The organism is Streptococcus oralis, from assembly GCF_003943415.1.
Taxonomy (GTDB): domain Bacteria; phylum Bacillota; class Bacilli; order Lactobacillales; family Streptococcaceae; genus Streptococcus; species Streptococcus oralis_BJ.
Map to the genome: position 1 here is coordinate 115,344 of NZ_RJPK01000002.1, position 230,686 is coordinate 346,029.

Annotated in this window: 236 protein-coding genes, 2 pseudogenes and 1 riboswitch (2 of these 239 only partly in view); of the genes and pseudogenes, 49 read left to right on the plus strand and 189 right to left on the minus strand. The window is 42.1% G+C overall.

Annotated elements, in window-relative coordinates; translation table 11 throughout:
* A protein-coding gene (yidC, locus tag D8801_RS03190) for a membrane protein insertase YidC (protein WP_125848202.1) crosses the window boundary here: on the plus strand, positions 1-32 show its final stretch. The gene continues 889 nt to the left of window position 1, outside the view; the window shows 32 of its 921 coding nt (coding positions 890-921); its start codon lies beyond the left edge, outside the window; it ends in the stop codon at positions 30-32.
* 73 nt (positions 33-105) lie between these two features.
* Here yidC and pflA read toward each other — a convergent pair whose 3' ends face one another.
* The 13 genes from pflA to D8801_RS03255 form a co-directional block, all read right to left on the minus strand.
* A complete protein-coding gene (gene pflA, locus D8801_RS03195; protein ID WP_001288281.1) occupies positions 106-900 on the minus strand; it encodes a pyruvate formate-lyase-activating protein in 795 nt (264 codons plus the stop codon).
* A 117-nt stretch (positions 901-1,017) separates the two neighbouring features.
* Positions 1,018-2,274 (minus strand): diaminopimelate decarboxylase, encoded by a 1,257-nt coding sequence (locus tag D8801_RS03200; RefSeq protein ID WP_125847816.1) that lies wholly within the window; start codon positions 2,272-2,274, stop codon positions 1,018-1,020.
* A 66-nt stretch (positions 2,275-2,340) separates the two neighbouring features.
* Positions 2,341-3,168, minus strand: a complete 828-nt coding sequence (purR, locus tag D8801_RS03205; RefSeq protein WP_002874197.1) for a pur operon repressor — start codon at positions 3,166-3,168, stop codon at positions 2,341-2,343.
* A gap of 104 nt (positions 3,169-3,272) precedes the next feature.
* Positions 3,273-4,214 carry a 3'-5' exoribonuclease YhaM family protein gene (locus D8801_RS03210; protein ID WP_084936802.1) on the minus strand — a complete coding sequence of 314 codons (942 nt, stop codon included), beginning with the start codon at positions 4,212-4,214 and terminating at the stop codon, positions 3,273-3,275.
* The gene (locus D8801_RS03215; RefSeq protein ID WP_185758489.1) at positions 4,204-5,460 is read right to left on the minus strand and encodes a DNA recombination protein RmuC; all 1,257 of its coding nucleotides are present in this window, start codon (positions 5,458-5,460) and stop codon (positions 4,204-4,206) included. The genes D8801_RS03210 and D8801_RS03215 overlap by 11 nt, the downstream gene beginning before the upstream one ends.
* 1 nt (position 5,461) lies before the next feature.
* On the minus strand, positions 5,462-6,124 hold the full coding sequence (locus tag D8801_RS03220; RefSeq protein WP_125847820.1) for a thiamine diphosphokinase: 663 nt from the start codon (positions 6,122-6,124) through the stop codon (positions 5,462-5,464).
* On the minus strand, positions 6,087-6,743 hold the full coding sequence (rpe, locus tag D8801_RS03225) for a ribulose-phosphate 3-epimerase (protein WP_125847822.1): 657 nt from the start codon (positions 6,741-6,743) through the stop codon (positions 6,087-6,089). The genes D8801_RS03220 and rpe overlap by 38 nt, the downstream gene beginning before the upstream one ends.
* A gap of 10 nt (positions 6,744-6,753) precedes the next feature.
* Positions 6,754-7,632: a ribosome small subunit-dependent GTPase A gene (gene rsgA / locus D8801_RS03230; protein ID WP_125847824.1), complete on the minus strand. Its 879-nt coding sequence runs from the start codon at positions 7,630-7,632 to the stop codon at positions 6,754-6,756.
* A 1-nt stretch (position 7,633) separates the two neighbouring features.
* Positions 7,634-8,506, minus strand: a complete 873-nt coding sequence (rsmA, locus tag D8801_RS03235) for a 16S rRNA (adenine(1518)-N(6)/adenine(1519)-N(6))-dimethyltransferase RsmA (RefSeq protein WP_125847826.1) — start codon at positions 8,504-8,506, stop codon at positions 7,634-7,636.
* Positions 8,503-8,838, minus strand: coding sequence for a ubiquitin family protein (locus tag D8801_RS03240; RefSeq protein ID WP_125847828.1), 336 nt, complete (start codon positions 8,836-8,838; stop codon positions 8,503-8,505). Before D8801_RS03240 ends, rsmA begins: the two co-directional genes overlap by 4 nt.
* Before the next feature lie 217 nt (positions 8,839-9,055).
* Positions 9,056-9,910, minus strand: a complete 855-nt coding sequence (locus tag D8801_RS03245) for an SDR family NAD(P)-dependent oxidoreductase (RefSeq protein ID WP_125847831.1) — start codon at positions 9,908-9,910, stop codon at positions 9,056-9,058.
* 11 nt (positions 9,911-9,921) lie between these two features.
* Entirely contained in the window at positions 9,922-10,485 is a 564-nt protein-coding gene (gene rnmV / locus D8801_RS03250; RefSeq protein WP_125847833.1) for a ribonuclease M5, read from the minus strand.
* 2 nt (positions 10,486-10,487) lie between these two features.
* Entirely contained in the window at positions 10,488-11,258 is a 771-nt protein-coding gene (locus D8801_RS03255; RefSeq protein ID WP_125848204.1) for a TatD family hydrolase, read from the minus strand.
* Positions 11,259-11,409: 151 nt separating this feature from the next.
* On the opposite strand from D8801_RS03255, the gene D8801_RS03260 reads away from it, so the two are divergent.
* The gene (locus tag D8801_RS03260; RefSeq protein ID WP_125847835.1) at positions 11,410-13,254 is read left to right on the plus strand and encodes an APC family permease; all 1,845 of its coding nucleotides are present in this window, start codon (positions 11,410-11,412) and stop codon (positions 13,252-13,254) included.
* A 91-nt stretch (positions 13,255-13,345) separates the two neighbouring features.
* Here the strand turns inward: D8801_RS03260 and D8801_RS03265 are convergent, their stop codons facing one another.
* From D8801_RS03265 to D8801_RS03280, 4 genes are all read right to left on the minus strand, one after another.
* Positions 13,346-15,307 carry a peptide ABC transporter substrate-binding protein gene (locus D8801_RS03265; RefSeq protein WP_125847837.1) on the minus strand — a complete coding sequence of 654 codons (1,962 nt, stop codon included), beginning with the start codon at positions 15,305-15,307 and terminating at the stop codon, positions 13,346-13,348.
* Positions 15,308-15,450: 143 nt separating this feature from the next.
* Positions 15,451-15,585 (minus strand): 50S ribosomal protein L34, encoded by a 135-nt coding sequence (gene rpmH / locus D8801_RS03270; RefSeq protein WP_000831905.1) that lies wholly within the window; start codon positions 15,583-15,585, stop codon positions 15,451-15,453.
* Between the two features lie 145 nt (positions 15,586-15,730).
* Positions 15,731-16,945: a pyridoxal phosphate-dependent aminotransferase gene (locus D8801_RS03275; RefSeq protein ID WP_125847839.1), complete on the minus strand. Its 1,215-nt coding sequence runs from the start codon at positions 16,943-16,945 to the stop codon at positions 15,731-15,733.
* Between the two features lie 142 nt (positions 16,946-17,087).
* A complete protein-coding gene (locus tag D8801_RS03280; RefSeq protein WP_125847841.1) occupies positions 17,088-17,387 on the minus strand; it encodes a hypothetical protein in 300 nt (99 codons plus the stop codon).
* A gap of 166 nt (positions 17,388-17,553) precedes the next feature.
* Between D8801_RS03280 and D8801_RS03285 the strand changes: the two genes are divergently transcribed.
* Positions 17,554-18,006: a universal stress protein gene (locus D8801_RS03285; RefSeq protein ID WP_125847843.1), complete on the plus strand. Its 453-nt coding sequence runs from the start codon at positions 17,554-17,556 to the stop codon at positions 18,004-18,006.
* Positions 18,007-18,041: 35 nt separating this feature from the next.
* Here the strand turns inward: D8801_RS03285 and D8801_RS03290 are convergent, their stop codons facing one another.
* Positions 18,042-19,427 carry a Cof-type HAD-IIB family hydrolase gene (locus tag D8801_RS03290; RefSeq protein ID WP_125847844.1) on the minus strand — a complete coding sequence of 462 codons (1,386 nt, stop codon included), beginning with the start codon at positions 19,425-19,427 and terminating at the stop codon, positions 18,042-18,044.
* A gap of 65 nt (positions 19,428-19,492) precedes the next feature.
* Between D8801_RS03290 and D8801_RS03295 the strand changes: the two genes are divergently transcribed.
* Entirely contained in the window at positions 19,493-20,455 is a 963-nt protein-coding gene (locus tag D8801_RS03295) for an asparaginase (RefSeq protein ID WP_125847846.1), read from the plus strand.
* A 40-nt stretch (positions 20,456-20,495) separates the two neighbouring features.
* Here D8801_RS03295 and ccpA read toward each other — a convergent pair whose 3' ends face one another.
* Positions 20,496-21,506, minus strand: a complete 1,011-nt coding sequence (ccpA, locus tag D8801_RS03300; protein WP_001090631.1) for a catabolite control protein A — start codon at positions 21,504-21,506, stop codon at positions 20,496-20,498.
* Positions 21,507-21,715: 209 nt separating this feature from the next.
* Between ccpA and D8801_RS03305 the strand changes: the two genes are divergently transcribed.
* Positions 21,716-22,033: a DUF960 domain-containing protein gene (locus D8801_RS03305; protein ID WP_000886039.1), complete on the plus strand. Its 318-nt coding sequence runs from the start codon at positions 21,716-21,718 to the stop codon at positions 22,031-22,033.
* 46 nt (positions 22,034-22,079) lie between these two features.
* Here the strand turns inward: D8801_RS03305 and folK are convergent, their stop codons facing one another.
* From folK to D8801_RS03335, 6 genes are all read right to left on the minus strand, one after another.
* Positions 22,080-22,892: a 2-amino-4-hydroxy-6-hydroxymethyldihydropteridine diphosphokinase gene (gene folK, locus D8801_RS03310; protein ID WP_061418226.1), complete on the minus strand. Its 813-nt coding sequence runs from the start codon at positions 22,890-22,892 to the stop codon at positions 22,080-22,082.
* A gap of 42 nt (positions 22,893-22,934) precedes the next feature.
* Positions 22,935-23,489 carry a GTP cyclohydrolase I FolE gene (folE, locus tag D8801_RS03315; protein WP_061418228.1) on the minus strand — a complete coding sequence of 185 codons (555 nt, stop codon included), beginning with the start codon at positions 23,487-23,489 and terminating at the stop codon, positions 22,935-22,937.
* Positions 23,470-24,792, minus strand: coding sequence for a bifunctional folylpolyglutamate synthase/dihydrofolate synthase (locus D8801_RS03320; RefSeq protein ID WP_125847848.1), 1,323 nt, complete (start codon positions 24,790-24,792; stop codon positions 23,470-23,472). Before D8801_RS03320 ends, folE begins: the two co-directional genes overlap by 20 nt.
* A gap of 1 nt (position 24,793) precedes the next feature.
* Positions 24,794-25,738, minus strand: a complete 945-nt coding sequence (gene folP, locus D8801_RS03325; protein WP_125847850.1) for a dihydropteroate synthase — start codon at positions 25,736-25,738, stop codon at positions 24,794-24,796.
* 103 nt (positions 25,739-25,841) lie between these two features.
* A complete protein-coding gene (locus D8801_RS03330) occupies positions 25,842-26,549 on the minus strand; it encodes a CPBP family intramembrane glutamic endopeptidase (protein WP_125847852.1) in 708 nt (235 codons plus the stop codon).
* Positions 26,550-26,609: 60 nt separating this feature from the next.
* Positions 26,610-28,028, minus strand: coding sequence for an NCS2 family permease (locus D8801_RS03335; protein WP_125847854.1), 1,419 nt, complete (start codon positions 28,026-28,028; stop codon positions 26,610-26,612).
* Between the two features lie 187 nt (positions 28,029-28,215).
* Between D8801_RS03335 and D8801_RS03340 the strand changes: the two genes are divergently transcribed.
* The 4 genes from D8801_RS03340 (at position 28,216) to D8801_RS03355 (ending at position 32,114) form a co-directional block, all read left to right on the plus strand.
* Positions 28,216-29,028 (plus strand): Cof-type HAD-IIB family hydrolase, encoded by an 813-nt coding sequence (locus D8801_RS03340; protein ID WP_125847856.1) that lies wholly within the window; start codon positions 28,216-28,218, stop codon positions 29,026-29,028.
* A gap of 283 nt (positions 29,029-29,311) precedes the next feature.
* On the plus strand, positions 29,312-30,301 hold the full coding sequence (locus D8801_RS03345; RefSeq protein WP_125847858.1) for a PTS sugar transporter subunit IIB: 990 nt from the start codon (positions 29,312-29,314) through the stop codon (positions 30,299-30,301).
* A gap of 74 nt (positions 30,302-30,375) precedes the next feature.
* Entirely contained in the window at positions 30,376-31,188 is an 813-nt protein-coding gene (locus D8801_RS03350) for a PTS mannose/fructose/sorbose transporter subunit IIC (RefSeq protein WP_125847860.1), read from the plus strand.
* Between the two features lie 14 nt (positions 31,189-31,202).
* On the plus strand, positions 31,203-32,114 hold the full coding sequence (locus D8801_RS03355; protein WP_125847862.1) for a PTS system mannose/fructose/sorbose family transporter subunit IID: 912 nt from the start codon (positions 31,203-31,205) through the stop codon (positions 32,112-32,114).
* 62 nt (positions 32,115-32,176) lie between these two features.
* Here D8801_RS03355 and D8801_RS03360 read toward each other — a convergent pair whose 3' ends face one another.
* From D8801_RS03360 to glmS, 23 genes and pseudogenes are all read right to left on the minus strand, one after another.
* Positions 32,177-34,405 (minus strand): HAD-IC family P-type ATPase, encoded by a 2,229-nt coding sequence (locus D8801_RS03360; RefSeq protein ID WP_125847864.1) that lies wholly within the window; start codon positions 34,403-34,405, stop codon positions 32,177-32,179.
* Between the two features lie 165 nt (positions 34,406-34,570).
* Positions 34,571-35,905 (minus strand): aminopeptidase C, encoded by a 1,335-nt coding sequence (gene pepC / locus D8801_RS03365; protein WP_125847866.1) that lies wholly within the window; start codon positions 35,903-35,905, stop codon positions 34,571-34,573.
* A gap of 112 nt (positions 35,906-36,017) precedes the next feature.
* Positions 36,018-36,740 carry a pseudouridine synthase gene (locus D8801_RS03370; protein WP_125847868.1) on the minus strand — a complete coding sequence of 241 codons (723 nt, stop codon included), beginning with the start codon at positions 36,738-36,740 and terminating at the stop codon, positions 36,018-36,020.
* A 72-nt stretch (positions 36,741-36,812) separates the two neighbouring features.
* Positions 36,813-37,043: a GlsB/YeaQ/YmgE family stress response membrane protein gene (locus tag D8801_RS03375; RefSeq protein WP_000901576.1), complete on the minus strand. Its 231-nt coding sequence runs from the start codon at positions 37,041-37,043 to the stop codon at positions 36,813-36,815.
* A 9-nt stretch (positions 37,044-37,052) separates the two neighbouring features.
* On the minus strand, positions 37,053-38,294 hold the full coding sequence (locus tag D8801_RS03380) for an aminopeptidase (protein WP_125847870.1): 1,242 nt from the start codon (positions 38,292-38,294) through the stop codon (positions 37,053-37,055).
* Between the two features lie 21 nt (positions 38,295-38,315).
* Positions 38,316-38,468, minus strand: coding sequence for a hypothetical protein (locus tag D8801_RS09815; RefSeq protein WP_185758490.1), 153 nt, complete (start codon positions 38,466-38,468; stop codon positions 38,316-38,318).
* A gap of 19 nt (positions 38,469-38,487) precedes the next feature.
* Complete coding sequence (locus D8801_RS03385) at positions 38,488-42,879, minus strand: PolC-type DNA polymerase III (RefSeq protein WP_125847872.1); 4,392 nt, start codon at positions 42,877-42,879, stop codon at positions 38,488-38,490.
* 187 nt (positions 42,880-43,066) lie between these two features.
* Entirely contained in the window at positions 43,067-44,446 is a 1,380-nt protein-coding gene (locus D8801_RS03390) for a glycoside hydrolase family 1 protein (RefSeq protein WP_125847873.1), read from the minus strand.
* Between the two features lie 97 nt (positions 44,447-44,543).
* Positions 44,544-46,397 (minus strand): proline--tRNA ligase, encoded by a 1,854-nt coding sequence (locus tag D8801_RS03395; RefSeq protein ID WP_125847874.1) that lies wholly within the window; start codon positions 46,395-46,397, stop codon positions 44,544-44,546.
* A gap of 16 nt (positions 46,398-46,413) precedes the next feature.
* Positions 46,414-47,670, minus strand: coding sequence for an RIP metalloprotease RseP (gene rseP / locus D8801_RS03400; protein WP_125847876.1), 1,257 nt, complete (start codon positions 47,668-47,670; stop codon positions 46,414-46,416).
* A gap of 15 nt (positions 47,671-47,685) precedes the next feature.
* On the minus strand, positions 47,686-48,489 hold the full coding sequence (locus D8801_RS03405) for a phosphatidate cytidylyltransferase (protein WP_125847878.1): 804 nt from the start codon (positions 48,487-48,489) through the stop codon (positions 47,686-47,688).
* Positions 48,490-48,497: 8 nt separating this feature from the next.
* Positions 48,498-49,256, minus strand: coding sequence for an isoprenyl transferase (locus tag D8801_RS03410; RefSeq protein ID WP_038804618.1), 759 nt, complete (start codon positions 49,254-49,256; stop codon positions 48,498-48,500).
* Between the two features lie 417 nt (positions 49,257-49,673).
* On the minus strand, positions 49,674-50,438 hold the full coding sequence (locus D8801_RS03415; protein WP_125847880.1) for an amino acid ABC transporter ATP-binding protein: 765 nt from the start codon (positions 50,436-50,438) through the stop codon (positions 49,674-49,676).
* 9 nt (positions 50,439-50,447) lie between these two features.
* Positions 50,448-51,170 carry an amino acid ABC transporter permease gene (locus D8801_RS03420; RefSeq protein ID WP_125847883.1) on the minus strand — a complete coding sequence of 241 codons (723 nt, stop codon included), beginning with the start codon at positions 51,168-51,170 and terminating at the stop codon, positions 50,448-50,450.
* Positions 51,171-51,173: 3 nt separating this feature from the next.
* Positions 51,174-51,866 carry an amino acid ABC transporter permease gene (locus tag D8801_RS03425; RefSeq protein WP_009729724.1) on the minus strand — a complete coding sequence of 231 codons (693 nt, stop codon included), beginning with the start codon at positions 51,864-51,866 and terminating at the stop codon, positions 51,174-51,176.
* A 32-nt stretch (positions 51,867-51,898) separates the two neighbouring features.
* Positions 51,899-52,777, minus strand: coding sequence for a transporter substrate-binding domain-containing protein (locus D8801_RS03430; protein WP_125847885.1), 879 nt, complete (start codon positions 52,775-52,777; stop codon positions 51,899-51,901).
* An 11-nt stretch (positions 52,778-52,788) separates the two neighbouring features.
* Positions 52,789-53,787 carry a uroporphyrinogen decarboxylase family protein gene (locus D8801_RS03435; RefSeq protein WP_125847887.1) on the minus strand — a complete coding sequence of 333 codons (999 nt, stop codon included), beginning with the start codon at positions 53,785-53,787 and terminating at the stop codon, positions 52,789-52,791.
* Between the two features lie 2 nt (positions 53,788-53,789).
* Positions 53,790-53,993, minus strand: coding sequence for a hypothetical protein (locus D8801_RS03440; protein ID WP_125847889.1), 204 nt, complete (start codon positions 53,991-53,993; stop codon positions 53,790-53,792).
* Between the two features lie 11 nt (positions 53,994-54,004).
* Positions 54,005-55,009 carry a uroporphyrinogen decarboxylase family protein gene (locus D8801_RS03445; protein WP_125847891.1) on the minus strand — a complete coding sequence of 335 codons (1,005 nt, stop codon included), beginning with the start codon at positions 55,007-55,009 and terminating at the stop codon, positions 54,005-54,007.
* Between the two features lie 218 nt (positions 55,010-55,227).
* Positions 55,228-55,362: pseudogene (locus D8801_RS03450) on the minus strand (oxidoreductase); the annotation flags it as partial.
* 295 nt (positions 55,363-55,657) lie between these two features.
* Positions 55,658-56,164 (minus strand): hypothetical protein, encoded by a 507-nt coding sequence (locus tag D8801_RS03455; protein WP_125847895.1) that lies wholly within the window; start codon positions 56,162-56,164, stop codon positions 55,658-55,660.
* Positions 56,165-56,231: 67 nt separating this feature from the next.
* Positions 56,232-56,843 (minus strand): helix-turn-helix domain-containing protein, encoded by a 612-nt coding sequence (locus D8801_RS03460; RefSeq protein WP_125847897.1) that lies wholly within the window; start codon positions 56,841-56,843, stop codon positions 56,232-56,234.
* Between the two features lie 185 nt (positions 56,844-57,028).
* Complete coding sequence (glmS, locus tag D8801_RS03465) at positions 57,029-58,837, minus strand: glutamine--fructose-6-phosphate transaminase (isomerizing) (protein WP_125847899.1); 1,809 nt, start codon at positions 58,835-58,837, stop codon at positions 57,029-57,031.
* A gap of 215 nt (positions 58,838-59,052) precedes the next feature.
* Here glmS and D8801_RS03470 point away from each other — a divergent pair, with 215 nt between their 5' ends.
* Positions 59,053-59,466, plus strand: a complete 414-nt coding sequence (locus D8801_RS03470; RefSeq protein WP_125847902.1) for an EamA family transporter — start codon at positions 59,053-59,055, stop codon at positions 59,464-59,466.
* A gap of 264 nt (positions 59,467-59,730) precedes the next feature.
* On the opposite strand, the gene D8801_RS03475 is transcribed toward D8801_RS03470, so the two are convergent.
* The 12 genes from D8801_RS03475 to D8801_RS03530 all read right to left on the minus strand — a co-directional run bounded on the left by D8801_RS03475 (position 59,731) and on the right by D8801_RS03530 (position 72,277).
* Positions 59,731-60,735 (minus strand): sugar transferase, encoded by a 1,005-nt coding sequence (locus D8801_RS03475; RefSeq protein ID WP_125847904.1) that lies wholly within the window; start codon positions 60,733-60,735, stop codon positions 59,731-59,733.
* Positions 60,736-61,067: 332 nt separating this feature from the next.
* Positions 61,068-61,631, minus strand: coding sequence for a nucleotidyltransferase family protein (locus D8801_RS03480; RefSeq protein ID WP_125847906.1), 564 nt, complete (start codon positions 61,629-61,631; stop codon positions 61,068-61,070).
* Between the two features lie 13 nt (positions 61,632-61,644).
* Entirely contained in the window at positions 61,645-62,112 is a 468-nt protein-coding gene (locus D8801_RS03485; RefSeq protein ID WP_221761546.1) for a hypothetical protein, read from the minus strand.
* 104 nt (positions 62,113-62,216) lie between these two features.
* Positions 62,217-63,215 carry a Holliday junction branch migration DNA helicase RuvB gene (gene ruvB, locus D8801_RS03490; protein WP_125847910.1) on the minus strand — a complete coding sequence of 333 codons (999 nt, stop codon included), beginning with the start codon at positions 63,213-63,215 and terminating at the stop codon, positions 62,217-62,219.
* 488 nt (positions 63,216-63,703) lie between these two features.
* Positions 63,704-64,120: a GNAT family N-acetyltransferase gene (locus tag D8801_RS03495; protein WP_125847912.1), complete on the minus strand. Its 417-nt coding sequence runs from the start codon at positions 64,118-64,120 to the stop codon at positions 63,704-63,706.
* A gap of 11 nt (positions 64,121-64,131) precedes the next feature.
* Entirely contained in the window at positions 64,132-64,827 is a 696-nt protein-coding gene (locus tag D8801_RS03500) for a GNAT family N-acetyltransferase (RefSeq protein ID WP_125847914.1), read from the minus strand.
* A 194-nt stretch (positions 64,828-65,021) separates the two neighbouring features.
* Positions 65,022-67,523 (minus strand): leucine--tRNA ligase, encoded by a 2,502-nt coding sequence (gene leuS, locus D8801_RS03505; protein ID WP_125847916.1) that lies wholly within the window; start codon positions 67,521-67,523, stop codon positions 65,022-65,024.
* Between the two features lie 675 nt (positions 67,524-68,198).
* The gene (locus tag D8801_RS03510; protein WP_125847918.1) at positions 68,199-68,594 is read right to left on the minus strand and encodes a hypothetical protein; all 396 of its coding nucleotides are present in this window, start codon (positions 68,592-68,594) and stop codon (positions 68,199-68,201) included.
* 312 nt (positions 68,595-68,906) lie between these two features.
* Positions 68,907-69,551 carry a recombinase family protein gene (locus D8801_RS03515; protein WP_125847920.1) on the minus strand — a complete coding sequence of 215 codons (645 nt, stop codon included), beginning with the start codon at positions 69,549-69,551 and terminating at the stop codon, positions 68,907-68,909.
* Between the two features lie 95 nt (positions 69,552-69,646).
* Positions 69,647-69,889 (minus strand): hypothetical protein, encoded by a 243-nt coding sequence (locus D8801_RS03520; RefSeq protein WP_125847922.1) that lies wholly within the window; start codon positions 69,887-69,889, stop codon positions 69,647-69,649.
* Between the two features lie 22 nt (positions 69,890-69,911).
* Positions 69,912-71,048 carry a hypothetical protein gene (locus tag D8801_RS03525; protein WP_125847924.1) on the minus strand — a complete coding sequence of 379 codons (1,137 nt, stop codon included), beginning with the start codon at positions 71,046-71,048 and terminating at the stop codon, positions 69,912-69,914.
* Between the two features lie 131 nt (positions 71,049-71,179).
* On the minus strand, positions 71,180-72,277 hold the full coding sequence (locus D8801_RS03530) for a hypothetical protein (protein ID WP_125847926.1): 1,098 nt from the start codon (positions 72,275-72,277) through the stop codon (positions 71,180-71,182).
* A gap of 131 nt (positions 72,278-72,408) precedes the next feature.
* Between D8801_RS03530 and D8801_RS03535 the strand changes: the two genes are divergently transcribed.
* The 7 genes from D8801_RS03535 (at position 72,409) to D8801_RS03555 (ending at position 78,233) form a co-directional block, all read left to right on the plus strand.
* Positions 72,409-72,669, plus strand: a complete 261-nt coding sequence (locus D8801_RS03535; RefSeq protein ID WP_125847928.1) for a hypothetical protein — start codon at positions 72,409-72,411, stop codon at positions 72,667-72,669.
* 9 nt (positions 72,670-72,678) lie between these two features.
* Positions 72,679-72,879 carry a hypothetical protein gene (locus D8801_RS03540; RefSeq protein WP_125847930.1) on the plus strand — a complete coding sequence of 67 codons (201 nt, stop codon included), beginning with the start codon at positions 72,679-72,681 and terminating at the stop codon, positions 72,877-72,879.
* Between the two features lie 157 nt (positions 72,880-73,036).
* The gene (locus D8801_RS09820; RefSeq protein ID WP_185758491.1) at positions 73,037-73,204 is read left to right on the plus strand and encodes a hypothetical protein; all 168 of its coding nucleotides are present in this window, start codon (positions 73,037-73,039) and stop codon (positions 73,202-73,204) included.
* Positions 73,205-73,206: 2 nt separating this feature from the next.
* Positions 73,207-75,426 (plus strand): type IV secretory system conjugative DNA transfer family protein, encoded by a 2,220-nt coding sequence (locus D8801_RS03545; protein ID WP_125847932.1) that lies wholly within the window; start codon positions 73,207-73,209, stop codon positions 75,424-75,426.
* A 93-nt stretch (positions 75,427-75,519) separates the two neighbouring features.
* Positions 75,520-76,323: a replication-relaxation family protein gene (locus tag D8801_RS03550; RefSeq protein WP_125847934.1), complete on the plus strand. Its 804-nt coding sequence runs from the start codon at positions 75,520-75,522 to the stop codon at positions 76,321-76,323.
* A complete protein-coding gene (locus D8801_RS09865) occupies positions 76,301-76,468 on the plus strand; it encodes a hypothetical protein (RefSeq protein ID WP_221761547.1) in 168 nt (55 codons plus the stop codon). The genes D8801_RS03550 and D8801_RS09865 overlap by 23 nt, the downstream gene beginning before the upstream one ends.
* Before the next feature lie 61 nt (positions 76,469-76,529).
* Positions 76,530-78,233: a recombinase family protein gene (locus tag D8801_RS03555; RefSeq protein WP_125847936.1), complete on the plus strand. Its 1,704-nt coding sequence runs from the start codon at positions 76,530-76,532 to the stop codon at positions 78,231-78,233.
* Between the two features lie 58 nt (positions 78,234-78,291).
* On the opposite strand, the gene D8801_RS03560 is transcribed toward D8801_RS03555, so the two are convergent.
* The 58 genes and pseudogenes from D8801_RS03560 to uvrA form a co-directional block, all read right to left on the minus strand.
* Entirely contained in the window at positions 78,292-78,984 is a 693-nt protein-coding gene (locus D8801_RS03560; protein ID WP_125847938.1) for a histidine phosphatase family protein, read from the minus strand.
* A gap of 236 nt (positions 78,985-79,220) precedes the next feature.
* Positions 79,221-80,558 (minus strand): PFL family protein, encoded by a 1,338-nt coding sequence (locus D8801_RS03565; protein WP_125847939.1) that lies wholly within the window; start codon positions 80,556-80,558, stop codon positions 79,221-79,223.
* Between the two features lie 9 nt (positions 80,559-80,567).
* Entirely contained in the window at positions 80,568-80,834 is a 267-nt protein-coding gene (locus D8801_RS03570) for an ACT domain-containing protein (protein WP_000644111.1), read from the minus strand.
* 263 nt (positions 80,835-81,097) lie between these two features.
* Positions 81,098-81,484, minus strand: a complete 387-nt coding sequence (gene rplQ, locus D8801_RS03575; protein WP_000331493.1) for a 50S ribosomal protein L17 — start codon at positions 81,482-81,484, stop codon at positions 81,098-81,100.
* Positions 81,485-81,495: 11 nt separating this feature from the next.
* Positions 81,496-82,431 (minus strand): DNA-directed RNA polymerase subunit alpha, encoded by a 936-nt coding sequence (locus D8801_RS03580; protein WP_000568993.1) that lies wholly within the window; start codon positions 82,429-82,431, stop codon positions 81,496-81,498.
* Positions 82,432-82,473: 42 nt separating this feature from the next.
* Positions 82,474-82,857 (minus strand): 30S ribosomal protein S11, encoded by a 384-nt coding sequence (rpsK, locus tag D8801_RS03585; RefSeq protein ID WP_001118385.1) that lies wholly within the window; start codon positions 82,855-82,857, stop codon positions 82,474-82,476.
* Positions 82,858-82,874: 17 nt separating this feature from the next.
* Complete coding sequence (gene rpsM / locus D8801_RS03590; RefSeq protein ID WP_000090781.1) at positions 82,875-83,240, minus strand: 30S ribosomal protein S13; 366 nt, start codon at positions 83,238-83,240, stop codon at positions 82,875-82,877.
* A gap of 17 nt (positions 83,241-83,257) precedes the next feature.
* On the minus strand, positions 83,258-83,374 hold the full coding sequence (rpmJ, locus tag D8801_RS03595; protein ID WP_001808836.1) for a 50S ribosomal protein L36: 117 nt from the start codon (positions 83,372-83,374) through the stop codon (positions 83,258-83,260).
* A gap of 24 nt (positions 83,375-83,398) precedes the next feature.
* A complete protein-coding gene (gene infA / locus D8801_RS03600) occupies positions 83,399-83,617 on the minus strand; it encodes a translation initiation factor IF-1 (RefSeq protein ID WP_001029883.1) in 219 nt (72 codons plus the stop codon).
* A 116-nt stretch (positions 83,618-83,733) separates the two neighbouring features.
* Positions 83,734-84,372, minus strand: a complete 639-nt coding sequence (locus D8801_RS03605; RefSeq protein WP_125847941.1) for an adenylate kinase — start codon at positions 84,370-84,372, stop codon at positions 83,734-83,736.
* Positions 84,373-84,517: 145 nt separating this feature from the next.
* Positions 84,518-85,828, minus strand: coding sequence for a preprotein translocase subunit SecY (gene secY, locus D8801_RS03610; RefSeq protein ID WP_000465381.1), 1,311 nt, complete (start codon positions 85,826-85,828; stop codon positions 84,518-84,520).
* A gap of 11 nt (positions 85,829-85,839) precedes the next feature.
* The gene (rplO, locus tag D8801_RS03615) at positions 85,840-86,280 is read right to left on the minus strand and encodes a 50S ribosomal protein L15 (protein WP_000766092.1); all 441 of its coding nucleotides are present in this window, start codon (positions 86,278-86,280) and stop codon (positions 85,840-85,842) included.
* 145 nt (positions 86,281-86,425) lie between these two features.
* On the minus strand, positions 86,426-86,608 hold the full coding sequence (gene rpmD, locus D8801_RS03620; protein WP_000057241.1) for a 50S ribosomal protein L30: 183 nt from the start codon (positions 86,606-86,608) through the stop codon (positions 86,426-86,428).
* A gap of 13 nt (positions 86,609-86,621) precedes the next feature.
* Complete coding sequence (rpsE, locus tag D8801_RS03625; RefSeq protein WP_000874204.1) at positions 86,622-87,116, minus strand: 30S ribosomal protein S5; 495 nt, start codon at positions 87,114-87,116, stop codon at positions 86,622-86,624.
* Positions 87,117-87,133: 17 nt separating this feature from the next.
* Positions 87,134-87,490, minus strand: a complete 357-nt coding sequence (rplR, locus tag D8801_RS03630; protein WP_004251098.1) for a 50S ribosomal protein L18 — start codon at positions 87,488-87,490, stop codon at positions 87,134-87,136.
* An 83-nt stretch (positions 87,491-87,573) separates the two neighbouring features.
* On the minus strand, positions 87,574-88,110 hold the full coding sequence (gene rplF / locus D8801_RS03635) for a 50S ribosomal protein L6 (RefSeq protein WP_084925471.1): 537 nt from the start codon (positions 88,108-88,110) through the stop codon (positions 87,574-87,576).
* A 187-nt stretch (positions 88,111-88,297) separates the two neighbouring features.
* Positions 88,298-88,696 (minus strand): 30S ribosomal protein S8, encoded by a 399-nt coding sequence (rpsH, locus tag D8801_RS03640; RefSeq protein WP_000245504.1) that lies wholly within the window; start codon positions 88,694-88,696, stop codon positions 88,298-88,300.
* Positions 88,697-88,979: 283 nt separating this feature from the next.
* Positions 88,980-89,165, minus strand: coding sequence for a type Z 30S ribosomal protein S14 (locus tag D8801_RS03645; protein ID WP_001085697.1), 186 nt, complete (start codon positions 89,163-89,165; stop codon positions 88,980-88,982).
* Between the two features lie 17 nt (positions 89,166-89,182).
* Positions 89,183-89,725, minus strand: coding sequence for a 50S ribosomal protein L5 (rplE, locus tag D8801_RS03650; protein ID WP_000013542.1), 543 nt, complete (start codon positions 89,723-89,725; stop codon positions 89,183-89,185).
* Between the two features lie 23 nt (positions 89,726-89,748).
* Positions 89,749-90,054: a 50S ribosomal protein L24 gene (gene rplX, locus D8801_RS03655; protein ID WP_000497691.1), complete on the minus strand. Its 306-nt coding sequence runs from the start codon at positions 90,052-90,054 to the stop codon at positions 89,749-89,751.
* A 78-nt stretch (positions 90,055-90,132) separates the two neighbouring features.
* Complete coding sequence (rplN, locus tag D8801_RS03660; RefSeq protein ID WP_000616548.1) at positions 90,133-90,501, minus strand: 50S ribosomal protein L14; 369 nt, start codon at positions 90,499-90,501, stop codon at positions 90,133-90,135.
* A gap of 25 nt (positions 90,502-90,526) precedes the next feature.
* Positions 90,527-90,787: a 30S ribosomal protein S17 gene (gene rpsQ / locus D8801_RS03665; protein ID WP_000440801.1), complete on the minus strand. Its 261-nt coding sequence runs from the start codon at positions 90,785-90,787 to the stop codon at positions 90,527-90,529.
* A gap of 24 nt (positions 90,788-90,811) precedes the next feature.
* Positions 90,812-91,018 (minus strand): 50S ribosomal protein L29, encoded by a 207-nt coding sequence (gene rpmC, locus D8801_RS03670; RefSeq protein WP_000772918.1) that lies wholly within the window; start codon positions 91,016-91,018, stop codon positions 90,812-90,814.
* 9 nt (positions 91,019-91,027) lie between these two features.
* On the minus strand, positions 91,028-91,441 hold the full coding sequence (gene rplP, locus D8801_RS03675) for a 50S ribosomal protein L16 (RefSeq protein WP_000960948.1): 414 nt from the start codon (positions 91,439-91,441) through the stop codon (positions 91,028-91,030).
* Positions 91,442-91,444: 3 nt separating this feature from the next.
* Positions 91,445-92,098 carry a 30S ribosomal protein S3 gene (gene rpsC, locus D8801_RS03680; RefSeq protein ID WP_125847943.1) on the minus strand — a complete coding sequence of 218 codons (654 nt, stop codon included), beginning with the start codon at positions 92,096-92,098 and terminating at the stop codon, positions 91,445-91,447.
* A 12-nt stretch (positions 92,099-92,110) separates the two neighbouring features.
* Entirely contained in the window at positions 92,111-92,455 is a 345-nt protein-coding gene (gene rplV / locus D8801_RS03685) for a 50S ribosomal protein L22 (RefSeq protein WP_000818137.1), read from the minus strand.
* A gap of 11 nt (positions 92,456-92,466) precedes the next feature.
* Positions 92,467-92,748 (minus strand): 30S ribosomal protein S19, encoded by a 282-nt coding sequence (rpsS, locus tag D8801_RS03690; RefSeq protein WP_000533766.1) that lies wholly within the window; start codon positions 92,746-92,748, stop codon positions 92,467-92,469.
* A 102-nt stretch (positions 92,749-92,850) separates the two neighbouring features.
* Positions 92,851-93,684 (minus strand): 50S ribosomal protein L2, encoded by an 834-nt coding sequence (rplB, locus tag D8801_RS03695; protein ID WP_125847945.1) that lies wholly within the window; start codon positions 93,682-93,684, stop codon positions 92,851-92,853.
* 17 nt (positions 93,685-93,701) lie between these two features.
* Positions 93,702-93,998 carry a 50S ribosomal protein L23 gene (locus D8801_RS03700; protein ID WP_001055347.1) on the minus strand — a complete coding sequence of 99 codons (297 nt, stop codon included), beginning with the start codon at positions 93,996-93,998 and terminating at the stop codon, positions 93,702-93,704.
* A complete protein-coding gene (gene rplD / locus D8801_RS03705) occupies positions 93,998-94,621 on the minus strand; it encodes a 50S ribosomal protein L4 (protein ID WP_000024537.1) in 624 nt (207 codons plus the stop codon). The genes D8801_RS03700 and rplD overlap by 1 nt, the downstream gene beginning before the upstream one ends.
* A gap of 24 nt (positions 94,622-94,645) precedes the next feature.
* The gene (rplC, locus tag D8801_RS03710; RefSeq protein ID WP_000160197.1) at positions 94,646-95,272 is read right to left on the minus strand and encodes a 50S ribosomal protein L3; all 627 of its coding nucleotides are present in this window, start codon (positions 95,270-95,272) and stop codon (positions 94,646-94,648) included.
* Positions 95,273-95,354: 82 nt separating this feature from the next.
* Positions 95,355-95,663: a 30S ribosomal protein S10 gene (gene rpsJ, locus D8801_RS03715; protein WP_001284513.1), complete on the minus strand. Its 309-nt coding sequence runs from the start codon at positions 95,661-95,663 to the stop codon at positions 95,355-95,357.
* 265 nt (positions 95,664-95,928) lie between these two features.
* Complete coding sequence (locus D8801_RS03720) at positions 95,929-96,555, minus strand: uridine kinase family protein (RefSeq protein ID WP_125847947.1); 627 nt, start codon at positions 96,553-96,555, stop codon at positions 95,929-95,931.
* Positions 96,552-97,148 carry an anaerobic ribonucleoside-triphosphate reductase activating protein gene (nrdG, locus tag D8801_RS03725; protein WP_000220159.1) on the minus strand — a complete coding sequence of 199 codons (597 nt, stop codon included), beginning with the start codon at positions 97,146-97,148 and terminating at the stop codon, positions 96,552-96,554. Before nrdG ends, D8801_RS03720 begins: the two co-directional genes overlap by 4 nt.
* A 5-nt stretch (positions 97,149-97,153) precedes the next feature.
* A complete protein-coding gene (locus tag D8801_RS03730; protein WP_125848206.1) occupies positions 97,154-97,654 on the minus strand; it encodes a GNAT family N-acetyltransferase in 501 nt (166 codons plus the stop codon).
* A 344-nt stretch (positions 97,655-97,998) separates the two neighbouring features.
* Positions 97,999-98,085, minus strand: a pseudogene (locus D8801_RS03735) (anaerobic ribonucleoside-triphosphate reductase activating protein); the annotation flags it as partial.
* Positions 98,086-98,089: 4 nt separating this feature from the next.
* Positions 98,090-98,590, minus strand: a complete 501-nt coding sequence (locus D8801_RS03740) for a GNAT family N-acetyltransferase (protein WP_125847949.1) — start codon at positions 98,588-98,590, stop codon at positions 98,090-98,092.
* 43 nt (positions 98,591-98,633) lie between these two features.
* The gene (locus D8801_RS03745) at positions 98,634-98,774 is read right to left on the minus strand and encodes a hypothetical protein (protein ID WP_000521625.1); all 141 of its coding nucleotides are present in this window, start codon (positions 98,772-98,774) and stop codon (positions 98,634-98,636) included.
* An 11-nt stretch (positions 98,775-98,785) separates the two neighbouring features.
* On the minus strand, positions 98,786-100,993 hold the full coding sequence (gene nrdD, locus D8801_RS03750) for an anaerobic ribonucleoside-triphosphate reductase (RefSeq protein ID WP_173259128.1): 2,208 nt from the start codon (positions 100,991-100,993) through the stop codon (positions 98,786-98,788).
* A gap of 116 nt (positions 100,994-101,109) precedes the next feature.
* Complete coding sequence (locus D8801_RS03755; protein WP_125847953.1) at positions 101,110-102,666, minus strand: damage-inducible protein CinA; 1,557 nt, start codon at positions 102,664-102,666, stop codon at positions 101,110-101,112.
* 35 nt (positions 102,667-102,701) lie between these two features.
* Positions 102,702-102,845 (minus strand): hypothetical protein, encoded by a 144-nt coding sequence (locus D8801_RS09825; RefSeq protein ID WP_169447033.1) that lies wholly within the window; start codon positions 102,843-102,845, stop codon positions 102,702-102,704.
* A gap of 72 nt (positions 102,846-102,917) precedes the next feature.
* Positions 102,918-104,450 (minus strand): cardiolipin synthase, encoded by a 1,533-nt coding sequence (gene cls, locus D8801_RS03760; protein WP_125847955.1) that lies wholly within the window; start codon positions 104,448-104,450, stop codon positions 102,918-102,920.
* Positions 104,451-104,573: 123 nt separating this feature from the next.
* Positions 104,574-105,518: a 3-oxoacyl-[acyl-carrier-protein] synthase III C-terminal domain-containing protein gene (locus D8801_RS03765; RefSeq protein ID WP_125847957.1), complete on the minus strand. Its 945-nt coding sequence runs from the start codon at positions 105,516-105,518 to the stop codon at positions 104,574-104,576.
* Between the two features lie 14 nt (positions 105,519-105,532).
* Positions 105,533-106,795 carry a F390 synthetase-related protein gene (locus tag D8801_RS03770; RefSeq protein ID WP_125847959.1) on the minus strand — a complete coding sequence of 421 codons (1,263 nt, stop codon included), beginning with the start codon at positions 106,793-106,795 and terminating at the stop codon, positions 105,533-105,535.
* Positions 106,773-107,588, minus strand: coding sequence for an MBL fold metallo-hydrolase (locus tag D8801_RS03775; protein ID WP_125847961.1), 816 nt, complete (start codon positions 107,586-107,588; stop codon positions 106,773-106,775). Before D8801_RS03775 ends, D8801_RS03770 begins: the two co-directional genes overlap by 23 nt.
* On the minus strand, positions 107,563-108,543 hold the full coding sequence (locus D8801_RS03780) for an NAD-dependent epimerase/dehydratase family protein (RefSeq protein ID WP_125847963.1): 981 nt from the start codon (positions 108,541-108,543) through the stop codon (positions 107,563-107,565). Before D8801_RS03780 ends, D8801_RS03775 begins: the two co-directional genes overlap by 26 nt.
* Positions 108,544-108,546: 3 nt before the next feature.
* Positions 108,547-109,815 carry a glycosyltransferase gene (locus tag D8801_RS03785; RefSeq protein ID WP_125847965.1) on the minus strand — a complete coding sequence of 423 codons (1,269 nt, stop codon included), beginning with the start codon at positions 109,813-109,815 and terminating at the stop codon, positions 108,547-108,549.
* 87 nt (positions 109,816-109,902) lie between these two features.
* Positions 109,903-111,054, minus strand: coding sequence for an iron-containing alcohol dehydrogenase (locus D8801_RS03790; RefSeq protein WP_125847967.1), 1,152 nt, complete (start codon positions 111,052-111,054; stop codon positions 109,903-109,905).
* Between the two features lie 184 nt (positions 111,055-111,238).
* Entirely contained in the window at positions 111,239-111,694 is a 456-nt protein-coding gene (locus tag D8801_RS03795; RefSeq protein ID WP_125847969.1) for an SP_0198 family lipoprotein, read from the minus strand.
* Positions 111,695-111,784: 90 nt separating this feature from the next.
* Complete coding sequence (locus D8801_RS03800) at positions 111,785-113,035, minus strand: bifunctional folylpolyglutamate synthase/dihydrofolate synthase (RefSeq protein ID WP_125847971.1); 1,251 nt, start codon at positions 113,033-113,035, stop codon at positions 111,785-111,787.
* A gap of 358 nt (positions 113,036-113,393) precedes the next feature.
* A complete protein-coding gene (locus tag D8801_RS03805) occupies positions 113,394-113,699 on the minus strand; it encodes a DUF1292 domain-containing protein (protein ID WP_000017624.1) in 306 nt (101 codons plus the stop codon).
* A gap of 15 nt (positions 113,700-113,714) precedes the next feature.
* On the minus strand, positions 113,715-114,134 hold the full coding sequence (gene ruvX, locus D8801_RS03810) for a Holliday junction resolvase RuvX (protein WP_002876031.1): 420 nt from the start codon (positions 114,132-114,134) through the stop codon (positions 113,715-113,717).
* 3 nt (positions 114,135-114,137) lie between these two features.
* A complete protein-coding gene (locus D8801_RS03815; protein ID WP_000507060.1) occupies positions 114,138-114,404 on the minus strand; it encodes an IreB family regulatory phosphoprotein in 267 nt (88 codons plus the stop codon).
* 87 nt (positions 114,405-114,491) lie between these two features.
* A complete protein-coding gene (locus tag D8801_RS03820; protein ID WP_125847974.1) occupies positions 114,492-115,061 on the minus strand; it encodes an SP0191 family lipoprotein in 570 nt (189 codons plus the stop codon).
* Between the two features lie 63 nt (positions 115,062-115,124).
* Positions 115,125-115,523: a transcriptional regulator Spx gene (gene spx / locus D8801_RS03825; protein WP_000591165.1), complete on the minus strand. Its 399-nt coding sequence runs from the start codon at positions 115,521-115,523 to the stop codon at positions 115,125-115,127.
* 134 nt (positions 115,524-115,657) lie between these two features.
* Positions 115,658-118,357 (minus strand): magnesium-translocating P-type ATPase, encoded by a 2,700-nt coding sequence (gene mgtA / locus D8801_RS03835; RefSeq protein ID WP_125847976.1) that lies wholly within the window; start codon positions 118,355-118,357, stop codon positions 115,658-115,660.
* A 157-nt stretch (positions 118,358-118,514) separates the two neighbouring features.
* Positions 118,515-118,665, minus strand: a riboswitch (M-box (ykoK) riboswitch).
* A gap of 53 nt (positions 118,666-118,718) precedes the next feature.
* A complete protein-coding gene (locus D8801_RS03840) occupies positions 118,719-119,780 on the minus strand; it encodes a M24 family metallopeptidase (protein WP_125847979.1) in 1,062 nt (353 codons plus the stop codon).
* Positions 119,773-122,604, minus strand: a complete 2,832-nt coding sequence (gene uvrA / locus D8801_RS03845) for an excinuclease ABC subunit UvrA (protein ID WP_125847981.1) — start codon at positions 122,602-122,604, stop codon at positions 119,773-119,775. Before uvrA ends, D8801_RS03840 begins: the two co-directional genes overlap by 8 nt.
* Before the next feature lie 136 nt (positions 122,605-122,740).
* Here uvrA and D8801_RS03850 point away from each other — a divergent pair, with 136 nt between their 5' ends.
* The 5 genes from D8801_RS03850 to D8801_RS03870 all read left to right on the plus strand — a co-directional run bounded on the left by D8801_RS03850 (position 122,741) and on the right by D8801_RS03870 (position 126,308).
* Positions 122,741-123,685, plus strand: coding sequence for a magnesium transporter CorA family protein (locus D8801_RS03850; RefSeq protein WP_000815617.1), 945 nt, complete (start codon positions 122,741-122,743; stop codon positions 123,683-123,685).
* 11 nt (positions 123,686-123,696) lie between these two features.
* A complete protein-coding gene (locus D8801_RS03855) occupies positions 123,697-124,374 on the plus strand; it encodes a DUF1129 domain-containing protein (RefSeq protein WP_185758492.1) in 678 nt (225 codons plus the stop codon).
* Between the two features lie 15 nt (positions 124,375-124,389).
* Positions 124,390-124,737, plus strand: a complete 348-nt coding sequence (locus D8801_RS03860) for a TfoX/Sxy family protein (protein ID WP_007520826.1) — start codon at positions 124,390-124,392, stop codon at positions 124,735-124,737.
* 167 nt (positions 124,738-124,904) lie between these two features.
* Entirely contained in the window at positions 124,905-125,939 is a 1,035-nt protein-coding gene (locus tag D8801_RS03865; RefSeq protein WP_125847985.1) for a S66 family peptidase, read from the plus strand.
* Between the two features lie 105 nt (positions 125,940-126,044).
* The gene (locus D8801_RS03870) at positions 126,045-126,308 is read left to right on the plus strand and encodes a SemiSWEET family transporter (protein ID WP_000166112.1); all 264 of its coding nucleotides are present in this window, start codon (positions 126,045-126,047) and stop codon (positions 126,306-126,308) included.
* A gap of 79 nt (positions 126,309-126,387) precedes the next feature.
* Here the strand turns inward: D8801_RS03870 and D8801_RS03875 are convergent, their stop codons facing one another.
* Both D8801_RS03875 and ruvA read right to left on the minus strand, forming a co-directional pair.
* The gene (locus D8801_RS03875; RefSeq protein ID WP_125847987.1) at positions 126,388-126,954 is read right to left on the minus strand and encodes a DNA-3-methyladenine glycosylase I; all 567 of its coding nucleotides are present in this window, start codon (positions 126,952-126,954) and stop codon (positions 126,388-126,390) included.
* A gap of 9 nt (positions 126,955-126,963) precedes the next feature.
* Positions 126,964-127,557, minus strand: a complete 594-nt coding sequence (gene ruvA, locus D8801_RS03880; protein WP_125847989.1) for a Holliday junction branch migration protein RuvA — start codon at positions 127,555-127,557, stop codon at positions 126,964-126,966.
* A 159-nt stretch (positions 127,558-127,716) separates the two neighbouring features.
* On the opposite strand from ruvA, the gene D8801_RS03885 reads away from it, so the two are divergent.
* A complete protein-coding gene (locus tag D8801_RS03885; RefSeq protein ID WP_125847991.1) occupies positions 127,717-128,214 on the plus strand; it encodes a helix-turn-helix domain-containing protein in 498 nt (165 codons plus the stop codon).
* A gap of 150 nt (positions 128,215-128,364) precedes the next feature.
* Here D8801_RS03885 and mutL read toward each other — a convergent pair whose 3' ends face one another.
* Positions 128,365-130,314 carry a DNA mismatch repair endonuclease MutL gene (gene mutL / locus D8801_RS03890; RefSeq protein WP_125847993.1) on the minus strand — a complete coding sequence of 650 codons (1,950 nt, stop codon included), beginning with the start codon at positions 130,312-130,314 and terminating at the stop codon, positions 128,365-128,367.
* A 210-nt stretch (positions 130,315-130,524) separates the two neighbouring features.
* Here mutL and D8801_RS03900 point away from each other — a divergent pair, with 210 nt between their 5' ends.
* Both D8801_RS03900 and D8801_RS03905 read left to right on the plus strand, forming a co-directional pair.
* Positions 130,525-130,965 (plus strand): LytTR family DNA-binding domain-containing protein, encoded by a 441-nt coding sequence (locus D8801_RS03900; RefSeq protein ID WP_125847997.1) that lies wholly within the window; start codon positions 130,525-130,527, stop codon positions 130,963-130,965.
* On the plus strand, positions 130,962-131,420 hold the full coding sequence (locus D8801_RS03905) for a DUF3021 domain-containing protein (protein WP_125847999.1): 459 nt from the start codon (positions 130,962-130,964) through the stop codon (positions 131,418-131,420). Before D8801_RS03900 ends, D8801_RS03905 begins: the two co-directional genes overlap by 4 nt.
* 40 nt (positions 131,421-131,460) lie before the next feature.
* On the opposite strand, the gene mutS is transcribed toward D8801_RS03905, so the two are convergent.
* Positions 131,461-133,995: a DNA mismatch repair protein MutS gene (mutS, locus tag D8801_RS03910; protein ID WP_125848001.1), complete on the minus strand. Its 2,535-nt coding sequence runs from the start codon at positions 133,993-133,995 to the stop codon at positions 131,461-131,463.
* A 50-nt stretch (positions 133,996-134,045) separates the two neighbouring features.
* On the minus strand, positions 134,046-134,501 hold the full coding sequence (gene argR / locus D8801_RS03915) for an arginine repressor (RefSeq protein WP_125848003.1): 456 nt from the start codon (positions 134,499-134,501) through the stop codon (positions 134,046-134,048).
* A 147-nt stretch (positions 134,502-134,648) separates the two neighbouring features.
* Here argR and argS point away from each other — a divergent pair, with 147 nt between their 5' ends.
* The 3 genes from argS to D8801_RS03930 all read left to right on the plus strand — a co-directional run bounded on the left by argS (position 134,649) and on the right by D8801_RS03930 (position 138,486).
* On the plus strand, positions 134,649-136,337 hold the full coding sequence (argS, locus tag D8801_RS03920; protein ID WP_125848004.1) for an arginine--tRNA ligase: 1,689 nt from the start codon (positions 134,649-134,651) through the stop codon (positions 136,335-136,337).
* Positions 136,338-136,782: 445 nt separating this feature from the next.
* Positions 136,783-137,028, plus strand: coding sequence for a MarR family transcriptional regulator (locus D8801_RS03925; RefSeq protein WP_125848006.1), 246 nt, complete (start codon positions 136,783-136,785; stop codon positions 137,026-137,028).
* A gap of 195 nt (positions 137,029-137,223) precedes the next feature.
* Positions 137,224-138,486, plus strand: a complete 1,263-nt coding sequence (locus tag D8801_RS03930) for an NRAMP family divalent metal transporter (RefSeq protein ID WP_038804663.1) — start codon at positions 137,224-137,226, stop codon at positions 138,484-138,486.
* Positions 138,487-138,569: 83 nt separating this feature from the next.
* Here the strand turns inward: D8801_RS03930 and nrdI are convergent, their stop codons facing one another.
* The 5 genes from nrdI to D8801_RS03955 all read right to left on the minus strand — a co-directional run bounded on the left by nrdI (position 138,570) and on the right by D8801_RS03955 (position 143,272).
* Positions 138,570-139,040, minus strand: coding sequence for a class Ib ribonucleoside-diphosphate reductase assembly flavoprotein NrdI (gene nrdI / locus D8801_RS03935; RefSeq protein ID WP_000724238.1), 471 nt, complete (start codon positions 139,038-139,040; stop codon positions 138,570-138,572).
* Between the two features lie 77 nt (positions 139,041-139,117).
* A complete protein-coding gene (locus D8801_RS03940; protein ID WP_125848008.1) occupies positions 139,118-139,651 on the minus strand; it encodes an ABC transporter permease in 534 nt (177 codons plus the stop codon).
* 60 nt (positions 139,652-139,711) lie between these two features.
* On the minus strand, positions 139,712-140,998 hold the full coding sequence (locus D8801_RS03945) for a response regulator transcription factor (protein WP_125848010.1): 1,287 nt from the start codon (positions 140,996-140,998) through the stop codon (positions 139,712-139,714).
* An 11-nt stretch (positions 140,999-141,009) separates the two neighbouring features.
* Complete coding sequence (locus D8801_RS03950) at positions 141,010-142,680, minus strand: sensor histidine kinase (RefSeq protein ID WP_125848012.1); 1,671 nt, start codon at positions 142,678-142,680, stop codon at positions 141,010-141,012.
* Positions 142,658-143,272 carry a YesL family protein gene (locus D8801_RS03955; protein WP_125848014.1) on the minus strand — a complete coding sequence of 205 codons (615 nt, stop codon included), beginning with the start codon at positions 143,270-143,272 and terminating at the stop codon, positions 142,658-142,660. The genes D8801_RS03950 and D8801_RS03955 overlap by 23 nt, the downstream gene beginning before the upstream one ends.
* 133 nt (positions 143,273-143,405) lie before the next feature.
* Here D8801_RS03955 and D8801_RS03960 point away from each other — a divergent pair, with 133 nt between their 5' ends.
* Complete coding sequence (locus tag D8801_RS03960) at positions 143,406-143,975, plus strand: MptD family putative ECF transporter S component (RefSeq protein WP_125848016.1); 570 nt, start codon at positions 143,406-143,408, stop codon at positions 143,973-143,975.
* Positions 143,976-144,149: 174 nt separating this feature from the next.
* On the opposite strand, the gene dltD (D8801_RS03965) is transcribed toward D8801_RS03960, so the two are convergent.
* The 19 genes from dltD (D8801_RS03965) to D8801_RS04060 form a co-directional block, all read right to left on the minus strand.
* Complete coding sequence (dltD, locus tag D8801_RS03965) at positions 144,150-145,322, minus strand: D-alanyl-lipoteichoic acid biosynthesis protein DltD (protein ID WP_125848018.1); 1,173 nt, start codon at positions 145,320-145,322, stop codon at positions 144,150-144,152.
* Between the two features lie 47 nt (positions 145,323-145,369).
* The gene (dltB, locus tag D8801_RS03970) at positions 145,370-146,524 is read right to left on the minus strand and encodes a D-alanyl-lipoteichoic acid biosynthesis protein DltB (RefSeq protein WP_125848020.1); all 1,155 of its coding nucleotides are present in this window, start codon (positions 146,522-146,524) and stop codon (positions 145,370-145,372) included.
* A 171-nt stretch (positions 146,525-146,695) separates the two neighbouring features.
* On the minus strand, positions 146,696-147,388 hold the full coding sequence (locus D8801_RS03975) for a methionine ABC transporter permease (protein ID WP_125848022.1): 693 nt from the start codon (positions 147,386-147,388) through the stop codon (positions 146,696-146,698).
* A gap of 1 nt (position 147,389) precedes the next feature.
* The gene (locus tag D8801_RS03980; protein WP_084852794.1) at positions 147,390-148,451 is read right to left on the minus strand and encodes a methionine ABC transporter ATP-binding protein; all 1,062 of its coding nucleotides are present in this window, start codon (positions 148,449-148,451) and stop codon (positions 147,390-147,392) included.
* Positions 148,444-149,817, minus strand: coding sequence for a M20 family metallopeptidase (locus D8801_RS03985; RefSeq protein ID WP_125848024.1), 1,374 nt, complete (start codon positions 149,815-149,817; stop codon positions 148,444-148,446). The genes D8801_RS03980 and D8801_RS03985 overlap by 8 nt, the downstream gene beginning before the upstream one ends.
* 98 nt (positions 149,818-149,915) lie before the next feature.
* On the minus strand, positions 149,916-150,770 hold the full coding sequence (locus D8801_RS03990; RefSeq protein ID WP_093586131.1) for a MetQ/NlpA family ABC transporter substrate-binding protein: 855 nt from the start codon (positions 150,768-150,770) through the stop codon (positions 149,916-149,918).
* A 153-nt stretch (positions 150,771-150,923) separates the two neighbouring features.
* Positions 150,924-151,769 (minus strand): amino acid ABC transporter substrate-binding protein, encoded by an 846-nt coding sequence (locus tag D8801_RS03995; RefSeq protein ID WP_125848026.1) that lies wholly within the window; start codon positions 151,767-151,769, stop codon positions 150,924-150,926.
* 102 nt (positions 151,770-151,871) lie between these two features.
* Complete coding sequence (locus tag D8801_RS04000) at positions 151,872-152,195, minus strand: AzlD domain-containing protein (RefSeq protein ID WP_004263021.1); 324 nt, start codon at positions 152,193-152,195, stop codon at positions 151,872-151,874.
* The gene (locus tag D8801_RS04005) at positions 152,185-152,880 is read right to left on the minus strand and encodes an AzlC family ABC transporter permease (protein ID WP_125848028.1); all 696 of its coding nucleotides are present in this window, start codon (positions 152,878-152,880) and stop codon (positions 152,185-152,187) included. The genes D8801_RS04000 and D8801_RS04005 overlap by 11 nt, the downstream gene beginning before the upstream one ends.
* 143 nt (positions 152,881-153,023) lie before the next feature.
* Complete coding sequence (locus D8801_RS04010) at positions 153,024-153,629, minus strand: hypothetical protein (protein WP_125848030.1); 606 nt, start codon at positions 153,627-153,629, stop codon at positions 153,024-153,026.
* Between the two features lie 193 nt (positions 153,630-153,822).
* Entirely contained in the window at positions 153,823-155,049 is a 1,227-nt protein-coding gene (locus D8801_RS04015) for an MFS transporter (RefSeq protein WP_125848032.1), read from the minus strand.
* A 71-nt stretch (positions 155,050-155,120) separates the two neighbouring features.
* A complete protein-coding gene (locus D8801_RS04020; RefSeq protein ID WP_125848034.1) occupies positions 155,121-155,786 on the minus strand; it encodes a CPBP family intramembrane glutamic endopeptidase in 666 nt (221 codons plus the stop codon).
* 11 nt (positions 155,787-155,797) lie between these two features.
* The gene (locus D8801_RS04025) at positions 155,798-156,472 is read right to left on the minus strand and encodes a CPBP family intramembrane glutamic endopeptidase (RefSeq protein WP_125848036.1); all 675 of its coding nucleotides are present in this window, start codon (positions 156,470-156,472) and stop codon (positions 155,798-155,800) included.
* 18 nt (positions 156,473-156,490) lie between these two features.
* On the minus strand, positions 156,491-156,700 hold the full coding sequence (locus D8801_RS04030) for a hypothetical protein (protein ID WP_125848208.1): 210 nt from the start codon (positions 156,698-156,700) through the stop codon (positions 156,491-156,493).
* A gap of 103 nt (positions 156,701-156,803) precedes the next feature.
* Complete coding sequence (locus tag D8801_RS04035; RefSeq protein WP_125848038.1) at positions 156,804-157,625, minus strand: Rgg/GadR/MutR family transcriptional regulator; 822 nt, start codon at positions 157,623-157,625, stop codon at positions 156,804-156,806.
* A gap of 109 nt (positions 157,626-157,734) precedes the next feature.
* Complete coding sequence (gene tsaD, locus D8801_RS04040) at positions 157,735-158,745, minus strand: tRNA (adenosine(37)-N6)-threonylcarbamoyltransferase complex transferase subunit TsaD (RefSeq protein WP_125848040.1); 1,011 nt, start codon at positions 158,743-158,745, stop codon at positions 157,735-157,737.
* Complete coding sequence (gene rimI, locus D8801_RS04045; RefSeq protein WP_125848042.1) at positions 158,735-159,172, minus strand: ribosomal protein S18-alanine N-acetyltransferase; 438 nt, start codon at positions 159,170-159,172, stop codon at positions 158,735-158,737. The genes tsaD and rimI overlap by 11 nt, the downstream gene beginning before the upstream one ends.
* A complete protein-coding gene (gene tsaB / locus D8801_RS04050) occupies positions 159,169-159,852 on the minus strand; it encodes a tRNA (adenosine(37)-N6)-threonylcarbamoyltransferase complex dimerization subunit type 1 TsaB (RefSeq protein WP_125848044.1) in 684 nt (227 codons plus the stop codon). The genes rimI and tsaB overlap by 4 nt, the downstream gene beginning before the upstream one ends.
* 478 nt (positions 159,853-160,330) lie before the next feature.
* On the minus strand, positions 160,331-160,546 hold the full coding sequence (locus tag D8801_RS04060; protein ID WP_125848048.1) for a hypothetical protein: 216 nt from the start codon (positions 160,544-160,546) through the stop codon (positions 160,331-160,333).
* Between the two features lie 291 nt (positions 160,547-160,837).
* On the opposite strand from D8801_RS04060, the gene D8801_RS04065 reads away from it, so the two are divergent.
* Together D8801_RS04065 and rnjA are read left to right on the plus strand one after the other, a co-directional pair.
* The gene (locus D8801_RS04065) at positions 160,838-161,071 is read left to right on the plus strand and encodes a DNA-dependent RNA polymerase subunit epsilon (RefSeq protein WP_000639585.1); all 234 of its coding nucleotides are present in this window, start codon (positions 160,838-160,840) and stop codon (positions 161,069-161,071) included.
* A gap of 1 nt (position 161,072) precedes the next feature.
* On the plus strand, positions 161,073-162,755 hold the full coding sequence (rnjA, locus tag D8801_RS04070) for a ribonuclease J1 (RefSeq protein ID WP_000331971.1): 1,683 nt from the start codon (positions 161,073-161,075) through the stop codon (positions 162,753-162,755).
* 36 nt (positions 162,756-162,791) lie between these two features.
* Here rnjA and mnmG read toward each other — a convergent pair whose 3' ends face one another.
* The 9 genes from mnmG to D8801_RS04115 all read right to left on the minus strand — a co-directional run bounded on the left by mnmG (position 162,792) and on the right by D8801_RS04115 (position 172,333).
* Positions 162,792-164,705 (minus strand): tRNA uridine-5-carboxymethylaminomethyl(34) synthesis enzyme MnmG, encoded by a 1,914-nt coding sequence (gene mnmG, locus D8801_RS04075; protein ID WP_125848050.1) that lies wholly within the window; start codon positions 164,703-164,705, stop codon positions 162,792-162,794.
* Positions 164,695-165,126 (minus strand): NUDIX hydrolase, encoded by a 432-nt coding sequence (locus tag D8801_RS04080; protein ID WP_125848052.1) that lies wholly within the window; start codon positions 165,124-165,126, stop codon positions 164,695-164,697. Before D8801_RS04080 ends, mnmG begins: the two co-directional genes overlap by 11 nt.
* An 8-nt stretch (positions 165,127-165,134) precedes the next feature.
* Complete coding sequence (locus D8801_RS04085) at positions 165,135-165,590, minus strand: NUDIX hydrolase (protein WP_185758493.1); 456 nt, start codon at positions 165,588-165,590, stop codon at positions 165,135-165,137.
* A gap of 140 nt (positions 165,591-165,730) precedes the next feature.
* Entirely contained in the window at positions 165,731-166,852 is a 1,122-nt protein-coding gene (mnmA, locus tag D8801_RS04090; protein ID WP_125848056.1) for a tRNA 2-thiouridine(34) synthase MnmA, read from the minus strand.
* Between the two features lie 161 nt (positions 166,853-167,013).
* Positions 167,014-168,405, minus strand: a complete 1,392-nt coding sequence (gene argH, locus D8801_RS04095; protein ID WP_125848058.1) for an argininosuccinate lyase — start codon at positions 168,403-168,405, stop codon at positions 167,014-167,016.
* Positions 168,406-168,433: 28 nt separating this feature from the next.
* The gene (locus tag D8801_RS04100) at positions 168,434-169,630 is read right to left on the minus strand and encodes an argininosuccinate synthase (protein WP_125848060.1); all 1,197 of its coding nucleotides are present in this window, start codon (positions 169,628-169,630) and stop codon (positions 168,434-168,436) included.
* Positions 169,631-169,645: 15 nt separating this feature from the next.
* Positions 169,646-170,452, minus strand: coding sequence for an ABC transporter substrate-binding protein (locus D8801_RS04105; protein WP_125848062.1), 807 nt, complete (start codon positions 170,450-170,452; stop codon positions 169,646-169,648).
* 464 nt (positions 170,453-170,916) lie between these two features.
* Entirely contained in the window at positions 170,917-171,123 is a 207-nt protein-coding gene (locus D8801_RS09910) for a hypothetical protein (RefSeq protein WP_084925431.1), read from the minus strand.
* Positions 171,124-171,604: 481 nt separating this feature from the next.
* A complete protein-coding gene (locus D8801_RS04115) occupies positions 171,605-172,333 on the minus strand; it encodes a hypothetical protein (protein WP_185758494.1) in 729 nt (242 codons plus the stop codon).
* Positions 172,334-172,490: 157 nt separating this feature from the next.
* Between D8801_RS04115 and D8801_RS04120 the strand changes: the two genes are divergently transcribed.
* Positions 172,491-173,354, plus strand: a complete 864-nt coding sequence (locus D8801_RS04120) for a helix-turn-helix domain-containing protein (protein ID WP_125848066.1) — start codon at positions 172,491-172,493, stop codon at positions 173,352-173,354.
* Positions 173,355-173,411: 57 nt separating this feature from the next.
* Here the strand turns inward: D8801_RS04120 and apf are convergent, their stop codons facing one another.
* On the minus strand, positions 173,412-174,038 hold the full coding sequence (apf, locus tag D8801_RS04125; RefSeq protein WP_125848068.1) for an aggregation-promoting factor: 627 nt from the start codon (positions 174,036-174,038) through the stop codon (positions 173,412-173,414).
* Between the two features lie 241 nt (positions 174,039-174,279).
* On the opposite strand from apf, the gene sdaAB reads away from it, so the two are divergent.
* From sdaAB to D8801_RS04140, 3 genes are read left to right on the plus strand one after another with little or no spacing between them, the layout of a single operon-like run.
* Positions 174,280-174,951, plus strand: a complete 672-nt coding sequence (gene sdaAB / locus D8801_RS04130; RefSeq protein WP_038804696.1) for an L-serine ammonia-lyase, iron-sulfur-dependent subunit beta — start codon at positions 174,280-174,282, stop codon at positions 174,949-174,951.
* Between the two features lie 8 nt (positions 174,952-174,959).
* Positions 174,960-175,832, plus strand: a complete 873-nt coding sequence (sdaAA, locus tag D8801_RS04135) for an L-serine ammonia-lyase, iron-sulfur-dependent, subunit alpha (protein ID WP_125848070.1) — start codon at positions 174,960-174,962, stop codon at positions 175,830-175,832.
* Between the two features lie 21 nt (positions 175,833-175,853).
* Entirely contained in the window at positions 175,854-176,483 is a 630-nt protein-coding gene (locus D8801_RS04140) for an HAD hydrolase-like protein (protein ID WP_125848072.1), read from the plus strand.
* A gap of 95 nt (positions 176,484-176,578) precedes the next feature.
* Here the strand turns inward: D8801_RS04140 and D8801_RS04145 are convergent, their stop codons facing one another.
* Both D8801_RS04145 and D8801_RS04150 read right to left on the minus strand, forming a co-directional pair.
* Positions 176,579-178,429 carry a nucleoside-diphosphate sugar epimerase/dehydratase gene (locus D8801_RS04145; RefSeq protein WP_001035730.1) on the minus strand — a complete coding sequence of 617 codons (1,851 nt, stop codon included), beginning with the start codon at positions 178,427-178,429 and terminating at the stop codon, positions 176,579-176,581.
* An 82-nt stretch (positions 178,430-178,511) separates the two neighbouring features.
* Complete coding sequence (locus D8801_RS04150; protein WP_125848074.1) at positions 178,512-179,342, minus strand: glycosyltransferase; 831 nt, start codon at positions 179,340-179,342, stop codon at positions 178,512-178,514.
* 222 nt (positions 179,343-179,564) lie between these two features.
* Here D8801_RS04150 and D8801_RS04155 point away from each other — a divergent pair, with 222 nt between their 5' ends.
* The 6 genes from D8801_RS04155 to D8801_RS04180 all read left to right on the plus strand — a co-directional run bounded on the left by D8801_RS04155 (position 179,565) and on the right by D8801_RS04180 (position 186,047).
* Entirely contained in the window at positions 179,565-180,731 is a 1,167-nt protein-coding gene (locus tag D8801_RS04155) for a CynX/NimT family MFS transporter (protein WP_125848075.1), read from the plus strand.
* A 204-nt stretch (positions 180,732-180,935) separates the two neighbouring features.
* Entirely contained in the window at positions 180,936-183,035 is a 2,100-nt protein-coding gene (locus D8801_RS04160; RefSeq protein WP_125848077.1) for a DUF2971 domain-containing protein, read from the plus strand.
* A 155-nt stretch (positions 183,036-183,190) separates the two neighbouring features.
* Positions 183,191-183,517: a PadR family transcriptional regulator gene (locus D8801_RS04165; RefSeq protein WP_000273860.1), complete on the plus strand. Its 327-nt coding sequence runs from the start codon at positions 183,191-183,193 to the stop codon at positions 183,515-183,517.
* The gene (locus tag D8801_RS04170) at positions 183,504-184,097 is read left to right on the plus strand and encodes a DUF1700 domain-containing protein (protein ID WP_125848079.1); all 594 of its coding nucleotides are present in this window, start codon (positions 183,504-183,506) and stop codon (positions 184,095-184,097) included. The genes D8801_RS04165 and D8801_RS04170 overlap by 14 nt, the downstream gene beginning before the upstream one ends.
* Entirely contained in the window at positions 184,090-185,022 is a 933-nt protein-coding gene (locus tag D8801_RS04175) for a DUF4097 family beta strand repeat-containing protein (RefSeq protein ID WP_125848081.1), read from the plus strand. The genes D8801_RS04170 and D8801_RS04175 overlap by 8 nt, the downstream gene beginning before the upstream one ends.
* 62 nt (positions 185,023-185,084) lie before the next feature.
* Positions 185,085-186,047 (plus strand): DUF6574 domain-containing protein, encoded by a 963-nt coding sequence (locus D8801_RS04180; protein WP_125848083.1) that lies wholly within the window; start codon positions 185,085-185,087, stop codon positions 186,045-186,047.
* Positions 186,048-186,109: 62 nt separating this feature from the next.
* On the opposite strand, the gene D8801_RS04185 is transcribed toward D8801_RS04180, so the two are convergent.
* The 12 genes from D8801_RS04185 to D8801_RS04240 all read right to left on the minus strand — a co-directional run bounded on the left by D8801_RS04185 (position 186,110) and on the right by D8801_RS04240 (position 201,144).
* Positions 186,110-186,970 (minus strand): DUF4299 family protein, encoded by an 861-nt coding sequence (locus tag D8801_RS04185; RefSeq protein WP_125848085.1) that lies wholly within the window; start codon positions 186,968-186,970, stop codon positions 186,110-186,112.
* Between the two features lie 120 nt (positions 186,971-187,090).
* Complete coding sequence (trhO, locus tag D8801_RS04190; RefSeq protein WP_038805892.1) at positions 187,091-188,077, minus strand: oxygen-dependent tRNA uridine(34) hydroxylase TrhO; 987 nt, start codon at positions 188,075-188,077, stop codon at positions 187,091-187,093.
* A gap of 131 nt (positions 188,078-188,208) precedes the next feature.
* On the minus strand, positions 188,209-188,505 hold the full coding sequence (locus tag D8801_RS04195) for a bacteriocin immunity protein (protein ID WP_084925405.1): 297 nt from the start codon (positions 188,503-188,505) through the stop codon (positions 188,209-188,211).
* Between the two features lie 66 nt (positions 188,506-188,571).
* Positions 188,572-189,261 (minus strand): CPBP family intramembrane glutamic endopeptidase, encoded by a 690-nt coding sequence (locus tag D8801_RS04200; protein ID WP_125848090.1) that lies wholly within the window; start codon positions 189,259-189,261, stop codon positions 188,572-188,574.
* 160 nt (positions 189,262-189,421) lie between these two features.
* Positions 189,422-190,906, minus strand: a complete 1,485-nt coding sequence (locus tag D8801_RS04205) for an ABC transporter substrate-binding protein (protein WP_125848092.1) — start codon at positions 190,904-190,906, stop codon at positions 189,422-189,424.
* Between the two features lie 108 nt (positions 190,907-191,014).
* Positions 191,015-191,935 carry a carbohydrate ABC transporter permease gene (locus D8801_RS04210; RefSeq protein ID WP_000818290.1) on the minus strand — a complete coding sequence of 307 codons (921 nt, stop codon included), beginning with the start codon at positions 191,933-191,935 and terminating at the stop codon, positions 191,015-191,017.
* Between the two features lie 13 nt (positions 191,936-191,948).
* Complete coding sequence (locus D8801_RS04215) at positions 191,949-192,878, minus strand: ABC transporter permease (RefSeq protein WP_125848094.1); 930 nt, start codon at positions 192,876-192,878, stop codon at positions 191,949-191,951.
* Between the two features lie 209 nt (positions 192,879-193,087).
* Positions 193,088-194,203 (minus strand): DUF4767 domain-containing protein, encoded by a 1,116-nt coding sequence (locus D8801_RS04220; RefSeq protein ID WP_125848096.1) that lies wholly within the window; start codon positions 194,201-194,203, stop codon positions 193,088-193,090.
* Between the two features lie 116 nt (positions 194,204-194,319).
* Positions 194,320-196,200: a beta-N-acetylhexosaminidase gene (locus D8801_RS04225; protein ID WP_125848098.1), complete on the minus strand. Its 1,881-nt coding sequence runs from the start codon at positions 196,198-196,200 to the stop codon at positions 194,320-194,322.
* Positions 196,194-197,063, minus strand: coding sequence for an ROK family protein (locus D8801_RS04230; RefSeq protein WP_125848100.1), 870 nt, complete (start codon positions 197,061-197,063; stop codon positions 196,194-196,196). The genes D8801_RS04225 and D8801_RS04230 overlap by 7 nt, the downstream gene beginning before the upstream one ends.
* Before the next feature lie 99 nt (positions 197,064-197,162).
* Positions 197,163-199,808 (minus strand): alpha-mannosidase, encoded by a 2,646-nt coding sequence (locus D8801_RS04235; protein ID WP_125848102.1) that lies wholly within the window; start codon positions 199,806-199,808, stop codon positions 197,163-197,165.
* A gap of 55 nt (positions 199,809-199,863) precedes the next feature.
* Positions 199,864-201,144 carry a glycoside hydrolase family 125 protein gene (locus D8801_RS04240; protein WP_125848104.1) on the minus strand — a complete coding sequence of 427 codons (1,281 nt, stop codon included), beginning with the start codon at positions 201,142-201,144 and terminating at the stop codon, positions 199,864-199,866.
* 171 nt (positions 201,145-201,315) lie between these two features.
* On the opposite strand from D8801_RS04240, the gene D8801_RS04245 reads away from it, so the two are divergent.
* Positions 201,316-203,403 carry a GH92 family glycosyl hydrolase gene (locus D8801_RS04245; protein ID WP_125848105.1) on the plus strand — a complete coding sequence of 696 codons (2,088 nt, stop codon included), beginning with the start codon at positions 201,316-201,318 and terminating at the stop codon, positions 203,401-203,403.
* 36 nt (positions 203,404-203,439) lie between these two features.
* On the opposite strand, the gene D8801_RS04250 is transcribed toward D8801_RS04245, so the two are convergent.
* Entirely contained in the window at positions 203,440-205,119 is a 1,680-nt protein-coding gene (locus D8801_RS04250) for an alpha-L-fucosidase (protein WP_185758498.1), read from the minus strand.
* 755 nt (positions 205,120-205,874) lie between these two features.
* On the opposite strand from D8801_RS04250, the gene arcA reads away from it, so the two are divergent.
* From arcA to D8801_RS04275, 5 genes are all read left to right on the plus strand, one after another.
* On the plus strand, positions 205,875-207,104 hold the full coding sequence (arcA, locus tag D8801_RS04255) for an arginine deiminase (RefSeq protein ID WP_000094626.1): 1,230 nt from the start codon (positions 205,875-205,877) through the stop codon (positions 207,102-207,104).
* Positions 207,105-207,162: 58 nt separating this feature from the next.
* Positions 207,163-208,179, plus strand: a complete 1,017-nt coding sequence (gene argF, locus D8801_RS04260) for an ornithine carbamoyltransferase (RefSeq protein ID WP_084974640.1) — start codon at positions 207,163-207,165, stop codon at positions 208,177-208,179.
* Between the two features lie 293 nt (positions 208,180-208,472).
* Complete coding sequence (gene arcC, locus D8801_RS04265) at positions 208,473-209,420, plus strand: carbamate kinase (protein WP_125848109.1); 948 nt, start codon at positions 208,473-208,475, stop codon at positions 209,418-209,420.
* A gap of 97 nt (positions 209,421-209,517) precedes the next feature.
* On the plus strand, positions 209,518-211,029 hold the full coding sequence (locus D8801_RS04270) for a YfcC family protein (protein ID WP_084925391.1): 1,512 nt from the start codon (positions 209,518-209,520) through the stop codon (positions 211,027-211,029).
* 22 nt (positions 211,030-211,051) lie between these two features.
* The gene (locus D8801_RS04275; RefSeq protein WP_000219480.1) at positions 211,052-212,380 is read left to right on the plus strand and encodes a dipeptidase; all 1,329 of its coding nucleotides are present in this window, start codon (positions 211,052-211,054) and stop codon (positions 212,378-212,380) included.
* A gap of 56 nt (positions 212,381-212,436) precedes the next feature.
* Here the strand turns inward: D8801_RS04275 and D8801_RS04280 are convergent, their stop codons facing one another.
* The 9 genes from D8801_RS04280 to D8801_RS04320 form a co-directional block, all read right to left on the minus strand.
* On the minus strand, positions 212,437-213,942 hold the full coding sequence (locus tag D8801_RS04280; protein WP_084975941.1) for a zinc ABC transporter substrate-binding protein AdcA: 1,506 nt from the start codon (positions 213,940-213,942) through the stop codon (positions 212,437-212,439).
* Positions 213,943-213,951: 9 nt separating this feature from the next.
* Entirely contained in the window at positions 213,952-214,758 is an 807-nt protein-coding gene (locus D8801_RS04285; protein ID WP_000950023.1) for a metal ABC transporter permease, read from the minus strand.
* Positions 214,751-215,455 (minus strand): metal ABC transporter ATP-binding protein, encoded by a 705-nt coding sequence (locus tag D8801_RS04290; RefSeq protein ID WP_001269483.1) that lies wholly within the window; start codon positions 215,453-215,455, stop codon positions 214,751-214,753. Before D8801_RS04290 ends, D8801_RS04285 begins: the two co-directional genes overlap by 8 nt.
* Positions 215,455-215,895, minus strand: coding sequence for a zinc-dependent transcriptional regulator AdcR (gene adcR / locus D8801_RS04295; protein WP_001249328.1), 441 nt, complete (start codon positions 215,893-215,895; stop codon positions 215,455-215,457). Before adcR ends, D8801_RS04290 begins: the two co-directional genes overlap by 1 nt.
* Positions 215,896-216,036: 141 nt before the next feature.
* A complete protein-coding gene (dltD, locus tag D8801_RS04300) occupies positions 216,037-217,305 on the minus strand; it encodes a D-alanyl-lipoteichoic acid biosynthesis protein DltD (protein WP_125848111.1) in 1,269 nt (422 codons plus the stop codon).
* A complete protein-coding gene (gene dltC / locus D8801_RS04305; RefSeq protein WP_000351970.1) occupies positions 217,298-217,537 on the minus strand; it encodes a D-alanine--poly(phosphoribitol) ligase subunit DltC in 240 nt (79 codons plus the stop codon). The genes dltD (D8801_RS04300) and dltC overlap by 8 nt, the downstream gene beginning before the upstream one ends.
* Positions 217,538-217,550: 13 nt before the next feature.
* On the minus strand, positions 217,551-218,795 hold the full coding sequence (gene dltB, locus D8801_RS04310; RefSeq protein WP_125848113.1) for a D-alanyl-lipoteichoic acid biosynthesis protein DltB: 1,245 nt from the start codon (positions 218,793-218,795) through the stop codon (positions 217,551-217,553).
* Positions 218,792-220,342, minus strand: coding sequence for a D-alanine--poly(phosphoribitol) ligase subunit DltA (gene dltA, locus D8801_RS04315; protein WP_125848115.1), 1,551 nt, complete (start codon positions 220,340-220,342; stop codon positions 218,792-218,794). Before dltA ends, dltB (D8801_RS04310) begins: the two co-directional genes overlap by 4 nt.
* 20 nt (positions 220,343-220,362) lie before the next feature.
* Positions 220,363-220,494 carry a teichoic acid D-Ala incorporation-associated protein DltX gene (locus tag D8801_RS04320; protein WP_025168981.1) on the minus strand — a complete coding sequence of 44 codons (132 nt, stop codon included), beginning with the start codon at positions 220,492-220,494 and terminating at the stop codon, positions 220,363-220,365.
* Positions 220,495-220,784: 290 nt separating this feature from the next.
* On the opposite strand from D8801_RS04320, the gene hslO reads away from it, so the two are divergent.
* Complete coding sequence (gene hslO, locus D8801_RS04325; protein ID WP_125848117.1) at positions 220,785-221,657, plus strand: Hsp33 family molecular chaperone HslO; 873 nt, start codon at positions 220,785-220,787, stop codon at positions 221,655-221,657.
* Positions 221,644-222,624 carry a tRNA dihydrouridine synthase DusB gene (gene dusB / locus D8801_RS04330; RefSeq protein WP_185758495.1) on the plus strand — a complete coding sequence of 327 codons (981 nt, stop codon included), beginning with the start codon at positions 221,644-221,646 and terminating at the stop codon, positions 222,622-222,624. The genes hslO and dusB overlap by 14 nt, the downstream gene beginning before the upstream one ends.
* 55 nt (positions 222,625-222,679) lie before the next feature.
* Here dusB and D8801_RS04335 read toward each other — a convergent pair whose 3' ends face one another.
* From D8801_RS04335 to D8801_RS04370, 8 genes are all read right to left on the minus strand, one after another.
* Positions 222,680-223,366, minus strand: coding sequence for a YoaK family protein (locus D8801_RS04335; protein WP_125848121.1), 687 nt, complete (start codon positions 223,364-223,366; stop codon positions 222,680-222,682).
* Positions 223,367-223,492: 126 nt separating this feature from the next.
* A complete protein-coding gene (locus D8801_RS04340; RefSeq protein ID WP_125848123.1) occupies positions 223,493-224,176 on the minus strand; it encodes a hypothetical protein in 684 nt (227 codons plus the stop codon).
* Positions 224,177-224,448: 272 nt separating this feature from the next.
* Positions 224,449-225,222 (minus strand): NUDIX domain-containing protein, encoded by a 774-nt coding sequence (locus tag D8801_RS04345; RefSeq protein ID WP_125848126.1) that lies wholly within the window; start codon positions 225,220-225,222, stop codon positions 224,449-224,451.
* Between the two features lies 1 nt (position 225,223).
* On the minus strand, positions 225,224-226,003 hold the full coding sequence (gene pnuC, locus D8801_RS04350) for a nicotinamide riboside transporter PnuC (protein WP_125848128.1): 780 nt from the start codon (positions 226,001-226,003) through the stop codon (positions 225,224-225,226).
* 9 nt (positions 226,004-226,012) lie between these two features.
* A complete protein-coding gene (locus tag D8801_RS04355) occupies positions 226,013-227,071 on the minus strand; it encodes an AAA family ATPase (RefSeq protein ID WP_093586250.1) in 1,059 nt (352 codons plus the stop codon).
* A 144-nt stretch (positions 227,072-227,215) separates the two neighbouring features.
* Positions 227,216-229,648 carry an ATP-dependent Clp protease ATP-binding subunit gene (locus tag D8801_RS04360; RefSeq protein ID WP_093586252.1) on the minus strand — a complete coding sequence of 811 codons (2,433 nt, stop codon included), beginning with the start codon at positions 229,646-229,648 and terminating at the stop codon, positions 227,216-227,218.
* A gap of 1 nt (position 229,649) precedes the next feature.
* Positions 229,650-230,108, minus strand: a complete 459-nt coding sequence (locus D8801_RS04365) for a CtsR family transcriptional regulator (RefSeq protein WP_001211258.1) — start codon at positions 230,106-230,108, stop codon at positions 229,650-229,652.
* Between the two features lie 118 nt (positions 230,109-230,226).
* Positions 230,227-230,686 carry the 3' portion of an ABC transporter ATP-binding protein gene (locus D8801_RS04370; protein ID WP_093586254.1) on the minus strand. The gene runs 269 nt beyond the window's last position, so 460 of the gene's 729 nt are visible here — the last part of the coding sequence; its start codon lies beyond the right edge, outside the window — the gene reads right to left on this strand; its stop codon occupies positions 230,227-230,229.

The window sequence follows — 230,686 nt, forward strand, 5'->3', positions numbered from 1 at the left end:
ACCGCAACTCTGGCAAACAACGATCTAGATAAGACTCAAAAGGCTTAGCTGAAAGGCTAAGTCTTTTTGCATCACAAAAGCCCGATGTTTCCATCAGGCTTCTTTTTATCCATGTACACGTTTCATATAGTCTTGATAACTTTCTGTATCCATCAATTCCTTGGCATTCTTAACACGGTCCGCTGTTGGAGGTTTGACTCCTTCGAGCGAATATGGAATCCCAAGTTCACGCCACTTGAATTCTCCCATAGTGTGATAAGGTAGGATTTCAAATTTGTCAACGTTTTTGAGGGTTTTGACGAATTTACCAAGTTCAATCAAATCCTCATCTCTATCTGTCAATCCCGGAACCAGCACATGGCGAATCCAAACAGGCTTCCCAATATCTGATAGGTACTGGGCACAGGCCAAGATATTTTTATTGGTTTGGCTAGTGACAATCTTGTGCTGTTCTTCGTTGATTTCCTTGATATCCAAGAGAACCAAATCTGTCACAGCCATGAGTTTATTAAACTTTTCGAGATAACGTGGTTTATTACGGAATGGAAGGGCGCAGGTATCCAAGGTACAGTGGATTCCTTTTTCCTTGGCCTTGGTAAAGAGGGCAATCAAGAAATCAATCTGTAAGAGAGCCTCTCCACCACTGACAGTGATTCCTCCCTTGTCTCCCCAGAAACCACGGTAGCGAAGGGCTTCTGTCAAGACATCGTCTACTGTCCGTTCGCGTGATTTATTGGTCTCCATAGCCCATGTATCAGGGTTATGACAGTACTGGCAACGCATGTGACAACCCTGCAAAAAGACAATAAAACGAATCCCAGGACCATCTACCGCCCCAAAACTCTCTGTCGAATGCACCATTCCTGTCACTTGTCCATAGTCAATTGTTTCTTCAGACATATCGTCACCTTCCTTGAAACCGTTTTATAGTTTTATTATATCACGACTTGAGGGAAAAACAAGATTTTTGTCTATTTTTTAGAAAGCAATCTGTTTTTCACTTTCATTTTCATTTTTTTAATGATCGGGTTCAAAATCAAAACCATACAAGGTTGCAAAATAGTCCTCAGGACGCTCTGCACGGCGGATTTGGCGGGCTTTACCTTCTTCGGTATAGAGGATTTCCGCTGAACGCAGTTTGGCATTGTACTGATAACCCATGGAGAATCCATGTGCACCTGTATCATGAATCACCAGCAAATCACCGATTTCTGTATGAGGTAGTTCGCGATTAATGGCAAATTTATCATTGTTTTCACAGAGTGAACCGACCACGTCTACGACCTCAACTGGTCCGTCTGGATGGGTCAGATTGGTGATATGGTGGTAGGCTCCATACATGGCTGGGCGCATGAGGTTGACTGCTGATGCATCCACACCTAGATAGGTACGATAAGTTTTCTTTTTATGGGTGACTGTTGTGACAAGAACCCCGTGCGGTGCCAACATAAAACGGCCCAATTCAGTGAAAATCTTGACCTGCCCAAGACCTGCCGGCGTAAGGACTTCTTCATAAACCTTACGCACCCCCTCACCAATCACAGCAATGTCATTTGGCTCCTGGTCTGGGCGGTAGTTAACACCGATTCCGCCAGAAAGGTTAATAAAGTCCAGCGAAATGCCCAATTTTTCCTTGATTTCCACAGCTAATTCAAAGAGCTGACGGGCCAACTCTGGATAGTAGAGATGGGTCACGGTATTGGATGCTAGGAAGGAATGAATCCCAAAAGTCCTAGCTCCTTTTTCCTTCAAAATCGCAAAGGCTTCAAAAAGCTGGTCCTTGGTCATGCCAAACTTGGCTTCTCCAGGATTGTCCATAATGTCTGTCCCCAGTTCAAAAACACCACCAGGATTGTAACGACAAGAGATGATTTCTGGAATGCCTGCTGCACGCTCCAGATGTTCAATGTCTTCAAAGGCATCCAAGTTAATGGTTGCGCCCAATTCACGCGCATAAGCGTACTCTTGGTCTGGGGTATTGTTAGAAGAGAACATGATCTCAGAACCTGCAAATTCAAGTTTATGACTCATCAAGAGCTCTACATAACTAGAACAGTCCACACCACAACCTTCCTCTTTGAGGATTTTCAAGATGGCTGGGGTTGGAGTGGCCTTGACTGCAAAATATTCTTTAAATCCCTTATTCCAGGAAAAGGCCTGGTTGACTGCTCTTGCTTTTTCACGAATCCCCTTCTCGTCATACAAGTGGAAGGGAGTCGGGAACTCTGCAACAATTGTTTCTAAATCTTCACGGCTGATAAATGGTGTTTTCATAAGCATCCTTCTATTCTGTTTGCAAAGAAAGGCTGGGACAATCGTTCCAACCTTTAGTTCTATCTCTTATTTGTCTTCGTCAAAGATATTTCCAATCTCAACATCGATGGATTGGTTCTTGACATCAATATTGGTTACTTTCAAGAGTGACTTGTAATCAAACTGTTTTTCACGTTCTTCTTGGGCATTGTCTGCAAAGACTGCGACACCAGCCAATTCAGAATCGAACTCACGCAAGAGACTAATCATCCCGTTGACAGTTCCACCACCTTTTAGGAAGTCATCCACAATCAAGACACGACTGCCTGCCTTGAGGCTGCGTTTTGAAAGGAACATTTTCTCAATACGGTCACCGCTTGAACCTGATACATAGTTGACGCTGACCGTTGAACCTTCAGTGATTTTCAAGTCACGTCGCACAATGACAAATGGAACGTTGAGGACATTGGCAACTGCATTTGCGAGTGGCACACCTTTTGTTGCTACTGTCATAACGGCATCGATTTTTTGGTCCATAAAGCTCTTGGCAATGATACGCCCAATATTTTTCAAAATGGCAGGTGTACTGAGCAGATCAGACAGATAGATATAGCCGCCCGGCAAGATACGATCACTTTCTGAAAGTTTGTCACGCAAGTCTGCAATCATTTCTTTAGCTTCATGACTAGAAATTGATGGTGTAAAGATAACGCCACCACCTGCTCCAGTCACAGTCTGAATATGGCCGATTTCGATTTCCTCAAAGGCACGCTTGATAATCACGATATCCTCTGAAATCGATGATTTAGCAGATTCGTACTTTTCTGCAAAGGTGTTGAGACTGGTTAGTTTGTATGGATTATTAATCAAATAGTTGGAAATGACAACCATCCGATCACTTCTTCTTAATTTCATTTTTATTTACCATTCCATTTAATTTTGATATTTTATCCATTATACCATATTCACATAAAAAAACGAACATTATTGCGTAAAAAATGCTCGTTTTTCTTAAATTATTAATCTAAATCTGGTTTATAGAAGGAACGATTGTCCATAGCGAAAATTTTATTGGTCATCTCTCCTTTGTCCACCAAAGCCAGAGCTGTTGACATCATCATCATGCTGGCATCTAGATTGTCAATCATATGGATAATCTCTGCCTCCATAATGCGTGGACGGACTGGACTTCCATACTCTAGCAAGCCATGATGACTGAGGATGACATGGCGCAGTAGCACCACTTCTTCTCTAGTATCATCGATGCCGAGTTCCATGACTGTCTTGGTAATTTCGCTATCGATGAGGGCTATATGGCCGATGAGATTGCCTCGCACTGTGTATTCAGTTTGATCCGGACCACTGAGCTCTAAAACTTTGGCCAAGTCGTGCAGCATAATCCCAGCATAAAGGAGGCTCTTGTTGAGCTGAGGATAGATCTCACTAATGGCATCTGCCAAGCGCACCATGGTTGCTGTATGATAGGCCAAACCCGTTTCAAAGGCATGGTGGTTGGTCTTGGCAGCTGGATAGGAGTAGAATTCCTTATCATACTTGGTGTAGAGACTGCGAACGATACGCTGCCAGACAGGATTTTCAATCTTGAAAATCATCTGCGACATGTAGTCACGGATTTCCTTGACATCAACTGGCGACTTAACCTTGAAATCAGCTGGATCGTTGGGTTCGCCAGGCTGAGGCAGGCGGAGAGTAATTTGATTGACTTGAGGAGTGTTGTTATAAACTTCTCGACGTCCCTGCATGTGGACTACTTTCCCAGCGGTAAAGGCCTCAACGTTATGAGGTTGGGCATCCCAGAGTTTCCCTTCAATCTCGCCACTATCGTCTTGGAAGGTAAAGGCTAGGTAGTTTTTCCCAGCACGCGTCTGTCTCAGGTCAGCTGACTTGATCAGGTAAAAACCTTCAAACAGCTCATCTTTTTTCATGTGACTAATCTTCATATTCTTCCTCATTTTCTTGGAAATGGAGTAGATCAAGCGCAGGCTCACCTTCTGATAACTCAATGTGACGGAGCGTCCGCTCAATAGCTGTGGTGCGACGGTTTAATAATTCATCAATATTGCCAGAGGCATGTTGGAGATGTTTTTGTGCCTTGACCAGAATGCCTCCGAACTTGCCAAACTCGGTCTTGACACTGGCAAGAGTTTTGCTGATATGGTCGGCACTCTTTTGGATATTGAGGGTTTTGAAGCCAACTGATAGGGAATTAAGCAAGGCTGATAGGGTACTTGGACCCGCGACAATAATCTGCTCCTCCCGTCTCAAATCATCAAAGAAGATAGGATTGCGAACAATCTCTGAATAAAGACCTTCTGTCGGAACAAACAAGACTCCAAAATTAGTTGTCCGAGGTGGCGCTATATACTTGCTCTTGATATCCTTGGCGAAACGCTTAACACTGGCTAGGAGTGACTTACGGCAACGTTCGATTTCATCCTTATCACCTGCTTCATAGGCTTCTTCTAAGCGGTAATAATCTGCCAGTGGAAACTTGGAGTCAATTGGCAGGTAGACGGTTTCCTGGTCGCCTTGCCCGGGTAACTTGATGGCATACTCTACTCGCTCGCTAGAGTTTTCAACCGTTGCGTATTCTCGTTCGTACTGGGCTGGCGTCATGATGTCTTCGATGATTTGCCCCAGTTGCAATTCTCCCAGAATTCCTCGCGTTTTGGTTCCTGAGAGAACCTTGTTGAGGGCTCCGACATCACGGGCAACTGTCTGCATTTCTCCCAGGCCACGATTGACAGACTCCAGTTGCTTGGAAACCGTCTCAAAGGAAGCCTGTAAGCGTGTCTGTAAGGTCTTTTCCAACTTTTCCTCGACTGTCTTGCGCATTTGTTCCAAGCGTTGCTCATTTGATTCTTGCAAGGCTTGGAGGCGTTGGTCGGTCTTGTCTCTGGTTTGAAGGAGATTCTCGTTCATCTCCTGTCTAACTTGAGTCAGACCTTGATGCAACTCCATTCGCACTTCTTGCAAACGGTCACTGACAGCCACTTCCAAATCTTTTTGATCTAGCTGGCTGGCTTGCCTGGCTTGTTCAAAACGATAATCCAATTGATCTGAAAGATGATCTGCCTGGTCTTCTAAACTCTTGGTCAGATAGTTCTCCTGCTTGTCCTGCCTTTGCCAAATCAGAAAGAGCCCAGCTAGATTGGCAATTAATAATAGTAATAATACAGTCTCCATCCTACCTCCTGTCCTTACTATGCAGCACGACGACATAGCCATCTGGGCAAGTTACCGAAACTTCCCTATCTATATATTCGTTAGAAGCGTACACTTTTTTAAAGAAAAAATTCTCCTCAGTCAGCTCATACTTGGCACCGAGAATGGTCAACTGGCTATCCCGAACCGGCATAAAGGCTAGATAGTCATAGTCTGAACGGGGCTCTAGCTGACTGGTCCCTTCTGGACAATAGCTAATCACATTTTGCCCATCCTCAATCGCTATCTGGCGCATATAGGGTGCCAACTTGGGATTGCTAGGTAGAAAAACATTGGCCAGCATATGGTCAATTCGACCACCAAGAGCTCCAAAAATAGTCACCTGAGCCTGGGGATTTTGCTCAAAGATGGTTAAGAGAGCCAATTCCAGATCTGTATCATCCTTTTCTGGCTGGGCTTGGATAAAGCGCTGGGCACGCTTTTGAATCAACTGACGTTCGTCTGCAGTCACCGAATCAAAATCTCCAACTGCTAGAGTGAGAGGCAGATCTTCTTCCAAGACCCAAAGCGAGCCTCGATCCACACCGACAAAGCAATCAAAATTTGTCCGATAATGACCGCGATCTCCGCCTGCAAAAACGGCAATCCTAGTCCAATTGTTTTCTGAGAGTTTGCACTCGTTCATTGACATCTCCCTTAAAGACATAAGACCCTGCTACAAAAACGGTCGCTCCAGCTTCTTTGGCTTGAGCAATGGTTTGATCATCAATCCCACCATCGACTTCGATCTCAAAGTTCAAACCTTTTTCCTGACGAAGGGCAACCAACTCACGAACCTTGTCCATGGTTTCAGGCAGAAAAGCTTGACCACCAAAGCCAGGGTTAACCGTCATGACCAAGACTTGGTCAACTAGGTGAAGGACATGCTTAATCGCCTCGACAGGCGTACCAGGATTGATAACAACAGAAGGTTTGACACTAAGAGAGCGAATTTTTTGGAGGGCACCATGGATATGAGGCGTTGCTTCTACATGGATACTGATGATATCTGCCCCTGCACGCGCAAAGTCCTCTAGATGATGCTCAGGATTCGCCACCATCAAGTGGCAATCAAAGACCATCTTGCTATGAGGACGAAGGCTTTCAACCACACCTGCACCAAAACTGATCTGAGGTACAAAGTGACCATCCATGATATCGATATGGGCATATTCAGCCCCAGTTGCTTCTAGACGTTTGATTTCACGTTCAAAGTTGGCATAATCTGCTGCCAGAATTGACGGAGCAATCTTGTATTGAGACATAGGTTTCTCCTTATTTTGGAATTTTTTTGCTGACTTTTTTATAGGTTTCTCTGCGATTTTCAATCTCACTGAGGAATTGCAGGTAGTTGTCAAAACGGAAGGTTGCAATGGTACCCTTTTCGACAGCTGGCTTGACTGCACAGGACGGCTCATGGGTATGGGTACAAGTACGGAATTTACAGTCTCGACTGACACTGACAATCTCTGGAAAGGCCTGATTGAGGTCTTCAGCCGTTGACACTTCATAATCCAGCGATGAAAATCCTGGCGTGTCTGCGATTTTACCCCCATTGAGATTGTAAAAACTCACAGCTCGAGTGGTATGACGACCACGACCAAGACTATCTGAAATTTCTCCTGTTTCAAGATTGAGGTCCGGTGCGATTTTATTGAGAAGGGTTGACTTCCCAACACCTGTCTGCCCCATAAAGACCGTAACCTTGTCTGTCAACAGAGACAAGAGCTCCTCCTTACTAGTCACAAAGTCGTAACCAATAGCACGATAGGTTTGTTGGAAAAAACTTAATTCTTCCCTATCTTCCAGCAAATCCATTTTAGAAATATAGACGATGGGATGGATGCCCTTGTGCTCCAAAAGAACCAAGAAACGATCCAGCAAATTGCTATTAAAATCAGGCTCCTTAGCCGACATGATAACCACAGCTTGGTCAATATTAACAATAGGTGGGCGAACCAGACTGTTTTTCCTTTCGTGAATCGTGAGAATGTAACCTTCTGAATTTTCCTCCGCAGAAAAATCTACCCAATCTCCGACATAAGGCGTGTGCCCTTTTTTACGGAAATTCCCACGCGCGCGTGTCTGGTAAACTTGACCCTCACTCTCCACATAGTAGAAGCCCGCCAAGGCTTTAATGATTTGTCCCTGCATCTTAGAGTCCTTGTCCTTTAAGCGCATCTGAAAGACTAGCAAATTCTTCCAAGCCTAGTGCTTCTCCACGTACACTTGGAGACAAACCTGCTTGATCCAAAGCCTTGGTCAACTTTTCCTTGACGTCATCAGTCTTGCCAAAGTAACCTGTCAGGTTATTCCACAAGGTTTTACGACGATGGGTGAAGCTAGCCTTGGAAACCTTAAAGAAGAAGTTCTCGTCAGTTACTGCTACTGCAGGTTCTGGACGGCGCACCATTTTCAAGATAGCCGAATCCACATTTGGAGCTGGTACAAATACTGTACGAGGCACGATGAAGGCAACCTTGGCTGTCATGTAATACTGAACTGCAATCGACAAACTACCGTAAGCCTTGGTATTTGGCTGAGCAGAAATACGATCTGCCACTTCTTTCTGCATCATGACCACAAACTCACTAAAAGGAATTCCACTCTCGATCAAGTGCATGAGAATAGGCGTTGTGATATAGTAAGGCAAGTTGGCTACTACCTTGATTGGCAGGTCAGGATTTTTAAAATTCTGAATATGCTGCGCCAAATCGACCTTGAGAATGTCCTCGTTGACTACGGTTACATTGTCAAAATCACGCAGGGTATCTGCCAAAATCGGCACCAAACGGTGGTCAATCTCAAAGGCCATAACTTGAGCCGCACGCTCAGCCAAAAATTCTGTCAAGGCACCAATACCTGGCCCGATTTCGATGACATTAACCTGATCATCAATTTTAGCTGTATCCACGATTTTTTGAAGGATATTGGTATCCGTCAGGAAATTTTGCCCGAAGGACTTTTTAAAGGTAAAACCGTGACGCTCCAGCACTGCCTTGGTCACGCTATAATCTGCAATTCTCATTTATTCTCTTTTCTAATATAGTAAGCTTCTGGAGTATAATGATAGAGCAAAACAAATAAGGGTGTTCCATCAAATCCTTCCACCATTTCTTTTAGGAGTGCATCTGGATGAATGATTTCTCGTGTTTTGGTGAAATAAACTCCGTGTTCCCCGTTTCTATTACGAAGTTCCCAGGCAACATTATTCCCTTGGACAGAAGGTAGGTAACATTCCATTTCTAGAAAATCAAAAAAATCTTTCACCGTCATGTCTTCCGGAACTTCAAATTCTACCTCATGAGGTAATACATCATCACCCATACAGACAGAATCTCTATCAACTCGGATTTTCATTTTGCTCTCTCCTTATAAGTTTCTATTTGAACGCTATCAAAATAAATCTAAGTACCTCTATTGTAACACATTCTCCATGCATTTTGAGGTCTGCTCAACTATTATCATAAGATTTCATAACCTCTTCCACTTCTGCCAAGGTCACTCCAAACAGATTTAGATATCTGAATTTCCTTCCACTATTGAAGCAGCCCATGAAATTTATTTTTCTCATCCTTTATGGATTGTCTCTTGAAAAAGTCAGGTGCTCAAGCAAAGAATAGAGTTTTTCTTGCTCCTCTTCTTCGTAAGCAGATACATTTGCTTTTACTTCCCTGCATTTCTCGTCATACAAAAATCCTTCATAGAGTTCTTCTGTAGATAAGACCGTGTAAACTTTGGCCATTTCTTCAGGGCTAATCGAAAATTTTGACTTAATTTTATACAGATTTTTCATAAAAGTGTTGAGGTGATTGTAGCGGCTCATATCTACTTTGACATTGGTCACACGAATTGCGTGAATTTTGATGCCTTCCCAATGTTCTCGCATATAAAGTGACAGCATCAACAAGGCCAGTTTATTTTGATAATAGGTCTTGGCAGGACTGTAACATTTTTGACCAGCTAAATTTTCAAAATCAAGTTTCATGAAAGGATAGAGTATCAGCCCTTGAGAAGAAATATTAATAATCCGTCCACTCTCTGACTTTTCCAACAAACCTTTCAATAGGAAAGAAAGTAGGAAGGGTGCAACAACATTGGTCGCAAATTGCTTTTCTAAACCATCCTTAGTCAGGATGGGCTTTTTGACTGACAAATCAAAGTCAGCTGCATTGTTAATTAGAACGTCTAGAGAGTCTTCTCTTTGAATATACTGTTCCACTGCTTTCCTGACACTCTTCATATCAGATAGATCAACCAAAATATAATCTACATGTAGATTTCCTGTTTGTTGGCAAATTTTCTCACAGGCTTGCTCGGCAGCTTCTTTCCGTCTACAAAAGAGAGTTACCGACCAGCCCTTTTCAGCTAACTGTTTAGCAGCCTGGTATCCAATACCACTGTTACCACCCGTAATAATTACTTTTTTCATTTCTGACTCCACTAGTCTGAATACTTAGTCATCACTTCTTCCACTTCTGCCATAGTTACTCCAAACAACTCCAACCGCTTGAGGAGTTGCTTACCATTGGAATAGCCGATGCGGAGGGTTTCCCCCAGATATTCTCGGCGCTTACGACTGTCTGCTCCCGCTAGGAAACCAAGGCGAATCAAGTCGCTGCGACTGATGTCAAACTCGTTCTCGTTTTGAAACTGCTCTGTCACCTGAGCCAGCGCTGTTTTCAAGTCCTCATAGCTAGCATGTTCGATTCCCAGAGAACGTCCCTTGGTCTTGGACTTGGGAACCGCTTCATCTCGTTTGAGAAAGGCATGCTGAACTGTCGGAAGGGCCGTCATAATCATGCGACGAATGCGCTCACCGTTAAAGTCAGGATCTGTAAAGACAATGACTCCATGCAGTTCATGCAGGCGCTGAATGCGTTCTATATCCTGATCATTGATTGCCGATCCTCGTGTCTCATAGGTCTCTACGTCAAAATAACGTTTGAGATTGGCCGTATCATCGCGACCTTCGACTACGATGACTTGGGAAATTTTTTCTTTCATGATTATTTTTCCAACCCAAAAATACGCTCTGCATTGGCACTTGTCACAGTAGCTAATTCTTCTGCCGTCATCCCACGCAAGTCGGCGATAAAGTCCACCACATAGCGTGTATAGGCTGTTTTGTTTTCTCGGCCACGTTTGGGAACAGGTGCCAGATAAGGCGCATCTGTCTCGACGAGGATTTTGTCCAAAGGCAAGTTCTGCGCAGCCTCCTGAATATCCGTCGCTTTCTTAAAGGTCACCACTCCTGAGAAAGAAATGGTCATGCCAAGCTCGACAAACTTCTCAGCCCACTCAAGAGAGCCTGAAAATGAGTGCATAATCCCACCACGAGGACCAACACCTTCGCTCTTGATGATCTCATAGGTATCTTCTAACGCATCACGGGTATGGACCACAAAAGGCAAATTCAAGTCCTTAGACAGCTGAATCTGACGACGAAAAACCTGTTCCTGCACTTCCTTAGGTGCTGTCATCCAATGGTAGTCCAGGCCAATCTCACCCAAGGCAACAACCTTGGGATGTTTTAGCTTTTTAAGCAAGTAAGCTTCGACCTCGTTTGTGTAAGTCCCTGCTTCCGTTGGATGCCAGCCAATAGTTGCGTAGAGTTGCTCATACTCATCTGCCAACTCTAGGGCCCGTTCAATGGTCGGCTTGTCAAAACCAACAATGTTCATCCGAGTTACGCCCATCTCAGCAGCCAAGGCGATTTCTTCTGCCTCACGTCCTGCAAATTCCTCTACATTTAAATGTGTGTGCGTATCAAAAATCATCTCTTCTAACCTCATTTTCTTCCATCTATTATACCAAAAATAGCATTCCTCGGCTTGTAAAAATATTCTAATACCAATCATTCTCCCTTGACTGCCTTTTTTCAAAGCAGTATAATAACACTTATTGAAATTTTCAGCAAAGGAAAAGAAAATGTTTAGAAAATTAAAATATACCTTTATCGGTCGACCACTCAAGTCTCTCACAGACGGCGAAGGGGGATTACTTGGAAAAATGCAGGCACTTGCAATGTTATCCAGTGATGCCCTGTCTTCTATTGCCTATGGACCTGAACAAGTCATTCTCGTTTTAGTTAGCCTCTCTCCTCTCGCCATTTGGTGGAGCCTCCCTATCGGTATTTTTGTCCTCTTACTGCTCGCTAGTTTGACTATTTCCTATCGTCAAATCATTCATGCCTATCCTCAAGGTGGAGGGGCTTATATGGTCACTCGGGAAAATCTCTCCCCTGAACTAGGCTTGATTGCAGGGGGCAGCCTCCTTGTTGACTATATGCTGACAGTAGCCGTATCCGTTGCGTCTGGAGCTGATGCTATTACAGCAGCCATCCCTGCCCTCCATCCCTACAATCTTCATATCTCTATTTTCCTAGTCTGCCTGCTCATGCTCTTGAATTTAAGAGGATTGAAAGAATCTGCCAGCTCTCTGATGATTCCCGTCTACCTCTTTATCTTCAGTACCGTCTTTCTCTTGCTTTATGGATTCTTTCAACTATTTACAGGTTCCCTAAACTATCAGGCGACTTCAACCATTGGACAAACTGTTCCGAGCCTTTCCATCGTTCTCCTATTGAGAGCCTTTACCAGCGGTTCGGCCTCTCTGACAGGGGTTGAGGCTATTTCAAATGCGGTACCATTTTTCAAAACTCCGAAAGAAAAGAATGCTGCTCAGACCTTAACCATCATGTCGCTGATTTTAGGATTTCTTTTTGCAGGCATCACCTTCCTAAACTACTGGATGGGCATCACGCCTCAAAACGGAGAAACCATCCTTTCGCAAATGGCCAAGGGCATTCTTGGTGATTCATTCTTTGGTCATGCTAGCTACTATCTCTTCCAGTTCTCAACAGCCTTAATTCTAGCTGTAGCTGCAAATACTGGCTTTTCAGCCTTCCCTATGCTAGCTTACAATATGGCTAAAAACAAGTACATGCCCCATCTCTTTATGGAAAAGGGGGATCGTCTCGGCTACTCCAACGGTATCTTAACTCTGGCCTTCGGGGCTATGATCCTTCTTCTCATTTTTAACGGGAATACTGAACGCTTGATTCCTCTTTATACTATCGGGGTCTTCGTCCCCTTTGCTCTTTCTCAGACTGGAATGATTCGCCATTGGAAAAAGGAAAAAGGAGCAAACTTCTTAAAACCTGCCTTTGCTAATATCCTTGGGGCCATCATTTGTTATGCCATTGTCCTCATTTTACTCCTCTTCAGACTGGGTGATATCTGGCCTTTCTTCCCAATTATCCTAGTCTTAACCTTCCTCTTTTTGTCCATTCACAACCATTACCAAAAAGTGGCAAAACAACTACGACTCTATGAAGGAATTGAAAAACGCACTTACGACGGCAACCTTGTCCTTGTCCTAGTAGGAAATGTTACTCGAGTAAGTGTCGGAGCCATTAACTACGCTCAAAGCATCGGTGACGAAGTGTTAGCCATGCACATTTCTACTAAAGAAACGGTTGAAAAAGACCAAGAAATCCTTCAGGAATTTGCCGATTACTTCCCAAATATCACTCTGAAGAATATCAATACCAGCTACCGCGACATCATCACCCCTAGCGTTAAGTATGTCAAGCGAATCGCCCAAGAAGCTAAGCAAAAAAACTACACCGTTACAGTCCTTGTCCCACAGTTTATCCCTAACAAGCCTTGGCAAAATATCCTGCACAATCAAATGAGCCTCAAACTAAAATACGCTCTCAGATGGCATGAAGACGTCGTTGTCGCTAGCTACTCTTATCACTTAAAAGAATAAAGAAAAGGCCCTACCAGAACCAAAAAGCGTCTGGTGGGGCCTTTTTCTGAATCCAGCCACTATGCTTAACTAAAAAGCATGACTAGGAATATTATTGAATGTGGTTAGCTAAATCTTCCTGAGCTTTTTTATTGGACTCAGTTTTTTCTTTTTGCCATTTTTCATAAAGTTCTTGGTACTGTTTCGCAGTCACGGGTTCTTTTTGCAACTCAAGGTATTTGTAGTTATCCGCATCCCCTTTGTGTCCGACAAATGAGAAGGCTCCTGTGAACGGTACAGTCTTACGGAATATTGGATTAGCTCCTCCACTTTGAACTGGCAGAAAGAGAGCACTATCTGTTAGCCAAGCTTGAACTTCAGCAAATTTTTCATAGCGAGTCTGAGTATTTTCAACCTCATTGTCTGCTGTGTCCAACAACTTCTTGTAGGTAGAGAGACCGATTTTTTCCTTGACATCATTGTCTTTCCCTGGAGTCAGGCCAAGATTTTTTAACTGAGAACCAGAGTCTGGATCCAAGAGGTCAAGATATGTCTTAGGATCAGAGTAATCTCCACTCCAGCCCGAAATATCGATGTCATAGTCCTTTTGTTCAGCTGTGTCAGCAAAGAAGGTTGCATTGTCTTTCTCGTCTGGAGACAATTGAATCACATCGATAACAATATTATCTGATCCAAGTGTCTCCTCAACCGTCTGCTTGAAAGAACTTGCTTGCTGTACATCCAACTTGGCAGTCTGGTCTACCGGCATGTCTAAATGGATAGGGAAGGTCACACCTTCTGCCTGCAAACTTTCTTTGGCTTTGGCAAATTCTGCCTTGGCTTTATCAGCATTCAGGAAAGCAGGTTGCGCGTCATTCAGATTAATATTTGACCACTCTGAACCATAGTTGACCATCTTTTCATTGACAGCATCTCCAAAATTCTTTCCACCGATTTGAACAAAGTTGCTTGGTGTGACAGTGTTTCGAAGGATACGGTCAGCTCCATCTTCTCCATTTGTCTGGGCAGCGTAGGCATGACGGTCAAAGGCAAAGTTAATCGCCTGACGGAAGTCTTTATTTTGCATAGCTAGACGCGAATCTGTTTTTTCTTTATCCGTCTGTTTCATGGTTTGATTGTAACTTTGACGGTTGACATTGAAGAGATAGTAGAAAGTCACAGCATCCTGAGGAGTATAGGTAATCTTATCTTCATTCCCTTTTTTCAGCTGGTCAAAGACAGAACTTGTCGGGAAGATACGTCCGTCTGTGTAATTGCCTTCTAAGAATCCTCGAGCCAAACTATCTTGGTCTGAACCATCATAGAAGGAAAGTTTTACCTTCTCAATCTTGACATTGTCCTTATCCCAGTAATTAGGGTTCTTTTCAAACTCAATTAAAGATTTTGAAGTGAAAGACTTGAACAAGTATGGCCCATTGGATAAGATACTAGATGGAGTAACACTTCCAAAATCGTCTCCCTTAGATTTCAAAAAGGCTTCATTGACAGGACTCAAAATTCCTCCTGTTGTCTTTGAATTCCAATAAGACTCCGGCTTGTTCAAGGTGTATTGGAGAGTATAGTCGTCCACTGCCTTGACTCCAACCGTCTCAAAGTCAGATGTTTTCCCTTCGACATAATCTGCCAAACCTTTGATCGAATCCCGTACCAAGTACAAGTTCTCAGCCTTTTTATCCGCTGCATACTTGAGACCCGTCACAAAGTCATGAGCTGTCACTTCAGCGTATTCTTCTCCTTCAGAGGTATACCACTTAGCCCCTTGGCGGATTTTGTAGGTATAGGTCAAACCATCTTTTGATACAGTCCATGACTCTGCCATAGAAGGGACGAGATTGCCGTACTTATCATTTTCCAACAAACCATCAATCAAGTTTGTCGTAATGCTAGAGGTCGAGCCACGTGTTGAAGTGATATAGTCTAATGTATCTGGATTGCTTGCAAATACATAAGAGTAGGTTTTATCTGTATTTGATTGTGCCGAACTACAAGCCGCCATCAAGAAGCTTGCACTTAAAATTCCAGCCCCTAGTAGGAGGGCTTTTGATTTCTTCATAACTGTTCTCCATTTTTATAGTATATGAAACATTATACATTATTTCAGAAAAAATATAAAGTATTTACAGACTGATATTATAGGAAAAAAGAAAAGCCAGTAGACTCGAGTTCCTACTGACTTCTTTGTTGAATTCGTTTGGATTATGCAGCCAAAACTTTGCGTCCTTTACGACGACGAGCTGCCAATACGCGACGACCGTTTTTAGTTGACATACGGTTACGGAATCCGTGTTTGCGCGCACGACGAAGTTTACTTGGTTGATAAGTACGTTTCACGATGAATACCTCCTCATAGATTTTGTATTCGTTTAGCCGGCTATAAAGTGATCAGTTACTAAACATACTTTACTATTCTATCTGATTCTGCCACTTTTGTCAATAGCTCCAAGCAAATGTTTTCTAGCTTTTCCTATGAAAGCCCTTATCTACGATACTGTTTTAAGAAACGAGTCATCTTTTCTTGGATTTGCGCCAATTCGTCCACACGTGGGAGGTAAACGATACGGAAATGGTCTGGTTCCTTCCAGTTAAAACCACGACCATGAACCAAGAGAACCTTTTCCTGTTTCAAGAAATTAAGGACGAACTGTTCATCATCATCGATGCGGTACATATTGCGGTCAATTTTAGGGAAGATATAAAGACCCGCCTTTGGCTTGACCGCAGACAAACCTGGAATATCTTGAATAGCATTGTAAATGAAGTTTCTTTGCTCATAGATACGACCACCAGGAAGGAGTAATTCGTCCACTGACTGGTGCCCACCTAGTGATGTTTGTACGACTTGCTGGGCCAAAACGTTAGAACAAAGGCGCATGTTGGACAGCATATTGAGACCTTCGATATAGCCTTTAACATGGGTTTTAGGCCCAGACAAGACCATCCAACCTACACGGAAACCAGCGATACGGTGGGATTTTGACAGACCATTCATGCTGACACAGAAGACATCTGGTGCCAAGCTTGCCACAGGCGTGTGTACATGCCCATCCATCACCATACGGTCATAAATCTCATCCGCAAAGATAATCAAATCGTTTTGACGAGCAATCTCAATAATCTCCAGCAAGAGTTCCTTAGGATAAAGGGCTCCAGTTGGGTTATTTGGGTTGATAAGGACGATAGCCTTGGTATTGGAAGTAATTTTTGACTTGATATCGTCAATATCTGGGTACCATTCTGCAGCTTCATCACAGATATAGTGAACGGCATTTCCCCCAGCTAGGCTGACCGCGGCTGTCCAGAGAGGATAGTCTGGCATAGGCACCAAGACCTCATCGCCATTATCCAAAAGCCCTTGCATGGACATAACAATCAGCTCACTGACACCATTTCCAAGGTAAATATCATCAATATCCACATTTGGGAAGTTCTTCAGTTGACAATACTGCATGATGGCCTTACGGGCTGAGAAAATCCCTTTGGAGTCAGAATACCCCTCACTATCACGCGCATTCATAATCAAATCATGAATGACCTCATCTGGTGCTGTAAAGCCAAATTCTGCTGGATTTCCTGTATTCAGGCGTAAAATCTTTTCACCATTTGCTCGCATCCGCATAGCTTCTTCCAAAACAGGGCCACGGATATCATAGGCAACATGCTCTAACTTACTAGACTTGTTATATTCTTTCATCTTGTTTCCTCAATTCATCGAGATAGTAACATTATACCACTAGAAAGGGATTGCGACAAGTTTCCTGAAATGAGCAAACAAAGAAAAAACTTACAACGACTAGGTTCTCACCGTCTAAATAACTAGAAGGAAGAATCATTTCTCACATACCAAAAGACAAACCTAGAAAGACCAATGCTAAAAAGGAATCATACAAAAGATTAAACATGAGAAAGAGCCCCCACGGGATCAAATAGTCCAAGCGACCACTTCTCTTTGCAATCACAAATAAAATGATGTGGTAGACTAGGTGAAAGAGAAGAAATCCAACAAAACCTGGATAGAGAATAGGCACGACTCTTTCCAGCTGCCAAAGCATCACTACTTCTCCTACAAGTGATGCAAGGATAATTCCATGATAAAGAAGACTTATTTTTTTAGAAGCTTGAACAGACTCTTTCATACTTTCTCGTCCCTTCACTATGTTTCCTAATATCCCGTTTTCTTTTATTTTAACATATCTCCACCAAATCGAATCTCCGATAATATTTATTTAAATATGATTTTTACTTTACTTCTTTAGTGAAAAGGATTACAATAAAAGTAAGAAAATTTCAGGAGGTTTCATTATGGCACAACGTTACCAAAATGTTATGGTTGCAATTGATGGTTCTAAAGAGGCAGACTTGGCTTTCGTCAAAGGTGTTTACACTGCTCTACGCAACGAATCCAAACTCACCATCGCCCATGTTATTGACACACGCGCTCTTCAAAGCGTGTCCACCTTTGATGCTGAAGTTTACGAAGAACTCCAAGTCGACGCTGAAAGTTTGATGAAGGAGTACGAAAAGCGTGCGAGAGATGCGGGCGTGACGGATATTCACATCGTCATCGAAATGGGAAATCCGAAAACCCTCCTTGCCCGTACCATTCCAGACGCAGAAAATGTTGACCTGATTCTCGTCGGTGCAACAGGTCTTAATGCCTTTGAACGCCTCTTGGTTGGCTCTTCATCTGAGTACATTCTCCGCCATGCAAAAGTCGACTTACTGGTCGTAAGAGAACAAGAAAAAACATTATAGGAACACAAAAGGAGCCTGCTAGGCTCCCTTTTTTCTTACTTATTTCTCTCTTTATGTCGCTCATAAGCCTTGAGTTGACGCTGCAGTTCCTTTCTGATAGCAGGTTCTGGAGCATATTTTTCGTCCCAGTCATCCGGTTTTAAGATTTTATGTGTAACTGGATCAAAATGGGCTTTTCCATCAGGAAACACCTTCCCCATGTTTGCCTCATGCACAATATCAAAGATGCGTTCTGGATCCACTCCCATCAGGGCAAAACTGCCGTAAGTAAAATACAGTGTATCGATTAAGGCATCAACCTGCCCGATTAGATCTTTTTGGGCAGGCGTTTTTTGCCTCACCTTTTCGGCTGCCTTATCAAGTGCCGCATGCATGCTTGCAAGTGACTGCTGGAATTCTTCCTCCGAAGAACTTGCCGCGCGGACAAACTCTACTAATTCTTCAATTTTAAAGTCTGCACGATGGGTCGCCCCTTCAATATCCCATGCCTGTGGTTCTTCCTGAGTTCGTTCATCCATCATGTGATGGAAGGTCTTGACTTTATTAAAGTGGTAGTCCCGACTGACAAACACTTTTTCTGAAGCCAAAACACCAAAGTGCTCGAGCGCCTTGTGGATGCCATCTTGTTGGTTACTTGCTGTAATGTGCTTGGCAACTCCTTTAACACTGCTACTGCCATTTCCCATAGCGACTGACATACCAACACCTGCCAACATTTCCAGGTCGTTGTCTGAGTCACCAAAGGCCATGACTTGGTTGAGATCAAAGCCATACTCTTTCCCAACTCGGCGAATGCCTTCTAGTTTGGAGTTCCCTTGGTTGATGATATCTGCAGCAAAAGGATTGCTTCGAGTTAATTTCAAGTCGTCAAAATCACTTGCAGCTTTCTCAGATTCTTCGGGTGTCATCAGCATTAACACTTGATAGATTGGTTCATTGATCAAACGAAGTAGATCATCTTCCTTTTGAGGAACTGCCTTGCTGACCATTCGATTAAAGGAACGGCTAACGGTTCTTGTTAAGCCAGTTGGAATGAAACGGCTAACCAGCTGTGAAAAGGATCCGAGACCAAATGACATAATTTTCGAACCAACAACAGCATGCTCGGTTCCAAGAGCGATTTCTTTTCGCTCCTTTTTAGCATAGGCAATCAGTTGACGCAGACTTGACTTGGCAATCGGGCTAGCAAATAAGACTTTTTCTTTGTTAAAGATATATTGTCCGTTATAAGTTATTGCAAAATCCAGATCTAAATCCTCCATCAATTCCTTGACAAAGAAAGGCCCCCGTCCTGTCGCCACTCCGACAAGTACCCCTTGTTCTTTCACAATCCGAATCGCGTCCTTAGTGGATTTCAAAACACTCTTACGATCGTTGACTAGCGTTCCATCGATATCAAAAAAAACAGCTTTGACTTCCATCCTATCCCATTCTCCCCTTTTGTGTTACAATGATTATACCACATTTCAGAAAGAGTGAGTAATTCATGCCTAAGAAAATCCTTGTTTTACATACAGGTGGAACTATTTCCATGCAAGCTGACGCCACTGGTGCCGTTGTAACTAGCCAGGAAAATCCCATGAACCATGTTTCCAATCCGCTTGAAGGGATTGAGGTTTATGCCCTAGACCTTTTTAACCTGCCAAGTCCCCATATCAAACCCAAGCATATGCTTGCGCTCTATCATAAAATTAAAGAGGAAGCAGACCACTACGATGGAGTTGTCATCACACATGGGACAGATACGCTAGAGGAAACTGCCTACTTCCTTGATACCATGAAAATTCCGCCCATGCCCATCGTTCTAACAGGAGCTATGCGTAGTTCAAACGAACTCGGTAGCGATGGAGTTTATAACTATCTGAGTGCTTTACGAGTTGCCAGTGATGATAAAGCAGCCGACAAGGGTGTGCTGGTCGTCATGAATGATGAGATTCACGCAGCAAAGTATGTTACCAAAACCCATACGACCAACGTCGGTACCTTCCAAACTCCAACACACGGACCACTTGGTCTCATCATGAAGCAAGAAATCCTCTACTTTAAAACAGCTGAGCCTCGTGTCCGTTTTGATCTCGAACATATTCAAGGTCTGGTTCCCATCATCTCGGCCTATGCAGGTATGACAGATGAGCTGATTGATATGCTTGACCTAGATCACCTAGATGGATTAGTCGTTCAAGCTTTTGGAGCAGGTAATGTACCCAAAGAAACAGCTCAAAAATTAGAAAGTCTCCTCCAAAAAGGCATTCCAGTCGCCTTGGTTTCACGTTGTTTTAACGGAATTGCAGAACCCGTTTACGCCTATCCAGGCGGAGGAATTCAATTACAAGAGTCTGGCGTTTTCTTTGTCAAAGAACTCAATGCTCAAAAAGCTCGCCTCAAATTATTGATTGCTATCAACGCGGGACTAAAAGGACAAGAACTTCGCAATTACATGGAAGGTTAAAATTGAAAATCAGGAAATCTTCTCGATTCCCTGATTTTTTCTATTTGCGTTTTCGTGTCGAACGACGTTCTGTCAAACCGTGAGGCAGGAGAACTTCACGTTCTTCCAACTCTTCTTTATGCATAATCTTGGTCAACATACGCATACTGATAGCACCAAGGTCGTATAGAGGTTGAGCAATTGTCGTTAAGTTTGGACGAGTGAATCGTGCAATTTGAGAATCATCTGTCGTAATGATTTCAAACTCTTCCGGTACAGAAATACCGTGATCTGCCAAGCCATTTAACACACCCGCAGCCAATTCATCACCTGTCACAACCGCGGCTGTAGCCTGTGAAGAAACCAAGCGCTCTGCCAAGGCATAGCCATCATTATAGCTGTATTTAGACTCAAATACCAAGCCCTCGCTATAAGGGATTCCTGCCTTTTTCAAAGCTTCCTTGTAACCAATCAATCGAATTTTACCATTGATATCATCAACAAGTGGTCCACTGATAAAGGCAATCTTTTCATTTTCCTGAAGCAAATGAGTTACTGCATCAATCGTTGCTTGTTTGTAGTCAATATTAACACTTGGCAACTGGTGTTCGATATCCACCGTTCCTGCAAGGACAACTGGTGTCCGAGAACGAGAAAATTCTGAACGAATCTTTTCAGTCAAGTGATAGCCCATAAAAATGATCCCGTCAACCTGTTTTGAAAAGAGAGTATTAACTACTGAAACTTCTTTTTCATCGTCTTCATCACTGTTGGCTAGGACGATATTGTACTTATACATCTCTGCAATATCATCAATCCCCTTGGCTAGGGTTGAAAAATAGCCATTAGTAATATTTGGAATCACAACACCAACTGTCGTGGTTTTCTTGCTGGCCAAGCCACGCGCTACCGCATTTGGACGATAGTCAAGACGATCAATCACCTCTAGAACTTTTTTACGAGTATTCTCTTTGACGTTCTTATTACCATTCACTACACGGCTAACAGTTGCCATTGAAACCCCAGCTTCACGGGCAACATCATAAATCGTTACTGTATCATCTGTGTTCATTCTGTTTCCTTTCTATATTGAAAATTTCGCTTTCATACATCTGCTTACTCCATTTTATCACTTATTGTAAACACTTTCAAGTATTTTTTAGAGAAACTTTGAAAAAATTTCACAACCTATTCCCATTTTGAAAAAGCGAGTACGATTTCTTGATTTTTGGGATGTTTTGCTGTATGATAAGGAAAAATAAAAGGAGGGAGGGAATGTTTATGGCTTTTACAAATACTCAGAGACGTTCTGCCAGTTTTGGCGTTGTGACCAGCTTGCCTGACGATGTTATCGACTCTTTATGGTTTATTATCGATCATTTTTTGAAAAACGTCTTTGAATTAGAAGAGGAACTCGAATTTCAACTACTAAACAACGAGGGGACCATTACCTTCCATTTCTCTAGTCAGCACCTGCCGACTAGTATCGACTTTGATTTTAATCATCCCTTCGACCCTCTTTACCCTCCTCGGGTTCTTGTTTTAGACATGGACGGGAAAGAAACCATCCTCCTTCCTGAAGAAAATGACCTATTTTAAAAACTCTAGCTTCTCGGCGCAAACTGCTGAGGAACTAGAGTTTTTTCTATTTGTTCAATTCTTGATACAAGTAGCGTATCGGCTGTTTGAGTACTGGATGAATAAAATGGGGAGCTATTTCTTGCAGAGACTCAAGGACAAAGAGGCGTTCTGCTACATAAGGGTGAGGCAAGATGAGGTCGTCTGTATAAATGACTTGGTCCTCCACAAAGAGCAAGTCCAAATCAATCAAACGTGGTCCCCAATGCACCTCTCGAACCCGTCCCATCTCTGACTCAATGGCTAATAATGTTTCTAACAAGACTGGTGTTGGTAGCCAGGTTTCCACCTCAACCACTTGATTGACAAAACTATCCTGTTCCACACCACCCCAAGGCTCCGTCGTTAAGACACTAGACTCTTTGAGAATATGGATGCCTCGAGTCCGCAGTTTATGAATAGCTTGTTCCAAGTTCGCTTGCTTGTCCCCCATATTGCTTCCTAGGGCGATAAAGGCCCGCTGCTTACGACGGTGAATGATCACCGAGCAGGTATCCAACGGTAAATGCACTGGAGCCCAAGGTTTTTTGAGTTCCAACTCAATTTCTTGGACAAGAGGATAGGTCTCAAAGGTACGCTCTACTAGTTTGTAGGCTACCGTTTCAATCAAGTCCTCAGTGGTTTCCTGAAACCAAGTCGTCCACTGCTGACAAAGTTCCCCATAATGAATAGAAGCTGTCAAGTCCAAGTCTGTCGCTGCCTTGGTCATATCATAGGATAAGATTGCGGAAATAACAAACTTCTGCCCCAATTCTTTCTCACTAGGAAAAAGACCATGATAGGCAAAAATTTCCAAATCTTTAATCTGCAGTTGATCCATAACTAGTCCTTTCTAGAAAAATCCGCATGAAGCGGATTCTTTTTATAGTCCCATTAAACGATAAGCCTGGTCTCGGAGGTCCTTATCTGTTTCAAATAGACCACGAGCTACTGTCGTCAAGGTTGCAGTGCCTGGTTTTCGAACACCACGCATGCTCATACACATATGCTCTGCCTCAATGACAACAAAGGCTCCCTTAGCCCCCAGATACTCCATCAAGGCATCGGCCACTTCGATATTCAACCGTTCTTGAATCTGTGGTTTTTTAGAGTAGACTTCAACCGTACGGGCTAGCTTAGACAAGCCTGCCACACGACCATCTGGAATGTAGGCAATATGCGCTCTCCCATAGAAGGGCAAGAAGTGATGTTCACACATGGTGTGGAAAAAAATATCCTTTTCCACTACCATATTGTCATCAATAATCTCAAAGGATTTTGACAAATATTCCTCCGCTGTTTGACCAAGACCTGAAAAAATCTCTTGATACATACGGGCTACACGAGCAGGTGTTTCCTGTAATCCCTCGCGGTTAGCGTCCTCACCAACAGCCTCGATAATCATTTTTACAGCCGTTTCAATCTTTTGTGTATCCATTCTCGTTCTTCCTCTCCATCAGGTAGGCTCTCACTTGGTTCAAGAAATACAAGGAACCCGTGACAATCCTAACTGTTTGTTTCTCTTCATTTTTATCTGTCAATTTCTGCTCTAGAAAATCCTGCCAACTTTGGTAATTGAGATTTCTAGACTTGGCTATCTCTTTCAGCACGCTTTCATCCGTCGCCCGACTATCGTCAAAATGGGTTAAAGTCAATTGACTATCTGGCAGCGTTTCTAGCAAATCCAGCATATCGTCCAAGGCCTTGGTTTTGATGCAAGTAAAGAGGATTTCCTTATGATAATCCGCAAAGCGTTCTTGCAAGGTTGCTAACAAAGCCTTGATAGCATGAGGATTGTGGGCCCCATCTAAAAACAGCAAGGAGTTACTAGACACGACCTCCAAACGCCCTGGCCATCTAGTTTCTTTCAAAGCTTGAGCAACCAAGTCATTACTTGCTAATTCTCGCCCAATCTCCTGACAATAAGTGTCTAGGAGAGCAAGCGCCATCCCCGCATTCTCTATCTGATGCAAACCAAGCAGACCTGTTTGAAAGCGACCTTGTCTGACAGAACTGCTATAATCAAAGATTTCACCCGTCACCACACTTTCTTGATGACTGACTTGATAATCTCTCTCATATCTTATTCTCGGTGCATCTTTCCCTTCCGCAATGCGGTCAATAACAGCCAGGGCTTCTGGAACAATATGACCTGTCACCAAGGGAATGCCTTGCTTGATAATACCAGCCTTCTGCTCTGCTATGGCTTCCAAGGTGTCACCAAGTAGGGCTACATGGTCCAGTCCAATGGTCGTAATTCCTGTTAAAATTGGCTGGCAAACATTGGTACTATCCAGAAGGCCACCCATACCGACTTCCATGATGGCCACATCTACTTTTTCAGTGGCAAAATAATCATAAGCTAGGGCAGTGATAATCTCAAACTCGGTCGTTTCTTGTAAAACAGCGCCCTTCTCCCCCTCAAGCAAAGACTCATAGTCTGCCATCAGGGCTTCTAGCTTCACTTCTGGGATGGATTCCCCATTGATGCTAATCTGGTCTGTATAATGAATGAGATAGGGCGAGCTGAAAACACCAACTCTCAGACCTAGCTTTTCCAGCATATTTTTCAAAAAAGCAATGGTCGAACCCTTGCCATTGGTCCCTCCGATATGGATGACCTTGAGTTTGAGATGGGGATTACCTCGCAGGGCTAGGAGTTCTACCATTCGCTCCAAACCAAAATGCGGTTGGTCCGTCCGGTAGTGGGCAATCCACTGATTGTTTTCAATTTCTTTCATCTTATTTATATTGTTTTAAATCTAAATTTTCCGCATCATCTGCCAAATGAATGGCTGACGCAATTTCAACCGCCATCCTGTGACTGGCCACATCGTGCACGCGCACTACTTCGACCCCCTGTCTCGCAGCGATACTGGTTACATGAGCCGAAGCCGTGTCCCGATTGCGGAAACCAACTTCCGTCTCAGGATTAACTTCAAAACCATTTTCTTCTAGGATATTGATGACAAACCGCTTGCGCGAAACACCAAGAAAGATTGGATAGCCTTGCTGGTGTAGTTTGTCCAAATCACGTAGAAGGAGTAGATTTTCTTTCTTAGTCAGACCAAAACCAATCCCTGGATCCAGCATGATCTTATCTTTTGCAATCCCAGCTTGATCCGCTCTCGCCAAAGCTCGTTCAAAGAAAGCCTTCAACAAATCTTCGATTGACAATTTTTCAAAGTCAGCTAACTCTTTCTCTGTAAATGATTGTCCAAAACCAAAACGAGGAAATATGAGCGAGCTAGGGTGCTGAGGTCGCGCCATGACTGGATTAAACATGATGACTACTTGCGCACCAGCCTTAGCAACCACATCCGCCATTTTTTCATCACCCAAGAGACCAGTGATATCGTTGACCAGATTGGCGCCAGCAGCCAAAGCAGCCTCTGCCACCTGACTTTTCCAAGTATCGATAGAAATGAGGACATCACTTTCCTCACGGATAGCTTTGATAACTGGGACAACACGCTGGATTTCTTCTTCTATCTCAACATAGCTACTTCCAGGGCGAGTCGATTCTCCACCGATATCTAGCATACTTGCTCCTTCAGCTATCAATTTACGGGCTTGCTGGAGAGCCTGATCAACAGCAAAAAACTGCCCACCATCCGAAAAGGAATCTGGGGTTACATTGATAATTCCGCAAATGGCTGTTTTTGCCTGACTAGCTTTATTGGACATAGGGTCACTCCTCAAGGTTTTTCACCACATTATTTCTCTATTTTACCATAAAAAGAAAAAGATGGATACGCCAGCATTCATCTTTTCCAAGTAAGGAAATGGTCTAGAAAGGTAAGCCTACATTTCGACTAATCAAAACCAGTAAAGCCAGCAAACAAAAGGCAATACCATTGACAATCATATGAAGCAAGATCGACATCTCTAAACGTTCTGTTCTGTAGGCTGTCCAAGTTAAAACTGTCGACATTCCTCCATAGATAAGGAGAGAAGGCAGATTGGTCGGTGTGTGGAGCAAGGCAAAGACGACTGCACCTACAAGATAACCCAACTTCTCCTTCCCGCGGAAGATCTTTTTAGGGATAATTCCACGACACAATATTTCCTCACAAATAGGAGCAATCAGAACCAGTAAGAAAAAACTGGAAATCAGCGAGCTATTCTGAACCAGATTATTAATAGTTGATTGATTGCTGGTCGTAGATTCATTCATCAGACGAAGCAAGGCAGAGCCGAATAAGTTACTTGTGAAAATAACCAAATAACTCAAAACCAAGCGGGCCAGATCTTTTGCCTTGAAAAAAGAAAGATTGAAGGTCGCAATCTCTGTTTTTCGCGCACTAAAGATAAAAACAGTTAGAATAGCAACCGACAGCAAAGCCACCAAGAGTCCTGACTGGAGGAGTGGGAATTGTCTAGCAGATAAAAGGGCAGATAAAATTAAAGGAAGTTGGGATAACACCAATCCTATTAAAAAAATCAACACCCATATTCCTCTATCCAGAATTTCTTGCCAGATACCTTTTTTCTTCATGATGTACCTCCTTATAATAAAAAGGGGAGACTCCCCTTTTTCTATTATACCATTTATAGCTTATAGCGCCATGCTAATATAGTTCAGGATGAACAAGGCATCCAAAATCCAAATCATCACGTGCACATCCTTGGCTTGACCTTTGACAACTTTTGTCAAGGTATAAGTCAAGAAACCAACAGCAATACCTTGTGTGATAGAGTAGCTGAATCCCATAAAGATAGATGTGAAGAAGGCAGGAACCGCTTCAGCCATATCATCCCAAGGAATGTTTTTCAAGTTAGAAAGCATCATGATTCCGACGATGATCAAAATTGGCGCTGTTGCAGCTGTCGGAACAATCGCTAGAAGTGGGCTAAAGAAGCTAGAGAGAGCAAAACAGATTGCAACAACTAGGGCCGTCAAACCAGTACGTCCACCAGCACCGATACCCGCCGCAGACTCAACATAAGTCGTAACGTTTGAAGTACCTGCAATGGCACCTACTGAAGTCGCCACCAAGTCAGAGTAAAGAGCCTTGTCCAATTTAACTGACTCATGGTTTTCCCCACTTGTCGCAACGATACCAACTTTTTCACCAGTACCGATAAGAGTACCAATTGTATCAAAAATATCCGTTAGTGAGAAGGCAAGAATAGCCATCAAGGTTTCTGGTAAACGTGAAGTGTTTGAAATCAAAGATCCTAAACCTTCTGAACCCAGAGCAGCACCAAACAAAGTTCCTAAATCATTAACCGCTGATGAAAGATTGTTGCTAGCGAAGTCAATCCCTGACAAATTCACAACACCAACAGCAATGGCAAGGACAGTCGTTGTTAAAATAGAAAGAATAATTCCACCTTTGATGCCTTTAACAACAAAGAAGATGGTAATAGCCAGACCTGCAAGAGCCACCAATACTGCTGGAGTATTGAAGTCTACCAATCCTGGAACAGCTGCTGAGTTTGCAGTAAGTGCAGCTTGAGCCTTATCTGCTCCTTCACCTGCTACAGTATAAGTACCTGGATCGATTGAGAATTTCAAGAGACCAGCATTCTTAATCCCTACATAAGCAAGAAAAACACCAATACCAGCCGAAATAGCTGAACGAAGTGTTGTAGGAATGGATTCGATAATCATTTTACGAACATTTGTCAAGGTAATAATCAGTGAAATAATTCCACAAATGAAGACCATACCAAGAGCTTCTTTCCAAGTATAGCCCATCCCAAATACAACTGTAAATGTAAAGAAGGCGTTCAATCCCATACCTGGCGCTTGAGCGTAAGGCAAGTTAGCATAGAAAGCCATCATCAAGGTACCAGCTACCGCACCGATAATCGTTGCTAGAAAGACACCTTGAGCAGGCATACCAGTCTGCGAAAGCATTTGTGGGTTTACAAAGAGAATGTAACTCATTGCAAAGAAAGTCGTTAAACCAGCGAGAACTTCTGTACGAACATCTGTTCCGTTCTCTTTTAGTTTAAATAGTTTGTCCATGTTTAATCTCCTTTTGTTTTTTTACGAACAATATGAGTATTATAACATTTATTATTCACCTTTTCAATATGTTTGTTTGATTTATTTAACAAAATGAAATTTCTATTTTTTGTTTTGAGTCTGTTTTTCTTCTTTCTTTTTGATATAATAGTAGACATCTTATCTGGAATGTACTAGGAAGGTTTATATGACTAAAAAAATTATCGCAGTCGATTTGGACGGAACCCTGCTCAACTCAGAGAGTAAGATTTCAGATTTTACTCGAAACACAATTAAACGAGTTGCTGAAAAAGGCCACCATGTCATCATCACTACTGGGCGCCCTTACCGTATGGCAAAAGAATTTTATCAGGAACTAGAGTTGCACACACCTATGATCAACTTCAACGGTTCCCTTACCCATCTACCAGGGCAGACTTGGGAACACGAAAAGTGCTTGACCTTGGACAAAAAATACCTCTTAGACATGGTCAAACACAAAGAGGATATCCAAGCCGACTTTATTGCAGGAGAATACCGCAAGAAATTTTATATCACGGCTCCTAATGAAGAAATTGCCAATCCCAAACTATTTGGTGTAGAAAATTTCCAACCAGAAAATCAATTCAAATCTGAATTGGTAACCAAGGACCCTAACTGTATCCTTTTGCAAACAAGAGTCGATGATAAATACGCACTAGCAGATGAGATGAATCGTTTTTACCAACACCAACTAGCAATCAATACCTGGGGAGGCCCTCTTAACATTCTCGAATGTACACCAAAAGGGGTCAACAAAGCCTTTGCTTTAGAATACTTGCTCAATGTTATGAACCGTGACAAAAAAGACCTGATTGCCTTTGGAGATGAACACAATGACACCGAAATGCTGGCTTTTGCAGGCAAAGGATATGCCATGAAAAATGCCAATCCCGATTTGCTACCATATGCTGATGAGCAACTCTCTCTGACAAATGATGAAGATGGTGTTGCCCATACCCTACAAGATTTATTCCTATAACGCTTAACGCTCAAAAAGTTAGCTTGTGCTAGCTTTTTTGATTTTCACAATTTTTCAATTAATCGGCCTGTTTTCATTTTTTTATATTAAATTACTCTCTTATTTTTTCATACATTTCCACAAAATGTTTATATATTAACATTTTGTAAACGAGTTTTCATTGAAAATCAACACATATTTATAAGAAATGGTTGCTTTTTGTTTGAAAACGGTTTATACTTAAAGTTAGGCTTAAAGTTTTCTTAAACACACAGTCAAACATTTTAAAGGAGGAATGACAATAATGAGTATCGGAATCATTATTGCGAGCCACGGCGAATTTGCTGCGGGTATTCATCAGTCCGGATCTATGATCTTTGGTGAACAAGAAAAGGTTCAAGTTGTAACCTTTATGCCAAACGAAGGTCCAGATGATCTTTACGCTAAATTCAACAACGCTGTGGCTGCATTTGACGCAGAAGATGAGGTTCTAGTATTGGCTGACCTTTGGAGTGGATCTCCATTCAACCAAGCTAGCCGCGTGATGGGAGAAAATCCTGAGCGTAAGTTTGCCATCATCACAGGGCTTAACTTGCCGATGTTGATCCAAGCCTACACAGAGCGCCTTATGGACGCGAATGCAGGTGTGGATAAAGTCGCTGCGAATATCATTAAAGAAGCCAAAGATGGCATCAAGGCTCTCCCTGAAGAGCTTAACCCAGTTGAGGAAGTTGCCACTGCTGCAGCTGCTCCTGCTGCCCAAGCTGCTATTCCAGAAGGAACAGTTATCGGTGACGGTAAACTGAAAATCAACCTTGCTCGTCTAGACACTCGTCTCCTTCACGGTCAGGTTGCAACTGCTTGGACACCAGATTCAAAAGCAGACCGTATCATCGTTGCTTCAGATAACGTTGCAAACGACGAGTTGCGTAAAGAATTGATCAAGCAAGCTGCTCCTAACGGAGTAAAAGCCAACGTTGTACCAATCAAAAAATTGATTGAGGTTGCAAAAGATCCTCGTTTTGGTAACACACATGCTCTTATCTTGTTTGAAACACCTCAAGATGCCCTTCGTGCCATCGAAGGTGGCGTGCCAATCAAGACCCTTAACGTTGGTTCTATGGCCCACTCAACAGGTAAAACAATGATCAATAACGTCTTGTCTATGGACAAAGATGATGTTGCAACATTTGAAAAAATGCGTGACCTCGGTGTTGAATTTGATGTACGTAAAGTACCAAACGACACGAAAAAGGATTTGTTTGACTTGATTAACAAAGCGAACGTCCAATAATTTTATTCTGTTTTATCATTTTTGAAAACAGGATTAAGTACTTTATTAAAACTAAATAGAAAAGGAATAAAACCATGTCAGATATTTCAATCATTTCTGCTATCTTGGTTGTAGTTGTTGCCTTCCTTGCAGGTCTTGAAGGTATCCTCGACCAATTCCAATTCCATCAACCAATCGTTGCATGTACCCTTATCGGACTTGTAACAGGTAACCTTGAAGCAGGTGTTATGCTTGGTGGATCTCTTCAAATGATCGCCCTTGGTTGGGCAAACATCGGAGCTGCCGTAGCTCCTGACGCTGCTCTTGCATCTGTTGCCGCAGCGATCATCTTGATCAAAGGTGGTAACTTTACTACTGAAGGTATCGCCGTCGCAACAGCCACAGCTATCCCTCTTGCTGTAGCTGGACTTTTCTTGACAATGATTGTTCGTACAATCTCAGTTGCCTTGGTTCACTCAGCTGACGCAGCTGCAAAAGAAGGAAACATTGCGGCTGTTGAACGCGCTCACTACTTTGCTCTTATTCTTCAGGGTCTTCGTATCGCGATCCCTGCAGCCTTCCTTATCGCTATCCCAGCTTCCGCTGTTCAAGACGCTCTTGGCCTAATGCCAGAATGGTTGAATGGTGGTATGGCTGTCGGTGGTGCTATGGTCGTTGCCGTTGGTTACGCTATGGTTATCAACATGATGGCAACTCGTGAAGTATGGCCATTCTTCGCAATCGGTTTTGCACTTGCAGCGATTTCTCAATTGACTTTGATTGCCCTTGGTGTCATCGGTGTTGCCCTTGCCTTCATCTACCTTAACCTTACAAAACAAGGTGGAAACGGTGGCGGCGGAGTTGCGACTTCTAACGACCCAATCGGTGATATCCTAGAAGACTACTAGAAAGGGGAACAATCATGGCTGAAAAAATTCAATTATCAAAATCAGATCGTCAAAAAGTTTGGTGGCGTTCACAATTCCTTCAAGGTTCTTGGAACTACGAACGTATGCAAAACTTGGGTTGGGCTTACTCATTGATCCCAGCCATCAAAAAATTGTACACTAAAAAAGAAGACCAAGCGGCTGCTCTTGAGCGTCACCTTGAGTTCTTTAACACTCACCCATACGTAGCTGCTCCAATCATGGGGGTTACTCTTGCACTTGAAGAAGAACGCGCTAACGGTGTTGAAATCGATGACGCGGCTATCCAAGGGGTTAAGATCGGTATGATGGGACCTCTTGCTGGTATCGGTGACCCAGTATTCTGGTTTACAGTTCGCCCTATCCTTGGAGCTCTTGGTGCATCACTTGCTGCATCTGGTAACATTGTTGGTCCCCTTCTCTTCTTCTTCGGATGGAATGCTATCCGTATGGCCTTCCTATGGTATACACAAGAGTTCGGTTACAAAGCTGGATCTGAAATCACTAAAGACATGTCTGGTGGTATCTTGAAAGACATCACTAAAGGAGCTTCTATCCTCGGTATGTTCATCCTTGCCGTTCTTGTACAACGTTGGGTATCTATCAACTTTACTGTTAACCTTCCAGGTAAACAATTGGCTGAAGGTGCCTACATCAACTTCCCAGAAGGACCTGTATCAGGTGCTGAATTGAAAGGAATTCTTGGTCAGGCTCTTAGTGGTTTGAGCTTGGATAGCGTTCAACCACAAACACTTCAAGGTCAGTTGAACTCATTGATTCCAGGATTGATGGGACTTCTCCTTACTTTCCTCTGCATGTGGTTGCTTAAGAAAAAAGTATCACCAATCGCAATCATCCTTGCTCTCTTTGCAGTAGGTATTGCAGCTCGTTTCCTTGGTATCATGTAATTCAAGCCATCGAGAATATAGATAAAAAAGAATCAGGATCAAATCCTGATTCTTTTTGTGTATCAACTTTTTCTCCTAGTAAGATAATGCAGGCTCCCAATCACCACTGCTAGGATGGCTACATAGAGTACTTGAGTGGTTTCTAGAGGCACAAAAGCTCCTCGCAGGATAAAGGTATTGGCAAGTACGCCAACAAGGGCTCCAAGGCTCAAAAACGTGAGCAAGAGTAGCTTGTATCGATTAAATGGCAGACTGACCTTGGCAACTAGACACAGACCATTGATCAAAGCAAGGAGGAAGCAAATAAATTTGACCTGACCTGGGACAGTGATAAAGAAGTTAGTCAGGAGAACACTAGCAACCAGAATGCCACCACCAATCGCCGCATTGATTAAAATATCTCGCATAAAATGAGTGCTAACCTTCTCTTTATTGGACTCAAAAGTTAGGAAGAAGGATGGAATCCCAATCGTAATAGCTGAAATGATTGTAAACTGAATGGGGATAAAGGCAAATTCCAAACCAAATATCACACTTAAAATAGCAAAAACGATGGAGAAGAAGGTTTTTGTTAGAAAGAGAGAGGCGACCTTTTGGATGTTATTGATGACACGGCGACCTTCCATCAAGATATCATAAAATACTGCAAAATCATCTGTGAGAAAGACGATGTTGGAGACACTTTTAGCTGCGCTCGTAGCACCATTCATAGCAAAGCTGATGTCTGCTTTCTTGAGAGCCAGAACATCATTGACTCCATCACCACTCATAGCAACTGTTTTCCCAGCATTTTGCAAAACGGTCACCATCTTTTGCTTCTGCTCAGGTGTCACGCGCCCAAAGATATCGTGTTCCAAGACCACTCTTTCAAAGTCCTCATCACTAACCTTGGTCATATCAATCGCACGGGCTGATTCTTTAAATCCTGCCTTACGAGCCACCCCATATACAGCCACATGATTATCACCACTGATAATCTTTACTTCAACACCTTGAGATTCGAAATAGTCAAAGGTGTCCTTGGTATTGTCCTTGATCTCATCTGATAGAACGACGTGCCCTAGTAGTTCCATATTGGCTGGAGTCGTGATTTGGTCCTTGCTATGAGCAAGCGATAAGATTCGAAAACCTTGTTGTTTTAGATGTTCATAGTAAGGATCCATCGGTTGAGTAAAGCCTAGAAACTCATAAGCCCCGAAGAAATAGGTCCCACCATCTTTTACTTGGACAAAGGAATACTTGTTTTTACTTGAAAAGGCACCAACTTCTTGAACTTCCCACTTTTTCTCACAGGTTAAGTAAGTCTTCAGAGCCCGCGACGTCGCATTTTCATCCTCAAAATAAGCTAGATAAGAAGACAGTTTCTCTGCTAGCTTATCATCCATTTCTTGGACCTTCATATTACCAGTCGTGATGGTTCCTGTCTTATCAAAACAAAGAACATCTACACGCGCCAAGGTTTCCACACAGTATAGCTCCTGCACCAGAACCTTCTTTTTAGCCAGCTTCATGGTTGCTACCGCCAGAGACACACTGACTAGGAGAATCAAACCCTCTGGAATCATGCCGACCAAGGCACCTGAACTTCCTAAGACAATCTCAACATAAGTCCTCCCTAGACTAAAACCTCTGACATAGAGCAGAATGGCAACTGGCACTAACAAAATCGAGACGATTTTTAAAATCTTATCCATGTAGTCGCGCAGTTGAGAAGGATATTTTTTGAATTCCTTGCTGGATTTTGCAAGCTTATTGATATAACTATCGGGACCGACCGCCGTCGCCGTAACCAGACAAGTACCGCTGACGACATTGCTTCCGCTCATCAGCTTATCACCAACCGTTTTAAAGACCGAATCACTCTCGCCAGTCAGCAAGGACTCATCAACTTCAATATTCCCTTCAAGCACTTCTGCATCTACAGGCACCTGATCTCCCAGATTGAGATGCAGATACTCGCCTAGAACAATATCCTCTGGGTCAATCTCAATTGTTTTCCCATCTCGATTGACCCTGTACTTACTTTTACCAAGCAAACTTAGTTTTTCTAAAGCATTTTTTGAACGCACTTCTTGGAAAATACCGATGGCTGTATTGATAGCAATCACACCTAAAAAGAGCATATTTTCAAATCGCAAGGTTGTGGCTACCAGAACTGCCAGAGCCAAGTTCATGGCATTAAAGAAGGTAAATATATTTGAAACGACAATTTCCTTGGTTGTTTTGTAGGGTTTAATATCGCTGATGTTTCGTTGACGTTCCTTGATGTCTTGACTGCTTAAATACTTCATTTCTACTCCGATATCCTTTTGTACTACTATAATAACACATATCTTTTTCTCTGTCACTTAAAGACTCAAAATAAGAAGAACTCCCTTGGCAAGCATCATCTATCGCAACTTTAAGAAGAACTTAAAAAAGAAGCTAGGATTCCCCTAACCTCTTTTCTCTATGCTTTATTCTGCCAAGGCTCCCATTGGATCCCATGGTGCTAACACGGTTGGCTCTGCTTCATAAGCAGCTTGTTCTTCTGCTGTTAGTAATTCCTTACGAACAACGATTTGGTAGGTGTATTCGTCCATCCAAGCATCTGAGGCAACAAAGTAACCATCTGTACCGACCTTGTCTCCCCAAGAGTTCTCAACCTTCCACTTGGTTGACTTGCCGTTTTCATCCAAATCAACACCTGTCAAGACCATGGCGTGGGTCATCAAGCTTTCGCTGTAGTCCAAACGTCCAGCCTTGTCTTGAATGAGTTGAATATCCATGCTTGATTCAAAGTCATAAACATCAGTCGCAAGGATTCCAGCTTTGCGGTTGCTGAGTTGGCCGACATCAGAACCAAACCAAACGGTCTCACCTGTTTGCATTTGGGCAATCGCCAATTCTTTCAAGCGTTCCATTGGAACGTTGATATAGCGAACTGCACGACTACCGACGACATTTCCCAACATCTCAACTGTATATGATTTACCGTAAGGTTTTTCAGCAGTTGGGGCATTGATAACAGAAACATAATCTTCTAGAGGAAGATTGACATATTTCTTGTAAAACTCTTGTGGTGTGATACCTTTTTCGCTTTGGTAGTTATCATCCTTATCACGATAAGCAAAGTCAAACTTACGTGGGGGAAGTCCCAAAGACATAGCAAGGAAGTTAAAGATTTCTTGCAAGAGCTCTTCTTTCTTGCCTTGAACAGTCGCTTGGTCTGCACCAGAAGCCAACAAATCACGCAAGATTTGAGCATCTTGACGGAGCAATTTGTTAAGGATGGCATTGAGCTCACGGCTGCTGCTAGATGAAACAGACTCAGGGTAAACTGACTTAGGAACGACACCGTATTTCTCAAAGAGGGCAACGACCATATCCCATTGACCACCGTCTTGTTGAGGGGTTTGGAGTAGGAAGCTAACCTTACGGCTCGTCAAGTCTTGGTCTGCAGTCGCAATGACTTGCTCCAAAAACCAGTTAGATTTCTCATACTTGTCCCAGAAGAATGTGTGAGCTTGTGACAATTCAAAGTTTTCCAGTTTGTATTGAGAAATGAGTTTATGACGGAAAGTATTGAGGGCCGCAAACATCCAGCAACGACCTGATGCTTTCTGGTTAGTCACCTTGTCCTTGGTCAAATCCAATGAGAAAACAGGCGTGTTGTCAACATGGCTTTGGCGACGCTCTAGGGCTGCAAAAATTCCATTGTGACTAGCAGCATTTTCGATCGCTTGGTATTTGACATTTGCTTCATAGTTGGCAAATAGTTTATCTGTAAATGATTCTTGAATCGCGTTCATAGATTCCTCCTTTTATTCTACTGTCTATTATAACTCTTTTCACAAATGAAGCAACCGAAAAACATAAAAAGGCAAGGACATTCTCCTCACCTTTTTACTAAAATAAATTAACTTAAGCAATACTAGCAAGGAGCTCCTCTAACTCCTCCTTGGTCAAGCGACGCCACTCACCCCTTTTCAGGTTCTCGTCTAAAATCAGTGTTCCCATAGTCAAACGTTGTAAGTCCACGACTTCCTTACCACAGTATGCCACCATGCGTTTAACCTGATGAAACTTCCCTTCTGCAATGGTCACACGAACCAGACTTTGATTTTTTTCTGGATCTACCGATACAAGCTCCAGTCTAGCAGGCTGACAGGTAAAGTCTTTGAGAGGAATGCCCTTGGTAAATGTCTCCACATCTTCTTGGGTCATAATCCCCTTTACTTGTGCCAAATAGGACTTTTCCACATGACGCTTAGGCGAAAGCAACGCATGGGCCAGCTGGCCGTCATTAGTCAAGAGCAGAAGACCATGCGTGTCAATATCCAAGCGCCCCACTGGAAAAACTTCCTTGGTCCGCGCCAAATCATCCAACAAGTCCAACACTGTTCTATGTTTAGAATCCTCAGTCGCTGAAATAACTCCTTGGGGCTTGTTCATCATGTAGTAGACAAACTCCTCGTACTCCAGCACTTGGCCATCAAAACGAATTTCATCTCTTTCTTCATTAATCTGCAGTTTAGCTGACTTTTCCTTTTTACCATTTACCGTCACGCGCCCAGCCTTAAGCAAGTTTTTGACCTCCGTCCGACTTCCTACTGCGCAGGCAACTAAAAATTTATCTAATCTCATAGAACTATTATATCACACTCAAAAGGAGGCTGGCTCAATGACCAACCTCCTTTTCATTTCAGATTTAAGGAACTAACTTCCTCGTCTCCAGAAGATAGCTAAGACAAGCATGGCTCCCAAAACGGCGGGAATAACAGCTGTTCCCGCTAAAATTGGTCCCCAAGTTCCAAAGAGCAGATGCCCCAGAAAGGCACCAATCCAGCCGAGAAACATTTTTCCAAAGCATCCCATGCTCTCTCCACGATTGGTCAAAGCACCTGCCAAGAGTCCCACTAGGAGACCAACAAACATACTTCCAAGCATAGCTTCTCCTTAAATAGCCCAGTCTCCATTGCGGAAGATTGGCACACGACTACCGTCCTCACGGATACCATCAATATTCATTTGATTTGAACCAATCATAAAGTCCACGTGGACATCTGAACGGTTGAGGCCCGCAGCTTCAAGCTCTTCTTCGCTCATCTCTGCACCACCAACAACACTGGTCGCATATGCTGCACCGATAGCCAAGTGGTTTGACGCATTTTCATCGAAAAGGGTGTTGAAGAAGGTAATGCCTGACTGAGAAATTGGGCTTGGATCTGGTACCAAGGCACATTCACCCAAGGCACGCGCACCCGCGTTTTCAAAGACGAGGTCTTTCATGACCTGATCACCCTTCTCAGCTGAAATATCAATGATTTGACCATCCTTGAAGGTCACTTTAATCCCTTCGATGATATTTCCGTTATAGCTAAGTGGTTTTGTAGAGGTTACATAACCATCTGCACGGCGGAAGTCAGGCGCGGTGAAGACTTCCTCTGTTGGCATATTTGGTAAGAATCCTTCGCCTTGAGCATTAATTGCTCCTGCTGATTCCCAAACATGGTTCTTTGGCAAGCCAAGTGTCAAATCTGTCCCTGGCGCTGTGTAGTGAAGGGCTGAAAATTGCTCTTTATTGAGCATATCTGCCTTGCTCTTGAGGTTGGCTGCATGTTCTTCCCAAGCCTTAACAGGATCTTCTTCGTAGACACGGCAAGTTTTGAAAATTTGGTCCCAAAGCAAATCTACCGCTTCCTCATCGCTCGCAGCATTTGGAAAGACTTTCTTAGCCCACTCAAGCCCAGCAGCGGCTGCTACAGTCCAGCTAACCTTGTTGGATTGAGTTGCGATACGCATTGGCTTCATAGCAAGTCCCATCGCTTTGGCAGAAGCTGAAAGCTTGTCAGCGTCCACACCGTTCAAGGCACCTGGATCAGAGGAGCGAACTCCAAGACGGCTAGCCTTGTTCTCCAAAAGATAGTTCATCTCAGCAATCTTGTATTCTGGCACATTGTCCAAACGCTCCATCGGCGCGTGAAGGAATTTCTCACGGTTGATGACATCATCTGTCCACTGAACAATAACCTCATATGCACCCAAGGCATAAGCTTCCTTCACGATCAAATGCGCCAACTCACGCTGCTCCACATCGATAGAGAGAGCCAAGGTATGACCAGGTTGCACGTTAATTCCGTTCGCAACCAACAATTTAGCATATTTTTCTAGATTTTCTTTAAAATTTGGTAAAACCATTTTGTTTTCTCTTTTCTATTGTTATTTCTCTTTAAACAAGGACAGCAGGCTAACTGCTGCCACCGTGCCGCAAATCAAAGCGGTCATTTTCAAAATCGTATCAGGGTCAAAATCCAGCTGGTAATCAAACATCTTTTGCGCTGGCTTATCCTGAGCGGAAATGGTAAGTTTCATAAAAACCTCTTTCTATATTTTAGAACAACTCATCAAACAAGCTCAACTGGTTATCCTCTGGCATATTGCCGAGAATACCCATTTCATCCATCTTTTCAACCAAGGTCGAGGAAAGTCCACCACGTTTGCGGAGTTCCGTTTTAGAGAGAAATTCGCCCTCTTGGCGCGCACGCACCAGTTGCTTGGCAACATTCTCTCCCAGACCATCCATAGCTACAAATGGCGGAATGAGGGTATCCCCATCAATGAGGAACTCTGTCGCCTGACTACGGTAGAGATCGAGTTTGCCGAATTTGAAGCCACGTTCCCACATTTCATTGACAATCTCAAGAGTGGTATAGAGGTCAATCTCCACATTAGAGGCTTCATTATTCTTCCGTTTTTCAGCGATCTCTTCCATTCTACGCTTGATAGCATCCAAGCCCGCACCCATGGTCTTGATATCAAAGGCCTTGGCACGGATAGAGAAATAAGCACAGTAATAATAAATCGGATGGTGAACCTTGAAGTAGGCCACGCGCAAGGCCATCATAACGTAGGCTGCCGCATGGGCTTTGGGGAACATATATTTGATTTTCCCACAGGATTCGATATACCATTCTGGCACCTTATTGGCCTTCATGGCTTCGATATAGCCATTTCTCTCCTCTTCGGAAATCTTCAACCACAATCCCTTACGTACCCGTTCCATGATGGTAAAGGCCATCTTAGGCTCGAGACCCGCATGCATGAGGTAAACCATGATGTCGTCCCGACAACCGATAACGGTTGATAGGTCCGCAATTCCTTGCTTGATCAAATCCTGGGCATTTCCCAACCACACATCGGTACCGTGGGATAATCCAGACAACTGAAGCAATTCCGCAAAGGTCGTCGGATGCGTTTCGTCTACCATCCCACGTACAAAGTTTGTTCCAAACTCTGGGATTCCCAGCATGCCCGTCGGCGTTCCGATTTGCTCCGGCGTCACCCCAAGTACATCCGTCCCAGAAAAGAGGGCCATCACGCCTTCATCATCCATAGGGATTTCATTAGGATCAATCCCAGACAAGTCCTGCAATTTTCGAATCATGGTCGGATCATCATGTCCCAGCACATCGAGTTTGAGGACGTTCTCATCGATATCGTGGAAGTTAAAGTGGGTGGTCTGCCATTCAGCCGTCACGTCATCCGCTGGATACTGGACAGGCGTAAAATCGTAGACATCCATGTAGTTAGGAATAACAACAATTCCCCCCGGGTGTTGTCCTGTTGTCCGCTTGACACCAGCTGCACCTTGAGCAAGGCGTTCCACCTCTGCATCACGATAAAACTTCCCATAGTCCCGCTCGTAGCCCTTGACAAAGCCATAGGCAGTCTTGGCAGCTACCGTACCAACCGTTCCTGCACGGAAAGCATATTCCTCACCAAAGATATCACGTACATCCAAGTGGGCGCTAGGCTGGTCTTCTCCCGAGAAGTTCAAGTCAATATCGGGAACCTTGTCCCCATCAAAACCAAGGAAGGTCTCGAACGGAATATCCTGCCCATTTTTTCTGAGTTTATGGCCACAGTTTGGACAGTCCTTATTGGGCATATCAAAACCTGAACCATAAGAACCATCGGTGATAAACTCACTGTACTGACACTGACCACAGACATAGTGAGGAGAGAGAGGATTAACCTCCGTAATCCCAATCATAGTCGCAACAAAACTGGACCCAACAGACCCACGAGAACCAACCAAGTAGCCCCGTTCATTGGAACGTTGCACTAACATCTGGGAAGCCAGATAAATCACGGCAAATCCATTCCCCAGAATAGAGGTTAATTCTTTTTCAATCCTCAAATCAACAATATCTGGCAGCGGATTGCCATAAATCTCAAAAGCTTTCTTATAGGTCAGCTCGGCGACCGTTTCTTCCGCCTTGTCAATGAAAGGTGTGTACAAGTCACCCTTAACAACCTCAACAGGCTCAAAAATTTCTGCCAAGGCATTGGTATTTTCAATAACCAATTTGCGTGCTAAATCCTCTCCCAGGAAGGAAAATTCATCCAACATCTCATTAGTCGTTCTAAAATGAGCTTTCGGAAGAGGAGCTGGTTGGGCATGTTCACCGTGACCGATGGTTCGGTTAATCATAGCCCCCTGGCCCAAACTACGGACGATAATTTCACGGTAAATTTCTTCTTCCGGTTCGATATAGTGAACATTTCCCGTAGCCAGTACAGGCTTGCCAAGACGGTCCCCGACCTCTATCAAACTCTTGATAATGGTCTGGAGCTCCTCCATATCCTTGACTTGCTCTTTGGCAATCAGTGGCGCATAGATGGCTGGTGGCATGACCTCGATAAAGTCATAATACTTGGCCACCTCAACCGCCGCATCCACACCTTGGGAAACAACTGCGTCAAAAACTTCACCCTCCGAACAAGCTGATCCCAAAATCAAGCCCTCCCGATGGGCATCTAGAACCGTTCTCGGAATCCGTGGCACCCCTTCAAAATACTTAGTATTAGACAAAGAAACCAGTTTAAAGATATTTTTCAGCCCCACCTGATTCTTGACATAAATGGTCGCATGCTTGATCCGAGCTTTTTTATAAGAGTCTGGACTAATCAGATCAATATTTAGTCTAGCCAGATCAGTCACACCATGTTTTTCTGCCACCTCTTTGATAAAGATGAAAAGCAGACGGCCAGTAGCTTCCGCATCGTAATTGGCCATGTGGTGGTGTTCCAGTGCCACACCAAAACGCTTAGTCAAAGGCCCCAAACCATGACGTTTATACTCAGGATAGAGGTTTCTAGCAAACTCCAGCGTATCAATAACTGGCTGGCTAATCTTAGGCAGACCATGACGCTCATAGTTGGCATTCATAAAGCCAACGTCAAAGGTGGCATTGTGGGCAACTAAGACCGTATCCTTACAGAATTCTTGGAATTCTTGCAAAACTTGTTCCAGTGGTTTGGCATTTTTGACATGATCATCTGTAATACCAGTCAACTCAGTAGTAAAGGCTGACAAATGATGTCCTGGATTGATAAATTCATCAAATTCGGCAATGACATTTCCCTTGTACATCTTAGAGGCCGCAACCTGAATCAAGTCATTATAAATAGCTGAAAGTCCCGTCGTTTCCACGTCAAAGACCACATAGGTCGCTTCCGACAAGTCCATCTCTACTTCGTTATAAACGATAGGAACGCGGTCTTCAACGATATTGGCTTCCATTCCATAGATTAGCTGAATTCCAGCTTTCTTAGCTGCCTTATAGCCATGTGGGAAGGACTGGACATTCCCATGGTCCGTGATGGCAACCGCCTTGTGTCCCCACTTAGCAGCTGTCGCAACGATTTCTTCAACCTCTGGTAAAGCATCCATGGTTGACATATTGGTATGAGCATGAAACTCAACCCGACGCTCACCTTCTGGCATCAAATCCTTGCGTTCATAGTGAACAACCTCCTGCACATCCTGCACGTTCATGGTCAAATCGCGTGTAAAGTTATTCATCTCCACATTCCCACGAACACGAAGCCAAGAATTTTTCTTGATGAGGTCAAACTTCTGAGCTTCTTCTTCATTCTTAACCCATTTTTGCATTGAAAAACTTGAACTATAGTCCGTCATCTTAAAGTTAATCAAGACACGACCTGTTCTGGTCACTTTATGCTCGACATCAAAGACCACCCCTTCAAAGACCAAACGATTTTCCTCAGTCGTCACATCAATCATCTGGGTAACTTCTGCCTTATCTAGCTTTGGCTTGGCCGCAGCTTTTTTAGCCTGAAAGTCAAAGGTCGATTTCTCTTCTACTGGAGGAGGGGCCATTTGTTCCAGTTGCTCTATAGCTCGGAGCGCTTCCTCATTGGCAGCTTGAACAATCTGTTCATTCTCCGTATGGAAGGCTTCCTCCTGCTCTTTTGTAAGAGCATCATTCTTTTCTATTTGGCATACAAAAGCTGGAAAACCAAACTTTTCGAGTTGCTTTGCCAAATTAGGAAGATGATTCTTCTTAAAGTGCTCCTTATCAATCGCCTCTGAACCTTCAATAAAGAGTTGATTTCCCTCCGCACGAACTTGCAGATTCTGATAAAGAGACTTAAATCCTTGGCTAGCACACGGACCTTCAGAAAAAGCCTCCTTATAGTAGGCCTGCAAGAGTTCATTAGAAAATTCTTGAGAAAGAGCCTTGATTTCAAAAACAGCTTGATTGCCTGTCTTAGAAAATTCCTCACTCAACCCCTTCTTTAACTCTAGAAAAATTTCAATCGGTAAAATTTTAGAAAATACAAAATGAAATTCCCATACCTTACTAATTTTATGAACCACGACACGCTCAATGCTTGCATCAACGAGAGCAGGATCCTGTTTCAGTTGATCAGAGATTCCTAGTTGGTTCATTAAAATTTCAAACTTGCTTGACATTCATTTTCCTCACATTATTCTCTTACTATTTTACCATAATTAAAGAAAATATATAGCCAGTACCATTTTCCTTGCGATTTAGATGGAAAGGTTTTATCATACTTATAGTAGATAAAACTATACTGATCCGTAGTCACATATTAAAAAGTGAGATGACGTCTCACTTGGCATCTCACTCTTTTTATTCTTAAAATCCATTATTGTCGCTGAGCTCTTTGAACCAGTGGCCTGATTTCTTCAGCCGGCGTTCTTGCGTTTCCAAGTCAAGCTCAACCAAACCATAGCGGTTTTTATAGCTGTTGAGCCATGACCAGCAGTCAATAAAGGTCCAGATTAAGTAACCTTTACAGTTAGCACTATCTTCGATGGCACGATGGAGTTCACGCAAATGCCCTTTGACAAAGTCAATTCGGTAATCATCTTGAATCATCCCATCTTGACGGAATTTTTCTTCCCCTTCAACACCCATGCCATTTTCGGTCAGCATCCACTCAATATTACCATAATTTTCTTTGATATTTTGAGCGATATCATAAATCCCCTGCTCGTAGATTTCCCAACCGCGATGAGGATTGATTTTACGGCCTGGCATGACGTAAGGCTCATAGAAATGTTCTGGCAAGAGGGGACTGTCTGGATGTTTAGCAAAACGCGGCGCCATAACGCGCAAAGGTTGGTAGTAATTGACTCCAAGGAAATCAACTGTATTCTCGCGAATGAGTTCTAACTCTTCAACAGTGTACTCTGGTAACAAATCATGCTCAGCTAAAATTTCCACTAACTCTTCTGGATAAGCTCCCAAGACAGACGGGTCTAGGAAAGATTGTGCTTGGAAGAGATCCGCAATGCGAGCAGCCTTGACATCCGCGGGATGCTGGCTACGTGGGTAAGCTGGTGTCAAGTTAAGGACAATCCCAATCTTAGAATCAGGCAAAATCTCATGACAGGCCTTAACCGCAAGACTGCTAGCCAATTGCGTATGATAAGCAACCTTAACCGCCGCCTTAGCATCTACCTTGTGAGGATAATGGGCATCATAAAAATAACCAAATTCTACGGGGACGATGGGTTCATTGAAGGTAATCCATTGGTCCACCAAGTCACCGTAAGTTTCAAAACAAAAACGAGCATAGTCTTCATAAGCCTTGATGGTCGCCTTATTTTCCCAACCATCGCCGTCTTCTTGGAGGGCAAATGGCAGGTCGAAGTGATAGAGATTGACTAAGAGACGAATCCCCTTGGCCTTAATGGCTTCAAAGACCTGACGGTAGAAAGTCACCCCTTGAGGATTGACTTCTCCACGACCTTGCGGGGAAATACGAGACCACTGGATAGAAGTTCGGAAGGCTGTATGACCAGTCTCTACCAAAAGCTCAATATCCTTTTCCCAGTTTTCATAGAAGGTCGATGTTTTGTCAGGTCCAATCCCATTGTAATAACGGTTTGGCTCCACCTGATACCAATAATCCCAGAGATTATCTCCTTTACCATCACCTGGCACTCGTCCTTCTGTCTGTGGTCCAGAAGTGGAGGAACCCCAGACAAAATCCTTTGGAAATTTTAGCATAGCTTTACCTCTTCATTTACTCATTTTTCCCATTATACAGAAAAAACAAGGTAAAAACTAGTTACATTTTTGCCTTGTTTTTCTTCTGATTATAGTTTTATTTCTTGCTTAGGATTTCAAGGGTTTCGAGCAAGTTGTCTGCATGAACTTCGATGGTGTCACCAGTCGCCTTGATCTTGACTTCTACGATACCATCAGCTGCTTTCTTCCCAACAGTAATGCGAATTGGCAACCCAATCAAGTCGCTATCGCTGAATTTGACTCCGACACGTTCGTTACGGTCATCTGTCAAGACTTCGTAACTAGCTCCCATCAAGTTGGATTCCAATTTTTCTGTTAAGGCTTGCGCTTCTTCATCTTTGACATTGACAGTAATCAAGTGCACATCAAATGGTGCCAATTCTTTAGGGAAGTTAACTCCCCAAGCGTAACGGTATTCACCTTTTGGCGTTTTGTTAACAAAGAGGCGAGCGTGTTGCTCTATAACGGCTGAGAGGAGACGACTAACACCAATACCGTAACAACCCATGATGATTGGGATCGCACGGCCGTTTTCGTCCAAGACATCTGCACCCATGCTTGCTGAGTAGCGAGTTCCGAGTTTGAAAATATGACCGATCTCGATACCACGCGCAAAGTTTAGGACACCTTGTCCGTCTGGTGAAATTTCACCCTCACGAACTTCGCGGATATCTACATATTCTGCAGTGAAATCACGACCTGGGTTCACACCCGTCAAGTGGTAGCCATCTTCGTTAGCCCCCACAACAGCATTGCGAACATCTTGCACCTTACGGTCTGCAATGATTTTCACATTCTCTGGCAAACCAACTGGGCCAAGTGAACCAAAACCAGCTGGGATAACATTTGCTACTTCTTCCTCGCTCGCAACATCAAAGAAATCTGCACCCAAGTGGTTTTTCAACTTGACTTCATTGAGTTGGTCATTTCCAACTAGAAGGGCTGCAACAAGCTCACCATCTGCCATGTAGAAGAGAGTTTTAATCGTTTGCTCTTCTGGCACGTTAAGGAAGGCTGCCACTTCATCGATGGATTTAACACCTGGAGTTTCGACGCGAGTTACTTCTTCTTCAGTAACGACACGGTTGCTTGGTTTGTACTCGTTTGTTGCCATTTCTAAGTTAGCTGCATAGCTAGACTCACTTGAGTAGGCAATGGTGTCTTCACCAGAAACCATCCATTTGAGCAATTCTGCCTTAATTTCTTCTTGCACTTCTGCAGGAATCTCATCAAATGAGGCAACTGACTTATCTAAGACAACCCAGCGGTCGAGGTCTGTACGGGCTGGTGTAATGGCCATAAATTCTTGGCTATCCTTACCACCCATGGCGCCACCGTCACCGATGATGGCCTTGAAGTCCAAGCCACTACGAGTGAAAATTCGTTCATAGGCCGCTTTGTACTCGTCATAAGTCACATCCAAACTATCGTAATTAGCATGGAAACTATATCCGTCTTTCATGATAAATTCACGCGTACGGAGAAGTCCGTTACGTGGACGTTTTTCATCACGGTATTTCGGTTGAATTTGGTAAAGGTTGAGTGGCAATTGCTTGTAAGACTTGACAGAGTCACGAACAATAGCTGTAAAAGTTTCTTCGTGTGTCGGACCTAGGATAAAGTCTGACTTTTCACGATTTTTCAGTTTATAAAGGTCTTCACCATAGGTTTCATAACGACCTGATTCACGCCAAAGATCTGCACTGAGAAGGGCAGGAGCCAACATTTCCACCGCACCAATCTTATCAAACTCTTGGCGCATGATATTCTTAGCCTTTTCAATCACACGGTTAGCGAGTGGTAGGTAAGAATAAACACCAGCAGAAACTTGACGAACATAACCAGCACGCAACATAAGGGCGTGGCTGATAACTTGAGCATCGCTTGGCATTTCGCGAAGCGTTGGGATTAGCATTTTACTTTGTTTCATAATATTCCTCGATTATCTAAAAGAAGAGTCGCATAATGTCATTCCAGGTCACAGCTAGCATCAAGACAACCATGATAACTACACCAGCCATGGTGACATAGGTTTCAATTTCTTGTTTAAGGGGTTTCCGGCGGATAGCCTCTAGGATATTGAGCACAATCTTTCCACCATCCAAAGCCGGAATCGGAATCAAGTTAAAAATCCCGATATTGATGGAAATCACGGCTAGGAAATAGAGGACGTTCTCAAGACCATTTTTAGCAGCATCGCTACTTGCCTTAAAAATAGCAACGGGACCACCGAGTTTGTTCAAATCTGGATGGAAAATCAAGTTTTTCAGAGCCGAAAGGATACGAAGTCCTGAGTCAGCAGCTGTCGTAAATCCACCAACAAACATAGATAGAAAGTCTGACTTGACCCCCGGCTGAACCCCGAGAATATAACGTCCTTGATTTTCTTCTGGAGTCACAGTGACTTGTTTTTCGCTACCATTTTCAGAAATAATCACATCTAAGGTCGGAGCAGTCTTATCCTTAGTATCTGCTTCCACAGCTTGGGTCAAGTCTTGCCAATTCTTAACTTCATGCGAGCCGATCTTGGTGATTTGAGCAGTCTCAGCTACTCCCACCTTAGCCAAAGCTCCCTCTGGCATGACATGAAAGAGATTGGTCTGCGTATCTCTAACACCACCCTGCAAAAAGATTAGGATCCAAAAAACAACAACACCTAAGATAAAGTTATTCATAGGACCTGCAAAGTTGGTGATGAGCTTGCCCCAGATAGAAGCATTTTGATATTGTACATCCAGAGGGGCAATGCGCACTTCGGTTCCATCTATCTCAACAACTGTTGCATCGTGATCCACTGCAAAAGTCTTTTCTTCTTCCAAGACCAAACCCTTGATAAAGAGCTTGTCTTCAAAGTCAAACTGGGTTACCTGCATAGGGAGAGCTGTTTGATCCAGTTTCTTCCCTGAGAGATTGATTCGTTTGACCTTACCATCCTCTGCAAGTGTTAAACTGACCGGGGTTCCTGTCTTGATCTCCGTCGCATCATCACCCCAACCAGCCATACGAACATACCCTCCTAAAGGAAGGATCCGAATGGTATAAGCAGTGCCGTCCTTACCGATATGGGCAAAAATCTTGGGGCCCATACCAATAGCAAATTCACGGACTAAAATGCCTGATTTCTTGGCAAAATAAAAATGTCCAAACTCATGCACCACCACGATAATCCCAAAAACTAGGATAAAGGTTAGCAATCCAATCATTCAATATTCCTTTCTTTAGAAGAGGCCAAACAAGTGCATCATTGGAAACACAATCAACATACTATCAAAGCGATCCAACACACCACCATGCCCCGGGATAAATTTCCCAGAATCCTTGACACCGAAATGGCGTTTCATAGCACTCTCAATCAAGTCACCAAACTGACCTGCCACACTGAAGAAGATGGCAAAGAGGCTCATTCTATAAATCCCATAAGGGAGAGCAACTGTGCTATCTACTAGCATGAAGATTGCTGTTACCAGTACCGCACCTAGAATACCACCGATAAAGCCCTCAATGCTCTTATTGGGAGAAACTCTTGGCGCCAACTTATGCTTGCCAAAATTCATCCCTGTCAGGTAAGCTGCGCTATCTGTCGCCCAGACGATAAAGAGGGCCAGAAGCACCTTGTCAAAACCTGCCACCCGAGCATCTAGTAAGGCATTGAAGCCAAAACCAACATAAAAGCTCACAGCAATCGGGAAAACTGCATCTTCAATCGTATAGCTTTTACTGAAAACGGTGGTCCCTAGCATAATCGTAATTAAAACGCTGTAAGCAACCACATTCCCATCAACTGGCAAAAAAGTTAGATAATTTTCTAAGGGGATTGTGAGGGCGAAGGTCGCAAAGAGGGTCAAGGCGCCCTCGATGGTCATGGTCTTTAGCCCTTTCATCTGCAAGAGTTCATGGACGCCTAGCATCGCTAACAAGCCAATCCCTATCTGCAACAAGAGTCCTCCCACAAATAAGACTGGAAGGAAAATAGCCAGGGCCAATACCGCAAACAATGTTCTCTTTTGTAAATCTTGGGTCATATCTTCTCCTAAACTCCTCCAAAACGGCGATTGCGACGATTATAGGCCGTAATAGCCTCCTGCAAAGAGGTCTCATCAAAATCAGGCCACAAGGTATCCGTAAAGTAAAGCTCGCTATAGGCTGCTTGCCATGGCAAGAAATTACTCAAACGCAACTCACCACTCGTACGGATAATCAAATCAGGATCTCGCAAATCCTTTGGCAAGCGTTGTGTGAAAAGATAATCCCCTATCATATCTTCTGTAATATCACCAGGATTGATTTTGGCATCTAGAACTTCCTGAGCCAAGCTCTTAAAAGCCTGCGTAATTTCAGCACGACCACCATAGTTAAGCGCAAAATTGAGAATCAAGCCTGTATTGTTCTTAGTCAATTCCTCTGCTTTTTTCAAAGCTTCAAAAGTCGGCTTAGGTAGGCGATCTGTCTCCCCAATCATCTGAATCTTAACATTATTTGCATGCAATTCAGGGACGTAGTTATCATAAAACTCAACTGGCAAGTTCATGATAAACTTGACTTCTTGATCTGGGCGCGTCCAGTTTTCCGTTGAAAAGGCATAGACCGTGATGACCTTAACTCCCATCTTATTAGCTGCCTTGGTCACCTTTTGGAGGGCTTCCATCCCTGCCTTATGACCAAAAACCCGTGGTTGCATCCGTTTTTTAGCCCAACGGCCATTCCCATCCATGATGATGCCAATATGAGCAGGAACCTGTGTTGGAACCTCAACTTCTACAGCTTTATCTTTCTTAAAAAATCCAAACATGATCTTATTCCTATTCAAAAATCTATCGTTTCATTATACCATATTTCCCTCTATTCTTCTATTGCTAAGTTACTGCCCCTGCTTACAGATAGACAAAAATAAGCCGCCTGATTGGGCGACTTTATTTTATAGGGAGATTATTATGAAAAAGTTTTAGGAGTTTAAGTTAAGTTTTTCTTAACTTATGAGCTTAGTATACACCTCCTAGCTTAAATTTTTCTTAAGTTTTTTGAGAAATGAAAAATCTAAAATAAGATTGCCCACTTGAGTGTACGAAAAGTACCTCAAATCATCTCAAATAGCCAATCTAAGTCTAAAACCTAGCTTTTTCTGAAAGTCATTTCAAGCTGACACCTTTTCCCATAGTTTATAGTTGGAACTTTGCTTCATAAGTTACTTTCATAATGCACTTATCTATCAAATCATGTATTCTACACTATAGCTAGCATCTGATAAGATACGAGCCAGGAACTGCTTGGTTCGTTCTTCCTGCGGACGACTAAAGAAATCGTGGGGATTATTCTCCTCTACGATACGGCCTCCATCCATGAAAATGACGTGGTTGGAAACATCTCTTGCAAATCCCATCTCATGCGTGACGACCACCATGGTCACACCTTCTCTTGCCAGTTGTTTCAAAAGATCCAAGACATCTCCAACCAACTCAGGGTCTAGTGCAGATGTTGGTTCATCGAGTAAAATCACCTCTGGCTTGACGGCAATGGCACGCGCAATTCCTATTCGTTGTTGTTGTCCCCCAGAAAGCTGGGAAGGGTAGTAGTCCTTATAGGCAAGTAAACCAACTTTTTCCAAGGCAGATTCTGCACGTTTGAGCGCTTCTTCCTTGGGAACTTTACGAGCCACGATTAGACCTTCTAGAATATTTTCCAGAGCAGTTTTATTTGCAAAGAGATTGTAGTGTTGGAAAACAAAGGCTGTTTTTTGGCGAATTTCTAGAATGTCTTTCTTGCTAAATTTTGCCAAGTCATAGGTTTTTCCTGCCAAGGTCAAACGGCCACTGTCAGCTTTTTCTAAGTGGTTGAGACAACGGAGAAAGGTCGTTTTCCCCGAACCTGATGGTCCTAAAATGACGACTACATCCCCTTGGTTGACCTGGAGATTGACATCCTCCAGCACCTGCCTCTCACCAAATGTTTTTGCGATATGTTCTACTTGTAACATCCTGTCCTCCTATACAAAACGCACGCTAGATGCTTTTGCACTTTTTTCTTTTTTCACATAGCCTTTTTCCAGTAGGGAGAAGCACCACTGAATCAAACCACAGATCAAAATATACTGCAAAAAGATCACAAAATAAGACTCAAAATACTGGTAGCCGTAGGACGCTTCCACACGAGCAATAGCGGTGATATCCTTGATAGTCATAACAAAGACCAGGGAGGTCCCTTTGACGATATTGATCACCAGATTGGCCAAGTTAGGCAAGGCTGAGCGCAAGGCTTGAGGAAAAACAATCCTTAGATAGGCCTGGGTCGTAGTCAGCCCAATCGCATGCGCTGCCTCTAGTTGTCCCTTGTCCACCGTCAAGATAGCTGAACGCAAAATCTCCGACAAACTCCCGACCGTCATCAAACTATAAATGATAAAAGCATAATAGAGAGGATCAAGCTTGAAAATATCAAAGTCACTTCCTATGCTTTTGAAAAATTGATTCAGCAAACTTGGAAACAAACTATAAAAGAAGAGGATCAATAAAATCGGAGGAGTCGCTCGGATAAAAGCCAGATAGACCAGAGAAAAACTCCTCACCCCTCGAATCTTGTGGATCTGCCCCAAGGCTAAAAATAGAGCCGGTAAAAAGCTTAAGACCATAGCCACAATCATGATAATCAAGGTGATTGGCACACCCTTCAAGGTCTCCAGAAAGGTCTTTACAATATAGTCTATATCCATTTCTTACCTCCCTTTTGTTTCCAAAGACTTCTCAAGCAAACGACTCAAGCTAGAAATAACCAAGGCAATCCCCCAGTAAAGAAGCGCAACTGCCGTATAGGTTTCCAGAGAGTAGTTCCCTAAATTGCGACTGATCAAGAGATTCCCCGCCCCCATAACATCAACGAAACCAATCGTATAAGCCAAGGCAGCATCCCGCATGAGATTGAGAATAGCAGTCGTTATATTGGGAAGAGCAACTTGAAAAGCTTGGGGGAAAATGATTCTCCAAAAAGTCTGACTTGGAGTCAAACCAATACTAAGCCCGGCCTCTGTCTGCCCCTTTGGAATAGCTTGATAGCTCGCCTTGAAAACCTCTGCAACAATAGCGGCAAACAAGAGAATCATCGTCAGGAGAACAAAAATAGTTTTAGACCAGTTGTTGATATCCAAACCAAGCCACCATTTCAGAAATTCTGGCAAGCCATAAAAGACTAGAAAAAGCAAGACAATCGGCGGTGTACAACGAAGGGTAAAGATATAGCCTTTGGAAATCGCTGCAAAACTCTTGTCTTCTCCTACTTGCGCCCAGGCCAAGAGACCTCCAAAAAGGGAACCAAGAAGAGTGGTAAAAAAGAGAATGGACAAGGTCATAGGAAGTGCCTGCCATAAGGTTGGCAAAAACTGAAAGACCTTGGAAAAATCATAAGAAACCATGCAAAACCCTTTCTAGTCTTGGAATTTCTGGTCTAGTCTTTGTCTACGTAACTAAAGACATCTTCTTTAAAGTATTGCTGAGATAGCTTAGCAAGCGTGCCATCTTCTTTCAACTCTTTGATTGCTTTTTCGTATTCTTTAGCGAATTTCTCACCCTTTTCATCACGGTGAATCAAGGGATAAGTTGGAATGCCCTTGTATGGGAACCAGCTGAGTTTATCCGCATATTGGTGGTAAGGGCCATCTTCTGCGGTAACTGCTTTTTCAAAGGACAGTTTGATATCAAAGAAGGCATCATAACGTCCTTCTAAGACCCAGGCATAGGCATCTGCTACTTTAAAGGATTCTGCTGCTGTTAGCTCAATCGGTGCGTCCTGATGTTTTTCATTGTAGCTGGTGATAACATTCCATTGAGCATTCTGTGGAGAGATGGGTACCAATTTTCCTTTATTCTTAGCAAAGTCATCAATGGTTTTGTATTTCTGTTCATCTTCTTTTCTGACCGTAAATCCAATAATGCTCGCTCCGACTGGTTCAGATGGAATGACAAACTTTTTAGCTCGTTCATCTGTGTACCAAGCTCCCTTGGTTCCAATGTCATACTTGCCTGATTCCAGACCAATCAGAAGGTCGTCATCACTGGTACCCGTATATTCAAATTTATAGTTTGCCAACTTCTCATCAACAGCCTTCAAAACAGCTACTTCATAACCATCTGATTCCCCTTTTTCATTGACAAAGTCATAAGGTACGTAGTTTTGTGTATGGGCAACCTTCAAGGTTATGACTTCAGCAGACGAAGCCGTTTCTCCCTCCTTGGCTGGAGCGCCAACTAAACTTCTCCCGATAATCGTTGCCCCAATTACTGCAACAACTGCTACTCCACCAATAATCCATGCTTTTTTACTCATCTTTTTCTCCTTTAGTTTTCAAGCGCTTCTCTCACCCACTGGATACGTTCAACTGCGATATCACTTGGAATGGTACAATCTGCCCCAAGTACCAAGCCCTGTTCCCCAGCTGCTGTAACTAGTTTTCTCGCCTCAGCCTGAATGGCATCCTTGCTACCAGTATACAGCAAGCCTGTCTTACCATTTTCGAATCCTCCAAGAACCGTACGTCCCTTGAAAATCTCACGACCTTCCTTGAGAGTGATTCCCTCTGGTCCTACAGCCCAGTTAAAGACTTGGGCTGGATAGTCTGCAAAAAGGTGAATATCATTTCGCGCTCCCTCGTAGCCACAGATATGAAGAACCGTGACACCACCAACAGCACTAACCGCTTCTAGAATAGTTATCTCGCTAGGTGCAATGACAGCTTGATAATCTGCTGCCGACACTCGTTGATCTTGGATACTTTGCACGCTGAGGTAGATTCCGTCAGCACCAGCCTCTTTGATGACAGCTCGGCTGAGACTAGCAATATCTTCTGCAATCACATCCAACACCTTCTTAAGGGCTTCAGGATCTTCCACCAAAAAATCTGCAATGAGGTCATCTCCGCCAGACACTTCCCCTAGTAGCCACTTGAGATAGGTCACAGGAGCAAAAATATTGTAAATCGCAACGATATCTTCTGTGAACTCTTGCTTGATTTTCTTAACCAAGTCAACCTGCTCTTTTATCCAAGCGTGATCTGGTCCGAGTGGTTGAATGGCCGCCAATTCTTGAAGTGATTTTCCTTTGGCAATCGCTGGATTGGGATAAGCAAAGTAGCCATCACTCATAAGTTTGATAAAGTCCGGCTGAACTTCTCGGATAAAGCGCTTATGCCCCTCGATATTCTTCTCGATAATGGCTGGATTTGAGAAACCGTGTAGCCATTCGTCTTCGGATGTAAAATGGTGCCAAAAGCCAACTGGCACACGATCAACCTTTTCACCTTTAAATGATTTTAAAACCCATTCTTTTTTTTCTGACATTCTTATTCTCCATTTCTTACTTTTTCAACTAATAAACTGCTTGCGATATCATTCGAGCGTAGAAAGGGCAGACTGGACTTGGAAAAACCCTGAACTCCACGACATCTCTCTCCATTTTTGCAGTGGCCATTTTTTACGACGCTTATGGCAACCAAAGCCAGCAAACCGACAACTGCAATAAAGATACCCCATCTTTTACTTTTCATAGCTCCTCCTTTTAGAGAACAGCTGCCTGCCGAATCCAGTCCAACCTCTCTAAGTTAAAGTCATCTGGAACAGTACAGTCAGCTCCCAGAAGAACGCCTTTACTACCAGCTTCAGCCAGCAACCGCCTTGTTTCATTTTGCAATTCCACCTTGAAACCTTGATAAATCAAGCTTTTCTTGCCATTTTCAAATCCACCTAAAACGGCCTTGCCTCGAAACAACTCCTGACCCTGTGTCAAACTAACATCCTCATGGTGGGTCGCCCAGTTGACAACTTGCGCTGGATAGTCCTTAAATATCGTCACATCATTGCTCGCACCTTCAAAACCACAGATATGGAGGATATTGGTCCCACCAACCTGATTAGCCGCCTTTAAAACTGCTATATTGCTCGGTTCGATATAGGTTTGGTAGAGTGCTGGTGTGATGCGCCCATCTTGAATTTCCTGGGTGCTGAGGTAAATCCCGTCAACACCGCCTTGCTGGATGATTTTCTGAGTTAGGATAGCAATATCTCCTGCAATCACATCTAGAAGCGCTCTGAATTGCTCAGGATTTTCAAGCAATAGATCAGCCACTTCCCCATCTCCTTGAGAAGCTTCTGTACGGAACCAGCGCTTGAGGTAGGAGATCGGTGAAAAGATATTGTAGAAAGAAGCAATCTCTTCGGTAAAGGTCTCTCGAATCGCTTGGATCACTTCCACCTGTTGCTGAATCCATGGGTGTTCCTCACCAATTGACTCAATAGAAATCAGCTCCTGAATGCTTGAAACCTTAGGACTATAGACATTACTTGGATAAAGGAAAAAACCGTCGCTCATAATTTTGACAAAATCAGGACGAATCCTTTCCACATAGTTACGATGCCCATCAACACTTTTTTGAAAGATACGTGGATTGTTTAACCCCTGCCCCTTTTCTTCGAGTGTTACAAAATGAAACCAAAATCCCACAGGAACTCTTTCCACTTCATCGCCTCGAATCGCTCTAAAGACTAGATCTCTTTTACTTGCCATACCTTTCTCCTTCCATTTGGATTGAAACCATCTTACCACTCCTTTTCCTCTTTTCCCAATATATATTGACTATCAACTCGATTGGAAATTTTTATATCTATAAAGAAAAAAATCCCTGAAAAGCTTGATATTACTAGCCTTTCAAAGATTCACTTTATTTTCATCTATTTTTCAAAAGAGAGTTGATATAGATTTTCTATCAAGCCGATTGGATTTTTTTATAACCCCTCTTTCATGGCAAAGTAAGCACGTATTTTCGGCGCCACTTGCGTGCCAAAGAGTTCAATAGCTCTCAGAACCTGGTTATGTGGCATAGAACCAAGCGGTAGATGCAACATAAAACGCTCCAAACCTTTGCTAAGCTTGGATCAGTTTCTTGAAATAACGCGGATTCTAACCCAGTAGGCAAGGTAGCACTAAACAGTTTTATTTGCAATACATTCGCTCATTAGAAAAGTATCTGAGACAAAAAGATTTTGATTTTAGGAATTCTTTATTATAAATTTTTAAAATCGATAGATTAGAAAAAAAGCGAACAAGACAGAATTCTGAGTGTCAGATAACTCGTTTTGTTCGCTTTTTATATTTAAGGTTAGACTGTTGTCCTAGACTCATTAGAAAAAGCCTAGATCAACTAGACTTTTTAGTTTATTCTACCTGTAGTTTATTATCTTTCAAAGTCAACTTCGAGTTTTCTGTCAATTCTGTTTGTTCAAAAGTGTAAATCGTCTCGCCCTTTGTATCAATCATATACCAGGCTTGATCTTTGCGGACAACCAGTGCAAGCTCCGTGCTATTTTCGTCCTCGTTTTTGATCGACAATGGAAAGGCCTTGTCCACACCTTCCAGAGCTACTTTCTCACCTGTTTTTAATTCTACTAGGTAGTACACGCCATCCTTTGTACCAAAACTGTAGTCCCCATTAATCGGTGTGTGGCTATCATAGTTTTTCATTAGAATGGAAGTTTTATCTACACCATCAAATGCCTTTTTAAATTGTTCTCTCTGCTCTTCAGCTTTCTTTTGATCTTGAGACTGAACCGTCTCTTGCACAGCAGCAATCCGTTCCATGTTTTGCTTTTTCGCTTGTCTCGCCTGATGGATCAAGACCGTTCGTATCAAGAAAGAACCAGATAAGACGATACCAATCAGCATAGCAATAATATTTTTTTCTTCTTCATTTTCTTTTCCTTAGAGTATACAATACAGGGGTGAGAAAATGCTATTTTATCTGTTTTTTCAAAATAATATAACTTGTAATCAAAATCACAAATAGAACTAATATAAAATTCAAAGTGTGAAATATTCCTATAGGATATGGCGCAACCCACCCCTGTTTGAAAATCAACAATGAAATAAAACCAGTAGCCATAGAAGTAGGCATAAAAGCAATTCCAATTATATTAAGCCAATTCACATAAAACGGTGCTTTTTCTTCCGATAATATTCTTGCGATAAAATATCCAACAATTCCTACCACTTGAATAATTATTGCTCCCAAAATAGCTTCCATTGTTTGTTTTTCATACCATTCAGCAAATGCACAAAACAATCCAATAGCAATAAAGGCTGTTGATGAGATATAAAGTACCTTGCTCGCAAATTCTCTATTTTTTTGTTCTTTATCTACTACGGGTTCAATTCCTTTTAAAATATAATCTGTAGTAACACCAAAATAATCACTCATTATAATTACTTTTTCTAACTCAGGTGTACTTTGTTCACTTTCCCATTTTGAAACAGCTTGTCTTGAAACACCTACCTTATCAGCAAGTTCTTCTTGTGATATTCCTTTAGTTTTTCTTAAATATTGTATTCTGTCTGCCATGTTCATTTGACAACACTCCTTTCTTTTATGATACAATCATAACAATTTCGTTGGTTGCATAGCCACCATTAAAATATGGAAATATGTCAACTTGCAGTTGCAAATGTGTTTTTCAATACAAATCCCTATAAATTCCGATTTGTTATATATTTACATTATACCCTACTTATGGCAGACTAGACTTTTTTTGCTTATTCTACTGTTACTGACTTGGCAAGGTTACGTGGTTTGTCCACATCGAGACCACGGTGGAGGGTTGCAAAGTAAGCAACCAATTGCGTTGGTACGACCATTGAGATTGGTGAGAGGTAAGGGTGGACGGTCGTAAGGACGATGTCGTCTGTCTCTTTAGCAACATTTTCTTCTGCAATAGTGAGAACCTTGGCACCACGGGCTGCGACCTCTTGGATATTTCCACGAGTATGGTTGGCAAGGACTGGATCTGACAAGAGGGCCAAGACAGGTGTCCCCTCTTCAATTAAGGCAATGGTTCCGTGCTTGAGTTCTCCTGCCGCAAAGCCTTCACACTGGATGTAAGAAATCTCTTTAAGTTTGAGACTTGCTTCCATGGCTACGTAGTAGTCTTGACCACGTCCGATATAAAAGGCGTTACGAGTTGTTTCGAGAAGGTCTCGAACCTTGGCATCAATGGTTTCTTTCTCAGAAAGAGTTGATTCGATAGACTGAGCCACGATAGACAACTCACGAATCAGATCAAAGGCTTGTGCTTTAGCATTGCCATTTGCTTCTCCGACTGCTTTTGCAAGGAAGGCAAGAGCTGCAATTTGCGCTGTATAAGCCTTAGTTGATGCTACGGCAATTTCAGGACCCGCGTGAAGGAGCATGGTATGGTTGGCTTCACGTGAAAGAGTTGAACCTGGCACGTTTGTCACGGTCAAGCTTGGGATGCCCATTTCATTGGCCTTGACCAAAACCTGACGGCTATCCGCTGTTTCACCAGACTGGCTGATAAAGATAAAGAGTGGTTTCTTGCTGAGAAGTGGCATGCCGTAGCCCCACTCAGATGAAATTCCAAGTTCAACTGGTGTATCTGTCAATTCTTCCAGCATCTTCTTAGAAGCAAATCCTGCGTGGTAAGATGTTCCAGCTGCAAGGATGTAGATACGGTCTGCGTCTTGAACAGCCTTGATGATAGCTGGGTCAACGACAACTTTACCTGCCTCATCTGTGTAGGCTTGGATGAGTTTACGCATAACCGTTGGTTGCTCGTCAATTTCCTTGAGCATATAGTAAGGGTAAGTTCCCTTACCGATATCTGACAAGTCTAGCTCCGCAGTATAGCTAGCACGCTCACGGCGATTGCCATCATAGTCTTGAACTTCGACGCTATCTGCTGTCACAATGACCAACTCTTGGTCATGAATTTCCATATATTGGTTGGTCTCACGAATCATAGCCATGGCATCTGAGCAGACCATGTTATAGCCTTGTCCAAGACCAATCAAAAGTGGTGATTTATTTTTAGCTACATAGATGACATCTGGGTTTTCAGAGTCAATCAAGGCAAAGGCATAAGAACCACGGATGATGTGAAGAGCTTTTTTGAAGGCTTCAAGAACTGACAAGCCATCTTCTTCAACAAATTTCCCAATCAAGTGAACGGCGATTTCCGTATCTGTTTGCCCCTTGAAGTGGTGACCTGCAAGGTATTCTTCCTTGATTTCAAGGTAGTTCTCAATCACTCCATTGTGCACCAAGACAAAACGTCCAGTCTCAGAGCGATGTGGGTGAGCATTGTCCTCAGTTGGTTTACCATGAGTCGCCCAACGCGTATGTCCGATACCAGTTTTTCCCTCAACACCGGTAGTTTTAGCAGACAATTCTGCGATACGACCAACAGCCTTGACTAGATGATTTTCAGCACCACCTAGGACAAAAATTCCCGCAGAATCATAGCCACGGTATTCAAGCTTTTCAAGCCCTTGAATCAAAATATCAGTTGCATTTGTGTTTCCAACAACACCGACAATTCCACACATAGTATATACGACACAGACCAGCTGTGCTTTCCCCTTAAATTGGTATAGTCTGATTTTTCTTTTACAGAACCAGCAAAGACAGTATATACTTGTTTTTATCACTTGTCAAGCATAAAAATTGGTATAGTTTTTTAAAATGCCATCAGAGTAAGATTTCACTTGAGAACTGACAAGTAGGATTCGATTACTTATAATAGAGAGAGGAGGTAGTTATCATGTGGTTTTTCTTCGCACTTTTATCTGCTGTCTTTGCAGCCTTAACTTCTATTTTAGCCAAGATTGGGATTGAGGGAGTTCCGTCCAATCTAGCAACAGCCATTCGTACAGTCGTCGTCATCCTTATGGCTTGGGCCATAGTTTTCTTGACCAATAGTCAGACTGAGATTGTCAACATCAGTAGAAAAAGTTGGCTCTTTCTCATCCTGTCTGGTTTGGCAACAGGTGCCTCCTGGCTCTGCTACTACAAAGCCTTGCAGATGGGCAATGCGACTGAGGTATCTGCTGTCGATAAGTTTAGTCTCGTCATTACACTCGTTTTAGCCTTTTTCTTTCTACAGGATGTCCTGACGTTTAAAACAATCATTGGATGTATACTGATTACGATTGGGACCTTGGTGATGATTTTGTAATCCTCTCCCCCTCCATATATGACTTTTCCCCCAAAAAAAGCTAGATAGTTTTGGGGATATTTTCTTACGTCTAAATTTATAGGTACATGGACTCAGCTTCAAGCGTCTAACAAAAAGGAGAGAACCAAATTGGTTCCCTCCAAGATGTGGTTTTTCATCAACCCATTACAGTTGATAAAAAACTAGTTATCTAAGATGGCTAACTTCGACTTGAAATTTTGCCTTTCTAAATCTGAATGTGGTAAACCGATGACCGACTTTTGACTAATCTAAGAGCATCATGGAATCAATAAACAATTTCTTTGTGAAATAACCATTTTTAATTAAGTAAGCTGTATATTTTGCTCTTGTAACCATTTGATCATACTCTTCTGCCGTACATTCCTGAACCACGCGGCTAGCTTCTTCCAAACTGGACACGACAAAGCCCAAATCTTTCTCACGGATATAGTCCGCATTAGAAAGATAGTCTGGCACAACCACAGGAATACCTGCAGCCAGATAAGTTGTCAACTTATAAGAAACATTTTCTTTGTAGTAGTCACGCTCTTCCGCAGGATTTTCGGAATTTCCCCATACTAGGCCAAATCCTCCTCCTTTAGACAACTCCAACAATAATTCCTGCTGAGTTCGCCAACCTTCAAGGTGGACTTTGGAATAATCTACTCCCTCTGCTCTCGTAGCATAAACATGAAGGGGGGTACTGTGTTTCCAGTCAACAATATGTGGAAAACGAGATGGGTCTCCTGAGAAGATTAATTTTTTCTCAAATTTTGGAGTATAGAGTTCCAAACCATGGGGAAGATCCCAAAGTTTTTGAACAACGTAGTTCTTGACGGTTAATCCCTCTGAAACGAGTTTCTGGTACATTTGTTCTGATGGTACTACCACCACATCACACTTGTTGTACATGTCAATGTGGGCCTTCATAAGATAATAATTGCTCTCAAACATTAATGGCTGAACATCATGGATAAACATCACCATTTTTACATGAGAAAGCTTTAACTTTTCTATCAAGTGATTGTCCCATTCAACACTATTCCATGAAGGAGATTGGAAAAAAACGACATCTCCATAAGATACCCCCGCGACAATCCCATCCATCCGCGAGTTCAGTTCTTCCCACGGTTCATGGCTTGCATCATAAAAATAGATTCCCAGCTCATTAACCCCAAACTCTCGAACAATTTTCATGACATTGTTCTGTGCCATTAAGGCCACACTCGTTGATGCTTGCCCAAATAAATTTGTGAAATGTACTTTCATTATTTTCTAAATCCTCGTCTCAGTAATTTCTCTAAACATTGTATCATAATTTACGACTTTTCAAAAGCGTTTACATGCCAATTTTCAAGCTCAAGTTAGTTACTTGGGATAATTTCCCAGAAGTCTTATCTTCCAAGAACAATAAGGATAGCCTTAATAGATGTTTTTCTCACTCAATCTCACAAATTCGGTATCTTTGTTAGCTATGATAGATTGAATGAATTTTTCTTATTGAGTATATAATTTTTTGTACCTTTAGATTTCTCTGTTTATCTTGTGATGATTACAAACCACATATAGAATTCTTATGTAATCAAGTCACTAACTTCTTTTCAAAGATTTGAGAAAGTGAGGTTTTTCCATTTTTCTTGCCAATTTTTCTTGGATAATCGTGTTTGATAGAGTTTCATTCGGTCTTCATTTTCTGAGAAGTGAGGAGTCGGATGAACTTGAAACTTTAAAATATCCTCTAAACCATAAGGTGCAAAGAACTCTAAAGTTGCGTCGACATGCAAGCGAAGCCCTATCGCCGTACAGCGCTCAGGATATTTACTCATGGCATCACGAGAACTCGTATAGGGCACAGTGTGGGGACTGTGCTGATGCATATAGACCTGATTTTTCAACTCCCACTGATACTGAGGGAAATCTTCTCTCAGCTTGTTCTCTAGGGATACTGTTTCCTCATAAGAAACGTCTGGATCAAAGAAAATCACATCCACATCCGTTTCACGGTCAAAAGGGGATTTGTCTGACAAGAGATTCCAGATGAAATTTCTAACAGAACCTGCCACCAACCACGAGTCTTTCAAACCAAGGTCTCGGATGATGGTTAAGATTTTCATCAAATCTGTGTTTAATTGGATAGCTTGTAAAAGATCTTGTCTGATAAGCATAGTTACTCCGTTTTCATCGATAAACTACATGGGTTGTAAAAGTAACTAGCTCGTTACCTACATTAGTGAGGGTAAAATCAAACGGTTCGCTACTAGTCGCATAAAATACATTCTCACCCTTATACCTTGCTATCAAACCCTTTTCACTAATATATAAATCATTTGAAGATCTATTATCAACATATTCCTTTACAATTTCTCTATCTTCATTAACTTTACTACGAGAGATACGCTGTTCCCCAACATCATACCACAAGTCACTGTCTCTAAGTGTCCAGATTTTTTGTCCAGTTAAAAGTAGTTCACTTGTATCTTTTTTTACTAGATAGAGTTCTGTCCGAGGATCTAGTGCTTCGTTTGCTATACCTACATGTATTTTAACACTTTGTCCTGGCTGTAGAGTATAATAACTATTATAAATATAGAATACGAGTCCCATAAAAAGCAAGAAAAGCATGCTAAATCCGATTTTTTTATTCATTATAAATGCGAACAGGATTAATAATAGAAATATTAAAGGTAAGGCTATAAGAAGTAGCAAAAATATCGACATCATCAGTATTCCTTTCTTTCGACTAGAATGGATTATTTCTCACTGTATTCATAGCCCAAATGCTCATAGGCCTTAGCCGTTGCAACCCGTCCAGACCGTGTCCGCATGATAAAACCTTTTTGGATGAGGTAGGGCTCGTACATGTCCTCCACCGTATCACGCTCCTCGGCAATATTAACAGAAAGAGTTCCTAAACCGACAGGACCCCCACCGTACATCTCAATCATGGTGCGGAGGATTTTCTGGTCCACATAGTCCAATCCTTCATGGTCTACATCTAGCATGGTCAAGGCCTTATCAGTGATGACATCATCGATTAAGCCATCCCCCATTATCTGAGCAAAGTCGCGCACGCGCTTAAGGAGACGATTGGCAATACGAGGAGTTCCTCGACTACGCAAAGCCAGCTCAGCAGCTGCTTCATGGGTGATTTCCATTTCAAAAATATCTGCCGTCCGCTCAACAATCTCTGTCAAGTCAGCGTGAGCGTAGTATTCCATATGACCTGTGATCCCGAAACGTGCTCGCAGAGGATTTGAGAGCATACCCGCACGGGTCGTCGCGCCAATCAAGGTAAAAGGTGGCAAGTCCAAATGGACACTGCGACTACCTTCCCCTGCACCAATCATAATATCAATGTAGAAGTCCTCCATGGCACTATATAAAACTTCCTCCACAGACATGGGCAAGCGATGAATCTCGTCGATAAAGAGGACATCTCCCGGCTCCAAATCATTCAAAATCGCTACCAAGTCACCTGCTTTTTCGATAACAGGACCAGAAGTTTGCTTGAGATTGACTCCCAGTTCATTGGCAATGACAAAAGCCATAGTTGTTTTCCCAAGTCCTGGAGGACCAAACAAAAGAACATGGTCCAGCACCTCATCACGCATCTTCGCTGCTTCGATAAAGATTTGAAGCTGATCCTTGACCTTGTCCTGACCGATATATTCACGTAAATATTGGGGACGGAGAGTACGTTCCACTAACTCCTCATCCCCCATTATCTCATTATCTAAAATTCTACTCATATTCCTATTATAGCAAAAATCCAGCCTACAAACAAAAAAGCCACCTGATTGGGTGGCCTCTTTAGGGAGATTATTATGAAAAAGAAAGGATTAGGATTTCATTAAATAAAGTTAGGAGGTCTTTATCTAATGACTATATGATACACGAGGAGACTTAAAATTACCTTAACTTTTTTCTGATTTATCATTTTTTTAGAAAAATTTTTTCCAAATGAAATTTCCTTTCTCAAGTCACAAAAAAGCCACCTGATTGGGTGACTTCTTTAGGAGATTATGATGAAAAAGAAAAGTTTAGGATTTCATTAAATAAAGGGTACTCAATGAAAATCGAAATCAGACTAGGCAGATAGACGCAAGCATAACTATAGTTAGCTAAGTCGACTCTAACGAAGGTTGATGAGATTTTCGAAGAGTATTAGGAGGTCTTTATTTAATGACTATATAATACACGAGGAGACTTAAACTTTACTTAAGAAAAAAAATTATTTTTATTTTTTTCGATCGACCCAAATCATTCCTGTGCAATCATAAGTAGATAAGGTTTTAAATCCCAGAGAACGATAGAATCCCAAGTTTTTTTCTGTCTGTTCGGTCACTAGTTGGACTTGATAGGCATCTTTGAAGTCACCTAAAGCCTCTTTCATCAAGTCGCTACCAATCCCTTGGCGCTGATAGCTAGGCAAAACGATCAAATCCTGGACAAAAATCGATGAGAAACCATCTCCGACCAAACGGACCAAGCCCACCACGGCATCGCCATCATGTGCCAGATAAATCGCTAATGAATGAGACAAGGCCTTCTCCAACATCTGAGGTTGATGGGTATAATTTGTCCAACCGACTGCCTGATAGAGATGCAAAACATCATTTATATTTACTAATTCTTGCTTTCTAACGGTAATCATGTCAGCACCTCTTAGATTTCTCTCAAACTCTTGTACTGCCGTCCATTCTTGTCAAAATTTTCAGGAGCCAGCCACATTTCCAAACGAGCTTTGACTTGAGGCCAGTCCTTATCAATCATAGAGAGCCAATCCGTATCCCTCGTACGCCCCTTATAAACGACTGCCTGACGGAAGGTTCCTTCATAGACAAAGCCCAAACGTTCCGCAGCTCGTCTGGATGGCAAATTTAGAGCATCGCATTTCCACTCATAGCGACGATAGTTGAGCTCCTCAAAAACATAGCGTGCCAAAAGGTACTGGGCCTCTGTTCCTATCCTTGTCCCCTTAAGTGCTGGTGAAAAGGTGACGGCACCCACTTCTATTACTCGGTTATTCTGGTCAATTCGCATGAGAGAAAAAGTTCCCAAGGCCTTACCAGTTGCCTTGTCTATAATCGCATAGTAAAAACGGTCCTTACGAGCCAACATCTGATTTAAGACGGTAACCAGCTCCTCCATATCTGCCACTGGCTCCTGAAAGAGGTAGGTCCACATCTCCCGAGGAGTATCTAGACCATAAACAGCTAGTAAATCCTCCGCATGCTTCTCCACCGAAAGAGCCTCTATCTGAGCATAGCGCCCTTCTAAGAAATCAATATCAGGTAATTTACCTGTTGTGTGGCCAACCACAGATTCGCCAATCATCTGACCATATTCATTTACTGGCATAGCTTTCCCCTTGTTTTGCTTTTCAAACTTTATAATTGCACATAGTATATCATACTTTCATGAAAAAATTCAAAAAATCCCCCAGATTCTACTCTGAAGGATTTATATTTTATTTCCCAACAATATTAACGAGTTTAGTTGGCTTCAATGGTCCAGTGGACTATTGAAAGTGGCAGATAGGGCTAATAAACTCGTTATTTAACAACGATATTAACGAGTTTATTAGGTACTGCAATCACCTTCACGATTTCCTTGCCGTCAATTTCTGCTTTAACTTTTTCGTCAGCGAGAGCAATTTCTTGCAATTCTTCACGTGATAGGTCTTTAGCGACCATGAGTTTGGCACGGACTTTTCCTTTGATTTGGATGACGATTTCGATTTCGTCTTCAACCAATTTACTTTCGTCCCATGCTGGCCAAGCCACATAAGAGATGGACTCACCTGTTGCTGCAACTGTTTGCCAGAGTTCTTCTGCCAAGTGAGGTGCAAATGGGGCAATCATTTGGATAAAGCCTTTGGCATAGTCCACATAGAGTTTGTCTTCCTTATTAGCAGCGTTGACAAAGACCATAAGTTGAGCAATGGCTGTGTTGAATTTCATAGACTCGATTTGCTCAGTGACAGATTTGACTGTTTCATTGTAGACCTTGTCAAGAGCACCATTGTTTTCCGCAGCGATTTCTTTACCTGTAATCAAACGGTAAACACGGTCAAGGAATTTACGGCTTCCTTCCAAACCTTCTTCAGACCAAGCAATCGAAGCGTCAAGCGGTCCCATGAACATTTCATAAACACGAAGGGTATCAGCACCATATTGTTCCACCACGTCGTCTGGGTTAACCACATTCTTGAGGGATTTAGACATCTTGGCTGGTGCTTGCTCCAACTCTTCTCCTGTTTCCACATGGAAGAAGGATCCGTCACGTTTTTCAACCTTGTCAGTCGCTACAAGAGCTCCACGGTGGTCACGGTAGCTTGTTCCCAAAATCATTCCTTGGTTAAAGAGTTTTTGGAATGGTTCCTTAGTCGGAACAACACCGAGGTCATAGAGGAATTTGTGCCAGAAACGAGCATAAAGCAAGTGAAGAACGGCATGCTCTGCACCACCCACGTAGATATCTACTGGCAACCATTGTATGAGGAGATCCTCATCGGCCAATTTTTCTGTGTTATGTGGGTCGATATAGCGGAGGTAGTACCAGCTTGAACCTGCCCATTGTGGCATAGTGTTTGTTTCACGACGACCTTTGACACCATCTTCACGCGTCACTTCCAACCAGTCAGTCAAGTTAGCCAATGGGCTTTCACCAGTACCTGAAGGGCGGATGTCCTTGGTTACAGGCAAGACAAGTGGCAATTCACTTTCAGGAACAGCCGTTGAAGTGCCATCTTCCCAATGAATAATTGGAATCGGCTCACCCCAGTAACGCTGACGGCTAAAGAGCCAGTCGCGGAGACGGTAGGTAACCTTCTCCTGACCACAGCCTTTTTCTTCCAACCAAGCTACAATTTTAGCAATAGCATCTTCTTTATTCAATCCATCTAGGAAGTCTGAATTAACGTGAAGGCCATCCTCTGTGTAGGTAGCTTCTTCAACGTTTCCACCTTCAAGTACTTCGACGATTGGAAGGTCAAATTGTTTGGCAAATTCCCAGTCACGTTGGTCATGGGCAGGCACAGCCATGACAGCACCTGTTCCATAACTAGCAAGAACATAGTCGGCAATCCAGATTGGAATTTCTTTGCCATTGACAGGGTTGATGGCATAAGCGCCCGTCCAAACCCCTGTTTTTTCCTTGGCAAGATCGGTACGAGCCAAGTCAGACTTGAGACTAGCTTGGTGTTTGTAGTCTGCTACTGCCTCAGCTTGCTCTGAGCTTGTGATGGCATCTACTAGTTCATGCTCAGGAGCCAAGACTGTGAAGGTCGCACCGAAAAGAGTATCAGGACGAGTAGTAAAGACGGTGAATTCCTTGTCAGTCCCTTTCACTTTGAAAGTTACATTGGCACCAGTTGATTTCCCAATCCAGTTGCGTTGCATATCCTTGATAGACTCTGGCCAATCCAACTCATCCAAGTCATTAAGCAAGCGCTCTGCATAGGCCGTAATTTTGAGCATCCATTGGCGCATTGGTTTGCGGACAACGGGATAGCCACCACGCTCAGAAGTTCCATCAGGAAGCACTTCTTCGTTGGCAATGGCCGTTCCCAATTCTTCCACCCAGTTTACTGGTACTTCGGCTTCATAGGCCAAGCCTTTTTCGTAAAGCTTGGTGAAAATCCACTGAGTCCACTTGTAATAGTTTGGATCTGTTGTGTTGACTTCACGATCCCAGTCATAAGAGAAGCCAAGCGCATTGATTTGGCGTTTGAAGTTGGCAATATTTTCCGCTGTAAATTCTGCCGGGTCATTTCCTGTATCCATGGCGTATTGCTCTGCAGGCAATCCAAAGGCATCCCAACCCATTGGGTGAAGGACGTTGTAGCCTTGCGCACGTTTGTAACGGCTGAGAATATCCGTTGCTGTGTAACCTTCTGGGTGTCCTACGTGCAATCCAGCTCCTGATGGATAAGGGAACATGTCCAGAGCATAGAACTTAGGTTTTGAGGCATCTATTCCTGTCTTAAATGTATGATGTTTCGCCCAGTAGCCCTGCCACTTAGGCTCAATTTCTTTATGATTGTAAAAACTCATGCTATTTCTCCAATTTTATGATGTTACTATTATACCATTTTTGGGGGAATTTGAAAGACGAGAAAGAATCTTTTCCCCTCCATTGTCAAGAAAGATTGGCTCCGAAAACACTCTTGCTAAGCCGAATAAAAAATAGCTCCTATAGACAGCTTGACACTCAGCACTCTAAATAATCTGAGTTCACACATCTTATAAGCGAGTTAAAAGACGGTTCAAATGAGCCGTCTTTTTCATATATTCAATTATCGTTCACTAAAGGAGACTTTAAAATTATACATCGTGCATTTAGGATTTTTACAAACTTTTATTACTTTACCACGCGCGGCATCTTCCGCATAAAACCATAAAACTTCATTACATTTTGTACATTTTTCAGTCATATTTATGCTCCTATAGTTTATTACCGCAATGACTACACCGTTCTGGTCGGTCGCTTGTTTTTCGTCCACAAATAGGACATTCAATAGTTGCTGAAATGAGTTTTCGGATTAGTTTAACCATATTTATCACCAACCAAATTTCTTTTGACATTGGCCGTAGTATTGACACATATGATTGCTGAAATCATTCACAATAGCATGCTTGCAATGTTCACATTTATTTCCAGCTCCACGCTCTCTTTCGCAAGCACAAACCCAAGCATTAACATTTCCCATAATAAAACCTCTTTCTACACTATTTGACCCCTAACTCTTGCGCCAATTCTTCCAAAGTATAGCCAGTTTGTCGTTGTAAGGCAAAAATAGCATTTTGGATTTCGAGACGCCCACCTGATGGTTCTGGTCGCCATTTTAATATATCCTGCAAACAACCGATACAGTTTTCAAGCTCTCTTATAAATGCTTCAGTTGACTCTCTTGCTTGAGTTAAGCTGATATATTGCTCACGGTCTGCCGAAGCCATTTGTCCGCTGAGTTCGTTAATATCCGCAAGATTCTCTAAACGCAATCTATTAGCTTTTTCGAGAATTTTTGTAGCTAATTCTTGCTTCTGAGTATATTTATCAATAGATGATTTTCTGATGAACCATAAAATCCCACCAATAATTGCAATTATAAAAATTAAACCCATACTTTCTCCTTAATAAAATCCATAAGTATTTGTAGCATCTTTAAAAATCGTATCTTTCAATACGAAATACCCCCTTTCTCATTTTTACTCAAAAAATCCCTGCTACAATAGGGTTTGAGCGTGTTTTAGTTAACGGTCGTCAACTAAAACAATGAAAAAATAAAAAATGCCAATTCAACAAGGCAACTAAAACCTTATTAAATCAGCATTTTAAACATTTTTATTGATAACTTTGATTGTTTTAACAAACGACCGTTTGCTAAAACTGTTGATAGGTTTAATGTACTATTTTTCTAAGGATTTGTCAATCAATTATAGGTGATTTTTTCTATTTATTTGAATACTATTGCGCCTTAGCACATTATATATGGTTGCGGTGGAAATATTCAACTGATTTGCAATATTTCGAACGGACATTTCTTTTTGTTGGTATTGCGCAATAATTTGCTTTTCTTTATCTTTCGCTATTCCTTTATTGCCAAGTTTCACACCTTTTTCTTTCGCTTTACGGAGACCATCTTTAGTGCGTTCAGAAATAGCTTGAAGCTCCCATTCTGCCACATAACCCAACATCAAACAAAAGAACTTTCCAGTTAAAGAATCTGTTTCAATATTTTCATGAATAGATTGAAGATGAATACCATGTTTGGTTAAATCTTCAATAATGGCAGAGAGGTGAAACATCTTTCTGGTAAGTCTATCCAATTTATATACGACAAAATTTGTTTTAATCCCTTGTTTAGCATAATTTTTGGCTAATTCTAATGCCTTATCAAGCTTCGGTCGCTCTTGATTTCCGCCTGAATCTTTTTCGATATAGAGTTTATCGCAGAAGTCGAGTGCTTCTTTTTGAACAGATAACCCCAATTCTTGCCGATTATCTGTTGAGCTAACGCGAGCATAGCCGATAGTTATGGTTTTGTTGTTTTCTAATTTGTTCTTGCGATGATTTGCCAAAATTTCTCCTTTCCTTACTATTGTAGCAGGGTGACTATATTGTAGAAGAAATTTTAGACAAAATAAAAGACCCAATTTTTGGGTCGCAAATACTATTAATAGCTTTTCATGGTTGTATATTCTTTTTCCCATTCTATTGCCTTTTCTTGAACTTTAAAGGCAAAAGACTCTTGGTTTTCTGTGCTCATATTTTTTATTTCATTTCTTGCTTCTCGTAAAAAATCTCTCTGTATATGGGCTGGATAAAGAGCGCTCGCTATTATTCGCAATAATTCCTTATTATCTTCCATCATTCTTTTATTAACTTCAGCAATAGTTAAAGTATTTCCTTCTGACATTTAAAAGTTCCTCCTGTGTATGCTAAAAATTGTAAAAAATAGTTTTTAGGAAATCAAATTTTTCGGAATGTTGACTGTCTTCCATAGGTGCCTGTTCACGAACACGATTCATATTGTCACGAACAACTCTCATATTATAACTCAGTTGTTCAATAATTACAATACCCAATGATTTTATTGTTTTTTGCATAAATTCATTATTTAAAAATTCTTCCTCACTTATTGAAATGTTTCCAAAATCATATTCCATAAATCCATAAAATTCAGTTTTTGAATTAGTTATATTATCACTACCAATTGGGAATATTATTTTTTTGTGCTTATCAATATTCAACTTTTTATTTGTTTTAGGACTTTGAGTTTCCTGAAATCTCTCATCATCTTTTGAATAGCAAATTTTATGATTTAGACTACTGTCAGAAAAGAACAATTCGTCATCTACAAATGATGAGTATAAAAATTCTCCGTCATCTGAAGAATAGAAATATAAGCGTATATGAACTTCGCCACCTAACAATTTTTTCATTGCAAACTTATTATCTTTTAAGATATTTTTTAAAAAATTTTTCAAGCCCTTACAATAAATTTTATCAAAAATACGAACCATTTTTGTAGATAAAAGCCCTGATAAAAATTTTATATCTGATATATATAATGAATTTTCTGAAATATTACTGTTTTCTAAATCCTTCATTATATTAAGTATATCGCAGATGATGTAATTAGAAAATTCATATTGAGTAAAAGACTTATCTGTATGTGTTAAATGAATTGTGTTGTTTTGAGTTAATCTTGAGCTATATTGCAACAATTCCTCCAGCAGCTTATTCTTTTCTTTTACTTCGTTCCATTTTTTTATAAAAGAAAAGAATTGAACAATAACTATAACAGTCAGAAAAATGATAAGCCATAGTCCAACAAATTCAGATACAGTTGTAGGTTGTTTGTTTGATATTTTTTCAATTTTAAATTCACTTAAATATCTAAAAAGATTCGATATCCAGTTTAGAAAATTAGTATTATCGATGATTAAAGTAAATAATCCAGAGATAAAACCTAATAATGTTATTGCTTTGAACGATAAAAAGTAATCTACAAAACTAAACCACTGATTTTTATCAGGAAAAAAATCAATAATAGAACGAACCATTTTTTTCATTTTGTATCTCCATTTCAAATATAAATCTAATTTCTTATCAGCTTATTCTATCATAAAAACGCTACGATTTCATTTGAGAACACTTACATTCAATATCTTTATTAGAATTATATCTGATTTCCGAATATTTTTTACATAAAATACTTTTGTTCCATCAAACAAAAGAATACCAGCTCATTTTTCTCTAAATTTTCGCCTATTCCAATAGTAAACTCCGTTTTGTCTTGTGCTGTGAAAGCTCTTTTTTCTAAATAATTTACAACATTTTCTGTTAAGGTTATCATATTTTTCATTTTCGAAGCGGTATAGTCATAACTGGCTTTTATAGATAAGGCAAAACTTTTAACAATAAAAATTTTATTGATAATTTCTTTTGGTAAAAATCTATCCAAAGCTTTATAAAAATCTGCTTCAGATTGACAAAATCCAGTAATTAAAGTTAATTTTGGGCTGTTTTCAAAATTTTCTTCAATAAACTGTCTAATTCGTTCGTTGATAGTTTCGTTTTGAATTATTAAACCATTCTGGATAATTGGCATTTTAGAAATAGAATCTTTAATTAAAACTTTTAAAGTAGGTGAAACGAGATTTTTATTATCGTTTAACGCTTCAGGCTTATATAAATCAAAATAAAAAATCTGCTGTTTGCTTTTTAAAGATTCCTCAATAACTTTTCTATGTGAATATGGCATTAATAAAACCTCATTTTCAAGATACTTAAAAATGTGCTGGTTAATGATTTGTGCTTGCCTTAATTCTTCAGAGTTTTTGGAAGGAATATTCGAAAGATTCACCAAGAAAATCAAAAGAGTTGCTAAGTAAAGTTCATCTTCTTGGCAATGATTAAGTAATTCTATTTTTTTGCTACCAAAGACAACGGTAGCTTTTTGGGCTTGGTTTAAAAGAGTTGATTTGATTTTAAGAACAGCTTGCTTATAATCGAAAGTTTCATCACGGTTTAAATCTTTCAAAATATCAACTATCCTTTGAGATTGAAAGCCTAAATCACTAATCGGCAAAGCTTCGCGGTAAAATTCTGGAATTTCTTCGTCTCCCGTAAAAAGGCGGTTACTAGAAACACGGTTAATTTCTGGAATAAACGAAATTTTGGGGTTATTTTTACCTACTAATCTATTTAAAACACTATTGACGAAATCTTCTTGGTTTCGTTTTTTCTTTTCAGATTTTTGCAAAATATAGCAAAACCATCCTAATCTAATTTCGGTCACACGATTTCTCCTTGAGATTTCTGAGATTTTTTACCTGATGAATGAGATAAAAATATTCGTTACACTATAATCATAAACAAAGTCGACAATGTTTATAACATAAATTATACCAAAATCAAAGGAGAAATCTCATGAATCATATTCAAAAATCTACCCCAAAAGTAGAACTTTCTCAACTTGTTAGCCCCTATCAGTTAGAAGTCGCCAAAACACTAAGTGAAGTGATGGCAGATAATCAAGTATTGGAGCTTCTCGCTAGCGATATTTTATATAAAGTGGGTAATCTGGCGCTTACTCAGTCTGAAATACTCAAAAATACGCCAGAAGCTAAAGAATATACAGATTATATTTTAAAAGCGTTCACTTATTACGCTACTGAAAAGATGAAATGAGGTAGCTTTATGATGGATTACTTTATAGCTTTTATAATTATCGTTGTTGCTGTATTTCTTTGGGATTGGTTCGAAAAACCAAAACAAGAAGACAAAAAGCACTATAGCGAAGAAAAAATCGCCCTAGCAGAATTTCTGGAAAAACGGCAAGAAATCAATCAACTTTTCTTGGTTGCAAAGTCCGAATTGAGAAAATTTGAAAGAAAATAAAAGGATTGTTTAGACTAGACAAAAGGAAAAAACATGTTGAAATATACTACTGTTTCATTGCTTACAATTCATTCCAATCGCTCTAAAAACTAAAGGTAATGAAATTTAACTTTTTACCAATTTTCTTGTATAAATGAAGGCAGAAAGGAGACCAGATATGAAAAAACTAATGGGATATATTCTTGGATTTGTTACTTGTGCTTGGCTTATCAACTGGGCGGTAAAACTAATTCTGGAAGTTTGGTGGTTCTTAGTTTTGACGACTGCGGTTATTTTCATTGGCTGGTTCGCCTTTCGGATTATTAAATCTAAAGAATGGAGGTAGAGATGAAAAGAAAATTCGAAGCGCTATCTTGGAGCGAGTGGAACTGGCAACGTCCGTTTTCTGAAGAAGACGTCAAAAGTTTGCTTGGACAGTTGGTCGGTCTAACTCGACGTAAAAGCATTGTTTTTGAAGTTCGCATGACTAAAAACCGCGTACAGTATCTTCTGGGGACGGAAGAACAAGATAAACGTCATATTCATCAGCTAATTCAATCACACCGAACTATTCAGTTTTCAAGAGCTCCTAAACGCGAAAAACTTTCGGTTGCGAGGTTAGTGAACATCAAAGAATCTCACTATGCTTTAAAAACGGACTCTGTAGTAAACATGATACGTTCAAGCCTTGCAATTTCAAAAATACTTCAACCAGACGAAACAGTGGTCGTTCAGTTGGTCATTGGTGCAGGCTCACCACCTCGCCCACAGCCAAAAGACTTGCCGAATTTATCCGCTAAATGGTATCAAGTGATTACAAATAATGTTCCAGAGCTTTCCGAAAACTCCAAAAAGCTGATGAAACAAAAATTAAACCAATCTACTTTTAAGTGTGAAATTCGTCTTGGTGTCCAATCTCGCAGTATTTTGCGAACAAAGGAATTTTTTGACAGCCTACTTAGTAGTTTTCGCATGATGGAATCAAATGCAACCATTGAATTAAAACCATTAGCTATCCAAAAACTCAATCAAGCGCAACCTTCTTGGGCTTATCCCTATAGCTTGGGAGTTTCAGATCTCGCTTGTTTTCTACTTCTGCCAATTGGTGAAGAAAATATTACAGGTGCGCCAAATGTTCACCCTAAATTAGTAGTGCCACCTTTGGGCTACAATATTAATCGAAAAACTCAGCGAAGTCTGGCGCAAACGGTTGAATCCGAATCAAGACCAATTCAAATTTCAGCACAAGCTGGCAAAAAACACACCGTTTTTCTCGGTTCAACTGGCTGCGGCAAAACCACCGCTATGAGTCACTTGATTTTATCAGATATACAGTCGAAAAGTCACAGCATGGTTGTAGTTGATGCAAAGGGTCAACTCACTCATGAGCTATTAGAGCGCACTCCGACTGAACATGATGAAGATATAGTGGTGATTTCACCAACCGCCAAACGAATTGTCGGCATAAACCCTTTTGAACTCACAAAACACGGTATTGAGCCTGAAGTTATCGCAGACTATCTACTGGAGTTATTTAAAGGGCTTTATCCTGAACATTTTGGAATTTACTCGCTGGATATTTTGTCACACAGTTTTTTAACTCTGGCTCGCATTCCAAACACTTCTTTAGTCATGCTACCGAGCTTACTCACTAATCAGTCCTTTCGAAATAAACTATTAAAAGAGTTAAAAGACCCAATCGGGCTGGAAAGTTTCTGGAACTGGTTTGAGCTACTCAGTGAAGCCCAACGTCACCAGATGTTAAACCCCATTTTGAATAAATTCCGCCAGTTTTTGCTTCGCCCGCAACTTCGGGCAATGTTGGGGCAAACTAATCCAAATTTCAGTCTTGTGGAAATCTTCGAAAGTCGAAAAATCGTATTGATTCCACTAAATAAAGCGATAATTGGTTCAGAATCTGCCAAACTCATCGGTAGCCTAATCACCTCCATGCTCTGGATGTTAATTTTGCGCCAGTCTTCGGTTGAGCCAAGCAAACGCCAATCTGTCTTTATCTATATTGATGAAACGCCGAGTTTCTTAGGAATCCCTAACGCTAACTTGGATGAAGCACTTTCGCAATCTCGCCAGTTTAATGTCGGCTGGAATATTGGCTTCCAATACCTCGCCCAGATGTCGCTCCAGTTGAAGGCTGGAATTGAATCTAATGTTGCGAATAAAATTGTTTTTGGCTTAAATCTTGATGAAGCTCGCGAAATGGCAAAATATACTCTGGAGATTGATAAAGAAGATTTTTATAGCTTACCGCCATTTTGGGCATATATTAGAACAGAAGTTTCACCTAATGCTTATCGATGGATTATCGGTAAAACCTACCCACCTAAACCGAAAATTAGAGATAGTCGTGCACCATTTTTGAATAGCTTGAGCCGATACGGACAAGATATTTCAGAAATTGAAAGTCAATTCGAAAACTATATTTTTGAAAAATCTGCTTCGAAAAATGAAAATTCTAACCAGAAATTAACAGATTTAGGGCGCAAGAAGCGTTCCAATCGCTCTTCGAATCGTGTTGATGAAGAAAATTCATCAACCCCTGACAAATAAAGTTTTTTAGGATTTTTACTCACACGACTTACTCCGTAACTAAGCACATTTTACGGGAGCACACCCTTTAAATTTTAATGGAGAACAAAACAGATGAAATGGAATTACAAAACAGATATCGACACGCAAATTCTTTACTTTTTAAATCAAGCTAGATATGCCACCACCAACCAACTAGCCAGACTCTTTTTTGCGGATAGCGCTCGATTTGAAACCGCCATTCGCCGAGCTAGTTTTACACTGCAAAGTCTGAAGAAAGCTGGATTGGTTTCATACTTAAAACGGCGAGTTGGTGGCGCACGCCGTGGCTCTGCTTCTTATGTTTGGCAAATTACTTTTCAGGGACTAAAATTCCTTAAAAATCAAGATGACAGTATCACCTTGCGTTATAAAAATAAATACGAGCCAACCCAGCACCACGTTGAACATACTTTGGCAATTACGGAAATCTTTGTTGAGACACTGGAGACCGTTCGAGATTCAAAAAAGCTATCGCTTGAAACTTTTTCCTTTGAGCCAAACTCTTGGCGCAGCTACCAAAAACTTTCTGGTGTTGGAATGACTTTGAAACCAGACGCTTATTTAGAACTAGTCAATCACGATTACGAAGACCATTATTTTCTGGAAATAGACCGAAGCACCGAAAGCTTATCTAGAATTGTGAACACTTGTAAAAAATATATTGAATATTATCGCTCAGGTATTGAACAGCGACAAAAGGAAGTTTTTCCCTATGTTTTGTGGGTTGTGCCAGATAACAAGCGAAAGCTGGCGATTTCAAAAGCAATTCAAAAAGAACTATATAATTTTTGGGAATTATTCACTGTAATAACACTTGAAGAATACCCAGATTATATCAAGGGAGGAATAGATAATGAATCAGAAGAATCAAGATAGGGATTCAAAACAGGCTTCACGCACCGCTGATGAAATTTGTCGAATTGGTCGAACGACTTACTTAATCCGTCATCGTTTTACTGGAAATCGCCATCTTGAAAATGTCCTAGAAAGGTTGATTTTAAGCGATAAATCACTACTTTAACAGTAGTAAAAATGGTATAATAGAAGTATAAGGTGTGTGAACTCCAAAAGGAGAAAAACACATGAACAGAACTTTGACAATTTCAGATTATAGACAAGTAGATACTTCGAAACTTTCAGATATTACAGTGGTTTATTGTCGCTTAAGTCAAGATGATGGACTGGAAGGAGATAGTAACTCAATTACCAATCAGAAGAAAATTCTGCTTGATGTAGTTACAAGAGAAAATCTCCCTAATCCTATTTTGTTTGTCGATGATGGTTTTAGTGGCACAAATTTTGACCGTCCAGCTATTTTGGAAGCACTTAGATTGGTGGAAAATCGACAAGTTTCAAACTTTATCGTTAAGGATTTAAGCCGTTTGGGGCGGTCTTATATTAAGGTTGGTCAACTAACGGAAATTACTTTCCCTAGCTTTGATGTCCGCTTTATCGCCTTAAATGATGGCGTAGATTCGAATAAGCCTAATGAAACTAATTCTATTTTCTTGCCAATTAAGAGTTTAATGGACGAGATGTATGCGGCGGATACCAGCAAGAAGATTCGGGCGGTGGTGCAAGCTAAAGCGAGAGCTGGCGAGCGAGTAACTACTAACCCACCTTACGGCTATCTCAAAGATTCAAACAATCCTAAAAATTGGATTATTGACCCAGTTGCTAGCGAAGTTGTGAAGCGGATTTTTCAGGAAGCGAAAAGCGGAAAAAGTCTCTCAGAGATTTCAAAAGGATTAGAAAGTGACAAAATTTTTAAACCAGACCGCCACCGAATAGAAATCGGTTTGAAGTCTATCTCTTCCAGCCCAAATGTGGAAACTTTGCCGTATTTTTGGACGCGGGAAACCCTAAGCGCTATCTTAGGGCGTGAAAAGTATCTCGGGCATACTGTCAATCTTCGAACACGAACAAAATCTTACAAAGATAAGCGTAAGGTGGATAACTCAAAGGAGGATTGGTTGATTTTCAAAAATACACATGAAGCGATAATTGACCAAGAAACTTTTGATATTGTCCAGAAGATGCGGAGTCATAAGCGGTCTAATCAACGGTATAAAAATCGGGCTGGCCATGAAAACTTGTTTGCGGGTTTAGTTTTTTGTGGAACTTGTGGGCGAAAGCATTATTTTTGCCCACAAGAGAAAAACGGACTTAATCATGACCATTACAAGTGTTCTGGCTACCGCAAGCCGATTAATGGTTGCGAAAATCCACACTACATTCAAAAATCCGCCCTGATTGAGATTGTAAGCGACAAACTTCGCCAAACTATTCAGGAAATCCACTTCGACCAAGAAGCCTTTTTGAAAAAGTTAGAACAGCAAAGCCAAGCGCAATTCAGCAAAAACAATAAACGCCAGCAACTGCAACTCCAAAAGGATGAACACCGCTCTAAAGAGATTGACAATATCATTCAGAAGCTTTATGAAGATAATCTACTTGGTAAAATTTCAGATGAACGCTTTGTGAAGTTAAGTCAGAGCTACGAAGAAGAACAGAAACAACTTCAAACTTCCATTTCTGACTTAACCGAAAAACTCACCAAACAACAAGAAGATAGTCTTAATATCTCCAGGTTTATGGCGAGAATTTTGAAATATACAGAGCTTGCAGAATTAACCGTTGAAATAGTGAATGAGCTGATTGACAAGATTGTAATTCATAAACCAACTGGTACAAAACGTAATCGCATTATTCAGATTGACATTTATTACAATTTCATCGGAAAACTAAACAACGAAAAAAGCGAGCCAAACGACTTGGCTCGCTAATATTAACCCAAATAACCAAACTGCTGGGTATCAGGTCGGCTATACGGAGCTATCTTGATCAATGCTTATTTTCTTCCATCTTCTCACATCCCAGTTCCCGATAGCTACGGTCACCAACGGCATCGACTGTAAACTGGCCGTTCTCGTATTCTAGAATCGTCACACTACCATTATCCAAGCCATGTGGATGCATGCCATTGATCAGATAAACGATGGTTCCAATTGTCATTCCATGGCTGACAACAAGGGCATTCCCCCCACCTTGCTCTTCCATTTCTTTGGCAATAGACTCAAAGCCTTCCTTGATTCGGCTACTAAGTTTTTCCCAACCTTCAGCCCAACCAGCAGTATCAACTTCTACCAAGCCTTCGGCTAGCTCCGCATAGGACAACTGATGAACATGGTCCACCTTAAAGATACGAGGAATGATTCCCATAAATAGATCCCCATCATAGGCTCCATCAAAACTACCAAAGCACCACTCACGGATTCGCTTATCCATACGGTAAGGGATTTTCCCTTGCAAGCCCAGTTCTTCAAGGATAATTCCCATGGTCTGAATCGTACGACCAGAATCACTAGAATAAGCTCGGTCAAACTGCAAACCAGACTCTCGTAAGCCAATTCCCAGCTCATGGATTCCCAACTCACCTTCTGTTGTCAGAGGTGTATCACTCCACCCTTGAGCACGTCCAATCGTGTTAAACATCGTTTTTCCATGACGGACCAAGTACAATCTTACTTTAGACATTTTCTATCCTCCATTTTCTTCTATTATATCATGGAACAAAGAAATATTCGGCTTTCAACAGTAAAGTCCACTCTCGTAATTTTCCCACAAGAAAAGCTACCCTCATGGTAGCTTTCCTAAGAGATTATTATGAAAAAGTTTAGGATTCTAATTAAATAAAGTTAGGAGATCTTTATTTAATGATTATAGTATACACAGTCATCCTTAAACTCAACTTAAATTCTCTCCCTTTTTTATTAATTTTTAAAACTATGGATTGGAGCAGGAATTTGACCTCCACGAGAGATGAAATCGACAGACGAAGCCCCATTGACTTTCATAACTGGAGCTGTTCCTAGCAAACCACCAAACTCAATCATATCGCCTTCTTTGCCCTTTGGAATGATACGGACGGCCGTTGTCTTCATGTTAATGACACCAATTGCCGCCTCATCCGCAATCATAGCCGCAATGGTTTCAGCAGGCGTATCTTCCGGAATGGCAATCATATCCAGCCCAACAGAACAGATAGCCGTCATGGCTTCTAGTTTTTCTAAATTTAGAGAACCGTTTTGCACCGCGGCAATCATCCCCTCATCTTCAGAGACAGGGATAAAAGCACCTGACAAGCCACCAACCTGGTTACAAGCCATCACTCCGCCCTTCTTAACTTGGTCATTCAAAAGAGCGAGGGCAGCCGTCGTCCCATGCGTACCAACTGTTTCTAGGCCCATTTCCTCAAGGACACGAGCCACAGAATCACCAACCGCAGGAGTAGGTGCCAAACTTAGGTCGACAATTCCAAAGTCAACACCCAGTCTCTCGCTGGCCATCTGACCAACTAGTTGACCGATACGAGTAATCTTGAAGGCTGTTTTCTTGACCGTCTCAGCTACTACATCAAAACTCTGACCACGAACTTTCTCCAAGGCACGTTTGACAACACCAGGACCTGAAACTCCAACATTGATGATGACATCTGCTTCGCCGACACCATGGAAGGCCCCCGCCATAAAAGGATTGTCCTCAACGGCATTAGCAAATACAACCAATTTGGCAGCTCCCATATCTGATAGCGCAGCTGTTTCCTTGATGATGCGTCCCATATCTGCAACCGCAGTCATGTTGATGCCTGACTTGGTTGAGCCGATATTGACGGACGAGCAGACCTTGTCTGTCTCAGCTAGAGCTCGCGGGATAGAATTGATGAGGGTTTCATCTCCTTTTTGGTAGCCTTTTTGTACCAAGGCTGAAAAACCACCAATAAAGTCAACACCAATCTCCTTGGCAGCCTTGTCAAGTGCCTTTGCCAAAACGACGTAGTCCGTCGCATCAGTCGCAGCACCAATCAAAGAAATCGGAGTCACCGATACCCGTTTATTAACAATCGGAATTCCTAGTTCTGCAGCAATTTCATCTCCTACAGCCACTAGATTTGCAGCTTTAGTTGTGATTTTTTGGTAAATCTTTTCAGCAGCACATTCAATGTCTGGATCAATACAGTCCAAAAGGGAAATCCCCATGGTGATGGTTCTGATATCGAAGTTCTGCTCTTCGATCATGGCAATGGTTTCAGTAACTTGTCTAATATCCATGATGACCTCCTAGATATTGTACATAGCATCAAAAATCGCTGCACTTTGAATATTGATTTTGACATTCAAGGTCTGACCGAAAGTTTCAAACTCATTTCGTAGATAAGTGAAATCCTGCTTTTCATCACTAGATACGACTGCCATCATGGTGAAATACTCATCCAGTACTGTTTGAGAAATATCATCAATATTCAAACCCAACTCTGCAATCTTCGTAGACACGCCTGCAACAATTCCAGCCTTGTCCTTGCCAACCACTGTAATAATAGCCTTCATCCTTATACCCCATTTCTACGATTTTTAGAAAACCTGAACGTTTTTGATTTTCTTTTTTCCTAGTATAGCATATTTCCATAGAAAATACTAAAAAACGCCTGCTTACGAAGTTGTTCTTAAGAAAAAAACAATTTCGTAAACAAGCGTCTACCCTATCAAATGATGATGAGTGTTCCCGCTAGGACCGAAGTCCCAGCGGTAGACCAGAGCTAGACTAAGAGCACAAGACTCCATCATCATAACACTCAACAAAATTGATGATTTTATACTAATTCGATGATCGCCATTGGCGCAGCATCACCACGACGTGGTTCAGTTTTAAGGATACGAGTGTATCCACCGTTACGTTCAGCATAACGAGGTGCGATTTCTGAGAACAATTTTTGAAGTGCTGTAGTAGAAGTGTACTTATCAGTTGCTTCATCATAGTTTTCAGATGCGATTTCATTACGTACGAAAGCAGCTGCTTGACGACGTGCATGCAAATCACCACGTTTACCTAGAGTAATCATTTTTTCAACAGTTTTACGGATTTCTTTAGCACGAGCTTCAGTTGTCACGATTGATTCGTTGATCAAAAGGTCAGTTGTCAAATCGCGAAGCATTGCTTTACGTTGTGAGCTAGTGCGTCCTAGTTTACGGTAAGCCATGTATTCCTCCTTTATTTATCTTTTAATCCAAGACCCAAGTCAATGAGTTTGAGTTTCACTTCTTCCAAACTCTTGCGTCCAAGATTTCGTACTTTCATCATCTCTGCTTCAGATTTTTCTGTCAAATCATGCACCGTATTGATACCGGCACGTTTCAAACAGTTATATGAACGCACAGACAAGTCCAGTTCCTCAATCGTACGATCCAAAATACGATCGTCAGATTCAGTATCAGCTTCTTTCATCACTTCAGTTGACTTAGCAATCTCAGTAAGATTTGTAAACAAATCAAGATGTTCTGTCAAGATACGTGCTGAAAGCCCTAAAGCATCTTCTGGAATAATTGTTCCATTAGTCAAGATTTCAAGGGTTAATTTGTCAAATCCATCATTGCTACCTACACGAGCAGGCTCTACTTGATAGTTGACTTTTGTAACTGGTGTATAAATAGAATCTACAGCAAGTGTTCCAACTGGTGCATTATCTTTTTTGTTTTCATCAGCAGGTACATATCCACGACCACTGTTAACAGTCATTGTCGCTTTTAGAGAAGAACCTTCACCGATCGTAAAGAGATAATGATCTGGATTTACAATCTCAATATCACTGTCAGTCAAAATGTCTCCAGCTGTAATTTCAGCAGGACCTTCAACGTCAAGTTCAATGATTTTTTCGTCTTCAACGTATGATTTCACTGCAATCCCTTTAATGTTCAGAATGATTTGCATCACGTCTTCACGAACACCTGGAACTGTGTCAAACTCATGCAAGACACCTTCAATGTTGATAGATGTCACTGCTGCTCCTGGTAGAGAAGCTAGTAGTACACGACGAAGAGAGTTACCAAGAGTTGTACCGTAGCCACGTTCAAGTGGTTCGATTACAAACTTGCCATAATCTTTATTTTCATCAATTTTTGTTATATTTGGTTTTTCAAACTCGATCATTTAGTTACTCCCTCTTAAACGAAAAGCAGTGTAATGCAATGATTATACACGGCGACGTTTTGGAGGACGAGCACCATTGTGTGGCACTGGAGTCACATCACGAATTGCTGTTACTTCAAGACCAGCGGCAGCAAGCGCACGAATAGCTGACTCACGACCAGAACCTGGACCTTTTACAGTAACTTCAACTGATTTAAGACCGTGTTCTTGTGCAGATTTAGCAGCAGCTTCAGAAGCCATTTGGGCAGCGAATGGTGTAGATTTACGAGAACCTTTGAAACCAAGAGCACCAGCTGATGACCAAGCAATTGCATTACCATGCACATCAGTAATCATAACAATAGTGTTATTAAATGTAGCGTGAATATGAGCAATACCAGATTCGATATTCTTTTTCACACGACGTTTACGTGTTGGTTTAGCCAAGACTTTTACCTCCTATATTATTTTTTCTTACCAGCAATCGCAACAGCTTTACCTTTACGAGTGCGAGCGTTGTTTTTAGTGTTTTGTCCACGGACAGGAAGTCCACGACGGTGACGAATACCACGGTAAGAACCGATTTCCATCAAACGTTTGATGTTCAAGTTTACTTCACGACGAAGGTCACCTTCAACTTTGATTGCATCCACTTCACGACGGATAGCATCTTCTTGATCTGATGTAAGGTCACGTACACGAACATCTTCTGAGATTCCAGCAGCAGCCAAAATTTTCTTAGATGTTGCAAGTCCGATACCATAAACGTAAGTCAATGAGATTACTACGCGTTTGTCATTTGGAATGTCAACTCCAGCAATACGAGCCATGTTTTCTCCTTTCTATCTTATCCTTGACGTTGTTTGTGTTTTGGATTTGCTGGGCAAATTACCATAACACGACCATTACGACGAATTACTTTACAGTATTCGCAAATTGGTTTGACCGATGGTCTTACTTTCATTTCTTATCCCTCCAAGTTTTTCGATTATTTAAAGCGGTAAGTGATACGTCCACGTGTCAAGTCATATGGACTCATCTCGACAGTAACACGATCTCCCGCTAAAATACGAATATAGTTTTTACGAATTTTACCAGAAACTGTTGCTAAAATCTGATGTCCATTTTCAAGTTCAACCGTAAACATTGCGTTAGGCATTGTATCAACTACTTTGCCTTCAACTTCAATCACATCGTCTTTTGCCACGCAAAAGCACCTCCATAAATTTCGATTTGATGCCTCTAAACACAGAGACAACAATTATAAGTCAGACTATCTCAGTATAACATTTGTAGCGATTTTTTGCAAGTGTGAAAAACGCTTTATTTCAAATTTGTCAATACTTTTTCGATGTCCTTGAACACATCATTGATATCTTGATTTCCTTCGATATCGTGGACCAAACCTTTAGCACGGTAGTGTGCAATAATGGGTTCACCTTGGGCGATATTGACATCCAAACGACGCTTAACTGTCTCAGGTTTGTCATCTTCGCGTTGGTAGTAATCTTCTTCTTTGTAGTCAGCTGGTGGGTTAAAAACTTTATGGAAGGTTTCACCTGTTTTGCGGTGGATGATACGGCCACTCAAACGTTCCAAGAGAGAGTCTGGATTCACTTCGATGTTGATTACACCTTCCAGTTCGATACCAAGTTCAGCCAATGTTTTGTCCAAGGCATGCGCTTGTTCAATCGTACGTGGGTAACCATCCAACAAGAAACCTGTTTCCTTGATATCGTCCTGTGAAAGGCGTTCTTTAACAATTCCATTTGTAACTTCATCCGGAACCAACTCACCTTTGTCAATATACGACTTGGCAAGTACACCCATTTCAGTTTGATTAGCTATAGCAGCACGGAACATATCTCCAGTTGAAATGTGTGCCACGTGGAATTGCTTCACAATTTTAGCTGCTTGCGTTCCCTTACCTGCTCCAGGTAAGCCCATAATCAAAAGATTCATGATCTGATCTCCTTATTTTGTATTTAAATAGAAGCAGAAAACTGTTCTAACTCCTATTTAAAAACAAAATAGAAGAGGGGAGACGAAAGTCTCTCTTATAGATAGACCTTCATACTCCACTCTCTAAGCAAAAGTAGTCTTGCTTTTATTCTGTTTTGTCCATGAAACCAACATACTTACGTTTCAATAGGTAACCTTCTAGCTGTTTGATTCCTTCGATACCTGTCGAAATAATGATCAAAAGACTAGTTCCCCCAAAAGCAACCGCTTCTGAGAGCCCAAAGACATCTTTTGCTACAATCGGCAAGATTGAAATCACACCAAGGAAAAGGGAACCGACGGTTGCAAGGCGACGAAGAAGTTTTGACATAAACTCTTCCGTTCCTTTACCTGGACGGACACCATGGATATAGGCTCCGCTCTTTTGCAAGTTTTCTGCTGCTTTCTCTGGATTGATCTGTACAAATGTATAGAAGAATGTAAAGAGAATAATCAGCAGTGCATACATGGCAACACCTGTTGGAGATGTTGTCGCAAGCATTTCTTGTGCTGTACGTACCCAAGTCCAATCAAGCCCCATAGCGCTGACAAACTGAAGAATAGCCGCAGGAGCTGCCGTAATCGAACTTGCAAAGATAACTGGGATAACACCAGCAGGATTGACCTTCAAAGGAAGGTAAGAACTGGATGGAGCACCTTGAGCAACTTTTGTATATTGGATCGGAATTTTATATTCTGCCTGTTGTACATATGTTGTAAAGTAAACAATCAACAAAACAGCGATAATGAGAATAACGACAAATATAATAGATGACGTCAACCGATCACTTGGGATATTGACAAAATAGTCCACGTATATACCATGAATCATCTCTGGAATTGAAGCCACAATCCCAGCAAAGATAATCATAGACACCCCGTTACCATATCCCTTATCAGTGATTTGCTCCCCGAGCCAAGTAACAATCATAGTACCTGCAGTCAGGATAATACCAATCGTAACAAAGACTTGAGGGGTTAGATCTGTCGTTAATAATTTTGCACCAGATAGAGTATTAAAACCAGCAGTGATTCCGATTGATTGCACAAACGCAAGTACAAGCGCAATATAACGAGTCGCTTGGTTTATCTTTCTCCGTCCTACTTCCCCCTGCTTGCCCCACTCTACAAACTTTGGAACAATATCCATTTGTAGCAATTGAACAACGATGGAAGCTGTGATATACGGACTCACACCGAGTGCAAAAACCGAAAAGTTCTTCATGGCATTCCCTGAAACTAAACTAAGCATGTTCAAGAAGGATAATCCACTCAAAGCTTCCAGACTTTTTGCATTCACACCTGGTACAGTAATACTAGTCCCGATACGGAAGACAAGTATGATAAAAATCGTAAAGAGAATTTTTGATCGTACTTTCTTAACCTTGAGGGCCTCTTTTAATAATTTAAAAAACATAGGTCACCTCTCTAGATGACTTCTACTGAACCACCTTTAGCAGTGATAGCTTCTTCAGCTGTTTTTGAGAATTTAGCTGCTTTCACAGTCAACTTCTTAGTCAGCTCACCGTTACCAAGAATTTTAACGCCTGATTTTTCAGCCTTTACAATTCCTGCTTCGATAAGAACAACTGGAGTAACTTCAGTACCATCTTCAAAAACGTTCAATTGATCAAGATTTACAATTGCATATTCTTTAGCGTTGATGTTAGTGAATCCACGTTTTGGAAGACGACGGAACAATGGAGTTTGTCCACCCTCAAAACCAAGGCGAACTCCGCCACCGCTACGAGCTTTTTGACCTTTTTGACCGCGACCAGATGTTTTACCGTTACCTGATGAAGTACCACGACCAACACGGTTACGTACTTTACGAGAACCTTCTGCAGGTTTCAATTCATGAAGTTTCATTTATATTTTCTCCTCTTTTGTAAAATGCTAGCGCCGATAAGAGAGAAAAGGTTGTCTCCCTTATCAACTCGCCTATACATTCGTCATCTTAGATGACTATATCTAGTTTTAGGGGATGAGTATTGCCACATCCCCTAAAAATTCATTAGTTTACTTCTTCAACTGTTACCAAGTGAGATACTGCAGTGATCATACCACGGATAGCAGCGTTGTCTTCTTTGATAACAGAGCTGTTCAATTTGCCAAGTCCAAGTGCTACAACAGTTTTACGTTGTGATGGAATGCGTCCGATTGGAGACTTAGTCAAAGTAATTTTAATTTGAGCCATTTTATCCCCTTTCTTATGCCAAATCAGAAACTGAAATACCACGAAGGGCAGCAACTTCTTCAGCGCGTTTCAATTGTTTCAAACCTTCAACAGTTGCGCGAACAATGTTGATTGGAGTGTTAGAGCCAAGTGATTTAGATGTAATATCTGCCACACCTGCCAATTCCACAACGGCACGAACTGCACCACCAGCGGCAACTCCAGAACCTTCTACAGCAGGTTTCAACAATACTTTAGCTCCACCGAATTCTGAAAGAACTTCGTGTGGGATTGTTGTTCCAACCATAGGAACTTCAATCAAGTTTTTCTTAGCATCTTCTACTGCTTTACGGATTGCTTCTGGAACTTCTTGAGCTTTACCAGTACCAAATCCTACGCGACCGTTGTGGTCACCAACAACAACAAGAGCTGCGAAACGAAGACGACGTCCACCTTTAACAACTTTTGTAACACGGTTGACAGCAACTACGCGTTCTTCTAATTCAACTGCATTGTCTTTAAATGCCATTTTCTAGTGTCCTCCTATTAGAATTTCAATCCGTTTTCACGAGCTGCATCAGCCAAAGCTTTCACACGTCCGTGATATAGATATCCACCGCGGTCGAACACCACTTCTGAAATACCTTTAGCACTTGCACGTTCTGCAACGAGTTTACCGACAGCAACGGCTTGTTCAGTTTTAGTTCCTTTTGAAACTTCTTTGTCAAGAGTTGAAGCACTTGCGAGCGTTACACCCGCTACGTCATCAATCACTTGAGCGTAGATGCCTGTATTAGAACGGAATACGTTCAAACGTGGGCGATCAGCAGTTCCAGAGAGTTTTCCGCGAACGCGACGGTGGCGTTTTTGGCGGAGTTTATTTTTATCTGGTTTAGAAATCACAGTTTTCACCTCTTTAGTTTTAAATCGTGTGCTATGCACAAAGTTGGAAAATAGGTCGGTGGTTGAAGATCAACCACTCAACATTATTTACCTGTTTTACCTTCTTTAAGACGAACGTATTCGCCAACGTAACGGATACCTTTACCTTTATATGGTTCTGGTGAGCGAAGGCTACGTACGTAAGCAGCTGTTTGACCAACTACTTCTTTTGAAATTCCGCTGATAACGATTGTCGTTGGGTTTGGAAGTTCAAAAGTAATTCCTTCTGGAGCTTCAACTTCATCTGGATGAGATTTACCAACAGCCAAGACAAGTTTGTTTCCTTGAAGTTGTGCACGGTAACCAACCCCACGCATTTCAAGTTCTTTCTTGAATCCTTCTGATACACCAACAACCATGTTGTTCAAAAGGGCACGAGTAGTTCCGTGGATTGTTTTCATTTCTTTTGAATCGTTTGGACGGTGAAGAGTTACTTCAGTACCTTCCACACGGATTTCAATATCTTTTGAGAACTCACGAGTAAGTTCTCCTTTAGGTCCTTTTACAGTTACTACGTTGTCATTGTTAGTGAGTTCAACACCAGCAGGCAACACGATAACTTTATTACCAATACGTGACATGTTTATTTTCTCCTGTTAGATTGTCAGGCCAGAATGGCCAGTTTTCACGGGGTTTAATCGATTTCTCGATTTAAAGGAACATTTAGGTTTCAATTTCAAAGTGAATCTAGGCATCGTCTCGCAGGCATAACTTTGGGTTAGGCAAGAGACGATAACGAAGAGTCACAAAGAAATTGGGAGCTAAATATTACCAAACGTAAGCGATAACTTCCCCACCAACATTCTTTTGGCGAGCTTCTTTATCAGTAAGCAAACCTTCAGAAGTTGAAAGGATAGCAATTCCAAGTCCGTTAAGAACTTTTGGAAGATCTTCACGTTTTTTGTAGACACGAAGTCCTGGCTTAGAAACACGTTTCAAGTTAGTGATAACTTTTTCACCGTTTGGTCCGTATTTAAGGAATACACGGATGATGCCTTGTTTGTCATCTTCGATGATTTCAACGTTTTTTACAAAACCTTCGCGTTTAAGGATTTCGGCAATCCCTTTTTTGATATTTGATGCAGGTACTTCAAGTACTTCGTGTTTCGCTTGGTTAGCGTTACGAATACGAGTTAGAAAGTCTGCGATTGGGTCAGTCATAACCATTTTTTATTCTCCTCTTACTAGTAGTTTGCAAGTCGCACTTGCTAGTTAATACATGATACAAAGAGCGTAACAGCAAGAGCAAAAATAGGCAATTTGATGCAGGAGCGATGCTCCAAAGAAAATTGGTCTTTTTTGCCAAAGCTGTAGCTCGTGTTCAAATTGGCAAGCCCAACTGAACCCGGGCTAAACTCTGTGTGAAAAAGATAAACTTTCCTAGAAACTTCAGTTTCTTCGTCAAGTTTCCTATTTTCACTTGGAGTTTTGACGCCCTTGATATCTTAAATTACCAAGATGCTTTTGTTACACCAGGAATTTGTCCTTTGTAAGCTAATTCACGGAAGCAAACACGGCAAAGTTTAAATTTGCGGTAAACTGAATGTGGACGACCACATTTTTCACAACGAGTATAAGCTTGAGTAGAGAACTTCGCTGGACGTTTGTTCTTAGCAATCATTGATTTTTTAGCCATTAGATTTACCTCCTATATTATTTTGCAAAAGGCATTCCAAGGCCTGTAAGCAATGCACGTGACTCTTCGTCAGTGTTAGCAGTTGTTACGATAACGATGTCAAGACCACGAGTTTTGTCAACGTCATCAAAGTTGATTTCTGGGAAGATCAATTGTTCTTTCACACCAAGAGTGTAGTTTCCGCGTCCATCAAATGATTTTGTTGGAACACCGTGGAAGTCACGCACACGTGGAAGTGAAACTGAAACCAATTTATCCAAGAATTCGTACATACGTTCACCACGAAGGGTAACTTTTGCACCGATCGCTACACCTTCACGAAGACGGAAGCCGGCGATTGATTTTTTAGCTTTAGTGATAAGTGGTTTTTGACCTGAGATAAGCGCCAATTCTTCAGCAGCTTTTTCAAGGCTTTTAGCGTTTGATACAGCTTCACCAACACCCATGTTCAAAACGATCTTATCTACTTTAGGTACAGCCATCACTGATGAGTAGTTGAATTGTTCTGTCAAAGCAGGAACTACTTCATTAAGATATTTTTCTTTTAAACGATTTGCCATTATACTTCTCCTTTCCTTCGTGATTAATCAAGCACTTCGCCTGATTTTTTGTTGTAGCGAACTTTTTTACCGTCTACAAATTTGTAACCAACACGACCAGCCACACCATTTTTGTCCAAAACTTGAACGTTTGATACGTGGATAGCTGCTTCTTTCTCGATGATACCACCTTGAGGAAGCTCGTTAGTTGGACGTTGGTGTTTCTTAACGATGTTGACACCTTCAACGATAACTTTGTTTACTTTTGGAAGGGCAGTAAGGACAACAGCTTCTGTTCCCTTATCTTTACCAGCGATTACGCGAACTTTGTCGCCTTTTTTTACAAACATTAGGTTTCTCCTTGATTTTTCTTACGCCCATAAGGGCACCCTAGCTTGAAGCTAGGGGACTAGTTTGTTTTTTTTAAATTAAAGTACTTCTGGAGCAAGTGACACGATCTTCATGAAGCCACCTTCACGCAATTCACGTGCAACTGGGCCAAAGATACGTGTTCCGCGAGGAGTTTTGTCTTCACGGATGATAACTGCTGCATTTTCGTCAAATTTGATGTATGAACCATCAGCACGACGAGCACCTGATTTAGTACGAACGATAACAGCTTTTACAACGTCACCTTTTTTAACCGCACCACCAGGAGTAGCTTGTTTTACAGATGCCACAATGACATCACCGATGTTCGCAAATTTACGTTTAGAACCACCAAGAACTTTGATAGTCAAGATTTCGCGTGCACCGCTGTTGTCTGCGACTTTCAAACGAGTTTCTGTTTGAATCATTTCAGTTTTCTCCTTTCAGGTTTGATTAGATGATGACCGCTTCTTCAACAACTTCTACAAGACGGAAACGTTTTGTAGCTGAAAGCGGACGAGTTTCCATGATACGTACGATATCGCCTTCTTTGGCAACATTGTTTTCATCATGTGCTTTGTATTTTTTAGAGTAGTTAATACGTTTACCATAGACTGGGTGGTTACGTTTTGTTTCAACTACAACTGTGATTGTCTTGTCCATTTTGTCAGATACAACACGTCCAACAAGAACTTTACGATTATTGCGTTCCATTGAAATTTCTCCTTCCCTAGTCTATTATTTCGCTTCAGATTGAACTGTTTTGATACGAGCGATTTGTTTTTTAACTTCTTTCAAGCGAGCTGTTTGTTCCAATTGACCAGTAGCAGCTTGGAAACGAAGTTCAAACAATTCTTTTTTCAATTCGTTTTCGCGCTTCGCGAGTTCTTCTTGAGAAAGACCACGAAGTTCTTTAACAAATTCTTTTACTTCATTAAGTTTCATGCCTTCTCCTTATTCTGCTTCACGTTTTACGAATTTACATTTAACTGGCAATTTGTGGCTAGCAAGGCGAAGCGCTTCGCGAGCGATCTCTTCAGATACACCAGCAACTTCAAACATCACTTTACCACGTTTAACCGGTGCTACCCAACCTTCAGGTGCCCCTTTACCAGATCCCATACGCACACCGATAGCTTTAGCAGTGTATGATTTGTGTGGGAAGATTTTAATCCAAACTTTACCACCACGTTTCATGTAACGAGTCATGGCGATACGAGCAGCTTCGATTTGGCGGTTAGTGATCCAGTGGCTAGTTGTAGCTTGAAGACCATATTCACCAAATGCTACTTCTTTTCCACCTTTTGCTTCACCGCGCATTTTTCCACGGAATTCACGACGGTGTTTAACACGTTTAGGTACTAACATTGGTTATTTACCTCCTTTAGTGTTTTTACGAGCTGGAAGAACTTCACCACGGTAGATCCATACTTTAACACCAAGTTTACCGTATGTAGTATCTGCTTCTTCCCAAGCGTAATCGATATCTGCACGAAGCGTGTGAAGTGGAACAGTTCCTTCAGAGTATCCTTCAGCACGGGCGATATCTGCACCGTTCAAACGACCTGATACTTGAGTTTTGATTCCTTTAGCTCCAGCACGCATTGCACGTTGGATTGCTTGTTTTTGTGCACGACGGAAAGCAACACGTTGCTCCAATTGACGAGCAATTCCTTCACCTACAAGGTGAGCATCCAAATCAGGTTGTTTGATTTCGATGATGTTGATGTGTACTTGTTTCCCAGTCAATTTGTTAAGTTTCACACGGAGTGCATCAACGTTAGCACCACCTTTACCGATAACCATACCTGGTTTAGCAGTGTGAAGTGAAACGTTAACTTTGTTTACTGCACGTTCGATTTCGATTGTTGAAACTGCTGCGTCAGCAAGTTCTTTTTGAACGAATTTACGGATTGCAAGATCTTCATGAAGGTAATCCGCGTATTCTTTTTCAGCATACCATTTGGCATCCCAATCACGGATGATGCCGACACGCATACCAATTGGATGTACTTTTTGACCCACGATGTTACCTCCTTATTTTTCTGCAACAGCTACAGTGATGTGAGCTGTACGTTTGTTGATTGGTGAAGCTGAACCTTTCGCACGTGGACGGAAACGTTTCATAGTTGGTCCTTCGTTCGCGAATGCTTCAGATACTACCAAGTTAGCTTTGTCCAAACCAAAGTTATTTTCAGCGTTAGCTACAGCTGAATTCAAAACTTTCAAGATGATTTCAGCAGCTTTGTTTGGTGTGAATGTCAAGATTGCAATAGCATCGGCTACGCTTTTACCACGGATGTTGTCAAGAACAAGACGTGATTTACGAGGTGAAACACGTACTGTACGAGCCATTGCTTTAGCTGAAGTAATTTCTGCCATTTATGTTCTCCTTATTTTCTACGTGTTTTCTTGTCGTCTGCAGCATGACCTTTGTAAGTACGAGTTGGTGCAAATTCACCAAGTTTGTGACCTACCATGTCTTCTTGGATGTAAACAGGTACGTGTTTACGTCCGTCATAAACTGCGATAGTGTAACCAATGAAACTTGGGAAGATCGTTGAACGACGTGACCAAGTTTTGATAACTTTTTTCTTTTCGTCGTTAGCTTGAGCTTCAACTTTTTTCATCAAATGCTCATCGACGAAAGGTCCTTTTTTAAGACTGCGTCCCATTTTATTTTTTCTCCTTTAAATGTTGTACCACAGCGGCTTGCGCTCACATGGAGCGCTACCGAGCTGGCGGATTTCCTAGTTGCTTAGGCGACTAGTTTTAAATTATTTCTCGTTGCGACGACGAACGATAAGTTTGTCAGATTTCGCTTTCTTGTTACGAGTTTTAAGACCAAGAGCAGGTTTGCCCCATGGAGTAGATGGCGCTTTACGACCAACTGGTGCTTTACCTTCACCACCACCGTGTGGGTGATCGTTAGGGTTCATTACAGAACCACGAACTGTTGGGCGGATACCTTTCCAACGGCTACGTCCTGCTTTACCAAGGTTAACAAGTCCATGTTGTTCGTTTCCGACAACACCAACTGTTGCACGACAAGTTCCAAGAATCATACGTACTTCGCCAGATTGAAGACGAACAAGAACATATTTACCTTCTTGACCCAATACTTGAGCAGAAGCTCCAGCTGCACGTACTAATTCTCCACCACGACCTGGTTTCAACTCGATGTTGTGGATCAAAGTACCAACTGGGATGTTAGCAAGCGGAAGAGCGTTTCCGACTTTGATATCTGCTTCTGGACCTGAAACGATGCGTTGACCAACTTCAAGACCTTTTGGAGCGATGATGTATGTTTTCACACCGTCAGTGTAGTGTACAAGAGCGATGTTTGCAGAACGGTTTGGATCGTACTCGATTGTTTTAACAACAGCTTCAACGTTGTCTTTGTTACGTTTGAAGTCAACCAAACGGTAGAAACGTTTGTGTCCACCACCTTGGTGACGAACAGTGATACGACCGTTGTTGTTACGACCAGCCTTGTTCTTCAAAGCAACAAGCAATGATTTTTCAGGAGTGCTTGTTGTGATTTCAGCGAAATCCAAAGAAGTCATATTACGGCGACCGTTTGTTGTTGGTTTATAAACACGAATTCCCACGATATTTCCTCCTTAGATTATTCAGCTTCAGCAGCAAACAACTCGATTGCTTTTGAATCAGCTGTAAGTGTGATGATAGCTTTTTTAGTTTTGTTAGTAAAACCAGTGTAACGTCCAACACGTTTTGCTTTAGGTTTTACGTTGATTGTGTTAACGTTGGCAACTTTAACACCTTCGAAAGCAGCTTCAACAGCTTGCTTGATCAAAAGTTTGTGTGCACGAGTGTCAACTTCAAATACATATTTGCCTGCTTCAAGTTGAGCCATTGAGCTTTCAGTGATTACAGGTTTTTTGATAACATCATACAAATTCATTATGCAAGAACCTCCTCGATTTTAGAGATAGCTGCTTGTGTGACAAGAAGTTTGTCGCTATTTGCGATGTCAAGAACACTTGCAGTTGTAGCAGTTGCAACTTTCACGTTTGGAAGGTTACGAGCTGAAAGAGCTGCGAATTCATTTCCTTCTTCAAGGATAACAAGAACTTTAGAATCGATGCTCAATGCTGCAAGAACTTTTGCAAATTCAGCAGTTTTTGGAGCTGTAAATGAAAGAGCGTCTACAGCTACGAATTTGTTTTCAGCAACTTTTTCAGAGTAAACTGATTTAAGAGCTAGGCGACGAACTTTTTGTGGAAGTTTGTAGCCGTATGAACGTGGAGTTGGTCCGAAGACAACGCCACCACCACGCCATTGTGGTGAGCGGATAGAACCTTGACGAGCACGTCCAGTTCCTTTTTGACGCCATGGTTTGCGTCCACCACCTGATACTGCAGAGCGGTTTTTAACAGCGTGTGTTCCTTGACGAAGGCTTGCGCGTTGGCTGATGATCACATCAAACACAACTGATTCATTTGGTTCAATACCAAATACTGCATCGTTAAGAACAACTTGGCCAGCTTCTTTACCAGTTTGGTCAAATAATGTTACGTTTGCCATTGTGACTGATTTCCCCTTTCTTTATTATTTACCAGCTTTAACTGCTGATTTGATAGTGATAAGAGATTTCTTAGCACCTGGTACGTTACCTTTGATAAGGATAACGTTCTTTTCTGGAACAACTTGTACAACTTCAAGGTTTTGAATTGTTACGCGGTCGCCACCCATACGTCCTGCAAGGTTTTTACCTTTGAATACGCGGTTAGGTGCAACAGGTCCCATAGAACCTGGACGACGGTGGTAACGAGAACCGTGAGCCATTGGTCCACGTGATTGTCCGTGGCGTTTGATAACACCTTGGAAACCTTTACCTTTAGAAGTACCAGTTACGTCAACAACGTCTCCAGCTGCGAATGTTTCAACTGTGATTTCAGCACCAACTTCCAAGCCTTCAACGTTTTTGAATTCACGAATGAAGCGCTTAGGAGCCGTGTTAGCTTTCGCTACATGTCCTTTAGCAGGTTTGTTGCTCAATACTTCGCGTTTGTCATCGAAACCAACTTGGATAGCGTTGTATCCGTCTGTTTCAACAGTTTTAACTTGAAGAACAACGTTTGGAGTTGCTTCAATAACTGTTACAGGGATCAATTCGCCAGCTTCAGTGAAGATTTGAGTCATTCCCACTTTTTTCCCTAAGATTCCTTTTGTCATGAGAAAATAGTTCCTTTTCTATATTTTTTATTCAAAAAGTTTTTAACGAGCGTTTTTCATGCTCAAGGTTTCAAGCTTTGGATTAAAGCTTGATTTCTACGTTTACACCACTTGGAAGATCCAATTTCATCAAAGCATCAACTGTTTTTTGAGTTGGGTTAACGATATCGATCAAACGTTTGTGTGTACGCATTTCGAATTGTTCGCGAGAGTCTTTGTATTTGTGAGTCGCACGAATAATTGTGTAGAGGCTACGCTCAGTTGGAAGTGGGATTGGACCCGCAACTTGTGCACCTGTACGAGTAGCTGATTCTACGATTTTTGCAGCCGCTGTGTCAAGCGTACGGTGTTCGTAAGCTTTCAAACGGATACGGATTTTTTTGTTTGCCATCTTTTTCTCCTTTTCGTCTATTTAAGATAATAGGCTAGCTCCACAAGAAAACCGACGCGCGTTGCGTGGCAATGCAACCGAGCGTGTCGCAACCTCTTGCATCAAAGCTAAGGCTGTATTTTACAGCACCATAATAGAATAACACAAAGCCCCTGCGATTGCAAGGGATTTGTGAGCATTTTTTCGTTTTTTTGGGATGAAACTGTTTTCCTATTTCATCTTCCTATGACTACTGATTTACGATCTTAAAATTCAATCTTTTCTTCTATACTAGACGAGTCATGTTGACTTCAAACTTATCTTCTGATTGATCCACTAAGACATCCGCTTTAGACTCGGTTTCTCTGTAGTATTGCAGATACTGCTCCCGTCTCATTTGATGGCTAGCTAGTATAAAGGAAGCATCGCGATTTCTCATAGTCGTATCTCGAGCGAGACGCCTCTTTAATTCTGTTTCTTCATCCGTGTAGAAACAGATGGTTTTGTCAAAGAGTTCCTTGGGTAGAAAACCTACAGACATTCCTTCGACTATCAGTATTGTTTTTTCACCAGACAAGACTTCACTGGATTTCCAAGGTTCATCAATCGTCAAGACATCCATACCTGCCTGCAAGGCGAGAATATCTCTCTGTAAACTTGCCAGTTCATGCGCCACTGGGAGACAAGCTGTCACCTTTTGATCTGGCGCTTGCTTTGGTACTACCAGGTGACGTTCTGAGGTGATATAGGGATCTGTTTCTAGTAAATTTACTGTAGTAGAATCTAGGGCTTGATGTAATTCCCGAGCGAAGGTTGACTTACCTGAAGCCCCATGACCGTAGATCCCTAGCGTCCTAATTCTTCCCGTTTCAATCTCTGAAACCAGTTGTTCTATCAGGTCTTTTTTCTTCATTCTCTCTTCACCTGTTCATAGCTTTCTTTTCCGTCATTAAGCTTGTCCCAAATCACCACTTGCCCACTTTTGAGGGATTTTTGCACATCGATAATTCGCTGATTTGAGGAACCTCGAAACTGGAGCATGAGATTACGCTTGCTTTTATCATACCGTCCATCGACAAGGATGTCAATCAGCGACAAGAGCTCCAGTTTGTCTGGAGTCTCCAGCATCATTTCCTCCCATGTATATCCAGTCCAAGACCAGATGTCTTTATCTGGCAATTCCTTTCGAATGCGTTTAACGAGAGGCAAGAGAATTCCTGTATTAAGAAAGGGTTCTCCTCCTAGCAGGGTCAATCCTTGAACATAGGGCTGGGCAAGGTCTTCCATAATCTGTTCTTCTAACTCTGCTGTATAAGGAATGCCTGCGTTGAAAGACCAAGTCGCAACATTATAGCACCCCTCGCAGTGAAACATGCAACCTGATACATAGAGAGAGTTTCGCACACCTTCTCCATCGACAAAGTTAAAGGCCTTGTAGTCAATGATTCGCCCTTTACTAAGTTCCTCGCTTTTCCATTCACCTGGTTTTGGTGTATTCCATGTCATGCTGTCTACTCCAAGTCTATCCAGTAACGTTCTACGCCATTGCGAACATCCTCCAACTCCCCACCATTAGCTAAGATAACAGCTCGGCTTGCTGGATTTTCTGTGCTACAAGTCACTAAAGCTCGTTTAATATTCTTTCCCTTAGCAACTTGTAGACCTTGTCGGAGGGATTCTTTCGCATAACCCTTACCTCTTTCAGATGGACGAATGGAGTAGCCAATATGGCCCCCATTTTCTAGTAAGTAGTCATTTAATCGGAGACGAAGGTTGAGAAAGCCAAGAGCCTGGCCTGCTACGTCAAAACTAACCAGCTGGATAGCAGGAACCCAGTTTTCAGGAATATTGAGTCCCGCTTCCGCTTGAAGATTTTCTTCTAGCCACTCTTCATAAACAAAATTGTTGGCGTTCCAAAACCCACCATCGTGGGCTGATTGGCTCTGCTCAAACTCTGCCATCATGTCTAATATAGTTTCCTTATCTGCCAATGTTGGTCTGCGTAGTTCCATATTCCCCTCCCCGCTATAAGAAGAGCGAGAGACAATTCTCACTTTTTCTTGTTTTTTGTTTAAAAACTGTTCTCTAAGGCTAGCTACTCGGTCTTTTTTGCTGCTTCCACCTTTCGAATGCTTTTCGTGGAATCGTTGGACCAAGGCCTTACCTTTATCGTCTAATTGATATTTTCCCATTCTTTTTCTTTCTAATTTCTTACTTCATGTCCTGCTGTTTTGCATAGTAGAACCGTTCATGTGTTTGACACGCGCAGCAATTTCCTTATGACGTCCGTTGACCATCGGCCGAGCTTGTGGGTTTCCAAGATAGCCACAAGTTCGTTTAACAACATCTACTGTTTAAAGTTAAAAGCCTTATAGTCAATGATACGCCCCTGACTGAGTTCTTCACTCTTCCACTCGCCTGGTTTTGGGGTATTCCATGTCATCCTTCTACTCCAACTCTATCCAATAGCGCTCCGTTCCATTTCGAACATCCTCCAACTCTCCACCATTAGCTAAGATAACAGCTCGGCTGGCAGGATTTTCTGTGCTACAAGTCACAAGCGCTCGTTTGATATTCTTTTGCTTGGCTACTTGCAAGCTTTGTCGGAGAGCTTCTTTGGCATAACCTTTACCTCTTTCAGATGGACGAATGGAATAGCCAATGTGGCCTGCATAATTCAGCAAGCCCTCATTTAATCTCAGCCGTAGATTCAAAAAACCTAAAGCACGGTCTGATTCATCAAATAAAACGAACTGAATTGATGGAACGCGATTTTCCAGCAATCCTATTCCCATTTCTTTATTTCGGCTAGTTTCTAGCCAGTCCTCGTAAGAGAAATTCTCAATATCCCAAAACCCACCATCGTGGGCTGATTGAGTCTGTTCAAACTCTGCCATCATCTCTAAAACTGTTTCTTTATCTGCCAATGTTGGTCTGCGTAGTATCATTTTTACCTCCAATTAAGAGAAAAGCGAGAGCGGACTCTCACTTTTATTTTTTCTTGTTCTTGTTTAAAAACTGTTCTCTGAGGTTGAGCAAGCGTTCTTTTTTACCTGTTCCACCTTTAGAGTGTTTCTCGTGATAACGGGTCACTTGAGCGCGTCCCTTATCATCTAATTGGTATTTCCCCATCCCATTTCCTTCTAATTTGTTACTTCATGTCCGGCTGTTTTAATGGTTGAACCGTTCATGTGTTTGACACGCGCAGCAATTTCCTTGTGGCGTCCATTGACCATCGGACGCGCTTGCGGATTTCCCAGATAACCACACGTACGTTTGACAACGTCTACTGTTTTAGGGTCGCTATTACCACAGTTTGGACAAGCAAAGCCTCTTTCAGTTGGTTCAAAATCTCCTTCAAAGTCACACTTGTAGCAACGATCAATCGGAGTATTGGTTCCTAGATAGCCAACTCGGTCATAGGCATAGTCCCAAACAGCTTCCAGGGCTTTTGGATTTTGTTGAAGAACTGGATACTCACAATAATGAATGAAACCACCTGACGCACCTGCTTCTGGATAAACTTTTTCAAAGTCTAATTTTTCAAACGGTGTTGGATTTTTCCGGACATCATAGTGGAAAGAGTTGGTGTAGTATTCCTTGTCCGTGATGTCAGGAATAGAGCCAAACTTCTCTGTATCCAAGCGACAGAAGCGGTCTGTCAGACTTTCAGACGGTGTGGAGTAGATAGAGAAATGGTAACCATATTGGTCAGACCACTCTTCCACACGACGTTTCATATCGCGAATGATATCCAGTGTGAATTCCTTGGCTTCAGGATTGCTTTCCCAGCTGTTTCCAAAGAAGACTGTAGCCACTTCATACAAACCGATGTAGCCCAGCGAAACTGTCGCACGGCGATTCTTAAAGAGTTGGTCAACACTTTCTTCTTTTCCAAGACGGCGACCGAAGGCTCCGTACTGATAGAGGATAGGGGCATTCGCTGGTGTTGCTTCCTTGGTTCTTTCCACACGGTAAACCAAGGCATCTTCCGCGATATTCATCCGCTCATTGAAGATTTCCCAAAACTTATTCAGATCCCCTTCAGACTCGAGGGCGATACGAGGCAGATTGACTGTCACAACACCTAGATTCATTCGGCCTGAGTTGACCTCGACGCCATTCTCATCTTTCCATCCTTGAAGGAAGGAACGACAACCCATCGGAACCTTGAAAGAACCTGTCAGCTCGATAATCTTATCATAGGATAAGACATCTGGGTACATCCGCTTGGTTGCACACTCAAGAGCCAACTGTTTGATGTCGTAGTTAGGTGAACCTTCTTCTAAGTTGAGTCCTCTTTTCAGCGTGAAGATGAGTTTAGGGAAGATAGCTGTTCGATGTTCTGAACCAAGTCCCTTGATACGAATAGTCAAGATAGCCTTTTGAATTTCACGCTCAAAACGATTGGTTCCCAGACCAAAACCTAGCGAAGTAAAAGGTGTTTGTCCATTTGAAGTGAAGAGGGTGTTGATTTCATACTCGAGAGATTGCATGGCATCGTAGATGTCCTTTTGCGTTTTCTTCCATGCGTAATCTTCCCGTTTTTCAGGCAAGACCCACTCTTCCGCATCCTTGAGGTGTTTTTGATAATTCTTCTCCGCATAAGGTGCCAAGACTTCATCGATACGGTCAGCTGAACAGCCCCCGTACTGGCTAGAAGCAACGTTAGCAATGATTTGCGAAATCTGAGCGGTTGCAGTTTGAATAGACTTGGGACTCTCTACCTCCGCATTTCCAATCTTAAAACCATTTTCTAACATACCCTTGAAATCAATCAAACAGCAGTTGGTCATCGGTGTGTAGGGGCTATAGTCCAAATCATGATAGTGGATATCCCCCTTTTGGTGAGCATTGGCTACGTGCTTAGGAAGCATTTGCAGTCCGATTGATTTCCCAACAATCCCTGCTGTCAAATCACGCTGAGTATTAAAGACATCACTGTCTTTATTGGCATTTTCATTGACAACCGCCTGATCTTTATTGAGAAGTTTATGGATACTAAAGTTGATATCTGTCGCTTTTGAGCGCTCAAAATCCCTTTGTGTCCGATAAGTGATATACTCCTCAGCCAGCGCATATTCTTTAGCTTCAAGGAGTTCATGCTCTACGATATTCTGAATCTCGTAAATCTTGACACCTTGAGGGAAACGACTATGAATTTCCGCAACAATACGCTCAAGCAGGCCATTTAGACGTTTTTCAACCAAGGGTGTCACATCCATGACTTTGTCAGCCGCCTTGTGGAGAGCTTTGTCAATCTTGTCTATATCAAACACTACACGTCTACCATCTCGTTTTTCAACGAACAAAGTGGGAACGGTTGCAAGGTTTTCTTCTAATACAATCATATCCAGGCTCTTTTCTATTTTTCTTCTTAAGTGATATTATACCACTCTAAAAAGAAAAATCAATATCTTGTGTTGAAAATTCTAAAATTTTTAAAAATACACAAGATATTGATTTGTTATTTAGATTTATAAAGCTTGAATTCCTTACTATCCGTCTGAACAAGCTCGTATTTTTCACTAAGTAGGCTCTCTACATCCGACCACAAGGCAACCTTTTGATTGACCAAAATCATCTTCGGTTGATTTTCTTTCAAGTCATTGACTAGTTTCGTTTTATTCTCGTCGCTTGCAGTATAGAGTGTTGGTGTCACTAGAGAGCTTGGTGCCAAGCGTTCACTTGCGCGGTAGAAATCTGGCCGATTATCCCAAGCATAGACACGATCCTCGGAACTCGTTTGCTGTTTGACCAAGCTAGCAAGCTGCTCACGTTCCTGATAAGTACTTGGATGCGAAATATAGCGACTCAAAACAGGTAGGAAAAGTAAATAGACTATCGCAACTAATGGTAGATAGAAATTTCCCTTGAGGTAGCGACCAAAGAGTGATGAAGAGCGGACTCTTCGTCTACTACGACTGATGCGTTCAGGATTCCCTTCTTTGATGTTGGTTAACAATAACAATGTCAGAAAGGGCAAAATCGCTGCCAAACGTGAGCCATGCAAAGGTTCCTTTGAAAGAATTAACAGAGCAAGAGTCACCAGTAAACCTAAACTAGCGCCTATTGAGATAGCAAATTGTTTGGCTGACTTGGTCTGAAACAATCCTGAAAAGATTACTGTCAGAATCCCAACACCGATGGATAGCAAGCCATAGAAAGCAGCATTCTCCATAAGATTGGCATTTGAAAATAGGCTAAGTGTATCTATTGGATACAAGGTATGGCTGATCGCATCACCAAATGTTCCTGTTAAGACTGTATAATAGCCAATTGGATAAAAAAGGAGAGAAAATCCTAGAGCTGATGCGAAAAATTGATACAATCCATGAGCAAATCGATGCTGGGCAATATTAAATCCAAACAAACTCAAGGCAAGTGTGGCTGCAAACAAAGCTGTGGGAATAGGTGATAGGAAGAAAGCTAATGCTAAACTCATCCCAACTCGCAAGAAACCTTTATCGTTACTTGGATCATCCAGATAGTCAGCCACTAGGCTAAAACTATAAAATAGAAAAGGCAAGGCCACAGCAACTGCATAGCTACCACCAAATCCCAGACTGCCCACAAGCAGATAGAAAACCAACAAAAGCTGTCTAGCCTGCTCTCCCTGACCTGTCAAGGTATCTGCGGATTTAAATAGAAAAACACCAGCTCCGAACAAGGCCAACCACTCCACCAAAGCAAAAAGAATACTCCCTTGAGAGAGATAGATTAGTACGTAATAAAGCAGTCCATTTGAACCATAATAATCCGTGTAAATCTGCCCACTCTGATGTAGCGCCCAACCAGTATAAAGATCTTGCATCTGTTGGGGGCTCACCAAACCAAAGATCAGAGGCAACATTACAGAAACAGCTGTAGCAGCCAGACTCCAAATTGCCATACTAAAAAATGGAAGCGGAGTTCGTTTCTTCTTACCTCGCTCCAGTCCAAATTCAGACTCTTGATCCAGCCGTTCCCGATACTGGTATCGAAATTCTTCTAGCTGTTCGTCTTTTTCCTCGTATACGTTCATTCAATTTCTCCTCTAAGTTTATCTGTTTTAGTATATCAAAATCTTACAGGAATGTCAGCTAGGGATTGATATTTCCTTAACTTCTTATCTAGCTCAGCATAGCGTTCAATCTCTCGAAAACGGTGTAAACTGCTTGTTTGAAACTCTAGGATAAAATCATATTCTTCTTGATTTAGCATTTTCATCCTCCTGCTTATCTATTCGTAAGAAGACAAAAAAGATCCAGCCTTGGGCTAGATCTTGGTGGATAGTTAGAGCATGGGCGCAAACAACTGGACAATTTCCTTGATTAAGCTTTGGTACCAGCTTGTTTTGATCGTGTGGGGATAGATTTCTCGAGAAACTTTAAAAATCTTCTCGAAGTCCCTCTTAATATCTATGATGGACTGCGTTCTATAAAGTAAGACGGCATTTTCATAGTGGTGGAGCAAGCTACGATAGTCAAAATTGATGGTCCCCACAGTAGCCGCTTCTCCATCGACCAGCATTTGCTTGCTATGAAGAAATCCGGGACTATACTCGTAAATGCGAACACCTGCAGATAGCAAGTCTGGATAGGCTCCGCGAGTAACCAATTGGATGACCTTCTTATCTGGGATATACGGCGTCACAATTCGCACATCTACCCCTCTCAATGCTGCATTTTTGATACTTTCGGTCAGATCATAGTCAGCAATCAGATAGGGAGTCGTGATATAGACATAGTCTGTAGCTTGATTGATAAGGTTTTGATAGACCGTTTTTCCAACTTGAGCTCGGTAGATGGGTTTTGGTCCACTACTATAGGGAATACAGAGCCCCATCCCATCTCTAGGTTGATTTTCGAGATGGTATTGATCAAAGTCACTAATTTCCCCACGGTTGATATACCAGGTTGATAAAAAGAGTCTAGTAAAAGCCTTGACTGCCGGTCCATCCAGACGAATACCGCTATCCTTCCAATAGCCAAAGCGTTCGATATGGTTGATATACTCATCCGCCAGATTAACACCACCTGTATAAGCAATCTGCCCATCAATAATCATGATTTTACGGTGGTCACGGTTGTTATAAGCAACGGTCAAACGTGGAATCACCTTGTTAAATTTATGGGCTTCAATCTCTCGACCACGAAGCTGGATAGTATAATCTCCAGGCAGAGTAGCCATACAACCAATGTCATCATAGAGGAGTTTGACTTCTATTCCTTGAGCTACCTTTTCTTCCAAAATCTCTAAAATGCTGTTCCACATCAAGCCTTCTTCGATGATATAGTATTCGAGAAAGATAAATTTCTCAGCTTTCTTGAGGTCCTCTAGCATCTGATGCCACATGCTTTCACCAGAGGCAAAAAATTGTGTGTCCGTTCGATCATAGACATCTGCGTTCGTATCCATACTGAGGAGGGATTTGATGACTCCGTAAGCCGACTTATCTTGTTCTTTTAACTCCAAACGGAGGGCTCTGCTATTATCCTCTCGGTCAACCATTGACTGGAGCTGCTTTAGCTGTTTCATTTCTTTTTTCGATAAACGGCGTTCTCCAAACATGATATAGAGCAAGGGGCCAAATACTGGCACAAAGGCTACTAACAGCCAAGTCACCTTGCTTTCTGGATTCATGGATCGATTAACAATCGATACAATGGTCGCCATACTCATCAAAATAACTAGAATAATCCAGAGAATCGGAGCCATCTGCCCTAGATAGAGAAATAAACCAAAGATGATAAACAACTCCGCCAACATGATGGTAATACTAAAGCCATACTTGGACATGAGTAGCTGCATTTTTCTAGCTGTCATACATCCCCTTCCTTTTCTAACATTCTCCCTCGCCGCTTGATAAACTAATCTTTCTACTAGTATACCTCAGTTCAGGGGGAGATGGCAACCTTTTACTCTTGCCCTTCCATTTTCAGATGCGTATTAGAGTTTGAGAGCCAACATATTGACCGTCATACCAGCAGCAGTTCCCATAAGGTAGACGATATCTCCTTCTTTAACCAATCCATGGTCCAATGAATAGGCCAAGCCAAATGGCACAGAGACTGACACCATATTTCCATAGTCCGTGACGAGATTGAGGTATTGATTCTCAGCTACACCTAGCTTTTCCATAACCAAAGGAAGGGCGCGACTAGCTTGATGAGGAATGATATAGTCCACATCTCCCAAGGCTAGCTGTGTCTTTTCTTGAAACTCTTCAAACATGACTGGGATTTTACGAGCTGACAAGAGGAGGATTTTCTTTCCCTTCATATCAAACATATAGTTGGTTTTCGTCGCTTCAGAGTACTCTTTTGGTTGAAAAGAAGTCAGACCTCCACGAATTTCCGTATCGTGAGCTCCTTCTGACCAAGTACGTTGGAGACTAGCAATGACCCCTTTTTCCTGATGGCTTTTTTGGAAAATAAAAGCTGCTGCCCCGTCACTAAAGAGTTCAAAACTTTCTTTTTGCTTGGGATTGAGCCCTAAACTACCAACCTCACTGGATACAATCAGGACACGACCGTATTCGCCTGCCTCAATCAAGTGGGACATGATCGATAGAGCAGAAATAAAGCTAGTACAGGTCGTATTGATGTCCATAGCTGGGATTGAGTGTCCTTTTGCCACGCGCTCATGAATCAAGGCAGCCGTACAAGGAATAGGCTGAACACCAACTGCACTAGCTGATACAAGGCAATCGATATCTTTAATATCCAAATTTGCATGTTCAAGTGCACGCTGGATAGCTGCTTCTGCCAAATCTAGTTGGGTTTCTTCATTTTCAACTACACGATAACGGGTTTGGTCTTTGAATTGGACGGTATGCTTTGGAAGGCAAACACCATAACCTGCGACTTCTACATGTCTTGTTACTTCTGTCATTGTCTTTTTTCCTTTCATAAACGTTGGATACGTTTGAGTTTACGGCTAGTATCCCAGTGATAATCTGAAAATTGGATTTGAGGAACTATGAACTCTTTTTGCTGGGCCAAGAGATAAAACTGTGCTAAAATTGCTGTCTCTACGTCCTCATCTCGTCGGCTTAGACAAACTTCTACTAATTTCTCGGAATGTTGCTTAACTTGGTAATCTCCCACATTCTCCACAAAGAGGATGCAACGTCTGATAAAGTCTGGATAGATGGTCACCTGTCCCCCATCCTGCCCTTCAAAGTAGAAAATATCATCAGAACGTCCTTCGACCTTGTCAATCCGTGTATAGCAGGAGCCACAGGGACAAGGCTCCGGATTTTCAACCAAGATATCATTGAGCTGGTAGCGATAAACAGGCTGACTGCTTCGTTTAAAGTCCGTAATCACTGGATAAAAACGGCGGTCATCTAGATACTGCTTTTCCACAAAGATAATGTCTTCGTTGAGATGCAGATTGCCAGCTGAGCAGGTGCAGGCTAGGAAACCTTCTGTCGCCTGATAAACTTGGTCAATGATGGATAGTGAAAAGGCTTCTGCGATCCGTCCCCTATCACTATCTTCCAAGATTTCCGCCACCGAAACGATTTTTTGTGGGTGAATGGCCAACTCTCCAGCTGTGAGGTGCTTGCTCAATTCAAGCAACATAGAGGCTGGTGCTACCACAATGGTCGGTTGGTAACTATTGAGACGCCCGATATGCTCATCTGTATGTTTGAAAATATCAAAATACTCTAAACGAATGAGGGCCGTATTGATGGTCTGATAGAGTTCATTATCGGCTCTCAGGAAAAAGGCGATGCGGTGTCCAAAAAGTTGACCTTTGGGCAACATCTTTGCCAAGATAGCCGCCGCCCACATACTTCGCTCTTTCTCTGTTGTGATAAAGAGGCCCCGATGTCCAGATGTCCCTGAAGACAGACCGACTGCCACTTCGCCTTTAAGTTCAGTGAAATCACGGGTCTTCTCGCTTTCAATAGCCAAGGCCAAGGCTTCATCCCGATCCACTCCTTGGGTGTTGAGCTCATTGAAATGTTCCATCATAAAGGCCTTGTCCATATGGTCAAAGTCGCTAGGAACTCCATTTTTAAAATAGGGCGACTCTCGCTCTAAAAAGTCCATATAGTTAGCTAATTGCACTTTCTGGTAGTTCTCTAAAGCCTCTCGAGATTTGAAGTTATAAAGCCAGCGAGTTTGGATAAAGGTTTTAAGAAAGGTTATTTTTTTCATATAAGATTGACTCTATCCTTTCTACAGGATCATGGCTAACAACTACCTCGATACCGGCCTTTAAGACTTCCTCCAGAAACTCCGTCCCCTTGATATAGTCCACCTTGTTATCTTGAACCAAAGAAGGAAGCAGGTGCATCTGCTTGGTATAAGGTAAGAGGTCAATTCCCCAACAGAGGTCTGCTGCAATGAGGAGATTAAAGTCTGGAAGGTACAGACAGGCTTGCCCCCTAGCATGCCCGTCAACAGAAGCTACTAGGATACTGCCATCTCCGAAAAGATCACAAATCGGACGATAGGGAAATCCCGGGTGATGCTGGTCAGTTCTGATAATAGTTAGATTTTCTTCAAAAGAAGCTGGCAAAAACTCCTTGAAAATCAAGTCTTTCAAATTAGGTTTTTGGTAGACTTCATACACTTCTTTTGTCAAGATAAAGGTTGCATGAGGAAAGAAGCTAGCTCCTCCCAGATGATCTGGATGTAAATGAGATAGAAGGACATAGTTTATTTCTTCTGGTTTGATTCCCTTCGCTTTCAGTAAATGTGAAATCTGGTCCTTCTCCGTCATTTGAACAGGTGTTCCTAGACGATAAAAACCATAGCGAAGCTTCGTCTTAATATCATAGTGATAGCCAGTATCACATAGCAAATAGCCCTTGTCTCTGTGTTTGATAAGAAAAACACCTGCTGGAAAGGTCATCTTTTGATTCTTGACTCCCTTGAATAGCAAACCTGTATAGCTAGTACAGTAGCCTGCTGGGAAATAATCAATGCTTTCGATAATCTTGGACATATTGTTCAATCCCTTCCGAAATACTGATTTGAGGGCGATACCCCAAGTCTCGCTCCGCCTTGCTGATGTCCAGCGTCTGGCTATATCGCAGCAAATAATAGGTATAGCGTGTCAGAGCCGGCTCGCCTTTAAGTTTCAAGGTCTTATAAAGAAACTCTAAACTACTTGCAATAGCTGAAAGAAGAGGAGCCGGCACTTTTCTGTATGTTATCGGATAGCCCAACCCTCTCAAGGTTTCTTCTATTAGGTCCTTAAAGGCTCTTGGTTCCCCGTTGGTAATATTATAGACTTCGCCACTAGCCTGAGTAGCCTCTAGTGCCAAGCGAATGGCCAGAGCGACATTTTCCACACAGGTCATATCCATCAGTTGACGACCATCTCCTATCAAGGGAATACCAATCTTCTGACTGAGCTTGAGAACCCGGGGCAAAATACTGGTATCCCCAATCCCAAAAAGCCCACGAGGTCGTAAGATAATACTCGGAACATCGGGATAATCCTTAAACAGCTTCTCCGAAGCCAGCTTACTACGAATGTAGTTGTTAAGATTATTTTCCTGAGGCGCATCGCTTTCTTTGATAGCAAGCTGATCTCGAGGCGCAGCATAGATGCTAGGCGAGGACACATAAACCAAACGCTGAATCCCCGCCTCCCGACAAGCCTCCAGAACATACTTGGTCCCCAAGACATTTGTCTGATAGAAATCCTCCCAAGGACCCCAAACGGTAGAAAGAGCACCCGCATGCACAACCATGTCCATCCCCTGACAAGCCTGAGCCAAATCCTCTTGCTTGGTCAAATCTCCCTGAAAAAATGTTACTAAGGAATTTTCCAAAGACTGACCTGCCTTGGGATTGCGTCCAAAAGCGCGTACCTGATAGCTCTGCTGACTGAGCTCTTCAACAACATACTTGCCTAGAAAGCCCGTAGCACCTGTTACCAATACTTTCTTCATTTTTTACTTCTCCTTGTCCCCTAAGAGCCGATGTATTTCGCTCTTCAGAATCTCTGTTGGCTGATAGATTTGAGCTGCACGACTAAGTTTGTTCAAGTCTGCCCAGTCATCTCTAGCCAACAACTCATCAAAGGCACGTTCAATCGCTTCCGTATCCTCTCGTTTAGCAGTTAAGGCAATCCCTGCCTCTAATCCACGAACTGCATAGTCATACTGATCATAGTCATGGGGGAGAATCAAGGCAGGCTTACCATAGATGATACACTGGTAAAAAATACCTGCACCACCATGATGAATGACATAGTCCATCTGGGGAATGTACTCCTTATAGGGAAGATAGGATACCACCGAAACATTCTCCATGAGCTCTTCACATTGGAAATCTTGTCCGCCGAATCCCAGAGTTACAAAGAAGTGACAGTCCGGATGGGCTTTTGCCAATTGTTGGGTCTGGTAGAGGAGGTTGTCTTTGGCCCATGCTAGCTGAGTCCCACAAGATACGAGGACTTTCTTATGATTTGCATAAGGAGCCAAATCTAGGGGGTAATTCTCTGCCCTCTCAATCGAAGAACCAAAAGGTCCCACCCAAAGGTAGTGCTCTGGAAAACCACTTTTCAGCTCCAACTCTTTCATCCCAATTCCCAAGATGGAATAGGGCGAATAAATGGTTTCCTGATTTTTTTGATTGTAGAGCTTAAAATCGTAACGTTTTAAGCGTTCTCTCAATAAAAAGGTTACGATTCGTTTCCCTAAACGAGTCACTTTTCTCCCCAGCCATTGCTGGACAGATTGGAACGGTGTCTTTGGACTGCCCATTCCTCCAAAGAAACAAGGCGGTCCATCTGTCGTTTCAATGGCAAATTGTGTCGCCATGGTTGTTATCCAAGGAATTCCCAACTGTTCCGCTACTAACCCCCCAGATAAGGTGATGAAGTCGGCAATCACAATATCAGGTCGATTTTCCTGCCACTCTTGCACTAGTTGGTCAGACACCACATCGATCAAATCAAGACTAGCTGACAACTGTCGATAAGCAGAAATAAGGTTTAATTGCCCTTCATTGTTGGCTACGCGCTCAAATTCATCTACAGAATTTTCTAAAATGGGAATCACCTGGAATCCCATCTCCTCTGCGACAACTTTTCGTTGTGGTCCTGTAAATAATCGAATCTCATACAAGGGATCCTTCAACAAGGGTGCGAGCAGATTCAGGGTTGGGAAGAGATGCCCACTTAAGGGCACTACAACCACATCGATTTTGATTTTTCTCATATGTCTAGAATAGCAAATTTTTAAAAAAAGAACTACCAAAATGATAGTTCTTCCTAGCATTATTTAGCTTCTTTTTCACTTTATGAATCAGAAGAGTTCTTTGTAGAGAGCAATTGTTTCTTCCAAGGTTGGCATAAATGGATTTCCAGGTGCACAAGCATCAATCAAGGCATTCTTAGAAAGGTAGTCAAAGTCAAAGTCTTTTTCTTGGATACCGAGTTCAGTGAGTTTCTTTGGAATGCCTACTGTTTCAGACAGTTTCTCAATTTCAGCGATAGCGTAGGCAGCACATTCTTGGTCTGTTTTCCCTTCCACATGGAGTCCCAAGGCCTTGGCTACATTGCGAAAAGCTTCTGGTACACGCTTGGCATTTTCACGTTCTACAACTGGGAGAAGCATGGCACAGCAGACACCATGTGGCAAGTTATATACCGCACCGAGTTGGTGAGCCATAGAATGAACATAGCCCAAACCAGCATTGTTAAAGCTCATACCACCGAGGAAGATGGCATTGACCATGGCCTCACGCGCTTCAATATCTTGGCCATTTGCCACAGCACGAGGAAGATACTCTTTGATTAGTTCAATAGCTCCGATAGAGAGTTTCTTGGTCACATTATAAGCACCTGGTGTTACCAAGGCTTCGACAGCGTGGGTAAGAGCATCCATACCTGTCGCCGCTGTCAATCCTTTCGGTTTTGAAAGCATGAGTTCTGGATCATTAACAGAGATAAGGGCGAGGCTGTTCTTATCTACCATTACCATTTTGACTTTGCGTTCTTCGTCAGTAATGACATAGTTAATCGTAATTTCTGCAGAAGTTCCAGCTGTTGTATTGATCGCAACCACTGGCAACCCTTTTTTAGCAGACTTGTGGAGACCTTCGTAGTCCTGTGGTTTTCCACCATTTGTAGCGATGATAGAGATACAACTAGCCGCATCCTGAGGAGATCCTCCTCCAAGACTGATGATGAAGTCACAACTATGCTCTTTCAGGGCAGCCACTCCGTCTGTGACGTTCTTGCAAGTCGGATTTGGCTCCACATCGCTAAAGATCACATATTCGATCCCTTCAGCATCTAGTGGTTTTAGGACCTTAGGTAAAATATCACTGCCTTCGATGAACTTATCTGTCACCAAAAGGGCCTTCTTATACCCCAGTTCCTTGATATACGGACCTACTTCATTTACAACACCTTTACCGATAAGGTTAACTGATGGAACGTAAAATGTAGCCATATGCTTTTCCTCCTGCGCCTTTGCGCTATTTGATTATTTACCATAAGTATACGACCTTATAAGAAGTTTTACAAACATTTGTAAGCGTTTTAAGTAAAAAGTTAGTAAAGAACAGCCAGCCACTTTTTCAAGAAAAAAGTTCCAAAAAGATGGATTTCATCTCATTGGAACTTTTACTTAATGATTATTGTTTCGTTAAGACTACTCGGTCAGATGCCTCTCGATCCATATCGTCGATAATCAATTGATTACCATTAACAGTGTAAATTTTGACATCATCACCGATAATGACACGTTGATTTTCTGGCTCAAAGCTAACTTGCTTGATTTCCTTATCTCCATCTGGCTCGACTTCAGTCCATGTACCAGTTTTACCTGTTACAACAAGAGTGATTTGGTCATTCTCATCTTTTCCAGCATAGGTACCATCGATGTTCGTAGGTTGAGCTACAGTAGTATCCTGACTTGAGGACGCCTGTGGTTGACTAGCACTTGTAGCAGCGCTAGAAGATGATTCTTGTTGAGTAGATGGTTGCTGAGCAGATTGCTGGGTAGGGGCTTGTGCCTTAGGTCCACAAGCTGCTAAAAGACTAAGAATTGCTAGGGAAGCAATAGAAAGTGTGAATATTTTCGTTTTCATAGCGATTTCCTTTCTTTTTTGTCAATGATTTGCTGGATCAGTTTCCAGATGTACCTCCTACCTCAAGTATAACAACTTAAGCCTAGAAGGTCAACTAGTCCCATCGCTTCCAACCAAACTCGCTCGCACTTCCGAGATAAAGTAGAGTGACCCCGTCACGAAAAGCAAGTTCTGGTCATTGGCCTTTTCTTCAAATTCGCTGATAAAATCGCCATAGGAAGGAATCAAATCGTAACCCGCCACATCCTTCTCATCCAAAGAACCTTGGTAGTCAAAGCCCGTTACCTTAAGTTTTACCTGAGGCAACTGTTCCGTTAGATAGCCTAGCATCCCCTGATAATCCTTGCGTTTAAGGGCGCCAAAAAGAATGCGAACTTGATATCCTTGCTGGATTTTCCCTTGGATAAACTCGACCAGACGAGTTAAGGCTGGAAGATTATGAGCCCCATCTAGGTAGATTTGCGGACGAATTCGTTCCAATCGACCTGCCCAGTAAGTTTCTTTCAAAGCCTGTCTGACAAGCTCTTCTTCGACACCTTCCTCTCTTGACGCCATAAAAAGAAGAAAGGTTTGTAAAGCCAAGGCGGCATTTTCTTGCTGATAGGTACCTTCCAAACCGATTTCAAGCCGTGAAAAACTTGCTAGCCTACTTGAAAAATTACTATCTTTCAAGGTGAAGTCTTGCCCCGCTCGATAAAGAGCTACGTCCAACTCTTTTGCTCTTTTTTGACAGACAAGCTCAGCTTCTGGAGCAAGCTTGGCAATGACCGCCTTCTTTCCAGCCTTGAAGATACCAGCTTTCTGCTCTGCTATTTCCTCCAGACTATCACCCAAGGTCTCCTGATGATCTAGGCCAATGGAAGTAATAACTGCAATCTCTCCTGTTACGACATTCGTGGTGTCAAGCAGACCACCAATACCCACTTCTAGCAGGACTAGATCCACGTCCTGCTCTTCAAAGTAAAGCAAAGCAATCAAGGTCAACAACTCAAAGAAAGACAATTGGTCATGTGTTTCCAAAAGAGTTTTTTCCATATCCTTGACTTGGTTAGCTGTACGAATAAAATCTTCATCAGCAATCGGTTGTCCATTGATACAAATTCGATCATTGATACTGATGATATGGGGAGAGGTAAAAGTACCAACTTTTTTACCATGAGCAACAAACAACTCCCTCATAAAGGCAATAGTTGATCCCTTGCCATTGGTCCCTGTCACGTGGATAATAGGATAAGTCTTCTCAGGATTCCCCAGCAAATCCACTGCTTGCTGCATTCGTCCAAGTCCAGATCTAAAGTTTAAACCAATCCGACTATGAAGCCATTCTTCTACTTCAAACATGCATATCTCCTTAACAAAAGTACATTCCACTACCACAACAAAGTATAATTGCAAGTAAAAAGCGAGGTCGGGACAAAAATCCCGACCTCTTACCTGGTTAGCTAATCACTAGCTAGTATGAATTTTAGCGCAGGGCTAAAAATATCCACTGGATATTCCAACTCTTCCAATTTTTAGGAATTGGGGTGATACAGTCTCCCAGACTTACCAGTTCTCTCTTATTTAAAGGAACTGGGGTAAAAATATCCCTCGGACGTTCCAACTCTTCTAATTTTCAGGAGTTGGGCTGATACAGTCTCCCAGACTTACTTACGGTCTTTATTTTTAGCGTAAGGGTAAAAATGTTCACTGAACATTTTTACTCCTCCATAAAGCTGTTGAAGACTTCTTCAATCATGTTCCATTCATCTTCTGAGTCTTCTGGGATTGGTTGCAATTCGCCTTCTGTTCCGTCTTCATTTTCGATGAATGAGTAAGCTTGAATTTCAACTTCACCGTTTTCATCTTCTTCTGCGTTAACTGGCACTAGAAGAACATAGTTCTTACCAAATTCTTCTTTCCCGTCAATGGTCAAAAGAATTTCAAATAAGGTTTCATTTCCTTGCTCGTCTACTAGTGTAATCAATTCACGTTCTTCGTGATCGTGGTTGTGATCGTGTGACATAGTTTCTCCTCTGTCTTAAAATTTTCTATCTAAATAATTTTGCAAAATCAGCTGAGCAGCCAATTTATCAATGACTTTTTTTCGCTTGTTGCGACTGATGTCAGCCTGCTCAATCAACATACGCTCAGCTGCGACTGTCGTCAAGCGCTCATCTTGATAGTCTACTGGTAAACCAAAAAGTTCCTCTAATTTTGCTCCGTAGGCTTGACTAGCTTCTACCCGCGGTCCACTGGTATTGTTCATGTTTTTAGGCAGACCTACTACAAAACGTTCTACCTTATAGCTGTCAACCAATTCCTTGATACGGTCAAAACCAAACTGGCCCTGATCCTCATTGATCTGGATGATTTCAAGTCCTTGAGCAGTGAAGCCTAGTGGGTCGCTAATGGCAACGCCTACTGTTTTTGAACCGACGTCCAATCCCATAATTCTCATAGATTATAGATCGACTCCTTGTCCTTTAAGGTAATAGCGCACCAATTCTTCAACAATTTCATCACGCTCATACTTACGGATTTGATTTCGTGCATTGTTGTAACGAGGAACGTAGGCAGGGTCTCCACTCAATACATAACCGACGATTTGATTTATCGGATTATAACCCTTTTCATTCAGAGAAGCATAGACATCTGTCAACGTTTCACTGATTTCCTTCTTGTTGGAATCATCCAATTTAAAACGTACAGTTTCTTCAGTAAATCCCATTCTAACACCCTCTTTCCTTAGAATAGTACTATTATAGCATATTTCCTTACGTTCTACAATTAAGTCAATCTATTTATTTGGATTTTCTTACTGTTCTGTCGCACCATTTGCTATTCTATCTTCGATATATTGGCTTGGTTCATTTTTCAAAAGAGTCTCTAAGCCAATATTCTTTAGATATTCTACTTGCGCCGCCTTTTTGACATCTAAAATTTGAAAATCATAAGTCGTAGTAGTTTCCATCTCTGTCTCGCTGATTAACTGAGTCTCAACCGTAAAACCCTCTAACTTACGTGCTTCTTGGAGACTTTCATCTTTCTCCTCGGCTTCCGCGAAGGCTTTCTTTGTAGCTTCAAGACCGTGGTCAGCGATAAAGGATTTCAATTCCTCACTTAAGGGCCGTATCTGCCGAATAACCAATTTTAGAAATTGTTTCCCTTTATAGGTAATGGTTTGCGTTTGCTTGACGCCATCTCCTGACTCAGGGAAAATCAAAGTCTTGGTCACAATCGTATTCTTTTCCGCATTTTCCAAAACTGGCAGAGTAGACTGGAGCGTTTCGGATTCATGTTTTGAACTGGATGTCGTTTCCTTCTTTTGGCTACATCCTGCAAGTAGCAGGAGGAGAGTAGCTGCGCCAATTACTATCTTTTTCATAATTCCTCACATGATTTTTTGATAAAAAATGAACAAGGCTAGGAGATACCCCAGCCTCGATGTTTATAGAGCTGCACGCAAACGTGCTTCTGCATTTTCTACATTACGGACAGAGCGTGGTAAAAAGGCACGGATATCATCTTCTTTGTAACCGACCTGCAAACGCTTCTCGTCAACTAGAATAGGACTTTTTAAGATCCGTGGCGTTTCCATGATCAAGTTGAGTACTTCATTCACACTCAAATCTTCGATGTCAACTCCTAAAGCTTTCGCATAGCGGTTTTTTGATGATACAATGCTGGCAATTCCATTATCTGTCTTTGTCAGAATATCAAGTAGCTCTTCTCTCGTAATCCCTTCTTTACCAAGGTTTTGTTCTTTATAACTTAACTGGTGTGCGTTGAGCCAAGTCTTCGCTTTCTTACAGCTTGTGCAACTGGAGACGGTATAAATCTTAATCATGTGCCTACCCCTTTCGCTACATGTTACTATCAGTTTAATCTATTATACCATAAAAAACATCCGACTTGCGACCTATTTTTAAAAAAATTTAACTTTTTTCGCTATTTTCGTACTTTTTTCTTGACAAAATCAATTTATAGCCAACTTTTAAATTTTTTGATGTACATTCGTTTCACTACTGTAACACTGATCATATAGAGAATGATTATCAAAAGCAAAAAGAGGAAATAAATTGGTTCCAAAGGGGTTAAATGAAGCAGGCTCGCAATTGAAGAGTAGGGAAGGAAAGTCACAAAACTAGCTGCTAGCAAGGTTGTTGCAAGAACAAACCATGACGGACGACTTTGTAGGAAAGGAAGTTTTGCTGAACGAAGCATATGAATAACCATGGTTTGGGACCACATGGATTCAATGAACCAACCTGTCTGGAACAAGATGATAAAGCCCGTTGCGGACTCTGCTCCGTGGACATAGGCTTGACCTGTCGCCATTGGAACAATGACAAAATAGAGCAAGATAAAGGTCAAAATATCAAAGGCAGAAGAAATAGGACCCATCCAAATCATAAAACGAGTAATAGACTGAGCCTCCCACTTATGAGGATGTTTCAAAAAGTCTTCATCCACATTATCAAATGGCAAGGCTATGCAAGAAAGGTCGTAGACCAGGTTTAACACAATCAAGTGAATCGGAGCCATAGGAAGGAAAGGTAAAAAGATACCAGATACTAAAAGAGAGAAAATATTCCCGAAATTAGAGCTGACCGTCATCTTGATATATTTGGTCATATTTGCATAGACTTTGCGCCCTTCAACCAGACCTTTTTCAAGCACCATCAAATCTTTATCTAGCAAAATGACATCAGCCGTTTCTTTGGCAATATCTACTGCTGTGTCAACAGAAATCCCCACATCGGCTACTTTCATAGAAGGGGCATCATTGATCCCATCCCCCATATAGCCGACACAATGTCCGTTGGATTTGATTTGTAAGATGATTCGTGCTTTTTGATCAGGAGAGAGTTTGGCAAAGACGGTTACTTTCTCGACTGCTTGGGCCAACTCTTCGTCCGTCATGGCGTCAATATCAGAACCCAGCAAGATTTGATCAACGTCTAAACCAACTTTTTCGCATACTGCTTGGGTCACCTTTTCATTGTCCCCCGTCAAGATCTTTGTTTGAACGCCGTGTTCTAACAAAGCTTGAATAGCAGGTGCTGCTGATGGTTTTGGTGGGTCTAAGAAGGCAAGATATCCTGTTAGAATCATCTCTTTTTCATCTTCAACGGAGTAAGCAAAACCTTCTTTTAGACCTGTTTTATAGGCAACTCCCAAGACTCGCAAACCCTGTTGATTGAGTTGGTCTACTTCTTTTAAAATTTCCACTCGGATATCATCCGTCAGAGGACTAATATGACCTTGATATTCCACTTGGGTTGAAATCGCAAGCATCTCCTCTAGGGCACCCTTGGTTACCAAACTAACAACTTCGTTTTCATCCTTGACGATGACACTCATCCGTCTGCGTTCAAAGTCAAAGGGCAATTCATCTATTTTTTGGAAGCTAGTATCCAAATTTTGTAGAATAGCGTGTTCTTTAGCTTCTTTTTCAGTTCTACTGATAATGGCACGGTCCATTAAATTTTTCAATCCCGTTTGAAAATAGGAATTGAGATAAGCACGTCTCAACACAGACAAATCCAAATCCCCATGTATATCCAAAGGATATTCAAGGACAATTTCGTCTTGGGTAAGGGTTCCTGTTTTATCCGTACACAGGATATCAATAGCACCTAGATCTTGAATGGCATTGAGTTTTTTAATGACGACTTTTTCCTTGGCCATGATAATGGAGCCTTTAGCTAGACTGGCCGTGATAATCATGGGAAGCATTTCAGGTGTGAGCCCGACGCCCACACTCAAGGCAAATACGCCAGCTTCTAACCAATCTCCATCTGTCAAACCATTGGAAAGAAATACGATGGGGACCATAACTAACATCAAACGAATTAAGAGCCAGGAGATGCTGTTCATCTCCCGCTCAAAAGAGGTCGGCTCATCATAGGTATTGAGGGTCTGCTCGATTTCTCCCATCATAGTGTCATCACCGACCGCTAGAATCAAAGCCTTGGCACTTCCTGATATCACGTTAGTTCCCATGAAAGCAAGCGCTTCTGCTTCTAGCAAGCTGTCAAAATTTGACTGACTCATTTTTGACAAGGCCAGTTTTTCAACTGAATCACTTTCACCTGTCAAGCCAGACTGTTGGACAAAGAAATCGCGCGATTCAATCAAAAGGAGGTCTGCTGGAATCATATCCCCTGCACTCAACTTGACCATATCTCCAACAACCAAATCCTCAATCGCGACCTCTAAATTCTGGCCTTCACGAATAACCGTAGCTGTATTTACAATCATTTTTGACAGATTTGTCGCAGCTTTGTCGCTCCGTAATTCTTGAACAAAGCGTATGCCACCAGATATTAAAACGAGAACGACGATGATGATAGAGGTTGTCGGATCCTCTTGTCCAGGTTTCGCCAACCAGACATTGGTCACCATGGAAATCATTGCAATGACCAGCAGGATGATGGTAAAAGGATTGATAATAGATTCGTAAATCTTTTTGAGGATACTGTCTTCTTGACCCTTGGTGATGGTGTTTTCACCATATAGATCACGATTTTTCTCAACCTGCTCCTCAGTCAAGCCTGTTAGACTTGTCTTATAAAAAGATAGAGTTTCTTTTAGAGGTGTGTGAATAGCTGTTGCTAATCTTTCTTTAGTAGTTTTCATTGATTTCTCCTGTCTGTATGAATGATGTGTTTCATACACAGAGACCAATCACTTTATAAGGGCAGAACGACACAAATCAGCGATTGGCTGTGTATGTGCGGTTCTGGGTGATCGTCAATTTGCATCGTCTGTCTCCTTTCCTTGTTCTAAAACAGTAGAAAATCCCACCATAAAATGGCAGGATTAAAAAAACTAATTATCTGTTTTTCGTTCAAGCTTTAACTCCATAGGGCAATGAAATGAGCTTAGTCTTGGCCTTCGCGACCAGGACTGTTGACCAACGAGTAGTGTCTCCACTGCTTTGCGGTAGTCATCCGTATCCCTATGGTAGCCTCACCTACCGTTTTCGTCTATCAGTATAAACCTTTAAAATATAAAAGTCAACTATTTATCTCATTTTTTAGATAACAATCAATTCTTTCGGAGCTAGAGTCAATAATTCGCAACCTGTCTCGGTGATGAGAATGTCATCCTCAATACGCACCCCGTATTTGCCTTCGATATAGATACCTGGCTCATCTGTCAAGGTCATTCCTGCCTTAATCGTATCAGTAGAAGTTTGGCTAAAGTAAGGTTCTTCGTGGATATCGAGGCCGATACCGTGTCCGATACCATGGGTAAAGTAGTCGCCATAGCCTGCTTCCACGATAATATCACGAGGAATTTTGTCAAAGTCGCGGAAACCTAGCCCCGCCTTAGCCTGGTCAATCAGGGCTTGATTGGCTTTTAGAACCGTATTGTAAATCTCTGCCTGCTCATCACTGACATGGCCTAGGTAGATGGTACGAGTCATGTCACTCACATAATGCTCGTACAGGCAGCCGAAGTCCATGGTAATAGCTTCGCCTAGTTCAACTGGTTTGTGCATAGGATGGGCATGGGGTTTAGAAGAGTTGATACCACTTGCTAGAATCGTATCAAAAGACAAACCTGCCGCTCCTAGCTCCCGCATGCGGAAATCAAGGAAGTTGGCAATCTCAATCTCCGTCTTCCCAGGTTTGATAAAGTCAAGCGCATCACGGAAAGCCTGGTCTGAGATGGAACAAGCCTTGCGAATGGTCGCGACCTCTTTCTCATCCTTAATCATACGGAGTGCTTCAACAAACTGAGTTTGTGGCAACAAGTTGATTCCCGCAAAGGCAGCCTGCATACGGTGGTAATAAGAGACCGAAATCTCATCCTCAAAACCGATGCGAGACAAGCCCATATCCTTAACAATGCCTGCAATAACAGTCAATTCATCGCGGTCAGCCACAATCTCAAAACCTGTCACTTCTTGCTTGGCTGCAATGATATAGCGAGAATCCGTTACCAAGACCTGGCGGTCACGACTGATGAAAACTGTTCCGTTTGAACCCCAAAAACCAGTCAAATAATAGACATTTTTAAGGTTGTTGATGATGATGCCATCCAGTTCTTTTTCTTGCATTTTAGCTAGAAATGCTTGTACACGTTTATTCATGATGTAACGTTCCTTTCAAATACTGTCCTGTGTAGCTGGCTTCATTGGCCGCCACTTCTTCTGGAGTTCCTGTTGCGATGATGGTTCCACCACCGACACCGCCCTCAGGTCCCAAGTCGATGATATGGTCTGCAGTCTTAATGACATCCAGATTGTGCTCGATGACAAGGACTGTATTGCCATCGTCGACAAAGCGAGCCAAGACTTTAAGCAAGCGAGCGATGTCCTCGGTATGAAGCCCTGTCGTCGGCTCATCCAGAATGTAGAAAGATTTTCCTGTCGAGCGTTTGTGGAGCTCACTAGCCAACTTCATACGCTGAGCTTCTCCACCTGAAAGGGTCGTAGCTGGTTGTCCCAAGGTCACATATCCTAGCCCTACATCCTTGATGGTCTGGAGTTTGCGTTGAATCTTAGGAATATGTTGGAAGAACTCAACCGCATCGTTGACGGTCATGTCCAAGACCTGCGAGATATTCTTTTCCTTGTAGTGGACTTCTAAGGTCTCGCTGTTGTAGCGGGTTCCGTGGCAAACTTCACAAGCCACGTAAACATCTGGCAAAAAGTGCATCTCAATCTTGATGATCCCGTCACCTGAGCAGGCTTCACAACGACCACCCTTGACGTTGAAACTGAAACGACCCTTCTTGTAGCCTCGAATCTTGGCCTCGTTTGTCTGGGCAAAGAGGTCACGTATATCGTCAAAAACTCCCGTATAGGTAGCAGGGTTAGACCTCGGCGTTCGTCCGATAGGGCTCTGGTCAATATCAATCAAGCGATCGACATGCTCAATCCCCGTAATAGTCTTGAATTTACCAGGCTTGTCTGAGTTGCGGTTGAGTTTTTGAGCGATTGCTTTTTTGAGAATGCTGTTGATTAAGGTCGACTTACCTGAGCCCGACACCCCCGTTACTGCGATGAATTTCCCTAGCGGGAAGCGGGCCGTGACATTTTGCAAGTTATTTTCACGCGCACCCGTCACCTCGATAAAACGACCATTTCCGGAACGGCGCTCTGCTGGCACTGGAATGGCACGTTTCCCTGACAAGTACTGACCTGTGATAGACTTGCTGTTGCGAGCCACCTGTTTGGGCGTTCCTGCAGCAACAATCTCCCCACCAAAAACACCAGCACCCGGACCAACGTCAATCAGATAATCCGCCTCGCGCATGGTATCTTCGTCATGTTCTACCACGATGAGAGTATTGCCCAAGTCACGCATTTTTTTCAAGCTGGCAATGAGACGGTCATTGTCCCTTTGATGAAGACCAATCGACGGCTCATCTAGAATATAAAGGACACCTGATAGATTAGAACCAATCTGGGTTGCCAAGCGAATGCGCTGACTTTCTCCACCCGAAAGGGTCCCTGCTGAACGTGACAGGGTCAGATAATTAAGGCCCACGTTATTGAGGAAGGTCAAGCGATCCTTTATTTCCTTGAGAATGGGACGAGCAATGATGGCTTCATTTTCAGATAGAGTTAACCGGCTGACCAAGTCCAAGTGGTCTGCGATAGACAGGTCTGAAATTTCTCCGATATGTGGTCCATTCTCGCCACCCACACGGACAGACAAGGCCTGGTCATTGAGACGATAGCCGTGACAAGTGCCGCAGGTCAACTCATTCATGTAGAGGCGCATCTGGGTGCGGGTGTAATCACTGTTAGTCTCATGATAACGACGCTTGATATTTGTGACAACTCCCTCAAAAGGAATATCGATATCGCGCACACCACCAAATTCATTCTCATAGTGGAAATGGAATTCCTTTCCATCTGAACCGTAAAGAATCAAGTTCTTATCTTCTTCTGATAGGTCTTCAAAAGGCTTATCCATATCCACTCCAAAGGCTGTCATAGCCTGTTCTAGCATGTTAGGATAGTAGTTAGATGAGATAGGATTCCAAGGCGCTAACGCCCCTTCGCGTAGCGTTTTACTGGCATCTGGCACTACCAAATCAATATCCACCTCTAACTTGATACCCAAACCGTCACACTCACTGCAAGAACCAAAAGGAGCATTGAAGGAGAAGAGACGAGGCTCTAACTCTGGTACGGTAAAACCACAAACTGGACAGGCATAGTGCTCAGAGAAGAGCAACTCAGAATCGTCCATGGTGTCGATAATCACATAGCCTTCTGCGATACGAAGGGCAGCCTCGATTGAGTCGAAGAGACGGCTACGAATGCCCTCCTTGATGACGATACGGTCGACCACAACATCGATATTATGTTGCTTGCTCTTAGACAACTCTGGCACTTCGGTTACATCATAGACCTCCCCGTCCACACGGACACGAACATAGCCATCTTTCTGAATCTTTTCAATGACACTCTTGTGTTGACCTTTTTTCTTGCGGATGACAGGGGCCAAAATCTGCAAACGTTGGCGTTCTGGCAATTCTAAGACCTTATCAACGATTTGCTCAACAGAAGAAGCCTTGATAGCCCCGTGTCCATTGATACAGTAAGGTGTCCCCACACGTGCGTAGAGGAGGCGCAGATAGTCATTGATCTCAGTCGTAGTTCCCACCGTCGAGCGAGGGTTTTTGCTAGTCGTTTTTTGGTCGATGGAAATAGCTGGGCTGAGACCGTCAATGGCATCTACATCTGGTTTTTCCATGTTACCCAAGAACTGACGAGCGTAGGCTGACAAGCTCTCTACATAACGACGCTGCCCCTCCGCATAAAGGGTATCAAAAGCTAGACTGGATTTCCCAGAACCTGATAAGCCCGTTACGACGACCAGCTTGTCTCGCGGAATCTCCACATCAATATTTTTTAAGTTATGGGCACGTGCCCCATGAATCACAATTTTATCTTGCATCTTTGTTCTTTCTAGTCCATTATTGCTTTCCATTATACCAAAAAATGTGAAATTCTATTACCCAAAAAGCTGTTTTTGTAGTATAATAGTACGGTGCAAAAAATGAACCACTGAATAGTAGGAAAGGATAGGGGATATGAAACAAGTTTTTCTCTCAACAACAACTGAATTTAAAGAGATCGACACGCTTGAACCGGGTACTTGGATCAATCTCGTCAATCCTACACAAAATGAATCGTTGGAAATCGCCAACGCCTTTGACATTGATATTGCCGACCTTCGAGCACCACTCGATGCGGAAGAAATGTCCCGTATTACCATCGAAGATGAGTACACTCTGATCATCGTAGACGTTCCCATCACTGAGGAAAGAAACAATCGCACCTACTACGTTACGATTCCGCTGGGGATTATTATCACAGAGGAAACTATTATCACTACCTGCTTGGAACCTCTCCCAGTTCTCGATGTCTTTATCAACCGTAGACTGCGCAACTTCTACACCTTCATGCGTTCACGCTTTATCTTCCAGATTCTCTACCGCAACGCCGAACTTTACCTGACAGCCCTTCGTTCGATTGACCGTAAGAGTGAACAAATCGAAAGTCAACTTCACAAGTCTACTCGAAACGAAGAGCTGATCGAGCTCATGGAATTGGAAAAGACCATCGTCTATTTCAAGGCCTCACTGAAGACAAACGAGCGCGTGATTAAGAAATTGACCAGCGCAACTAGCAATATCAAGAAATACCTAGAAGACGAAGATCTACTCGAAGACACTCTGATTGAAACCCAACAGGCCATCGAGATGGCAGATATCTATGGAAATGTCCTTCACTCTATGACAGAGACCTTTGCCTCTATCATTTCCAACAACCAGAACAATATCATGAAAACTCTGGCTCTCGTGACCATTGTCATGTCTGTCCCAACCATGATCTTCTCAGCCTACGGGATGAACTTCAAGGATAATGAAATCCCTTTGAACGGTGAACCCCACGCCTTCTGGTTAATCGTCTTTATCGCCTTTGCTATGAGTGTTTCACTCACTCTCTATCTCATCCATAAAAAATGGTTCTAAGAGGAATTCCTATGTCTCAGATTGATCTACAAAAATTAACTAAGAAAAACCAAGAGTTTATCCACATCGCTACCCAACAATTTATCAAAGATGGCAAAACTGACGCTGAAATCAAGGCTGTCTTTGAGGAAGTTATTCCTAAAATCCTTGAAGAGCAAGCCAAAGGGACGACTGCACGTTCCCTCTACGGTGCTCCAACCCACTGGGCTCATAGCTTCACTGTCAATGAGCAATATGAAAAAGAGCATCCAAAAGAAAATGATGATCCAAAACTCATGATTATGGACTCAGCCCTTTTTATCACCAGTCTCTTTGCACTGGTTAGCGCTCTGACCAACTTTTTCTCTACAGACCAGGCTATTGGCTATGGTTTGATTACCCTCTTGTTGGTTGGGCTTGTTGGAGGTGTTGCCTTCTACTTGATGTACTACTTTGTCTACCAGTATTATGGACCAGACATAGATCGTAGCCAGCGCCCTCCTTTCTGGAAATCAATCCTCGTCATCCTCGCTGCTATGCTTCTCTGGTTGGCTGTCTTCTTCGCAACAAGCTTCCTTCCAGCAGCTCTCAATCCAATCCTTGCTCCACTGCCTTTGGCTGTCCTAGGAGCAGCCCTTCTCGCCCTTCGCTTCTATCTCAAGAAACGCTTCAATATCCGAAGCGCAAGCGCAGGCCCATCCCGTTATTAAGAAAAGTGAAACGCTATGGCATATAGTCAATCCTTAGCACAGCAGATTCGAAAAATTCTAGCACTCAAACTTCCTCCCCAAATTTTCGAAGAAGAGCTAGAAGAAAAGAAACTGTTTGGTGGCCTGGCCTTTATGATTCGTGGGAAAATGGTTCTTACAGTCAGTTCCAGAAAGGACGAGCTGGTTATGGTGAGAATTGGCAAAGAAATGGAAAAGCAAGTTCTACCCCGAACAGGAGCTCGTACTACATTGATGAGAGGGCGACCTTATCATGGCTATATAGACCTAGATATTGAAGGTCAAAAAGAACTTCCTTACTGGATTGATTTAGCCCTCTCCTATAATCAAGAGTTAACCAAGTAACTCATATCTAGTGAGATTACAGATTAGTAAAACGATAAGCAACTGCACTAGCGGTTGCTTTTTTCTTGCTTTCTTGATATCCAATAGAACTTCTACCCCCAATCCCTATAGTTTTCTCCCATCTTTTATGATAAAATAGGCTCAATCAATTTCTAGGAGGATGAGATATGGTTTCTACTATTGGTATCGTGAGTTTGTCTAGTGGTGTTATCGGAGAGGATTTTGTCAAACACGAAGTCGATTTGGGTATTCAACGTCTCAAGGATTTGGGACTCAATCCTGTCTTTCTGCCCCATTCGCTAAAAGGGTTAGACTTTATCAAGGACCATCCGGAGGCACGTGCAGAGGATTTGATGCAGGCCTTTTCTGATGATAGCATCGACATGATCCTATGCGCCATCGGTGGGGATGATACCTATCGCTTGCTACCCTACCTTTTTGAAAACGACCAGCTCCAAAAGGTTATCCAACAAAAGATTTTTCTTGGCTTCTCAGATACAACCATGAATCATCTCATGTTGCATAAACTAGGGGTCAAGACTTTTTATGGGCAATCCTTTCTAGCAGACATTTGTGAATTAGACAAGAAGATGTTGCCCTATAGTCTCCACTACTTTAAAGAATTGATCGAGACGGGAAGAATCTCAGAAATCCGCCCTAGCGACGTTTGGTATGAGGAACGAACTGACTTTAGTCCCAAGGCCCTAGGAACAGCTCGTATCAGTCATGCAAATACTGGTTTTGACTTGTTACAAGGAAATGCTCAGTTTGAGGGAGAAATTCTCGGTGGTTGCCTTGAGTCTCTCTATGATAACTTTGACAATTCTCTATACGCAGACAGCACGGAGCTCTGCCAAAAGTACAAACTTTTTCCTGACTTATCCGACTGGCAAGGAAAGATTCTCTTGTTAGAAACAAGCGAAGAAAAGCCTGAGCCGGAAAACTTCAAAAAGATGGTACAGGCTTTGAAAGAAACTGGGGTATTTGAGGTCATCAGTGGACTCTTGGTCGGAAAACCTATGGATGAAACTTTCTATGACGACTATAAAGAGGCACTATTGGACATTATTGACAGCAATATCCCGATTGTCTATAATCTGAATGTCGGCCATGCGACACCAAGAGCCATTGTTCCCTTTTGCATCCATGCTTATGTGGATGCAAAAGAACAAGTCATTCGCTTTGACTATAACAAAAAATAGACAGTTTCTCTATTTTTGTGCTTTTGTATTGGTTTTCGTTACAATTTGTGTCTGAATTTATTGCATTTCGCTTATTTCTATGATATCTTTTTAGAGGAGGTGTATATGACTAAACAAAAAATAAATCAAATTGTCGGTTCAATTGGAGCCTTTATCGGGATTATTGTATTTATCGCCTACATCCCACAAATTTTTGCCAATTTACAAGGCAACAAAGCTCAACCATTCCAGCCTTTATCCGCAGCAGTATCTTGTTTAATTTGGGTTATTTACGGGTGGACAAAAGAACCTAAGAAGGATTGGATACTAATTATTCCAAACTCAGCTGGCGTTGTCTTAGGTGGACTGACATTTCTTACTGCACTATAAAAATTACTAGCATATAATCAAAAAGCTGAAATAAATTTCTCAGCTTTTTCTATTTTCTCAGATAGTTAGACGACTGCACTCACTTATTTCTGCTTTTCCACTCACAATCATTTTCGTGGTCGTCAATCAAACCTGCAGCTTGTAGAAATGACAAGACTGCAACAGGACCTGTGAACTTGAAGCCTTGTTTTTTGAGATCTTGAGATAACTTTTCAGACAAGACTGTTTTAGCAGGTGCTAGGTGATAGTCAGAAACATCATTCACGATAGTTTTTCCCTCGACAAAAGACCAGAGGTAGGCATCAAAGGAACCGTAGGTTTTCTGGACTTGTAGAAATGCTTGGGCGTTGGCACGCGTAGCAAAAATCTTGGCTCGATTTCGAATGATGGCTGGATTGTCTAACAAGGCCTCCAACTCTGCATCCGTCATCTCCGCAACACCTTGGACTTGGTAGTTGTAAAATGCTTCTCTGAAAGCTTGGCGCTTATTTAGCACCGTTTCCCAAGACAGACCAGCCTGATAGGTCTCCAAACAAAGCAACTCAAAAAGGGCGCGGTCATCATGAAGGGGCTGGCCCCATTCCTCATCATGGTAGGCGATGTAGAGCGAATTGGTCATTTTGACCCACGAACAACGTTTTGTCATGCTCTGCTCCTATTTCACCAACATTTTAAGGGCTGACTTGATATAGTTCTCAGCTGTATCCGTCGTTCCTTCAAAGAATTTCTTGATTTTCTTGAGCTCTGTTGCCTTGTAGCCTAGCGCCAACATGGCTTCCATAGCTTCTTCCAGTTCTTGGTTTTCAGCGCTGACTTGCGCTGCGACCTTGGCAGGAAGGGCATCACTAGCCACGACTACCTTGCCTTCCAAGTCCAGCACCATTTGCTGGGCTGTTTTCTTGCCAATTTTAGGGAATTTGGTCAAGTAGGTGATGTTCTTGGTCTCAATCGCTTGAACTAGGCCAGCATTGTCATCGACTGCAATAATAGCAAGAGCAGACACAGGACCAATCCCTGAGACCGAAATCAGACTGAGAAAAAGTTTCTTCTCGTCTTCTGAGCGAAAGCCATAAAGCAGATGGGCATCCTCACGGATGACTTGATGCACATAGATCTGAGTTTCTTGATTAACCTGACCTGAGTAGGCATATGGATTGGCTACATGCAAGATATAACCGATACCATTTGCCTCAAGGACGATATATTTTGCAGTGATTTTGGTAATGATTCCTTTTAGATATTCGTACATAATTTTTTCTCCCTTATTTTGCCTATCTAGTATACCATATTTCCTCAAGACAGACTGCAACAAAAGGTGCACCCTCTGGTTGACAAATAGTACAGGAGATTGTATTCTCATTATAAGTAAAAATTGTTAGGATAGAAGTAGAAAAAGGAGGATAGAATCATGAAACTCGCAGAAAAACTATTTGAGCTCAGAAAGGAAAAAGGTTGGTCCCAAGAAAAGCTAGCAGAACAAATCAATGTTTCTCGGCAAAGTATCTCCAAATGGGAGTCTGGACAAGTTCTTCCTGAAATCGAAAAAGTCATTGAATTAAGCAAGATTTTTCAAGTGACAACTGACTATCTACTACTGGATGAAAACTCTGAAAAGTCTTCCACGACAGTGATTTTGAAGGAAGACAAGGACAAATACTATAAAGAAGTTAAGTCCTTTGGTCTCTGGCAAGTGATTTATATTTTCGTATTGGCTTTAGCTATCTATCTCTTTTTAGCCGGTTCTAGTTTTCCAGTCGAATTCACTGCTTGGATCTGGCTAACCTTCGTTCTCTTAATCGCTTCTGCAATTGCTATCAACAAGGCTCTCAAAACCAAACAACGTTATCTTGATAAAGTGATTGGTCTTGAGAATCCTTCAGACAAAGACAACTCTACAAAATATTGAATCACCTAATTTAGTTTTCGCAATATTTTTATAGGACTATTCTTGTCAAGCAAGTGTAAACCTCGTGTCAAGTTTCCCATGTTCAGTCAAAGTACCTCCTTAGAAAAGCTAAAAAGCCTTGTTCAAAAGGAACAAAGGCTTTTTGTGTTCTTAATATTTCCCCAACTCTCGTAAGCTCGTATGATTTTCCTGAATACGTCGGAACATTTTTTCCATATCTGACTTGGTAAAATGCACCAAAACGGGACGTCCGTGGGGACAGTTATAGGGATTATCACATTGAGAAAGCTGATAAATAAGCTGTCTGGCTGAGTGGTCATCGATACGATGGTTGGCCTTGATAGACCGCTTGCAGGACATCATGATAGCCAGCTCTGCTCGGTATTTCTTGATCGAAACTTCCTTGGTCAAGAGCAGCATGTCACACATTTCATAGATACCAGACTCGATTTCTTCCTCTGCCATCCAAATTGGATGCTCACGTAGGATAAATTGATTTTCTCCATACTCTGCTAGAAAGACGCCTACTTCCTCCAAAAGTGCCATTCTTTCCTTGAGACGCAGGGCATCATCTGCAGGAAATTCAAAGATGTAGGGCACTAAGAGTTGCTGTTGGCTCTGGTCAACATTGCCGATGCTTTCACGATATTCCTCGTACTTAACCCGTTCCTGAGCCGCGTGCTGGTCTATGATGTAGAGCCCATCTCGCCCTTGGGCAAAGAGATAGGTCCCGTGCATTTGTCCGAAAAATTCTAGTTCTGGGAAACTTGATGATTCTTCTCGCTCCAGCTTATCATAGGCCTTATCGAGACTAGCAAGGTCTAGCTCTGGATGGTCTAGTTGGTCATAGCTAGCTGGCTTTCTCTCTGCAAAATACAGTTTTGCAGGCTTGGTCAACTGGTCCAAGGTTTCCTTGGCAAACAGGGTCAAATCCTGTCTTTCTTCTGTCAGGTCTACTTGATGGTCTGAAACCTCAACTTGAGTCGGTCTTGTTACTTCTGTTTGTTCATAGTAGAGTGTGTTTTCTTTGAGTGGGAGAGTGGTCTGCTCTACTTTTTGACGATTGCGTACGGTAGATTTGGCAAGATTTTCCAAGGCATCAGGGATCAGGGCTTGTTCCTTGAGACTATTTGAAATAGCTTCTGAGACTAGCGCCATCAGCTCTCTTTCCTTGGAAATTCGTACTTCTTGCTTGGTCGGATGCACATTGACATCAGCCAGATAAGGATCAATATGGATGTGAATGACAGCTAGTGGAAAACGACCTACCATGAGCTTACTGCCATAGCCGTCAAGAATTGCACGATTGAGCAGAAAGTTCTTGATATAACGCCCATTGATGAAGAGGCTGATATAATTGCGGTTGGCACGGGTTAACTCAGGCAAGGACACAAAACCTGAAATTTCGAAGTCCAGATCCGAGTTCTCAATGGCTATCATCTTCTTGGCACTAGCTAAACCATAGATCCCTGCAATAGCTTGGCGCAGTTGACCTGTTCCTGCTGTTCGTGTCATTTCCTTGCCATCACTAATCAATCTAAAAGAAATCTCAGGATGGGCCAAGCCCAGACGGTTGACAATATCAATGATATGAGACAATTCCGCTTGCTGGCTCTTCATATACTTGAGACGGGCTGGCGTGTTGAAAAAGAGGTCCTCCACACAAACCTTGGTTCCCACAGGGCTAGTCGCTGGGATGACTTCTTCGACTTGACCTCCACGCGCGACAAGCTTGGTCCCATGACTCGCACCATCCACCGCTGTCAACAGAGTTAAGACACTAACAGAAGCGATAGAAGGTAGGGCTTCACCACGAAATCCAAGCGTCCGAATCCGAAAGAGATCTGCTTGATTTTTTATCTTACTGGTCGCATGGCGACGCAGGGCCAACTCTACCTCATCGTGGGCAATTCCATGACCATTATCTGTGATTTGGATCTTCTTAAGACCTGCTTCCTCAATCTCGATGATAATCTGGCTAGAACCAGCGTCAATGGCATTTTCTACCAACTCTTTCACCACACTGGCAGGACGTTCAATGACCTCTCCTGCCGCGATCTGGTTTGCCAGCACCTCTGGCAATTCAATAATATGAGACATCTTTCAGCCCCTTTCTGTATCTGTTTTCCTAGAAATTGATTAGTGCTATTATACCATATTTCAGATGCTACCAGAAAAAGCAAATACCACATAGACTCCAAATCCCTCCACATAGGCAAAAGCTCTTGTTTTTGAAAATAAAATAGTGTTTAATAAAAGTGTACAGGAAGTGATCACAAGCTTGTATAACTGAAAAAGGGAGGGAAATTTATGAAAGTAGAACTACAGATTAATGAAACTTACAAGGAAGAAAAGCTGATTGTCCAAGCACCTCAGCCGACCGAAAAAGTCCAGAAAGTCATCGAGTTCGCGGAAAATCTTGACCAAAAAGAAACAATCAAAGGAAAAATCGAGGATCAGGTCTATCTAGTTAAGATTGGTAAGGTTCAACGCTTCTATATCGAGAATCGGAAGGTTCTAGCAGAAACCGCATCTCAGACCTACACCATTGATTTGCGTCTCTATCAAGTTCTTGAAATTCTGCCGACCACTTTTATCCAAATTTCCCAATCAGAAATCATCAATATCGACTCGATCTCTCATCTCAAGCTAACCCCCAACGGTCTGGTAGAAATCTTTCTAAAAAATGAAAGCTTCACCTACTCTTCACGCCGTTACCTAAAAACCATCAAGGAGAAATTAGAACTATGAAAAAACAAATCTTTCACGATGCAGCCGCTGGTGTTCTTATCGGCCTCATCCTCTCTATCATTTTTTCACTCATTTATGCACCAAGTACCTACGCCCCACTGAGTTCCGATTCTCTAATCGGCCAAGTGATGTTTCAACATCAGGTTCACGGTGCCCTGGTCTTGCTCTACTGCACACTTATCTGGGCAGCTATCGGTATTCTCTTCAATTTTGGCAACCGATTATTCAGACGTGACTGGAGCATGCTTCGTGCGACTCTTTCCCATTTCTTCCTCATGCTGGCTGGCTTTGTCCCACTGGCAACTCTGGCTGGTTGGTTCCCCTTCCACTGGACCTTCTATCTCCAGCTCATTCCAGAGTTTGCTATCGTCTACCTCATCATCTGGTCTATCCTCTATAAAAGAGAAGCTAAAAAGGTGGACCACATCAATCAACTCTTGACCCATAAAAAGTAATAGAGAAAAACCCACTCACAAAAATGTGAGTGGGCTCTTTTTATAACTTTTGTTTGAACTCGACTAATACATTCATAGCCTGCATTGGTGTCATATTGTACACATCCAGCTGAGCTAATTCGGCTAGGATAGGATGTTCTTCAGGCGTATCAAAGAGTGAAATCTGTTCCGTAACGGCACTTGTTTGCCTCATCGGAGCTGGACTTTCTTGCCCCTGACTCTCCAGTTGCGTTAAAATCTTATCCGCTCTTGCTAAAAGTTCTGCTGGTAAGCCAGCAATCTTAGCAACATGGATACCGTAGGATTTGTCAGCTGGTCCTGGTTCGATCTTGTGAAGGAAGGTGACTTGTCCATCCTGCTCCAAGGTTGCCACGTGAACATTGACCAAGTGTTCCAAGCTAGACTCCAGACTGGTCAACTCATGGTAGTGGGTCGCAAAGAGGGTTTTGGCTCCGATATGTTCATGAATATATTCGATGATGGACTGGGCAAGAGCCATCCCATCATAAGTCGCAGTTCCTCGACCTAACTCATCAAAGAGAATCAAGGAATTCTTGGTCGCATGCGAAATGGCATTGTTGGCCTCCATCATCTCCACCATGAAGGTTGATTGACCTGAAACCAAGTCATCTGCTGCTCCAATGCGGGTAAAGATAGCATCGAAAATAGGCAAATGGGCGCTCTCAGCCGGCACATAGGAACCCAGCTGGGCCATAACCGCTGTCATAGCTAACTGGCGCATGTAGGTAGACTTCCCGCTCATGTTGGGCCCTGTAATCAATTGAATGCTGGTATCTTCTGACATCTGAATACTGTTTGGAATATAGGTCTGAGCTCCCATAACCTTTTCAACGACAGCATGGCGCCCTTTCTGGATATCAATTTGGGAATCCTCTCCAAACTCCGGTCGAATCAAATGCTGGGTTTCAGCCACAACCGCCAGACTCTGCAAGACATCAACTGTCGCAATTCCTTGGGCTAAAGCCTGCAATCGCTGGATGTACTTGCTGACTTCCTCACGGATGCGCATAAAGATTTCGTACTCTAGGTTGGCTGACTTCTCACGCGCCTCCAGCATATCCCCCTCGATACGGGCCAATTCCTCAGTCCCAAAGCGTTCCGAGTTTTTCAGCGTTGCCTTGCGGAAAAAGTGGGCTGGCACATTCCCCAGTTGCGAATTGGTCACATGGAAGTAGTAGCCATCCTTTTTATTGTAGTCAATCTTGAGCGTGCTGATGCCAGAGTTTTCTCGCTCTTTTGCCTCAATTTCAGCAATCCAGCCAGTCCCTTCTCTGAGCACACGGCGGTATTTATCCAAGGTCTCATCAAATCCCGTACAGATAATGCCACCTTCCGTAATCACATGAGGAGCTTCAGGAGCAATGGCTGCGCTAATCAAACTCTCCAACTCAGGAATGGCATCCAATTGTGCGATGAGATAGGCCAAAGCAGGCTGCTCCATCCCTTCTAAAATCGCTCGAATCCGTGGTACACTGGATAGGGTGGTCGCCAATTGCAAGAGATCCTTGGGATTGGTCTTGCCAAAAGAAACCCGACTAGCCAAGCGTTCGATATCATAAACACCCCTGAGACTGTCCGTTAAATCACTGCGCTCAAAGAAGTGGTCAAGAAAGACCTGCACCACCTCTTGACGTTGGACGATTCGCTCCTTATCAATCAAAGGACGATGGATCCAAGAACGCAAGAGACGCATTCCCATAGCTGTTTTGGTTTCATCCAAAAGCCAGAAAAGACTGCCTTGCTTCTTGCCTGAACGGGCATTCTCAACCAAATCCAGACTAGCCTTGGTCGCATAGTCCATCTGTAAGAAATCTTTGATTTCATAGCGGATAACTGGTTTGAGATGGTTCAATTCCCGCATCTGAGTCCGATGAACATATTGGAGCAACTTACTAGCTGCCGCTTGCTCCACAGCTACCAATCGTGGATCCAGTAAATGAATATCCTCAAAGCCTTCCTTCTCATAAGAAAGTACCAGATTCATCTGACGACCGAGGATTTGTTCTTCTTCCTCAGACAAGTCATAACCCAGCACCACTTCTAGAGCCTTGAGGTTACGGATTTCCCCACAAACGAGGGTAAAGTCCAATAAACCTGTCACATAAAAATCACCTGTCACTAGATCCATATAAGCTAGGCCAAATTGATTGCCATCACGATCTATGGCAACCAAGAAATTGTTCTGACTATCAGGCTTACTGCTATCGACTACTGTACCAGGTGTGATGACCTGGACCACCTCTCGCTTGACAACCCCAACTGCTTGTTTAGGATCTTCCATCTGTTCTGCAATGGCTACCTTATAGCCCTGCTCGATCAAAACATCAATATACTGCTGGGCAGAATGATAGGGGACACCCGCCATGGGTATCGGATTTTCTGCATTTTTATTACGACTGGTCAGTGAAATCTCTAAAATCTGCGCCGCATTGACCGCATCTTCATAAAACAATTCATAAAAATCACCCATTCGAAAGAGCAAAAAAGCATCTGGATATTGCTTTTTAATATCCACATACTGTTGCATGCCAGGTGATAGCTTTTCTGTCGTCATTTTACGTCTCTCCTTGCCAAAAATAAGGTTTGAGAACAAGTCCCAAAACCCTATCTATCTCTCATCTCTCTCATCAAATCTAGCAAACGCTCTTCCATGAGCTTGGCAACATGCTGGTCTCGACAAATAACCAGTAAGGTATTGGCTCCCGCAACTGTTCCTAAAATCGCCTCGTCCTTATTTTCATCAACAATATTTGCTAAGACAGCTGCTTCTCCCAGCTTGGTATGAAGTACCAAAGTAAACTCTGCTCTCGCAACCCCTTCTAGATGATGCGACAAAAACTCTACCAAATCAATCTTTTCTGTTTCATTCGCTAGCACATAATACACCATACCATTTTTCTTAACCTTGATCAAGCCGATCTCGCGCAGGTCACGAGACAAGGTCGTTTGCGTCACAAAGACATTCCGAACTTCTAGGCGATCTTGGATATCCTTTTGTGTAGCTAGTTTTTCCTCAGTGATCATCTTTTTAATCAACTGGTGTCGTTCTTTTTTTCTCATATCAACCTCTTACATGAATATTTATAACCGATTTCGGGTTTATTTTTAGATATAATTATACCAAAAAAACTGAATAATTCAAAAAAATCTTTCTTCTTTCACTAAATTTATGATAAAATAGAATAAAAGTCCAAAAGGAGCCTACTTATGAGTACAAAAAAACTGATTGCTAGTGAATTGGCTAGCGTCATCGATAGCCTGGATCAAGAGGCTATTTTCAATTTACTAGAACAACCAAAAAACTCTGACATGGGAGATATCGCTTTTCCTGCTTTCTCACTTGCAAAAGTCGAACGCAAAGCCCCGCAAATGATTGCTGCTGAAATCGCTGAAAAAATCAACAGCCAAGCCTTTGAAAAAGTTGTTGCAACTGGCCCTTACGTCAACTTCTTCCTTGATAAAGCTGCCATTTCTGGAGCAGTTATCAAAGAGATCATCGAAAAAGGATCTGACTACGCTCAACAAACGGAAGGCAAAGAGCAAAATATCACGATTGACCTATCAAGTCCAAACATCGCAAAACCTTTCTCAGTAGGTCACTTACGTTCAACTGTTATCGGAGATGCTCTTTCTAATATCTTTAAGAAAATGGGCTACAACACTATTAAAATCAACCACCTTGGGGACTGGGGTAAACAGTTTGGTCTTCTCATGGTTGCTTATAAAAAATGGGGAAGTAAGGAAGCCGTAGAAGCTAATCCAATTGACGAATTGTTAAAATTGTACGTTCGCATCAATGCTGAAATCGAAAATGACCCAGCTCTTGATGATGAAGGACGTCTCTGGTTTAAAAAATTGGAAGATGGCGATCCAGAAGCAACTCAACTTTGGCAATGGTTCCGTGACGAAAGTTTGGTTGAGTTCAACCGCATTTACAAACTGTTGAATGTTGAATTTGATAGCTTAAACGGGGAGGCCTTCTATAATGACAAGATGGACGAAGCCGTGCAAATCCTTGAAGAAAAAGGTTTGCTAGAGGAGTCACGCGGAGCTAGCATTGTCAACCTCGATGATGTTGAACTTCCACCCGCTATGATTAAGAAATCTGACGGTGCAACCCTCTACATCACACGTGACATTGCGACAGCTATCTACCGTGCACGTACTTACAATTTTGTTAAAAATGTCTACGCAGTTGGTCAAGAGCAGTCTAACCACTTTAAACAGTTAAAAGCCGTCTTGAAAAAAATGGGATTTGACTGGAGCGATGATATGATTCACGTAGACTTCGGTTTGGTAACCAAGAATCGTCAAAAGCTCTCTACTCGTAAAGGAAATATCATCCTGCTCGAACCTACCCTTCAGGAAGCTATCAGCCGTGCCAAAGCACAAATCGAAGCGAAAAATCCTGACCTCGAAAACAAGGATCAAATCGCCCAAGCTGTTGGGGTTGGAGCTGTCAAATTCTACGATCTGAAGACTGACCGTCGAAATGGTTATGACTTTGATTTGGAAGCAATGGTTTCCTTTGAAGGTGAGACTGGTCCATATATCCAATACGCTTACGCACGTATTCAGTCTCTACTTAGAAAAGCAGACTTCCAACCAAATGCTCAAGCAAGTTACAGTCTAAATGATGCTGAAAGCTGGGAAATTGTCAAACTTCTCCAAGACTTTGCCCGTGTCATCAAACGCGCATCTGTCAACTATGATCCATCGCTCATTGCCAAGTATGCAATCAGCTTGGCTCAGGCTTTCAACAAATACTATGCCCACACTCGTATCTTGGATGAAAGTCCAGAGCGTGACAGCCGTCTAGCCCTCAGCTACGCAACAGCTGTTGTTCTCAAAGAAGCCCTTCGTTTGCTTGGAGTAGAAGCACCAGAGAAGATGTGATTCAGTACTAACAATTGGAACTAAAGTTCCTAATTGTTAGACACTAGCCGCTTTTATGCGGACTAGCTAACTGCTTCACTAGTACTGTAATAGAAATAATATCGATTTCTATTACAGTACGTCGTAACTATATGGCGAATTGCCTAAACGCTTCATTAATGCATCCCAACAAATTATAGCGATTGGTTTAGGCGCATGTCCTAATCACTCAAATAACTTAATCATAAAGCAATCTAAGTAACTAACGCCAAATCCTATACGGACTTTAGCTTGGCGCTTTACTAGTCTTCATTAAAAATTGGACGGACGTTTCGGTTAAAGGTCCAGACCGTCTGACTTAATCTATCAGATACCTGTTCTGTTCGTCTAGTGACTTAGTTGAAAAGCGAAAATTTCTTTCGCTTTTCTTATGCCTTCAATTTTTTATCAAATCAGGAGAGATTTTATGAGCCAGTACGCTTATATCTTAGTTCTTATCAGTCTTGTCGTTCTTTTTCTTATCAATAAATACGAAAAAGAAAAACTTCAACAACTCCTTCAGGAACAGCTTCTGAGGGACGAATCTTTCAAAACAGACATACGCGAAAGGATCCAAACAACGGAAAATATCAATGATGTCATAGCCTACATCAATAAAGGGTATCGTTTGGGACTCCTGCTTTCTAAGGAAATCACTGAGCAACTGAAATAAGGGAATCCGAGAAGCTTTCTTCTCGGATTTTTTACTCTCATCAATCCCATTTCCTTGTGATAATCATATCTTTCATATGATTTTTCTGAAATTTTCTAAATTTTTCAAAAATTCTCTTGCATTTTTCATAAGTTTCTTGTAGAATAGTAGCTACCTATTCAGATTATTCTGAAAATTCAAAAACAGGAGGTTTTTATGTCACAAGTTACTTCATCACACCAATCTACCTGGACAAGCAAGCTGAAAGCAATGGGACCCGGGATCCTAATGGCTTCCGCTGCAGTCGGAGGTTCTCACATCGTATCCTCCACTCAAGCTGGCGGTTCTTATGGATGGTCTCTGCTTCTCTTGGTCATCTTAGCCAATGTTTTTAAATATCCATTTTTCCGTTTTGGTGCTGAATACACAGCAGATACTGGAAAGACCTTGGTTGAAGGCTATGCAGAAAAAGGAAAACTCTATCTCTGGATTTTCTTTATTCTCAATGTCTTTTCTGCCTTGGTCAATACTGCCGGTGTTGCCATCCTTTGCTCAGCTATCATTGCTAGCGCCTTTCCAATGATTGGTCTTAGTATCACTCAATGGTCTCTTATCCTTGTTGCTGTCATTTGGGCCATGCTGCTCTTTGGTGGCTACAAACTATTGGATGGTATGGCAAAATGGATCATGTCCGCCTTGACTATTGCAACTGTTCTTGCCGTCATCATTGCTGCAGTTAAGCACCCGGAATACAGCTCGGATTTTATCGAGAAAACACCTTGGCAAATGGCGGCCCTCCCCTTTATCGTTTCTCTCCTAGGATGGATGCCTGCTCCTATTGAAATCTCAGCTATCAACTCACTTTGGTCGGCTGAAAAGAAAAAGACCGTCAACTTTAATACAGAGGATGCTCTTTTCGACTTTAACGTTGGTTACATTGGAACTGCTATCCTAGCTGTATTCTTTGTGGCACTAGGAGCACTCATTCAGTATCCTACAGGTCAAGCAGTTGAAGCTGCATCTGCCAAATACATCTCGCAATTTGTGGGCATGTACGCCTCTGTCCTTGGCGAATGGTCTCGATATTTGATTACCTTCATCGCTTTCCTCTGTATCTTTGGGACAGTGATTACTGTCATCGATGGCTATTCACGTGTCAATCAGGCATCCCTTCAACTCTTGGCAAATCAAAAAGAGGATAATCGTAAATCTTTGAACATCTGGATGACTATCACAGCTATCATCGGTATCGTCATCATCAAGTTCTTTGCCGGTCAAGTTTCAACCATGCTCCGCTTTGCCATGATTGGATCTTTTCTTACAACACCATTCTTTGCCCTTTTGAACTATGTCTTGGTCACAGGTGAAAATAAAAATCTTCCTTCTTGGTTGAAACTCCTCGCCATTGCAGGATTGATTTTCCTCTTTGGATTTGCCATCTTCTTTATCTATGCACTTGCCATCGGAAAAGCAGGCTAGTTCACAAAGCAGCACCCTCGTCTGGGTGCTTTTTCTGCATTCAAAAGGCAGTTGAGAAAACCTAACTGCCTACTTGAACGATTCTAACTTTCTGAGTCCAATCCATATAAGTCCGCGATAATCGCTGCGACCTTTTTAATATCTCCCAGCATTCCTCTCATTTCAAAGTCAGCCAATACAGGGAAACCAAAGCGCTGGCTGTACTGCTTGGCAGTCAGACAGTACTGATTATTAAAATTGCGATTACCAGAGCCCACTACACCAAAACACTTACTGGCATTGTCTCCATAGGCGATAAAATCACCCACTGGAGTCGTTAAAATTTCAACATCGCCGTTATCGACACCATTTCCACCTTCTAGATAAGTTGGTAAAAAGGCGACATAAGGATGATCCATCTCAAAGAATTCTTGACCTTCCTTGACTAGATCCTTGATATGGATCTTTTGGACCTCAATCCCTTCGTACTGAGACAGGAGATAGTCCTTGAGTCGAGTTACAAAACTCTCTGTATTCCCACTCAAACTGATATACACTAAGGATATTTTTTTCATTTTGACCTCGATTTTTATGTTTACGATATAAAAAGAACTAACAAGATTGTAACTTGATAGTTCCCTTTTGTCAACTCTTATGCGAGCTCTTCTGCTTCAACTTCCTCAGCCAAATCTTTTTGTTGACGCCACATCTTGTAAAAGACAATGGCAAGGAAGACGACATTGATAACAACAAATAAAATCGTTGTTCCCTTTCCAAGGACTTCTGTTCCTAGTCGCAAAGTTTCATCACGGATGGCTTGTACAGCATCTTGCATACCCATATAAGTATAAATCGAACCAACAATGGCAAGCAAAACATAAGCAATGTAGGCATAATTTGCATATTGCAAATGATTACGAACCAAGAGTACAATACCTGCGACTACTAAAATCGCAGATAAAATAATCAAAACGATGTTAACAGTCGAATGCGATAATTCAGCTGTCTTATGTAGATAATTAATCGTATCCTCCAGCTGCTGAGCGCTAATACCTTGTACTTGTGCTTGACTGGCACCTAGTGCTTCTTTACTAGGTACTGGACTTAGTATTCCAAACAAAGACATAGCTGAAATCAATGCTGATAGGACTAATAAAACCCAAAGATAAATAGGTTTCTTTTTCATAATTTTTCCTCCTTAAGGTATTTTGGACATTATAGCATTTTTTGCACGTAAATACAAGTTTTACAGGGAACTTTCGACTTGTTTGCGATAAGCTTTTGGTGATTTTCCGCACAATTTACGGAAAACCTTGTAGAAATATCCAACATTGCTGTAACCAACAGCATAGCAAACATCTTCAATACTATCATTGGTTGAAAGCAAGAGCTGTTGCGCTGCCTTAATCCGCTGTTTGTTGAGCAATTCTGCGAAGGTTGAGTTGGTTTCTCGCTTGATTAACTGACCGAGGTAGACAGGATTGATAAAGAGATCCTTGCTGATATCCTTAAGCGAGAGCTCTTTCTGATAATCACGCCCGATGACTTCAAGAACACTCACCACATTTTCATTCATGCGGTACTGGCCAAAAAACTTAGTCAAGGTTTCTTTGATGTAGGCAACCAATTCTTTAAAGGAGTTAATAGCATGGATGGCTTTGACAATCTCGGTCATATCATCCGCTTTTAGATGCTCAAACAAGTGGAAGACATCCATGACAAACTGAGTAAAGAGTTGTTTGGTGATGGCCACGCGCGGTGTGTTCTCTAAGACAACCTTCTCCAGTAGGGTCAATTCTTCGATGATTTGATTGATATTTCCTTGGATAATCACGCGATAAATCGGTTCATAATAAGCAAATAAACTCTCGGATTTTTCTAGATTAACTGAACCGTAGAAGAGAGCTTTTTCTGCATTGATCTTCCATTTTTCAAAGGCTTGTTGGTAGGGCGCTACAAAAGGCGTTACTACGATTCCATCTAGTGGTTGATCAGAGATAAAAATCTGCCAGTCTTGACCTAAAACATAGTAAGGAATAGTGAAAGATCCTTGTTTTTCCTTTGAAAGGCCTATCCACCAGCTGTCTTTACCCGCTAAGAAGTTGATAAAGCCCTCTTCATCCAATTCTTGGCTGAGAGTTTGGCTTTGCTCCACCTTTTCCTGAAGCTGTCTCGCAATTTTTTCTAATAGATGACTCAACTCCACCTTATCCACTGGCTTCACTAGATAATCCACGACACTTAGGTTCATTGCTTTCTTGACATAGTCAAACTCCTGATAGCCAGACAGCAAGATATAATAGGTATCTGGAAGCAGCTCCTTCATCTCCTTGATCATCTCCAGTCCTGTCTTATCTGGCATGTTGACATCAGAAATGACCACATCTACTGGATTTTCCTTGACATAGTCTAAAGCATCATCAGCATGATTGGCTGTTGCGACGACTTTCATATCCCATTTTTCAAAAGGAATCAAGCGCTTGAGTCCCTCTGTCACCATGTACTCGTCGTCTACTAATAAAACTTTATACATTTCTACCCTTTCTATTCATCCTGGATAGTGATTCGATAGCGAACACCTTCTTGCTCAGCTGACTCTACACTGATTTGGTAGCGATCCCCAAAATAGAGGACAAAGCGTTCGTGTACATTCACTATTCCGATTGACTGCCGCTCACCGATGTAGCTTGCTTCGTGCTCAAAACTTCTCTGAGTTAGTTTTTCTTGCAAGCTAGCTAGTTTCTCAGCAGTCATCCCGCGACCATTGTCTACCACTAGGATTTCAACAAAACCTTGGCCCTTCAAAACCTTGATGCTGATTACATTGTCTGTTCGGCGGTGGTCAATACCGTGGGCAAAGTAGTTTTCGACCAATGGTTGAAGCGTAAACTTGGGAATCTTCATATTTTCTAATTCTGGCGCGATCTTAAAGCCATAGGCAACTGACTTTGGATAACGCACCATACAGAGATAGCTGTATTTGCGACAAAATTCTAATTCTTGTTTCAGCGTCGTTTCCCGCTCGTCGGAGATATTATTGCGTAGTAAACTGCTAAATTCATAGATAATATCCGCCAGTTCATCTTGGCTTTCCATGACGGCATACATGCGCAGAAACTCTAAGGTATTGTACATAAAGTGAGGATTGATTTGAGCTTGCAGTGCTCGCATATTGGCATCTTTTTGACTGAGCTCTAGCTGGTAAATATCGTGGATATTCTTTTCCAGTCGATCCAACATATCATTGGTGGTTTCTGCGATGAGGAGCAATTCCTGATCTTTTTCAGAAGTATCGATGCGAAGTCCCTCTTCTCCTTGAGCAATCACCTCGATAGAATCTACTAAATCTACGACCTGCCTTTGGTAATTGGAGAAGGTCTGCCTCAAGGTCACATATAAAATAATAATAAAGAGAACACTCAAACCAACAATGACAGCAGAACTGGTCAAAGTGCCCTTAAGAACAAAATCCTTAGGAACTGCTGATTGGACTTGATAGCCATGTGATGTCAAACCAACAATCCAATTTTCCCGTTCAGCTACTACATTTTCCCCTATATGAAACAATTCAGTATCAAAAGGGGAGGTGATCGTCACGGCCACAGGAATCAGACCGCGAGTATTATCAATTGCTTGGTAAAGTACATCCTGCGATAAAGAAATGTAGATAACACCTAGAGACTGATCGGAGTTAGGATCAAGTACTGGTATGGCAAAACTATTGGCTGCTGGTTTGAAATCCTCAGCAAGAATTTTCTCTCCGCTACGTTTCTCTCTAGTAGAAACGTAGACTTCCTTGTAGTCTTGCAAAACAATTGCAACACCTGTCACAAAGTCATTTCTTACATACAAATCATCAATGTTTTCATACAAGGATACTGAGACATAGGGAGACGCTTTACGTTGCAACAGCCAGTAAAAATAATCCGATGTACTCAGACTAAAATACTTGTAAATCCCTTCAATCCGTGCTCGATTTTCAACCAGTTCCTGCGCTAGCTGAGTCGACTCTCTATGGTAATATTCAATCTCACTCACTGTCCGAGTCGTCACACGTTGAGCTACTCGTTGAGCTTCTTTTTCACGAGAACTCCAGTCAGCATAGGAGAGCATGACCGCAAAGCTTGCAATGATGGCAATCATCACCAAGGTATAGATGCGCAAGAGCGAGTGGAGCCAGAACGGCTTCATTTTATTTTGTCGCCAATTTTTCATGGATACTTTCATATACGGGTTCCAACATATCACTGATAAAGAAATGCCACACACCAATTCCTACAAAAAAGAGGAGGGCAGGCATATAGTAACCAATTCCTACAAGCATGACCGTACCAAATAAAACCTTGGCAATTGCCGGTAAATTCATAAAAATCCCGATAAGAGCGAGTTTTACAGTATTTCGATAAGAGAGCTCATAGTGAACTTGGAGTTTCAATGAAACGGTATAAGCCAAAAAAACAAAGGCAACAACAAGGATATTGAGAAAGGTTGCCAAGAGATGGAAGATAGTCTGATGGGGCAATTGAACCAAAAGGTACAAACCATAGACTAAGACTAGATCCACAAGTACAAAACTGTAGAAAGCGAGGTTACTCTTGACAAAATTACTCTTATACAATTCCCAAGCTTCTTTCAAACTATAAGCCCGATAAGTATAACCGTTCTCTGCATATAAACTCATAAGAGTTGCACTAGCTGGTGCCAAACCAAAGACTACACCTCCTGCTAGTGTTAATAACCAGAAAAAAGCCGTCGCAATCATTCCCAAAAAGATACGATTAAAGACGAATTCTAGAAATTTTCCCATGCTACTCTCCTTAAACTAACGATGTAACTATTATATCATATTTCAAGCGTTTTCAAAAATATAGAACTCCCATTTACAATCCTCAAAAAGCGTGATACAATTGATTTTGACAGTTTTATATAAGGAGATTCTCATGAAGAAAAATATCTTAACTACCCTCTTAGCCGTCGTTCTCTACTTCCTCTGTCTAGGAATCGGAGTATTACTTGGACACTTGGTAGACTCAACGGGCAATATGTTCTATGCGCCTGCCTTTTCTGCCCTTGTCGGGGGTAGCGTCTACATGCTTCTTTTAGCAAAGGTTCCTCGTTTTGGAGCGATTACCACTCTCGGACTCTTTATGGCTCTCTTTTTTCTAGCTAGTAAACACGGCGCTGGCGCTTTTCTACCAGGACTCGCCTGTGGTCTTGCAGCGGATGCTATCGCTCGCCTCGGCAACTATAAAGATCGAATCAAAAACACCCTCTCCTTCCTCGTCTTTGCTTTTAGCACAAGTGGTCCTATCTTCCTCATGTGGATCAGTCCCAAAGCTTATGAAGCAACTCTACTCGCTCGTGGAAAATCCCAAGAATACATTGACCGTATCATGGTCGCTCCAGAGCTAGACAAAATTTTTCTTTTTGTCGCAAGCATCCTTCTAGGTGCCTTGATTGGGGCTTTGCTTGGGCAGTTTCTAAGTCAAAAAATAGCCGATAAAATGTAACGTAAAAGCCCTGAAGACTAGTAATACCTAGCTCCAGGGCCTTTTTGTATACAATCTTAAAATTCACTATAGATAAATTCTTGGATGTTCGAAAAATCGGTCACAAAACAATAAATCACGATACTTAAGATAACTGTATAGAAAAATAGTGTCCACAAGATTAAACGCTGTGTGTTAGTTAGCTTGGTTTGCAAATTTGTAAAGTTCTTTTTCAACTTCCATCCATCCTTTCACTCCAACGTGCATCACGTCAAATAAAAAGTAATCATCATACTCTCTGTTTCCATAGTTTAATACGGTTGCACCATGGCTTTTTGCGACATCTTCTATTTTTTTATAAGTTTTTTCCCGCATCTCTCTTGAGACACCTGTGTAGTCGTTCCATTTCCCGTTTACTGGGAAAATAATGACCTCAACTTCAATGCCCAATTCTTTAGCAACTGTCAAGAAGAGTTCCATATCTGAATATTCTGGTGACTCCAGGTAGCTCAAATCTTTGTTAGAATCTTTCAGCGATGCATAGCGATCTTTCAAGTAAGTATTGTAGTAGTTATTATCCACCGCATAGTCATTGTTGTCTGTTTTCTTTTTGACCTCTTCTACAAACTGATTCGTCATTTTCTCCCAATCATAGTCTGGGGTTTTATCTCCAAGCGAAGGATAATCTGATTTAGCATGTTTTTGATAAAAAGTCTGTTTGAGCTTAAAGGAATACATCGCATTCTCAAACTCTAATAGTTTTTTATCAACAATGATTCCTTTTCCATCTATGAAATAACTTTTATATTTTCTGTAGATGTCATTTTGTTGCTTGTTCCCTTTGGTAATCTCAATAATGCGATTGATTATTTTTTCTTTCGTTTCTTTGCTAATCTTGTCATTATCTAGCATGTGGAAAATATGTTCCTGAGAAGCCTTGTTCAAAAAGGCATCTTGATGGGTCCCATCTTTTTCAAACCACTGAACAGACTCTACTATAGCTACTTTTCGCTTAGTCATAGCTCCTTCAATAGAACCCAAGGTCGTAGCCTGAATGATGTTTTGAGAATAACTGGTCCCAATCTGCATGATATTAAAATCGTTGTAGTTAAAAATCTTATTTGGATGATAGTCTTCATTTATCGTCGCGACCAACTCTGAAGAACCCATTAGAACCAGTGTGTTGGGAGTGATATTGCTTGTTAAAATATCTCTACTTTTATACTTTTCATACGAGGTGCTATAACGAATACTGTTATCCTTGACTTTATAATAATCATCAATCTTCTTGACATACGTCACATTTAAAAGGGCAAGCGTCGCAATTACGAGCACAAGCGATAGTAAAAATGCTTTTAATTTAATCATCTCGTTTTATCCTATCCCTTCGATCTGTCCGATTTCTTTTCAATCTCTTATCTCTTTAAAATCGTAAGCAAGATTTTATAGGGTTCACCTGAAAAGATAAAGAAACCAATCATAACCAAATTCATGGTCACAAACCAACTTAGTAGCTTATACCATTTTTGGTTTTTATTTTTCTTATAAAAATTGCTTTTCTTTTGATACACTTCAAATCCAGCCATCAAGACACCATGGTAAAAACCATAGACAATGTAACTAGCACTAAGACCATGCCAAAAACCCATGACCAACATATTGACCATATAGGCATAGGTTGCATTGTGTAGTCTATTTTTAAACCATTTTTTCCTGATAACCTGCATCAATACTCTTGAAAACACAAAATCTCTCAACCAGGTCGACAAGGTGATATGCCATCTGGTCCAGAAATCCTTGATATCGACACTCAAGAAAGGTTTGTTAAAGTTCATTGGTGTCTGAATACCTAGAATATTACTACTTCCAACGGCCATTAGACTATAGCCCGCAAAGTCGAAGAACAGATACAAGGTATAGAGGTACATATACTTGATTGAGTAAACGACTGTGCCAGTATTATTTAGAGTGAGTAACATCTGGTAAACATAGGTTGATAAAACAACCTTGTAAAGAAGGCCTAGAACGATACGATATACACCGTCCCCTGCTAACTCCAGATACTCTTTTCGGGGCATGACCTCGTTTATCTCTTTTAAAAATCTCCTACTCCGATCAATCGGACCAGCACTAACTGTTGGGAAAAAGAGTAAAAACTGTAAGTAATCTTTTACACTGACTTTTTCTTTTATCAAGCCATCCGATATTTCTAGCATGATCTGAATGGTCTTAAAGGACATGTAAGAAATTCCAATAAAGGCCAACAAATGCAGAGAAGTCAAGGCAAAGACCTTATTGATTACTAAAGGAAGAATGGAAAGGAAAACCAGTGGTTTCAGCCTCTTTGCTTCTATCCTCTGTGCTAGAAAAACCAGAAAATATTGATAAACGACAAAGGCAAGCAAATAGACAATCATTGCTCGACTCTTACCATAGATAGCTCCTACAAATAAGAGGGAGAGCGTCAAAATATAGTAGTCCTTACGTTTTTCAAAAAAGTTTACCACAAAACCAATCAGTAAAACTACAAACAAGAGAAGGAAAAACTCATTCCCCTCAAAATAATTCATATCAACCGAACTCCTTTTTCATTTTCTCATCTCGCTTCAAGGTTTATCTTTCTAGTTTTTTCCTATCCTATCACCAGAGAGAGTTAGCTTTATCTATTATACCATAATTTAAAAACTTTAAATGCCCCTGTTGGCAGCTTCCTAGAACAAAAAAGAGCCCTTCGGCTCTTTTTATTTATGACTTAATTTCTTGGTCAAGAAATCTCCCAAGAACTGGATCGTAAAGATAATCAAGATGATAATGATGGTTGCTAAAACTGTCACATCGTGATTGAAACGGTTAAATCCATAAGCGATGGCTACGTTACCGATACCACCAGCACCAACTGCTCCCGCCATAGCTGTTTCACCAACAAGTGAAATCAAGGTCACAGTCGTCACACGAATCAAATCTGGAAGACCTTCTGATAGATAAACACCAACGATATCCCAGAAAGTCGCACCACTAGCCTGTGCCGCCTCAATGACACCACCATCTAGCTCAGCCAAGACAACCTGCACCTGACGAGCAAAGAAGGCAAAGACTGCAAAAGAAAGTGGCACAAGGGCTGCATTTGGCCCGATACTAGTCTTGACAATCAAGTGAGAGAGTGGAGACAAGATAGCCAAAAGGATGATAAAGGGAACCGCACGGAAAATAGAGGTAATCTTGTCTAAAATCCAAAAGATAACCTTATTTTCCAAGACACCGCCTGGCGCTGTCAAGACGAGGAAAAGACCTGCCACCAGCCCCAAGAACCCTCCGATGATGAAGGAAAGAACTGTCATATAAAGAGTTAGGTAGATGGCTGTTCCCCAGCCAGCCTGACCAGCCCAGCCCATCTTGTAGACATTTGGTAAATAGGTTTGAATCAATGATTCCATCTTACTGTCCTCCCTTCAATACTTTTAACTGCACACCAGCCTGACGGATGGCTTCTTGGGCACCTGCTAGTGCTGCTTTTTCTCCTGACAAGACCACAACCAATTCTCCAACAGGAGTGCCGTCGAGAATTTCGATATTTCCATAGAGGATATTAGCCGTTACTTGGTAATGTTTGTACAATTCATTCAAAAGTGGCTCATCTGTCGAAGCCCCTGCATACTTGAGCTGCACTAAGATACTGTTCTCAGATAAGTGCTCTACGATTTCTTGCTTCTCAATCTTAACCATGGCTTCATCAATACCTGTGGCAGTTGAGATAAAGTCCTGAGTCAAAGGTTGTTTAGGATCTGAGAAGATTTCAAGGACACTACCTTCTTCAATCAAACGGCCATCCTGCATAACTGCCACACGGTTAGCAATGTCTTTAACAATCTGCATTTCGTGTGTAATCAGGACAACGGTCAAGCCTAATTTTTGGTTCAAATCTTGCAACAAGGCCAAAATCTGCTTGGTTGTCTTAGGGTCAAGGGCAGAAGTTGACTCATCTGAAATCAAGATTTTTGGATCATTTGCCAAGGCACGCGCAATGGCTACACGCTGTTTTTGCCCTCCTGATAGTTGTGAAGGGTAGTTTTCGGCACGATCCGCCAAGCCAACCAAGTCCAACAACTTAGCCACTTTAGCTTTCTTTTCTTCCTTGCTGAGCCCAGAGTGTTTGAGGGCAAAGGCTACATTTTCCTCTGCTGTCTTTTGACTCATCAGGTTAAAATGCTGGAAAATCATCCCAATGTCTTGACGCTTACGACGCAACTGCTCTGCAGTCAAGGTCACCTTGCCGTCAAAAATCACATCGTTATCAATGGTAATTTTCCCAGCAGATGGCTTTTGCAAGAGGTTAATCACCCGTACAAGGGTTGATTTCCCTGCTCCAGAATATCCTACGATTCCGTAGATATCCCCTTCTTGGATGTGAATGGTCACATCCTTGACCGCTGTGATGGTTCTCTTCTTTTGGTGAAAGGTCACATCGATCTGATCTAACTTGATAATATCTCTACTCATAGCTTCTAATCAGCTCCTCTACTAATTCAATATGGGTGTAGTAATCGGCGATTCGCACGTTTTCATCTCCACCGTGGTCTCGGCTATTGGCATTTCCTAGACCGAAGGCCACCATTGGTACCTCTAGGGCATCAAAGACCGTATGCATAGGCCCTGTCCCCGCTGTTGTCGGTAAGACTGAAACGCCCTGTGGATAGAATTTCTTGGCCAACTCAATCACATTGAGAATGGCTGGCGCACTCATATCGCTTCGATAGCTCATCTCTCCCAAGGTATAGTATAATTCTACCTTATCAAAGCCATTTTTGTCTAGCTGTTTCCGAATTTTTTCCAGAACATCATGCGGTTCTAGACCAGGAACCAAACGAACCTCTAGCTTAGCACTGGCTTCTGCAGGCAAAATCGTTTTGACCCCTTGCCCTTGATAGCCTGACTGGATTCCTTCTATATTGAGTGCAGGTTCAAAAAAGAATCGTTTGAGAAAGGCAGCACGCTCCTCTTGTAAGAGAGGCAATTCCAAGCTATAAATGCGACTGATTTCCTCAGGATTGCGTTGGGCGTAAGTATCCACCAAGGCTAGTTCTCGTTCATTTGGCTCTTGAACATCCTCGTACAAGCCTTCTACCAAGATACGGCCATCTGCTGCACGCAGGCTACTTAAGGCCTGGATGAGATACCATGGTGCTGACTCCACAACTCCACCATAACTCGAGTGGATATCCACATCAGCACTTTTTACCTTAGCATCAAATGTCACAATCCCTTTGTTTCCGCCAGAGATTTCCAGCTGCTCCAAGGCGTTCTTTGTACCTTGTTCCCAGACTAGCAAATCCGCCCCACGAAGTTTGTCTGCGTGTTTCTCTAAATACTTATCTAGATCCATGGAAGCAGACTCTTCTGCCCCTTCCATGATAAAGCTGATATTGACCGGCAGATCATCATGGTGTTGCATATATTTTCTCAGAGCACTCAAACGAGCCGTGATATGCCCCTTGTCGTCGTCAACACCACGCCCATACATAAAGCCATTTCGTACAGAAAGGGTAAAAGGATCCTCTGTCCACACCTGATCACCATCCGCTGGCACGGTGTCATAGTGGTTATAGAAGATCAAGGTCTTAGCATCTGGACGCGAACTCTTGAAATGCGCCATGACAAAGGGAGCCGTGTAGCTCTCATCAATCTCCACTTCAGCCCCTACGCTCTTGAAAATCTCACCCAGATAGTTTGCGACTTCCTTGAGCCCAACCTGCTGGGCAAAGACTGATTTCTTGGAAATCAAGGTACGCAAAACTTCAAAATAATGCTGGGTGACATGATCCTTTTCAAATTTTTCAATCTGTTCTTGTTCACTAGGAAAAACCATATTCTCTCTACCTTTCTATGAACGTATAGTCTTCTTTACAATCCATGCTCTAGACAAAAGTAAGAGGTGGAAACTCTCTCCCACCTCCCTGTGTCTTATTACCAAACTGGTTGGTCCAAACCGTCTGATGTTTCTTCGATAACTTTTTTCACTTCATCAGTGTGGTAAGCTGCGATAATTTTCTTGATGGCATCAGCCTTAGGTGATGATTCCCAATCTTTTTTCGCAACGATGATGTTGTACCATTGTTTTGAGTTTTCATCAGCTTGTTCTTTGAAGAGTGCTTTTTTGTAGTCCAATTTTGCTTCTGTAACGAAGGTATTGTTTACAACGGCAGCATCAACTGATGACAATGAACGAGCCGTTTGGCTAGCGTCCAATTCAGTAATCTTCAAGTTCTTTGGATTTTCTTTGATGTTTGCGATAGTAGCAAGTTCAGTTCCAGAAACATCCAATTTAATCAAACCAGCTGATTGAAGCAAGTAAAGCGCACGGCTTTCGTTTGTTGCATCGTTTGGCACAGCGATTTCGCCGTTATCTGGGATTTCTTCCACTTTCGTGTACTTGTTTTCTTCCCCATTTTTACCTGAGTAAAGGCGGATTGGTGAGATGTACGTATCTGCAATCGCTACAAGATCTTTCCCGTTTTCTTTGTTCCAGTTGTTCAAGAAGTTGTAGTGTTGGAAGGCGTTCAAGTCTACTTCGCCATCGGCAGTTGCCTTGTTTGGTTGAGAGTAGTCAGTGAACTCTGTGAATTCCAATTTAATACCATCTTTTTTAACCAATTCTTGGATTTTATCCCAACGTTTTTCTTCAGAACCGCTACGGTTAACTGTTGCGATTTTAACAACTGTTTCATTGTCCGCTTTCTTTTCTGAATTTCCGCAAGCTGCAAGAGCCAAACCTGCGACTGTAGCGATAGCTGCTACACCGAGCCATTTTTTGATTTTCATAATCGTTTCTCCTTTAAAAATAATACCGTAATAGTATCTCATACTTTATTTGATTTAGCAAATTGTTATTAGATAGGCAGACATATAGTTTGAAACTATATACCTCCAGAATGGAAAACCATCCATCTACCAGAGAATGGATGATTTACAAACTTATTTGATATCAGCTTCTGCTGGGAGGTAAGTGTCTCCGAAGAATTGTTTAGACAATTTTTCAAGAGTTCCGTCTTTGTAGAGTTCTTGGATACGTTTGTCTACAAATGATTTCAACTCATCTTGACCTTTAGCAAGAAGTGGGTATACGTAAGGTTGTTGGTCGCTTGGAAGCTCAATCACTTTCAAGTTATCCAAACCTTGGTTTTTGATAACTGTTTCAACACCGATTTTATCAAAAATCTTGTAGTCAAACTGACCATCGCTCAAACGAGACATGATTTGTTGGAAATCAGCCTTGGTGTAGTTAAGAACCGTTGGATTGTCTGCGTGTTGTTTGTTATAGTCTTCCAGTTGTTTAGCTGTTGTTGTTCCTTGAACGACTTCAGTAGATTTTCCACCAATATCATCAAGAGACTTAATACTGTTATCGTCTTTCTTTACAACGAGAACGTTAGGATTTTTAGCAGTTGGAGCCGCGTAAAGGTATTTTTCAGCACGTTCTTTGGTGTAGCTGATGTTGTTCACAGCCATTTGGTAGCGATCAGCGTCAAGGCCCGCAAAGACACCTGACCACTCTGTCTTTTCAAACTTGACATCGTATTTGTCAGAGTCTTTAAAGATAGCACGAACTACTTCAATCTCATAACCAGTCAACTCACCGTTGTCTTCATAGTTAAATGGTTTTGGTGAAGCGTTGGTCGCTACGACAATTTCTTTCTTACCAGGTGTTGCTGTTTCGCTAGATGCGCTATCTTTCTTATCTCCACCTGAGCAAGCTGCTAGCACACCTGCGGCAACGAGTCCTAAGGCAGCAAGAGATGAATATTTGACGATTTTTTTCATGTCATTTCCTCCAAAATAGAATACTGTACTATCTTAACAGAAAATATTTTTTTTCGCCATTATATGATATCTATCTCGGTGATAGGTTTTTTTTATGGCTGACTAAAAGACCAGACGCAAGACTGCAATCAAGACTACTCCAAAGAGTACCGTGCCCACTAGATTGCGGTAGCGAAAGGCTACCCAAGCCGTTGGAAAGACTGCTAAAAAGTCTAGCCATTTGATTTGAGGAAAGCTTCCAACCTTACCTGTCACTACGCTTGAAAGGATCAAGGCAAAGATAATGGAAACAGGTAAAAACTTCAAAAAACGCTCAACGATAGCTGGCAAACCCTTGTACTTAACCAAGATGAAAGGAATCATACGAGGAATCCAAGTCACCAAGCCAGAGAAAATAACTGCTAATAAAAGATACTTACTGACCATCTAAGACCACCCCCATAGTACAACCTAGCAAGGTCGCAAACAGAACAGCTAGCGATTGAGATACCACTGTCAAGAGCAAAAAGAAAGACAGCGCAACAACTGCTAGGATCATCAGCAGATTACGGCCAGGAACCCGTCTTTGCATAATCTGGAATTGCGAAGTAAAAATCCCGATAAACATCCCAACAAGGGCAAAGTCCAAGCCAAAGACTTCAGGATTTGGAAGAAGGCCACCTAAAGCTGTCCCCGCAACTGTCCCAACAAACCAAGCTACATAACTGTTGAGATTGTTCCCATGCATCCACATGGGATGGACCTTGTCTGTATGGGCTAATTCTCCCATCAAAACCCCGTAAGTCTCATCTGTCAAGAGGCTCGACATCCCGATATTTTGCCAGAGACTGGTATGACGGAAATAAGTCGACGCATGCAGACTCAACAAGAAGAGACGCAAATTGATCAAAAAGACCGTCATGGCAATGGCCGCCACAGGCGCTTGGACCGCAATCAATGCCAACATGGCAAACTGGGCACTCCCAGCATAAACAAATAGGCTCATCAAGCCCATCTCAACAGGTGTCACATGGGGAGCGCCGATAATCCCGCAAGCTAGACCGATACTAACATAGCCAAGGGCAGTCGGCATGGCAGCCTGAACACCTTCCCAAAATCCTTTTTCTTTCATCTCTCTCCTCTTATTTTCTTCGTTTGAGGCTGTTCATGGTCACAGCCACAGCAAGGAATATTATAACACATTCATAGAAGAGAAAAAAGTTTAGAGTTTGAAACTTAGAGCTAGTAAAAAATGCTGAAATACCATGAGTGTTATTAATGCATCCTAAACTGATCCACCCGAATAGTATACTTTTTATCTTCAATTTCTTTAGCATCTTCATCTTCTGTCGGATAAACATCGATCCAAAATTCTCTACTTTGTCCTTTCAACTTGACTTTATAGCGATAGCCGTCATCGTATAGTCCTACCGGATCAGTGGTCATGGACTGGTAATCTGGAAGAGCTTCAATTTCTTTTTTTATAGTATGGGATAGATTGTTGAGCACTACATATTGCTCCCCTTTTGAAGCTACAGGAATATGAGCTGTCGCTTCTTCCAAGCGATGCGATTTTGAAAATGTGAATCTTACTTGACCTGTATGGCCCTTCAAAGAAATATTTTCATAATCATAGAAAAGGCGTCCCGTTTTATAGAAATAAGGGTCTTCAGAACGCCAAGTATCTCGATAGGCCATCTCTGTTTCCTCCACTACTTCGCTAGCCTCTCCAAACACTTCTTCAAAGGATTTAAGGGACATATTGAATGAAAGGGATTCAAACAAAACCAGTTGTGTCTTTTTGATATTCTGGCAAGCTGTTAAAAGCATGAGTAAAGCTCCAAGAGCAAGCAGACTACTGATTATTTTTGTAAATTTCATATTTCTACTATACAAAAAAACTCTAGAATTGACAAACTTTGATAGAGTGGGATTCCGTGATTGATTTTAAAATTACTTTTTCATTTAAGATAACAAAGAATTGAGCAAGGACTATTATTAGATATTTTAGATAAAGAAAAAGACTGGGAAGCCAGCCTTATCGTATGAACAAAAGTTAAATCAGAAATCCCTACTAGATGCTCTCACGAATATTCAAGAGCATGACAAATGCGGTTAGGAGTAATAGCAATAGAATAAAGCTGACCGCTAGGGTTCCAAAACTTGTAGCAATCGTTACGAAAACGATTGTGAATAGACTTGGTAAAACAACCGTAATAGCAGCAATAGAGGATTGAACCGCTCCCATTGACTCCTCAGGTATTTGTTTAAAGACGAGTTCTTGCAATCTAGGAGAGAGTATACCTGCGATGAAGGCATCCAAGGAGCTGAAAACCAGAATCAAGCCAAAATGAACTGTGGCAAATCCTACTAGAAGGAGTAACTGGATGGCGACCGAAGCGTATAGAGCTGTTTTTATAGAAATCGTATTTTTCAGATAGCCGCTCACAAGACTTCCGACAATAAGTGCTGATAATTCTAGTGTTGATAACAAAGCGAGTGATTGACCAGTTTGTAAATTCAAAAACGGTTGGTTTCTTAAAAAAAGAGTCGAAATAGGAACAGTGACATTGATCACAGCTTGGCTGATAGAGACGATAAACAAAATGAAGATCACTCTATCCATATTCCAGATCAATTTCGATGATTGGAACAAATGCTGGCAAAACGATTTTACAGAAAGACCTTCTTGATAGCTAATTGTTTTTTCAACTTTCAAAAGATCATTTTTTATGAAAAGAATACCTACAAATGCTATCAGAAACGTCAGAGCGTTTAGCAAGGAAATAAACTGAATGGAAAGAATTCCTAGTAAAATCCCTCCTAGAATATTACTGATTGTCCGAACTAAACTAACTGTTGATTGTTTAAAGCCAATGGCTTCTGTCAGATGTTCTTTCCCAATGATTCTTATAAAAATAGGAGTTAGCATGGCTCCTGAAAAATAACTCAATGTATCCGACAAGAGGTTCATCAAACAAATAAAGAATACGAGCCATAAGGAAAAGGACTGCCCTGAAAGCGAAAGTGCCACTATAGAATAAAGTACAAATTTGACAAAACTAATAACCGTGTACTTTAGGACACGATGATGTTGAAAATCCGCCAAAACTCCCATAAAGATTTGCAGAACTTGAGGAACAGTCTCTGAAATCGTAATGAGTAAAATTGCCAAGGGGGCAAACGAAGCATCTGCCACATAATTCAAAAAAGCAAGATAAAAAATCGTATCCCCAACCGTTGAAATCCACTGGTTGATGGTTAATTGCCTAAAATCTCTATTCTGAATAAATACTTTCATCGCAACTCCTTTTTAGTTCAAATGGGAAGTTTTCCCCCGCAAGATAGACCGGTATTATTGAGCACCCAAAATTACAGCAACGGTAAAATTTGCCCAATGCCGTTGTAAACTATATGCAGTCCAATAGACCAATAAATGGACTTTGTTGCTCTAAATAAGACTGCAAATATGAGGCCACCACCCATATATGAGAAAAAGTCTGTCAAGACCCAACCATGATTACTAATATGCAATATCCCGAATAAAACAGCAGAACCAAGCACATCCAGTCCCCATTTCTTACCTTTTTCCAGAGCAGTCATCACCAATCCACGATAAATCATTTCTTCAAAAATGGGACCTGCAATTACAGGATAGAAAAAATACATCAAAAATGCCGTAGCTCCTTTAAAATTTGGAGCAGCAAGTTGATAAGCAATTTCATTTTTGGTAGATGGGAAAAGATAAAATGTGACGAAATTCCAAACAACAAAAGCAAGCAGAGCTAAAAAGGAATAGAAAAGATAGGATCCTTTAAACTTTCTACTGTTGATTTTCTGCCATTTCCCCGACCAAATCATAGCAATAAGAGCAAATAAAACCACAAGAAAATTCAACAGCATATCCGACAGATAATAGGCAAAGTCAGATAGACCAGTAACAAGGTCGCTGTGTAAGATCAGACGAATGAAGAACTGGTCAGCAATGACAAGTAAAACGGCTATAATAAAGTAGTGGTGTGAAATTATCTTTTTCATATTTCACCTTTCTAAAACCCAAACACCAATAAGCTGATGATGATTAAAAAGGTATTCCACAAGATGTGGAGTGCCATTGACCAATAAACTGAACGAGTATAACGAAATAGCATACAGAATAGCAGCCCTGCTCCTGCATAAATGATGAAGTCTGTTAACACCCATCCATACTGTAAAACATGAATGAGACTAAAAAGAGTAGAGGAAACGATGACATCAACATAGTATGTTTTAAATTTAGCTAGAGCTGTCATCAGAAGACCACAAAAGACCAATTCTTCAACTATCGGAGCAATGAGACTACCATAGAGAATACGCGTTATAAAGTAACTAATTCCCGTCAAATTAGCTGCTTCTTTCACAATTGCACTCCCATTTTGCGTACTAGGAAAGATCCGAGTCGTTATATTTACCCACAAAAACATCAATATAAAGGAAAGAAAGAAGATACCTAGATACGACCAACGGAACTGGAATCGACCGTACTCTTTCCAACGTTGACTCTTTACAAGAACCACAGTAGCAACAATTCCCTCAATTACTATCAATAAAATTTGCATCCCATAAAATCCAAAATCGGATAATTGGTTCACCGAATCTAATTTTGCTACAAGATTAAAAATCAAGTAATAGGACACGAGCACCAAAATGGTTGCTAGGTGAAATTTCGTTTCTTTCCTTTTCATAGTTGATCCTTTTAAGTTTTATTTACGTCGTCTTTCAGCCAAACCTTCCCAGAGACCTTTCATCCAATCAAAAGCTCCGTAAGGGCTTGGTCCAATACCTCCGCCTCCCCAAATCGGTAAAGCAATTCCACCACCATTGCCTGGGTTAACCACAAGGCTTCCTCCGTAAACTGCCTCTAACTCCACTTCTGTTAGTTCCATTGTTTCTGCAAATTGTAAATTTAACATCATTTACATTCCTTCAATTATTTTTCTTTGTAAACCACTTCTGTGACCTAGGATTTGCTTCAAATGTCTTACAAAGATAGTATAACACGGAAATCACCACATTTTAGAAAATCGCATATTTGACATTTTTTCTTATGTAAATTTCAGATTTGCGATTTTGGTGAATTTGATTACTTCCCTTAGTTTGAAGGAAAATGCTCATCTTCTTTAAAAACTGCCACAATAATTTCTCAAAAACATCGTATGGTCGGAGCATGCTCCCCAACTCGGCTTCAAAGATTGGGATGTAAGAGAAAAGCTTACGCTCCATGAACTCTGATATGATATTCAGATAGCCACTTTTCATATACAGTCTATTGTGTACCAATTCTTTAAATTCCTTGGATTTTTCAAGTAAAGAGGTTGATAAAAAGATCAAGTCTTGATCACTCAAGAAAGGCATAGTATTGCAAAAAAGATAGAGTTCAAACCAGGTCCAAGACTCAATAGCATAAAGATAGGTGGTCAAAAACTCGCTATCCTCCTCTGCTAGCGGATAGTTTTTATCCAAGGAATGGATGGCATCTTTGATCACGATGGCATTCAAACGACGATAGGTCTGCGCCATCTGTTCTTGCTCGACTTCCTTCAACAGTTGCTCTAATCCTGCTATATCTTGATGAGCAAAGCGATCCACAACCTTTCGACCGATTCGCATATGGGGAGATTCTTGGTAGTTGTTGAGTTTATGCCCAAACTCGTCGAAGGTCACATTAATCCTTTGGATAGCTAGGATCAGCTTATCCGCAGACAGCATAGACTGCCCTAGTTCGAACTTGGATAGCTGAGATGCTGTCAAGCCATCACAAGCCACATCTGACTGCTTGAGTTTCCTCGCTAGGCGCAATTCCTTGTAAAATTCTCCCAATTCCTGTTTTTCAATCATGGCTAAACTCCCTTTAAAGATTCCCTTTACTATTCTATTCGTAAAAAATTTTACTTTTTTATCATATTATAAAATATTTTATCAAAAAAGCCAGCTCAAAGCTGACTCTTTATTCTATGGTATCAAAGGCGAGACTTGGTTTGGCGTTGAGATCCAAGCCTGCAAAGTTTTCTTTGTTCCACTCGCTGACGCTGGCATAGGCAATCATGCCTGCATTGTCTCCGCAGAGGCGCAGGGGTGGGATAATTACCTTGACATCTGTGATTTCAGCTGCTAGACGTTCTCTGAGGCCTTTATTAGCTGCCACGCCACCTGCTACGACTAGAGTTTTAACAGGGTATTTTTCTAAGGCCTTCTTGGTTTTGGCCATAAGAATATCCATGACTGCTGCTTGGAAGGAAGCTGACAAATCTTCCTTGGATAAAGTTTCTCCCTTTCGCTCGGCATTGTGGTGAAGATTGATAAAGGCAGACTTCAAACCTGAAAACGAAAACTCCAGATTATCTTCCTTAATCATGGCACGAGGGAAATCATACACATCCTGCCCTTTATGAGCTAGCTCGTCAATCTCGCGACCTGCTGGATAGGTCAAGCCCATGACACGGCCGACCTTGTCATAGGCCTCCCCAACTGCATCGTCTCGTGTCTCTCCAACAATCTTGTAATCGCCAGCCTCTGATACATAGACCAACTCGGTGTGTCCTCCGCTGACCAAGAGGGCTAGCAAGGGAAACTCCAAAGGCTCCACACTCTGAGCTGCCATGAGGTGACCAGCCATGTGATTGACGGGGATAAGTGGCAGGCCATGCGCCCAAGCAAAGGCCTTGGCAGCTGACAAACCAACTAGCAGAGCTCCAACCAATCCTGGTCCGTAGGTGACCGCAACAGCTGTTACGTCCTCTTCTCTAATCCCTGCTTCTGCTAGAGCCTCCTCGATACAGGCTGTAATGACCTCGACATGGTGACGACTAGCCACTTCTGGCACTACGCCACCGAAACGTTTGTGACTCTCAATTTGACTTGCAATGACATTGGACAAGAGCTCATCGTCGTTTTTCAAGACAGCGACACTGGTCTCGTCACAGGATGTTTCAAATGCTAAAATATATCTATCCTTCATCTATTTCTCTCTTCATGATGATGGCGTCCTCGACTGGGTCATGGTAATAGGACTTTCGCTCAGCGATGACCGCCATCTTTTCTTTCTTGTAAAATGCTTGCGCTCGATGATTTGACTTTCTGACTTCAAGGAAAATTTCCTTATCTGTCGGCAATGTTGCAAACAAGGCTGATGCAATTCCCTGACCCTGATAGGCTCCCTTGACAGCGATTTGCAGGACTTCTGCCTCAAAGAGATTCTCCTGCACAGCTAAAATACCTATCATTTCTGCTCCCTCATAAGCCAGAGCGTACCAAGTCTGGTCTTGGGACAGGTCTGCTTGGATTTGTTCCAGCGTCCAAGGACTGACTGGGTAAACATCTGCCATGACAGCGTAGATGGCTTGAGCCAGGTCAGGTTGCTGTTGAATTCGTTTGATTTCAATCATAGGCGTTTAATGTAAGATTCGCCAGACTCGGTGTGATTTTTAAGCCAATTTTCCTCAGCCTCAACTCGTTTGAGGTAATTTGGCACAAAGTCGTGCAAGGAGTCTGCTTCCTTATCCCAGGCCCAAAGAGCTAGATTAGCTGCATTTGGCAAGGTTTCTTGGTAGCTGGCTTGTGGTAGTTGTTCTTGGATTTGTTCCACAAAGGCTCCAACTTCTCCGAAAAAGGTTACCTGTTCAGCATCCTTGACCTGCTCTAGCACTTCCGCAAAGGACAGGTGTGCTTCTGGCATAACAGGTTTGGCATTTTCATAAAATCCTGCATAAACATTGTTGCGACGAGCATCCATCAAAGGAACCACCAAGCCTCCTTGTTGGCGTGGCACCAGAGCCAATAGGCTAGACATACCAACTAACTCAATGTTCAGGGTATGAGCCAAGGTCTTGGCAGTCGCCACCGCAATTCGCAAGCCCGTGTAGCTACCTGGTCCCTCTGCCACCACGATTCGGTCCAAATCCTTGGGTGTCCAATCCAAACTTGACATCAAAAAATCGATGGCAGGCATGAGGGTGATACTGTGATTTTTCTTGATATTGATCATAGTCTCGGCAAGAACCTGCTTATCCTCTAAAATGGCTAGAGAAAGAGCCTTGCTAGACGTATCAAAAGCTAATACTTTCATAACACATTCCTATCTTTTTGTCTGCTTACTATTATACTACAAAAGCTGACGCATGGGAATTTTCTTTCTCTCCAAACAAAAAGCCCTGCCACTTAGACAAAGAGGAAAGCACAAAAATTTTAAAAAAGTTGTAGATTTTTCTATCTTTTCCGAATATATAAGTGAACAAGAAAATTGAAAGGATCTTCGTAAGAAATTTGGATAAGTCATGCTAGATAAAAGGCACATTTTTAGAAGGGTAAACTTTTTTCTCTTCTTCGGCTATAGCCTGCTCTATCTTCTAAATGATTTAAACATAACTAGGATCTCCTTACCAGTTGATTTATCGGTTTGTATTGTTTTCTTTTTATGTTTCAACTCGATTTTCGATGCGAGAAATCATCATCGAAACAATAAAGAGCTCATCTAAAAATAGAAAAATCCGCCCCATCTATCAAGACGAGGTGGATTTTCTGTATATTTAGATGAATAATTGAGCTCAAACATTTAAACCAAAATGAAAAACGAGCCAGACAACATAGGTGACAAGAAGCAGAAATATAGAGTAGAGTGTTACAAAGGTCAGCTTCCAAAGGAATTTTGTTTTTCGGTGCTCTAGATATGTAAAAATAAGATTTCCTCCATAAACACAAGCTACAAAGACTACAAACATCAAGAGGCGAACCCCAATCGCAAATTCAAATAAACTAAACATCCTTAATCCTCCTTGTTTTAAAAGCTATAGGAAATATTTCCATCCATAAACTTCCCTTTCTCTTTCCATTATAACACCTAAGTGCTCTCCAACCAAATTCTATCTATCTTTTTGCTCCCTCTTCCCCTCACGACTTTCTCATTTTCCGTCTTTTACTAATTTTTCATTTTGTGGTATAATTGAAATAATTGTAACGAATCAAGGTCAATCTAGACACAAAATGGAATGAAATCAAGCAAATCTCTACTAAAAGTTTGGAATAAGCTGACCTGTAAAATAGAAAGGAACTATATGATTTACAAAGTTTTTTATCAAGAAACAAAAGAACGTAGCCCACGTCGTGAAACAACACGCTCACTTTACCTAGACATCGATGCCAGCTCAGAACTTGAGGGCCGTATCGCTGCTCGCCAACTTGTCGAAGAAAACCGCCCAGAGTACAACATCGAATTCATCGAACTCTTGTCTGACAAATTGCTAGATTACGAAAAAGAAACTGGCGCTTTCGAAATCACGGAGTTCTAATATGGCCTACACTCTTAAACCTGAAGAAGTCGGCGTTTTTGCCATCGGTGGTCTGGGAGAAATCGGGAAAAACACTTACGGAATTGAATACCAAGACGAGATTATTATCGTCGATGCTGGGATTAAATTCCCAGAAGATGACTTGCTGGGTATCGACTACGTTATCCCTGACTACTCTTACATCGTGGACAATATCGACCGCGTCAAGGCTGTTTTGATTACCCACGGACACGAGGACCACATCGGTGGGATTCCTTTCCTGCTCAAGCAAGCAAATGTCCCTATCTACGCTGGGCCACTTGCCTTGGCTTTGATCCGTGGAAAACTCGAAGAACACGGTCTCTTGCGCAACGCCAAACTTTACGAAATCAACCACAACACTGAGTTGACCTTTAAAAATCTCAAGGCAACTTTCTTTAGAACAACCCACTCCATTCCAGAGCCTTTGGGGATTGTCATTCACACTCCTCAAGGTAAAATCGTTTGTACGGGTGACTTTAAGTTTGACTTTACTCCAGTTGGGGAACCAGCGGACTTGCACCGTATGGCAGCCCTTGGTGAAGAAGGCGTTCTCTGTCTCCTCTCTGACTCGACAAATGCGGAAGTACCAACCTTTACCAACTCTGAAAAAGTCGTTGGCCAGTCTATCATGAAGATCATCCAAGGCATTGAAGGACGCATCATCTTTGCATCCTTTGCCTCAAATATCTTCCGTCTCCAGCAAGCAACAGATGCTGCTGTTAAGACTGGACGCAAGATTGCGGTCTTTGGTCGTTCTATGGAAAAGGCCATTGTCAACGGTATCGAGCTTGGCTACATCAAAGCTCCTAAGGGAACCTTTATCGAGCCAAATGAAATCAAAGACTACCCTGCAGGCGAGGTTCTGATCCTCTGTACAGGTAGTCAAGGCGAGCCGATGGCGGCCCTCTCTCGTATCGCTAACGGAACCCACCGTCAGGTGCAACTCCAACCCGGCGATACCGTTATCTTCTCTTCTAGCCCAATCCCTGGAAACACCACTAGTGTCAATAAGCTGATTAACATCATTTCTGAAGCTGGTGTCGAAGTCATTCACGGAAAGATTAACAATATCCACACCTCTGGACACGGTGGTCAGCAAGAGCAAAAACTCATGCTCCGCTTGATTAAGCCCAAATACTTCATGCCTGTCCACGGTGAATACCGCATGCAGAAAGTCCACGCTGGACTAGCGGTGGATACTGGTGTTGAAAAGGACAATATCTTTATCATGAGCAATGGTGATGTGCTTGCCCTTACTGCTAACTCAGCTCGTATCGCTGGGCATTTCAACGCCCAAGACATCTATGTCGATGGAAATCGTATCGGTGAAATCGGTGCTGCTGTCCTCAAAGACCGTAGAGATCTATCTGAAGATGGTGTCGTTCTAGCAGTCGCAACTGTTGACTTCAAATCTAAAATGATCTTGTCTGGTCCAGATATCCTCAGCCGAGGTTTTGTTTACATGCGAGAGTCTGGAGACTTGATTCGCCAAAGCCAGCGTATCCTCTTCAATGCAATTCGTATCGCACTGAAGAACAAAGATGCTAGCGTGCAGTCTGTCAATGGTGCCATCGTCAACGCCATTCGTCCTTTCCTCTATGAAAATACAGAACGTGAACCGATTATCATCCCGATGATCCTCACACCAGACGAAGAAGAATAAATCAACAAAACAGCTCCGTCTTCGGAGCTGTTTTTTCTATGCTTTCTTTTCTTGATTTTTAGAAATACTACGATTTTTACCTTCAAGATAGACCATCAAAATAGAAATATCTGCAGGGTTTACTCCCGAAATACGGCTGGCTTGGCCGATGGTTTCTGGATTAATGAGTTTGAACTTCTGGCGGGCTTCGGTTGCGATAGAATCAATGTCATCCCAGTCAATGTTAGCTGGAATACGTTTTTCTTCCATGCGTTTCATCTTGGCAACCTGATCCATGGCTTTGGAAATATAGCCTTCGTACTTGATTTCTGTTTCAATCAATTCGATGATCTTGTCATCCAAGTCCTCTGCAGCTGGACCGATGAAAGCAACCACATCTTGGTAAGAGACTTCTGGGCGACGGAGAAATTCCTTGGCCGTTACTGCATCAGTCAACGGTTTGAAGCCCATCTCCTCAACCTTGGCATTGGTTTCCTTGACTGGCTTGAGTTTGATGCTATCTAGTCGCTTCATCTCATTGTCAAATTGGTTTTTCTTAATCTCAAATCGAGCCCAGCGTTCATCATCCACAAGCCCAATCTCTCGACCCATCTCGGTCAAACGCATATCAGCATTGTCATGGCGAAGGATGAGACGGTATTCAGCACGGCTGGTCAAGAGACGATAGGGTTCAATGGTCCCCTTGGTCACCAAGTCATCAATCATGACCCCAATATAACCGTCATTGCGCTTCAAAATCAACTCAGGTTTACCTTGGATTTTCAGAGCCGCATTGATACCAGCAATAATCCCTTGGCCTGCTGCCTCTTCGTAACCTGACGTTCCATTTGTCTGACCAGCAGTGAAAAGACCTGAGATTTTCTTGGTTTCCAGAGTCGCACGCAACTGATGAGGCAAGACCATATCATACTCAATGGCATAACCTGTTCGCATCATCTCTGCATTTTCCAAACCTTTGATAGAATGAACCAAGTCACGCTGGACATCCTCAGGCAGACTGGTTGAAAGACCTTGCACATAGACCTCCTCTGTGTTACGTCCTTCTGGTTCAAGGAAGAGCTGATGGCGTTCCTTATCCGCAAAGCGCACAATCTTATCCTCAATCGACGGACAGTAACGAGGCCCCACTCCCTTGACCACACCTGTAAACATAGGCGCACGGTGGAGGTTATTTTGGATAATTTCATGACTGGTACCGTTGGTATAGGTCAACCAGCATGGCACCTGATCCTTGACATAGTCTTCATCACGTGACGTGTATGAGAAGTGATTAGGCGCTTCATCTCCTGGCTGAATCTCTGTCACGTCGTAGTTGATAGAAGAGGCCTTGACACGTGGAGGGGTTCCTGTCTTGAAACGACCGATTTCGAGGCCCAGTTCCTTGAGATTGTCAGCAAGGTTAATAGAAGCTAGGCTGTGGTTAGGACCTGACGAATACTTGAGATCCCCGATGATGATTTCTCCACGGAGGGCAGTCCCCGTTGTCACAATTACAGCCTTAGCAGCATACTCTTGATGGGTCGCCGTCCGCACACCAACAACCTTACCATCTTCCACCAAAATCTCATCAATCATGGTTTGACGAAGGGTCAGATTTTCTTGATTCTCAACTGTCTTGCGCATTTCCTTAGAGTAAAGCTCCTTGTCAGCCTGCGCACGAAGGGCGCGAACAGCAGGTCCTTTCCCTGTGTTGAGCATCTTCATCTGGATGTAAGTCTTGTCAATATTCTTGGCCATTTCACCACCGAGGGCATCGACTTCACGCACAACAATCCCCTTGGCAGAGCCACCGATAGAAGGGTTACAAGGCATGAAAGCCAGCATTTCAATGTTGATGGTCGCAAGCAAGACCTTACAGCCCATACGGCTGGCAGCTAAGGAAGCCTCGACCCCAGCGTGCCCCGCACCGATTACAATAATATCGTATTCTTCCGTAAAATTATAAGTCATTTCTTAACCTTTCAAAAATTTCTCGCAAATAAGGAACTAACTTCTCCTCCTCTAGAGCTTGATCCATAGTAACCCATTTAAAGTGTGTATGCTCTTCAGGATCTAATCTGATAATTGGCTTCTCCCCAACCCACTCTGCTTTATAAACTAAGCGAGTAAAGACCGTATCCTTAGAGGTATCCAGTTGACTATCTTCGTGAAGAAGTTTGAGCGAACTGCTATCTAGCCTAACTCCCGCTTCTTCAATGCATTCTCTAATAGCACCATCTCGCGGAAGTTCACCCTTTTCAACCCCGCCACCAGGAATATCCCAGTAAGTTGGATAAACGTTGGGTTCTCCTCTTTTAATTTCCGAACGCTGAATGAGTAAATAATCACCACCACTATGAACAAGTACATGGGCAATAAGCTTAACCATCATTTTCTCTCCTATTCCTCAAGATGAATGTGTCTTAGTTGGCCGTCCCAATCTGGTAGAGCTGTTTTCAAAAAGGCTGGAACTAGCTGGATATTCTGGAGCTGATCCAAATCAATCCACTCACAAGGCTGCCTTTTCTCATCTTCCTGCATGGTCAATGGGGCGTCCTCCAGCAAGTCCACTAGATAATGAAACTCAATGTTGTGATAGGAAACACCGTCCTGTTCAAAACAATTTTCAACTACAAAAGCTAGCTGACCAGCTTGAGCTTTGACACCCAGTTCTTCCTTCACTTCACGGACTACCGCGTCTTCCGTTTTTTCGTTAACTTGAATCGCACCGCCAATAGTGTAATACTTGCCCTTGTCTTTGGTAACTAGGAGCTTGCCATTTTGGAGAATCAAGGCTGTCGCTCGAACGCCAAAAACTGTATTTTCCACTTTTGTCCGAAAGTCTTGTTGAGTCATTTTTATCCTTTCCTTTAAACGACACAAAAACAGTCAAAACTCCAAAGAAGTGCAGGACAAAAAAGCCTGCAACATCCATGAGCTTTGACCATCATTTCTATTGCTTTTATTATTGTAGCAAATTGAGAAAATTTGTCAATCTAAATGTACTGACAAACTTGTCCATCGCGGTAGGCATTGTCAATCAAACCGCCACCTAGACACTCTTCGCCATCGTAAAAGACAACTGCCTGTCCTGGTGTGATGGCGCGTTGCGGTTCCGCAAAGATAACTTCTGCCTTATCTCCTTTGACATGTACTGTCACCTTAGAATCAGGCTGACGGTAGCGGAATTTAGCCGTACATTCTAGCGTAAATTCCTCTGGCATCTCACGAGTAAAATGAACTTGACTGGCTTCTAGGCTTGTTGACATAAGCGAATCATGGTAGAAACCTTGACCGACATAGAGGATATTCTTGCTTAGGTCTTTTCCGACAACAAACCACGGTGCATTGTCACCGCCATGTTGTCCACCGATACCAAGTCCGCCACGCTGACCGATTGTATAGTACATCAGACCTGCATGCTCACCCATATCGCGACCATCCACAGTCATCATGCGACCAGGCTGAGCTGGCAGGTAATTACTGAGAAAGTTTTTAAAGTTCTTTTCTCCGATAAAGCAAATCCCTGTCGAGTCTTTCTTCTTGGCAGTCGCAAGGCCTGCTTCTTCTGCTAGTTTTCGTACTTCAGGCTTTTCCAAATGTCCCAATGGGAACATGGTTTTTTGAAGTTGTTCTTGCGAAAGTTGGCTGAGGAAATAGGTCTGATCCTTGCCATTGTCCACGCCACGAAGCATGTGAACAATGCCATCCTCATCACGCGACACACGGGCATAGTGCCCAGTTGCCACATAGTCTGCCCCCAAGATCATGGCATAGTCCAAAAAGGCCTTGAACTTAATTTCCTTGTTGCACATAACATCTGGATTTGGCGTGCGCCCTGCACGGTATTCCGCTAGGAAATACTCAAAAACGCGGTCCCAGTACTCTTTTTCAAAATTGACAGAGTAGTAAGGAATGCCGATCTGGTCTGCCACCGCAGCCACATCCTTGTAATCTTCGGTCGCCGTACAGACGCCGTTTTCATCTGTGTCATCCCAGTTCTTCATGAAGATGCCGATCACATCGTAGCCCTGCTCCTTGAGCAAGAGAGCCGTCACCGACGAATCAACACCACCACTCATCCCCACGACAACACGTGTTTTAGAGTTATCACTCATGATAAGTCTCCCATCTATTCGTTTATTCACGATTGAAGGTCGTGTGTGCTTCAACGATTGAAGGTCGCTTGAGCAGTATTCATTATAACACGCTTGGTTGGAGAAGACAAGAAAGAGGCTGATAAATCATCTCAGCCGCTCTTTCTTACTTTGCAAATGAATCAATTTTCCCCTTTAAGTTCTTTCTTCGCTTGTTCTATCTGGTATTTCACTTGCTCAAAGCCGGTTCCTCCTAAGGAATTCCGTCTCTGAACAGCGGTTTCTGGGCGCAAGTAGATATAAATATCCTCTTCAATCAAGGGATGGTAGACTTGCAACTCCTTCAAATCCCAATCTTGGATATTTTTATCATGCTTGATAGAGTCTAGAACCAATTTCCCTACTATTTCATGCGCTTCTCTAAAGGGGAGGCCTTTTTCTGCCAAATAATCTGCCAGTTCGGTCGCATTCGAAAAATCATTCTCTGTGGATTGCTGCATTTTGGCCTTATTAACCTGCATGCTCGATAGCATACCTGCCAACACATCTAGAGAATTTAAAATCGTTTCTACTGTATCAAACATGCCTTCCTTGTCCTCTTGCAAATCCTTATTATAGGCCAGAGGCAACGACTTCGTGACGGTCAATAGTCCAAGCAAGTGCCCGTAAACCCGTCCTGTCTTCCCTCGAATCAATTCAGCCATATCAGGATTTTTCTTCTGGGGCATGATAGACGAACCTGTTGAAAAACTATCAGACAAGCTAATGTACTGATACTCAAAACTGCACCAATTGATGATTTCCTCACAAAAACGACTCATATGCATCATCAAAATGCTGGCATTTGACAGAAATTCTAAGATAAAATCACGGTCACTCACTGCATCCAAGGAATTGGTATAGGGTTGTTGGAAGCCCAATAAGTCACTCGATAATTGACGATCGATTGGAAAAGTTGTCCCCGCCAAGGCAGCCGCACCCAGGGGAGATAGGTCCGTATGTTTCAGGTTAAATGCAAAACGCTCGCTGTCCCTTTGAAACATATTGTAATAAGCCATGAGATGGTGGGCAAAACTAATCGGTTGGGCGTGTTGCAAATGAGTATAGCCTGGCATGATGGTTTCCACATGTTTTTCAGCCAAGTCCAGCAAAACACTGTTCAGATTCGCCAACTTATCCAAGACATTGCCAAGCTGCTCCTTTAGATATAAGTGCATATCCGTTGCAACTTGGTCATTCCGAGAACGAGCTGTGTGTAGTTTCCCAGCCAGAGGACCGATTTTTTCTGTCAGCAACACTTCCATATTCATATGAATATCTTCATTTGCAATATCAAAATGAAGCTCTCCTGCCTCTAAATCTCGCAACAAAGCTTGCAGACCATCTTGGATCTGCTCTGCCTCTTCCAAGCTCAAAATGCTAGTCTGTCCTAGCATTTGAACATGAGCTAAGGAACCCATTAAATCAAATTTTGCCAGCTGGTGGTCAAAGGAAATACTCGCACCGAACTGTTCTACCCACTCTTCCACAGTGCCTTCAAATCGACCACCCCATAATTTTGTATTTTTCGGCATATCCTGTATGTCCCTTTCTATCGTGTCACTACTCAACATTTTTCTGAACTTCTGAATAAACCTTAGTCGGAAGCCCCCAAAGCTTGATAAATCCAACAGCCGCATCTTGGTCAAAAGTATCCGCACTAGTATAAGTCGCCAAATTTTCATCGTAAAGAGAATTTGGTGATTTCCGAGCCACTACCTGAGCGTTCCCCTTATAGAGTTTAACTTTTGCAGTTCCATTGACAACTTTCTGTGTCTCCTTGATATAGGCAATCAAAGCCTGAGTTGCTGGGCTAAACCACAAGGCATTATAGATGAGATTGGACAACTCATTTTCGATAATAGGTTTGAAATGAGCCACTTCTCTCACAAGAATCAAGTCTTCAATCTCCTTATGAGCTGCCAATAAAGTCACAGCACCTGGGCACTCATAAATCTCTCTTGACTTAATACCGACTAGGCGATTTTCCACATGGTCAATACGACCAACACCGTGTTTGCCCGCAATTTCATTTAGCTTTTGAATCAAAGCCGCCACTTTCATCTTCTCACCATTGAGGGAGATGGGCACCCCACAGCTAAACTCAATGTCAATAAATTCTGGACTGTCTGGTGCCTCTTCTGGAGAAGATGTGATTCCAAATGCTTCTTCAGGCGCTTGGTTCCAAGGGTTTTCCAAGACACCACATTCATTTGCGCGTCCCCAAAGATTTTGATCGACAGAGTAAGGATTGTCAAGGTCAGCAGGAACTGGAACGCCGTTTTCTTTGGCATATTGGATTTCTTCTTCACGAGACCATTTCCACTCACGAACAGGCGCAACTACCTTTAAATTGGGATCCAAAGCCGCAATAGAAACTTCAAACCGAACTTGGTCGTTTCCCTTACCTGTACAACCATGGGCAATTGTGGTTGCCCCTGTCTGATGAGCTATTTCAACGAGTTTTTTTGAAATAAGAGGGCGACTCAGAGCAGATACCAAGGGATACTTCTGTTCATAGTAGGCATGAGCCTGAAGGGCCACTAAAACATAGTCATTAGCAAATTCTTCCTTAACATCAATGACATAAGACTCTACAGCCCCAACCTTGAGAGCTTTATCGTGGATGAACTCCAAATCTTTTCCCTCACCCACATCCATACAAACAGCGATTACATCATAGTCTTTTTTTAACCATGTAATAGCAACCGATGTATCCAATCCACCTGAATAGGCTAAAATAACTTTTTCCTTACTCATTTCTCTTCCTTCTTTCTATTTTTCGATAGAGGCTTTAAAAGCATCGTCAATCAATTTGTCCAACTCCCCAGAATCCTTCAACTTCTGGATGGTTTTGTCAACCGCCTCTTTTAATTCTTTACTGTCTTTTTTCATCGCAACAGCGTAGGAATCTTCTTTGTCATTGTCAAAATCAAACTCAGCGATGGCTAGGTCTGGATTATTCTCTACAAATCCTTTCGCCACTGGTTCCTCAAAGATAACCGCATCCAGTTGCCCAGATTTCAAATCTGTTATCAAATTTCCATTTTTAGGAAGTGAAACGAGAGAAGAATCCTGCAAGGTTTCTTTGACCAAAGTTTCCTGGATAGAACCTTTCTGCGCTCCAACCTTTTTCTGAGCCAAATCCTTCACTGATTGGTAATTCGTTAATTCAGATTTTCTTACAATAACCTTATTTTTCGAAGTGTAGTAGGGAATTGAAAAATCGTAAACTTGACTTCTCTCCTCCGTTTTAGAAACACCTGATATGGCAAGATCGGCCTTACCTGAATCAAGACTAGCCAGTACATTGTCAAAACTCATTGGAGAGAATTCCACTTCCACACCTAGCTCCTTTGCGATGGCTTTGGCTAGTTCAACATCTGAACCTACAATCTGATTTTTCCCATCAACCAATTTCTGATATTCAAATGGAGCAAACTCTGGATTCAGAGCCACCACCAATTTTCCTTTAGTCTTAATGGCTTCAACACCTTGGGACTGACTGTTACTACAAGCAAATAATAAGGGAAACATAAGCAAACTAAACATCGTCATCAACACCTCCTTTACTTTATTCATAGAAAACCTCCTCTTATTTTTATACTTTTAAATTGTATAAATAATACACTTCTCAAAATCATTTGTCAAGAAAAAACTGTATTTTATTCCACTTCAATCAAGAAAATTCTTATTATATGATATATTTTTACATATAATAAGCTTATTTATACTATTTGAGTTTTAAGACAATTTAAAACATTGCATTGAATTCATACAAAAAGATCATTCTGAAAAGATATTTACACTTTTTGTTCTAGCAAAACAAAAAAAGAGTCCTAAAGGACTCTCAGAACGTAAACAAACCCTATCAGAGTTGCAAAATTGCTCTTTTGAAGGTTGGCTATTATATAGTAGAAACTCTTAGGAATGCTGATATAATGCTATTTTTAAGAGTTTTCTACTTTCTCTAGTAAAAGAAAAAGATTGAAGAAAATTGTCCAAAATGGACTTTTTCTTCAATCTGGACACTTTTCAAATCCAAACTATTCTTTATAGAAAAACTTCCTATAAAATCGAGCAATAGTTAAAATACAAACAAATATAATTCCCAAAATAGATAATACTATGTTCACAAAACTCATTTCAGAACCTATAACATAGATATGAAAAAGAGGGGCTAGTCCTACACATAGAGACAATAGATAACTAATAAATCTTATCTCACCAATTCCTGCAAAAAAATATTTCATGTAACGATTCTCCATTTGCTCCATTAAATCAGTTTTATTTTAGAGTAGCATAAAATAAGCAATCCTTCAATAAAAACCATTGGCGAAATACTATTCTAAAGCATTGATAGCTCAGATTTCTCAGAATAGAGCTGTCCAAACTATCGAACCGCTCAAATACATATATATCCATGCAATTCTAAACTTAGAATTGCTATAAAATAAATGTTTTATGAGTATTCTAGGTCTTTGACTGCTTAAAATTTTACGTTCTGAAGGATTCTAAAGCTAGAATAGCTCAAAAATCACGAGAACTAAGGTATTTGAAGCTTAAGAGTCATACGTTCTCCATAGGATTTCTCCATTCTTATTAAGCCTAATTAAAATGTATTCCTAATAAGTGATCGTCGACTGTGTTTATAGCACTTAGTTCCCTAGATAAGACTATTTCCCTTTATCATATCTGATTTTAAGCTATTCTAAGACTTAACCTATGTTTCTATTAATTACTATTTTTAAATAATTCGTATTCCTTTTCTTTGATAAATGGAACTGAAAAATTAGAGAAAAGAAGTAAAACTGAAAACAAATAGCCTGCTTTTTGAATCACTAAAAGATATCCTAAAAACAAGTAAACTATAACATCCAATGCGAAAAGAAAAAATATTCTCCTCTTCATTAAAGTACTTGTGTCAAATAATCTGATGAATAAAAATTTTATCGTAGTATCTACACAAATTTTTATCAAAAAGATAAGAGTCAGTACATGATTATCAACTGTACCATGAAGAATAAATGGAAATATGGTTAATATGAAACTAGAAATCTCTAAGTATTTTATCCGAGGAGATTGAGACACCTTGCTTTTGAACTGACTAATTTTTTTATATTCGTTAGTCAATTTAGTATCAAAATCTTTACCAATTAAATGAAAGATTGCTAACTCTAGGATAAAAACACTTATTAATACGATATAAGTGAAAAAACTTTCTGGGAAAAATTTATTGATTAAAATTGGGAAACTCATTAACAGAACCGAATTTATGGCTAGACAGATAGATGCTATTTTATTTTTCACAGAATATAGAGGCAGTGATACTATTGAGTAGATAAAAGCTAAAAAAATAAGCAAAAAATACTCCGTGTCATTTATAATCCCCTTGAATGATAAAAATATATACATCCAACATACGATAATGTGTATTTTACGAATTTTATCTACACTACTCATCCTTTTTCCTCTTATCTTTGGTTCCATTTTTAAACTATGTCAACCTTTTTCACAGATTTATTTTAGATTTCTTTTTTACTTTTTATACTACTATGATACAATATTTTTAATCAATTTCAATTTATTGTTAACTTTTTTCACAAATAAGGAGAAAATCATGCGCTACGATTTTGGAAATGTTTATAAAGAAATCCGTGAGTCAAAAGGGTTGACCCAAGAGAAGGTCTGTGGGGATATTCTCTCAAGAACCAGCCTATCAAAAATCGAAAGCGGGAAAACAACTCCTAAATATGAGAATATGGAGTTTCTTCTCCAGCAAGTCAATATGACCTTTGAAGAGTTTGACTATATCTGTCAACTTTATCAACCAAGTCAACGCACAGAAATTATGCAAACCTATCTCAATATGAGCTCAATCCTAGGGACTAGTGAACTCGAAAAACTATTTCAAAAATGTCAAGACTACCTCAAGATCCACCACGATCTCCCTATCAAAGAGATACGAGATATGCTAGAAATTGTTATCTATATCCGCCAAAATGGGACTAAAAAGCTGTCAACCGAAGTTAACAATACTGTAAAGAAGCTGTGGAAGAAAATAGAAAAGCAGGACACTTGGTACGAGAATGACTTAAAAATCCTCAATACCATTCTCTTTACCTTTCCTATAGAACATATCCATCTTATCACTGAAAAAATCTTGCAACGCCTGGAAATCTATAAAAACTATCAACATTTATATGACTTGCGAATGGCAATCCTACTCAACCTCTCCACCATTTACTTATACAATCAAGATAAAAACATGTGCCAACAAATCTGCTACACTTTACTGGAGGATGCCAAGAACAAGAAAAACTACGATAGGCTTGCTATCTGCTATGTCCGTATTGGGATTTGTACGGATGATTCTAAACTTATCCAAAAAGGTTTCTCCCTTCTGAAGCTAACCGATGAGACCTCCATGCTATCTCATCTCAAAAAAGAAGTAGAGACCTATCATCAACCGAAGGAAATATAAAAAAGTCGAGGAAATTCCTCGACTTTTACTTCTTATTCTGTTTCTGTTAGTTAGTTCTTAATACCAACCGTTGTTAAGCCAGAAGTTCTTAGCAGCAGTCCATGAACCGTAACGTCCTGCAACGTAGGCATCTGCTACACGTTCTTGGTTTTCAGCTGAGTAGTCACCGTTCAAGTATGAATCTGTCAATTGGTAACGTCCGATGTAACGTCCGTTTGTAGCTGTGTAGCTACCACCTGATTCTTTTTGAGCGATCCACTCTTTGGCTTCTGCTTCAGAGCCGCTTACAGTTGAAGCTGTGTAGCTTTCTTCTTCATAAGAAGTGCTTGTTGTAGCAGCTGGTGCTTCGTAAGTTGTTGTTTCAGTTATTTCTTCGTAAGTCGTAGCCTCTTCGATTGTTTCTCCTGTTGCAGCTGGTGCTTCATAAGTTGTCGCAGCTGGAGCTGTTCCTTCGATGACCAAAACTTGGTCCACAAAGATCAGGTGAATATCTTTGATGTTATTTTTTGCTGCCAATTTTTCAACAGTTGTGTTGTACTTCTCAGCGATTTCTGAAAGAGTATCACCTGATTTAACTGTGTAAGTTACAGTTTCTTGTGCAGATGCAAGAGCTGGAGCAAAGAAAGCAAGTAAAGCTGCTACTCCTGCGATAGTTGTTTTAATTTTTTTAGTTATTAATGACATATCTAAAAATTCTCCTTCCATTGTATATATCTATGATACCTTTTAAATGTTACCGTTGTTTAACGGTTTTATATAGAAATATTACAAAAATGTTTTATATTTACCGTTTTAAGGAGGTTTTTGTCACAAAAGACCTTATTTTATACTATCTTTAATCATTTTAAGCTTTTGATAAGGGAAATAAGCACAGAACTTCATTCTTTGATATAATAGAAACAAGAATCTTTGTAAGGGGAAACAGATGCACTCACTTCGTTTTCAATCTGTCTTTGATATCATCGGCCCTGTCATGATTGGCCCATCAAGTAGTCATACAGCTGGGGCGGTTCGTATCGGAAAAATCGTGTCTTCTATCTTTGGTGATAGACCGACAGAGGTGGAATTCCAACTATTTAATTCATTTGCCAAGACCTACCGTGGCCACGGGACTGACCTAGCTCTCGTTGCAGGTATTTTAGGCATGGATACGGACGATCCCGACATTCCCAATAGCCTTGAGATTGCCCATAAGCGTGGTATCAAGATTGTCTGGACCATTCAGAAAGACAGCAACGCTCCTCACCCTAACACCACTAAAATTACTGTGAAGAATGAACACAAATCCATTAGTGTGACGGGGATTTCTATTGGTGGGGGAAATATCCAAGTTACGGAACTTAATGGTTTTGCCGTTTCTCTCAACATGAATACCCCGACCATCATCATCGTGCATCAGGATGTTCCGGGGATGATTGCCCATGTTACTGAAGCCCTCTCTCGTTTCGATATTAACATCGCTCAGATGAATGTGACTCGGGAAAAAGCTGGAGAAAAAGCCATCATGATTATTGAAGTTGATAGTCGAAGTTGTGAGGAGGCGATTGAAGAAATCCGAAAAATCCCCCATCTCCACAATGTCAATTTCTTTAAGTAGGAGGAAACATGTTTTATTCTATCAAAGAATTGGTTGAGCAAGCAGATCTAGACTTCCAAGGAAATGTCGCAGAACTCATGATCGCGACAGAATATGAACTGACCGGCCGGGAACGTGCAGAAGTTCTCCTCCTCATGGAGCGCAATCTAGAAGTCATGAAAGCCTCTGTTGAGCTCGGTCTTAGTGAAAACAAATCCCGTAGTGGCCTAACGGGTGGCGATGCAGCCAAGCTAGATCGCCATCTCAAAAGTGGCAAGGCCTTGTCTGACTTTATCATCCTATCAGCTGCCCGAAATGCCATCGCGGTCAATGAACACAACGCTAAAATGGGCTTGGTCTGCGCCACTCCAACCGCAGGAAGTGCTGGCTGTCTGCCTGCCGTTCTTACTGCAGCTATTCAAAAACTTGACCTCAGCCACGAAGAACAGCTGGATTTCCTCTTTGCTGCGGGTGCCTTTGGATTGGTTATCGCAAACAACGCTTCTATTTCAGGTGCTGAAGGTGGCTGCCAGGCCGAAGTTGGCTCTGCCTCTGCCATGAGTGCCGCAGCCTTGACCTTGGCTGCAGGTGGAACCCCCTATCAAGCTAGCCAAGCCATCGCTTTTGTCATTAAAAATATGCTAGGTCTCATCTGTGACCCCGTCGCTGGTTTGGTTGAAGTTCCTTGTGTCAAACGAAATGCCATGGGGGCTAGCTTTGCCTTTATCGCGGCAGATATGGCCTTGGCAGGTATTGAGTCTAAGATCCCTGTTGACGAAGTCATCGATGCCATGTACCAAGTCGGATCGAGCCTCCCAACTGCCTTTCGTGAAACGGCTGAGGGTGGACTCGCTGCCACCCCTACTGGCCGTCGCCTACAAAAAGAAATCTTCGGAGAATAACCTTATCTAAAAGGAGAAACTATGTCATCAATCTCAGCCATCTTTTTCGATCTAGACGGAACCCTCGTTGATAGTTCCATCGGAATCCACAATTCCTTTACTCATACCTTTGAACAACTGGGAGTTCCGACTCCTGATGCTAAAACAATTCGTGGTTTCATGGGTCCACCGCTTGAAACTAGTTTTGCAACTTGTCTCCCAAAGGAGCAAATCTCGGAAGCTGTTCAAACCTACCGTTCTTACTACAAGAAAAAAGGGATCCACGAAGCGCAACTCTTTCCTCGAATGACCGAATTGCTTCAAGAACTCTCACAAACCTATCCTCTCTATATCACCACAACAAAGAATACTCCTACTGCTCATGATATGACTAAAAATCTGGGAATTCATCATTTCTTTAACGGCATTTACGGTTCTAGTCCTGAAACACCACACAAGGCGGATGTCATCCGTTATGCCTTGCAGACACATCAACTCCCCGCAGACCAAGTCCTCATCATTGGCGACACCAAGTTTGATATGATCGGAGCCCAAGAAACTGGCATTAAAAAGTTTGCTGTCACTTGGGGATTTGGAGAAGAAGCTGATTTACTTAGCTATCATCCTGACTGGATTGCCCATACAATCGATGATATCATCAGTCAGCTATAACAAGCTAATAGCTTCAAACTACAGAGTAAAAAGACCAAGGTTCTGTCTATACAAAACCTTGGTCTTTGATTTATGTTTAATTGTATGAGTCACTCTTACTCAATATGAGTTGTTTCATTTGCAAAGGAAATGATCGCTTCTTTAAGCTCATCTCCACTGAGTGAACGGAACTCCTCAATTTTCTGATTGATAGCTTCTAGAGGCATGACATTTACCTTACCAACGAAAATCTTGTCCATGACTTGGTTATCAACCAATTCGGTCGAAACCAAGAGTTCCTCATAGAGTTTTTCACCCGGACGAATACCGACCTCAACGATTGGAATTTCACTTTCTGTGTGTCCGCTTAGAAGCACCATTTTCTTAGCCAAGTCATAGATCTTGACTGGTTTGCCCATATCAAGGATAAAGACTTCTCCATCCTTGGCATAAGCGCCAGCATGGATTACTAGACGGCTGGCTTCTGGAATGGTCATGAAGTAACGTGTCATACGGAAGTCTGTCACCGTTACAGGGCCACCTTCAGCAATCTGGCGTTCAAAGACAGGAATCACGCTACCACGGCTACCGAGAACATTCCCAAAACGGACTGCACAGTAGGTTGATTTGCTACGTTGGTTAAAGCCAGTGACAATCAACTCTGCCACGCGCTTGGTTGCACCCATAACATTCGGTGGATTGACCGCCTTGTCAGTCGAAATCATGACCATCTTAGGTACTTTGGCTGCATCAACAGCCTTGGCAACATTATAGGTTCCTAGGATATTGTTCTTAAAGGCTTCTTTTGGATTGCGTTCCATCATCGGAACGTGTTTGTGAGCGGCAGCATGGTAGACAATGGCTGGTTTGTACTGTTCAAACACTTGTAGAAGACGGTCATAGTCCTGAATATCTGCAATAACAGGAACATAATCAATCCCTTGGAATGTACGGATCAATTCATGATAAACGAGGTAGATGGAATTTTCGCCATGTCCAAGCAAAATCACGCGTTCAGGATTAAAGCGGCTGACCTGACGACAAATCTCCGAACCAATCGAACCGCCGGCTCCTGTCACCAAGATGGTCTTGCCTGTAAGCTCTGCACCAAGACGGGATTCGTCGAGACGAATTTCCTGACGACCCAAAAGGTCTGTTATATCAATCTTCTGGAAACCGCTACCTGGTTGGTGAAGTCCCTGAACAACTGTCTCAACCTTGGGCATCTTGTAACATTTGATACCGAGTTTATTACACATCTGCAGGATACGTTCGTACTCTGACGGATCAAGCGAAGGGATGGCTACGATGACGCGCTCGATTTGGTGACGTTTGGCCAATTCAGGCAGATTATCATAAGAACCCAAAACGGAAATTCCACCTAGTTTTTGTCCCTTTTTCTTCTCATCATTATCCAAAATTCCCACTAACTCAAGGTCACTAGTTGGGTGTTGGTAGCTGTTCATAAAGAGGGCCCCACCATCACCAGCACCAATCAAGAAGGTACGGCGGTGTTCGCCCTCCCCACTACCCTGCTTGCGCTTAGAATAAATCAACTGCCAAGTAATACGAGGGAGTAAGATCAGGAAAGTACTCAATAAGATAAAGAGTATGATGAATCGGATAGAAAATAGAGGAAGAAAAGCGTAGCAAAGTCCGTAAGAGACAATGCTGCTGACGGTTACGCCAAAAAAGATTTTTAAGAAATCTGTGATTTTACTATAGCGACTAATACTCGCATTGAGCCCCCAAAATCCAATCATGATTTGATAGAAGAGGAAAGCCAAACCAGTATAGATAACATAGTCCACAGGCGCTGGGTTAATCAAGCCATAAAAGAGAATGTAAGACACGATGATGGAAACCACCATACTAATAATATCAAATACCCCCCAGAACACCTGCTTTTGCTGTTTATTTAAAATTTCAACCAGATCAATCACATAATCTGTTAGTTTTTTATTCATAGAAGTTTACTCCCCCTTAAAAGAGTCGGATAAAGCTGTTTTCATCATAATATGCCTCGTTTCATCATACTCAACCCGAGGCTTATTTGCTTTTTCTTAGAAGTTTGACAAAGATAAACTGACGTACAAAACCTGGACAAAGTGCCACAACCGCCTGAATGGCAATGCTTTTCGCATATTCCATGTAGGAAATTTGCCCTCTTTCAAGCATGCGCTGACGAGCCTGGCGATAGAGTTTGAGGTAGCGCAAACCACCACGACGTTCAAACATCCCTGCACCGACACGAACTTTGCACAAGATTTGATCCAGGTTTCCAGTCTTGGCACCTGCGGCAATCATATTGAGCCAGAGGAGGTCGTCTTCCATATAAAGTCCGTCTTCATAGTTACCTGCCTTGAGAACCATATCCTTCTTGAACATGACAGTCATGTGATTGAAGGCACTTCTCATTCTTTGGTAAGCCACAATATCTGCGTGCCGAGTTGGGACACGACGGTAAGAAACAATCTCGTCAGGATTGTCAATAAATTCTGCAATATGTCCACCTAAGAGGTCCAGATTTTCCTCTTCCATTAGTTGGATTTGCTTTTCAAAGCGGTCAGCTACCGCTATATCATCTGTATCCATTCGAGCGATGATATCGTACTGACACTGTAAAACACCGTATCGAAGAGCCAAACCCAAACCTTGATTTTCTTCTAAGGGGCAACGCTTAACTGGAATCTCTGACTGCGCTTCCACTTCATCTAGCACCTGATAGAGTTCGGGCGTGAGCGGCCCGTCCTCAACAAGAACAAGCTCACTTGGTTTCAAGGTCTGGTTTTGAATACTCTTGATAGCATCTCTTAAAAACGTCGGATTTTCCTTTACATAGACCGACATCAAGACGCTGATTTTTTGCTTTTCAGACACAGTTTTTCTCCAATTTATAGATTTCCTTCCACTATTTTATCACAAAATTCCCTAGTTTCCTATTTTTATCTCAAATCAAGAAAAATTCTGGTAAAGAAATCCGTCCCTTTTCACTCTATCTTCAGTTAAATCGTTCTAGCTTTCTTAGCAGTCCTCTCCTTGACATTATAAGAAAAAAACCTTAAAATAAGCTGTTATTAAAATCATCCTATCGAGGTTTTTATGAAAAAACAATCACTCTTTTTCGTTCTAGGAATTGTCTTAATCGGGACTGTTTTACGCTCTCCTTTTACTGCTCTTCCAACCATTTTAGGAGATATCGCTCAGGGACTAGGAGTGGAGGTTAGCTCTCTCGGGATTTTAACCAGTCTCCCTCTCTTGATGTTTGCTCTTTTCTCAGCTTTTGCGAGTCGCTTGGCACAAAAAATCGGGTTGGAGCATCTCTTTACTTACTGTCTCCTCCTCTTAACTATTGGCTCTGTCATTCGGATTTTCAATCTTCCCCTTCTCTATCTAGGAACTCTGATCATCGGAGCGAGCATCGCCATTTTCAATGTACTCCTCCCAAGTATGATACAGGCAAATCAGCCTCAAAAAATCAGTCTCCTAACAACGCTCTATGTCACTGCCATGGGTGTTTCAACGGCCATCGCTTCTTATCTATCCGTCCCTATCACCCAAGCTAGTTCGTGGAAGGGCCTCATCCTCGTCCTCAGCTTTCTCTGTCTGGTCACTCTGCTAGTCTGGTTGCCAAATCATCGCCACAACCACTATCTAGAAGGACAGCAAGAAAAGAAATCGAAAGAGAATATTCTAAAAAACAAATCTGTCTGGGCTATCATTATCTTTGGCGGGCTTCAATCCTTGCTCTTTTATACGAGTATGACCTGGTTACCAACTATGGCTGTTAGTGCTGGTATTTCTAATAGTGATGCGGCTCTCCTTGCTTCTATTTTCTCTCTGATCAGCATTCCTTTTTCGATGACTGTTCCAAGTCTGACGACTCGTCTGTCAGATGGTCACCGTCGAATCATGCTGGCAATTATCTCTATCGCTGGGATGACAGGAATTGCCATGCTCTTGTATCCAACCAATAATTTCCTCTACTGGTTAGTCGTCCACCTCTTGATTGGAACGGCCTGCAGTGCCCTCTTCCCCTACCTCATGGTTTGCTTCTCTCTTAAAACCAGTTCTCCTGAAAAGACTGCCCAGCTATCAGGACTGGCGCAGACAGGTGGGTACATCTTGGCGGCCTTTGGTCCTACCTTGTTTGGTTACAGTTTTGAACTTTTCCAATCTTGGATCCCAGCTGTCCTTGCTCTTCTAGCTGTTGACATCATCATGACGGTCTCACTTTTTATGGTGGATCGAGCGGATAAAATCCTTTAATTATTCTAAACTACTTCTCAAATATAAACAATGCAAAAGCCAGACTCTGTCTGGCTTTTTAGGCGTTTCTAGCAACAAAAAGCACCATTCATCTGTTAGCAGAAAGATAGTATTTTTGATATAATAAAATGTATAGAAACTAATTGTCATACGAAAAATAAATTAGCTTATAAGATAGCTACTATTTCAAGCGAGGTACATAGAATGGATGAACAGAAATACAATTTGGATCAAAGTTTAGCAGAGTTAGATAAACTCCTTGACTTATCAGCCAAGGAGACAGATAAGACTGCCTGTGAAACTCTAGCAGAAAAAGCAAGAATAATTTATGAGGAACATCCTGAATCAGAAGACATTGCATTGCGGTATGCCATGATTCTGGTTAATTTATCAACCAAGCAAACTGAGTTGAAGGAAATCGAAGCTACTGTCGAAAAATTAGGGAAATTACGGCAACAATTCCAGGATTCGCCTGATATAACTTTGCCGTATGCCATGATTTTGGTTAATTTATCAACCAAGCAGACTGGGTTGAAGGAACTAGAGACTACTGTCGAAAAATTAGAGAAATTACAGCAACAATTCCAGGAATCACCTGATATAGCTTTGCACTATGCTAGAATTTTGGGTTATTTATCAACCGAACAGACTGAGTTGAAGGAACTAGAGACCACTGCTGAAAAATTAGAGAAATTACAGCAACAATTCCAGGATTCGCCTGATATAGCTTTGCCGTATGCCGTGATTTTGTTCAATTTGTCAACCGTACAGACTGAGTTAAAGGAAATCGAGGCTACTGTCGAAAAATTAGAGAAATTACAGCAACAATTCCAGGATTCGCCTTATATAGCTTCGCTGTATGCCATGATTTTGTTCATTTTATCAACCAAGCAGACTGGGTTGAAGGAAATCGAAGCTACTGCTAAAAAGTTACAAGACTTGCAACCACAACTCCAAGAATCTGAAGAAATCGCTTTTATATATGGTATGTTCTTAGCAAGCTTATTTAATCATCAAACAGAGTTGAGTGAACGTCTTCAAACCACAAAAATAATTAAAAAACTCTATCATAAATTTTCCGAATTTATGATACAAAATTTTGATAATCTATTTTTTAGTAATGAGAATGTTTGTGACAGCGAGGAGTACATGCTATTCAACTTTATCCTAAGAGAAGGTCTTTTAAAGAATACTAAATATGCTATTTTACAAACATGGGCAGAGCGTTATAAAGAAGACTCTAGTGAACTAAAGAACTTGCTATCAATTTATCAACTTGTTCAAAAAATTAAGTATCAACTTGGGCTAAAAGACGAAGATAAAAAGGAAAATATAAAGTTTGGTCATTACACTAAAGGAAAAGTACTTCAAATTTTGTTGGATCAGGATCAGAGGGAGGAATCAAGTTTTTCCATATCTGGAAAAACTCGTTTGAATAACGCTAATTATATGAATGATCCTGAAGAAGGTATCATCATAGAAAAGATCTTGGGTTTAGATAGACGAGATGCTTTGGAGCCAAGTTCATGGTTTTTAATGAGCTTTACGATTAGAACGGATGATTTGGCCATGTGGTCCCAGTATGGTGATGATGCCAAAGGTGTTTGTATTGTGCTTCGGGAGGGTGACTTTTCTAGATTTTCATCCTTTAATGATGTTTCTTGGCGTCAAGAAAAAATCTCTTTAGAATTTTCTGATAAGATGTATTTAATGAAATCTGAATTAAATAGTGGTTTAGAAAAATCTATCTTTCGGAGTGAGAGTGAGGATTCCGTCGATACTGTTAATGATGAAGGAATTGAACCGAGTTCTGAAGAAAAAGGTAATGGTTCAAAAGGAAATGTAGATTATCTCTACCGAATAGCCTATGTCAATGCCTCAGGTGGTAAGTTTAGCATAGAAAAAACGGAACTCTTCAACGACGATGAAATCAAAAAATTAGAAGAATTCTTGGAAGTTTTAAAGGAAAAAATAGATAAGGATTTGAACAAAGGAGATGATTTTTATCAAAAAGCGATTTCTGACTGTATCGAAGAAATTCGTTACTTATTTAAATCTGTCGATTACAAATATGAAAACGAACTGCGTATCTTACGCTATGCTAATCTAGATCCAAGTAATGATAAAATCAAAATTGATAAAACCTCTGGGATAGGCAAACTTTATGTAGAACGTGAAAATTCAATTCAAATCGGTGAAGTCATTTTCGGTCCTAAGTTTCCAAACCCTGAATATGTTACTCCTTTATTGAAACTTTTGGATAAGGAAATTAAGTATAAGAAATCTACGATAAAATTTAGATAAAGGCTGACAACATCCTCTAAACTTCTAGTTTTTACTAGGAGTTTTTTATATATAAAATTTTTACACATATTTCTTGACAGGGCTTTCATATTGAGATACAATATATTTGAAAAGAGTATATATAAAATTTTTATATAATATAAAGGAGGTTTCCCATGTACTTCCCAACATCCTCTGCCTTGATCGAGTTTCTCATCTTGGCTGTACTGGAGCAGGGGGATTCTTATGGTTATGAGATTAGCCAAACAATTAAGCTCATCGCCAATATCAAAGAATCTACGCTCTATCCCATTCTCAAAAAATTGGAAGCCAGTGGCTTTCTCACCACCTACTCTAGAGAGTTTCAGGGGCGTATGCGCAAATACTACTCCTTGACCAATCGGGGCGTAGAGCAGCTCGTTACTCTAAAGGAAGAGTGGACGCTCTATACCGACACCGTCAACGGCATCATAGAAGGGAGTATCCGCCATGACAAGAACTGACTATCTGACTCAGTTAGAAACCTATCTCCATAAACTGCCTGAAGCTGACCGCATCGAAGCTATGGACTACTTTAAGGAACTATTTGACGATGCAGGTCCAGAGGGCGAAGAGGAGCTCATTGCAAGTCTAGGAACACCAAAAGAAGCGGCTCATGATATCCTCTCTAACCTCCTAGACAAGAAAGTCAATGAAGGCCCTGCTCAAAAGAATGACCGCCAACTGCTACACATTGCCCTACTTGCCTTACTAGCAGCCCCTATCGGAATTCCGGTCGGGATCGGCATCCTCATGGCCATCATCGGGCTTTTTATCGCAGCTGCCTCCGTCATTCTAGCCTTCTTTACCGTCTCTGTGACAGGTATCCTGCTGGGCGGACTCTTTATCGTAGAGAGCTTTAGTGTTCTAGTCGAAGCCAAATCTGCCTTTATCTTGATTTTCGGGGCTGGTTTGCTTGCTATCGGTGCTTCTTCTCTTGTTCTACTAGGTATCTCCTATGTAGCTCGTTTCTTTGGCCTCCTGGTCGTCCGTTTGGTGCAATGGATTCTTAAAAAAGGAAAGAGAGGTGACAGACATGCGTAAATTGACGAAAGGATTTCTCATTTTTGGTGTGGTTTCTACAATCCTTGGTTTTATCATGATCATTGCAGGTGCCCAGTCCAATGGTATTCAAAGTTTACTTGCCATGTCAAAAGACCCCATCTATGACAATCGTGTCGAAGAAGTGACCTTTGGAAATGAAGTGGAAAAACTTGATCTGGCCCTCGAGGAGCACAGCCTAACCATCACAGAATCTGTAGATGACAAGATCCACATCACCTATCATCCGTCGGTGTCTGGTCGTCATGATCTGACTACTGGCATGAGTGACAAAACACTGAGCATCACTGACAAACAAGCCTCCCAACATCGTTTTCTCGGTTCAGGAATCGAAGGCCTACTTCGTATCGCTAGCAACTATTCTAATCGTTTTGACGAAGTCGTTCTCTCCCTACCTAAAGGAAGAAAGCTGCAAGCTATTACCGTCTCAGCCAATCGTGGACAGACCTCCATCCGTCAAGCCACCCTTGAAAATGCGACAATCAAAACAAAAGGCTACCACTTAAGAATAGCAGAAAGCTCCATCAAGAACAGTACACTAACGACACCTAGTATTATCAATATTTTTGATACAGAATTGACAGATAGCCAGGTCAAGACGGAGGGCGGACACATCTATGCTGAAAATATCAAGATCCGCGGTAAGGTAGAGCTAGACTCTCATAACGACTTAACACTCTTTCTTTCTAAGACAGAATTCGATCGTATCAATTTAGATATTTCTTCTAAGCACGGCGGTGTTTATCGTAAAGCACAAAGAGAACATCCTAAACAAAAAGAGAATGAACTTGCCAATCCTTATAAAACAGAAAAAACAGATGTCAAGGACCTGCTCGTCATAAAAGCCAATCAGGATATCTACCTCCCCAAGGAAGAAGAGTACTCTGCTCCACCTAGCAATCATTGACAAAAACGCTTTCATCTGCTAATCTAAAAATAGAAAACGACCATAAAAAAGGAGGTTCCACCATGACACAAGAATGGTTTGAAAGCGCCGATCTTGAGAAGAAATCAGCTCAGACGAAATCGGAAATCCAGCCCGACCAACCAGAGACTTCGGAAACTGTAGAGACCGAACTACAAGCAAGCGAAGAAACTCCTATCTTATCTAAAGAGTCGGAAAGGCATGAGGAGGAAGCTCCCGAAACGATAGAAGAAACCCAAACCGAGGAAGAGGGAGAAGGGAAAGCTGAAGAGGAACGCAACCAAGAAACCTCTGTAAAAGAGAAAAGCATCCTCAGCAAAGCTTTAGAGAGCCCCTATATCCCAGATATTGACCCTCGTAAAACTGCCCGATTAAAAGAAGAAATCGCACTATTTTGGACTTGGCTACTGGATGCTATCCAAGAACCAACTGCTAGCAAGACTACAGATCAAAAGCATCGTTACAGTGTCTTTGCCCTGCTCACTCTTCTGTCCTCGATTAACCTTTTCTTTAGTATCTATCATATCAAGCACCTCTACTATGGCTATATGATTTCTATTGCTAATAGTTCTCCTAACCAGCTCCCACCTTTAGATCTCTTTGCTGGACTTTCTATCTTGGTCGCTAGCGCTCTGTTTTACTTTTCCATCATTTTGGGAGGCTTTACTGTCCGACGTGTGCTGGACCAGGAGAGTGACTTCACATTCCAAGAAGCCTTTGATCGGTATAGCAGACTCTTTGCTATCCCACTTGTCCTAACAGCTCTAGCAAGCTTCTTTGCACTCTTTGGCGGCTTACGATTTGCTGGCATCCTCACTCTTCTAAGCATGGCCATCTTTGCCCTCGGCAATCTCTTTGTGATTAGCAAGCCAAGTAAGACCAGTAGCCTCGACCCATTTTATCGATTCTTGCTAGCTGTCTTACTTGATGGCGCCATTCTCTTGCCCTTCTTCATTGCAGAGTTAGCGCTGACAGTGGACTACCTTCGCATCCTGACATTCTTTTAACCAAAATCCCTGTCATTTGTTAATGACAGGGATTTTTATGCTTACTCTTTTTTGAAAAATGTCTACTTGATGGTTGCCAATCCTTCAAAGTCTTGTCCTAGGATGGGTTGTACTTCTAATTGATTAGCATCTAATTGCTGGTAAAATGCTTTTGGTAGTGACTCTAGGAATTTTTCATAATCCAAGCGAGCGATGGCTTCATAGTCTTCTGCTTTTGAGCCATCACCAGAAATCTTCACTAGGTCAATCTCCCAAACAAGCTCCTTGCCCGCCAGCTGCTTGGTATAAGGAGCTGGTACAAAGGATTCCTTTGGCAAAATCGTCTTGACTCCCTGGGCCAGGTGATAGATACCGTGCACCTTGCCTTGGGCATCTGGGTAAAATTTCACACTAGCAAGGTAGGCATCAGAGCCTTGAACCTTCTTGACCAGTTCTTCAAAACGTGCCAATCCATCCTCAGCCAAAAAGCTTTCGAGGTATTCCTTGTTGAAATAGATAGGGGACAAGAGCCCTTGGCAATAGACTAAACGAACCGCCTTATCCGCTAAATATTGCTTGACCGTTTGTCGGAAATAAGCTTCAAAGTCAAAGTCTTCTAGCCCTTCTACCGCTTCCCCCAACTTGCCAGATAGAGCCTGGAGGAGAGTCTCTACAATCTCCCAGTCCGCTCTAGTAAGGAAATCTGGAATCACCACTTGATAACCTTTTCGGCTATCCGCATAGTTCACTTTAAAGAGAAATTGCGACTGACCTACAATCCCACACTCGATATACTCGAGACGATTGAGGGGCTGACGGAGATAGACCGCATCATAACTGTGTGACTCCAAGCCCTCTACCAAGGCTAAGATAGACTTGGCAGTCAAGACCTCCTGTTGTCCTAGAATGCTTTCTTTATTTGGGATAAAAAATGTTTTCGCCATAACTGGCCTCCTTTGAAATCGTTTACACATAGTATAACCTATTTTCCTGAAAGATACAGAAACAAACTTTAGATTTTTAGATAAAAAGCATAGAAAAACAGCCCCTGAAGGCTGTTTACTTTATACTGAAGCGACCTGATCCAAGCTTTCACCGATAGCAGCTAAGCGCTCCACAACTTCTGCTTGTGTCAATTCATTTTCTGAAACATAGCGGTTGCGTGGGTGAACACGACACTCGTGCGAGCATCCACGAAGGTACTTATCTTCATTTTCTTCTGATGTTAGGATGCGACGGTTACAGAAGGGATTTCCACAGTTGACATAGCGTTCACATGGTGTTCCATCAAACCAGTCTTTCCCTACGATGGTTGGATTAACATGGTTGACATCGACTGCGATACGCTCGTCAAAGACGTACATTTTCCCATCCCAAAGCTCTCCTTGAACTTCTGGGTCTTTACCGTAGGTTGCGATTCCTCCGTGCAATTGGCCGACATCTTTGTAACCTTCACGAACCATCCAGCCTGAGAATTTCTCACAGCGAACGCCACCTGTACAGTAAACCACAACACGCTTGTCCATGAATTTTTCCTTGTTGTCACGGACCCATTGTGGCAACTCACGGAAGTTGCGGATGTCTGGGCGGATAGCCCCACGGAAATGTCCTAGGTCGTACTCATAATCGTTACGTGTGTCAAGAACCACTGTATCTTCGTCAAGAAGGGCCTCTTTGAACTCTTTTGGAGACAAGTAAGCACCCGTCGTTTCAAGTGGGTTGATGTCGTTGTCAAAGTCGTTGTCTTCCAAACCAAGGTGGACAATTTCTTTCTTGTAGCGAACAAACATCTTCTTGAAGGCTTGTTCACTTTCTTCGTCAATCTTGAACCAGAGGTCTTCCATTCCTGGGAGGCTGTGAACGTAGTCCATGTATTTTTGAGTTGTTTCGTAGTCACCTGAAACGGTTCCGTTGATTCCCTCGTCAGCGACTAGGATACGACCTTTAAGGCCGATTGATTTACAGAAAGCCAAGTGATCTGCAGCAAATTGCTCTGCATTTTCAATTGGAGTATAAAGGTAGTAAAGTAAGACACGAATATCTTTTGCCATAAGATTTGTTCTCTTTTCTATTCTTAAATTTTCAGAATTTTTCATCTAACTATACTAGTATACCCACTTGGGAAAACGAATGCAATTTATTTGACCGGAAATTATATAGAGAGACCTGCCACTGCACTTCATCAGTAACCATACCGAATCGCAGATAATTCTCTCAATTTTTTGATCTGCTCGGCTTGACTTTCTGACAAACCCAGCTTGTTTTCAATCAATACACGCGAAAGGTCAACATTCATTTGGCTCAATATAAATGGAACAGAGGTCCCATCGTCCCTTAGTCGTCTTTTATAAATCACTAACTGATTTTTCAAGGGAGTAAGTTGAGGCTCATCCTTTATATCTTCCAGTAGATGATCAATGATCATCATGGCTTCACAACGTCTTTCGCTTCCTCCTGCAAACCATTTTAATGGTGTCATACTCATTTCCCTCCTGAAATTCGCTTATAAATTGAAACACTATAATTCCTAACTCGCGCCAGTATTTTACCCAAACACCCTATGTAAAAAAGTCAGCAAAAATGGTAATGTTGCGAAAATATTATTAACCACATGCACCGCATAGGATGGATAAATGCTCTTGGTATAGCGGGTCAAACCAGCAAAGATGATTCCAACTGTTGCAAAGACGAAGATATCTAACAGACTAGGCAGGCTTGAAAAATGAGGGAGAGCAAATAAAATAGAAGGAAGAAGCAAATCAAGACCAAATCGCGAATGCTTAAAGAAAGCGTGTTGCAGTAATCCTCTATAGATTAACTCTTCCATCAGTGGAACCAGAAAGAACAGGGCTATATAAATACCTAGCTCTGCAAAGTTAGTCCCACTATAACCAATCAATACAGCCCAACCTTCCGCAGTTGACTGAACATGTTTAGCTGTCTGAACGTTAAAAGAGATCTGGAACACTACCACTAATACTGTCAAAATCGAATACCAAAGCCATTTTTTTCTTGGAATGCGAAAGAGATAACCATGGCCTGTCTTAAGCAGAATCCAAATCATGACTCCGCTAAATAGCAAACTCAAGATATTTTGAATCCAGAAGAAATTGCCAATCTGGGAAGAAAATTGCCAATAGTTTTGGACAATAAGCGTCAGCTGGGAAAGGCCAAATACGAAAAATAGGTAAGAGAAGACAGCACTCATTTTGAAAAGAAGACGATATTTTTTCATAATAAATCCCCTATAGATGTATGTGTATCACATCGCCAAAACTCTTAGAACTACTCTTTTCATTTTTACATCCTAAAAATCACTACCTCCCCTAGAGAACTAAGGAAGGCAGTGATCACATTTTTAGGAATTAGGAATGAATACACGAAATCAATCGATCTTATGATTTTTTGCTTTTCAAGAATTCGTCGTATTGTTTTTGCATTTCATCCAATACTTTTTGGTATGCACCTTCAGATTTCAGTTTTTCCATCAATTCTGGAATCGCTTTATCTGGGTCTACAGTACCAGTGTTGATAGCTGTATCGAATTGTTGCATTGTGTTAGTGATTGCAGAGATTTCAGATTTCACGCTATCAGTGTTAAAGATGAATCCAAGCGCTGGAGATTCTTTAGCTTCTGCCAATTGTTTCTTAGAATCTTCGATTTGTTGGTCTGTAACGTTTTCGTTGATGTAAAGGATCCAGTTGTTACCAGTGTTCCATCCACCCATGTGAGTGTTTCCTTTGTATCCTTCAAGGACACGTACACGGTTTTCTTTACCTTCAATTTTCTCCCAGTTCTTGCCTTCTGGACCGTAAACAAGTCCATTCAAGAGTTCAGGGTTAGTGTTCAAGAGGTTCAACACTTCCATTGATTTTTCTTTGTTCTTAGAGTTGTTTGAGATGACAAAGTTAGCAACTTGAGTTGTTTGGTTTTTCTTGATAAAGTTAGTGATTGGTTTGATTTGGATATCTTTGTTAGCAACACGTGAGAGCAAGCTGTTACCGTAGTCGGCTGGTCCTACTGTTTCTTCACGAACGAACCAAGTATCTTGTTGAAGGTCAAATGAAGTGTCGCTTGTTGCTACGTCTTTTGGAATGTATCCAGCTTCATAGAATTTGTGAAGAGTCTTCAAGTGTTCTTTGAAACGAGGTACTTCGTAACGGTTTACGATCTTAGTAGTGTCTCCTTCAAGGTCGATAACGAATGGAAGTCCATTTGGTACTGGGTAGTCAAAGTTATCAGATGGAATAAAGTTCTTCGTAACCGCAAATGGTACTACGTCCGGAGCTTTCTCTTTAATTTGTTTCAAGACTGGTTCAAGTGTTTCGTATGAAGTGACACCTGAAATGTCAATGCCATATTTGGCAAGAAGAGCGCCGTTAAAGGCAAAGTTCTGAGATGATGCAACGTTAGCTGCAACTGGAACAGCGTAGATCTTGCCGTTTACAGTGTTCCCTTTGATGTAAGCTGGGTCAAGTGCTTTGTAAAGCTCTGCTCCTTCTTTCTTGTACAATTCTGTCAAGTCAGCGTAAGCACCTTTTTGAGCATTTACAACATAGTTATCTGCAAAGGCAATATCGTAGTTTTCACCTGATGATGTGATAACTGACATTTTCTTACCGTAGTCACCCCATCCAAGGTATTGGATATCCAATTTAGCACCAACTTTTTCTTCGATGATTTTGTTGGCATTTTCTAGCAATTCATCCAAGTTGTCTGGTTTGTCACCGATTTGGTACATTTTAAGAACAGGTTTGTCACCTGAAGCTGAGTCAGCAGCTTTTTTGTTGTTACCTGAAAGGTTTCCACAAGCAGCAAGGCTTGCAGCCAAAGCCACTACGCTAGCAGATGCAAAAGCATATTTTTTCCAGTTTTTCATGATAAAAACTCCTTTTTTTATTTTTAAACTTATAAACGATTTAATAATTTGTAACTTCAGTCACTAAGATGAAGTTGGGAAGGGAGAAACAGTGTTTCTCAGCAAGTGCTATTCTTTCACACCACCGATGGTCAAGCCTTTAACAAAGTAGCGTTGGAAGAATGGATACAGAATCGCGATTGGAAGGGTTGCAACAACAACCATTGCCATACGACCTGTTTCTTTCGGTAGAGCAACTCCCAGTTGGCCAGATAGACCGACTGCTTTGGCGATGTAGTCCATATTTTGTTGGATTTGCATGAGCAAATACTGTAATGGATACAAGTTGTCACTCTTGATGTAAAGAAGGGCGTTGAACCAGTCGTTCCAGAAACCAAGAGCTGTCAAAAGCGTGATGGTTGCAATACCTGGTAGCGACAATGGTAAACAGATTTGGAAGAAGATCCGGGCTTCACTAGCACCATCGATACGAGCGGACTCGAGAATGGCTTCTGGAATGGTCTTCTTGAAGAAGGAACGCATCAAGATGATGTTAAATGGTGAGAGGAGCATTGGAACAATCAAGGCCCAAACGGTATCACCCAGTTGAAGCAAACGAGTGACCACGATATAACCTGGTACCAAACCAGCATTGAACAACATACTAAGTAGGACGAAAATCGTAAAGAATCTGCGGTACTTAAAGGTTGTCCGTGAAATGGCATAGGCATAAGTTGTGGTGATAAAGACGTTTGTCAAAGTTCCAACTACTGTTACAAATACTGAGATAAAGAGCGCTTGTAATATCTTATCTTTAAACTGAGCCAAAAACTCGAAACCATCTAATCCAAACTGTGATGGGAAAAAGCTATATCCATGTTGAAGGATGCTCTTTTCATCTGTGATGGAAATCATGATGACAAAGATAAAGGGCAAGATACAAGAGAGAGCAATCAATCCAGAAATAATACTGAAGAAGATATCTGCCTTCTTACTAAAGGAGTGAATGCCGACATTGTCAATTTTTGCTTTTTTAATTTTTTCTGCCATGCTTTCCTCCTTTCTAGAATAGTGCTGAATTTGGATCTACTCGTCTTGCAAGTATATTTGATAAGATAACGAGAATCAAACCGACAACGGACTGATAAAGACCAGCTGCTGACGCCATACCGATATCTGCTGTCTGAGTCAAACCATTAAAGACATATACATCCAAAACGTTGGTTACATTGTAAAGCTGACCAGCATTGTGCGGGATTTGATAGAAGAGACCGAAGTCTGCGCGGAAGATATTTCCGACTGCAAGGATGGTCAAAACAGTTATCAGCGGTGTCAACTGTGGAATCGTTACATTGCGAATCCGTTGCCACTTGCTAGCCCCGTCCACTGTTGCTGCTTCGTAGTAGGTAGGATCAATTCCCATGATCGTCGCATAGTACATGACACTGCTATACCCGAAGCCTTTCCAGATACCTAGGAAAAGGAGAAGATATGGCCAGATACCCAAGTCTGCATAGAAGTTAATCCCCTTCACACCAATGGTTTCCAAGAAACGGTTGATAACCCCTTTGTCGATGTTTAGGAAAGCATCTGTAAAGAAACTGATAATAACCCATGACAAGAAGTAAGGGAATAACATAGATGTTTGGAAGATTTTAACCATTCTCTTAGAGCGGAGCTCGCTGAGGATGATGGCAATACCCACTGACACAATCAAACCGATAAAGATAAATCCAAGGTTGTAAAGAACGGTATTACGAGTGATAATAAAAGCATCTTTAGAACTAAATAAGAACTTAAAGTTATCGAAACCAACCCACTTACTATTCATAATACTGTGGATAAATCCTTCGCCACTCATATGGTAGTCTTTGAAGGCGACCACATTTCCAAATACTGGGATGTAGAAGAATAGAATCAACCAAAGTGCCCCTGGTAAAACCATCAAGAGAAAAATCCAGTTATCTCTCAAGGTCTTTGAAAACTTTTTCATAATTTCCTCCCATTTTATTCCTAAAAACTGATTTCATTGAATTTTTAGGTTTGATAACGATTACATCATTAGTATACTCCTATTTGAAGGCTAGGTTAAACTACTAATTATAGAAAAAACTCCACAAATTATTTTATGTGGAGAAGTTTTTTATAAGAAATAGGTTTCACGAGAAACACTCTGCATACGATAAATGTATTTTCTCTTCACTAATTGAAAACTTGTTCCAATACTGGATGATGAAACACAACAAAATGAACCTGAGCATTTATGATAGCCCCTGATTCGTTTTTCTCAATCTCCGGCTGTCCTTCTGTGTGTAAAAGAGCAGGATTGCCATCCTTGTAACCAAAGAGAATCACCTCTGTCCCTGCTTCATTCACATAGCAAGCTAGGATGTCGAACTGCCTAGAACCTGAACCTGCAATATAGCCATACCATTTAAAAGTACAATTCATTCCACCCACTTGCCCAAATTGCATAATCTGATCCGGGACTGCAAGCCCATAATAACGACCATATGTTGCTAGGCTAGTTGACTTGAATACTTCACCTTTACTATCCGAATAAGATTTCATGGCTTTTTTTATCTTGTCTATTAAAGAACTATTATCTGTATCTGGCCCGCTCTCTATAGTTACACTAGTTTTGGAAAGAAACTCCTTAAAACGTTGCGCTAAATCTGTATTTTCAGTCTCTTCAAAGTTTGCAGTAGGGATAGTTTCCAGTGTCTTATCGGTATGCAAGACCTGTGCTTGCCCATCCTTCAGTGTAAATAGGTAGAAATGTTTGTCCTGATTGTCATAGTAGGCATCCAAAACCAAGTAATCATAGGCATTGTCACTCGATACTCCAAAAACATTCCATTTGACACTTTTCTGAGAGACAGTTGTTGTTTCTAATTTTTTGATGAGATCATTCTTTTCATCAAAGTTTCTATGCTCTAGTCTATGATAGGACTGCCCCATAGAAGAAGCCCAGCTTGCAAACTCTTCCTCCCACTTTTCGGCATTGTATTGGATTAGCTTCTGAAAATCCGAGTAGTTCTTCATAATCAAGGCTTGGTCAGTCGGATTAGACAACTGAAGCTCTTCCATGGCTACAACCGTAGCAGCCATCGGTGATTGGACGGCTGCATCCTTGGATTCTTTTTCGTGGGAAAGAGCCTTTTGATAGGAGTCCGCTAGGTAGTGAAAATAGTTGGTTACTTCCTTTGTTTGTTGCTCCCTCGGTGTTGATGGATTAGGTGCTCTATCCTCTGTCGATTTATGGCAGGCAGATAAAACTAGCACACTCGCACCTAGAACTAGTAGTAGCTTTTTCATGATCAGACCTCCAAACTATTATCTTTATACCTTCATTATACTCCTACCCTATCTCCAAATCAAAAAAACATCTCCATGTATTTAAAAGGAGATGTTTAACTATCTGTGATAAATTTCTAGGTCGTATAAATCGTCGAAGCTGTCGCAATCGTATGCCACTGGTTGGCTGTTGTGGCTGCGAAATACTTGTCTCCATAAAAATCATTAAATGGAAGGATTTCGACTTCTAATTCTTCGATGCGGTCAATCTGCCCTGCCAGATAAGCCTCGATGCGACTTTCTGCGCGCTTGATCCTTTGTAAGAGTCCGCCCATACGGATATCAACCGTATCCAAACCAAAGACCTTGTTTTCTTTCAGCCATTGTTGACTAAAGAGTTTGTGGAAGGTTTCAATCTCACTTCTGAGTTTTGGTAATTCTTCTCTGGCGATTTGCTGCAAGCTGACTTTGTCACCGACTTTATAAGTTTGACGAATGCGTCTTCCCACATCTACTTTGCTACTTAAAATGCCGTTCAACTGGGCCTGAGTTTCAAATAGATAGGCATAATTCCCAGCTTTTTCTTTGATTTCAGCAAGCGTTTCAGCGGCCTGAGCGAAGTGCGGTTTGTCCTGTTCAGGTGTCATGTGTCTGTCAAGAATCGGGCAAAGAACATCCTGATAAAAGACATAGCGGTTGGGATTGATACCACTGAGATTGCCTGGCAAGTCTGGCAAGAGGTTAGCAAGGTCAATCTGCATGAAATCCTCAACTGATAGACCTGTATTGGTCTGGAAATGAGAAGACAAACGGTCTAGGTCATTGCGGTAGCTAAGTTCTGCCCAGATTTGCAGACTTGGTAGGATAGAAAACTGGGCAGTTTCACCACCATTATCTCCCCAACCCGTCACGATGACTTCTTTGATGTCATTAGCACGACAAGCTTTATTGGCCTCCATAGCAATGAGACGGCTGAAATGGTTGTGAGGCGTAAAACCGATCCATTTCCAAGCCCCGCCTGCAAAGGCGATATCCTGACTAATCTTGTGGTGATTGCGGAAGTTACGGTTGTATTTTTCCTCGCTATCCTGGTAATAATCCCAGTAAACCAAGGTCACACGGTCTTTGAGACGGTCTAGGTAGACACGAGTTTCCTCAGGAATTTCCACATCACGGTCGTACTGACCATCTGCTGACATGAGTTTAAAGAACATATCGCTCCACATCTGGCAGTGGAAACCATATTTGTCAGCAATATCTAGCACGCGCTCCAAGTGTTGACACATGAGGAGACTACGGTCCACAACACCGTTCAGAATGAGGTAGCGTCCCAAACCAACCAAGTGGGCTTCGTCCATCCCGATATTGACCTTGCGAGTCTGCAGTTTAGATAGAGTGGCAAACATCCCGTCAATCAAATCATAAACCTTTTCTTCGCCGATAAGAAGAATATCCTCCACATCACGGAGTTCTTGCACTTCCTTAACACCCCATTTGACGAAGGCCGACAAGTGGGCCAAGGTCTGGATGCAAGGCACAAAGGTCATGTCAAACTGCTGGGCGTAGGCTTCTATTTCCTGCAACTCCTCTGCTGAATAGGCGCCACGGAAGTAACCAAAGTAAGGTTGCCCCTCAATCTGATAGGTGTCTTCCATGTAAAGTTCAAAGGTTGAGTAGCCCATGAGAGCCAAGACCTCAATCATCTGCTTGGCAGAAGCCACATTCAGAACCGCATTTCGAGAACAGTCTGCCATGTAGGCCAAATCTTCATAAGCTGCCTGCTCCTCAATCGCTACTTTATCACCTTCTACTAGAGCTGTTGCCAATAAGGACAAGGCGCGGTAAAGTTGGTGAGGTTTGTGATAAGTCAGTTGATAGTGGCCTCCCTCACCCTTGATAGAGATAGAGGCTTGGTCAGACTGAGCGACTGCAACTTCCACATCTGGTAAAGAGATATACTTTGTCAGTAAGTCGATTGCCTGAGTTTGTTTGGGACTAAGTCCTGTAAATGTCACCATTGGTTTTCCTCCTGTAGCCAGTTGACAAGGGCACCGTAGAGATTGGCATCTGAATGATAGGTGCAGGCTTGGATGACAGGTGCGACCGTGTATTCTTCGTAGGTTTCGACAAATTCATCGACAGCCTTTTTGACACCTTGGATGAAGTCTGGATTTTGGCTAATAGAGCCTCCCAGACTAATGACATCTGGGTCGATGAGATACTGAATATTGAGCAAACCTTGCGCCAGATTACGGTTCATGCGCAAAATAGCTTCTTGACAAAGAGCATTACCAGCTGCGGCCTCTTGGTAAATCTTGCGTCCGTCCCAGTCAGTCTGACCAGATTTTTCAATCACGTATCGCACCATATTTCCAGTTGACGCTAGTTGCGACCAGTTGTTGAGCTTTTCTGCTGGTGCAAGGGTTGTCATATAGCCAAACTCTCCTCCCAAGCCGTGGCGACCTCGGTGAAGCTTGCCATTGATAATCATGGCGCCGCCGATTCCTGTACCAATCACGACACAGGCTGCATTTTCAATTTCTGGGTGAGCTAGCAATTCACTAAGCCCAACACAGTTGGCATCATTTTCTAGATGGACAGGTAGCTGATGATGAGCAAGTGCCTCATACCAAGAAAAGCCATGAATATAAGGTACGGCACTGATTCCCTCAATCACACCTGTTTCTTGATTAACCGCGCCTGGAACGCTCATAGCGATCCCACTATAATCTTGCTCTGACAAGCGTTGGTCTAGCCAAGTCAGTAAATCTTCCAAACTCTCTGGCGTTGGAGTACTTGTCTTATCTAGTATTTTTCCATCAGGAGTCAGACTGGCAAACTTAATCCCAGTCCCTCCGATATCAATGGTTGCAATGATCATTGTTCTTTACCGTAAAAAGGGGCGAATCAGTAGTTAGTCCTTACTCTTTCGCCCCTCCTTTCTATCTCATAGTATTAGTTATCAAACACTTTAAAACTGTTAAATGTCTTCTTTTTTGATTAATTCTGTGCGAATCTCTTGTGGTGCTAAGAGTCCTGAATGAACCGGATAAGGTCGCTCAAGTAAGTCCAAAATGGTTTGTTGGTGTTCTGATATACGCACATTTTCTTGACTCATATTGTAGTAACGAAGTACATATCCTTCTTCATTTTCAGCTACCTTAAAGGCTGTTGGACAGACTTGTGGCAAGTTGAGCGCCGCATGGCTCAAGAGACTGCCAGTCGCTGCAACACTTCCTTCTTGTTTAGCAACTTGAAGACTAGTGAATGGTGTTTGGAAGGCTTTGGCACGACGGAAGGCTGAGAAGCGTTCTTGGGCTTGGTGGCATTCAAGTGTAAACTCGACTTCAAACTCACGCAAGCATTGAGCTTCTGGTGTTGGGAAGTAACCCCAGTCACCTAACTCACCTGAGGCACGAAGAATGGTCACTGCAATGGTGTCATCTCCAAGGATTTCATACTCGTGCAATCCTTTATTGGCCACTGTCACCCCTTTTTCATCGTCATACAGACTAACAAAGGCCTGTTGGTGTTGTGGATTTTCAGGATTTTCCCAAGAAGCAGCTGGTTTGTTTGGTCGTGTCACCACCTCATAGATGCTCTCAGAGTCATTGCTTGGACGTGTGTTATGTGTCTTAACCAAGAGACGGATACGGTGATCCTTGGCTGTGTTAGTAAAGCGAGTCTTGAAACGAATTTGTGGATTGTCAACAAAGACGGTCATCTCTGTTTCCAGAGGAAGGGTTGTCAATTCTTTTGAGCGCCCAGCTTCACGCGTCATAAACTCGATGATACCTCTCTGCTCCGCATCCAATTTTTCGTCTGCACTTACTGGAATTGTCAATTCATGCTTAAGCAAGATTTTAGCAAAACGAGCTGTATTTTCCAAGACCTCATAACCTGTCAACTCTGCGTAAATAGGCTCTGTTCCTTTTGGTTGGAAATAGATGTACTCATTTCCGATGTCCCCACGGTCTTCAAAGCGAACAACATCTTCATAAGCTTCATGAGTTGTCTTGTCGTAGACTGTGATATTTTCATCCACACTTACTGTTACAAATGGCGTATCAATCACTCCATTTTGGTAAATACCGTCACGGTGTTCTTGTTCTCCCTCAAGCAATTGGAAGGTTGTCCAAGAAAGTGGTGCCAGATGAACAGGTACTGTCACGCGCACTTGACGAGCGATACGAGCCTGACGGAACTTGTCTTTTGGCAAATCATACTCAAAATTAGCTCCCAGATCTTCGATTTTCGCTTCTACAGCATGCCCTTCCAAGTCTTCGACACGGTAGCTTGGCAAGGTCAAGGCTGCCATCTTCTTGTAGCCTTCTGTTGGGTGCAATTCCTTNAAATCACAAACCGCCACATCAATCACTGTGCTGACAGTGTCAACCTTGTCATGCAAGCCTGTATTGATAACCGTAAAGAGATGGTCGCTTTGGGCTTCGTGAGTTGCGATTTTACCCTTCCACTCGTTGAGAAGATTGGTCTTAACGAAATTTCCAACTTGGTTGACCTTGGCAAAACGTGTTTCCATCTCGCGGTGAACTTCGTCCACACTACAGCCACAGATACTATCATGGGGCGCATTTTGTAGAAGGACTTTCCAAGCATAGGTCAACTGGTCCTTGTGGTTGTGGCCGCCAGTGATGACAGTCAATGGCTCCACTACTTGTTCTAACAAGTTGCTATTTTCTTGGAAGGCTTGTTTGAGGTAAATGCGTGATGAGGAAGTGTTGGCAAGTGTGTACCAACCATCTGTTTCTTGACTGGTCAACTCACCTGTAACGGTAGATAGTTGCTCAGGTAGAGCACTTTCTACTGCATGGACATAGTCATCAAAGGAACTATGCACAAAGGTCACATCTGGAAAGAGTTCATTGGCCACACGAATGGCTTCGCTCAGATTTCGCTGTACAGGTTGGTGGTCACAGCCGTTCATCATCAACCACTGGTTGGTCGAAGCGTAGTCACGCACGTCTGCCAATTTTTGTTTCCAAAAGGCCAGAGCTTCATCCTTATCAACAGGGATTTCATTCCCATTACTGTACCAGTTGGCAAAGAGGATACCGAGGACACGACTTCCGTCTGCACCCTGCCAGTACATTTCTGAAAACTGAGAAGTAAACTGCTCATCTTCGAGGACTTGGTTGTCAAAGCCAATCGGCTTGACACCACGGCCAAAGGCTGCCACGTGAATGCCTGATTTTTGAAGGATTTGAGGAGCTTGCCCCATATTTCCAAAGGTATCTGGGAAGTAACCAATCTGAGTGGATTTGCCCCATTTTGCACATTCTGCTTGACCAATCAAGGTATTGCGGACATTGGCTTCACTGGAAATCAAGTAATCATCCTGCAAGATGTAAAAGGGACCAATTTTGAGTTTGCCTTGATCGATGTAACCTTGAACTTTGTCGCGATTTTCAGGGCGAATTTCCAAGTAGTCATCAAGGACAATGGTTTGACCATCCAAGTGGAAGCTCTTGAACTCAGGATCATTTTCAAAAAGGTCAAAGAGATTGTCAAATAACTCCACCAACTGCATACGGTGGCTTTCAAAAGGCAAGTACCACTCACGGTCCCAGTGACTATGTGAGATAATATGTACGACAACATTTTCCATGAAGTAAAACCTCATTCTAACTTAAATTTTTATTTCTATCTAACTAAAGAACTGACTAGCGAATATCCAAGTAATCCAAGACTAACTCACAGAACATCATGTTGGCCCATGAGAACCATTCGCGAGAGTAGAGCGTTGGATCATCTACGTGGAAGCTTTCGTGCATGACACCTGTGCCACCATCGCAGGCAACCAGCTGATCCAGCAAGAATTTCTTCTCCGCCTTATCTCTTGTTGTCAAGCCTTGGATAGAAAGGGCGATTGGCCAGATATAGCGATAGAAGGTATGAGAACTTCCGAGACCGCTAGCGTATTCTCCTTGGTAGAAATATGGATTTTCAGGACTCAGAATGGTACGGCGAGTTGCTTGGTAAACCTCATCGTCAATCGCACAATAACCAAGATAGGGAGCAGCCAACAAACTTGGTACATTTGGATCATCCATGATGCTGGCATTTCCCAGACCATCCACTTCAAAGGCGTAAATCTTTTCACCCTTGCTATTGGTGGTGTAGGCATAGTTTTCGATACCTTCTTTTATTTCAGCCTGGAGACGCTTAGCATCTGCGATAATACTCTCGCTATCAGCTAGGTCTAGTTCTGCAAAAATTTCTTGCACATAACCTAAGACAACGACGGCAAACATATTTGACGGAATCAAGTAGCTATATTGACAACAATCATCACTTGGTCGGAAGGCTGACCAGGTCATTCCTGTCACGGCAAAGCCAGGTCCAAAGCCATCATTTACCAGTGTGTCTTCCTTTCGGTCTGTATCCCGAACAAAACGATATGGAGAGTTGTTGTGGTCTTGTTCTACCGTCCAAAGATGAAGAATTTCCTTGGTTGCTGCGATAAAAGTCTCATCAAACTGACTAGTCTCGCCAGTCTCTTTCCAGAGGAGATAAGCCAGCTGCAAAGGATAGCAAAGAGAGTCCACCTCATACTTACGCTCCCAAATCCAGCCGTTAAGGTCTGTATGGTCGGTCTCATGGTGTCCCTTCCAGTTCTCCTCAATGTTAAAGGAGTTGGCATACGGATCCTTGAGCACCAAGGTCATCTGACGCTTGACCAAACCTGCAATGGTCTGACGCAAGAGAGGATCTCTTTTAGCCACATGAAGGTAGGGTCTGAGTTGGGCAGTCGAATCCCGAAGCCACATAGCGGGAATGTCTCCTGTGAGCACAAAAGTTGAACCATCTTCTAGGATCTCAACCGTATTGTCCAAGGTGTCGGTGTAGCAACGCTCAAAGACCTCCACCCACTCCGGATGGTCCTTGGTACGCTCTGCTACTTCATCCAGCCACTCTCTGACAATCTCTTTTGAATAAACCATTTTTAATTTTACCTCTTTGAAACAAGTTTCATGTTCAGTATATAGCTTTTAGTCCAGAAAATATATACACAAATGTTAGTCATTTCTCTACAAAATTGCTTTCTTTTGAGCTCCATATCTAAAGCCCCCCTTTTTCTGATATAATGTAGAAAAACAGCTAAAGGAACGACTATGAAACCACTACTTGAAACCATCGATACTCGTTTTGGCACTGCCAGCAAACGTGCCTTTTCTCGAGGAAATGCCCTGCCCTACACAGGCGTTCCTTTTGGGATGAATTATTTTGTTCCCCAGACCAGTGATCAGGAGGGATCTTGGTTTTTCGATCCGCATCTGCCCATTTTTCAGGGGATTCGATTGACCCACCAGCCCAGCCCTTGGATTGGTGATTATTCTTGGTTGCTCATAACACCCGTCACAGGTAAACTGAATGGAGAAAGTCTCTTCCACCGTCAGTCTTCTTATGATATCGACAAAGCTCGCTTCCAACCTCATTATCTAAGAATTTTCTCCCTGCGCTATCAGATTGAAACCCAGCTCACACCGACTTGCTACGGTGCCTCTATCCGCTTAGAGCAAAAGCAAGGCAAGGCCCTCTCCCTCTATCTTCACGCAACAGATGAACTGACAGTAGAACAAATAGATAAGCGGACTCTTGTCCTGAGACAAGAAGGTAAAACAGAGACCAATAAAAATCCGTTGATACTGTTTACTGCTCTACAAATGAACACGGATATTCTTGCTGTCTGCCAAGAAAGCGGAGAGTGGCGAATTGAACTCGCAGACAGTCATGCTGAGATTCAGCTAGCAACTTCTTTTATTTCTCCTTCTCAAGCGCTATTTAATCTACCTCAAACGGACTTTGATAGCTGTAAAGCAAATGCCCAAGCAGACTGGGAAAATCTCCTCCACCGTTTTGATGTTCTTGAGACAGGGGAAGCCGACCGAACCTTCTTTGACCACTGCCTCTACAGACTCTTCCTCTTCCCACAGACATTTTATGAGGTGAACGAGTCAGGGCAGGCCATCCACATGGATTTGTCTACTGGTACTGTCAAGCCCGGCGTCCTCTTTAGCAACAATGGTTTCTGGGATACCTTCCGCACCACCTTCCCCCTCTTTGCTCTTATCATACCGGAACACTATCACCGCTTTTTAGAAGGTTTCCTCAATAGCTACCGCGATACTGGTTTTCTGCCTAAATGGCTAGCCCCAGATGAACGTGGAATGATGCCAGGGACTCTATTGGACGGTATTATCGCAGATAGTGCCTGCAAGGAAATGGCTCCTGACTTGGAAGAAGAACTCCTCCAATCTATGTTGGAGACAGCCACTAAGTCCGACCCTCTCGGCATCAATGGTCGTCACGGTTTGGCACAATACCAAGAATTAGGTTATCTCTCTACCGACCACCACGAAAGTGTCAGCCACACGCTTGATTATGCCTATAGCGATTTTTGTATCGCCAGCTGTTCCAAAAAACTAGGGAAAACAGAGATTGCTGACACTTATAACACTTCTTCACAAAATTTCCGTCATCTCTTTGACGCCGAGACGGGCTACATGCGAGCGCGAGACAGCCAAGGCAACTTCCGCCCTGACTTCTCCCCTTATAGTTGGGGACGAGACTACGCCGAATGCTCTGCCATTCAAGCGACTTTAGGTGTCTTACATGACATCCCAGGTTTGCGTCAACTCATGGGGGGAAAAGAAGCCTTCAGCCACTATCTTTTGAAAGCCTGTCAGGACGCTCCCCTCTTTGAAACGACGGGTTATGGTTATGAGATTCATGAAATGAGCGAGATGGCTACCGCTCCTTTTGGGCAAATCGCCATTTCCAACCAGCCTAGCTTCCACATTCCTTATCTCTTCCGCTACAGCGACTACCCTGACTACACTGCTCTTCTCATCAAGACCCTGCGTCAGAAAGCCTTTCACCCAAGCTGGGAAGCCTACCCCGGTGATGAGGATAACGGTAGTCTCTCTGCTTGGTACATCTGGTCGGCTCTCGGATTCTATCCGACCTGTCCAGGAAAACCCAGTTACGACCTCGGAATCCCTCTCTTTGATCACCTCCGTATCTACCTGGCTAAGGAAAATAAATGGCTGGATATCCATGCCGAGCAAAACCACAGCCATTTCAACTTTGTCAAAGAATGCCGATTGGACAAGACCATAGTATCTAGCATTCAACACCAAGACCTCTTAAAAGCTGAGCAACTGACCTTCATCCTCAGCTGGCTACCAAATCACTCATAACCAAAAGAACCTTTGCATCGCGCAAAGGTTCTTCTTTTATGAAACTTGGACCTGAAGCTGGTCAACCAGCTCCCCATCTAGCGTTAAATTCAGATAAAAATCAAGGATTTTATCTCCTGCAAAATACAAGGTTGGCAGCGTTAGCCTTTTTTCAGTCTCGCCAGCTTGAAACGCAAGAACTTGAATCTCGTCCCGATAAGCAACACCATGCACACCCGCCCCTGGCTGAATCGAAATCTTAGCTTCTAAAGGACTGCTAGATTCTCTGCGCCTCACTGTAAAGTGGACATTTTCTCCCTTGGTCACAGCTAGACTTTTTTCTGAAAACTCTAGCTGCTGAACAGCTTCTTTTTTCGACAAGGTAGGAGTTTTATAAAGAGAAATCTTAGTTAACAAAGGCAATGCCTGTGCCTCTGTAATGGTCACGCGTATCTTCTGCGCCTCAACGACTGATCCTCGTAAGAGACGTTTGTGGCCAACAGTATAACCAGATCCAAACTCCTGCCAAACACCATCCAACTCTACCTGAACATGGAAAGCAGCGATGCGTTGCCCTAGCTTCAAATCTTCCCTCAGCTCAATCACATCAAAAGCTTCAGGAGCTCCTAAATCGAGCTCTAATGAGATTGGCAACTCTGCATCACTTGCCCATGAACTGGTCTTCCGTCCATCTGTCAGGTGGCAACAAGCAAAGTCTTCTGAGAGAGACGGTCCAGACACCTTGCTCCCCAGAGCCAGATCTTCTTTATAAAGCTCATCACGATAGGCAGCAAATTCATAAAGTCGCTGGATATCCCTTACATCAAGGAGACCATCTTGGTTTGGCGGAATATTGAGCAAGAGAGGGGTTCCCCGCCCCACTGAGTGAAAGTAGATTTTGATCAATTCCTCGAGAGACTTGGGATCCTGATCCTCATGGTAAAACCAACCTGGTCGAAGGGATACATCTGCCTCACCGATTGAAAATAGCGTCCCAGAGGGGTCTCCGTGCTGTAGATAATCTAATTCCGCCTCTGTTCCTAACTGGTCTGGTTTGACTTTTTGCCACAAGGGATCCCCTGCATAGCCCCGTTCATTTCCAATCCAGCGAATACTAGTTCCCTCAGTTGAGAAAATCAAACAATCGCCCTGCAAGTCACGAATGGTTTCAAACCAAGTCTCAAACTCATAGTTGACCTGCTGGGCCCCTTCGCCTCGAGCACCATCCATCCAAACCTCGGCGAACTTACCGGCATTGCCATAGACAGGATTTGATAAGATTTCCTTCAACTGAGCCAGATAGTAGGTATTGTAGTCCGCTTCTCGGTCCACATGATAGAGGAGACTATGGGCATCCCAAGGAGATAAATAAACTCCCATATCCATGTCAAACTCTGTTGCAGCTTGGGAAACCTCGAGGAGCAAGTCCCCCTTTCCACCCCTCCAAGGGCTAGCCTTGACCGAATAGTCTGTATAAGCTGTCGGGTAGAGGACAAAACCATCGTGGTGCTTAACCACCAAAATCAGCTTTTTAAAACCCGTTTCTTTAAGTATCCGAACCCATTCACGCGCATCCAACTTGGTCGGGTTAAAACGCTTGGGATCCTCTTGCCCACTTCCCCATTCTTGGTCATAAAAGGTATTGGGGCCAAAATGGATGAAGGCAGCTAGTTCATCCTCTAAATAAGCTAGCTGGGCCTGACTTGGTAATGGTCCATGAGGTTTTATTTTCGTCATCATCTCGTATCTCTTTCTCTGATTATTTCTCTTGTTCACAAAGTTATCCACAACTTGTGGATAAGAAAACATGCCTAAAAACTAGCTTTTCTAGACTCCGACTCTTTGACTTTGAACCTATCACCTTCAGCAAACTCTGCTCAAATCCCCACTGCACTAGGATTTCTACTAGAAAGCTGGCTCGTTACTAGTTTCTGGGACCATTCTCAGGAACCCTCTAGGATATTAGCTGAATGTCCTGCTCTCCCCAGACTTATCCACAACTTGTGAATAAGTCCTTCTTCCTAGTTGTTACCTCGTTGACTATAACAAAAAATCTAGGTACCGTCAATAAGACAAGGCTGTCTCCCTAAATACTCAGAAAAGATTCTATAATTTGTACAATATACATTTAAAGTGGCCTAGAAGAAAGACTTTTCTGATAGATTTCATATAATTTTCTAAGTGGCTTTCAACCATTGCTCTTCTCAATTCCTCTTCAGAAATGACTTAAAATCTGGACATTTCTTCTTAAAATGTGAAATTTAGCATAATTTTTTCAAAAAATATTATATTCTTTATAGTAGAAGTTTATACATTTATTTCCTCTAATTCCTTTTGCTATCGTATAATAACATAAAATACTACTAAAACCTTGTTTTGTCCGAATTTTTAATCATTTTTTACTATTGACACGCCTCTGAGAATATGATATAACGTAAATGTAAGCGGTACCAAAAAGGTGCCACCGTGAAAATTTTTAAGGAGGAAAACACATGTCTTCACATCCAATTCAGGTATTCTCAGAAATTGGGAAACTGAAAAAAGTTATGTTGCACCGTCCAGGCAAAGAGTTGGAAAACTTGTTGCCGGACTATCTCGAAAGGCTTCTTTTTGATGACATTCCATTCTTGGAAGATGCTCAAAAAGAACATGACGCATTTGCTCAAGCTCTTCGTGATGAAGGAATTGAGGTCCTTTACCTAGAGCAATTGGCTGCTGAATCATTGACTTCCCCAGAAATCCGCGATCAATTTATCGAGGAATATTTAGACGAAGCTAACATCCGTGGTCGTCAAACCAAGGCGGCTATTCGTGAATTGCTTCACGGTATCAAGGACAACCAAGAATTGGTTGAAAAAACTATGGCAGGGGTTCAAAAAGTTGAATTGCCAGAAATTCCTGAAGAAGCAAAAGGCTTAACTGACTTGGTTGAGTCAGACTATCCATTTGCTATCGACCCAATGCCAAACCTCTACTTCACTCGCGACCCATTTGCAACTATTGGTAATGCCGTATCACTTAACCACATGTATGCAGATACTCGTAACCGTGAAACTCTTTATGGTAAATACATTTTCAAACACCATCCAATCTATGGTGGAAAAGTAGAATTAGTCTACAACCGTGAAGAAGATACACGTATTGAAGGTGGAGATGAGCTCGTTCTTTCTAAAGACGTTCTTGCAGTAGGTATCTCTCAACGTACAGATGCAGCTTCGATTGAAAAACTCTTGGTGAACATCTTCAAGAAAAATGTTGGCTTCAAGAAAGTATTGGCATTTGAATTTGCTAACAACCGTAAATTCATGCACTTGGATACTGTCTTCACCATGGTTGACTATGACAAGTTCACAATTCACCCAGAAATCGAAGGCGATCTTCGTGTGTACTCTGTCACTTATGAAAATGAAAAACTCAAGATTGTTGAAGAAAAAGGTGACTTAGCTGAACTTCTTGCGAAGAACCTCGGCGTAGAAAAAGTTCATTTGATCCGTTGCGGTGGTGGCAATATCGTAGCAGCTGCGCGTGAACAATGGAATGACGGTTCCAACACTTTGACTATCGCACCTGGTGTAGTCGTCGTTTATGCCCGCAATACCATTACCAATAAGATCCTAGAAGAATACGGGCTTCGCTTGATTAAGATTCGAGGAAGTGAATTGGTTCGGGGCCGTGGTGGACCTCGTTGTATGTCTATGCCATTTGAACGTGAAGAAGTATAATCGCTGTTCAGTATTTGTCAATAAAAAATGTAAAAAAATAGAAAGAGGAAATAATAGAATGACACATTCAGTATTCCAAGGACGCAGCTTCTTAGCAGAAAAAGACTTTACTCGCGCAGAGTTAGAATACCTTATCGGTCTTTCAGCTCACTTGAAGGATTTGAAAAAACGCAATATCCAACACCACTACCTTGCTGGTAAAAATATCGCCCTCCTGTTTGAAAAAACTTCTACTCGTACACGTGCAGCCTTTACAACTGCAGCTATTGACCTTGGTGCTCATCCAGAATACCTCGGAGCAAATGACATTCAGTTAGGTAAAAAAGAATCTACTGAAGATACTGCAAAAGTTTTGGGTCGTATGTTTGACGGGATTGAATTCCGTGGTTTCAGCCAACGTATGGTTGAAGAACTGGCAGAATTCTCAGGTGTTCCAGTATGGAACGGTCTAACTGACGAATGGCACCCAACTCAAATGTTGGCTGACTACTTGACTGTTCAAGAAAACTTCGGTCGCTTGGAAGGCTTGACATTGGTATACTGTGGTGATGGACGTAACAACGTTGCCAACAGCTTGCTCGTAACAGGCGCTATCCTTGGTGTTAACGTTCACATCTTCTCACCAAAAGAACTCTTCCCAGAAAAAGAAATCGTTGAATTGGCTGAAGGATTTGCTAAAGAAAGTGGTGCACACATCCTCATCACCGAAGATGCAGACGAAGCTGTCAAAGGTGCAGATGTACTTTATACAGACGTTTGGGTATCTATGGGTGAAGAAGACAAATTCGCAGAACGTGTAGCTCTTCTTAAACCTTACCAAGTTAATATGGACTTAGTGAAGAAAGCAGACAATGAAAACTTGATCTTCCTCCACTGCTTGCCTGCATTCCACGACACTCACACTGTCTATGGTAAAGATGTTGCTGAAAAATTTGGCGTAGAGGAAATGGAAGTAACAGACGAAGTCTTCCGCAGCAAGTATGCTCGTCACTTTGACCAAGCAGAAAACCGTATGCACACTATCAAAGCTGTTATGGCTGCTACTCTTGGAAATCTCTACATTCCTAAAGTATAAAACTTACTCGTATACACAACACAGGGGTTGAGACGAAAGCTATGATAGCTTATCAGTTCTAGCGAAAGAAAGCAAGGATCCTCTTTGACAAATTTGCCACCTTACTCTTGTCATCTTCCTGCTTCCTAGTCTCATTCTGATAAACGTCGGCTATGCGTTCAACCCCTTTTACTAGTAGTAATGACTAATTTGTCTTTTGAAAAGACGCTACCTCCACTTCATATTTTATCATCATACCTGCCTGTAGCTCTTGGAGTTCTGTCAGGTTTACCATATTAAAGAAAGGAGAGCTCATGTCTCATAGAAAAGTCGTCGTTGCTTTAGGCGGAAATGCCATCCTCTCCACTGACCCATCTGCCCAAGCTCAACAAGCTGCTCTGGTAGAAACAGCTCGTCATCTGGTCAAGTTGATTCAAAACGGAGATGAACTGATCATCACTCACGGAAATGGTCCTCAGGTGGGTAATCTCTTGCTTCAACACTTGATGGCAGATTCGGAAAAAAACCCTGCCTTCCCCCTTGATTCTTTGGTTGCCATGACCGAAGGTAGTATCGGTTTTTGGCTACAATGTGCTCTTGATAACGCATTGCTCGATGTAGGACTTGATAAAAATGTCGCTTCTGTTGTTACCCAAGTTATAGTAGACAAAGCGGACCCTGCCTTTATCAATCCTACCAAACCAATCGGTCCATTCTACTCAGAAGAAGATGCCAAAGCTGAGAGCGAAAAAACAGGAGCAACCTTCAAAGAAGATGCCGGTCGTGGCTGGCGTAAAGTGGTGGCTTCACCAAAACCAATCGACATCAAAGAAATCAACAGCATCCGCACCTTGCTCAATAATGGTCAAGTTGTCATCGCAGCAGGTGGAGGAGGTATCCCTGTTGTTAAAAATGAAAACGGTTACTTACGTGGGGTCGAAGCCGTTATCGACAAAGACTTTGCGTCTCAACGACTAGCAGAACTCGTCGAAGCTGACCTCTTTATCGTCCTTACTGGCGTAGACTATGTTTATGTCAACTACAATAAACCAGACCAGGAAAAACTTGAACACGTTACTGTCAGTCAACTAAAAGAATACATCAAACAAGGACAATTCGCACCGGGTAGCATGCTACCAAAGGTCGAAGCTGCTATCGATTTTGTAACCAACCGCCCAGAAGGCAAGGCTGTTATCACTTCCCTCAGTAATCTAGGCGCCTTGATCGAGTCCGAAAGCGGAACAATTATTGTTAAAGACTAGCCATTTTAACCCAAGTACAAGCTCTAATCAGGAGTACTCAGGTAAACCAACATCATTCGTTTTTATACTTTGTGGCATAGTTTAGGAGGAAAAACAAATGAGTGAAAAAACAAAAAAAAGGTTCCAAATGCCTTCATCTTACACTGTTTTGATCATTATTATTGCTATCATGGCAATCTTGACTTGGATCATTCCAGCAGGTAAGTATGACACGAACGAAGCAGGTGGCCTCATTGCAGGTACCTATCAAACTGTTGACTCTAATCCCCAAGGGATTTACGATATTCTAATGGCTCCAATCCGGGCGATGCTCGGTCACGAACCAACTAAAGCCGCTATTGACGTAGCCTTCTTCATCCTCATGGTTGGAGGATTCCTAGGTGTCGTCAATGCGACAGGCACACTCGATGTTGGTATTGCCTCTATTGTTAAGAAATACAAAGGACGCGAAAAAATGCTGATCCTCATCCTCATGCCCCTCTTTGCCCTTGGAGGAACAACTTATGGTATGGGTGAAGAAACCATGGCATTTTACCCACTCCTTGTCCCTGTTATGATGGCTGTTGGTTTTGATAGCATTACTGCCGTTGCCATCATTCTACTAGGTTCTCAAGTTGGCTGTCTTGCCTCTACTCTCAATCCCTTTGCTACTGTTATCGCTTCTGATACCGCAGGTGTGTCATCTATGGACGGGGTCATCCTTCGTATCATCTTCTGGTTTGTTATGACAGGTATTAGTACTTACTTTGTCTACCGCTATGCAGAAAAGATTCAAAAGGATCCCACAAAATCACTTGTCTACTCTCAACGTGAAGAAGACCTTAAACACTTCAATGTCACTGATAACGAAAATGCTCCATCTGTCTTGAACAAGAAACAAAAACATGTTCTTGCCTTGTTCATCTTGACTTTCATCATCATGATCGCCAGCTTTATCCCTTGGGTAGACTTGCACATCACTCTATTTGAAGACTTCAAGAATTGGTTGATTGGTCTCCCTGTTATTGGTGGAGCTATTGGTTCATCTGCTCTACCATTCGGTAGCTGGTACTTCCCAGAAGGTGCGATGCTCTTTGCTGTGATGGGTATTCTTATTGGTGTTGTTTACGGTCTTAAGGAAAGCAAGATTATCTCTACCTTTATGGCTGGTGCAGCAGATCTTCTCACCGTAGCCTTGATTTGTGCAGTAGCTCGTGGTATCCAAGTTATCATGAACGACGGTATGATTACTGCAACTATTCTACACTGGGGTGAAGTTGGACTTCAAGGTCTCTCTTCTCAGGTCTTCATCGTTTTGACCTACCTCTTCTACCTTCCTATGTCATTCCTTATCCCATCTTCATCTGGACTTGCTAGTGCTACAATGGGAATCATGGCACCACTTGGTGAGTTCGTTAACGTAAAACCTAGTCTCATCATCACTGCCTATCAATCTGCATCTGGTGTACTAAACCTTGTCGCTCCAACTTCTGGTATCGTCATGGGGGCTCTCGCGCTCGGCCGTATCAGTCTAGGAACTTGGTGGAAATTTGTTACTAAACTCATTGTCGTTATTGTCATCGTGAGCATGCTCCTTCTTATCCTAGGCACCTTCCTACCATTCCTTTAGAACAAAGTGTGAGGTAAAACGAATGACAGTCTACATCACTGACTCCATTAAACAGAGCTTTATACAGAGTCTAAAGACTCTCATCTCCTACCCATCCGTCCTCCAAGAAGGGGAAAATGGGACACCTTTTGGACAAGCTATTCAAGACGTTCTAGAAAAGACGCTGGAAATCTGCCGTGAACTTGGCTTTAAAACTTATATTGATCCCAAGGGCTATTATGGTTATGCAGAGGTTGGTGAGGGAGAACTTCTTGCCATCCTCTGTCACTTGGATGTTGTGCCTGCAGGAGATTTAACAGATTGGCAATCTCCTCCATTTGAAGCAACTATCAGAGAAGGAAAACTCTACGGACGAGGGGCACAAGACGACAAGGGGCCTTCACTGGCAGCTCTCTATGCAGTGAACAGCTTGCTTGACCAAGGTATCCAGTTCAAAAAACGCGTACGTTTTATCTTTGGTACGGATGAAGAAACCCTTTGGAGATGTATGGCACGCTACAACACCCTCGAGGAACAAGCCAGCATGGGATTTGCACCGGATTCGTCATTTCCTTTGACATACGCTGAAAAGGGGCTCCTTCAAGTCAAGCTTCATGGCCCCGGTTCTGATCATCTCAAGCTCGATGTCGGAGGTGCCTTTAATGTTGTACCAGATAAGGCAAGTTACCAAGGTCCTCTTTATGAAGCGGTTTGTAGGGGGTTGAAGGAAGCAAATTTTGATCACCAAACCACAGACCAAACCGTGACCGTACTCGGGGTACCTAAACACGCCAAAGATGCTAGTCAAGGTGTCAATGCAGTCATTCGGCTTGCTAGTGTACTCGCACCTCTCCAACCCCACCCTGCCCTCCATTTTCTAGCTGATCAAGCTGGGCAGGACGGCAAAGGGCTGAAAATATTTGGAGAAGTTGCTGATGAACCGTCTGGTTCCCTTTCCTTTAATATTGCAGGGTTGACCATCAATCCCGATCGCTCCGAAATTCGGATCGACATACGTATACCTGTGCTAGCAGATAAGGAGAAACTGGTGACACAGCTCACTCAGTGCGCCAAAGACTACCAACTTGACTACCAAGAATTTGACTATCTAGCACCCCTCTATGTCGCAAGAGATAGCCAACTCGTTACTACTCTTATGCAAGTTTACCAAGAAAAAACCGGAGATAAAACTCCTCCTCTCTCATCAGGTGGTGCTACCTTTGCTCGCACCATGCCAAACTGTGTAGCCTTTGGCGCTCTTTTCCCAGGAGCACAACAAACTGAGCATCAGGCAAATGAAGCAGCTGTCCTAGACGATCTTTATCGCGCTATGGACATCTACGCAGAGGCGGTTTACCGTCTCGCAACCTAACCAGATAATCGTTTCTACCAAAAAAATCCCGCAGATTTGCGGGATTTTCTCTTGCATCAATGCGCCAACATTTCTTGGGCGATTTCTTGACCAGATAGCTTATCTGGATAGTAGGTTGGCCAGTTGTCCATCTCCTCAAAGAGGGCTTCTTGGCTAGTACCTCCAAAGAAGATATGGAAATGTTCTGCCTTGACTAGGGCGATATTGTGGTCGCTAAACTGAACATACTTGAACTGTCCAGCGTCCGCATCTGTCGCTTCAAAGAGGAAGCGCACGCCACGATTGCCTTTCTTATAAGTCAAGATTTTCTTGCCGACATACTTGTAGGTGAATTTCTTGCTTTGGCCACCTTGAACAAATTCAATAGTGTTGTCCGTGATGTTGATCTTAGTCACATCTGTCTGATAGCCTTTTCTATAGTAGGCCTTGTACTCATCTTTGGTCATCTTGCCAGTCAACTTAGCCTTGTAGTCAAAGACTTGATCAAACGTACCATCTTCAAGGAAAGGATAGACAGACTGCCAGTTGCCAGCATAGTCACTCAAGGTACGGTCTTTGACATCTGCATCCTCAAAGTAACCATTGTGAACTGTCTTGGTATTTTCTTCCTTCTCTGGTTCGATTTCTGGTCCTTCTTGGTCTGTTGTTTGTTTCAAAGCCTTGAGGTTTTTCTCCATCACGGAGATATAGTTCTCACCGGCCTTGGTTGCTTCTTCTGTCAGACTTTCTAGCGGATTGAGCACGTCTAGTTTGACGCCCGTTTCTTTTGAGAGTGTATTAGCTAGGGCTTGTGAGGCATTTTCTTCAAAGTAGATATAAGAAATCTTATTTTTCTTGATATACTCTGCCAATTCTGCTAAACGTGCTGCCGATGGTTCTGCATCTGGTGAGAGACCTGAGATGGATACTTGCTTAAGGCCGTAGTCCAAAGCCAAGTATCGGAAAGCTGCGTGCTGGGTCACAAAGCTCTTTTGTTTCGCTTGAGACAAGCCATCTGTGTAGGCCTTGTCCAAGGCTTGCAATTTTTCGATATAGGCAGCCGCATTCTTCTCAAAAGTCTCTTTTTTATCAGGATAATCTGCTGACAAGCTATCACGGATATGTTCTACTAGTTTAATGGCACGAACTGGTGATAACCAAACATGGGGATCGTAGTCGTGATGGTGACCCTCACCGCCATGATCATGCCCTTCCTCTTCTTCCTCACCACCTGGCAAGAGGAGCATATCACCTGTCGCCTTGATAGTTTTCACTTTTTTCTTATCCAAGGATTCTAGCAATTTTGGAACCCAAGTTTCCATATTTTCATTTTCATAGACAAAGGTATCTGCATCTTGGATTTTGGCAACTGCCTTGGCAGACGGTTCGTATTCGTGAGGTTCTGTACCAGCACCGATGAGGAGTTCTACATTAGCAGTATCTCCTGCGACTTGCTTGGTAAATTCGTAGACAGGGTAAAAGGTTGTCACGATATTGAGTTTCCCATCTGCCTGCTTTTGATTGGAACAAGCCACTAAAAACAGGGCACATAGACTAGCTAGCAATAAGCTAATTTTTTTCATTTCATTCTCCTATTTGATAAAACGTTTCAGTAGACTGACTAACAAAAAGACGGCTACAAAGATAATGGTGATACTAGCGCTAGCAGGGGTTTCCGCATAGTAGGAAATATAGAGCCCTGCCACCATTCCTAAAAAGCCAATAGCACTGGCAAGCAGCATAACGGATTTAAAGTTTTTCCCCAAACGAAGGGCAATACTAGCTGGCAAGACCATAATGGTCGACACCAAAAGAGCTCCTGCTGCTGGTATCATAAGGGCAATGGCCACCCCTGTCACCATGTTAAAGAGGATGGACATAGTACGAACTGGCAAGCCATCCACAAAGGCCGTGTCCTCATCAAAAGTCAGGATATACATTGGTCGCAAGAACAAGAAAGTCAAGAGCAAAACGACCGCCGCAATGGCAAAGAGGAATATCACCTGCTCCTGGCTAATAGTCACAATAGACCCAAAGAGATATTGGTCCAAACTCATGGAGCTCGAACTTTTCCCCTTACTCATTACGATAAGAGACACTGCAAGCCCTGTAGACATGAGGATGGCTGTCCCGATTTCCATAAAGTTCTTATAGACTGTACGGAGATACTCTAGAAAGACCGCAGCGATCAAGACGATAGCAATGGTTGAAATAGTTGGAGAAATTCCCAAAACCAGACCAAAGGCTACCCCTGATAGAGAAACGTGACTGAGTGTATCACTCATGAGACTCTGACGACGTAAGATAAGGAAGGTCCCAAGAACTGGAGAAAAGAGACTCATGGCAATGACCGCCAAGAAGGCACGCTGCATGAAGTCATAAGATAACAAACTAAGCATGTTCCACCTCCTGGTCGCTTTCGTGAACGTTAAAACAACGCCATGGCGAGTCTTGATTGCGAACTAGATGGATATTGCGATCCGCATAGTCCTTGACCTCCTCAGGATCATGGGTAATCATCAAAACAGCCTTGCCATGATGGTGGGCACTATGGTGCATGAGTTCGTAAAATTCATTTTTGCTTCCAGCATCCATCCCTGTCGTCGGCTCATCCAAGACAAAAATATCTGGGTCAGAAGCAAACATCCGAGCAATAACTGCTCGTTGCTTTTGTCCTCCCGAGAGGGAACCAATTCGTTTGTCACGGTGTTCCCACATACCAACTGAGTCTAGACTGGCCTTGATATGTTCCTCATCATGAGCATTCAAGCGACGAAACCAGCCCTTTCGAGGATAGCGACCCGACTTGACAAATTCATAAACTGTACTTGGAAAACCAGCATTAAAACTGGCTATCTGCTGGGGAAGATAAGCTATCCTAAGCTTTTTCCCATGAGTATTTGTCTTTGAGATGGTTACCTTGCCAAATCTTGGCTGCAAGATGCCTAGACTCGCCTTGATGAGCGTTGTCTTGGCAGCCCCATTTTCACCAGTCAGGGTGACAAACTCCCCACTATCAACACTGTAGTTGATATGCTCGAGGACAGGTTCCTTGTCATAATAGAAAGACAAATCCTCTACTGTAATATACCGCATTATTTGATTTCTCCTACTAAAGCAGTTAAAAACCGCTGGATCACTTCTTGTTCATTTGGAGTAAACTGACTTGCTACTTGTTCATAGGCTAAGAGCGTGTGTTCATGATGGTGGTGGTGCTCCTCTGCCACTGGGCGAGCCAGCTCTGTTAGTTGATAAAAGATCACACGCGCATCCTTGGGATCTCTGGATGTCTCTAACATACCCTCTTTGACTAAAGACTTGATAGCCTTGGTCACTGCCGCCTGACTGACATTGAGACGACGGGCTAGCTCCGAGTTGGTTAAGGATTCTTCTGACAAGAGCATGAGGATGTGTTCCTGAGTATTGGTCAAGGCAACGTCACTCGTGCAATGCCCGATCAGAATTTCATGCTGGTTCTCAGATCTCAAGATCACCTCGTTTAAAAAGTTATCGATTTCCTGTGCAAGCTGTCTCATGTGTTACTCCTTCCCTAGCTATCTTTTTCGTAAAAAAGCATAGATAGCCACCGATTCTTTACTGGTTAATTATATCACAAATCAAAAAAGAGTCAAGGGAGAACATGAGAGCACATTTCACACTTGAACTCTTTTGATTTGTTATTGGAAATCTTTGATATTTCCATCATAGGTCGCCCAGTCCTTACTAAAGAAACGGTCATTTATCTTGTAGTCTGGAGCTGGTTTCGGATCCGTCAAGAAGGGATTCACAACCTTATCAAAAGCCAGCCAACCCAACCAGCCTAAGTGGATGGTATCCTTGATAAAGTAAGGTTCTCCTCCTTTTTTAGAAAAGTCAGCAATATTGGTAAAGCCTTGACTTTCTAACTGGTAACGAATTTTCTCCACTGCATGTTGATACATTTCTTCACTGAGTTCTGTGTATTCCATCCATTTCTTGTTGACGGGCTGGATAACAAAGAGCACATTGACTTTTGATTTGGCAAATTGATTGAGAACCAGCTGCAAATCATTGTATTCAGACGACTTTAGGAAGTTATAATTTTTTTGATACCCTTCCCATTTTTTTAAGTCTTTTTTGACCTCATACGTGTAGAAATGATTCTCCATCCCCATATCGTTATTGGTCGTATTTGCCTCTGCATCCTTACGGGCAATTTCTTCTAAAGCGTCATAAGAAAACTGATCAGGAAGATCTTTTAAATAGTTTTCCACATGTTCTTTGTACTTGAGTTTCCCCCGAATGGAAAATTGACCAAAAAGAGAGGACTGCTTTTCATTGAATCGTGCAAAGACGTTGATGATAAGTCGATCAGCATCTGACAAGTCCTCTCCTTTTGAAAGCTTTTGAAGGATGCCTTTCAATGCCACACTCGGGTTCTGCTTCAACAAACGCGTCGCAGCATGCTTAGCCGAGATATCCCCAGATTGATTTTCCAAAAAAGCTGTCAACTGGTCGCTATTAAAGAATCTCTGAAACGCTGCGGGTTCATAATCCGTCTCTGTAAACCACTGAGGAGAGATGACAAATACCGCCTGCTTTTCCTCGATTTCTGGCAGAATCTGCTGCAAACCAAAATATTGATTAAGCGAGGCCGCTCCTGCCTGACCCATAAAGTACGGGCGATAGGGACGATTGTATTTTTCTGCTAAAACAGCTGGATGGACACTATCAAATCGAATCCATTCACTTGACCCTAGAAAAGGGACAAAACGCATATTGGGATCCGTTAGCGCCCTCACTTTTTGACTTCTCTCTTTAAAACTTTCTCTACTGATGGAAGCTGCAGAGTACTTCTCCTCCGTCAGATTATGGCTTGTTGTACTTGGATAAAAAAAGATGAGTAGAAGAACCAAAAATCCAGCGATGAAGATAGGCCCGAAGATCAGCCACAAGCGTTTAAGCATTCTTTAACTCCGCAATACCTTCTACAATTTTATTAGCTGTATTCCAGTCATCACGACCGAACTCCGTCACTGGAACACGAATGTCAAAACGGTTTTCAATCTCAACAATCAATTCAACCGTCCCCATACTATCCAAGACACCGGCATCAAAAAGATCTTCATCCATCATGTCAGAAACATCTTCCATAAACAACTCATCAATAATTTCAATAACTTCTGATTTGATATCCATTTTTTATATCCTTTTATTTTTTAAACCATAAATCATTCAAAAATCCAGAAAAGATTAAGAATGAAACCATCACGACATGGAAGGTGACAACCATGCCAAGCAACTGAATCCAGCGATTCTCAGGTAAGGAACCCTTCCCAGCTTTTTTTCGTTCTTTATTGAGCGCTTTTTTCTTACGAACCCAAGCATCATTGATGACCAGCCCAATCCCATGAAAAAGTCCATAGGCGATATAGTACCAGGTCACACCATGCCAAAATCCCATAATCAGCATATTGAGAATGTAGGCTACACTTGAAGTCACATTGCGATTTTTAAAGACCTTCTTTCTGGTCAACACCATAACCATCCGCATAAAGACAAAGTCACGGAACCAGAAAGACAGACTCATGTGCCAGCGATTCCAAAACTCTTTTAAATCCCTTGATAAAAAGGGCTTGTTAAAGTTGATGGGACTATGAATCCCCATCAAATTGGAGATGGCTAAGGCAAACATAGAGTAGCCCGCAAAGTCAAAGAACAGTTCTAAACCGAAGGTATACATCACCGCCAGAGCATAATGGTTAAAGAAACCGCCTGTCTGCAAGGCCAAATTTTTCAACGGAGGCAATAATGTCTCTCCTAAAATATGCGCCAAGATAAACTTGTAGAGGAAGCCAAGCATGATATATTTGACAGCCTCTTCTAGCATATCCATCAGCTCATCCCGCTCAGGAATGGTCGCATAATTTTCATTGAAGCGTTTAAAACGATCAATGGGACCACTTGAGAAAGTCGGCATAAAAAGAAGAAAACGTAAGAATTGCCAAATCGTTAAATCCTTGATGACACCGTCCCTCAACTCAACGATAACCCCAACTGCACGAAAGGTTAAGTAAGAAATTCCTAAAAAGCCAAACAAAGATTGAGGGCCATGAATAGCAGGAGATACTTTCACAAAGACGATTGGCAATAGAGATAAAAAGCTAACTAGATAAAATATCCATTTACTATCCCGCTTTTTCCTGTACCTTTTGTAGAAAGATACAAGCAGTACTTGCCAGATAACATAAAGGATAAGAGCGCTTATTTGATTCGTCTTTCCACCTACCAACATGGTGACGATAAAGAAGAGACTAACCAGCACCTCATACCAGGCAAAACGTTTCTTGAAAAAGAGCCCGATAAATATCGGTAGGGTCGCAGCAATCACATACAAAAAATAATAAAGATTGCCATAAGGTTCCAAATGAGGTAGCTGTTTGTAAAGCTCCATCATCTACTGTTTACCTCGTTGATCAAGCCCTTGATGTCAATCTTGCCATTAGGCGTTAGTGGTAAACTATCTCGATAGAGGAATTTAGACGGCATCATATAAGACATCATGATGTCTGCTAGGTCTTCCTTAATAGCCTTGGTAATATCGATATCACGCTCAAACTGCTCGCGGACACCATCCTTTAGGATGACATAGGCCAATAGATTTTGCACCTTGTGGTCCTTGTTATAGCGTGGAACAGCAACAGCCGACTCGATAAAGCGAGACTTGTTGAGGTTTTGAGAGACATCTTCAAGCTCAATGCGATAACCATTAAACTTAATCTGGAAATCCATGCGCCCACCATAGAGAAGCAAGCCCTCATCTGTCATAGTTCCTACATCTCCTGTATGGTAGGCCGGAAGACCTTCGAACTCAAAGAAAGCTTCTGCCGTTTTTTCAGGATTATTCATATAGCCTTTTGAAACAGCTGGCCCAGAAACGATGATTTCTCCCTGTTCACCATTTGGCAGTTTATTGCCTTCCTCATCAATGATAAAGGTTGGAGAATCGGCCTTGGTATAGCCGATTGGCAAGCGTTTGAGAGTCGTTAACATCTCGTCTGTCACAGCAACTGCTGACAGAGCCACTGTTGCTTCTGTTGGACCGTAAGCATTGATAATACGGGCATTTGGGAATCGCTCACGTAGTTTTTGAGCTGTTTTGACCGTCAATTCTTCACCATCAAAGTAGAAATGTGTGATTCCAGGCATTTTCTCACCATTAAAATCTTCTGACAACATGGCCATATCTGCAAAGGACGGTGTTGAGGTCCAGATAGCAATCGGGAGTGAAAAGATCGTCGCAAAGAGTTTTTTGAAATCCTGAGTAATGGCTGAAGGAAGAGCGAAAAGCGTGCCACCAAGTGCCAAAGTCGGTGCCCAGTACATGACAGATAGGTCAAAAGAATAAGGGGGCTGAGCCAGCATTTGTGGACGACTTGGCGTCGCAAATTCCTTATCTGTAATCATCCAGTTGGTAAAGCTGAGGAGATTATCATGGGAAATCTGCACTCCCTTTGGCTTACCAGTCGTACCAGAAGTAAAGATGATGTAGTAGTTATCATCTCCCTTGACTGGATGCGTGATCTCGTAGCTAGAAGCTTGAGCAAAGGCTTCGTGGACTTGCTCTAAATTCAGCATCGGTGTGCTAGTTTGCTCTAATGGAAAATCCGAGATAGCAATAATCAAACTTGGCTCTGCAACTTCTACGATAGCAGAAATTCGTTCCAAGGCCGAATGGCTGTCAATTGGAATATAGGCATGCCCCGACTTAGTCAGCGCTACAAAGGTAGCCAACATCTCATACTCCTGACCACCAAAAACGACGACTGGAGATTTCTCAGGCAAGCCAAGTCGATCAATAGCTGCAGCTAAACTATCTGAATCAGCCTTCAGATCACCATAAGTATGCTCTTGACCCAAAATATTGTAGACAGGATATGTTGGCTGTGTTTGAGCAAAGTGCTCAATCGTTTCAATCATATCTTTTATCGGTTTATTAGACACGGTTTTTCTTCTCCTTCAAACTAGAACTCATTATAAATAAAGGTTCCTTGGCTCTGACCAAGGTAACTAAAAAAATAAAGCAAACCAAGTAAGATTACAAAATATAGGACGGTCTGTCCCAAAAACATATACAATTTTCTGTGTTTTCCCATAGTTAGTGTGTTCAATTTTCTATGATTTTTCAAAAAAGCTATGCAACTATGCATTACTATCTTATCTTCCTAACATTTTACCATTTTATCAACCTTTTTTTCAACTGTTTACCATAATTCAAAAGTTTGTTTTAGCTTATTTTAAGATAAGTTAAAATATTAATAAAAATTGTTATCAACAATTCCATTTCCTCGAAATTTTGACACCTATTATCATATATTAAGCAATTAAAAAATGACAGCAAACACACCACTCCCTCTTTGGGCATTTTTATGCTAAAATAGTAGTTATGGATAAAATTATTAAAACTATATCAGAAAGCGGAGCCTTTCGTGCTTTTGTCCTTGATAGCACTGAAACCGTCCGCACTGCTCAAGAAAAACATCAAACTCAAGCCAGTTCAACTGTTGCACTTGGCCGTACCCTTATCGCCAGCCAAATTCTCGCAGCCAATGAAAAAGGAAATACCAAGCTAACGGTTAAAGTTCTTGGAACGAGCTCTCTCGGTGCCATCATCACGGTCGCAGATACTAAGGGCAATGTCAAAGGCTACGTTCAAAATCCAGGTGTTGACATCAAAAAAACTGCAACTGGTGAAGTCCTTGTCGGACCTTTTGTCGGAAATGGTCAATTTCTCGTTATCACAGACTATGGCACTGGAAATCCTTACAACTCCATGACTCCTCTCATCTCTGGGGAAATCGGTGAAGACTTGGCATACTACCTGACTGAAAGCCAACAAACCCCTTCAGCAGTCGGCCTCAATGTTCTTTTAGATAAAGGCGACAAGGTCGAAGTTGCCGGCGGTTTCCTTCTCCAAGCATTGCCAGGAGCCAAGGAAGAAGAGATTGCTCGCTTTGAGAAACGCATCCAAGAAATGCCAGCTATCTCAACACTTCTGGAAAGCGACGACCATATCGAAGCTCTCCTCAAGGCTATCTACGGTGACGAATCCTACAAATGCCTATCTGAAGAAGAAATCCGTTTCCAATGTGACTGCAGCAAAGATCGCTTTTTAAACGCTCTTGCCAGCCTTCCAACTTCAGACCTCGAGGAAATGAAAGAGGAAGATCACGGGGCAGAAATTACTTGTCAATTCTGCCAAACAACTTATAATTTTGATGAAAACGACCTGGAGGAACTCATTCGTGACAAATCTTAATACACCTTTTATGATTGGCAATGTTGAGATTCCCAATCGTACCGTTTTAGCGCCCATGGCAGGAGTTACCAACTCAGCCTTTCGTACCATCGCAAAAGAGCTCGGAGCTGGACTCGTTGTAATGGAAATGGTCTCTGACAAGGGAATCCAATACAACAACGAAAAAACCCTGCACATGCTTCATATTGATGAAGGCGAAAACCCTGTCTCTATCCAACTTTTTGGTAGCGATGACGACAGCCTCGCACGCGCAGCAGAATTCATACAAGAAAACACCAAGACTGATATCGTCGATATCAACATGGGCTGCCCAGTTAACAAAATCGTGAAGAACGAAGCTGGCGCTATGTGGCTCAAGAACCCAGATAAGATTTACTCTATCATCAACAAGGTTCAGTCTGTCCTTGATATTCCCCTCACTGTCAAAATGCGTACAGGCTGGGCTGACCCATCCCTAGCCGTGGAGAATGCCCTCGCAGCTGAAGCTGCTGGTGTCTCTGCTCTCGCCATGCATGGCCGTACCCGCGAACAAATGTACACAGGCCACGCAGACCTCGAAACCTTGCACGATGTAGCCCAAGCACTGACTAAGATCCCATTTATCGCCAACGGTGACATCCGTACAGTTCAAGATGCTAAACAACGCATCGAAGAAGTCGGGGCTGACGCGGTTATGATTGGCCGCGCAGCCATGGGAAATCCCTACCTCTTCAATCAAATCAATCATTACTTTGAAACAGGAGAAATCCTTCCTGATTTGACCTTTGAAGATAAGATGAAAATCGCCTACGAACACTTAAAACGCTTGATTAGCCTCAAAGGAGAAAAAATTGCAGTCCGTGAATTCCGCGGCCTCGCTCCTCACTACCTCCGGGGAACATCTGGCGCTGCCAAACTTCGTGGAGCTATTTCACAAGCTAGCACCCTAGCAGAGATTGAAGCCCTCTTGCAATTAGACAAAGCATAGTCTCACATCTACAACTCACAAAAACGGCAAAGCTCAAAAATGAGTCTTGCCGTTTTTATATATTTTCATCTTGTAAATCTAATTGCTTCACTCTAGCTATATAATAGGACATAATCAAAAACAAATTAAGGCAGACAATCCATATAGACCATTCATGAAGAAAATGCATCAATACAGCCAAGCTGATTGCGCCCACTACGAAACTTCCCACAACAATCCCATAATTTAAGGCCTGACGACGGTATTCTTGGATATTTCCTTCTCTTCTAGCAATGCGATACAAAGCGGTCAGCATCTTTCGGTAATTTCCAGACGTCATAAAAATGACATAGGGATGATCTTCAATCAAACTGCCCGTAAATGTTAGCATCATCATTCCTGTTCCAAAAGCGATGAAAGGAACTTCTAATAGAGGAAATCGTGAAAAGAAAGGTAGAATAAGAGTTCCAATAAATAAAGGGAGTAGCATCTTAACCCGCCAGTAGGCCGTTTTGCGGTATTCTTTCATGTGCAATGCAAACAGAAATCCTAGAGAAAAGAAAATAATGGAGCAGAATCGTAGCATCGTATTGATAACATTTGAGTCGTGCCAATCAGATATCAATAGGAGAATATTCCCTGTCTGTGTCGCTACCAAACTATGGTATTGAATATGGCAAAACACATCCAAAGAACCACCTACAAATCCAAGAAATACTCCCATCAATCGTGTGTTTTGAGGTAAGATTAATTTATCCGCCATGTATTATCACTCGTTTTCCTTTGATTTTTTTATTATACCACTTTCTCTTGGAGAAACTAAGTGAAAAACAGTTGACTCACTCTTTTACAGAACGATTTCTAGTAAGAGTTAAAACACCAAATTTTATTATTGAATCAAGGCAACGCTTGAAACTTTACCATCCGCACCTGTTGTAATTTGGATGATTTTTCCTCCACCGACTTTGACATTATACTTGCCGTCATCAAGAGTGTAAGAGTAGCCTCTAATAGAATAGTTTTCTTTCTTTCCATCTGCAGTTTCTACTGTAAATTGGCCCCCTGATGAAACCGTAATAGTTTCGCCATTCGCTCCCTTCCAATTGCCTGCAGCTGCTGAGAAGTCACCATCCACCATGGTTAAAACTCCCTTGTAGCGTTTGTTGTGTTCTGCTTGCTTGTCTTGAAGTTTGCGGTCAGTTGTTGGATCATAGCCTGACTGGTTAGACTGTGCTTGAAAGCCTTGCTGAGTTGATGGAGCCTGAGATGGGGCTTGTTGACTAGGAGTTGCTTGTTCTTGTCTTGATTCAGGAGCTGGTTTCGCTTGTAACTGGTCTGCCGCTGTAGAAGACTGACCAGAAGATGCCTGAGTCTTTTCAGATGAAGCTGAACTTGAGGATTTTTGAGTCTTGCTTTCTTTGTTAGAAGAAGCTGCTTTAGAACTTGATGATTGACTTGTCTTTGCAGAGCTGCTGGTTTGAGTCGTTTCGTTTTTATTTCCACAAGCTCCCAGTAGCAAGGTAGAAGCCAATACAGTCGCTGCCATCAATTTGATATAGGTTTTCTTTTTCATTTTTCACTCCTTTGTAACTTTTTTGAAACATTAAGAAATCTTTTTGTAATATAATTGTAACATTGTACCTTGAATCTGTCAACTATTTAGAGAAACTATTTTAAAAATTGTTCCCTCCACTATTTCAATTCGTAATCGAAACGAAAAAATAGAAAATTTTTTATATTAGAGTCCTATTTTTTGCATCGCTCTTGTGTAATTCTAAGAAAGATAGCCATTCATAAAAAATGATAATAAATAAAGAGGGCGGGAACTTTGTCCCGGCCTCACTTTTATTTCAATCGATAGGTTTTTCTTGGTTTCTTTTTAGGCACTCGTTTGAGCCCAACCTCTTCTACATATTCGCCGTATTTTACGAGAAAGTTATTGCTGACGATGGGCCGACCTGGGTTGATGAGGTTGACCAGTTCGGTTCCTTCATAGACAGTAAACTCTTCCTCCAGCAGATAAAGGAAGGTCGGGTTCCAGTCGAGACGGCCTTGGATTCGTTTGATGGATTCTTGGATAATGGCATAATGGTCAAAGGCGAAGGCTTTCTCGTCCAGTTCGACTCCCTCTAGGAAACATTTGCCTGTCTGAAAGTCGACATCTACAAAAACGACATCCTTGGCATCGTCACCTGCCTGAACGAGATCTAAGACACGACTAGGTAGGTACACTAAGTGAGCAATGGTCACTGTCCAGCCCCGTGGATCACGCCCAGGGGTCGATACGGTCATCAATTGCTCGATTTTCTCCAAAGGTAGATCAAGATTGACTTCTTCTCTCACTTCGCGCTGACAGGCATGTGTAGCATCTTCTCCCTTGTCCATAAAGCCTCCAACCAGAGCCAAACAGTTTTGATAAGGGTGGGCCTTGCGACGGATCAGTAAGAGCTTGATCTTTCCTTCGACAAAGCAGTAAGCCACCATATCTACTGTCACACTTGGTTTTTCGTATTGAGGGAGTTCCTGCCTGTAGTACCAGTCTAAAAACTCCTCCTGACTGGCATGGATTTCATAATATTCTTTTTCCGTCATTCCTTCTGGAATCTTTATGTCTGCCATCTTATGCCTCCTTTCGAACTGCCTTGGTCCATTGGTACCAACCCACTAGACTGTTCAGTGTGTAAACCCAGTACATCCCTTGGATATGGATATTTTCACCCCACCAAAGGTAGATACTAAAGAGATTGGTTGCAATCCAGAAAATCCATTGCTCACGATAGAGACGTGTCATCAGGAGCTGACCAACACCATTAGTTGCATCGGTTACACTATCACGGAAAGGGCGAGCGCTATGGATACTTTGGTAAGCCAAGCCCATGCCAATCCAGATGATGGCAGTCAAGACCAAGTACTTGAGCCAGTCAAGTACAGATAATTTCTTAGCTTCAAAGTGGGATTCTTCTGGTTTTCCTTGGTCATTGATACGATTAGACAACCAAGCATAGAGACCAATCGGTTGCATGACAAAGAAGTAAACGGTCGTCAAAACTTCGCCATAAAAAGTCGCATTCATGGCCAAAATCAAATAGATAGCTGAGTTAATAGCCCCAAAGAGATAATTGCTTGCACGCCCTTCTGCTACCAAGATAACACAGACAATCCCAGTCCAGGATGCAAACAAGCTCAGCCAGTCATGGCTTTCTGTATTTTGTGTGAACTCTAAGATCAAAGGAACACTTGACAAGGCGATGAGATACAACCACTGGAAAAGGCTACGACCAACAAAGAGATCTTTCCAGAGCAAACGCATGGTTCCTGCAAAACCAATCTTGCGGGCTTCTGCATGGACATTTTTAAAGTTTTCGATAAATTGTGTGATTTTTTTAGTTACTGTTTTCATAATTTTCTCCTAATCTGCTTGGTAAATGGCATCGATAGCCACTTTTGCTGCTTCATAATTGCCTAGATAATCCTCCGCTAGATAAACTAGTGGAATGGTGGTTAAGTATCGCTCTCTCATCTGGTCCAAATGCTGGGAAAAACTGTGACGAACATGGTCTTCTGCCATGGTCATATCTCTAAATCCGTCATTGACATAGGAACCGACAGGCTGCACAAAGAGAATCAAGTCCCATTTTTCCTTAGCCAAGATTGAAACAAAGAGATTGTCAAAGGTTTCTCCTGATAAGTCCCCTTGATCCTCAGCCTCCATGTAGTAGTCATAATAACCCTTGGTTACCAAGGAGTTGGTATCAGCTATCACTAGGCCTCGATTGGCATTGCTATCAATTAATTTTGAGGTCTGGTCATACTGTCCCAACAGGAGATAATAGTAATCCTTTGGAGTCAATTCATCGTCGCGGACATTGTTTTTGATCTGGTACTCACGCGCGTATTCCAGACTAACGGGCACATCGTAATACCTTGCCAAATCCTTTGCTAAAGTGGTCTTCCCATTGCTGGCACTTCCCATAATCAACACTTTCTTTGTAAACTGACGACGGAAGGGTTGAGCGATGTATTTCCAATATTTGCTTGGATTTTCTCGAATCATAGTCGCTGAGATACCAAACTTTCTTTCTTGCAAAACGGTCTCAAAGCCACGATTAGATAATTCTTGCTGGTAGCCACGTTCTCCCACAAAAAAGATCAGTTCTTGCTGGGCTTCATCGTAGGAAATCTCCGATAACATCTGATCCAGCCACTCCTGCCAGCCCATAGGGTAACGAGGAAGCTTAGTTTCATCTAACTTGCAGACAGAGGTCAACTCGTCATCACGAAAAGCCTCTCTGATATAGCGAAATCGTTTTTGAAGCGTTAAGCCTATCTGCTCCCCTCGGTCTCCCTCATAGCCTGAAACGACTACCCAGACCTGATTACACTGACGCTTTGCTCGCTGGATTAAATCGATATGCCCCTGATGGAGAGGGGCAAAGGTCCCAAATACCACTGCAGTTTTCTTTTTCATAAATGTTTTACCTTTTTATAGTTTTTGATATTTTTGTTTTCTATGTTTTTATTATATCTTATATTTTTATTTTGTCAATAGTTTTTTATCATTTTTTATAAAAAAGTAGAAAAAAGAATCAGGATTGCTCCTGATTCTCCATTTTTAAGCAATATCAAATTTTAATTGACCAGCTTTGACACCAATCTTGAGAGTCTTACCTGCTACCAGTTCTCCCTTGAGGAGGAGCTCTGCCAACTTGTCTTCCACCTCTGTTTGCAGTGTTCTGCGAAGTGGGCGAGCTCCCATTTCTGGATTGTAACCGTGACTAGCTAGCAACTTCAGTGCCGAAGCTTGTAGTTTCAAGTCGATGCCCTTCTCTGCCAGGCTAGCAATCAATGGTTTAACCATGATCTTGACAATTTCCTGCATGTGTTCGCTATCCAAACTATGGAAGACCACCTTTTCATCAATACGGTTGATAAACTCTGGTCGATAAGCTTTTTTCAACTCTTCAAAGATCCGTTTTTCCATATTTTCTTGGTCAAAACGAATGTCCTTGACCCCAAATCCGACAGTCTTATCATCACGAAGGGCTGTCGCACCAAGGTTTGACGTCATGATGATAATAGTATTTGAAAAGTCCACCTTGCGTCCCTTGCTATCTGTCAAGACACCGTCGTCCAAGACTTGCAAGAGAACATTAAAGATGTCTGGGTGGGCCTTTTCTACCTCGTCAAAGAGGAGCACTGAGTAGGGTTTGTTGCGAACCTTCTCGGTCAACTCCCCACCTTCTTCGTAGCCCACATAGCCCGGAGGAGCTCCATTGAGACGGCTAGCTGCAAATTTCTCCATATATTCACTCATATCAAAGCGGATAAGGGCTGATTCGTCGTCAAAAAGAACTTCTGCCAGAGCCTTGGCTAATTCAGTTTTTCCGACACCCGTCGGTCCTAGGAACATAAAGGAACCAATCGGACGCTTGTGACTGCGAATCCCTGACTGATTGCGGCGAATGGCACGGCTAATGCTTGAAACTGCTTGATCTTGACCGATGACACGTTTATGCAATTCAGCTTCCAGGTTCAGGTATTTCTTAGCGTCAATCTGAGTCAGTTTTTGGACTGGGATACCTGACAAGCGACTCAAGGTGGTCAAAATATCAGACTCTGTAACCAAGTCTTTATAGACAGGCACTTCCTGCTCTTTTGCGATTAGCTGGCCTGCTTGTTTCCACTTACCATCCATCAAGGCCTTGTCAGCTGGACTCAAGTCGGATTCGTCCATTCTCACATGCTTGGATTTGTTTTGCACAGTTGCTGCCGCCTCATCCAAGAGGTCGATAGCAGAGTCTGGCAAGTGACGACTAGTCAAGTAACGATGCGCCATCTTAACAGCCGTTTCGACAGCATCATCTGTAATTTGCACACGGTGGTGTTTCTCATAAGTCGCCTTCAAACCTTGCAAAATGGTCATGCTGTCAGCTAAACTTGGCTCTTCAATTGTCACTTTGGCAAAACGACGAGAAAGGGCCGCATCTTTTTCGATGTGCTTTTGGTATTCTTCCTGAGTGGTTGCACCAACCGTTCTCAAAGTTCCACGAGCCAAGGCTGGTTTCAAGATATTGGCCGCATCCAGAGTCGAGTCAATACCACTCCCAGATCCCATGATGGTGTGAAGTTCATCAATAAAGAGAATCACTTTGCCATCTTCCTCGATATCCTTGATGATGTTGTTCATACGCTCTTCAAAATCTCCACGGAAACGTGTTCCCGCAACGACATTCATCAAATCAAGCTCCAAAACGCGCATCTTGGCCATTTCCGCAGGTACATCCCCACTAGCAATACGCTGAGCAAGGCCAAGGGCTAGAGCTGTTTTCCCGACACCAGCATCTCCAACCAAGACAGGATTGTTCTTGGTCTTTCGACTCAAAATCTGAATCATACGTGAGATTTCCTTGTCACGACCGATAACTGGCTCTAACTTGCCAGAGCGCGCTTGCTCCGTCAGGTCATGCGTGTAGTCCTCGAGACCGCCACTTGGATTCTGAGGCATACCCATCATATTTGCCATGGAATTTTGCTTGTCAGATACCGTGCGATGGCGTTGACGTAAAGCCTTAAGATCTTCTCTAGTCCAGCCAGCACGCTCCTCTAAATTGCGACGAAGAGCAGCAATTCTGACCTGATCTTTCTGGTCTTCATAAGAAAATCCTGCTCTCTCCAAGATGCGAGTTGCCAAGGCATTGCCGTCATGCAAAATCGCATAGAGGACATGCTCTGTCCCTAGCACCTTTGCGTGGACCGCTGAGGCCACATACTCTGCTTCTGCAAAGAGAAGCTCCAAACGATGAGAAAAAGGCAATTCCGTAAAGGTTTCGTCTTGGCTATAGTCCGTTTCAGTCAGTTCCAACGCAACCTCTTCTAAACGGTCCATTTCATAAGGATAATCATTTAGAGTCGCACCTGCCACACTGTAACTGTGATTGGACATGGCAATCAATAAATGCCAAGACTCCAGGTAACGGGCTCCAAAATGGCTTGCAACCATGTAGGCACTCTCGATACATTCATTCAATGCTTTTGAATAGTTCATCTTACTTCTCTTTTCTATCTACCTCTTGTAATAGCTGTCGGAGCATATTGGCACGGACAACTGAGGATTCTTCCCCTAGGACACGATCCGTTGCTACTGAAGTCAGCAAGGTCATCTCCTGCTTGGTCATCAAGTCCTGCTCCACCAAAAGCTGGAGAATATCCTCGTAAATCTCCTGACTAACTCGCTCACCAATCGAGTAAAGCAAATCGCGGAGCATCTCATGATGATTGGAAAACTCAATCCGGCCTATGCGAATGTAGCCTCCGCCACCCCGCTTGCTCTCAACCAAGTAACCTCTGCTTTCAGTAAAACGTGTCTTGATGACATAGTTGATCTGACTCGGCACAACCTGAAAGGTATCTGCCAACTGGCTCCGCTGCAATTCCACGATACCAGATTGGTCTAAAATCGCCTTGATATAGGCTTCGATATGATCTGATGTATTTTTAAATCTCATAGTAAATCAAACTCCTTCTTTGAACCTTGACTATCTTTGACTATTATACCGAAATTTTTGATTTTTTTAAAGGAAAAGGGAGCAAGTAAAGAATAATCTTCACCAACTCCCTATTTTTCTAAGTATTTAATCCCAATTCCGCTAAGATTTGACGCTTATAGGCAATTTTTTGGACTTCCTTGTCTTCGCTCTGGGACCAATCTAGTTTAACTTCAGAAACAATCTGTCCAGGCCGATTTTTTAGAATATAGATGCGGTCACTGAGGTTGAGGGCTTCCTCGATACTGTGTGTGATGATCAAAGTAGTCAGCTGCAGTTGCTTGTGAATCTCCAGATACCAAGCGTGAAGTTCCATCTTGGTCATCTCATCCAAGGCACTAAAGGCCTCGTCTAAGAGAAAGAGTTTGTGCCCGAAAAGGTAGGTGCGGAGTAAGGCCACACGCTGACGCATCCCTCCGCTGAGTTCATGAGGATACTTGTCCCTTACGGCTGTCAACTGGAAGGTCGCAAGAATTTCATCCGCTCGGGCAATGGCTTCTACCTTATTCACCTTTTGAATCAAGAGGGGCAAGATGATA

What these genes read in the sequence shown, in the direction of transcription:
- rplE (WP_000013542.1), bottom strand. Translation starts at nt 89,725, where the DNA reads ATGGCAAATCGTTTAAAAGAAAAATATCTTAATGAAGTAGTTCCTGCT.
- D8801_RS03390 (WP_125847873.1), bottom strand. Translation starts at nt 44,446, where the DNA reads ATGCTAAAATTTCCAAAGGATTTTGTCTGGGGTTCCTCCACTTCTGGA.
- D8801_RS03340 (WP_125847856.1), top strand. Translation starts at nt 28,216, where the DNA reads ATGACTAAAAAAATTATCGCAGTCGATTTGGACGGAACCCTGCTCAAC.
- D8801_RS03560 (WP_125847938.1), bottom strand. Translation starts at nt 78,984, where the DNA reads ATGTCTAAAGTAAGATTGTACTTGGTCCGTCATGGAAAAACGATGTTT.
- D8801_RS04320 (WP_025168981.1), bottom strand. Translation starts at nt 220,494, where the DNA reads ATGGGAAAACACAGAAAATTGTATATGTTTTTGGGACAGACCGTCCTA.
- mnmG (WP_125848050.1), bottom strand. Translation starts at nt 164,705, where the DNA reads ATGACTTATAATTTTACGGAAGAATACGATATTATTGTAATCGGTGCG.
- D8801_RS04355 (WP_093586250.1), bottom strand. Translation starts at nt 227,071, where the DNA reads ATGAAAAAGAAAACTGCAGTGGTATTTGGGACCTTTGCCCCTCTCCAT.
- D8801_RS03940 (WP_125848008.1), bottom strand. Translation starts at nt 139,651, where the DNA reads ATGAAAAAGAAACCTATTTATCTTTGGGTTTTATTAGTCCTATCAGCA.
- D8801_RS03320 (WP_125847848.1), bottom strand. Translation starts at nt 24,792, where the DNA reads ATGAAAGAAATTGAAAACAATCAGTGGATTGCCCACTACCGGACGGAC.
- rimI (WP_125848042.1), bottom strand. Translation starts at nt 159,172, where the DNA reads ATGATTGAAATCAAACGAATTCAACAGCAACCTGACCTGGCTCAAGCC.
- trhO (WP_038805892.1), bottom strand. Translation starts at nt 188,077, where the DNA reads ATGGCAAAAGATATTCGTGTCTTACTTTACTACCTTTATACTCCAATT.
- D8801_RS04020 (WP_125848034.1), bottom strand. Translation starts at nt 155,786, where the DNA reads ATGAAAAAGATAATTTCACACCACTACTTTATTATAGCCGTTTTACTT.
- D8801_RS03570 (WP_000644111.1), bottom strand. Translation starts at nt 80,834, where the DNA reads ATGAAGGCTATTATTACAGTGGTTGGCAAGGACAAGGCTGGAATTGTT.
- D8801_RS04100 (WP_125848060.1), bottom strand. Translation starts at nt 169,630, where the DNA reads ATGAGTAAGGAAAAAGTTATTTTAGCCTATTCAGGTGGATTGGATACA.
- sdaAA (WP_125848070.1), top strand. Translation starts at nt 174,960, where the DNA reads ATGTTTTATTCTATCAAAGAATTGGTTGAGCAAGCAGATCTAGACTTC.
- D8801_RS04160 (WP_125848077.1), top strand. Translation starts at nt 180,936, where the DNA reads ATGGATGAACAGAAATACAATTTGGATCAAAGTTTAGCAGAGTTAGAT.
- rseP (WP_125847876.1), bottom strand. Translation starts at nt 47,670, where the DNA reads ATGATTGGATTGCTAACCTTTATCCTAGTTTTTGGGATTATCGTGGTG.
- D8801_RS04015 (WP_125848032.1), bottom strand. Translation starts at nt 155,049, where the DNA reads ATGAAAGTATTTATTCAGAATAGAGATTTTAGGCAATTAACCATCAAC.
- D8801_RS03445 (WP_125847891.1), bottom strand. Translation starts at nt 55,009, where the DNA reads ATGGCAAGTAAAAGAGATCTAGTCTTTAGAGCGATTCGAGGCGATGAA.
- D8801_RS03945 (WP_125848010.1), bottom strand. Translation starts at nt 140,998, where the DNA reads ATGTATAAAGTTTTATTAGTAGACGACGAGTACATGGTGACAGAGGGA.
- D8801_RS04285 (WP_000950023.1), bottom strand. Translation starts at nt 214,758, where the DNA reads ATGCTTAGTTTGTTATCTTATGACTTCATGCAGCGTGCCTTCTTGGCG.
- nrdI (WP_000724238.1), bottom strand. Translation starts at nt 139,040, where the DNA reads ATGAAAAAAATATCCTTAGTGTATATCAGTTTGAGTGGGAATACAGAG.
- D8801_RS04335 (WP_125848121.1), bottom strand. Translation starts at nt 223,366, where the DNA reads ATGGCGGATAAATTAATCTTACCTCAAAACACACGATTGATGGGAGTA.
- spx (WP_000591165.1), bottom strand. Translation starts at nt 115,523, where the DNA reads ATGATTAAGATTTATACCGTCTCCAGTTGCACAAGCTGTAAGAAAGCG.
- rpsM (WP_000090781.1), bottom strand. Translation starts at nt 83,240, where the DNA reads ATGGCTCGTATTGCTGGAGTTGACATTCCAAATGACAAACGCGTAGTA.
- D8801_RS03755 (WP_125847953.1), bottom strand. Translation starts at nt 102,666, where the DNA reads ATGAACGTATACGAGGAAAAAGACGAACAGCTAGAAGAATTTCGATAC.
- D8801_RS03555 (WP_125847936.1), top strand. Translation starts at nt 76,530, where the DNA reads ATGAACAGAACTTTGACAATTTCAGATTATAGACAAGTAGATACTTCG.
- dltB (WP_125848113.1), bottom strand. Translation starts at nt 218,795, where the DNA reads ATGATGGAGCTTTACAAACAGCTACCTCATTTGGAACCTTATGGCAAT.
- D8801_RS03460 (WP_125847897.1), bottom strand. Translation starts at nt 56,843, where the DNA reads ATGAACATGGCAGACAGAATACAATATTTAAGAAAAACTAAAGGAATA.
- adcR (WP_001249328.1), bottom strand. Translation starts at nt 215,895, where the DNA reads ATGAGACAGCTTGCACAGGAAATCGATAACTTTTTAAACGAGGTGATC.
- dltD (WP_125848018.1), bottom strand. Translation starts at nt 145,322, where the DNA reads ATGATTAAATTAAAAGCATTTTTACTATCGCTTGTGCTCGTAATTGCG.
- D8801_RS04115 (WP_185758494.1), bottom strand. Translation starts at nt 172,333, where the DNA reads ATGAGTAGTGTAGATAAAATTCGTAAAATACACATTATCGTATGTTGG.
- mutS (WP_125848001.1), bottom strand. Translation starts at nt 133,995, where the DNA reads ATGACGACAGAAAAGCTATCACCTGGCATGCAACAGTATGTGGATATT.
- D8801_RS04120 (WP_125848066.1), top strand. Translation starts at nt 172,491, where the DNA reads ATGCGCTACGATTTTGGAAATGTTTATAAAGAAATCCGTGAGTCAAAA.
- D8801_RS04010 (WP_125848030.1), bottom strand. Translation starts at nt 153,629, where the DNA reads ATGAAATTTACAAAAATAATCAGTAGTCTGCTTGCTCTTGGAGCTTTA.
- nrdG (WP_000220159.1), bottom strand. Translation starts at nt 97,148, where the DNA reads ATGACATGGAATACACCAAAACCAGGTGAATGGAAAAGCGAGGAACTT.
- folE (WP_061418228.1), bottom strand. Translation starts at nt 23,489, where the DNA reads ATGGATACACAAAAGATTGAAACGGCTGTAAAAATGATTATCGAGGCT.
- D8801_RS03500 (WP_125847914.1), bottom strand. Translation starts at nt 64,827, where the DNA reads ATGCCAGTAAATGAATATGGTCAGATGATTGGCGAATCTGTGGTTGGC.
- D8801_RS09910 (WP_084925431.1), bottom strand. Translation starts at nt 171,123, where the DNA reads ATGAAATATTTTTTTGCAGGAATTGGTGAGATAAGATTTATTAGTTAT.
- D8801_RS04175 (WP_125848081.1), top strand. Translation starts at nt 184,090, where the DNA reads ATGCGTAAATTGACGAAAGGATTTCTCATTTTTGGTGTGGTTTCTACA.
- D8801_RS03720 (WP_125847947.1), bottom strand. Translation starts at nt 96,555, where the DNA reads ATGAAGAAAAAAGACCTGATAGAACAACTGGTTTCAGAGATTGAAACG.
- D8801_RS03475 (WP_125847904.1), bottom strand. Translation starts at nt 60,735, where the DNA reads ATGAAAGTACATTTCACAAATTTATTTGGGCAAGCATCAACGAGTGTG.
- rpsE (WP_000874204.1), bottom strand. Translation starts at nt 87,116, where the DNA reads ATGGCATTTAAAGACAATGCAGTTGAATTAGAAGAACGCGTAGTTGCT.
- D8801_RS04165 (WP_000273860.1), top strand. Translation starts at nt 183,191, where the DNA reads ATGTACTTCCCAACATCCTCTGCCTTGATCGAGTTTCTCATCTTGGCT.
- D8801_RS03850 (WP_000815617.1), top strand. Translation starts at nt 122,741, where the DNA reads ATGAAACAAGTTTTTCTCTCAACAACAACTGAATTTAAAGAGATCGAC.
- folK (WP_061418226.1), bottom strand. Translation starts at nt 22,892, where the DNA reads ATGGATCAACTGCAGATTAAAGATTTGGAAATTTTTGCCTATCATGGT.
- D8801_RS04210 (WP_000818290.1), bottom strand. Translation starts at nt 191,935, where the DNA reads ATGGCAGAAAAAATTAAAAAAGCAAAAATTGACAATGTCGGCATTCAC.
- D8801_RS03815 (WP_000507060.1), bottom strand. Translation starts at nt 114,404, where the DNA reads ATGGGATTTACTGAAGAAACTGTACGTTTTAAATTGGATGATTCCAAC.
- D8801_RS03245 (WP_125847831.1), bottom strand. Translation starts at nt 9,910, where the DNA reads ATGAAAAAAGTAATTATTACGGGTGGTAACAGTGGTATTGGATACCAG.
- folP (WP_125847850.1), bottom strand. Translation starts at nt 25,738, where the DNA reads ATGTCCAATAAAGCTAGTCAGGCAAAAACAGCCATTTGCGGAATTATC.
- D8801_RS03425 (WP_009729724.1), bottom strand. Translation starts at nt 51,866, where the DNA reads ATGGTTTCTTATGATTTTTCCAAGGTCTTTCAGTTTTTGCCAACCTTA.
- D8801_RS04345 (WP_125848126.1), bottom strand. Translation starts at nt 225,222, where the DNA reads ATGGCAGACATAAAGATTCCAGAAGGAATGACGGAAAAAGAATATTAT.
- D8801_RS03495 (WP_125847912.1), bottom strand. Translation starts at nt 64,120, where the DNA reads ATGATTACCGTTAGAAAGCAAGAATTAGTAAATATAAATGATGTTTTG.
- dltC (WP_000351970.1), bottom strand. Translation starts at nt 217,537, where the DNA reads ATGGATATCAAATCAGAAGTTATTGAAATTATTGATGAGTTGTTTATG.
- argS (WP_125848004.1), top strand. Translation starts at nt 134,649, where the DNA reads ATGAGTACAAAAAAACTGATTGCTAGTGAATTGGCTAGCGTCATCGAT.
- D8801_RS03420 (WP_125847883.1), bottom strand. Translation starts at nt 51,170, where the DNA reads ATGGATATAGACTATATTGTAAAGACCTTTCTGGAGACCTTGAAGGGT.
- D8801_RS03960 (WP_125848016.1), top strand. Translation starts at nt 143,406, where the DNA reads ATGAAGAAAAATATCTTAACTACCCTCTTAGCCGTCGTTCTCTACTTC.
- D8801_RS04250 (WP_185758498.1), bottom strand. Translation starts at nt 205,119, where the DNA reads ATGACGAAAATAAAACCTCATGGACCATTACCAAGTCAGGCCCAGCTA.
- D8801_RS03770 (WP_125847959.1), bottom strand. Translation starts at nt 106,795, where the DNA reads ATGAAAAAAATAACCTTTCTTAAAACCTTTATCCAAACTCGCTGGCTT.
- mutL (WP_125847993.1), bottom strand. Translation starts at nt 130,314, where the DNA reads ATGTCTCATATTATTGAATTGCCAGAGGTGCTGGCAAACCAGATCGCG.
- arcC (WP_125848109.1), top strand. Translation starts at nt 208,473, where the DNA reads ATGTCTCATAGAAAAGTCGTCGTTGCTTTAGGCGGAAATGCCATCCTC.
- rplN (WP_000616548.1), bottom strand. Translation starts at nt 90,501, where the DNA reads ATGATTCAAACAGAAACTCGTTTGAAAGTCGCAGACAACAGCGGTGCA.
- pnuC (WP_125848128.1), bottom strand. Translation starts at nt 226,003, where the DNA reads ATGAAAACAGTAACTAAAAAAATCACACAATTTATCGAAAACTTTAAA.
- D8801_RS03930 (WP_038804663.1), top strand. Translation starts at nt 137,224, where the DNA reads ATGTCACAAGTTACTTCATCACACCAATCTACCTGGACAAGCAAGCTG.
- D8801_RS03800 (WP_125847971.1), bottom strand. Translation starts at nt 113,035, where the DNA reads ATGTTTGAAGTAGAAGAATGGCTTCATAGTCGGATTGGTTTAAACTTT.
- D8801_RS03440 (WP_125847889.1), bottom strand. Translation starts at nt 53,993, where the DNA reads ATGAAAAGTAAAAGATGGGGTATCTTTATTGCAGTTGTCGGTTTGCTG.
- D8801_RS03335 (WP_125847854.1), bottom strand. Translation starts at nt 28,028, where the DNA reads ATGGACAAACTATTTAAACTAAAAGAGAACGGAACAGATGTTCGTACA.
- D8801_RS03980 (WP_084852794.1), bottom strand. Translation starts at nt 148,451, where the DNA reads ATGAGTAGAGATATTATCAAGTTAGATCAGATCGATGTGACCTTTCAC.
- D8801_RS03455 (WP_125847895.1), bottom strand. Translation starts at nt 56,164, where the DNA reads ATGCTGATTGGTATCGTCTTATCTGGTTCTTTCTTGATACGAACGGTC.
- D8801_RS03285 (WP_125847843.1), top strand. Translation starts at nt 17,554, where the DNA reads ATGGCACAACGTTACCAAAATGTTATGGTTGCAATTGATGGTTCTAAA.
- D8801_RS03775 (WP_125847961.1), bottom strand. Translation starts at nt 107,588, where the DNA reads ATGTCCAAGATTATCGAAAGCATTGATTATTTCCCAGCAGGCTACTGT.
- ruvA (WP_125847989.1), bottom strand. Translation starts at nt 127,557, where the DNA reads ATGTACGAATATCTAAAAGGAATCATTACCAAAATCACTGCAAAATAT.
- D8801_RS03975 (WP_125848022.1), bottom strand. Translation starts at nt 147,388, where the DNA reads ATGGAATCATTGATTCAAACCTATTTACCAAATGTCTACAAGATGGGC.
- rplV (WP_000818137.1), bottom strand. Translation starts at nt 92,455, where the DNA reads ATGGCAGAAATTACTTCAGCTAAAGCAATGGCTCGTACAGTACGTGTT.
- D8801_RS04025 (WP_125848036.1), bottom strand. Translation starts at nt 156,472, where the DNA reads ATGAAAAGGAAAGAAACGAAATTTCACCTAGCAACCATTTTGGTGCTC.
- D8801_RS03385 (WP_125847872.1), bottom strand. Translation starts at nt 42,879, where the DNA reads ATGTCAAGCAAGTTTGAAATTTTAATGAACCAACTAGGAATCTCTGAT.
- D8801_RS03535 (WP_125847928.1), top strand. Translation starts at nt 72,409, where the DNA reads ATGAATCATATTCAAAAATCTACCCCAAAAGTAGAACTTTCTCAACTT.
- D8801_RS04215 (WP_125848094.1), bottom strand. Translation starts at nt 192,878, where the DNA reads ATGAAAAAGTTTTCAAAGACCTTGAGAGATAACTGGATTTTTCTCTTG.
- D8801_RS03520 (WP_125847922.1), bottom strand. Translation starts at nt 69,889, where the DNA reads ATGTCAGAAGGAAATACTTTAACTATTGCTGAAGTTAATAAAAGAATG.
- rplD (WP_000024537.1), bottom strand. Translation starts at nt 94,621, where the DNA reads ATGGCAAACGTAACATTATTTGACCAAACTGGTAAAGAAGCTGGCCAA.
- D8801_RS04225 (WP_125848098.1), bottom strand. Translation starts at nt 196,200, where the DNA reads ATGGTGACATTTACAGGACTTAGTCCCAAACAAACTCAGGCAATCGAC.
- rsmA (WP_125847826.1), bottom strand. Translation starts at nt 8,506, where the DNA reads ATGAGAATTGCAGATTATAGCGTGACCAAGGCAGTGCTGGAGCGTCAC.
- D8801_RS04230 (WP_125848100.1), bottom strand. Translation starts at nt 197,063, where the DNA reads ATGATCATTGCAACCATTGATATCGGAGGGACTGGGATTAAGTTTGCC.
- D8801_RS03840 (WP_125847979.1), bottom strand. Translation starts at nt 119,780, where the DNA reads ATGAATAAACGTGTACAAGCATTTCTAGCTAAAATGCAAGAAAAAGAA.
- D8801_RS04220 (WP_125848096.1), bottom strand. Translation starts at nt 194,203, where the DNA reads ATGAAAAAGCTACTACTAGTTCTAGGTGCGAGTGTGCTAGTTTTATCT.
- D8801_RS04035 (WP_125848038.1), bottom strand. Translation starts at nt 157,625, where the DNA reads ATGATTGAAAAACAGGAATTGGGAGAATTTTACAAGGAATTGCGCCTA.
- tsaB (WP_125848044.1), bottom strand. Translation starts at nt 159,852, where the DNA reads ATGAAAGTATTAGCTTTTGATACGTCTAGCAAGGCTCTTTCTCTAGCC.
- D8801_RS03510 (WP_125847918.1), bottom strand. Translation starts at nt 68,594, where the DNA reads ATGGGTTTAATTTTTATAATTGCAATTATTGGTGGGATTTTATGGTTC.
- D8801_RS03875 (WP_125847987.1), bottom strand. Translation starts at nt 126,954, where the DNA reads ATGACAAAACGTTGTTCGTGGGTCAAAATGACCAATTCGCTCTACATC.
- D8801_RS04005 (WP_125848028.1), bottom strand. Translation starts at nt 152,880, where the DNA reads ATGAAAGAAAAAGGATTTTGGGAAGGTGTTCAGGCTGCCATGCCGACT.
- D8801_RS03290 (WP_125847844.1), bottom strand. Translation starts at nt 19,427, where the DNA reads ATGGAAGTCAAAGCTGTTTTTTTTGATATCGATGGAACGCTAGTCAAC.
- D8801_RS03240 (WP_125847828.1), bottom strand. Translation starts at nt 8,838, where the DNA reads ATGAAAATCCGAGTTGATAGAGATTCTGTCTGTATGGGTGATGATGTA.
- D8801_RS04030 (WP_125848208.1), bottom strand. Translation starts at nt 156,700, where the DNA reads ATGTTAAATTTACAATTTGCAGAAACAATGGAACTAACAGAAGTGGAG.
- D8801_RS03350 (WP_125847860.1), top strand. Translation starts at nt 30,376, where the DNA reads ATGTCAGATATTTCAATCATTTCTGCTATCTTGGTTGTAGTTGTTGCC.
- D8801_RS03405 (WP_125847878.1), bottom strand. Translation starts at nt 48,489, where the DNA reads ATGACCCAAGATTTACAAAAGAGAACATTGTTTGCGGTATTGGCCCTG.
- ccpA (WP_001090631.1), bottom strand. Translation starts at nt 21,506, where the DNA reads ATGAACACAGATGATACAGTAACGATTTATGATGTTGCCCGTGAAGCT.
- D8801_RS09865 (WP_221761547.1), top strand. Translation starts at nt 76,301, where the DNA reads ATGAATCAGAAGAATCAAGATAGGGATTCAAAACAGGCTTCACGCACC.
- D8801_RS03375 (WP_000901576.1), bottom strand. Translation starts at nt 37,043, where the DNA reads ATGCTTGGAAGTATGTTTGTTGGTCTCCTAGTGGGACTCTTGGCAGGT.
- D8801_RS09825 (WP_169447033.1), bottom strand. Translation starts at nt 102,845, where the DNA reads ATGCTAAATCAAGAAGAATATGATTTTATCCTAGAGTTTCAAACAAGC.
- rplQ (WP_000331493.1), bottom strand. Translation starts at nt 81,484, where the DNA reads ATGGCTTACCGTAAACTAGGACGCACTAGCTCACAACGTAAAGCAATG.
- D8801_RS03605 (WP_125847941.1), bottom strand. Translation starts at nt 84,372, where the DNA reads ATGAATCTTTTGATTATGGGCTTACCTGGAGCAGGTAAGGGAACGCAA.
- D8801_RS04065 (WP_000639585.1), top strand. Translation starts at nt 160,838, where the DNA reads ATGATTTACAAAGTTTTTTATCAAGAAACAAAAGAACGTAGCCCACGT.
- D8801_RS03785 (WP_125847965.1), bottom strand. Translation starts at nt 109,815, where the DNA reads ATGAGAAAAATCAAAATCGATGTGGTTGTAGTGCCCTTAAGTGGGCAT.
- rplO (WP_000766092.1), bottom strand. Translation starts at nt 86,280, where the DNA reads ATGAAACTTCATGAATTGAAACCTGCAGAAGGTTCTCGTAAAGTACGT.
- D8801_RS03545 (WP_125847932.1), top strand. Translation starts at nt 73,207, where the DNA reads ATGAAAAGAAAATTCGAAGCGCTATCTTGGAGCGAGTGGAACTGGCAA.
- D8801_RS03550 (WP_125847934.1), top strand. Translation starts at nt 75,520, where the DNA reads ATGAAATGGAATTACAAAACAGATATCGACACGCAAATTCTTTACTTT.
- rpsS (WP_000533766.1), bottom strand. Translation starts at nt 92,748, where the DNA reads ATGGGACGCAGTCTTAAAAAAGGACCTTTCGTCGATGAGCATTTGATG.
- D8801_RS03740 (WP_125847949.1), bottom strand. Translation starts at nt 98,590, where the DNA reads ATGATACTACGCAGACCAACATTGGCAGATAAAGAAACAGTTTTAGAG.
- D8801_RS04245 (WP_125848105.1), top strand. Translation starts at nt 201,316, where the DNA reads ATGAAACCACTACTTGAAACCATCGATACTCGTTTTGGCACTGCCAGC.
- D8801_RS03790 (WP_125847967.1), bottom strand. Translation starts at nt 111,054, where the DNA reads ATGGCTACATTTTACGTTCCATCAGTTAACCTTATCGGTAAAGGTGTT.
- D8801_RS03275 (WP_125847839.1), bottom strand. Translation starts at nt 16,945, where the DNA reads ATGAAAGAATATAACAAGTCTAGTAAGTTAGAGCATGTTGCCTATGAT.
- rplX (WP_000497691.1), bottom strand. Translation starts at nt 90,054, where the DNA reads ATGTTTGTAAAAAAAGGCGACAAAGTTCGCGTAATCGCTGGTAAAGAT.
- D8801_RS03905 (WP_125847999.1), top strand. Translation starts at nt 130,962, where the DNA reads ATGAAAAAACAAATCTTTCACGATGCAGCCGCTGGTGTTCTTATCGGC.
- pflA (WP_001288281.1), bottom strand. Translation starts at nt 900, where the DNA reads ATGTCTGAAGAAACAATTGACTATGGACAAGTGACAGGAATGGTGCAT.
- D8801_RS03345 (WP_125847858.1), top strand. Translation starts at nt 29,312, where the DNA reads ATGAGTATCGGAATCATTATTGCGAGCCACGGCGAATTTGCTGCGGGT.
- D8801_RS03380 (WP_125847870.1), bottom strand. Translation starts at nt 38,294, where the DNA reads ATGGTTTTACCAAATTTTAAAGAAAATCTAGAAAAATATGCTAAATTG.
- D8801_RS03200 (WP_125847816.1), bottom strand. Translation starts at nt 2,274, where the DNA reads ATGAAAACACCATTTATCAGCCGTGAAGATTTAGAAACAATTGTTGCA.
- dltB (WP_125848020.1), bottom strand. Translation starts at nt 146,524, where the DNA reads ATGAATTATTTTGAGGGGAATGAGTTTTTCCTTCTCTTGTTTGTAGTT.
- rsgA (WP_125847824.1), bottom strand. Translation starts at nt 7,632, where the DNA reads ATGCAGGGACAAATCATTAAAGCCTTGGCGGGCTTCTACTATGTGGAG.
- argF (WP_084974640.1), top strand. Translation starts at nt 207,163, where the DNA reads ATGACACATTCAGTATTCCAAGGACGCAGCTTCTTAGCAGAAAAAGAC.
- D8801_RS03795 (WP_125847969.1), bottom strand. Translation starts at nt 111,694, where the DNA reads ATGAAAACGAAAATATTCACACTTTCTATTGCTTCCCTAGCAATTCTT.
- D8801_RS03700 (WP_001055347.1), bottom strand. Translation starts at nt 93,998, where the DNA reads ATGAATTTGTATGATGTTATCAAAAAACCTGTAATCACTGAAAGCTCA.
- dltD (WP_125848111.1), bottom strand. Translation starts at nt 217,305, where the DNA reads ATGCTTAAACGCTTGTGGCTGATCTTCGGGCCTATCTTCATCGCTGGA.
- rnjA (WP_000331971.1), top strand. Translation starts at nt 161,073, where the DNA reads ATGGCCTACACTCTTAAACCTGAAGAAGTCGGCGTTTTTGCCATCGGT.
- mnmA (WP_125848056.1), bottom strand. Translation starts at nt 166,852, where the DNA reads ATGAGTGATAACTCTAAAACACGTGTTGTCGTGGGGATGAGTGGTGGT.
- D8801_RS04270 (WP_084925391.1), top strand. Translation starts at nt 209,518, where the DNA reads ATGAGTGAAAAAACAAAAAAAAGGTTCCAAATGCCTTCATCTTACACT.
- nrdD (WP_173259128.1), bottom strand. Translation starts at nt 100,993, where the DNA reads ATGATTGTATTAGAAGAAAACCTTGCAACCGTTCCCACTTTGTTCGTT.
- D8801_RS03410 (WP_038804618.1), bottom strand. Translation starts at nt 49,256, where the DNA reads ATGTTTGGATTTTTTAAGAAAGATAAAGCTGTAGAAGTTGAGGTTCCA.
- D8801_RS04290 (WP_001269483.1), bottom strand. Translation starts at nt 215,455, where the DNA reads ATGCGGTATATTACAGTAGAGGATTTGTCTTTCTATTATGACAAGGAA.
- arcA (WP_000094626.1), top strand. Translation starts at nt 205,875, where the DNA reads ATGTCTTCACATCCAATTCAGGTATTCTCAGAAATTGGGAAACTGAAA.
- D8801_RS03415 (WP_125847880.1), bottom strand. Translation starts at nt 50,438, where the DNA reads ATGTTACAAGTAGAACATATCGCAAAAACATTTGGTGAGAGGCAGGTG.
- rpmD (WP_000057241.1), bottom strand. Translation starts at nt 86,608, where the DNA reads ATGGCTCAAATTAAAATTACTTTGACTAAGTCTCCAATCGGACGCATT.
- D8801_RS04140 (WP_125848072.1), top strand. Translation starts at nt 175,854, where the DNA reads ATGTCATCAATCTCAGCCATCTTTTTCGATCTAGACGGAACCCTCGTT.
- D8801_RS09820 (WP_185758491.1), top strand. Translation starts at nt 73,037, where the DNA reads ATGAAAAAACTAATGGGATATATTCTTGGATTTGTTACTTGTGCTTGG.
- D8801_RS03255 (WP_125848204.1), bottom strand. Translation starts at nt 11,258, where the DNA reads ATGATTTTTGATACGCACACACATTTAAATGTAGAGGAATTTGCAGGA.
- ruvB (WP_125847910.1), bottom strand. Translation starts at nt 63,215, where the DNA reads ATGAGTAGAATTTTAGATAATGAGATAATGGGGGATGAGGAGTTAGTG.
- D8801_RS03220 (WP_125847820.1), bottom strand. Translation starts at nt 6,124, where the DNA reads ATGAACGAGTGCAAACTCTCAGAAAACAATTGGACTAGGATTGCCGTT.
- D8801_RS03995 (WP_125848026.1), bottom strand. Translation starts at nt 151,769, where the DNA reads ATGAAAAAAATCGTCAAATATTCATCTCTTGCTGCCTTAGGACTCGTT.
- rplF (WP_084925471.1), bottom strand. Translation starts at nt 88,110, where the DNA reads ATGTCACGTATTGGTAATAAAGTTATCGTGTTGCCTGCTGGTGTTGAA.
- D8801_RS04180 (WP_125848083.1), top strand. Translation starts at nt 185,085, where the DNA reads ATGACACAAGAATGGTTTGAAAGCGCCGATCTTGAGAAGAAATCAGCT.
- D8801_RS03355 (WP_125847862.1), top strand. Translation starts at nt 31,203, where the DNA reads ATGGCTGAAAAAATTCAATTATCAAAATCAGATCGTCAAAAAGTTTGG.
- D8801_RS03820 (WP_125847974.1), bottom strand. Translation starts at nt 115,061, where the DNA reads ATGAAAAAGATAGTAATTGGCGCAGCTACTCTCCTCCTGCTACTTGCA.
- D8801_RS04240 (WP_125848104.1), bottom strand. Translation starts at nt 201,144, where the DNA reads ATGGTTTATTCAAAAGAGATTGTCAGAGAGTGGCTGGATGAAGTAGCA.
- rnmV (WP_125847833.1), bottom strand. Translation starts at nt 10,485, where the DNA reads ATGAAAGAAAAAATTTCCCAAGTCATCGTAGTCGAAGGTCGCGATGAT.
- D8801_RS03730 (WP_125848206.1), bottom strand. Translation starts at nt 97,654, where the DNA reads ATGGAACTACGCAGACCAACATTGGCAGATAAGGAAACTATATTAGAC.
- D8801_RS09815 (WP_185758490.1), bottom strand. Translation starts at nt 38,468, where the DNA reads ATGAAACTTACCATTTCCGCTCAGGATAAGCCAGCGCAAAAGATGTTT.
- D8801_RS03435 (WP_125847887.1), bottom strand. Translation starts at nt 53,787, where the DNA reads ATGTCAGAAAAAAAAGAATGGGTTTTAAAATCATTTAAAGGTGAAAAG.
- D8801_RS04365 (WP_001211258.1), bottom strand. Translation starts at nt 230,108, where the DNA reads ATGAGATTTAAAAATACATCAGATCATATCGAAGCCTATATCAAGGCG.
- D8801_RS04280 (WP_084975941.1), bottom strand. Translation starts at nt 213,942, where the DNA reads ATGAAAAAAATTAGCTTATTGCTAGCTAGTCTATGTGCCCTGTTTTTA.
- D8801_RS03780 (WP_125847963.1), bottom strand. Translation starts at nt 108,543, where the DNA reads ATGAAGAAAGTATTGGTAACAGGTGCTACGGGCTTTCTAGGCAAGTAT.
- tsaD (WP_125848040.1), bottom strand. Translation starts at nt 158,745, where the DNA reads ATGAAGGATAGATATATTTTAGCATTTGAAACATCCTGTGACGAGACC.
- secY (WP_000465381.1), bottom strand. Translation starts at nt 85,828, where the DNA reads ATGTTTTTTAAATTATTAAAAGAGGCCCTCAAGGTTAAGAAAGTACGA.
- D8801_RS03360 (WP_125847864.1), bottom strand. Translation starts at nt 34,405, where the DNA reads ATGAAGTATTTAAGCAGTCAAGACATCAAGGAACGTCAACGAAACATC.
- D8801_RS03280 (WP_125847841.1), bottom strand. Translation starts at nt 17,387, where the DNA reads ATGAAAGAGTCTGTTCAAGCTTCTAAAAAAATAAGTCTTCTTTATCAT.
- D8801_RS03925 (WP_125848006.1), top strand. Translation starts at nt 136,783, where the DNA reads ATGAGCCAGTACGCTTATATCTTAGTTCTTATCAGTCTTGTCGTTCTT.
- cls (WP_125847955.1), bottom strand. Translation starts at nt 104,450, where the DNA reads ATGACAGCTAGAAAAATGCAGCTACTCATGTCCAAGTATGGCTTTAGT.
- D8801_RS04360 (WP_093586252.1), bottom strand. Translation starts at nt 229,648, where the DNA reads ATGAACTATTCAAAAGCATTGAATGAATGTATCGAGAGTGCCTACATG.
- D8801_RS03985 (WP_125848024.1), bottom strand. Translation starts at nt 149,817, where the DNA reads ATGGTTTTTCCTAGTGAACAAGAACAGATTGAAAAATTTGAAAAGGAT.
- D8801_RS03870 (WP_000166112.1), top strand. Translation starts at nt 126,045, where the DNA reads ATGACTAAACAAAAAATAAATCAAATTGTCGGTTCAATTGGAGCCTTT.
- D8801_RS03865 (WP_125847985.1), top strand. Translation starts at nt 124,905, where the DNA reads ATGGTTTCTACTATTGGTATCGTGAGTTTGTCTAGTGGTGTTATCGGA.
- sdaAB (WP_038804696.1), top strand. Translation starts at nt 174,280, where the DNA reads ATGCACTCACTTCGTTTTCAATCTGTCTTTGATATCATCGGCCCTGTC.
- D8801_RS04060 (WP_125848048.1), bottom strand. Translation starts at nt 160,546, where the DNA reads ATGTTTAGTTTATTTGAATTTGCGATTGGGGTTCGCCTCTTGATGTTT.
- D8801_RS04340 (WP_125848123.1), bottom strand. Translation starts at nt 224,176, where the DNA reads ATGAAAAAGAAAACCTATATCAAATTGATGGCAGCGACTGTATTGGCT.
- pepC (WP_125847866.1), bottom strand. Translation starts at nt 35,905, where the DNA reads ATGAACGCGATTCAAGAATCATTTACAGATAAACTATTTGCCAACTAT.
- D8801_RS03215 (WP_185758489.1), bottom strand. Translation starts at nt 5,460, where the DNA reads ATGGAGACTGTATTATTACTATTATTAATTGCCAATCTAGCTGGGCTC.
- D8801_RS03480 (WP_125847906.1), bottom strand. Translation starts at nt 61,631, where the DNA reads ATGCTTATCAGACAAGATCTTTTACAAGCTATCCAATTAAACACAGAT.
- D8801_RS03260 (WP_125847835.1), top strand. Translation starts at nt 11,410, where the DNA reads ATGTTTAGAAAATTAAAATATACCTTTATCGGTCGACCACTCAAGTCT.
- D8801_RS04185 (WP_125848085.1), bottom strand. Translation starts at nt 186,970, where the DNA reads ATGGCGAAAACATTTTTTATCCCAAATAAAGAAAGCATTCTAGGACAA.
- argR (WP_125848003.1), bottom strand. Translation starts at nt 134,501, where the DNA reads ATGAGAAAAAAAGAACGACACCAGTTGATTAAAAAGATGATCACTGAG.
- D8801_RS03210 (WP_084936802.1), bottom strand. Translation starts at nt 4,214, where the DNA reads ATGAAGATTAGTCACATGAAAAAAGATGAGCTGTTTGAAGGTTTTTAC.
- D8801_RS03430 (WP_125847885.1), bottom strand. Translation starts at nt 52,777, where the DNA reads ATGAGTAAAAAAGCATGGATTATTGGTGGAGTAGCAGTTGTTGCAGTA.
- D8801_RS03395 (WP_125847874.1), bottom strand. Translation starts at nt 46,397, where the DNA reads ATGAAACAAAGTAAAATGCTAATCCCAACGCTTCGCGAAATGCCAAGC.
- rpmJ (WP_001808836.1), bottom strand. Translation starts at nt 83,374, where the DNA reads ATGAAAGTAAGACCATCGGTCAAACCAATTTGCGAATACTGTAAAGTA.
- D8801_RS03955 (WP_125848014.1), bottom strand. Translation starts at nt 143,272, where the DNA reads ATGGGAAAATTTCTAGAATTCGTCTTTAATCGTATCTTTTTGGGAATG.
- D8801_RS03525 (WP_125847924.1), bottom strand. Translation starts at nt 71,048, where the DNA reads ATGAAAAAAATGGTTCGTTCTATTATTGATTTTTTTCCTGATAAAAAT.
- D8801_RS03885 (WP_125847991.1), top strand. Translation starts at nt 127,717, where the DNA reads ATGAAACTCGCAGAAAAACTATTTGAGCTCAGAAAGGAAAAAGGTTGG.
- D8801_RS04205 (WP_125848092.1), bottom strand. Translation starts at nt 190,906, where the DNA reads ATGAAAAACTGGAAAAAATATGCTTTTGCATCTGCTAGCGTAGTGGCT.
- uvrA (WP_125847981.1), bottom strand. Translation starts at nt 122,604, where the DNA reads ATGCAAGATAAAATTGTGATTCATGGGGCACGTGCCCATAACTTAAAA.
- D8801_RS04000 (WP_004263021.1), bottom strand. Translation starts at nt 152,195, where the DNA reads ATGGTCAGTAAGTATCTTTTATTAGCAGTTATTTTCTCTGGCTTGGTG.
- D8801_RS04195 (WP_084925405.1), bottom strand. Translation starts at nt 188,505, where the DNA reads ATGACACCATTAAAATGGTTTGCAGGAGGAAGCGAAAGACGTTGTGAA.
- rpmC (WP_000772918.1), bottom strand. Translation starts at nt 91,018, where the DNA reads ATGAAACTTAATGAAGTAAAAGAATTTGTTAAAGAACTTCGTGGTCTT.
- D8801_RS03900 (WP_125847997.1), top strand. Translation starts at nt 130,525, where the DNA reads ATGAAAGTAGAACTACAGATTAATGAAACTTACAAGGAAGAAAAGCTG.
- D8801_RS03565 (WP_125847939.1), bottom strand. Translation starts at nt 80,558, where the DNA reads ATGGATATTAGACAAGTTACTGAAACCATTGCCATGATCGAAGAGCAG.
- D8801_RS03805 (WP_000017624.1), bottom strand. Translation starts at nt 113,699, where the DNA reads ATGTCACACGATCACAACCACGATCACGAAGAACGTGAATTGATTACA.
- rpsH (WP_000245504.1), bottom strand. Translation starts at nt 88,696, where the DNA reads ATGGTTATGACTGACCCAATCGCAGACTTTCTAACTCGTATTCGTAAC.
- D8801_RS04105 (WP_125848062.1), bottom strand. Translation starts at nt 170,452, where the DNA reads ATGAATAAAGTAAAGGAGGTGTTGATGACGATGTTTAGTTTGCTTATG.
- rpsQ (WP_000440801.1), bottom strand. Translation starts at nt 90,787, where the DNA reads ATGGAACGCAATAATCGTAAAGTTCTTGTTGGACGTGTTGTATCTGAC.
- rplC (WP_000160197.1), bottom strand. Translation starts at nt 95,272, where the DNA reads ATGACAAAAGGAATCTTAGGGAAAAAAGTGGGAATGACTCAAATCTTC.
- D8801_RS03470 (WP_125847902.1), top strand. Translation starts at nt 59,053, where the DNA reads ATGTGGTTTTTCTTCGCACTTTTATCTGCTGTCTTTGCAGCCTTAACT.
- argH (WP_125848058.1), bottom strand. Translation starts at nt 168,405, where the DNA reads ATGCCGAAAAATACAAAATTATGGGGTGGTCGATTTGAAGGCACTGTG.
- D8801_RS03855 (WP_185758492.1), top strand. Translation starts at nt 123,697, where the DNA reads ATGTCTCAGATTGATCTACAAAAATTAACTAAGAAAAACCAAGAGTTT.
- rpsJ (WP_001284513.1), bottom strand. Translation starts at nt 95,663, where the DNA reads ATGGCAAACAAAAAAATCCGTATCCGTTTGAAAGCTTACGAACACCGT.
- D8801_RS03265 (WP_125847837.1), bottom strand. Translation starts at nt 15,307, where the DNA reads ATGAAGAAATCAAAAGCCCTCCTACTAGGGGCTGGAATTTTAAGTGCA.
- D8801_RS04085 (WP_185758493.1), bottom strand. Translation starts at nt 165,590, where the DNA reads ATGACTCAACAAGACTTTCGGACAAAAGTGGAAAATACAGTTTTTGGC.
- D8801_RS03990 (WP_093586131.1), bottom strand. Translation starts at nt 150,770, where the DNA reads ATGAAAATCAAAAAATGGCTCGGTGTAGCAGCTATCGCTACAGTCGCA.
- ruvX (WP_002876031.1), bottom strand. Translation starts at nt 114,134, where the DNA reads ATGAGAATTATGGGATTGGACGTCGGTTCAAAAACAGTAGGCGTTGCC.
- purR (WP_002874197.1), bottom strand. Translation starts at nt 3,168, where the DNA reads ATGAAATTAAGAAGAAGTGATCGGATGGTTGTCATTTCCAACTATTTG.
- hslO (WP_125848117.1), top strand. Translation starts at nt 220,785, where the DNA reads ATGGATAAAATTATTAAAACTATATCAGAAAGCGGAGCCTTTCGTGCT.
- D8801_RS04275 (WP_000219480.1), top strand. Translation starts at nt 211,052, where the DNA reads ATGACAGTCTACATCACTGACTCCATTAAACAGAGCTTTATACAGAGT.
- D8801_RS03580 (WP_000568993.1), bottom strand. Translation starts at nt 82,431, where the DNA reads ATGATCGAGTTTGAAAAACCAAATATAACAAAAATTGATGAAAATAAA.
- apf (WP_125848068.1), bottom strand. Translation starts at nt 174,038, where the DNA reads ATGTCATTAATAACTAAAAAAATTAAAACAACTATCGCAGGAGTAGCA.
- D8801_RS03330 (WP_125847852.1), bottom strand. Translation starts at nt 26,549, where the DNA reads ATGAAGAAAAAAGGTATCTGGCAAGAAATTCTGGATAGAGGAATATGG.
- D8801_RS04155 (WP_125848075.1), top strand. Translation starts at nt 179,565, where the DNA reads ATGAAAAAACAATCACTCTTTTTCGTTCTAGGAATTGTCTTAATCGGG.
- glmS (WP_125847899.1), bottom strand. Translation starts at nt 58,837, where the DNA reads ATGTGTGGAATTGTCGGTGTTGTTGGAAACACAAATGCAACTGATATT.
- D8801_RS03745 (WP_000521625.1), bottom strand. Translation starts at nt 98,774, where the DNA reads ATGGGGAAATACCAATTAGATGATAAGGGACGCGCTCAAGTGACCCGT.
- D8801_RS03295 (WP_125847846.1), top strand. Translation starts at nt 19,493, where the DNA reads ATGCCTAAGAAAATCCTTGTTTTACATACAGGTGGAACTATTTCCATG.
- D8801_RS03645 (WP_001085697.1), bottom strand. Translation starts at nt 89,165, where the DNA reads ATGGCTAAAAAATCAATGATTGCTAAGAACAAACGTCCAGCGAAGTTC.
- D8801_RS04200 (WP_125848090.1), bottom strand. Translation starts at nt 189,261, where the DNA reads ATGAAAAAATATCGTCTTCTTTTCAAAATGAGTGCTGTCTTCTCTTAC.
- D8801_RS03485 (WP_221761546.1), bottom strand. Translation starts at nt 62,112, where the DNA reads ATGAATAAAAAAATCGGATTTAGCATGCTTTTCTTGCTTTTTATGGGA.
- rpe (WP_125847822.1), bottom strand. Translation starts at nt 6,743, where the DNA reads ATGTCTCAATACAAGATTGCTCCGTCAATTCTGGCAGCAGATTATGCC.
- D8801_RS04170 (WP_125848079.1), top strand. Translation starts at nt 183,504, where the DNA reads ATGACAAGAACTGACTATCTGACTCAGTTAGAAACCTATCTCCATAAA.
- D8801_RS03950 (WP_125848012.1), bottom strand. Translation starts at nt 142,680, where the DNA reads ATGAAAAATTGGCGACAAAATAAAATGAAGCCGTTCTGGCTCCACTCG.
- D8801_RS03370 (WP_125847868.1), bottom strand. Translation starts at nt 36,740, where the DNA reads ATGAGATTAGATAAATTTTTAGTTGCCTGCGCAGTAGGAAGTCGGACG.
- leuS (WP_125847916.1), bottom strand. Translation starts at nt 67,523, where the DNA reads ATGAGTTTTTACAATCATAAAGAAATTGAGCCTAAGTGGCAGGGCTAC.
- rplP (WP_000960948.1), bottom strand. Translation starts at nt 91,441, where the DNA reads ATGTTAGTACCTAAACGTGTTAAACACCGTCGTGAATTCCGTGGAAAA.
- D8801_RS04145 (WP_001035730.1), bottom strand. Translation starts at nt 178,429, where the DNA reads ATGAATAAAAAACTAACAGATTATGTGATTGATCTGGTTGAAATTTTA.
- D8801_RS03765 (WP_125847957.1), bottom strand. Translation starts at nt 105,518, where the DNA reads ATGACAGAAGTAACAAGACATGTAGAAGTCGCAGGTTATGGTGTTTGC.
- D8801_RS04080 (WP_125848052.1), bottom strand. Translation starts at nt 165,126, where the DNA reads ATGATGGTTAAGCTTATTGCCCATGTACTTGTTCATAGTGGTGGTGAT.
- D8801_RS03860 (WP_007520826.1), top strand. Translation starts at nt 124,390, where the DNA reads ATGGCATATAGTCAATCCTTAGCACAGCAGATTCGAAAAATTCTAGCA.
- D8801_RS03540 (WP_125847930.1), top strand. Translation starts at nt 72,679, where the DNA reads ATGATGGATTACTTTATAGCTTTTATAATTATCGTTGTTGCTGTATTT.
- D8801_RS03305 (WP_000886039.1), top strand. Translation starts at nt 21,716, where the DNA reads ATGGCTTTTACAAATACTCAGAGACGTTCTGCCAGTTTTGGCGTTGTG.